Raw genomic sequence first — 174,378 nt, forward strand, 5'->3', positions numbered from 1 at the left:
CCTCACCAACTACGCGAGCGGATTTCTTGTGCGGGCTCCCCGGCTGGATACCGAGGCTATGCATGGCGTACAGGATGCGCCGATGAACCGGCTTCAACCCATCACGAGCGTCCGGAAGCGCTCGATCGGTAATGACGGACAGGGAGTAATCGAGAAAAGAGGTCTGCATGACCTCCCGAATATCCAGGTCGAGCGGGACCAGGTCTTCTCCGTCGACCTCAGTGATGTCAGACATGATGTTTCCTCAGGTTCTTTTGGTGGGCATGCGCCGGCCTATGGCTGCGCACCCGGATGATTTGTCAGATGTCTACCGAGGCGGTCTCGGCTCCACGCTCAATGAACTCTCGACGCGGCCCGGTATCGGTCCCCATCAGGGTCTCGAACACCGAATCGTCCAGCTCCATGCCGTCCTCGGAGTAGTGCACGCGGCCCACGCGCCTGGTTTTCGGATCCATAGCGCTCTCCCAGAGCTGCTCTGGGTCCATCTCGCCCAAACCCTTGAAGCGCTGCACCCGCCACTTGTCCGGATTGCTTTGTCGAGCCAGGAACGCCTTCAGCTCAGCGTCATCTTTCAGATAGAACGCCTTTTCCCCCTTCTTCGCCCGATAGAGCGGCGGGAGCGCTGAATAAACATACCCACCTTCGATAAGCTGGGGGGCGTAGACGTGCAATAGGGTCAGCACTAGCGTAGTGATGTGCGCGCCATCTACGTCCGCATCGGCGAGGATGATGATCTTGTGGTACCTCAGTTTCGAGATGTCGAATTCCGAGTGCGGCCCGCAGCCCAGCGCGAGCACGAGATTCTTCACCTCTTCGCTCTTGATGATATCGGCGAACTTCGCCTTGTATGCATTCAGGATCTTCCCCTTCAGGGGGAGGATGGCCTGGTATGCCCGATCACGCCCTTGTTTAGCGGAGCCCCCCGCCGAATCGCCCTCCACCAGGAAGAGCTCGGATTTAGCCGGATCCTGCTCCTGGCAATCTGCCAGCTTGCCGGGCAGGGCAGTCGCTCGGATCACGGACTTGCGGTTAATCACGATCTCGGCTGCTTTCTCGGCCGCCTGACGGGCCTCCTGGGCGGTTTTGGCGCGCTCGATGACCGCCTTCGCCGCATCAGGGTTCTCTTCGAAGACTCGCCCGATAGCGTCCCTCACCGAACGTGACACGACGCCCTCGACTGAGCCGTTCTTCAGTTTCTCTTTGGTTTGCCCTTGGAATAGGGGGTTGCCCAGCCGAACGGCCACGGCGGCAACCAGGCCGGATTGGACGTCATCGCTAGACAGGGACGCCCCTTTCTTCAGCATGTTGTTCGCCTGGGCGTACGTGTTGGCGGCTCGCGTTACGGCCTTCTTCAGGCCCACCACATGAACTCCATCCTGGGTGGGGATAATGTTCGCGAAGCTCGCAATGGTTCCGTTCTTTTCGTACCAACGAAGGGCCACGGACACCTCGATTTCGCCCTCACCCTCGACTTCTTCGGAGCTGTCGGCCGAGATGACTTCGCTTACGGCCCGACCGCTGCGGAAAGCCAGGTCCTCCAGGATCTCGGCGAATGCGCCGAACTCGTACTCCACGGAGCGCGGCTCGTCCTCTGGGGAGCTTGAGTTCACCTCTTCCGACAGGGATAGCTTCAGGCCGGGAGCAAGGTATGCGGTCTGCTTGAGGCGCTCAGCAACGAGATCGAAATCCACCACGGCACCGGTCTCAAAGAACTCCAAGTCCGGCCAAAAACGCACGGTCGTGCCCGTTTGCTTGCTGCGGACCTCTTGAATGTCTGGCGCATCAGGAACTCCGCCATCGATGAAGCGCTGCCGGTAACGCTTCCCGTCGCGAACGATATCCACCTCGAGCCGCTTCGAGAGAGCATTGGTAACGGCCGAACCGACGCCATGCAGGCCACCGGATACTTTGTAAGCCCCGTTGTCGAACTTTCCGCCCGCGTGCAAGGTGGTCAGCACGAGCGCTGCGGTATGCATACCCTTCTCGTGATGCATGTCGATCGGGATCCCGCGCCCGTTATCCTCCACAGAGTAGGAGCCGTCGGCATGGAAGCGGACTTTGATCTCACTCCCGTGGCCCGCCAAGGCTTCGTCGGTCGCGTTGTCAACGATCTCCCAGAGGAGGTGGCGGAGCCCCGCGGAGTCGGTTGACCCAATGTACATCCCGGGTCGCTTTCGAACGGGCTCCAACCCCTCCAACACCTGGATGGAGGTGCTGTCGTAAGCGGTTTCATTAGCCATCTGTGATCCTTTGTGTCTTGTTATAGGCAAAAAAAACCACCCCTCAACATCAGGGGTGGCCATCTAGCTTCATGCCTTACGAAGTCGGTTGTCCGTCCGTTCCGAGCTCTCCGGCGCGGATCATGTCGAGTTTGCGCTCGTAGTATTCGACTTCCTTCTTGCCCATGAGAAGGCTGAATGCTTTCTTTCCGTATTTGATCATCACCCAGACGAACGGAGAGGCCGCAATCAGCCCCCAAATGATGCCGAGCATCCCAAACATCAGAAAGAAGAAAATGATCGGAATGATCTGCGCAGCCGCCACGAAGAGGCTGCCTCGGCCGAGCTGACCCATCTGATCTCGAAGCACATTCTTCGCCTCTGGTCGGTCAGGCGACACGCCGAGCTGAGTCAGCAGGGGAATGACCTTCTCGGAAAAGAATTTGTCGTACTTCTTCGCTTCCTTTTCTTCCACATTCATTGGATTTTAGTCCCTTGTAATAAAAGTAATATTATTGTTTCATTTCGGAGCCATTGCGTCAACCCCGACGTCAACTTTCCTGGTTGTTCTTCTTAAGTAGAGGAGCCACATCTAAAGAAACTGGATGGGCGGAAAATTTCGTTTCTAAACTCGCCTCGCGATCCTTCGAATCTCTTCGGCTTCCTTGGGAGGGACGACGACGGTCACCACTTCCCAGTCGCCAGGCTGGCCTTTGTACTTGGTGATGGCTTCCCGTATCCGCTTGGTCACCTTTGCAACCATTTGCCGGGATACGCCTTCCTCTCTCGCGACCTCGGAGGCCTTTTTGCCGCCAAGAATCACTTGCTCAGCCATTTCAATCGAGTGTTCTCCGAGCGGAGTCATTCGTGCGGCGTGATCGAAATCTTCTTTGGTGACTATGCTAGGGCTGGACATTGGCGCCGTCTTTATTCTGATTGGGATCCTCCCGACGCTACCAGAATGTCACCCTATATGTCAACCTATGCTTTTTATATGCCCAACGCTGTGGCTTTGGATCGCATCTTCTCAAACACGTCTTCTTTGAGCTCAGAAGCGCGCGATGTAACCAGTTCTGGAGCTGCCGCCACTTCCCACTCGAGACCCATTTCGGAAGCGAATCCTGAGGGCTGGTACTTGGCGCGCTCATACCCCCAGTAGATCTCGTTCGCGTGGTGGACGACCAGCCTCTCGCGAGCTCGCGTAGCGGCGACGTACGACAGGCGCCGTTCCTCCTCAAGAGAGTTCGTAGAGGCGTCGTCGTCATCTTCAGGCCCGGAGGAGCGACGCTCCATTGGCATCAGTCCAGCCGACATGCCAGCTACATGGACGGTGTGGTACTCCAAGCCTTTGACCTTGAACACGGTCGCCAGCGTTACTGCATCGTGGTCCATCTCTTCATCCGGGGTAGCGATGCCCATCTCCTGGATGGCCGTCCATTGCTCGCGGCGAGACAACTCGCTGTCGACAGAGGATTGGTCGCTTGACCCGAACCGGGCGTGAATGGCGTCCTCGATGTCGACCAAGGTCTTGAGCCGTCGATTGAAAGCTTCTTTCGGGCGCTCCGCCTGTTTGGACATCTCTTGCAGCTTGCCTTCGAAGTCGCCCCCATCGGGATCGAGAGCCCAGGAACTCAGGAAAAGCGGGGGCCATTTCTCCAGAGCGGCCATTCGGTTAGCCAGGGACTCGGCGGCCGCGGCTGCGCGCTTGTTCAGGCGAACATGGTGGCGCGACTCCAGAATAGGCGTGTCGTGCACGGCGGCATGCCCAATCAGGGCGCCGAGCGATTTTTCTCCGAGCCCGTCTACCAACGTTGCCAGCTTGGTCACCGCGAAGCTGTCGCTTGGGTTGATGTTGTAGCGTACTGCGGCCATCAAAAGCTGCGCCTCCTGCCTATCGAAGAGGTCCACCCCTTGGGCGACGTGGTAGGGAATGCCCCTGGCGATGAGCGCCGGCTCCAGGACGCCGGCCATCCGGTTAGTGCGGTATAGCACTGCGATCCTTTTCGGCGGGACACCGCGGTCGATCTGCGCTTTGATGTCATCAGCGATCGCGCCGGACATGTCCTCTCCGGCGTCATGAAGCTGCGCGCGCGGCGGCGTGCCTTGATGCTGACGACCCGAGAACGGTGTCTTGGGGATCCGGTTGACGTTGTGCTTTATATGCACTGCCGCAGCTTCAACAATAGATGGCGCACTTCGGTAGTTGCGCTCCAGGCGCACAATGCGGGCGCCGGTCTCGTCGAGGAATTCTTGGAGGTTTCGCGGCCTGGCGCCGCGCCACTCATAGATGCACTGATCATCGTCGCCCACGAGCATCAGGTTGTTGTGCTTAGTGAACGTACGAACCATCTGGTATTGCGCCCGGTTAGTGTCCTGGGCCTCGTCGACAGCCACACTGGGGAAGCGATCCGATAGCTGCTCCGCCCACTCTGGGTGCAGGGTGAGCCCGGATAGGGGGAGGGCGATAAGGTCTCCGAAGTCGACCACGTTCGCGTCTCTTTTCTCGGTGTTGTACTGCGAGAGCGCATTATTCAGCTCAGCCCAATGGCGACGCTCTACATCTGACTTTTCCAGGACTTCGATAATGGACTGCCGGCGCTCCGCATCGTCCTTGGCCGCCGTTGGGTCCCCGAGCATTAGGCCCTCGTTGGACAGGATGTCCTGTATGGTCATTAGTCGCTTGAGAGGAATCGCCTCCTGGAAGCCCTGGCTCTGCTCTTTCAGGAGTTTGCGCAGCATCTTTTTCTGGTCCGCAGGATCGACCAGGCTGACCCCGCTTCGCCGCTGGCATTTCTCGGGTGCGGCCTGTATTAACCGCCACCCGAACGAGTGGAAGTTTTCGATAGTGGGCATCTTGTCCCGCCCCGGATTGCCGAGCCGGTCTCTTAGGCGGGCATACATCTCGCGCGCAGCCTTCCTGGAGAAGGTGAGCTTAAGGAGGTTCTCGGGGGGCATCCCGGACTCGATCATCCGGGCACTGCGCTCAGTCAGCGTTGCCGTTTTCCCCGCCCCGGCCCCCGCGAGCACAAGGACCGGACCCGATGTAATCGCGGCCGCTTTCTCCTGGTCGTTGTCCAGGACGATCTCGTCATGACCCATCGCGCCATTTGCTCCCAAGTGATGCTCTGTCGAGACAGTATCACTTGTGCAACAGCTCCGTCGAGTGTTAGACCGCCATTGAGGCCATAGGCGCCCCAGCGATTAGGCCGGCCAGGCGGGTCCTGCGCTGAATGCTGCTAGAGGCCCGAACAGCCCTCATAAGTGCCCCCCTGTCAGCAAGTATCGTGGTGTGCTGTCTCCCGCGCGTGATACCTGTGTAGAGCAACCTTTGATTCAGCATGAACTGCGCCTGCGAGGAAACCACCTGGATGACCCCGGGGTATTCGCTTCCTTGGCTCTTGTGGACGGTGATTGCATAGGCAAGCTTGAGGTGCTGCAGGTCATCCGCCTCAAAGGTAACCGGCCCCTTGTTGTCGACGTCGACCACCATCGATCGCGTACTGCGACCCACCTCAAGAACCACCCCCTGATCTCCATTAAAAACCCCGAGGTTGTAGTCGTTGACGGTCTGGATGACCCTGTCGCCGGGGGCAATGATTCCGCCGTTCATGGGGATCGAGCGATGCTCCACGATCCCTGGGTTCAAGTGACCCTGCAGGAGGATGTTGAGGGCGTCCGTGCCGAGGACACCTCTCCGTTGCGGGGAGATCACCTGGACCTGATGTGGCCCGAACTTTTCGGCGAGCTCGGTGAATCTTTCGAGGAGGGCAGGGTGCGCCACGGACGGGTCTTTATCGTCGTCGATAAAACTCACATCCAGATCGCCCCCTGGCTGGGGCTCTTTGCCCGATAGCACCTGCTGCGCACCCAGTACGATTGCGCTCCCTTCCCCCTGGCGATGGATAGTATCCAGGCGGGCAACCGGCGTTGCGCCGGCCTGGATGAGATCCCGCAGCACTGCGCCGGCCCCTACGGACGGCAGCTGATCCGGATCCCCAAGCAGCACGAGCCGGGCCCCATCAGGGATCGCCTCGACCAGGCTCCGGAACAAGTGCGCAGGGATCATGCTGCACTCATCGACGGCAAGCACATCAACGTCAAGAGGGTTCTTTCGGTTCCGCGCAAAGCCGTTCTCTCCGTACTCGAGAAGGCGGTGAATCGTGAACGCTTCCACGCCCGTCGACTCCGTCATTCTATTGGCCGCTTTTCCTGTCGGAGCGGCAAGCTTGACGACAACCGACTTTCCGGTCTTCCGGATCGCTTCGATCACCCCGGACAGAACAGTGGTCTTGCCGACGCCCGGCCCCCCGGTCACGATGGAGACGGGGCTGTCGTGGGCGATTTTGATGGCGTCTCTTTGGGCGTCTGCGAGATGAAAGGGGAGGCTTGCCTCGACCGATTTCATCGCCTCTTCAAACGGAATCCGATTGCGTTTGAGTTTGCCCATGGATAGGCGCTTGATCGCGTCAGCGATATCCTTCTCGACCTCGAAGATCTCTTTCTCCGAGAACACCGCCTCAAGATCCGCCCCCGTAGTCCGCACGATCTCGCCGCGAAGCTCCGCCTCCTCAATGCCAATTCGGGCTACCTTGTCGTTCCCAATCTCCAGTAGCGACATTGTTTTTCGGACGAGCTCATGCTCAGGAAGGTAGCAGTGCCCCTCGTTACCAGCCTCCTCTAGGGCATAGATTACGCCCGCCCTGGCGCGCCTTCTGGACGCCCACGGGACACCCAACTTAATGGCCGCGGCGTCGGCTAGCTTGAACCCAATCCCGCGGATGTCTCGGTAAATGATGTAGGGGTCTTCTTCGATCAGTGAGCGAGTATCCTTCCCGAGCTTTTTGATGATGTTCGCTGCGCGCCGCCCTCCGAACCCGAGCCCCAGAAGGAATGCCATATGAGCTGAGTTCTCCGAGCATTCTTTGGCGGACAGATGGATCTTCTCGGCGAGCTTGTGGTTGCATCCAAGAGCTTTCTGGACGGCTTCCGGGCCGGACTCAATGGCCTCTAGGGCGCGCTCGCCTAGTGCGCCTACTAGCTTCTTGGCGCGCTCTGGCCCAACGTTCTTAATGATTCCCGAAGAGAGATACCTCAGAAGCTCGGCCTCGGAGTTCGGGCGAACAACTTCGATTTCAGAGGCCTGCACTTGTACACCATACGAGGAATGGACGGACTCTTTCCCTCGAATTCTGACGGTAAGCCCTGGCGCCAGGGGTGCGGGCGTTTTTCCGACAACCTTTCGATCGGCCCCATCTTGGTCGCTCACCTGCATCGCGAAATAGCCGCTTTCTTCTCGCGCATGCATGAACACTCGGCTGATCTCAGCCTCAATTGATAGCTCCTCCTGCTCAGACAAGCTCGGCCCCTCGCTCATGCGCCCACCGCCCTCGATTTACTTTGATATTCGTAGCAGAGTATGCCTTACTGTATCATAACAACCACCCGACGTTCTCATAGTATAGAGGTAGGTATGGCACCTAGGATTACGCTCATAAAGACAGCCGGCGAGCAGTTTGCAGCCATGTTGGTTGGGGGCGTGAATGTCGCCTGTTCGCCGAGCCCCGGCGATCCCGAGCCAGCCACAGAGGACCCCAGCCGATTGGCGCGTGCATGCATACCCGCTCAGGAGGTGATCAACCTGTCGCGCATGATGGCCCTTGCTTGCGGCTCCAAGGTGAGCATCGTGGAGATGAGCGACATGGGCGGCGATGATTGGTCGTGGCTTGAGGTCCAGGACGTACTAAGCGAGGCCGGGATTATAAGCGGGGAGGACGCGTTCCCGACCCATTTCCTCGAGTCGGCGGGGGCTGCCGCTCACTGACCGACGCCCCGGTCACCGCGGCACTACGGGCCGAGCGAATGCCCCAGGCAAGTGTTGACAGGGGGCGTGTCGAGACGATACTACTTACGCAACTATAGCCGCCGGCTGTTTTGCGAGGTAGCCCCATGTCCGAACAGATGACTTTTGAGCTTGATTTTCCTGACCGTCATGCAGGCCCAGGCGGGAGCGCAGTTGCCCCTGGCTCGGATGCCTCCCGGGCCCATGAGCCCTTCTTCTTGCTCGGAGCCATGGACGCAGAGATGCGGAGGGTCGCAGAGATCCTGGATCAAGGGGTCCGCCTGGGGATCTGCTCGGGGTACGAGCAGGCCCGGATCAACGGTCGCCCAGTTCATGTCGCCAACGCTTTCAAGGCCGTCGATGCCCCGAGCGCCTACAACGGCCAGGCGCCTTTCTTTGCCGTTGAATGCTCGCCGCCGAAAGGCGTCAAGAAAGCGATCCCAGTGACTCACGAGAAGCCAGGGCTCAGCGAAGGCCCTTCGGTGTCGGACTATTTGTCGGCCTCTCTTATCGGGCAGGTGGTTGGCGCGCTCTCGGAGCGCGCAATCGAGCGCCAATGCAGTAACGAGTTCGAGGCGTTTCTTTCCGAAAGGGGCGAAGACCTGCGTTTCGCAGCCGCGGCGGATCACGCTCTTTCGGCCGCGTACCAGGGGCAGTGCCCAGGGGTGGATCCGAGCAGGCTAGCGGAGTGGCGGCTTCGGGAGCGGGCCGCAGCGCGGGGCATCCCAGTGGATCACGTTCGGGACCAGATGCGGGAAGCTGTCGACGTTATCGAGGCCACCAGCCATCACGGGGCGAGCGGAGAGTCATTGGCGGGCGCGCCGCTCGTGCGCTTGGAAGATTCCATCCCGGAAGTTAGGGAGGCCGCAGCCTATCTTGGTGTGGCGGTTGAGTACGAGATCGAAGACATGGCCACCAATAATCGCAAGCTCGTTCTTGTTGGCGCGTCGCCCGGCCAGGTTGCCGAATGGATGGGGCAGAGGGCTCCGGATCTAGGCGGCGAGCGAATCCACGGGTCCCCCAGCAAAGGGACGGCCCAGGCGACCTTGGACATCCCCTTGGTGCCTGACCGCCCCGATGGCGATCGCCCCGCGCCCATGAGGATGCGTTAACCTCGATGCCGATCAGGCGGGCCGCCCAGAGATCACACCTCGTAGACTTCCACTGTCGCGCATACGGGGCTTTCCGCCGCGCTGTCCTGGGGTGCAATCACATCTAGCTCGGCGGGCTCGCCGTTTCCGACATCCATGACGGACATGGTGTACATCTCAAGGTCCACATCGGGAAAAGCCTCAAGAACGCCGTCGACAGCCATAAATGGTACGGCTTGATGGTAGCAATCGCTCCCCATGACCTTTGCTTCGAACGTCCTCTCAGGTGCGCCTGACATTGCCGATGGTGATGCCTCTACGCGCAGCATCCTAGGGTAGGCCCTTTGCATGTGTTCTCCTTATGGCGCGCGACGGATTGACGGCGCGCTTTGTATGTCGTTCTCGGATGATTCGTCTGCGTCGCTCTTCAGCGCCCGGCCACCCCCAAGTTTCGAAAGGGCAGCCATCATCGCGAGTCCGTTCTCGCGGCCTTCGCCGCCAAATCCTTTGAACCCTGAGGCCTTGTCCTGCTCGGGCGGACTATCGAGATAGCTTTCTAGAGCTGGCGCCCTATGCTCTGCGCTCCGACCTGCTGGGGCCTGCCTATGCGCTGAAGGCTTCACGCGGACGACCTCCCATCGGGTGACCCTGCTTCCGGCCGCATTCACTGCATCGCGCCCTTGTATGCGGCCATCCTCCATCAACCGTGCGATTTCACCTCTCACTTCCCCGGGGTCCATCCGCATCGTCTCGGCGATCTGATCGAGAGTGCAGCCAGGGTTTAGCCGAATAAGGTCAACAACCTTAACCGGCCGTTGCGCGCGCCCGTGGCGCCAATCGATTTCCCGGCTCATGACCTCGCCTCCGCGAAACAAGACAGCTAAGAGCCTGCCCGGCCCCTCAGGGAATCGAGCCGGACCTGCCGCATTTTGCATATCAAGCCTAGTTCTAGCACGACCTCGGGTGGCCTTCAATGTCCGCAGGATATGGGCGCGGGCCTTAGGGTTCGGCCATGTAGATCGCACGAAACCACAGAGCGGCCTCTGTTGATTGTCGATCAAGTAGCAGCGCCGAAGCCTCAAAATTGGAGACCATCGCCTCACAGGCAGGCCGGGGCTTAACTTTGACTTTCGCTTGGCTGAACACCTATATTCATAGAAGGAATCTCATTGAGGAATAAGATGTTCTGCATACTTGTAGGTTACATCGAAGGGGCGCTGCCGAGCCCGTCATCCGATGCGCTCTCCGCGGGCGTTATGTTTTCTCTCTCACCCATCTCTATCGATGGAAAAAGAAGCGGACAAACAGTATCTTGTCGGATATCTCACGCGTCTTCCGGGGCGGTTTCTATACCGGGAGATAGTAGCGAGCCAGTAGTGGTTACCGGCTCCCTCGATGTCGGTCAAGGTGGACAGCAGAGCGGCCAGATTTGTCTGGAAGTCGCGAGTATTGCTCCAGCCGCTGAGGGCCACGCATTAGATGTCTCTGCCGTGCTCGCGCGATCCGATATCCCAGCCCAGGGCCCAGCGCCCCTGGTCCCCCCGCCGGAGGGCGCGGCACAAAGAACCCAAGGGGTTGCGCCCGCCGGGAACCGGATGGTCGACCGAGACGAGAGCGAGATCTGGTTTTAGGCTGACCCCGATCAACCCCTCTCGACCCCGGTGGTATTACGTAAGTGATATGGTCTTGACATCTCGGTGACTGATGGTATCGTTTGCCATCACATTCAACGCCCGGCGTTACATGGGCGACCGAGAAAAGTGGGTTAAAAGTCATGCAGGCCATTTTGCTGAGCACCGATGATGTCGCGGAAACTCCCCAGGCGGGTGGTCGCTCGTTCGCGACCTTGGAAGTGCACACGGAAAACGTGGAGCGCTATTTCCTTCCTCTCATCGCGCATGACCCCAGCATTCCCCGGGGGGCGCACGATCGGCTTCGGGAGGCGCTCGATCCTCGCCATACTGAGATTTGCCCGATCGATGCCGCTAGCAATTCGCTAACGCCTACGACCCTTATTCGCATTCACAGCCTTCCGACTGACGAAGTGCGCAGCAGGGCGCGCTCCCTGGTTGAGTTCTGCCGGGCCCTAGAGATCGGGTACAACCTGGTCACATCCGACTTTTCTGATCACTCACCCCGGCACTCTGTGCTCAGGGGCATGCCATCGCATGGTCGGGGCCTCGCTGAAGATGGAGGCGTTGTACCAGCAGCGGATTGCGGTGGCGCTCGAGATCACGATGCCATGCGGATGTATCACTTCCGGTCCATCTCGCTTGAGGATGCCTTGGCTGTGCATAAGGGGGCGTCTCCGGTGAGCACTGACCGACGGCTGGGCCATTTTCAAGTCGCAGATGTGAACTATCATGCCAACGCTTCCAGGGGTTCTGCGTTCTATCCTTTTGCCCTCGCTGCGTGCCGGCGCGCCAACCTCAGAAATGACAGCGGTGTTCGCGACCGAGTCCTCTCCGAAGATCTTCACCACGCCCGGCACCAATTCGAGGCATGCCCTGGTCTTTAGGTTTCTACTCCAATCCTGAGTTCGTTTCTAAGCTTTGGACTTTCTCGCCCAATAGCGGATATTCTATTCTAGAACCGAAAGCAAGAGGCGGCCCGACATGATGGCGAACGAATCCATCAGCAGAGTTTTTGTTTACGCGATCGATGTCTCTAACGGGGAGCTTGAACGGTTCTCTGCGCCGCGCTCGGTCTTGAGCGCTCAGCACGCATCCGACCCCCGACTTCAGGGGCAGTCCGCCGAACAGATTAAGGCCTGGGTTCTCGATGCGGTATCGCGTAGAGATGGATCCATCTCGACAATGGACCCACTGTTTGCGCCCCCGGTCGATGGTGCGAATGATGACGCCCTGGTCCTGCTGATCGGATATCTTGGCTCGCTGCTGGACCGCGATGGCCATGGTGAGCCTAAGGATGCGCATGTTGCGGTCTCGTTTTACCGGAATTCTGGATCACATGTGATCTGCGAGCTCGACGCATCAATTCTTGAGGCATCCACGCCTCCACCCGGAGGCTACCAGGCGGGCTCTGGATTTCTCGAGACGGAGGACGTTTTCGAGCGCGTTAACCCGGTCATCTTCGCGCGCCTCGGGGCTGCCAGGGGTCGGCTCGCTACTCCTGACTGGCGAGGGGCGCCCGGATCAATCGAATCGGCGGCTTAACGCCGCCGATCGAGCCCTATCCCTCAAACTCCCCCGTATCGGGGTTATAAGTCCCGAGCCCGAATTGCTGCTGCATATAGCTAACGCGGCCAGGGCAGATCTCCTGTACCCAGTAGTTAAATCGCATTCGAGATAGGGTCGGGTCCTCAACGACAATGTGCACAATGCGATTGAATTCTGTCATTAGTTGAAGCTCGTTGTACCCCTCATCCCAGGCGTCGCACCACTGGGTTGCGTACCAGCACTCGTACTCGCCATTCCATGCGTCCCAGTCGTATCGGCATTGAGGGGCCAGTTCCGTGTGGTGTATGTACGGAGGCCGGCTTAAGTCGATTCCATCCCACTCAAAACTGTTCGTTGGGGATGACCATTGAAATCCGTCATCCGGCGGAGCTTCAGTTCCCGGGTTTACACGAATGTTTCCGCCGCGGTAGTCCGTCATGAAGTCGCCGTATCCACCGTAGTCCGATTGCATTGAATCAAACCCGCAACTGCCTCCGGCGCCACCCCCATATTGGGCGCTCGCCGTCGTGATGCTGATGGCGACTAGCGCGGCGGCCGACACGGGGGCGCCAGCCCAAAAGGGTTGGCGCCGCTTCCGGTTGCCGGGTGTCAACGCCAGGGATTGTTCGTAATCAGTCATGGTCGGGCCCGTCAGTGGATTGGGAGTGATCTTCTTGCTCTGTGATTGCTGTGGTGCACTCGGCCCCTCGCGGAACCGGGGAGGCCTCGCTCAGGATGGCGGGGTCGACATCGAGCTCCGCACCACACATAGAGAGCACTTTGTAAATGAAGCCCATTCGGTCCTCGATGCCGGCAAACCTGGCCACCCTGTCGGTCGTAAGCATGAAGCGATAGGCGTCGCCGTCCAGGCCTGGAGCGAGCTCGCATAGCCGCTCCGCCAACCGCTCGCTCGAAATGCTCTCGCTTTCGCTTGGCGAGCTGCAGCCAGAAACAACGAATGCCGCAGCGGAAGCTGCGGCAAGGTAAAGTGACGCCTTTCGCATTCTATTCGTTCTCAATTTTTGAGCGTGTTCTTCATATATGGTACTTTTAGTTCATCTGCAAATCAAAGAATAGGCTATCGAAATGGCAGCCAGCCCCTCGATTTTCATCTATACGATAGCCCCCGCCTCGGGGGTGCTTGTGCAGTCGATATTCCCTGCGCGCTCACTGCGACCGGCCGCGGATCAAGAAGGCGTGAGCGCTGACTCCCTGGACGGGCTGCTCGGTGCGCTGACCTCGCCCGCAGACTCCGGCGACCACGCAGGAATCTCGCGGGCGGGCGGTCTCGCTGGCGCGAGCGCTTCCTGCGCTGCCATCACGCCAGGTGAATCCGACCCGAGTCGAGCGGTTTCGGTGATCTCGGGAATGAGGCTCGAGATCGAAGGAGGGGAGGGCTGGCGATCCCATGGGGGCGATGCGCACGTCGCGATCGCGGTCTATCACCACAGGGGATTTGAGTCCGTGTCGGTTGAGGTTGTGATTCTGGGTTCAATCGAAGTGAGCGCTGAGGCGGTGGATGACCACGGGAGCAGCCCACCCCTTCTTCCGCGGGAGCTGTACGCTATAGCGGGGCCGGTTCTGGAGGGCCGGTATCGAGCGAACCCGGAGCTGGAACCCCCGGTCGACGGAAGCGTCAGAGGGTTCTTTGAGGGCGTGCGCGCGGCCTAGCTTGCACCCATCTCCCTGGCCAACAAGCACATAGATCGCATACCGCGACTTTTTCTGACCGAATCTCCGTAACTATCGGGTTTTAGGTCTCTTCTTGAGTTACGCCGGCGCGTCGCCTTGCCCTTTCAGTGGGGCCCTATCTACACTCTCACGGATGGCTCTTATTCCACATGCACCCCCCCAAGATGAGCGCCCTCGCGGACACGGGGTGACCATCCATCTTGTGGACTCCATGTCGGGGCGTCACTTCCCCTTGCGCCTCCAGGCGTCGGATATCGAAGTCATTTCCGGCTCCGGGGTTCTTGATGATGGCTCGCCCCCGGTCGCCCGCTTCCTCGCCGAATCGCTGGACTTCTTAGCCGCGACGGCGTCCGCCCGAGAGGATGGTCGCACTGTTTCGTGGTGCGAGGTGGCCGAGCGGATCCGTATGGTCGGGATTTGCGCGGCCGCTTTCGCCCTCCGCGGCGAAGAGCTGGGGTCTGGAGGATCGCGTGCCCGGGAGTATGCAGTGATTGTCTACCGGACCTCCGGGGCCGGCAGGCCGGACTCCCCCTCGGTGGCCAGCATGGCGTTTCCCAGCTCCCCCGGTATCGATGCTGTAGCCCGTCGCCAAATACTGGAGCGCGCGGTGCAGCAACTCGCCCCCTGGTCTCAAGCGGAAGAAATCGCCGCTCGCCCCGTCCTCCAGGCTGCAGGCCAGGCAGCATAGCTCTCCAGCGCTAACCGCCCTCGGTGAGCGCTACGGCGCCCTGAGCGGCGGGGGCGACGAAGGCCTGCGAATCCGCTTCTTGAGCGCCCCAAGCCGCACCCGGCGCGACCTTCTGATGTCTATGCTAGATTCGGCATTATCTTAACTGATATACTTTACGCTTACCGTTTATTATGAACCCGCATGAGGCCTTTGACATGAGCCCCAGGATTCGCCAGAGCGCATTTGCCGCTTTGACTCTGTGTTTCGCATCCGCAGTTTCCGCCGACCCTTCTGATTCTTTTGTCGAGCTTGGTGATCTCGAGCGCGCGCACATCCAATACGTGCACGCCGAAGCCAAACTCGCGGACGAGCTATGGGAGGCATCAAAGGGCGGGGACGCTGATGCAACCTATGCCGCGGCTGTGATGCATGAGAACGGGACCGCGGGCCACCGCAGCCCTGAGCTGGCGAGACAGCTCTATCGAGAGGCCGCGCAAGCGGGTCACCGGCCAGCACAGATCGCGCTCGCAAGGATGCTGATTGCAGGGTCCGGCGGCAAGCCAGACGCCTCGGAGGCACTGAAGTGGATGTCCGCAGATTCGTCGGCCGGACGGCCGAGCGGGAAGGACTAAGGCATCGTGAGCCAGCGATACCGCCTTACGGTGGACCCCGGGGCCTCTGTTAGCGCATCTCCGGCCGGCCGGGGCGCATGGGTTCTTTTCAGTGACCGCGCAGCGGTGCTGGTCGACGCCGTCCCGGATCACCATGCTGAGCCCTTTGCGGCCGGCGTCGAATCAGACTCTTCCTGGTTTGCGGGAGTCTTCGCGGCGGGGTTTATCGAGGCGTTCGAGGCCAGCGGGGACACTGCGACCGCGATTTGCGACGCAGTTGAGTCTGCGGAGAGCCGGTTTGACGCGCTACTGCAGGAAGCGCGGAGCGCTGGGTCCGATGGGCCTATCGACGCGTCCATGCTCGAGCCGCATCAGCAGCCATACACAAGCATGGCGATCGCCGCCCTGGAGGGCGACGCCCTTGTGATTGCACGAATCGGCGACACGGCGGTGTATTTCTCTGACGCCTCAGGCGCCACGCACTCGTTGCCGACGCATATGCACTACCCGGTTCTTCAGCAGGAAACATTCGTCAGGCTCGCAGAGAGGCACGATCTAGGGCTTGAAATCGGGCTGGATGAGCCGCGAGCGCTCGAGCTTTCTGCGTGGGAGCGATCCAAGATCAACAGCCCTCATGACCTGTCCGCTTTGACGGTGAGCCACGACTGCATCGAGTACATCGATTTTCGATCTCTGGATCTGTCATCCGAGAGCTCGGTCCTTCTTCTGAACGGCGGATTGAACCGGGCGCTCTCTTCAAACCGGTCCCTCGTGTCGGCAGAAGACGTGCTTTGTCGTCGCTTGGGCGCCCCAACGCGGGAAGTCGCCGCACAGGCAAGGGAGATCCTTAGATCGGAGCTTCCGGATTGCGGGGCTCACCCCATGTTCGATTCAAGACAGAGCTGTGTGGGCGCGCTCGTTAGCGTAGTCCAGGCATAGCTGCACACAAGCCGAGAGAGAGAGAAAATGGAGGCAACTGTCCCATCCGCCGTCAGCGCAACATCTCGCCTGGAGCCAATGACTGAGGCTTCGATCAAGAAGCGCAAGACCACGCTCTCAGTTGCCTTGCTGCTCATCCTGCTCCTGGTTCTCGCGTCCGCTGCGGCGGTTTACTTCACTTCAGGGAGCCTGCTTTCCGCAGCGATTGCGACATCCGTCGTTCCCATGATGATGGTTGGTGGATCGCTCGCGCGGCTTATTCGATCTCTTCAGCCCGCCCGAAAGGAAGCCGACTTGAGCGCCATCGCGGTCATGCGGGACGAAGATCCAGCTGTCCGGGCGTATCTCGACCTGATCGCTGAGGAAGGGCGGGCCCCCTGCTCATTCGAGGTTGAATCGCTCGTCTCGGCCTATTTCTTCCGCCGATCCATTCGGGCTTCGGCCCTGGGCGAAAGCGTGCCGCCGAGGGACGTTGCGCTTTGATTGCGCGCATCACAGGCGAGCCACTGGATTCGCTTCAGGCCCTACCGAGGCAATCCTTTGGTGGCTTCTGGGTGCGGTTTGGCGCTCTTGCGATTGATGTCGGCATCATCAGCCTGATTGGACATGCCGTGGCAACGGTTGCGACCCCCCAGTTTGCCGCCGAAGTGATGCTGAATCCGGCTTTTAGCTTCTTTGTTTTGGCGATGTATTTTGCCGGGTTCCATTCCTCCCGCCTTCGGGCGACGCCCGGGAAGCTGCTTTTCAAGCTCCAGCTGATCCGCTATGACGGCGCGCGCGTCACGTTCTTGCAGGCACTGTGGCGCGTCGTAACCCATCATATTTCCGCTGTGATCGGCGGAATAGGGTTCATCATGGCGGCCTTCACCGAGCACCGCCAGGGATTACACGACCAACTGGCAGCGACGCTGGTTGTGAGGAAGGGCTCGGTTCTCGATCCTTCCGGGCTCGAAGAGGGTTAGCACTGCTGCGCGAGGTTCGCCGACCCCTTTATGGGTTGTCAATCGGGTTGACAGCAGGCTAAACTGGGGGCTTCTTGAGCTAAAAACTGCGATCAATCAGATGGAACCCATTGCCAAGGTGCAGGGACGGCAGTCCAAGGCCGTATCAACCCATGTTTCTCTCCCCGAGGATGTCCTGAGGCGCCTCCGGTATGCCGGCGGAGGGAAGCTCTCCCAGGGAATCGTGAAGCTCGACCGATTAGCACAGGATCGCGCCCGAACGATCGATATGGATGTCGCCCTTCAGTCGGCCCACGCTCTTCTTCAGAAGGCGCTGCGGGATTCATCTGGAAACCTCCCCGGCGTCGGGCCAAAGGAGGTCTCCGTCAGCGTTGTAAACGCCAAGGCCGTCCTGGATCTAGTGGAGCTCGCCCTGCTACCCAATGAGTGAGACCGAACATGTGCGCGTGACGGCATCGTATGTGGTACGGTGCTGTCACTCGTAACGTATCAATACGGACGGTCGCGCAGCATGATCCCGGATTCCCTGAAGAGGCTCTTTACGCGAGACGCCAAGAGGCAGAGCGCCGACACACCCTCACCAGAGAAGTCTAAACCGGGCCGGTATGGCGGCTATCGATACATCACATTCGACGCCAGTCAGCGGTGCCTCCTCGATGATGTGCTTCCGTATAAGGATGTCGACCAGGTTGTTCAGGCCCTCCTGGACAGCAGCAACTCCGAAAAGCAGGCCCACGTATTCTCGGAAATCACCAATCTCGACAAGGGCACGGGCCGCCAGTCGGAACGCCAAGTCCTGGTGTTTCAAGAGGAGAACTACGACGAAGCAGCCTTTACCCGCCACGTAGGAGTGGTGAAGGGCTTGCTCGAAGACATAGGCCTGAAGGAGGCCCCGTACCAGGGGGCAATAAAGGGGGAAAGGCGCACCCTGACACGCCGCGAGAATGGGGCGTATCACGACGAGCACGCTGAAATGGGCGCCGAAACCCGCACAGGCCTCCTGAGCCCATTTGCGAGCCTTTCCGCGTACATGGCCGGCAAGAGCAAGCGGGGGCGGGTGTCCAAAGAGTCCGGCGTTTCAGAGACCGTGCACTCGAGGGAGTTCAATCAGTGGGATGCCTCTGGCCTCCTGCTTGCAGCAATCGGGGATCGCCTAAACCTCTTGCACCCGCGGCGCCTTGCGCAGTTTGGGGATGCCGAAGACACCCTTTTTGAGACCCTCGCGTCGAATGACAGCTTGAGCTCGACGTACAAGCGGATCCGAATGATGGAGTCGCACCTCTTCAAGGCGGCCGGCGAGATCCTGCCGAAGGGGGAGACGGGCGATCGAGAGTTCGCAGATGGAAGGCTTCAGGTTGCGACCCTTCTAAAGGGCGGTTACGGCGCAGAAGCGCTTCGCCGCGCGACACGCCTCTATCAAGACAGCCTGGGTAACTCCCCGCCAAGCCGTCCCGACGTGGTCTTGCACATCTTGGCGTACGGCCTGATGTACCAATCTGCCCGGCAGCGGATGGAGCAGGCGATGATCGACCGGTTGGCATCCATGGCGGAGGAGAAGGGGGTGCCGATCGAAGAGTGCTCGATCAATCGATCCCCCCTGTCCCGAATGCCAAGCGACCTTGCCAACACGATCGATGTCCCGAAAGGTGGCCGCTACCTTAAGGGCATTCCATTTCCTGTTGGCATGCTCACCACTGAATCCGGGGGGGTCCGAATCATGGCAATGCCTGACGCCAAGGTTGGGGAAGATCGCATCCCCCGCAACCCAAGCCGACACACCTCATTCTTCTATACGCCTGAAGAGGTGGGCGATCTGTCGTCGTTGGTCTCCATGAATGACGCTGATGCCGTTGCCCGCATATCCCCTGACGACCCCGCATTTCTCGACAGCGATGGGGCCAGCACTCACCCCGTGCGAGCCCTGGAGCGGCTGATCAGCGAGGTGCACGCTCAGCGTGCCGCGCCGACGGATGCCCCGGTCATTTCCCTGAGTGAATTCCAGAGAGAGGTGTCGCTCAAGCAGTCCGGTGGCTCGATGCGGCCGTAGCTCTAGCGCGGGGCAGCAAAAACAAACTACGCGCGCCATTTTATGCGGGATGCGTAAGTGATACTATCAACGCACTATTCTGGCAGGGAGTCTTGCTATGGGGTGGGATCCGGCACCTGAACCTGTTCTGGACGCGTTCCGCGCGGGGCATGACATTGAATTCCAAATCGCAAGCCGGTTTGGCGCAATGAAGGTGACCGGCATCCAGGCCCCAAACCCCAAGACTGGCGAGATGTACCCATTGCCGGAGAATGTGGACCTGGAGGCATTCGGCGACGTTCTCATGGACATGGTGGCTCACACCGCTGGGCACAGCTTTGCGGGCGCCGCCACCGCAGACGGGGTGGGCCGGCTTGCCTACTCCCCTTGCTACCAGCAAGCCGACGACCCTCACTTCGGGCTCAGTTTTCGCATCATCGAAGACAAGACAGGAAAGCAGGCCCATCATGAGAGCTCTTTCTCGATTCCATTTGAGTCTGAGCGCCCGGAAACCTCCCGTCTTGTGCGCCTCTTGGAGGAGGCGAAGCGTTCGAACCCGGATGCCCTCAAGTGGCATGAGTCAGAGGGCCCAGGCGAGCTCGAATTTCGACTCTATGATGCACCCAATGGCCGGTCCACGATCAGTCCCGATAGCCCTTTTAGCAGCATCGATTTAAGGCGAGTCGTCGCCGAGCATTACGCCGAAATGGGCGTAAACGAGCCTGAAAGAATCGCTTGCTCTGCGGCCTGGTCGCCCGATACCGACCCCGCGGGGCACGACGGAAACCTCGACGGGGGAGGGGTGGTGGTCCAGCTGGGTACCGAAAGGACTCCGTCTATGGTGTCGACGTGGGCGCGCGTCCGGTACGCGCGACACCAGACCATCCACCAAACGACGGCACCGGCACGCTGGGATCTCACGGATTTCGAGAAGATCGGACAGGACCGATTTGCAGCCATTCTTGATGTGTACTTATCCGGCAGTGAACTGCAGCCCATTATTCCCGAGGTAATCCTCTCGGGCGATCGACTCCCCCCGGGATACAAGTCAATTACTGAGCGCAGATCGGAGCGATCGGCGGCCATGCTGGAGGCTGCCCGAAACTCCCAGCAGCACGCTTCATGCGATCCGGCCCAGCCAGCGCCCCCCTCAGGTAGAGCCGTCCGACCATAAGGATCGAGATCTGCCTACCGAGACATCACACCATGCTCGGCAATGCTCGGCGTCATTCTCAAGGCATCCTGATTTTTATGATGTGTTCATAAGTGATATGCTCTTGTTGTTCTAATTGCGGCTTCTGGGGGCGGCTTCCTCGATGCCCGATTCCAGCTGCTCATAAGGTTTTGGCTTAGCGCCAGACGTACAACCACAAGGAGGGGGCATGCTCCTTCGGGCGTCACGCACCAACACATTCGGAATAAATCGGAGCGACTGCAGTGCTTATCGCTCAGAAAGGCGCCCGGCCGCGCCCGGCGGCATCTGCTGCATGCAGCTCCCAGGGGGATGCTTCCGAGGCACAAGAGGGGGTTCGACACCATGCTAGCCCGGGACGCACGCCCAGCTCGCGCCCTCAGCACGCGAGGCGCCACGCTCGCATTTGGCTCGCTTCTGTTTCTCGTAGCCGCCCTGATGGTCTTCAGCCTCGCCCGCCTATCGAGCATTCATGCCGATATCGAATCCATCACGCATGGACACTCCGAGAAGTCATCTCTGCTGTCCGAAATGCACCTTTTCTCCACGCAAGGGCACAGCCAACTGCGGCCGATGCTTTCAGAGGACACTGGCCAGCTGCAGCGCGAGGCCCTCTATCTAGAATGGATGCGCTCTTCTGAGAAGCTTTCAGAGGCTGGGCGCGGTCTGTTTTCCCTGGATGCGACGAGTGACGAGCGCTCGCTCTTTGGTGCGCTTGAATCCGCAGTCGAGCGGGCGGCGTCTCTTCAGCGAGAGGTGGCAGAGCGGGCGATCGGCGGCGACCTAAAGGGTGCGTCAGAAATGATGCAAGAGCGAGCGATCCCGGCTCAGGGTGACTTAATCGCTCTTCTCGATGCGATCCAAGACACCCATTCGGGCTCCATTGCCGACAAAATCGATTCGGCCGGTTCGAGTTATGCGCTGGCAGCACTTCTGATCGCTTCCGCAGGGGTGCTGTCGATTCTTCTCGGCGGGGGCGCCGGGCTTGCGGTTGCGTCTCGCCACAAACGAATCCGGAAGAGCCTTTCGGACTCAGCGGAGCAGCTCCAGTCAGTGCTGCATGCCATCTCTGAAGCCGTCATCACTACCGACACCTCGGGCCGTGTCGACCACATGAATCACGCGGCAGAGGCCATTACCGGATGGCGCCTCGACGAGGCGAGAGGCCGCCAGGTCGGGAGTGTATTCTCGATCGTCTCGGAGGACACCGGCGCGCCGCTCATTCACCCCGTACTCGAGGAGATTCCCGACGGCGCCTTCTGCAGCTCCCTCTCGGGATCAATACTGCTCCGATCTCGCAATGGCCGCGAGCGCTCCATAGAGGACACCACGTCCCCCATCCTGGACGAGAGCGGAGAGAAGATTGGCTCGGTTCTGGTGTTTCGTGACGTGACCGAATCCCGTGCCATGACTCGCGATCTTATGTGGGCTTCCACTCACGACCGGTTGACCGGGCTGAAGAATCGCGACGTATTCGAAAGGCACCTTCGCGATGTTGTTGCCAGCGCCAAGACGACCAACCAGGAGCACGTTCTTCTTCTGGTCGACATCGATCAATTCAAGCTCATTAACGACTCTTTCGGGCACTCCGCTGGGGATGACCTCCTTCGGCAGCTCGCGCGCCGGTTGAAGGACCAGATTCGCCCAGGGGACCTCTTCGCGCGCATGGGTGGCGACGAATTTGGAATCCTGATGACGGACGCGTCCCTCCCGGCAGCTCGGGAGTTCGCCAGCCACATCCAAGCTGTTGCGGGCTCATTCAAGTTCGAGTGGGATGGGCAGAGCTTTGCCGTGGCCTTGAGCATCGGCATTGTCCCAATTCATGGCGACTACGGGTCGGCCGACCATTTCCTTACAAGAGCCGATGCCGCCTGCCACTCTGCAAAGCAGCACGGGCAAACGCAGATCCACATAGACCCCGCCTGGAACTCAACGCTGTCCGAGCGGAAAGAAGACATCGCCCGAATCCAGCGCATTCGAGATGCCGTTGACTCTCACCGGCTGTGGATTTTCGGACAAGAGATCTCACCTGTAAGCGGAACCTGGCCAGCTCCTCGCCATACGGAGATCCTTCTCCGGATGGTTACCGAGGATGGGCAGGTCCATGCGCCAGGGCAGTTCATTCCTGCCGCCGAGCGTTACAACCTCATGCCCATGATCGATCGATGGGTGATAACGCGGGTTATGAAGCACATCGCTGAGACAGGGGCGGCGTCTAGCGATCGATACGCGATCAATCTGTCGGGGCAGTCGATTTGCGACCCGCAAATCCTTGAGTTCATCGTCGACCAGCTACGCAAGAACAGGGTTGATGCGTCAAGGGTTACGTTCGAGATCACCGAGACCGCCGCTATAGAGAACATGCGGCAGGCTTCTCATCTTGTCCGCGTCCTTCGCCACCTTGGTTGCTCGTTTGCGCTCGATGATTTTGGCGCAGGGATGTCTTCATTCGGCTACCTCAAGGCGATGGAGGTTGACTACATAAAGATCGACGGAAGTTTCGTCAAGGACATCATCTCTGATCCGGTTAGCCGAGCGATGGTGGAGAGCATCCACCATATCGGCCGAACCATCGGACTCAAGACTATCGCCGAATTCGTAGAGACCGACGACATCCTGGATGCCCTCAAGGATGTCGGGATTGATTACGCCCAAGGCTTCGGTGTCCATACGCCTGAGCCTCTTGAGGCTCCTCCGGTCCCTCTTTCTCAGCCGACCAAGTTCTCATCGGCCAGCTGAATTTCAAAACCATTCCACCAATCCAGCAGAGGCGGACACGTTCACAATGTCAGATCAAAATCCAGCCCAGCCATCTCTATCGGATCTATTGAATTCGCGCGCGTCCGATCTCTCATCGGATCAGCTTCGGCACGCAGCCAGAGAGAAGGAGCGCCTGGAATTCACGCGCTCGAAGAAACGAGAAGACGGGGAGGCACCGGAGCATGTTTGATGGTAGTGGCGGAGTTGGATACCCGGCGCTGTTCTTTGTTGCGAGCTCGGTTGTGGCGTTCGTGTTCGCGTCGAGGCTGTTCGAGGGGCGGGCTGGCATTGCCCATCCGACCGCATACCTCGTGCCGCTTCTCGTGCTGGGTGTCGAGTTTTCCGTAACGGCCCTTTCTCATGTCGGGATCCCGCCGAGCCTCCTGCTGGACATGACGTTTGTTCCATCGGCCTTCTATTTGGCCGCTTGCGTCCTCTTCTTGTCGGTCCCGGTTCTACTGGGGTTTGTTCTTGCTGCTGCGCCTTTCTTTTCCAGGGCCGCGCATGGGGCGCCTTCCTGATGGGTCTGCCGAGTAGCGACCACGAAGGAGTGGAAAGCCCGGACCGCGGCGAAGCCGGCCCTCATCTGCACGATGGTCCGCTTTGCGATGGGACCCCAGGGGCGCCGCCTCAGTCACTCAGGGAGGTCTTGGATGCCTCGGCCTCTTGGCGCCCCAAGGGGTGGGCTGAATGGTCGGCCATCGCCGCCCTAGCTCTAGCGGCCGCGTTTCAGCTCGCCGCAGGAATACCGGTGCCCTTTGTCGGGTTCTCGGTGGTGGCGTTCTGGATCACAGTCGCCTGCGTTCTCCCTTATCAGGGTTTGTCGGGGGAGTTGGCGTCTTTGCGCTCCCGCGGGTACTGGCTTTTGATAGGCGCAGCCTTGCTTGCTGCAGCAGTGCTCAACGCCATGGGGTATGGCGCCACTTAGCCGCCCCGATTCCTTCGTTATCGCCTTTGGATTAAGAGCCGACATGACTGACGCGCTATCCCGAAAAATCAATCGCCGGTCCCTTCTTGGGGCGGGCGCGGCTTTCTCGCTGGCAGCGAGTGCCCCTTTCGCTTTCGCCGGAGATCGCGGAGTGGTCCTCAGGTCCTCCATGCTGGAGCGGACGGTCCCTCGTGATAGCGTATTTCGCTGGCGCATGCGCATCGAGGATGGCGGAAGGGAGCAGGCCGAGCTTCGCTCGCTCACCGAATACCGAATCGATGACCCGGATCACGGTCGGCATCGAATTCTCCACTTTGACCAGCCTCGATTCATGTCCGGCACCACCTTGCTCGCCCGCAATCGGTTCGAAGGGGAGATGTCGTCGAGCGAGGCCGATCAGTCGGGCCTTTGGCTCATGATTCCGCCATCTACCCATCCTCGCCGAATCCGACCAGAAGATCGTGGCTTCCAATTCATGGGGTCGGTATATGAGTACCAGGACTTTGTGATCCGCTCAACGCGACGCGATACGCACTGGATCCTTGGTGAGCACAACGTCAACGGCACATGGACCCAGGTTCTCGAGTCCATCCCCAGGGACATCAATGATTCCCCGTACACGAAGTGGGTTCGATATGTCGATGAAGAGACACACGAACCCATTCAGATCGACTACTACCGGGGTCGAGAATCCCCTGTGAAGCGCTATCGCGTCCTGGAGCGCGAACGCGTGGGGCCTTACATCATTCCGGCTGTCTCCGAAATGGAAAGCTTCGAAGGGAATGGGCGAATGACTCTGGAGATCGTCTCAGCTGATATCAACGCAGGATTGGATCCTGAGATGTTCATGCCGGGATCGCTCGCAAGGCTATCCGATCTAGCCCCGGGGTGATCTCGGGCGGTGGCGGCGTGAACGCCCGGGCACCGTAGCGGGTGTCACGATAAGGGGCGATATAGTTCCGTTTGTGATCGTTTATAGTCATCGGTTATTTCTTCCGGTTTGCGGGAATACGTGCTCGCCATGGCCTCATCTCAGGGCCGCCACAAGCCCCGCCTTGCGAACCCTGATCGAAATAGCAGTCGGCCCAGCCCGGCCTTGGCCTAGCAGTATTTATCGCCTACAAATCAACCCGATATGATCGATCCCCCTGGGGCCTTTTGCCGCGCGGAGGGAGGGCGCTCGCCCCCTCCGCGTCGACGATGCGAGCTTCGAAGAGAGGCATAATCTCCCTGTATTTACAATCCATTCCCTTCCTGTATAATTTCTAGACGTTGCGTAAGAGATGCTGCCTATGCTCGATGAGTCGACACGGGTTGCCGCGCAAGATTGGGGCTCCGGGTATTCGACGCCCGGCGCCTTCCTTCAACGAAGCAAATAAATCAGGGGTTCAGGGTGTCTGACGCGCTTAACGGATCCGGTCTTGGTGCTGAGTTCCAGGGCTTCAAGGTCATGGTAATTGACGACAGCAAGACCATTCGCCGAACAGCAGAGTCTCTGCTGCAAAAACATGGCGCCGAAGTGATCACCGCTGTTGATGGATTCGAGGCTTTGTCCAAGGTCGCGGAGCAGCGGCCGGGCATCATCTTTATTGACGTAATGATGCCTCGCCTCGATGGATACCAGACGTGCGCCCTGATCAAGAACAACCGGGAATTCCGGTCTACCCCAATCATCATGCTGTCCAGCAAAGACAGTGTTTTCGACAAGGCCAAGGGTCGGGTTGTTGGGTCTGAGGACTACCTGACCAAGCCCTTTGCGAAAGAAGACCTGCTCGGTGCAGTTCGAAAATACGCCTCCCTGGCGTCACCGCGGTAAAACGCTCCAACTCACAAAACAACAAAAGTAAGGAAAAGCAAGATCATGGCGCACATCCTTATCATTGATGACTCACCCACCGAAATTCATGTTCTCCGGGGAATCCTGGAGAAGAATGGCCACTCCGTCATTACCGCTTCGAGTGGAGAGGAAGGCGTTGCGGTAGCGAAAGAGAAGGTTCCGGACCTGGTCCTGATGGATGTTGTGATGCCGGGCCTCAATGGCTTCCAGGCAACACGTCAAATTGCCCAGGCGGCTGAGACAGCCGAAGTCCCTGTGATCGTGGTAAGCACGAAGGATCAGGCAGCCGACCGCGTTTGGGCTATGCGTCAGGGGGCGAAGGAGTACATCACCAAGCCTGTGGTCGAGAAGACCTTGATGGCCGCAATCAATAAGCAATTGGCCGCATGAGCTTCAACGCCACCACCCCGTATGGGTTGCTTGCCGACCTCGATGCTGCAGGCCGGCAGGTCAACCGCGATCTTCGCAGGGACATCGGTGTCGGCTGGCGTGGCGTTTTGCTGCGCGTGGGGAGCTTTCGTTTCCTGGTCGACATGGACTCGCTCTCTGAGGTCACCGACCCAATGCCGCTGGCGAACGTCCCCCTTGCGGGGGCGGGCGTTCTCGGCATCGGCAATCTTCGCGGTCTTGTTCTTCCGGTCTTCGATATGAGCCAGCTCTTGCTGGGGGAGCCGCTACCGGAGGATAAGGCCAATCGGCGCGTGGTTGTGGCGCCGCAGGGCTCGGGGATGGCTGGGCTACTGGTGAGCCAGGTTGAGGGGATGCGACGGTGCATCCCCTCTCAGCGGCGCCGGGAGGCTGACGCCCCCGAGACCGCGATGCCATTCATTACAGGCGGATTTGATTTGGGTCACCGCCTTCATCCGGTCCTAGACCTGGATCTCTTTCTAAGTGACAGCAATCGCTTTTCTGGCGACCTAATCGCCGGTTTTTCTGATAACGAACAGCCTGCCGCGGTCGCCTAAATCAACCGTCTGGCCCCGAAGTGAGAGGGAGTATCAACCAATGGTAGTGAGTCGTCGCAAACGGAATTCTGTCCTCGGGGGCATGCTTGCCGCCTCCCTTATTGTAACGGGCGGAGCATTCACCTATCACCAATACGAGCAGGGCCAGTACCGTGACCGCACGGCGCTCGCGAACGACATGCGCCTCCTGTCCCAGCGCATCGCGACGAGCTCGCTTGAGGCCGCCGGCGGTTCCGAAAGAGCGTTCGAGAACCTCGAGAGCCTGAGGGACGGATTCCAGGCGCGTCTCAACCACTTGCAAGAGGGCGGCGGAGGCCTGAAGCCTCTCCCGGCAGCTCTTCAAGAAGAGTTTTCTGGAGTAAGTGGCGAGTGGTCGAGCTACCTCGGAGGGGTTAACGCCGTCCTTCGTGGCCAATCCAGCATCGAGATGATGGGCATGTATTCGGAAGCCGTGGAGATGTTCTCGCCGGAACTTTCTCGGCTGTCTGATGACGTTGTCCGTCGCATGTCGAGCGTCGGTGCGGATCCTGAGCAGGTTTACATCGCGTCACGGCAAACGCTCCTGGTTCAGCGCATCGAGAACAGCCTCAGCCAGGTGCTCCGCGGCGGGGCCGAAGCGGAGGCCGCGATTGAGCGGTTTGAGCGGGATGCCACCCTTTTTGGGCGTGTACTGGATGGCCTGATCGAGGGGTATGACGAGCTCGGCGTTGAAGCGGTTGATGATGCCCGCGTGCAGGCCTTCCTTCAGGAGTCGGCGACCGTCTTTATTGCGTTCAGTGAGGCGGTTGCGGGGGTCCTTGAAGCGTCGTCTGCCGTCCTTGAGGTGAGCGCTGCGGCGTCGAGCATCGAGGCCAGCAGCGCAGGGATGCTCGATGTCACGAGCGCCCTCGAGTCAGGTATTGCGCGCGAGGCCGACTCGCTGAGCTCGATCGCTGCGGTCGGGTATGCGACCGGCGGCCTGGCCTTCCTGTTGCTGATTGCTCTCGGTCTCTTGCTGCACCGTGACACTCGCCGGGAACTCGCTCAAACCGAGGCCCAGAATGAGCGAAACAATATGGCGATCGTTCAGCTTCTCGACGAGATGGCGAATCTTGCTGACGGGGATCTGACCGTGAATGCCACGGTTAGTGAGGACTTCACTGGAGCCATCGCAGACTCGATGAACTTTGCAATCGAGAACCTGAGAAGCCTGGTGTCGACGATCAACAAGGCCTCCGCTGACATCAACGATTCGTCCTCCGCTACTCGCTCCCAGGTTCTTGGGTTGGCTGAGAAATCGGAAGAACAGGTGCGCGAAATCCAGCAGGCGAACGCCGCTATCGACGACATGAGTCAGTCGGTTAACAAGGTTGCGGAGGATGCCGGGCAGTCGGCCCAGGTGGCACGAAACTCGGTGGAGATCGCGTCCAAGGGGGCGGCCACGGTGCGTCGCTCGATCGAGGGGATGGATACCATCCGCGAGCAGATCCAGGAGACCGCGAAACGGATCAAGCGCCTGGGCGAATCCTCGCAGGAGATCGGCGACATCATCGGGCTGATCAACGACATCGCCGAACAGACCAACGTGCTTGCGTTGAACGCGGCGATCCAAGCCTCGGCCGCAGGCGAGGCGGGCCGTGGGTTTGCGGTGGTGGCGGACGAAGTTCAGCGTCTCGCGGAACGTTCCTCTAGCGCCACCCGTCAGGTTGAGGGTCTGGTCAAGGCGATCCAGGCGGATACGAGTGAGGCGGTCAGCTCCATGGAGCAGAGTACCGCGAACGTGGTTCACGGGGGCGAGCTTGCCCAGGCGGCCGGCAAGTCACTCGCCGAGATCGAACAGGTTTCCTCTGATCTGGCGCAGCTCATTGACGGGATCTCTTCCTCCGCCCGCAAACAGTCCGTGATGGCCAAGGATGTGAGTGGGATTATGTCCAGCATTCGCGAGATCAGCTCGGAGACTGCCCAGGGTACACAGTCCACGGCTGCTGCCATGGGGGACCTCACGGATCTCTCGGCGAAGCTGCGCTCGTCCGTATCCGACTTCAAACTTCCGGACACGGATACTACGGAGCCAGCAGCACCTGAAGGCACGGGTTCTTCTGCATCGAGCAACGACGAGATGACGCCTCCCGCTTTGAAGCGGGCCTAACGACGGGGCTATTTGATGGCATCCAGCGCACTGAATTGGGTCCGTGATGAACTGCTTACGCTCTTTGGCGAAGTTCAGGAATCGTTGCGGCACTACTCCGAGAACATGGAGCGAAAGGGTGACCTGGCTGAGGCCAGGGCCCGGGTTGAACAGATCCGGAACACACTCGTTGTCGTTCAGGTAGATAACGGGGTCTTGATCTGTGACGAGATGATCCAGGTTTTCGGTCATCTCGAGCAGCTGGAAGGGGGAGACTGGGCAGCTACGGAGGCGCTGTTGCGCGCCTCCATGCAGCTCCCGGACTATCTCGATAGCGAGAGCGATGGGCTTCTCCCGTCCCCCATGAATCTGGCGCCGGTGCTTACAGACCTTCGCGCAAGCAGGGGCGCCCCCCTGCTCCTGGATGCCGCCTCGCTTGTCGCGGATGCGCCGAGCCTTAAGGATGATGTGATCGTTTCGGAGGGAGATGGACTCCCGCCTGAAGCCCGCATCGGAGCCCTTCAGGATGTGCGCCGCGATTTCCAGCGTGACCTCCTGACCTTTGTTCGCGATGACAGCCCGGAAGGCGCTGCCGTCCAGATGCAGGAGAGCATGAAGGCGGCTGTGAAGTTGTGCCCACCCGGCGACCCCCGTCAGCTGTTCTGGATCGCTGACGCGCTGTTCGAGTGCGTCGCACGAGGCGAGCTCAAGGTTGGCACCGATTTGCGCCGGGTGGTTGGTCATATTGACCGCGATCTCAAGCGCTACATCGAGATTCTAAAAGAGCATGTGGAGCAGGGCGGGGGGGCGTCTGAGCCTGAGTATGCGACTCCGAACGACCTTACCAAGACGTTGCTCTTTCATGTGGCGTCCGCGCGATCGGAGGGCGAGCAGTCGCGGGCGGTGCGGCGGGCGTTTGGCCTCAATGACGATGCAGAGCATGTCGGCCGCGAGGTGTATGACAGCCTCCGCCAGGCCATCGAGGAGGACCTTTCTGATCTGCGCGAGCGGATGGATATCTTGCTTCGCTCACCGCAGCGGAACGTAGACGATCTCGAAGCCATTCAAAGTCGGGTGTCTCGCATCGGATCCACGTTCAGCATTCTTGGCTCCGATGAGGGGCGGGATCTAACGGATAAGCTGACCCAGGCGCTGAGCCCGGATCACGCTGGCGAGGCGAGCGGCCAGCACGACATGGTATTGGCTGAGCATCTACTGGCCCTGGAGTCCCTTCTCGAAGCCGGCCTGCATCGGCGTAGTGCGAGTGGATCGCGCGATGAGACTGGATTCGATGAATCGCTCGCGACAGTGATCTACAAAGAAGCGCTTTCCGATGTCCGGCAGGTGCGGGATACGTTCTTGAGCTTCCTTTCATCCTCGGCTGGCAGCGAATCCGGCGACGGACTGAGCGGAGCGATTGAAGGCCTCCGCCGGATCATGGGCGCGATGTCGATGTCTGGTTTCGAGACGCTCCATGCGCTCTTGGCTCCGCTGACTCAGTATCTCGATCAGCGGGCGCCGCAATCAGCTGGCGACCTGAGCGAAGATGAAATCGAAGCTCTGGCGGAAGTGCTGATCAGCATTGAGGTTGCCCTGGAATCCTCCGGGCAGCCCTGGCGGGAGCTGGACAGCGTTCACGAACGAGGCATCGAGGCGCTGCAGCGCCTTGGGGCCATTTCCGTCGCGGCCGATGGCCAAATTGCCATGCAGCACGACACGAACGAAGGGGCCAGCGACGATCATGGCGTCGAGGCCGAGATCCCCGAGGTCGACGATGCAGTAGAGACCCTCGAGGCTATTGAGATCACCGAGGTAGCGGATGGCGACACCGAGATCGAGGGGGTTGCTGACGCCGGCAGCGAGCTCGAGGCCGCCCCTGAAGATGATGCGCTGGCTTCTCCTGTTGAAGAGGCATCGGATGCCCTCGAGGCCGAGGCGCTAGAGCTACCGGCTGATCCTGCCATCGATGAATCCGCCGAATCCGTAGAGGCAACCGATGAGCCTCCCAAGGGCCGCGGCCTGTCGGACGCATTCAATGAGGAAATCCTTTCTCAAGAGGTTCGCGGACTCGATGCGGACCTGGAAATCCTCGAGATTTTCATTGAAGAGGCTGACGAAGAGGTGGCAGGCCTGGGCGAGAACTTCCCCCGCTGGAAGAGTAATCCGTCCGATCTTGACACCTTGGCTGTGATCCGTCGCTCATTCCACACCCTCAAGGGCTCCGGACGCCTGGCGGGCGCCCTGCGCCTTGGTGAGTTTGCCTGGGTCGTTGAGTCATACATGAATCGCATTCTCGAGCAAAAGGCGCCCGTGGATGCGGATTGCCTCCAGGCGATCGAAGACGCGGTCAGCGTTCTTCCGGGTCTTGTGGACGAGGTTCGCGCCAACGCTCAACCGACGGTTCCCATCCTGGATATCGCCCTGCGCCTGAGCGCTCTGATCGCTGGGGAGCGCATTGAGGCTACGCCGTCGCCGAAGCGGGATACCGCGGCTGCTCCGGTCGAGCCTGAAGGCGACGCGGGCATGGAGAAGGCAGAAGAAGGCCTCGATGTTGCCGACTCGAAAGGCGAGGGCGGCATTGAAGCCGACAAGCCGGGCGCCGAAGAGCAAGAAGATCGGGCCGACCTCGACAATGCCGTATCCGACCTGGAGTCGGAGGCCGAACTCGACGACCTGGTGGCCGAGTGCTCCATCGGTGCGGAAGAGGGCACCCAGATCGAGACGGAGAACGTCCCCGAATCCTCACTCGAGGCACCAGATGCAAGCGGGTTCGAGGTGAGTTTCGAGTCTGTCGACTTGGGTGAAGAAGAACTCTCTGTCGACGACGAGCAGGCCACCGAGACATCAGAAGCCCTCGAAAGCGCCGTCGAGCACGAGATTGACGAACAGCTATGGGCGGTTTTTTGTGCGGAAGCCCAGGTTCATCTGCTTACGCTGCGTTCGTGGCTCGACGACGCCGCAATGCACCCGGACCGAATCCCGAACAATGACGTCGAGCGAGCCCTTCACACCCTTCACGGCAGTGCCCGGACGGCAGAGGTCGGCGGGGTGTCCGCGGTTTGTGGTCCGTTTGAACGCATCGTACGAATTCATCGTGACGTGGAGACCCCGCTGTCATCGGAAGCGGTGGGTTTGCTTTGCAAGCTTGAGTCCTACGTCACCGAGGTCGTTGCGAATGAGGAGCCTGACCTCGAAAACGTGGTGAACCCCCCGGGGTGGGCTGGCGAGGTCTTCGATCTCCTGGATCAGGCGAGCGCGATTCAGGTGCTCAATTCCTGCGACTCCATGGAGGCCCAGCTCGCAAGGTACGAGGACGCCTTTAGCGCTGAGGACCCGGCCTCTAGCTCCGAACTTCCAGAAGCCGGGTCCGATGATGCGGAGGCTGGCGAAGTGGCCGCGCCCGCTCTCGAGGCGGATCATGAGATTGAGCAGTGTCCAGCCGCAGAACCCGAGCAGGCTCCCGAGGCATCGGGAGACCCTGAGTGTGAGATTGACTGGGAGTTTGGGGAAGTCTTCATTGAGGAAGCGGCGGACATTCTCGAGGGCGCCTTTGAGTCCCTAGGTGGGTGGCGTGACTCGGGCGGTCTGCCCGGGCCCGATCAGAACACTTTCCAGCGTGAGATCCACACCCTCAAAGGGAGTGCACGCATGGCGGGCTTTACGGTTGTCGGCGCTATCGCGCACGCCCTTGAGAGCGCTATGAGCATTGAGGCGGAGCGGGATCCTCGCGAAGGATTCTTCCCCCTCATTGAGCGGGCCCTTATGGATGTCCAGCAGCTTGTGGAGCGGGGCATTGGCTCTTGGCAAATGGACGAGGCCAGCAGTCAGTCCTTGATGGCGCTTCGTGAGTGGGCCGATGGCAATCCGGACAGCGGAGCTGATGCCACTGTGGCGGATGAAGATGCCGTCACCTCCGAGGCTGAAGCTGAAGGCGAACATGCTGACGATGCCGGTCAGGCCGAGGACTCGGGCAGCGCCCAGGAAGATGTGTCGCCCGCCAAGTCCCCGTCCGGGGAAGGGCGCCGCCTGCAGGAACAGGTCCGAATGGACGCCGACACCCTGGACGCCCTTATCGGGAACGCTGGGGAGCTATCAACGTTCCATCGTCGGTTCGAGCAAGGCATTGGGCGTGTCGAATCTCAAGCGGAGGAGCTGGGCCGAACCATCGCTCGCTTGCGGGAGCAGCTGCGCAAACTTGAGATCGAGACCGAGGCGCAGATTCTGTTCCGCGTGGAAGAGGAAAGTGGTGACGAGGCCATTGATTTTGACCCTCTGGAAATGGACCGCTATTCCGGTATCCAGCAGCTGTCTCGTTCGCTAGCCGAGAGCGTCAGCGACCTGGAAGCGCTTAAGCAGGATGTTGGCAATGAACTCCAGAGCGCCGGAGCCGTGCTCCTCCAGCAGCGCCGCATAGGAACGGATCTGCAGGATCAGCTCATGCGCCAGCGTATGGTCCGCTTCTCTCGGATGGTGCCGCGCCTGCAGCGTGTGGTTAGCCAAGCGGGGCAAGATCTGAGCAAGCCGGTCCGGATTGAATTTACAGGCCAAGGGGCCGAGCTTGACCGAGCCCTTCTAGAGCGCCTGGTGCCGCCCATGGAGCACCTCCTTCGCAACGCGATCGCCCATGGCATCGAGGACAAGGGCGGACGCTCGAAGGCGAAAAAGCCGAATGAAGGCTTGATCCGTGTGAGCCTGAATCAATCTGGGGGCGAAATTCGCCTGCAGGTGGAAGACGACGGGAAGGGGATCGATGCTGAAGCCATCCGTCGGCGAGCGGTCGAGCGAGGGCTTCTCGCGTCGGATGCTGAGATCTCTGACGCACAGGCTCTGCAGTTGATTCTACAGCCTGGTTTCTCTACGGCTAGCGAGGTGTCACAGGTTGCCGGTCGCGGCGTTGGCCTGGATGTCGTTAACAGCGACGTCAAGCAGCTGGGCGGGACCCTCGATATCCATTCAACCCCAGGAGAGGGCTCGCGGTTCACAATGCGGCTGCCCTTTACCCTCGCCATCTCGCAGGCTCTCTTGGTTCAGGTCGGCGAAGAGACCTTTGCCGTTCCGCTGGGGTCGGTCCAGGGCGTTGTTCGCGGCCGTAAAGACGAAATCGAGTACGAGAGCGGCTCTCCAGTCTACAGCTATGCTGGCCAGGACTTTACAGTTCGAGGGCTCGGTGAGCTGATGGGCGTCGAAAGCCAGGCGACTGCGGACGACCTCCCGGATCACGCGTTCCCGATGCTCCTCGTCAATTCGGACGAGGGCGGCATGGCCCTAAGGGTTGACGCCCTACATGGAAGCCAAGAGGTCGTCGTGAAGTCGGTAGGCCCGGTCCTGAGCCGAATCCCCGGGGTGGCTGGCGCAACCCTTCAGGGCGATGGCTCCGTCATGCTGATTCTCGACCTTGGCATGCTTATGCGATTCGCCACAGCGTCAATGGCGGAGTCGATCGCTGCGGGATCCACCGAGCGCGCGCCACAGGCCACAAAGGCACCGGACACGCGGCGCGTCATGGTGGTCGATGACTCCATCACCATTCGCAAGGTGACCGCTCGACTCCTGAGTCGACACGGGTTTGATGTGGTCACCGCGAGAGATGGGCTCGACGCCCTGGGAATGCTTGAGGAGCAACGCCCAGACGTCATTCTCCTCGATGTGGAGATGCCGCGAATGGATGGGTTCGAGTTCGCAACGCATGTTCGTGAGCATGCGGAATTGGGGGCTACGCCGATCATCATGATCACCTCGCGCAGCGGCAGCAAACACCGCGACCGCGCCGAGCGTATCGGCGTCAATGACTATCTCGGAAAGCCATACCTTGAGGGGGACCTGATGTCGTCCATTAACGAGCAACTGGAAGGGGTTTCAGCGTGACGGAGGAAGCGAACAATCAGTCTCTCGAGGCGGTCATCGTCCAGCTCGATAATGGCTCGATCTTGCTTCCTCGGAGCGCCTTTCTGGAGGTCTCGACGCGGCCGGGCGGGGCGAACACCGATCGCCAGAACGACTCCAGGGGCTGCATGGAGCCCGACTTCACCTGGCAAGATCTCGATATTCCCGTGGTGAATGTCTCCCGATTGCTTGACCCCGATCAGGCAGAGGGGACGGTTGGAAAGCGCAACCGCTTCACACGCCTCCTGGTGATGCAGTCGATCGCGAACACGGAATCGCTCCCTTTCTACGCACTGGAAGTGAAGGGTACCCCGCACCCTGTGCAGATTACGCCCCAGAACATCCAGGGCCTGGGCGAGGCGGACTCGACCCCTTGGTCCTGGCGCGTAAGGGCCTCCGGCGTTACCTCCCACCTCCTTCGTCTAGATGCGATCGAGGAGCACATTCTGGCCACGGCTGGGTAGATTTATAGGGTCTCCAGGGCGTCTATTTACCTTCAACCGAACCTTCTTTATAGCTCTCCCTTTCTGGTGTATTCTTTTATGACCACACCACCAAACCGAAGGTACAAGATGGGCGATATCACAAAGAAGGACCTCATTGAGATGATCGCGGAAGAGTACGACATCACCAAGTCGCGATCGAAGGAAATCATTGAGCGGATTTTTGTCCGGATCGCGGAAGAGGCCGCGAATGGCAACAAAACTCGAATTCCTGAAATCGGAACGTTCGAGCCCAAGCATCGAAATGCCCGATCCGCACGGAACCCATTGACTGGCGAGAAGATCGAGGTAAAGGCAAAGACGGTCCTGTCATACAAGCCGTCGCCCGCTCTGCGAGACCTTTAGAGGTCCACCTTATTCGCGCCGGGGCCTTCGCAAGATGGGCCCCGGCCATTTTCCTTTCCGCGCATCCCCGAGCAGGGAATGCCCCGTTTCCCCCCTAGAGATATAGATCCTGGACCGGATTCTCGCGCTTGTCTAAGCGCAAGACCGCTCCGCCCTCGCGACACGCCACATTCCCAGTATGCTGGCTGCAGTGTAGAGAACCCCCGCCAACGCACCAGGTAGGGATCCGATCATTATGGAATACAGGACCCAGCCGGGGGTGACGACTAGCAGCATCACCCAGCGAATGTTCTGGTTATCCCTGATGGCATAGGCAAGGAACGAGACCCAGGTGACAAGCAGCACAATAATGTCGTGCCACCCACTGTAGAGAAAGACAATCAGGGCCGAAGCTAGAAGCAACAGAAGGCCGCGCATCAACCACTCGGCCGCGGCTGCCTGGCTCATCATCCCGGTCGCCGCAGCAGCCGCATAGAGGAGCGACAAGGCTGCCCCATAGGCGCCCCCAAGGCCCCAAAAATGCGCTGCGTAAACGGTGTCAGCGGCAACTTTGCTGCTCAACAAAGCCGTCCTAGAGGAAAGGGTGAGCCCGACAGCCGCGATTATGAGGCCAGCCCACCCGAGCCCCTCTATCACCCATTCATGCCATTCAGTGAGCATGGGGTTACCGGGCGCCCGCAAAGAGGCGCTCCTCCCGGAACGGAACGCGAGAGAGCGCCGAGGGGGGAGGCGGGGTAGAGATGGATGCCACCTCTAGCTAGCCTGCGCCCCCAACCCCTTCGTTCCGCGGCCGGATCCGACCCAGAAGGGGCACTACGGGAACCGGGGTCCCCATCATCAGATTGAAGTGCTTGGCCTCAGCCTCTTGAACTTCAACGTGCACCGCCTCAAGGCTTGGGAGATCGTGTTTCTGAATCTCAGCCATGGTCGCCTGGAGCTGCCGGTAGATGTCGTCCACTACGTCCTTCATGACGCTGACTTCAACCCGAAGGACTGTCTCCTCCTGGGTGGTCGTGTCCGCATACGCTTTACGGTCGCGAGCGTTTGCCTCCGGTGACCAGAAGCCTTTTTGCAGGCTCATCGTGCATCCGCCCGCGACCTTGGTGAGCTCCCGCCCAAGGAACCTCTGAACCCGAGCCTGGGTTCGCTCGTCTTTCGCATCGCTGATATTGATGAATGCGAGCAGTCGAACCCGAGTGCGGTCTACCTCGTCCTGAGTCCTTCGATCTATCACTTCCTTTCCCCTGTATGTTCTGCAAGAGGAAGCATAACAGATATCGCTTACGCATCGACAAGATGAGCGTAACTGGTTCGCGCCTCATGGCGGGCAGGCTCGGGATGGTCGTCCGACAATAGATTTGGGGCCTGATCTTGCCGGAAGTGGCGGCAATAATCTGCCGACCTAAGGTGGTTTTACGTTGCCAGCATCGGGCTTGAATCGATCTTAAGGAAGTGCGTAAGATATATCGAGATTGCATACCAAGTGCAAATCGGATGCCTCGGCCTTCGGGTCGCATCCATTCCAGGTCACCCGGGAGCCGGGGCGGCCCCAAAGAAGAAAGAGCGTGCGCACGGGGCTACCAGGGCCTCAAAGGCTCGAGCGGTTCGGCACCGCTAGCGGCTCCTTATCTCGCAAGCAAGTTGCCACCCAGAGTGAGGCGGCCGGCTTCACGATCAGCGATCGATCGCCCCAAGGTCGTTCGGCAGAACTCAGCGGACTTAACCATGAGCAGAAAAGACACATCTCACCGACTTCTGATCGAGGAAGGACTCCCCAGGCCGGCTGGCCTGTCTGAAGGCGGCGCGTTTGTGGTCGGAGGGGTTCGATATTCCGTCACTTTCTTCGCAGAGGACGATTTTCTGGGGGGGCAGGTCGCATTTGACGAGCACGACCTTGTGATGGGGTCTGGAGCTGTCTACGAGTTTCGCGCGTTCGTCAACGAAGGCGCGCCAGCGCCAACGGTTTCGCGGTTTCCAATTCCATTGAGGCGGTTTCTGAGGAGGCCCGTGGGCAAGACGACGCTCGAGAAGGCGAAACGTGGCGCGCGTTCCCAACTAGATATCGCTTCGGTTAAGCCGGGCCTCTTCGACCCCAGCGTGCTTGATCCGCTGAACCCTAAATCACTCCGAATCCGAGGTGGGCGGCATTCGAACGCTGACATTTGGGTCTCCCCGGCGCTCCCTGATCACATGCCATATAGGGCCTTCATCGTTGATGGCAAAGTGGACGGCCTAGCGCCGGCACCCCAAAGCGAGTCGCCTTTTGACGCGAAGAAGGCCCAGCTGGTCGCGAGTGAGTGGGCCCGATCCGGCGCAGCGTGGTGCGGCTTTCCACCGAGGGTCTACGCCCTCGATCTCGGGGTCACGTCCAGCGGTGAAACATTCTTGATCGGGGTCGCGGATCCACTCCTGGCCACATGGGCTGACGGCTACCCGTTCGAGCGCTATCTCTTCTTTTCCGCGCTCGCTCAAGAGCGAATTGCCCGGCCAACATCCTGCACTGCCGCTTCTTCTGGGGCCTTCACGCCTGAGGAGGGCGAGCTGACGGAATCAACCGGGGGCGACAGGGCATGCAGCTCAAAATCGCGATCGGGTTCCATAGGTCTCCACTGACCGCGGGCCTCTTTTCTTCGGCACTTCAACCCATATTGCATCTGTTAACTGCGAGGTTCACATGACCCGGAGCCCACTTCGCTCGGTAGTGATTTCTTTGGCGCTAGCCGCCGTGACATCGTCGGCCACATTGTCGATTGCCCACTCTAGCGACGGATCTGAAGCGCCGGATGCCGTCATGAGCCTCCTCTCCTCTTTGTCCAGGGACGCGACCCCAGATAGGGTCGTGAAAAGCCCGATTGCGGGGCTGTACGAGGCTCATTATGGCGCCGACATCCTGTATGTCGACGCAGCAGGTGAGCACGTTATTGAGGGGCCCATTCATGAGCCAGGGACCGGTCGCAATCTAACCAAGGAGAGCGCGAACTCGATCAGGCGAGATCTGTTCGATCGGATCCCCGAGAGCGAGATGGTGATCTTCGAGCCTAGCGGCGACGTGAACGGCCAACTCACGGTATTCACGGATCCGGCCTGCCCATATTGCCAAGCCCTACATGGGGACCTTTGGGAGTATATGGATGCCGGCATTCGGATCCGCTATCTCATGTACCCCCTGGTTGGTCGAGATTCCCCGGAGCTTATGGATGCGATCTGGTGCAGCGATGACCCCACACGGATGATGAACCGAGCCAAGTCCTCTGGAAGTCGTGGCGCCAATTTGCGCGCGGACGCCTCCTGCGATTCTCCTCGGGAGAACCATATCGCCCTGGGTAAAGCCCTTGGCGTCACCGCTACGCCGGCCGTTGTCACCCATGAGGGCGACATGCTCCAAGGTTATGCGCCTGCGCACGAAATGATCGACCGCATGGGCCCCATGGAGCCTTGAGTGGGGGGGCAGAGAGGGAGTGGGCTCCAGAGGGGTTGGCAACGTAGTTGCTTAACAGATATACTGCGTGCTGCTGGAACCTCCATCTCCGGCATGCAGACTGAGGACTCCTCCACTCTCCTTTGGTCTCCTCTCTTTTGCCCCGCATCATGTGCGGGGCTTTTTTATGCCGTTAGGCCAGGTTTGCGGGCCCGGCCTGTCGCAGTAATTGCATAAGTGATACCGTGACGAGATCCATTCCCGCGGATCACAAGAACGATCCCGACACTAACTACAAGGACGACAAGCGTATGACCAAGCTTGGAATTTCGGCGGCCCTGATCTCCATCATCGCTCTGGCCGCACCCGCTGCGGCCCATGAGGACCATAATGCCCTTGAGTTTGACCGCCTATCTCATCTGGCGGCGGATGGCGATGCTGGCGCCATGTTTGCGCTCGGGCGCATGCACGAGCGCGGCCGCGGCACGTACGCTAGCGTGACCGAAGCGCACCGCCTGTACCTGAAATCGGCCAACGAAGGCTTTCCTGGCGCTATGGCGGCCGTCGGGCACAACTACCTCGAGGGGGTAGGGGTGAACCGGAATGCGAGCCTGGGCATGCACTGGATCCAGCGTGCTGCGGATGGGGGCCACCTCCGATCGCAGGTCTGGCTGGCTTCGTCGTCCGCACCCAGGGATGTCACCTCTCATTACGCCAAAATGGCGGAGAGTCAGCACGAAACGCCCGCGGGAGCCCGTTGCGAGAGCCCGCTTTCGCTGGCTTCGGGGTGGTGAGAACACCCCGGGTATGATTGGCGCTGACGACCTGGCAACCGGCGAATGGGAGTGCCGCGAAATCCTCGAGATACGGGGAACCGATTTCGATCGCCTAGTGAAGCCATACCTCGATGGCGAAATTCCGCTCCCCCTCCTCATGACGCGTGGCCGGCTACTCCAATGCCCCAGTGAAATCCTTGGGCGTCGCGAATGTGATGATCGGTTTGGGGAGATCGATTACACCATCCAGGCCATCCCCCTGGATCCTGTAACAGCGTTTCTCTCTCTTGAGCGCAAGTTGGTTCAAATCCGCATCTATGAGCGGGGGCTAAGTGATTCTTACGCGCCCTTTGCCACGAGGGCAGGCTTTGCTCGTCCGCTTAATACAGCCCTCGTTGGGGGGCAGATTCCCCACAACCGGCTATCCGTATTGATTCACCGAGACCTTGAAACCGGCCTTGATAGCGCTTGTTTCAGGGGGCTGTTCCTGAGAGACCGTCGACCGGCGGGGTCCGGAGTGATGGCGCCTCACACTGTTGACCTTCTTTCCGAAGAGGGGAGTCGGGAAGAGGTGAGGGGACGTACGATGGAATACTACCGTACAGCTCTCGAACGCCACGGCCGCATCTTGGGTGGAACCCTGGCTTGGATATTCAAGCCCAGCGCGACGTCGAGTGTGAACGGCACCAGAGACATTGAATTTGTGCCCCCGGGGACCCCTGATGAGTATGCATCCATCGCCCCGCCGAGCCCAAAGTTCATTCGGCCACTGATCCAGCAGGCCGCAGACCATTATCGCTCCAAGGTGGAAGGATCGTGGCCCCTCGAGCGCTGAAGCCCTCGGAGCAGCGGCAGCGCGCTATCGCTCAATCTGAACGTGGACCTTGAGGCTCAAGTCGGAAGCCATATCCACCAGTCGATCCAGGCTAGCGGACGATCCGTCCGCACGACGGATCCTGGATATGCTTGGCTGGGTGACCCCGAGGTAATCCCCCGCTTCAACCTGGGTCCAGCCTCTGCGCTCGATCTCATCCCGGATTGCAGCTTCGAGTTCTGACCTCATTGCACGAGCTCTAGGACCCTTCATTAATCCCCATACCCCCTGTAGGTAGAATTCTTCCGTGATCGCGTGAAAAGCGCGCGGCCTTTGTCATTAGCTGATGCGAAACAGATCCCCGTCGATGTCAGCGATGATTATTGAGTCCGCCGACTCCACCTGCTTGACCGCCCGGTCATCGGCCAGGGTCCATGTTTCGCATCGAGCCTCCCCGTGAATCGCCCATATCAATCGGAGCATCCCGTCCGCTTCTACGCTCGACGTCAGCTCTCCTCCCTCCCCATTTGAAAGCCGCGCAATGCGCCGCCCTGGCGTTTCCAGAAAACTCCTGAGAACGCCTCGGTTCACGGCTCGAGAGGGTGGCAGTCGAAATAGAGGTAGAGGGCTTCTCCCTCGAGGTCCTGCAGGAACATCACCTGGACCCCGGGGATCGCGATTGCGTAAGGGTTATCTTCAATTGAGATCACATGCTCTCCCAGGCCTTTCCCTGGGGAGTCCCATCGAATCACGAGCTGATACTCTTCGTCGATCCTATAACTGACCAGGGAGCCATTCTTCTCCGGATCTCTCAATGCCACGAAAACATGGTCCGCTTGCATGATTCGTGCGGCAACGCTCTGCATCCCCTTGAGAGGAGCGGCGCGCGTCGACCGGAGACTGTGCGCCCGGGGGTGGTTCGTGCCCTCCATCATTAGGGCGTCCTCCTGCGGGGTATTGCCGGAGGCTTTCGATCGGGCGTTTGCGGGATCGATTCAGCGTCAACAAGGGTGCGCGCCGCCACCCAGCCGGATGGGACCTCATCAGCAGCCTTCATTCCTTCATATGCCCTTTGAAACGCATCGATATCTTCGAAGCAATATCGTTGTCGGTAGACGGCCACCCCGGGCTCGATCACGCAGATGGCCCGCGTGAAAAGAAGATCCATGGCGCCGATGTAATTACCATCATCCATCTTTCGGGCCATCTTGTAGCCTAAATCCTCTACAAGCACCCTTTGAAAGTCTTTTGTCTTGATTTCCGTCATGGCTGCCTACGTGCCGGATTGACTCTCGGAACACGCATATGCGTACTCACAGCTGAAGCAGCGCGCCGGCGTTGGCCTCGCTTCTCCGCCATTACCGCTTTTGATCTCGCGCGCCTCGGCCATCTCTCCTCGGATGTGGAGCGCGAGTTGCTCATCCTCTGATGGAAAATCGAACTCCCTGGCGTCCGAGTTCGTTTCCACTCGAACGCGCGTAACGGAATACTTGGATCCTCGGGCCGCCAGAGCGGTCGCCGCTGCCACCTTCCTGTCGGACTCATAGACACCGCGGTCACGATCGATTCGGATGGTGGCGACGAGCGTGCCGTCATCTTCCTCATGAATTCGTTCTGCACGACCGCTCAGTCGGTATGTGGTGCTGTACATCAATCCGATTCGGGCGCGGTCGTGATCGACGGGGCCCGAGGGGCGCCCCCTAATCCAAAGCACGATTCCGACTGCCAGGAGCGCGGACAGTATGAGCGAGGCCCCAACCAGAACATGAGCGGAAAGTGCCAACCCTGGAACGCCGTCAGCGATCGTCATTATTCTGAGCCTGCCTTCCGCTCTTTGCGAGCATCGAGATACCGCCTGATTCTCGCGAAGATTCCGTGGTTGTCATAGTAGTGATCCATCGCTCTAAGGTCGCGCACTGGGGCGCCGCCATTCGTTCGATCTTGATTCGGGCGGATGGGGTGCGCATGCGGACCCTCAACCCTCCTAGCCTGGACGCCTCTCTCTTTCAGCTCGAGCTGCCGAGGGCACACCGCGGTCAGGCCAATCTCGGCGGCGTCTATCTTAGGCGCACTAGGTATCGGCCTGACGTCATAGACGACCTTTCTTTCCCGGATGTCTCCCATCGTATCAACCCTCTGTGATGCGCCCGGCTTCGTCGCCTCGCATGCGTTGACGCGGAACCCGCGGAAGGGGCGGTCAGGCTGGGCTCTTAAACTCAAAAAGCATATCACATACCATACAATATGCCACAGGTGCTTGTTCGGCTCGATTCTGTTCGGGCCGACTCGGGCGCGATAAATTTACTTACCCCGCGGATCGTGAGAGGCTGCCTATCCAGGGGGGCGGAAGATAATAGATGATCTTTTTTGAAGGCGAAGTCTGACAAGCATGATATATGACGCGCTTAGACTTGCGGCGACGCCGTTTGCGCTCCCGCCCGCGATTGGATCGCAGGACTCGCCCGACGGGCCCACTTATCGGGTCGAATTCCAGGGCGCCTCAGCCCTTGGCTATTGCGCAATCAGCGAGGCTCTTCGCTCATCTGGCCAAATCCGCAAGCATTCTCTTGTGGGCGAGACGGAGGTCGACGGGGGGTGCCGCGTGCAGGGGGAGGCCCATGTTGTCTCGGGCTCGCCAATGGCGGCCGCCCGGGAGATTCTTGAAGCGCTCTCCGGGGTCGACTTTCAGGTCTCGGGGTTCGATGTCTCTCTGCGGCCGGGTACGAGCACGCCAGATCGGGGCGCTTAGGGGCCCGATTTTCCCGCGTCCTTAACGCATCCCAGGCTTCCGCCAAACCATGCTGGATTCTTTCTTGATCTGGAGGCGGTCCCAGTCTACCAAGGGTGGAAATTGGTGCCGGAATGCTCCGTCCTCCTCCTGCTTCAAGGGGAGGCGAGCCATGATCTTTTGCTCCACCTCTTTCGGGTCCAGCTTGGCGAGGTCTTCAATTGCCTCATGGGGATTCGCTTTCTGGTTCATGTAGACAGCCGGCGCCATCAGGCGGAATTGCTCTTTCCGCTGACCAACAACCCATTGAAGCATCTCATCCGACAGAAACTCGGGCTTTCGCTCAAGCGGTACAGAGATCCCCTCCAGAGCGCGCTCAATGCGCTCATGGATCTCGCGTGCTCGCGCTCTGCGCTCATCCATGTCTTCGGGCTCAGGAGGGTATGGGTCGCCGAAGTACACCCACCTGGATAGCGTTGTCTGCCCCCAGTCCCTTGGGATTTCCTCATGCGTAATGGTGGCCCGACGGGGCTGCCCATCTGGAGTCAGAGCGGGCTCTTTCCTGTATAGGGTCTTAAAGATCTCGACGCTTTGCTGATACCCCTTCAGGTCTCCAGACCTCTTTTTGCTATACGCACTTTGCGCAAACTCGATCATCTCGACCGTTGCTTGAATAGCCCGCTTTCGGGTCTCGATGTGGCGATCCTGGTCGGTCATCCTTCTCTCCCCAATTCGGCAGCAGGTTGACATGAATGTTGACATATTATCGTGAATTTGTCAGCATTTCCAGTCTCGTTCACGCATCAAATAGAGAGCCTGAAAGTGGTCACAAAGAAGTACACCGGCACCATGAGCTTGCCGCTCCCTGTCCAAAAAAAGGGGCCTGTCGTCCTTATGCCTTCGGTGCGGATCGGCGGCAAGTCGTTGCGGAACCTGCGCCTAAGTCGGAAGCTTTTCATGCGCCTTAGCGAGATGGGCGAGAAGGGCATCACCCTCCACCTGCTCAGCAATCATCAGGACGTTCTCGCTATCCAGGGGGAGCGCTGCAGAGAGATCGCCATTGATGGCACCGCGCTAAGCAGGACCCGCCGATGGGCCTACCTCTGGATCATGACGTCGATGGTCACGTTGGTTTTGTCTGTAGGCTCTCCGGACGTGCCGAGCGTTATGGGCGTGGTGGCGTTCCCGATGCTTCTCGGGAGCACATACTTCTTCGCCAAGGCGCGCGCCATGCGCACGGCTGCGACCCAGTTGCTTGGCTCAATTGAGGGCGGTTGGCAAATCCGCTCCGTTTAACCCTGAGAGCTGCGCTCTCGTGTCGTTTGGATTCTAAAGGGAGGGGACATGGCCCCGGAATGCGATCATGCAAAGAGGCTGATTTTGGGCTTAATGTTGACGGCTGCCGCCTGGGCGCCGGCCTTGATGGCGGGCCAGAGCGCCTCCCCTGATTGGGCAAACGGGGAGCTCACTCACCTCGAGAGCGCGAGACCTGGGGCGCACCCCGGGGCGGCGGCCAGCATGGACAGTACCGATGCCTTTGGGGCGTTCCTGCGGGAGACGTTCTACCTAGGTCTGGCCGGCATTCTAGCTCCGCCCGTGCCCTCGGCGACCGACGACGCACCCTCCCTGAGTCTCTTTCTGGAGTCGCACTCGAGGCAGGTTGCGTCTCTGATCAGGCTCGCGGGTAGCGATCTCACGGGGGCGTCACAGCCCATCATCGATCAGGCCGTTTCTCAGGCGGTCTGGGTGGATGTCGTCAATGCGGATCTTGAGGGGGCATGGATCGATGCCAGCCCCGAACCTCGCCGCCGGGCCGTCGCCTTCGTGCACTTCGGGCGTGAAGGGGATGAATATCGCGCTGCGGTGCGCGGTTGCGACGCTGCTCCTGGGGAGGGGGCTCACCCATGTGAGATCCTCGGGAACCTGGTTGCCTCCTACGAAGTCCCGCGCCCAAGCCGGGAAGATGTGGAGATGGGCTTTACCGCCATTCGCCTTAGCCCCTAGGTGCCCTCGATTACATCCCCTTCGAGTTGTCACTGAGGTTGCGAAACTGATACTGTATCCGCACTTAATTGCGGAGCGTTTTCAGATGAAACCCGATCAAGGTGACGGATACAGCGGCACCGAACGCCCGACCGGGCGCCCCTCGAAATATGTCCAGGAGGAGATTTTCGTCTACACCCGGATTGGGCGGGACCTGATCGAAGGGCATCGCCCGACTCCATTGGGCGCTGATGGTCGACGCCAGCATATGCTCGTTGGTCTGCCGCTGTACGAGAGGAAAGCGCGCCGCTTCTGGTTTGATGCGGCACACGACAACCCTTACGCGAAGCTTTGGATCCAGCGGTGTCGCCTCGGCGTCCAAGAGGCCGGAACGGTAATCGACGGCCTCCTGGATCAGGCTGAGGAACGCCTTGGGCGGCGAGGGATGGCTCTAAAGGACCTCCCGTCCGAAACGCCGGTGCATCAGCGCGGCGTCAAGCTCAAGACCGGTCTCGGCACGCAGATGAGAGACCTGATCAACGATGCCGACCTGCTCGATAGCGCTTGCTTCCAGCTTCACCGCATGGGCGACATCAGCAAATATGAGCGCCGCGACCTGCAGTCCCGATATGGCCGGGTAGCTCGGCTTGCCATGCGCAACTGCCTCGGCTACCGGCAGCTGCGGCTCTCTGCAGAGGATGTCCTCAGGGATCGCGCCGTTGCGCGAGAGGCCAGGGAGGCGATGGGCGATCTGCCGCGGGCTTTTCTTACGATGCCTGGGGATGACGCATGGCTAAACCCCGAGCTTGCGGTGGACCGGAGCGAACTTTGTCGGCCAATTAACCCGCAGAAGATTTTCCTAAAGGGTGCCCCCGAACCCCGGGTGTGCTCTAGCGTGACGCGCGCAATCGCAATGCACCCCTAGGTGTTCAAAGAAACCGCAGGAGATGGACATGAGTGAATCCCAGACAACGCTTAGGCTTGGCATCGTTGATACCGAAACGACCGGGTTTAGCCACGAGGATGACCGCCTCATTCAGGTGGCTCTGATTCTTCCGCAGCCCAACACGCCAGTGGAGGAGTGGCCGGTCTTCAACCAATACTGCAATCCCGGGATCCCCATCCCCGCCACCGCTTCGGCTGTGCACCACATCACCGACTTGGATGTAGCGCAGGCGCCTCCGGTTGAGTCCCTAGTGGAGGACCTCGTGGGGTTCATCAGGGCGCATGCTGCGGACATCGATGCGCTAGTTGCGCACAACGCCCCATTCGATCGCGGGTTCCTCCCGGCGCTGTCGGACCATGCATGGATCGATACGCGCCGGTGGGCTCAACACCTCATTCCCGAAGCGCCCGGCTTCTCCAACCAGGTCCTCCGCTACCATCTTGGCTGCGATGTCCCGAAGACATACAAAGGAAGAACTCTTGAGGCCCATGACGCCCTGGCTGACGTCATCGTTACATCGCGAATTGCCCAGAACCTCATGCGAATGCATCACGACGCTGGGCACGACCTTAGCGTTGACGGGGTCCGGTCTGTCTGCGAGCGGCCGCTCATGATCGAATCCTTTCCATTCGGGAAGCATCGAGGGGTGGCGGTTTCCGACGTCATTAAGAAGGACCCAGGTTATGTTCGCTGGGCGTTGTCGAACATTGAGGATATGGACGCCGACCTGAAGGCAACCCTGATCAAACGGAGCCCTGACGCCCTTCTCTCTGCGATTGCCGGGTCCGATACAAATGAGGATTCTGCTAGCCCCTCATCCATGGCACGCGAAGAGCTATTCGCTCGATCTGCGCAGCCCGCTGATCCTTCGCGAAGCGTCCGCTCAGCTCGTTTCGGCGTCTAAGGGAAAGGGCAGGGATTCGAGGCGTCATGAGCGAGCTACCTATCATTCGGCACCTTTCGACCATGGGCGCCCGCGGCTTGGTTGTATGGATGCACGGGTCTCACTATGAAACCCTGGTTCGCCCCTGGGTCACGGAACTCGACGGCGAACGAGTGCTCGAGCACATGAGCCTGCGGGAGACCTACCCAGCGGCGCTCCAGATGATCGATGAACCCCTAAGGCATCTCAGTGCTTCCGTGGTCGAGAGCTCACCCGATGATGGCATTGTCGCGGTCGACCTTTCGTTTGGTCGGGAGGGGAGCGAGGCCTGCGACCGAACACCCATCCTCAGGTTCCTAGACCTTCTGCCAATTCCCTTCGATGTGGCTATCAAGGACGGGGGCGAATGGGTCATCAATTTCACTCGAGAGCATGTAGCGCCAACCCGGGCGAACCGGGGTGGCCTTGTATTGGCGCACACCCTTCATTCGGTAGGTCCGGCAAGCATTGAGGGCAATACTCTCCCGATTGATTTCTTCGGCGCCCTGGTTCAGGGGCTCCGCGGGAGAGCGGGGGTCGAGATCGACTGGGTGAGTGTCACCCGCCACCTTGAGTCTCCCCCGTCTGATGGCAGGCATGGGCTCCCCATTCACAATGCCTCGGGGCTTCTTCAGGATGTGGCCCAGAGGCGCGACCTCGCTTCGCTTTGCCTCTCGCGAGAGCCTGAGCGCGACGTTGAAGAGTTGCTTGACGGAGAAGGATGGAGGGCCCCCGTTTGCTCTCTCCCGGGGTCACCCCAGGAGAAGCTTGCTCACGATATCCTGGCGATGTCTAGGGCCGCCTCGCGGCGCAAGAAGCTCGCCGCGCTAGTGCCTGCTGCCCAGAACGCTTCGCCCGCCCGCGTCAGTCGCCGCCTCTGAACCCGCTGCCAACTTCAGGTTCTGCCATGCACCCCGACCTAGAGTCGAATCTAGAAAGGCGCGCCCGCCTTTTTGCCACCGAGGCCCACGCGAGCGCCGGGAACATCCGAAAGTACACCGGGGCTCCGTATATCGAGCACCCCAAGGCTGTTGCGGCGATTGTCCGCTCGGTCCCCCATACGCCCGAGATGCTAGCGGCCGCCTGGCTCCATGACACTGTTGAGGACACACCGACCACGCTGGCGTGCCTGCATTCAGCCTTTGGCAGCGAGGTGGCCCAAATGGTCGAGATGCTCACCGATGTGAGCCGCCCAGTGGATGGAAACCGAGCCCAGAGAAAATCCCTTGACCGCGACCATATCTCGAGGGCGTCGCCGGAAGCGAAAACAGTCAAATTGGCCGATCTGCTGGACAATTCGCAGTCGATATTGCGGCATGACCCCCGGTTTGCGGTGATCTACCTCCAGGAGAAGCGCGCTCTTCTGGGTGTTCTCCATGAGGGCGACCCCGCCCTTTATTCGCGCGCTCTGGATGTGGTTAGGAAAAACCTGGAGGGCTCACCCCCTCGGGGTCCGCACCCCTAAAATTACTTTATAAACGATATCTTATATTTCGCCGTTCTCGCTCTGGACATTTACATTTCGCCACGGAGTATGTATCGTAAGTTATATTGCTTGCGCTCCACTGTGGCGTCTCGTCCAGCCCCCCAGGAACAAGGGGGGGCTTCGAGCGTAAGCGCTTCGCGCCCTGAAGAGTGCGCCTTACGACGCTATGGCCACCTCTCCCCAAGAAGCGTTCGCCTCGGCTCTGAGGCGCACTCTTCAGGGCGCGCGCATGTGACGCGTCGGTTTTGTCTTGGGCGTTGCGCGCTTTGTTGGCGCGCCTTCCTGCAAGGCGAGGGCGATGGTTTGCGTCCCTTTGTTTCGATTAATCACAACGTATGAGGCATTGTTATGTCAGCTAGTTCTTGTCAGTTGGTCACCGAAGAAGTCGATCCTCCTGTTCACGAATCCGCCGCGGACCAGCAGTCGCTGGAGCTCCAAGAAGATGTTCAGCGGAACCTCGACATTATTCTACGCCGCAAGAGTGACGGGGCTACCCCGGAGCTCACGGCGCGTGATCATGAGGTGGCGGGGCAGATCATTGCGTGGCTGATCTCCGATGAATGCGAAACGCCGGAGGCGGAGTCACTTCGCCAGCGGGTCCTGGATAAGACGTGCACGCAAGAGTGCGGTTAATTCAGGTGGCGCCTGTCGATCATTCAGCAACCTACTGGAGCACCCTCTAATGTTGATCAACGAACGGAGCCTCTACACGTTACGAGTGGCCCTGCAGATCGCCCATCACTCGCAATCCCGCTCAGTTCCCACGTCCGAACTGTTGGCGGCGCATGGCTTCAAGGATTCATACCTGTGTTTGCTGACACGAGACCTTTCGGACGCCGGACTGGTGACCGCAAAGAAAAGGGGCACCTCAAAATACCGTCTCACGCGGCCTGCGAGCGAGGTGTCCGTTGGTGACGTTGTAGCCTCAGTTGAGGGCGGAAGAGGGCTTTCGTTCGGCGGAGACCCCGAGGCAGATCCTGCATCTGGCCACCCGATTTCCAAGGGCATGAAGGACATGAGCGCCAAATTGAGGGCCTGGATGGACTCGGTTTCTCTCGAGAGCCTCCTCTCAGAGTCCCACGGAGAGTTTTCGGGGCAGCTCCATGTGGTTCCGGTCGATCACGCCCTCAACACGGCTGCGCGTGAGCGCGATGCGATTATGGCGTCTGCCTACATCGCCGAGCATGACGACCAGCGCGTCCGGGCTCACACGATCGCGGATTTGCTGGAGCTAAAAGAGCCCTACGTACTCGCGGTTCTGAGAACGCTTGTGCGTCACTCAGTTCTGGACCGCACGCCTGGAAAGTTCGGCGGCTACAAACTGAAGCGGCCGGCATGCGAGCTCAAGGTCTACGATGTGATGAAAGTGATGGCGGATACCAGGCGCTTCCGTGGGGCCACTATCGATCTCTCCATTACGCCCGAGAACGCCCCGGTATTCCGCGCCAGCAATGGCTTCATCCATCAGTTTGAGGAGTTCTTCAGGTCGATGACCTTCGCAGATATCCTCGGGCATTCGGTGGACCGCAGGAAGACGCTGGTGCAGGACCTGAAGACGTCCATCAACAAGCACCACTTCATTTTTGAGCTCCAGCCTTAACCGCGATCTGAGGGGCGCTCCGCGACGGGGCGCCCCTCTCACCCTTCGTCGCATCTATCGCAATCCCTCGCAGGGCCTCGCCGCCCTTCACCCGAGGCCTCGGGTCTTGGCCCATTCATTCATGGGGCCGATACCCCCCCGCCAGGCCCCCTCGCTCCCCGGTTGATGTCCCTTTCCATGTGCATATACAATATCACTAACGATAAAAGGAAAAGGACTCACACGATGAACCAACTGCGCACCATCCGCTCTTTGTGGCTTGCTCTCACGGGGGTTATCGCTCTCGCCGCCCTTGCACCAGCTGGGGCGCAACAGGCAACGCCGTTTCAGGTGCATTCGAATGGGACGGTGTCCTGGGTTGCAGATGGCGACACCATGCGTGTCCAGATTGATAACAGGAGCGCCTATGAGACCCTTAAGCGGGAGGCCCGGGGCCTTCAGAGCACCGTGGACCGAGATCTTCGCGTGAACGATCGATTTCGCGATCGCGACATGAGCGCCCTTGTTCGGATTGGCAACATCGACACCCCGGAAAGCGTTCATGAGGATGAGTCCCGCAATACGGAGGAGGGCGCGCAGGCCTCGGCATACGTGAAGGAGCTGATGGAGGGTACACGGGTCGAGCTGGTGTGCTGGGACATCGGTCACTGGGGGCGCCCGATCTGCTCTCTCTACGGCGGAGACCATGGCGATCGATTTGATCTTGGCGTGCACCTGGTGCAGAAGGGGTATGCTGAGTACGTAGGCTCGTTTGGCGCCCATCCATACTGGGACGACGAATATCGTCGCGCAGCCCAGGACGCGCGCTAATGCCAGCGCCTGAGCGATCCCTGGCGGGCATGTCCCCGGCATCTAGCGTCGGGGGTCACCCATATCACGAGATGACGACCCAAGCATGACACCATTACTGGCTAGCCTGGCGCGCAGGTCCACAGAGCAGCAGGCCGACTGATGGCCCCTTCATCCGGGGAAGAGGGTGGTCGCCATGTCCAGATATGGATTCCGGGCGCGCAATTTCGATCGCTTCTTCAGCCGTTCGCTGTGGACGTTGATACCCAGGATGAGCCCTCATTTCGCCTCCCGGGAGTCAACGCTGACGGATCTCAGGAGCGAGAACCTGGCGATGCTTCCATCCATCTATCCGAAACCCGATTCGCTCGGCTACCTTGCAGCCGAGAGGGCATGACGCGACTGCAGATCTTCTCTGGGTCGATTGATTTTGCGGAGCACTTCCCCGCACCTCTCGACATCCTCGGCGATGGATTTATCGAGTCCGTTCGCTGGTCGAGCCAAGAGGGTGGCACGCGGCAGTGGGTTCTCACGACCATCAAGATCCTTACCCGCACCCCGGCCGAGTTGGCGAATGTGGTGAATGAAGATGGCCTGCTCGATATGACTCGGATCCGAAGGCGCATTGAATCAGAGGCCTTCTTTGTCTCCTCGTGCCCATCATTCTTCCGGGGCCTATGCGCTCAACCTGGCGCTGGGCGCTACAGGCTTTCCGATAGGGACATCCATCAGCGCTTCCAGCTCGGTGAAGCTAATAGCCAGCCGTTGTCCGAGCTGCGCTCCATGCATCTCCCGGAATGGCTTCCTCATGCTCAATCCGATCTAACGCTAGCCCACCAGTGGATCATTGGTGCCTGGTTGCACGACCTCGAGCAGCGGCGCCAGGGGGCCTCCGGCAGCGTCCCTTCGATGTCGACAAAACAGCGAGGCCGCGATTCACTCTAGGAGCCAGGGTATGCTCGATGACGACCCTCATGGGAGGGCGGACGCGAATCTTTTGCCCCCGCAATAGCATGGAGGTCAACTTGACCAACCAAGTGTTCGAGTACCGCGGCTACCAGGGATCGATCGAGTTCTCTCTTCCCGATGGTGTTTTGAATGGGAGGGTCCTCCACATTGACGACCTCGTTACATACGAAGGCACCACCCTGGAGGAGTTGAAGCGCGAGTTTTGTGCGTCGGTGGACGGCTATCTGGAATTCTGCGAGGCCGAGGGGGTCGAGCCCAATAGGCCGTACAGCGGCGCAATCAAGGTGCGAGTGCACCCCGAAATCCACCGAGAGCTGGCGCTGACGGCCGCACGCTCAGGTGTGACGTTAGACGCGGCCCTCGAGCGGATCATCAAAGACTTTCTCCAGTCACACCCTCGGGGATAAGAAGCGCGCCGCAAAGCGCTGCGGCGCTCGGGATGAGCTCTAGATCCTTAGGCGGCTACGCGATGGAGCAGCGACTTCCAGCCACCTTTCCGCTTCAAGCCCGGGAACAGTGTGTCGCGCCATTCGCCCGGGTCCCGGGGGCACGGCTTTTGCGCCCTGCCTGTTGGCAGCACGCGGAAGAACGTGTGAGTTGATAGGTTGCATTGATTGCAGATGCACCCAACCGTGAAGTAGTCCGCCCCATCTTCGGCTGCGCGGTGAACTACATAGATGTCCTCCGGCTCGAAATCTTCTTTGCACGCGCCGCACTTCATGTGAAAGGAGCTAATTTCGCCTGACCGGATGGCAAGAGGCAGAATATCGATTGCCTGAGAGCCTGACATCAGCACGTTTCTAGCCTGTTTTGTATAGTTAGATGCCACCCAATAGTCCTCATCCTTTATTATAATAATAGCGTACCCATTCCGGATTTTATCTGCAACCCATCTGTCACCCTATGGAATTATGAATACGACCCCTATGGTTCCCTTTCGTTACCACCCAATGATTGATTTTGCTATTGGGTCGACAATGGAGTTCGCGATCGAGGACGCCCCACCTCCATCATCGGTGTTCCTTGGCAATAGCAGGGAGTCGAACGAGGTTGCTCGAATTCTTATCGATCACGGAGATCCGGGCTCCAACGTGAGCGGCTATGCCGCCGCAGTAGAGTGCTTCGCTGAAGAGATCAGGGCAGACTTCTATATCTTGGTGCTCACGCAGGATGCGTGCGATCGAGGCGTAAAGCAGGAGCGGGAGGGGTTGCGACCCTCCGATGGTCATTTCGTCATGATGATCGAAACTTTGTCTGGCGCCTGGGCTACCGAGATCCCGTTTGGATATCGGGCGTTCTCGGATAAGAGCCCGACTGCGTTTTCATTTTCTTTCTCGGGCATCGCGATTCCATTGCCCGAGTTTCGAGGCGTATTGGCGCACTCAGCAGCCCAGGCTGCCGGGTTCGCTCATTAGCTGGAAAGCCCGAGGGTGGGGCGCGCCCAGGCTCGTCCTTCAGCCCCCAATGGTGATTAAGCTTTATTGGGCCCGCCATCGTTGCCCGCGTCATTATCCTGATCTTGGGCTGGCGCATGATCTTCGGCTGGGATTGCGTCCAGCGCCTCGTGGATCAACGACACCTCTTCATGGGTCAGCTCGACCGTTACAGGCTTGGATTCGTCGCCCGTCAAGGTCGAGACCTTCGAGCCAATGACTTGCAGTGCGTTTGTCATCTTTCGGGCCGCTTTTTTGGGAATTCTTCCCGTTGCTTTTGGGCGCTGATGCCTGGAGTTCGCGCTTTCCAGTTTCTTCCTGGTGAGCCGCCCCTTTCCCGATCGCAGAACCTCTTCGACGCCATCTTGAAGCATTTCAACGGCCTTTGTGCCGTGCTTCTGATAGGTCTGAAGCGCCAGGGTTGCAGACACCACCTCCTGAGACACTAGGTCCTTGATGGCGTCCGGCATGGTGTGCATTTCCAGCGACATTCGTACGTGCTGGGTGGTTTTCCCGACGATCCTGGCGATGTCGTCTTCGGTCTTCCCTCGGTTCTTCATCCGGCTGTACATCGCAGCCACTTCGATGGGCGTGAGCTTCATGCCCGATTGACTGGTCAACACCAGCGCATCGGCCTCGATCTCGTCGCCTCGAAACTCGATAACAGGCTGCGGCCCCAGGTCCGCCCCTTCCTCGATCGCTAGAAGCATCGCTCTGCGTCGGCAGTGGCCGTCACGGATATAGATCCTCCCGTCGATCACCTGGACGGCGACGGGCTCGACGTATCGTCCGGCGGTGTACGCGTCGGCCAAGGCTCGGATGTGCCGCTTCAGGTCCTCGCGTTCGTAATCACGAGGGTTGAATCCATTGATCTCATGCAGATCCTTCGGATGAGCATAGAACTGGTTCGATTTGCGGACATCAATCAGCTTGGATCGATGTATCTTGTCTAGCGACTGCGCAACGTTCTTCATGATCGAGATCCGTTCGGTTGTTCCGGTTCCGCATTCCAGTGCACTGACGCTCTATGGGTGCGGCTTCATTCCAACGCCATGCCTGACTCTCCTTTCTGGGCCCATTCTACAAGCGGGCCTGGTCTACACTGGGTTCTCTAAATCATGGACATGCCGCTCAGTTCGACGTTTCTCTCTGGCCCCCTATTGTATGACGAAATTCACATTCCTGTATTGGCATCGTTTGTGTGGTAATTATGGATTGCGTGCAAAAACGGTCACATCTCGCGGGTTCTTTGCTGCGACTTGGCATCCAGCCGACGCGTCACACGAAAGCACTGCACGAAGCGCTAGCAACTAAATCGAGACTCGGCGCCGAGGTTGCGCTTTATCGCGAAATTGGCGCACGGGCCCCGAAACCGCGGCATGAAGCCCGTCGGCGGAAAGACTTGAGATCCACTTTTGAAGCCCTTGCTCGCCAGGCGGCGCCATGCCCCCATAGCAGGCAGCCTTCTTCGCGTCATCAAGAGAGAAAGGCGGATTCCGAACCGGTGCAATTTCGGAGCAGAGAAGGGCGACACCCCCGGTCTTCATCTCGATCCTGGGCGGCTTGGAGCCCCCTCGGTCAGCGGAGCGGTTGAAGACCCAATCAACGGGATCCTCTGCGCCATCTCGAACTGCCCGGCAGAACGCGCCAGCTGGGACAAATGCGTCCGCTTTCAGAGAGTAGGGCGCGCGCGAGTTCGGTCTCCTTAGGCCTGCCGTCGTAACACGCGAAGAATCCATTCCAACCGGCATGGTGTATGTCAGCTGGTGCTCGACCTGGAACCTCTCAAGCGCCCACTGCAGGTCCCTTAGGGCTGAGATGGGCGCCCCGAACTTCTTCACAGGCCCGAGCTCGAGCGAAACGGTTCCTGGATAGCCAAATCGGTTTCGCATGAGGAGGTCACCGGACCGGAGCAATTCATCCACGGATGTATTTCCCGTGGATGCCACTCCCTCCATCACCGGCTTCAGCATGACGTCGAACCCTCGCTCGCCGACTTGCAGTATCGCCCGAAACGGCGGCTGAACCACCAGGCAACCGGCTTTCTTCGTCACTTCAACCTCCTGGTCTCGATTGGCCTTTTTATCTGCATGTCGCACCGTATTTCGCCGCTACCGAGGATCGCCTGCGCTCCATCCCGCCAAGAGGGAGTGCAGATAGCTACCAGACCCAACAAACCCAACCCGAAAGGCTCTTGCGAGAAGCCACATGCTGAGAGTGAACATCGCCAACCCTCCGATGACGACCCAGCCTGCTAGCGCATCTGGAAGCGCGGGAGCCGCGACAGCGGAGAGCGCCGCGGACGTTGCCGCCACTGTAAACAGGAGGGTGAACGCTACTAGCGCCTGAAATCGGATGAGCACGCTGTAGGCGGCCGGCCCAGTGAGACTCAGGATGAAAACCGTGGCGGTGTAGGCAATCAGGCCAACCGAGATGTTGTCGCGAAGGTCATACCATGTGTGATCGGCAAACAGGCCGGGCCCCGCGGAACTAACAGAGTCAGCCAGGTACAGGATGCTATAGAGGACTGCGTGCCCAAGCAGAACCGTTTGCAGCAGCGTCCCCAAAAAGCCGTTGCGGCTCTCTGGCGCGTCTTCCCTGAACATGAACCACAGCGCGAAAAGGAGGACCATCACGGCGTAGGCCGCGATTTTTCCAACCCTGAGCTCTGGCGGGGCCTCCCAGATGCTCGTTACGTGCGTCAGCATGAGCCCGATGACCGCCATGATTGCGACCGCCTGCAGCGCCGCCCGACTGCACCTGTCTCTCCGCATCGTGATCGCGCCGCTTAGCATGCCTCTTGCGCCGAGCACGATGGTGGATCCTCAAGCGACAGCAGCTCTTGTGCGTCAATGAGAGGGAAAGCGGTATTGGCCTGGAGTGCCGCCCCCTGCGAAGCTCCCGCTTTCCAGGTGTGCCCGGTGTCCAGGTATGCGACGTCTCCGTGGCGCACGAATTCCGGAACAGGGGTATGCCCCACTGCGCACACTCGGATTCCCGATTTGGGGGCAGGGGTGATCTTGGCCGGGTCTTGCCTGACAAGCCAGTCCGTGACTTCGGGCGCAATGCCCAGTCCCTCCAGCTTTCGCACAAGCCGTTCAAACCCGTCCCTTTTGATGGCGGAGATGCGGATGCGCCCCCATATTGCCGACAGCTGCGCAACTGGATAGCGCTCCGGGTATAAGGCCTCCTCTCGAAGGGTGTCGCAAAACGCCTGCCAAGTCAGCCCGATGGGGACCTCCGCGTGGGTCACGCCAATGGTCTGGCCGCACGTTGTCTTGACCGAGATTGCATAGGGCAAAACACTCAGCTGCCCCTTTAGGCTGTCCAGGCACCGCTCCGGTAGCCCGTCCGCCCATCCGCCGCCATTCAGCATCCAAATCCGCAGTAGGCTTCCATCAAGCGCGGACTCGATCGCCATTTGCTCGTGATTTCCGCGGACTGAAAAGAACCAGTCATGCCTCAGCCACTCTAGGGACCGCTCGGAATCCGGGCCGCGATCAATAAGGTCCCCGACACAGATCAAGCGGTCTTTGCTTGAGTCGAACCCGATTAAGTCGAGCGATCGCTCGAGATCTCCGAAGTGCCCATGGACATCCCCAGCAAAGAAGTCGCGACCCCGCTCATTCGCCTCAAGGTCTAGAACCGCCGATTCCGGAGTCGCTCGGTCAAGGGTGTTTCCGGGGAAGCTCCCAAGTGCCTCCTGGATGATTTGATTGTAGGTGACATCGATCATTATCGCCCTCTTTGGCGCCTTATTCTCTTATTAGGCTATCACGCGACAGAGACGGAACGATATCGCTTAAGACATGATCTCGGTATTGCCGACGCCCAGCGCCAGCCGACCCTTCGCCCCTGTTCCGCGATACGGCCTCAAGACGCTTGGGCGCGGCAGATGGCCGCGCACGCTTAGTTGCGCGCGCCGTTCCGATATGGCCGCAAGGGGCGCCCAGGCTGCTTGTTCAAGCCGACCCACATGGTCGCATCGCGCAAGAATAAAGAGGTCTCAGTCGAATCTGCCGGGGGTGCTCATCTCGGCCCCGTTCTGATATGATGCATACGGTATCACTTTGGCAACACGATACCCATGCGGTCTACGCATACGTAATTTTTGAGCGCCTGATTGACCCAGCCGGGGCGAGATATGGCGGTACTTGTTATGGATAAAACCGAAGAAGGGGAGAAGGTTAAATGAATGCAAACGTGATCCGCCGGAGCCTGGTTGCTGCCGCGGTCGGGATTGCCATGGGGGGCGTTGGCTCCGCGCACGCGACGAATGGCTACTTTGCCCATGGCTACGGCACTACCGCGAAAGGAATGGGTGGCACTGGCATGGCTATCTCGCAGGATGCCTATGCCCCAGGCACCAATCCGGCCGGCATTGCCGGCATGGAATCTCGCTTCGATATTGGGGTGTCCTATTTCCGCCCGAAGCGCTCCGTCACCCTCGATAGCCCTCAGGGTTCGATGGAGGTGGAGTCCGGCAACAGCAGCTTCAACATCCCGTCTATGGGGTACGTCCGCCAGATCGATGAGCGCCGCTCCTGGGGTATCGCCTTGCTTGGCAACGGCGGCATGAATACGGAGTACCCGGCATTTGCGACCGGCAACCCGGAATGCGATATGGGCGGTGGCGGCCTCTTCTGCGGGGGCGCGGCTGGAGTCAATCTGGAGCAGCTGGCGATCATTCCCACCTATGCCCAGAAATCCGAAAGCGGGCGCGTGAGTGTCGGTTTCAGCCCGATCATCAGCCACCAGCGTTTCAGTGCTACGGGTCTGGGCCAGTTCGCCCAAATGAGCAACGACCCGGAGCGTGTTAGCGACAATGGCACGGATTCCACCTGGGGTTATGGCGCCCAAGTGGGCTTCCAGGCGGAGCTTTCCGACACCGTGACGCTGGGCGGCAGCTATCGCTCCAAGATTCGTAACGGCAAGTTCAGCGACTACAGCGGCCTCTTTGCCGGTGGTGGCAGTTTCGACATCCCGTCGACGCTGGGGCTAGGGGTGTCGGTCGAAGCCACCCCGAACCTAACGATCGCGGCGGATTACCTGCGGATCAACTACTCCGATATCGATGCCATCTCGAACACGATGCATACGCACGAACCCCTGGGTGCTTCCGGCGGCCCCGGCTTTGGGTGGCGTGATATCGGCGTCTTTCGACTTGGCGCCCAGTACGAGGCCGGCAACAACTGGACCTGGCGCGTCGGTTACAACCGTGGCCAGAACCCGATCTCGTCCGACGAAGTCATGTTCAATATCGTGGCGCCGGCTGTGACGACGGACCACTACACGTTCGGCTTCACCAAGGCGTTCAACAGCAACCATGAGCTGAACTTTGCGGCGATGTACGCGCCCCGAAACAGCGTTTCCGGCCCGATCGGAAACGGCATGGACGCCACCATCGAGATGCGTCAATACGAGCTCGAGATCGGGTACGCCTACCGCTTCTAACCGAGCCCGTCATGAGATGGCGGGCCTGATTCGGATTCCTTTCGTTCGGGCCCGCTTTTTCCTCATTCCCACACGCACTACAGGTATATCAAATGAAAGCATTCAAGAAGCTCCGTTTGCTTTCCGGGGTCACCGGATTGCTTATGGCCGCGGCAGTATCGACGGCGCCCGCTGTAGCGAGCGACACGTACCGCCCGCTCGTTCTCGCCTATACCGAATCTGGCCACGATGTTTCGGAGGAAGCCGCCAATGTGCGCGAGCGTCTGGAGGAGGCAAATTTCCAGTTCCTCGGCGAGTACCCGATCAACGACCAGCGGCATGTTGTCGTGGTCACGCACAATGATCTCCTGGCTGCAGCTGGATCGCATGATCGTGCCGGGTACATCGCGCCCATTCGCGTCTCAGTAACTTCGGTGAATGGCGAGATCCAGGTGAGCTACAACAACCTGGACTATTTCGGACACGCGTACCGCATTGAAGAGCCACTGGATTCCGTGTCGAGCCTGCTGGCCGATACGCTCGGGGCCGAGAAAGAGTTCGGCTCCGAAGAGGGCCTGACAGAGCGCGAATTGAGCCGATATCGCTATTCGTTCGGCATGGAGCGGTTCCATCAGCCGTTCGAGCTCGGAAGCCATGGCTCCTATAGCGAGGCCCTCACTGAAGTCACCTCGAATCTCGAGGCTGGCCTAGAGGGTGTGACCAAAGTTTATCGGGTCGAGATCCCCGGCCAGGACACCACCATTTTCGGAGTGGCGATTCGTGAAGCGGATGGCGCTAACGAAGATGCGGCCGACCTTCATCATCTGGACACCGTCGATGTGCGCGGCCTAAGGCACACCGCGACCGTGCCGATCGAGGTGATGGTGCGAGGCAGTGATGTCGAAGCCCTGAGCATGCGCTACCGAAAGGCGCTGCACTTCCCGGATCTCAACATGCTGGGGGATGGGAGCTTCATGCGCCTGCGCCGCTCTCCGGATGCCGTTGAGGCCAGCCTTCGGGTTATTGCCGGGTATGAAGAGGAAGAGCAGTTCGGGTTCGACGACTGGTAGGCAACCTCTTTGAACCTCTCTATTTGAACGGGCCCGCCTGGGCCCGTATTTCATAACCCGTTTGGCTAATTGTTGAGGCATTTGAGTTGATGCTATCCGTGGACGATATCTCGCGACCCTGTCACCGGTGGGCGGCCGATGTTTATGACGCTTTTCTGAAAGACTCCGACAGCCGGGCAGATCGCCCCCTGGACGAGAGCCAAGGCAAAGAGATCGAGGCGGTCTTCAAGGCCGCGATGGGTGTATCACGGCGCTATGCACTCCCGGAGCCGACCCTCAAGGAGGTCCTGGCGACCAAGAGGGAAGCCGCTGGGCGTCCTGATTTCGCAAGCTACTGGGCTACCAGTCTGATCCTTAGGATGCTTTCTCGCTCTACGCTCTATCCGCGTCCAAGAACGGATGCGGAGCGTCGGAGTCTTCCAGATCCCGCTTTCGCACTTCCGCCTCTGCATCCTCTTGAGCGCCGACTCTATGACGCGTTCATGAAAACGGCGGCATTTCGTGCCGGCCGGTCGCTGCAGGAGTGGGACGCAGCCGAAGACCGAGCGATGCGCGCAGCCACGAAAAAAGTGGCGGAAGAAATCGGGGCCCCATGTCTCAGCCACCGAGAGATCGAGGCGGCCCGACTAGAGGCGGAATGCACCCTGAATTACGGGGCCTCATGGGCGAGGGGAGTCCGCGCGCGCCTTCATGCCCGCCTGCCAACGGTTCGCCCGAAGCGGGTCGCCCCAGAGAGTGTGTTCACGATGGAGCACAACGTCTGGCCTGCGGCGCCGCAATGAGTGCAAGTGGCAACCTATCCCGAGGCTGAGAGATCAATGATGCACAGAATCCTGTTTCTTCTTCTATCCCTCGGGCTTGGCCCGCTGGCAAACGCCGCCCCGGACGAGGAGAGGTCGATCCCGTTCTTGCCGTCTCCGTCTGAGGGGCGCTCGTTTTCCCCTTCGGTGATGATCTGCAACCTTGATGATCATCCGTATTTTGACATCGTGACATGGATGCCAGAGACGCAAGACGCCGGATTCCGAGACCACTACGGCAACTATCACTATGGCGATATGACGCGTGCCGCGAAGGATCCAGGCATTGACCCTCAGAATCTACGTTTCGATATCGCCCGCGGGGGATCTTTCTATTCCAGGATTGAAGTCCTAATCGAGCCTCAGTTTGATGGCTTCTCGATCTTTGGAGTTGGGTACAGCCGCGAGAACCACGCACAGCACATCACCATGGTCTGGCCGGAGTATAGGTCTGCATGTCAATGAATAAACGCTCACGCACAGGCCGCGATCAGGAGGCACCAATCGCCTTCAAGCTCCCCTTGGGCGCGATCGATACATCGAACCTGCCTCTGCCCGGAAGCCCGGATTACGGCGAGGCGCTGCGGCGCCACGTTTCCGCCATGTACAAGAGCGAAGGTTATAGCCTACGCATTGCGGTCAAAGAGGATTACGTTTACGGGGTCGGCGTCCGCCCCACCTCAATGCATCCCCAGGAGTATGTCGAAGGCCTCCTGAAGAGCGGCTTCTACAGCGACGCGCTTCCTTTTCTGCAGGCAATGTCTCTCATCACTCCGAGCCCAGACCTGCTGTACAACCAAGGGCTCGCACTGGCCTCGCTTGGGCGCCCAGGGGAGTCGATTGAGCCCTTGACGGTGGCGGCGCAAATGTCGCCTAACGACCCAGCGATGCGGACCGCTCTCGCGCTATCTTTCTTGAAGCTGAACAAGGCGGAAGCAGCCGAGATGAACTTGCGCGAGGCGATCCGGGTTCAGCCCGATTACCACTGGGCGAATCGGAACTTGGCCGCACTGCTAAGCCAGCAGGGCTCCCTGGAGGAGGGAGAGCGCCTCTTCCGGGCCGCCCTCGAGGCCCAGCCCAACGAGCCGCATAGTTTGTTTGGCCTGGCACAGAATCTCGCCGCACAAGGCAGCCACCGCACAGAGGATGCTGCCTCGGCCTACAAGGACCTCATTCGCGAGCACCCGGATCACAAGCTCGCTGAGGAGGCGAGGCGGCAAGTGAACCGGATGATGGAGGTTCATCTTCGGTCCGATTCGGGGGGTGGCCTGCGACCCGATGCCGTGATGTACATGAGGGGGGCCCTCGAGCGTTTCGAGGGCATGGATCGCAACCAAATCCTGGCGGTCATGACGGAAATTGCCGAGAAGGGCGAGCAGGGCATCGAAGTTGGAAACGCGGACAAGCGGTACCGCCTAGACGCCCTACCTGGCGAATTCACGGGTCTTCATCTCCTTTGTCTCTTGCACGTTTCCGCAAAAATGATGGCGCCTGATCTGGATACCGGGTCGGGGCTGGACCCAGAGTACGAGGCGGCCATCGGGCAACCTGTAGAGCCTTAAAGGGCCTCAGGACGCGGATTCCCGGGCTCTCTACCTTGTCGCCGAACGGCATCTCACGCAGATGTCTTTGCCCGTCTATTAGATTTTGCTTGTATTCCGATTTCGTAACAGATATACTATGTGCAGTTGGCTGGTTAGCGGGACCAAGCGTCCTTCCGGCGAATACCTTTTTAACCCTTAAACACACCTTTATATGGAGACTAAACAATGAAAAAGCTGAGCACTCTTCTGATTTCTTCCACCCTGATGGCCCTGTCCTTCGGCACCGCGAACGCGAACGCCGCGTGGGACGCAGAGCGCCACGCGTTCGAATCCATTTCCGTAAAGGCTCTGCAGGGTGATGTGTCCGCGAAGACCTCCCTGGGCCATCTGTACGAATCCGGTATCGGCGTAACCGAGAACCCGGTGCGCGCCCGCATGGCCTACCAAGAGGCCGCGGAAGGCGGAAATGAGATTGCGATGGCTGCGCTCGGCCGGATGTACCTTCAGGGCAAAGGCGTGAGCGTTGATCACGCACTGGGAATGCACTGGATGCAGCGCGCGGCCGATGCCGGTCACGTTGGTGCGCAGTACATGGTCGGCGTCGCCTACCTGGACGGCAAATACATCGGTGCGAACGAGGACACCGCCCTGTACTGGCTGAGCATGGCGGCTGAGAGTGGCCACCAGGTCGCCCGCCAGCTGCACACGGATTACGTGTCCTTCGCTGAGTAATCGTTTGCGGCTTCGCGCCGAGAGCCCGCGTTCAGAGATGAGCGCGGGTTTTTTGTTTGGAGCCCGGGACTCATAGGGCCATAGAATATGTAGCCGTCCCTCGCGACAAAGGATGCAGTCGGAAGATGTCCAGCACCAGCGGCGCCCATCGTTCGGCGGTTGTCCTGAACGTATCGACGCATACGGCCGACGTCTACATCGGGCGAGGCAGCCCGTTCGGGAATCCGTTTGTGATGCGGGACCGAAGTGACGAAGAGCGCAAGCGCGTCATCCAGGCATTTCGCGAGTGGATCAAGTGCCAGCCGGAGCTGCTTCGCCTTGTGAGGCGTTCGCTGCATGGCAAGACGCTGGGATGCCACTGCGCTCCACAGGAATGTCATGGTGATGTGCTGGCAGAGATCGCGAGAGGAGAGTGGGACGATCGGATCCCCTTGGAACCGGTGATGACTTTCTGGTCAGACCTGGCCGGGCGCCATGGGCGCGGGGCCGCCTTGTTCGCCAAACGAAATCTAGGGGCGGACGAGTCCGTTACTCGCGGCCCATCTGGGTCTTCGTACGCGATTCCCGCGAAAGACGACCGGCTTAGGCCCCTGCCTCTGGAGCAGATCCACGAAGAGGTGCAAGCGTTTATTCGGCATGCCCGGGCGCACCCTGAAATACCATTCCAGGTGGCGCGCTCCGGACGCGGGTTGATGAGCTATTCAGACGAGCAGGTGGCGGCCCTGTTTGCGGGGGCCCCGATGAACGTCGATCTTCCCGGGGTCTGGAGGAGGGCGCTGGCACCGGAATCGACGCCCATCCAGGTGATTATCGCCGGCGGTCGATCCTTCACTGACTGGACACGCCTTCAATCCAAGCTTACTCACCTTCTTGGGAATCACCCCGACGCGACGGTGGTGAGCGGAGGCGCTCGAGGCGCCGACTCCCTTGGAGAGAGGTTTGCAGTGCAGCACGGGCTCCGGCTCCGCCGGCTGCCTGCAGAGTGGGATCGCTTCGGTAAGAAGGCTGGGCCGAACAGGAACCACGCAATGGCGCGACTCGCTACACACCTGGTCGCCTTCTGGGATGGCCATAGTCGCGGCACCCACCACATGATTGACACGGCCGATCGCTGCGGCCTGGAGATTCGCGTCGTCCGGATTGACGGCGGTTAGGGCGAGGGGCCGGGCGCATGATTGTTCACGACTCGGCGCCTCTCGCGCGCACACGCCCTAAACGGGAAGGTTCTTGGATCCGACAAGAAGGGGGGATCTGGAGCGCCGCCCCGAGAGAGCACTCACGACATCCTGGGTGATCCCAAATGTCATCAGCCCGACGACAGAGGAGCCGAGGATCAGCGCAACCCCATACGGCGAAAGTGCCGCCTCAACGATCGAGAGTCCTCCGGTTTGATCGCCGATAGCCCAGATGCTCCACGCGAGCAAGCCAGACCAAAGAAGCCCAAACACATAGAACCCGCATTCTTGACGGTGCACTCGGAGAGCCAGTCCGCTCGCGGACACAGCAATGGCGAGGGCGGATGCTGACCACACCCCCAAGAACGCACTCGAAGCCATCATGGCCCCATAGAGCAGGGCGACGGCTGCCGCGAGCGCCGCAGCCGCCTGGTTCCGCGATCGATTCGAGCGTCCCCGGCTCATACCGCAACCGGCGCCTTGATCGTCGCCATCGGCTGGTACCCCTCGATCGAGAAATGATCGATCTTGAAGTCGTCAATTTCTGTCACGCCCGTGTCCATGCGGAGACGGGGAAGGGGGAGGTCGTCCGGCCGCTCCAGGAGCTCGCTCACCTGGTCGAAATGGTTGTGGTAGATGTGCGCGTCCCCGATCGACCAGACCAAGTCCCCGACGGCATGGCCCGTCACCTGGGCGATCATCTGGGTGAGCAGCGCATAGGAGGGAACGTTGAAGTACCCGCCGAGAAAAAGGTCCGCCGACCGCTGGTATAGCTGGCAGGAGAGCGCCCTTGATGGTGCCCCAGCCTCGCTCAGAACCGCGTGCAAGTGATCATCGTCCTGGACCCCGCGCAGATCCAGCGACTCACGCCCCCCGGCGTTCCAGTCAAGCCACTCAAGCCGCTGATTCGACGTCATGGGCGCCGAGTAGAACTGGAACAGAACATGGCACGGCGGCAGGGCCATATCACCGCTCTCGACGTCCGACACGTTCCAGGCGCTCACCAGCATGCGGCGAGAATCCGGGTTAGTGAGGAGCTGGTCGATCACGATCGCGATTTGATCGATACCCCCCGCATGAATCCCCCGGTCAGGGTCCACCGGAAGCGCGGTCGGCCAAGACCGCCACTGTTTCCCGTAAATCGGCCCAAAGGTGCCGTCATCCTTCGCCCACTCGTCCCAGATGTGGTTCTCATGCTCATGTAGATAGGCGATGTCTGGATTCCCTTTCAGGAACCACAGTAGCTCGGTGGCGATGAGCTTGAAGGGCACGAACTTTGCGGCTTCCAGCGGAAATCCCTGCCGGAGGTCGAAGCGCTGCTGAGCCCCGAACACACTGCGGGTTCCCGTCCCAGTTCGATCGGGGCGGTCCACCCCGTTTTCCATTACGTTTCGGAGCAGTGCGTGCATCTGTTGCATAGCGGACTTTCCCGTTTTGGCGTAAGCGGATACAATAGCACTTACGCAATTCTATGTCATGTCTTCGAGCTTTAGAGCGGCATCGCTGCCTTTCGCTCGCCCAACTACAGGAGAAGCCAAGTGAAGCAAGCTGCAGGGGAACGCACCCCCTCGATGCCCGGGGCCGCGACCGACAAAGCATCTGAGGCGGACGTCAATGGCGCCCTGAAGTCCCCGTGCCGTGAACCGGTTGGCGCGCGATCTTTGGGGCTGGCGGACTCAGCCGACGAAATCATCGCCTCGGGCCTCGACCCCCAGTGGAGGGGCGTTGGCGAAGAGCACTTCTAGCGTCGATTCGCTTCCCACGGTGTAACGTAAGTGATACGGTAATCGCACATTCTTCGACACGAGATCCGGACATGACCAGCCGACCAGCCATTGCCTCCGGGCAGAGTGATGACTACCGCGAGAAGCTTCTTGCTCGGGCCTCCAAGAAGGGGTCTGAGATCCGTTTGAGCAAGTATCCGGGGGCGGACGGCAAGCGCAGGATCTACCGGGTTCAGTCACGCCCAGGTGGGCATGGTGCCAGTGGGGCCAAGCCGGGCCGCCTCTCGGATGCCGATATGGCCTCGATCTCTGCAGCAAACATGCACACTCCGGCTGGCTATAGCGTCCGAGCCGAGGGCTCCATCTTGGTTCTTTCGGGGCCATTCAGCCGCACCCTGCATGCCGACATCAAGGCGATTGGGGGCCGGTGGGATGGGAAGCAGGGGGAAAATCGGCGCGTTTGGATGGTGCCCGCTGGAAAAGGCCTCGACCTTGAACGAGTCCTGTGGGAGCGCATCCTTAGGGAGCGAGGGATTGATCGAGAGACCTCCAGTCCGCATGAGGTCGCAACCCAGTGGCTCCATTTCCTGGAAGCCTCTCTCCATGACGGAACGATCGAACCATCTCATTTTCTCGAGGCTCAACCGCGGGTGACTCGATTTGAGGATCTGGCTCCCCGGTTTGACGACCTCGTGAGTCGATACGACCTATCCACGTCAGCCCCCGGATTCCACTCGATGTCCGAGGAAGAGGTGGCTGAGCGGGTGGCAAACCGAAGCATTGTTCGCGGCATTGCGCCGGCACTTCGGGAGCCCGCACAGCTGGGCGATCGCTGGGTTGTCTACGAATTCATCGGGATTCCATTCAACCTTGAGAAGCGCCACTGGGTCCGCGAAGACGGCACCCCCTTGCCTGGCGTTGTTACCGGCCGGGCACAATTCGCCTACCACCGACCAGCGACTCATGAAGAGATCAGCGCATGCCAGGCCTCGGTTACCGCGAACGAGGGCAGGCTCCGGCGACGGATGTGATCGGCGCCCCAAGACACTCATCACTACGGAGATAGACCATGACGACAGAACAAGACACCTCGAAAGACCTTCTGGGGCGGGAATTGGCAGCGCGTTTTTTCAGGGGGGAGATCGAGTTTGAATTCACGATCAACGGATCTGGAGACAGCGGCTCGGTGGTCGAGGCGCTCGTTTCGCCTTCGCCGTTTCATGTCGGAACCTCAACCGAAGCGCCGTCCTGCTCGTTCGTGGAGGAGCTTGGGGTGCTCGCCGAAGATCGACACTGCGATCTATTTCCAGGTTGGGAGGTTGATGAAGGTTCGAATGGATCTGCGACGCTGCGTGGGGACGCTGCGGCTTTCGCCGAAGGTCGCCTAGGGGTCACTGCCGTGAGCGAATCGGCCTTTGGCGAGGATACCCTTGTCGCGGGGAGCGAAGATGAAGGCAACGCCGTGTACGAGACCGAGTTTGGCGAGCCGCAGCGCGAAAACTGGACCCTGAGCGAACAGGAAATCCTGGATTCTGGCATTGCCGATGCGGCGGCCTTTGCTCGCGCTCAATCAATGGCCGAAAGAATGAACAGCAACGCCTCCCCATCCCCAGCCGCCGCCAGCCCTGCGCGCCCGAGAATGTAGCGCGAATTAACCATAAGTGGTATTGTTCTTGCGTTTATGGGCTGCATGATCTAATCTGCGGTGACTTCCGACATGGCGCAGACGCATGAATGCTGGTGGTGACGCTAACCTTCGACCTGTGACACCAGGGGAGCCGAGCCTCCTCCATGAGGGTGTCACGCACGAGGCAGCCTTTCCGGTCAGGCTCCCAAACGGGAGCGCACTAACGGGGTATCGGATTTCGTGCTCAGCCTGCGGGGAGAGCGTTCCAACCCCTCAGTGCAGGTTCCGAATCTTGACCCCGATTGAGCATACGCACGTTATTGAGGCGGCCGGACTTTGCGACTCATGTGCCGTGGTGACCACCAGCTGGCGCCGGCTAATGCCGGATGGGCGCCTGCAGTGGCAGATGGACAACGGAGCCTGGGTGGAGACCCCATTCCTGCAGTCGCGCCCAATCCCCTGGTGGGATCTTTATCGTCTCTCAAGACGCCTCATCAGGCGCGCACTGCGGAATTCTCAAGCGTGATCCCGGAAAGATGGGAGCCACCCCTTCTTGAGGCGCCCGATGAGCCCAGCCTCCCCGTTGAACCCGGAGCGGCTGAGCCCGATGTCGGCTGGGTGCTAATGAAGCGGCGCGACTTCGACTTTCTGTTTCGGCCCGCGCTGGACCAGGCGGGCGCACCGAATCGATTCACCCTGAACGACACGGGATCGATCCTTCGCGAGGTTTGCTCCCAGGTGGAGCCGTTCGCCCACCCCGGAGGAGCCATCATGGCCTTGCGCATGAAAGGGTATCCGAAGCAGTTCTCGATCTGCCTCCCGGCCTCGATCGATTTCGACGTAATCACTCCCGGGTCAATCGTGATCATGCGGTCTTACGAGGATTCACAGGATCTTGTCCGCCGCATGCATGCCCGCGTACCCGTTCGGGCCACCAGCAGCGACGTCCTGTCGAATCTTTATGCAGATGCCTCTCGCAACGGGGGCTTCAACTTGGCGGCACTTGCGGACTACGAGCGCATGACCGGGGGCAGTCAGCTTCAGCAAGTCGAGGCCCTGGCGCCTCCCCGGGGCACCCTAGAGCAGGGGTTGAGGGATTCGCATTTGGCGCATTCATTGGGCATCCCGAGGCGCCGACTCACTGAAATGCCGGACCCGGAAGAGATCGAAAAGAAATGGATCCCCGCGGCCTTCGCAGCCGAGCAATCCAGGGCGCTCTCCAGCTCCGTAAACCCAACCGATCAAAGGCCGCGTCAGCGGCCACGACTGTGAGCGTTCCTAGGAGGCCAAGGATTATGGAGTCTCAATTACACTCCAGTGTTGATCGCACTCTGCGATCCATCGAATTTGGCGGACCGAATCAGCCTCGGGCTTTTCGCGTCCTGCGGCTAGGGCGAGCCGCATGATGCCGCACCCATCCGTTCGCGAAGCCCTTGAGCCGCGAGGCACCGGCGATCTCTTGCTCATTGGGAAAGTTCATTTTGAGCGCATTCTTCAGCCTTGCGCGCCAATTTCCGACCACCAGATTCTCCGGGGGCCGTCCAGCGAATCGGACACCGTTCTGTTGGTCGAGCACTTTGACGCCAGAAGGGACCTGGCATCCCCAGGCGCCGAGGACCTTCGTGACATCTTGGAATGGATCCCGTTTCTTGGTGGCGACGTCGTTCATTTCTCGGAGGGCTCGATCATGCATATGGCGTGCTATCGCCCCGAGTGGCTCCAGGATGAGCAGGATGGCGAGGTGAATCTGCGGCAATACATCCATTTCCCGGCTGGGGATGGCCGGCAATCGACTGAGAGCCGCCACTCTTCATCTTCCGTCGACCAGATCCTTTCCGGGGACTGGGATGCCAACGATATTCTCGCGACCGGTGACACGCGCTCGATGCAGCGCTACCAGGACACATGGCGCGCGAGTACAGGGCTCACCCGTATTCCGACGCCTGGGGCTTACCAGAAGGTGACCCCTTCATTCTGCCTTGCCGTTCTGGGGGATCTGATCACGTCGGAGCCGGATGAGCGCACGCGCAATCGCATTGAGGAAGGCAGCGCGGCCTTCCGCGGCCGTCTTATGGGCGCTCAAAATCGGTCCCTTCGCGATGAAGTTTCGGCTATTCATTCCGCGCCACATCGCCCGCGACCGCGCCTGTAGCCAAGCCGACCGAAACGAGATTCCAGCCATGCGCTACGCCCACAAATTCAAGCTTCAGCGCGATTTTTCCAGCGACGAGTGGGCTGGCGTCGTCAAGGATGCGCTGTCCCTTCAGGCCAACCTGGGCACGCTATCGGATCCTAGCGGGCTCAATCTCATGCGTGACCCAGTGATCCTGGAGGGGGTTTCTGATGAGCATCCTGAGCGAATTTTCGATTCCAAGGAGGAGCGTATCGTCTTCATCGACGCGTCGCCCGGTATCTCGTATGGAGCGGTCAAGGGGGTGAATTTTGGCTACTTCGTGCTGAACCGCTCTACGCGGAGCCCGAGCCTGCTGGGGAACGCGTGCAATACCGCCCGAAAGCCTTACGACATCATGGTGTGCGCAACGCTGATTGCGGCCTACGACCGGGCCCCGGCCGCGCTCTCGATCACATCCCATGGCGAGCCCAAAGACTGGGCTCCCGCCCAGGCCTTTGCCGAGCACACGCTTGGCCGCCCCTTAAAAATTCCTGCCGGGGTATTCCCGGCGCCGACTCCGCGCACCATCCGACGCGGCCCTTAGCTCACAAGAGGACGGTTTCAGCATGGGTTATGCGCACTACATGAAACAGCAACGGGACTTCACCGAAGATGAATGGTCGGGGACCGTAAACGACATCCGCGCCCTGCAGGCCAGGCTGCCGAAACACTCTGAATCCGCCGGCGGGTACTATCGAGACGCGCCGCTGGCCATTACCGGGTTAGACCCGGATCTCCCTGCCGAGCAGATCTATGACCCCAAGCACGAAACGATCGCATTCAATGGGTGCGCCCCGGGGGATGGGGGCGATGAAGAGGACCTCTCCCACGAATCTTTCAGCCTCAACCGACTCAAGGACAGCCAACACTCACTCGAAGGTTTTTGCAAAACCGCCCGCAAGCCTTATGACTTGATGGTGTGCGCATCCCTGATCGTAGCGGAAGACCGCGCTCCTGGGGCCCTCCGCATCCGGTCGGATGGGGACCCTGGCGAATGGGCCCCCGCTCAGGCGTTTGCCGAACAGGTGCTGGGGCGCCCGCTCAAGATCCCCGGTGGCGTCTATCCGACCCCGACACCGAGAACGATCCGGAGGGGCCCGTGACGGCGCCTCTCGACTCCTGCATTGACCGGCTGCTTGCCGGCGAGACGCTTTCCTGCCAGGTCTCGGGAATCATCGAGGTCTTCCCGTTTGCGGATGATCCCGATCTCCTCGGGATCGTCAAAGGCATTCGATTTCCGAGTGATCAGGGCTTCTCCCCGCCTCAACAATCAACTGCAGACGAGCTCTTAACGCCGCTGGCGGAAGCGCTCTCCGCCCATCTGAACCGATCCCTTTCAACCAAAGGGGAGTCCCACTACGAGGGCGTTTTCGATGTGTCGGTCGTTCGCGATGAGACAGCCGGCCTCAAACTCGATTTCGACCTCTCTCTGCGGGGCGAGCCCAAACCCAAGACCTATAACCTGGCTCTCGATCTAGACGGCCTGAAGGAGGAATCGGCGCTTTGTCCGTTTATTCATGGCCGTGATTTTCGGGACCAGGGTTGGAGTGCGCTTTCCCGGCACTCCGGACTCGATCTGATCCGTCTGGAGGAGGGCGAAGTGAGGGCGTATGCCCCGCACAGAGGCGAGATGGTCGATATCTCACCCCTGATCCAGCAGGCCTGTGACGCCTACCCGGATCTTCAGGCGCTCCTGCACGCATCCGTGGAGCACGACGTCCCTCTTGAACAATTCTTCAAGCTCGAGGGTCCTGCGCGGAACAATGCGGTGCATTTCTCCCGAGTAGCCGTGAGCGAAAAGGATCACGCCCCCCTGGAGTTAACCGTGACGCTCCATCAGCACGAGGCTGCTCCACTTCACCCGGTCACTCGCGGAGAAAACGCCAATATGGCACCCGTGCACGTCGGCCGGTCTCGCCCGGACCGAATTCCCGAACTCCCGGGAAAGATCCCGGAGCTACTTTCGCGGATTCTGGCGCGCGACCTGCACCAGACTGCAGACTCGAGCGCCGCGCTAACTGAGCACTCCAGGCGCCCTAGGGCCCGACTTTGAGGCTGAAATGAGCGCACATTCAGGCCCCACCCATACACTCGCCCTGGTCGCCCAGCACCTTCATGAAGGCGGCGCCGCATCCTTTCGTGCGCGCGTCGAAGTCAGCGATCCGGGAGGATTCCCTGAGTTGAAAGCACAGGGCCGGGCGCTTGCACTGCAACCGGCGCATGAGCGAAGCCTAGAGGCCATACCTCCCGCATCCTCTGATCCAGTCCCACAAGCTCTCGCCGCAGTCGCCAAGCCTTTGGTGGATTATCTTGGCGCAAAACAGCCTTTCGATTTCGACTATGCGTTCGCTGGATGGGTCGAGATCCGCCTCGATCCCTCGACCGGGGCGCTGGTCCTGGCGCATGAAGGCGAATTTCTCCTGAATCCGGCGGAGTCCTTGCAGCACGTCTCGATCTCACCGGGCCACGCCGCCTACAGCGCCATGAACCACCTGATTGAACACTCAGGATCACGCTTTGCGCCGGGCGCCCTGATTCTGCGGGACGATGAGATCCGGGTTGAGCGAAACCCTAACGGCGAACTCAGCATGCGCGTTCAAGGGGGTGGCGACCTCGATCTAGCCCGGGTCGCCCTTGAGTGCGGAAATCGTTCGCAGCTGCAGTCCATTTTTGATGGCGTGCGCGACGGCGACCGTGAGTCATTCCTCAAACTGGAGGGCGCGGACCGATCCGGAGCCACCCACCCATCTCGAATCCAGATCGAACGGCATCGAGGCGGGGAGCTCCGGATGGTACTTGTGGTCGCGGAGCACCCCTGGGAGTCGCACCCGACTTCAAGCCTGACCCCGGGTTCTCTCGAACGGCCGCTGGCACTAACGCGGAACGAGATCGATCAAGATGAGGACCTTCAAGAGGACCTCGGCCCTCTGGTATCGAGTCTTCTGCATGCTTCCCTGAGCCGCGAGGTGCGCGACCCAGGTGTGGGCTCCCCCCTGGCTCGACCCCGTCCACGTATGTAACCGGAGCACACTTGATGCCGGAAGAGAGAACCGATTTTGAGCATTTTGTGGAGAGGCTCTGGAGAGGAGCGACCGTGCACGCCTCTTTCCTGGCCGACACCGGGACCGGCCTTGCTTACATAACGCATCCGCTGCCTGCCGAACTTGGCATCACCGACAGAAGGCCAAAGGATCCAGGCCATCAGCTACGCAGCGCCCTTGATGAGCTTGTAAAGGAGTCGATTGCCGCGGTTGGGGTCGACCCCGACCGAGACCATTGGGAAGGCACGGCAGGTTTCTCCTTGACCCCTAATGGGTCGATTCAGGTTGCCTTAAGGGCTGACATTACGCCCCCTGCGCGGACTTCCTCTGCGTCGTCGCGTTATCCGATCCCAGCCTCGAATGGCGACAAGAGATGGCTGGCGAAGACCCTGGTTGAGATGGAACTGGGGGGGTACCCCACGCCGGACGAAGACGAAATCATGGGGCAGTTCCCGATCCAGGTCGAACTGGACGATCTATACTTGCATACCCCAACGACCGGGCGGCGGGGCGCCCTTAAAGAGATCCGATCCCGATCTCTTGAAGGCCTGGACTTGCGCGAGCTGCTGCGAGAGCACCTGGATCTTGATCAGGCCATCATCAACTCCATGCAAATTCCGCAGAACGATGCGGCCGAGTTCGGAGCCCCCAAAATCGAGTCCATCCGGTTTTCTGTGGAGGCCCCGCCGGAAGGCCTTGATCCGTATTTGGAGGCCGGCGACCTGTCACTACGCATCGATCTGGACTACACGACCTGCGATTCGTCCATCACCCCTCGCAAGATCGATCAATCCCCAGCGGGCCCGGACAATCCCGTAATTCTGTCGCGCAAAGAGCTCACCAATCTGGCCCCCTTGATCCTGGCTGAGCTGAATCGACTGGCGGCAGCCTCGATTGCAAGTGAGGCGCAGCCAGCCTCCATCACCCGGGCTCGCCCAAGGCTTTGACATGAACCATCAAGAGGCTCACGAACCACTTCTCGATACACTCGCTCGCCACCTTATGGCCGGCCACGCATTCTCATTCTTCGCCAATGTTTCGGTTGAGGATCCGGAATCCAGGCCGCTGCTCAGCGGGTGGGGCCTCGATCTCGAGCTGCGCCCCTTGGACCTACGAAGCAATGAGGCACCGGATGACGAGCGCTCCATACCCCTCCCGTCGGCCGTGCTCTCACTGGCGGAGTGCTTGGTGGAACATCAACCTGACATGCAGGCAACTCATCGGGACTACATGTTCTCGGGCATGCTCCAGGTGGAGCGCCCGAAGGAGGGCGAGGGGTTGCTGATCCACCATATCGGCGAGATCGTTCCAGAGCCGGAGGAAACCGAATACCAGGTTTCCTTTCGGTACGGCGACCCGGCATACGAGAAAATCTCGGACATCCTGCGGCATTCGGCATCGCATGTCACACCCGGCGCCCGTACGTTTTCGGGGCAGGAATTGGCGGTCGAACACGACCCTGACAGCGGACGCCCCAGTCTCTCTGTTGCGGGCCACTCAAACATCGACCTGATTCCGATACTGGAGTCGGCTGGCGCTGGAGACCGTCTGAAACGGCAGCTCGAGCATCTGCAGGACCTAGATTGGACCGCATTCTACGACCTGCGAGGCTCCGACCGCCACGGTGCGGCCATCCCTTCCGTCTTGCGCCTGGAAAAGGTCCAGGGGGATGTCATCAGGATGACACTTAGGGTCGCGCAGCACGACGATAGAGCCCATCCCACCGCCTCTCTGGGGCCTGAGGCCAACACTCAACCTTTCCTGCTGACGGCGCGCATGGCCGAGAAGACGCACAGCGCCACGAATGAACTCGCTCCGCTGTTCGCGCGAGTGCGTCAGCAGGAGCTCAACAATGTTTCGGAGTCGACATGCGAGAGAACACGAACGCGGCCGCGCCTATAGGCGATCATCCGGCCACTCACGAAATCGTACTGGGCATCGACACTCCGGAGTCCGACGCCTTTGCGAACTGGCTGCAAGCGCGCGGGCATACGGCCAAGCTTGGATATGGTGCTGGCAGCTATGTTGATGGCGCCTGGGTGCGCTCCGATGCCGGCGCTGCGTTCATCCTGGACCGCCTGTGGGCGGAATATAGTCGCGACTAACCGACTTGAATCGGGCGATCTCTGGCAGCATCTCCAGATGGCCCGCTAGACAAAACAATATCACTCTGGATAATCTTCCAGAACACCATGACAAATAAGGAAACGGACGATGGCCTCTACAAGAACAGAAGGAACCCACACCGGCGTCACCCAGGAAGCCTTCAAGGCTCAGTATCGTTCCCCGGGTGGCGCCACCATTGAGGTCCCGGTCGAAGCCGGCATCGCCTGCATTCGCCTGGACGACCCTCAGGGTGGTCGATGGGTGCTGAATGATGACGCCTACGTGAATCGGACTATGGGGTCGTTTTATGGCTCAGAGGCCGAACACTACGGGGTCCCGGTCCCCGAAAAGCACGTCGGCCAGATCGAACCCGTCGCTGCTCCGGCCGCGCGCCGCGGCATGCGGATGTAATCGGGATCCTCTGACTGGGCATCGATACAATCGAGACCAAGAAGCGGGCGCTGGCGGACCAAGGCCGGGCTATGCCGCCCGCATCGGATAAGAGCCGCGACGCCCTGCAGACGCCGCGGATCACGCCAGCCTATTAGTCGTCTGGCTCTGTGCCATCAAACAGGGTGCATTGATCCTCCTCAGAAGGACAGATGAGCGCGCGCGAGGACCGAGCGGTAAAGCCCAGCATGGCGACTCGTGATCCCGGCGGGTAGATGTAGACGACCCCCAAGGGCTCGCCGACGTACGCAAGCTCCACCCCTGGCTCGATCAGGTCCTCGGCCTCCCGGGTCATGGTCCCCAGCCTCACGTATTGCTCGACCGCGGGGCTCGTACCTTCGGGCTCGCAGATAACGGACAACCCCGGGTAGCCGCCCCAGGTATCGTCATTCCAGTGCTGCACGCTCTCGGCAATACAGCGATCGGTGAAGGCATCCGCGACCTCAGCCGGATGGGGCCGACCCATCATCCGCCTTGCCTCCGCGTAATCCCGGGTCAGGACCGCATCGTTCTTTTGGTGATGCTCGATGAAGGCATCGATCCCATCGGTCTCGCTGCTACAGCCTGAAAGGCCGATGGTCGCGATCAACCCGGCCGCAAGGATCCAGGGCAAGGGAGCGAGGGCTCGTCCATTTGATGGCTTCGCTGCTTTCATGATGCTTTTCTCTCCTTGTGCGGTTTCTGCTTCCTGACTTTTCTGAGATCTCCCATCAGCTCCTGGACGAGAATCTCGTCTTCGTCCTCCCAGTAGAGATCGCCTTCTTCAGGGGCCCAGCCATCCTGGTAGACCCACCGATCCGCAAGCGCCGCCGGCGCAGACAGGCGAGGAAGTCCTTCGCTGTCGGGCTCGAGATGGGCCTGCATCAGGGCATACCAGGACCGAGGACGATGAACCGCTCGGGCCCGCTCCATTCTGGGCGCCCCCCTGCTGTGCAGTGACGCCACCTCAAGGGTCCGCGGACACTGAGTGATCCAGCCGGCATCACGCAGAGGCCCAATGCCGATCTCGATCGCTGAAGGTACCGCGCTACGCACGGCCTCACGGTAGTGATTGTCCTCAGCATCTGGGTAGGCGGCGACATTGAAGTAGACCCCCGTGCGCCCACCAAGCGGCCGAATCCAGTGCCCCTGCGCCATGCGCCGAAGCATCGTCCGAGCCTGCGTTGGCTCAACGCCCTGAACCCGAACAAAATCATTCAGGTGGAACCAGGGCGCCATCCTCAGCAGGCGGTCTTTTGTGGAGATGTATTTCACGACGATGGTTTCCAATTCCAGCCTACTAGGGCCCCATTCGCCGCGGGCGAGGGGGTTCCGGGGCCAGCTCGGGCTTACTGCTCAAAAGGGTTTCGCAGAGCGCGCGAGCCTTGGCGTCCTCCTCGAGGGCTCGCCCGAGGTTGGCGGCAAAGGCCGATGCCGCCTTCTGGGTGTTCTCGACCCAGCTGCGGGCGAGGGCATCGACATCGGACGGGCTGTAGTGCTCCGGGAGAAAGGCCTCCAGCTCGTCCTTTGCGCCCTGGACGTGCTCGTCCACGTCGGCGCGGGCGAACGCTTCCATGCCCCGCTGATGTTCTCGGGCCGTGTCCAGGAGGTCTTGCGCCGTCCAGTCTGCCTTCGAGTAGAGCGAGGCACTCACGAAGTACCGCTCAACCATGGAATCCTGAGACAACGACTCCGTGAGGGTCGCCCGGTCCCGGCTCTCGTGCACGAGCCAGGCAATGTCGTGGACATCGCGATACTTCGTGCGCGGGCGCGCCGTGAGCGCAAACAGTTTGTCGGCGAGAATCGAGTCGGTATCCGCAACGGGGAAGGGCGTCGAATGGCCATCCGGACGCGCCAGCGGCCGCACCTGCGCATTGTATTCCTGGACCTTCTCGCGCTCGGCCGGCCAGTATTCAACCTTGGTCATGGCCTTGCCGAGGCGTCCGGCGACGGAATACTTGAACTCGAACAGCTCCAAGGGGTTGCCCTCGCGACCTACCTTCTCCTTCATCTCGACCTGGGCGCTGGCGTCCTCGGCCACAAACGCGGCCTCTACGCGCCGGCGGACCTTGCGCATCGTCTCGACCAGGCTATTGCCGACCAGGTCCTGGCTAATCAGGAAATCGAGGTCCTCCGAGCGCCGCGGGCTCTGATGCCCCATGTGCAGTGCGGTACCGCCCTGAAACGCGACATCATCCGGCGACCACTGCGTGACGCGCGCCAGGGCCTCGAGGACATAACTCTGGAGCCGCTGCCCCAGCTCCAGCTTTTCCTTCTGCGTCCAGTGCGTCGGCTTGGCGTTCCTTCCCATTACTCGGCCCCTCTTGTCTGCGCCTTATTCTGCAAATAAGTGTACAAATTTGTACACTAAACTGCAAATTATTGCCGACACCCAATATGGATCCAATGGAGCCAGGTCTAGGGTTCTTAGGGGCAGTCTCCGGCCAGGGCTCGGGCGCGCGCCCATCGCTCGGGGTCGAAACACTGAAGACGCTGAATCCGCGGCTCGAGGTCTTCCCATTCCCGGCGCGCGAGCACCATGAACGCTTCCTTGGCGAGTCGGTTGTAGGCGTCAATGACGGGAATGACCGCGGCATTGGTCTGCCGCCTCATTCGGAGCGCCTTATCAATCGCGGCTTCATACGAGATGGGGTTGCGGGAGGTCGCGAACGGAAAGCGTGCTTTGCGCACACCCCCGGTTTCCGGGCAGCGGTAGTGAAGATCCACGCGCTCGCCCTTTTTGGTCGGCACCCGATAGATTCGCATGTATCCGGTATTGCTCCGGGTGGCATCGTCTTCCGTTCTCGGGTGGTCGATGGCGATGTATTTGGCGCGAAAGGGGAGAGCCTTGCACAACGCGTTGCGGATCGAGATCGCTTCCCTTAGCGCATCCACGCCCTCGCCATATACGACCTCCTTGTGAAGCCGATCCTTGCGCTCGTCCCACATCGCAACCTGGAACCGGTTGGTGAGCTTCGAGATCGAGTGAAACGGGCACCCTGGCGTCGCATCCTCGGTTGGATGCCATCCGATGCGATCGAAGATTGCGTGATCGGCCGGGCAGGGCGCAACGGGGCGGGGCACGGCTTCCATTTCGATTCCTCTACTGAGACCTGACAGACATTCCGTAAGTGGTATTGTATGGGAATCTGTATCGGGCTGCATCTTCATGCCCCACCCAACGAGCCTGCGCGAGGTACGGCATGCCCCAACCGAATGACTACTCGAAGCCCCTTGCGGATGCGCTGGAATCGTTCTCACCGTCTTCGGGGGTTCTCTGGATGTACCGTTCGCACTGCGAGCGGCTGATCAAGCCATTCGCACGCGAGATCAATGGGAACCGTGTAGAACCACCCCTTACCTTTCGCGGGGTCGCTGAGGCGGCGATGGCAGTAAATCCCCGCGCGAATCCGGGCGCCGCCCTCAATCTGACGGAGAAATACGAAGGCTTTCGGATGCGAGAGCTCGGGGGCTCCCGTGACGGGCGGGTGGTCTGCATCCACATCGACGCCGACACTCGCCCTGAATTTCATCTCCACCTCGCGATGGCTTACGGTCGCGTGCTGTGCCCGACTTTCCCGGTGCCCATGGATTTGGTTTCCCGTAATGGCGAGGCCTATGACCTAACCATGTTCCGGGAGCCCTGCGGAAAGCGCGCAAATGGCAAGTTCCGCACTATCCAGCACCGCTATGATCTATCCCCTCCATACGGCAAGAAGGGCGCTGCGCATTCGTCCATGGCACTGAACGCGATCGGCTCCGGCCTGGAGGCGACGGGCTGGGACTCCATCGATCACGCGGCGACCCGTGGCGCTACTCCGGATGTGCGCGAGTGCGACTCCATGGCGGGGTTATGTGGATTCTTCGGCGTCACCGGCAGTGACGAACTCTTTCTTGCCAGGCAGACAGAGCGAGCGGTCTCGGAAATGCTGCGGCTGCATGAATCCATTCCGCCCGGCCTAGGTCCCAACCTGGACGAAAGCGACCTCGCGTTTAGGTCATCACTCCTTCATGTCTGCCAGGCGCATGCTGCCCAGGCGGATTTGAAGGATGTCGCTTTGCACGCCTCAGGTCGCTTAGAGCACCCCGTGCAGCGTGTTCGTATGCGGCTTTAGGGGCCTGCCTGCTGACCCTTGAAAACCGTATGTGATATTGTTTATTCGACCTGAGAAGCAGGGCCGGCAAGAGACTTGGAATACGCGTTCTTACGCCCCTTCCTCGACCGGAAAGCGTCGCGTTTGTAGCGAAAAGGAGCCTCCATGAATGACGGGACCAATCGCCCCGAAGAAATCATCCGAACAGGGGAGGCCTTCAACCTTCTGGTCCACCTGGGGGACGAATACGACAACGCGGACAACCACCTGGTGGCGACCCAGGACCTGAACCTCACGAAGGAAATGAATCGCTACGTTCTCTCGCTAGCCGAAAGCGCGCTAGACCGCGGCGAGGATCCCTGTGAGCTCGACCCATTCGATGCCGAGGAATTCATTGGGTTCGTGAACTCGCTCGTTCGCCACGGGTTGGCCGAGCACCGCAATCCGCGAGCAATCTTTCTCAACGATACCGATGCCCCCTTCGGCCTAAGCACCATCAAATCACCAGAAGAGGCGGGTCGCCAGGTCCTGGAAAAACGGCGCCAGGCGCTCAACGAATCCGCGTGCGATGCCCCGAGCGCGCCAGCACGACCACGACCACGGATCTAATCAAGGGAGCGGCATGAGCGACTTCATCATTCACAAAGGGTGCCTGTGCGAGATCAAGGCAGCGGAAGGGGCCGGGCCCGCCGCCAATGCGCTCGCTCGTGCGTGCCATCGGATGCAATGATGCCTTCGCCCCCCGATCGCTCGCCCTCCCAATCGAAGATCGCCATTGCGCGCGTCCCGTATGCCCTGTTTTCGAACGACTACCTTCTGAGCCAACCCGGCGGCGACAACAGCGAGGGCAATCGGCTTTGGATCTGGATGCAGCGCGAGAACTACGACTGGCTGATGGATCCTTATCTCGCACAGAGCCCGGACCATCCCGACTGGTATGAGATGACGTCCCTTGGCGGGGGCCTGGATCCCGAAGACCCCGTTGGAGGCCCATCATGGATCGGGTCCAAGATTCGTCCCTGGCAAACGGAAAACGGCCGCGACCTGGTCATCCTCGAGGTCGCAACACCTAACGGCCTGATGAGGCCGAGCGCTCGCTCTCTGCCCACTTGTGTTCCGATCGACTGGGTCTCGGTGAGCCAGAACGACACGGTGCCGACTGGAAAAACGCAATCCATTTCGGTCTCTTTCGGTTCGGTCCGCGCCCCCGCGCTTGATAGCAAAGAGGTTTTCTTGCCTCATCTTGATATGCACTGGGGGCCAGAAAAGCTTCCCGGCCGGGTTCTGAAACTGGACGCCCAAACCGGCGAGGCGGATCTTTCGTGGTTCTACTCCCGCTCTCGCCAATCGATTTCGAATCAATCCGTATCAGCCGACCAGCTTTCCTTTGATTTGGGCATGCAGAAAAGCGATATCGCGCTGACAAAACAGCCGCCGCTCACCCATCGCCGCCTGCTCGAAGCACAACAATCGAACGAGGCGGTCGATCCCATCCCAGCCCGATGGCTGGAGCATGCCGCCAACCTCAAGATCGCCCGGGACCTCCAGGGCGCCGCGAATGCCGCGGTAACTCCAGACGCGGCCGAGACCTCTGGGGCCACCCTCCGGAGGCCTCGGCTATGAGCTGCCTGGACGATTGCATCCGGGTCACCCCAACCCTCAATGATTGGTTTTCCTCGTCTGACGAGATCCCATACTCAGCAGACGATCGCAAAGACCGGGCATGGATCTGGATGCGGCGCCATGAGTTCGATCTCCTGTTCGCGCCCTATGCGCAACCCGCCCCCGACCGCCCGGGCTGGTACCACTTATCGCCAGGAAGCGGAAACACAGAGGAATACCCCATCGCGGGCGCTGAATGGCTCGAGGCGGAATTCCGCGCCTGGCAGACGCTGAAGGCGGGCACGGTGGTGACCATTGAGGTGGCGACCCCGAACAGTGAGATGGCGAGTCTTTCGCTTCCCAGATCGATCCCAAGCGCGATCCCGATGGACTGTTTGAGCTACACACTCGAAGAATCTGGAAAGATGGGGCGGTTTTTCCTTGGCTGCCAACGAAATGCTCCGACTCTGGATTCGGATGGCTATCGAGACAGCTTCATCTCAATCCTGAGGACGGGCCCTCGCCCTTCGGAGATCCCCCTCATCCTCCCAAATAACTCTCGGACTGGGATGCTTCATCTCTCTAAGCTAAATCCCGCTTTCGCGTCCGAAGCCTCAGGTTGGGAGCGCGAAAACGTTCACGAAAACCTTCGGCTATTCCATGCGGTGGCCGACACACAGAGTCCAGACTTTCCGCTGGCGGAGCAGCCGCTTCCAAGTATTCGAGATCTTGCCCGCGTCGCGGAGCGAATGTCTCCCGAGCCCTCTCAATGGACCCTGGGCAAGCACTGGCTCGAGGATGCCTGCGCGCGCACCCTGTCGAGGGAACTCCAGGCGGCTGGCAATGCAGAAGTCGGCGCATCCGCAATCGCCGCACCGCGGCACTGCTCTCGCCCCCGGATGTAGAGCCGAATAATCATGCAAAATCGCACCTCGACACCAGCGAAAGACGAGCTTCCTTTAATCGGCCCTCCCGAAGGCCCCGACCACACACCGATCAAAGACGACGACGGGGGCGTCGCCTGGATCTTCATGCGGCGAGATGATTTCGAGCTGGTCGTGAATCCGTTCCTGTCCCCGCTGGGCGCAAGCGGCCGAGACCTGAATCGATGGAAACTCGCATTGGACCTGGGCGATGAGTTTCAGCCGGATCAACTGGGCCCGATTGGGCTGTTTCGCACCCATCATCCCGAGATCCAAGCACTCCGGGTATTCCCCTCATTCGCGCCCATCCGTGATACCTGGTCGCGTCTGCCAATCCGGGTGCCTTTCGATGTCGTCCAGAAGTATGCCCATAGGTCCATACGCCCAGCGCGGGGTGAAAACGGCGATCTACTCGGATTCAGTGCCAGAGATTCCCGCAAGCTCTCCCAGCGGGGAAAGAAGGATCAGCAATGGTTCTGCGAAGCCCTCAACGTCGGCTATCCTGCGATTGGGGCGTTCCGCACTCTCGGATATTCCAGAGACGCGATCCGGGCCCGTGTGGACCTCCCGCTGTATCCGGGGCTAACGCGTGAGGACGTTATCCAGATCATGGACAGGGCCAAAATGTACAGGGCCAAAATGGACATCGACAGCGCGCGCTCCCGGTGCCTGAGCCGCGTATTCGATGCGAGCAGTTGGCGCCAGGCGAACGCGCTCGCGGAGCAGGTTCCAGCTGCAGCAACCCAAACTCGAGCGAGGCCTCGCCTGTGATAGACCCGAACACAGTCGGCACCATGCGCGACCTGCATCCGCGTCAGCGTCTGAACCTTGATCACGTCATCGAGAGCCACCCGGCTGTGCACTGGTTCCTGCTCAAGGAAACCGATGCCGAAGTTCTGTTCGACCCCTTTATGGTCCGGGCGCCGGAGAAGGGACGCGGTCGCTTTAAGTTCGAAGATGGCACCGGGGCGCTGCATTGGCGGAAGACCCATATCGACTTCGCGCACCCCAACCAGGACTCCGAATTACGCTGGGTGCGCGCGGAGTATCCGCAACAGATGGTCTACACGGATCCGGAAGAGGCCGAGAACCTCCACACGCTGCTTCTCAACGCCTTTCCTCTCGGTCTCTCCGTGGATTCCCTTCACGAAAAAGCCGTTCGTTGCCTGCGCCCGATCCAGAAAGAGGGCGGCTCATTACCGATAGGGAAGGCCGAAATTCCGATTCCCCTGAAGAGGATGCTGACCGGCGATCGAGAGCTATGCCTCCTCGGCAAAGACTGGATCGATCAGTTCCCGGAACAAGGGGTGGATCTTGAGAGGCACTTAGCACTCGGTCTGGAAATGGATCCTTTTGTCACGCGGGTGTACTCCGGAAAGGATCAGGTCTCACCAGATCTCGCGCCATCGTTTCGACCCGCGAATCTGAAGGACCGGGCGCCGCTTTCTCTGTCCGGGCTTGAAGCCTCCCTGGAGAAGCCAACGATTACATTTGGGCGACTCGCTCAGCCCTGGTTCGAAGGGGTGATGGTTCATATGCGACATCGCGCGTTGGCGGAGGAGGTCGCCGGACAACCTCATCGATCGCGCGCGAGGCCCCGTCTGTGAACGCCTATCCACCGCTATCGGAGTTCTTTGATCTCCAGGGACAGGGGTTTTCGAAGAGCGCAGCTCTCGATCGTGAGGATCACGCTCGAATGAGCGCATGGATCTTCCTGCTGCGCGACGATTTCGAGCTGCTGTACCGGCCGCACCTGGATCCGGTCTCGGATGTGCGCTGGCGGATCGACCCGGCGCCCACCCCCTTTAGAGATCTGGACTTCGTCGACTACGAGTTTGCCGTGTATGCCGCCCCCAATCCCGGACAAATCGCGATCCACCTAGAGGAAACACAGCGGGACGGGCCGGCCGACTGGCTCCTGGATGCCCGGCTGGCGGGTATCACCAACCTCCCGCCGATCAACATGCAGGCAATCGTTGTGACGCCATCCGGTACCGGCGGATCAGCTACGACATTGATGATGTCGCGACGGGCACCCGCGATCCAAGACTCATCCGACCCCGTGCTGATCGCCCGGCACATCAACGTTACATCAGAAACCGAGCAGTACGGCTGCTCCGTCGCTCCGGGGCCCGGGCTTTCCTGGCTGGATGAGAGCGTCCAAACCGGTACCTTTGACCCCGAGGACCTTTTTAGTCGCGCGAGTAGCACCCGGGCCGACCACAGCTCCAAATGGACCCGCAAGGCCGGGGACTGGTGGAAGCGACCCTTGAGCGAATCATCGCCGCTCCAACGCCGGGACCTTGAGTGGCTCAAGCCCTTCGCAACCGGGGACTCGACGGCGGCACCCCCAGGAAGCTTCACCGAGTTTCATCTGGACCCGGATTTTCTCGAAACCATCGATGCCCGAGCCCGAGCGCGGGCGCTGAGCAAGGTAGCGGATCGACAGACGACCATCCCGCGACCGTCTGCCCGGCCGCGGCTTTGAGACGTTGACCTTCGTCGTTGTGGCTCAGGACCGCAACGGTTTCTTTCTCGCGATGATCCGCCGCTTTCGCTCCCTTTAGTCATCCAGGAGGGTGTGATTACCCACGGGCTTCCAGAAAGGGCACTGCTCCCGCTGCATCCCGGGTTCAGCATGGATGCATTGATCGGAACGGTCCTCGTCGAGCACACACTCTGGCAACACAACCCCTTCGATGTCGACCTCAACGTGGCACCCGCAACGATCCCCGGTCGCTTGCGGATGGGTGAAGGCGGCCTCCGGCTCTTTCGCATCCTGATCCTGTGAGTGCTTGGCCAGGGCCGCCAGAAACTCACGCACCCGCGGCATCACATACCGATCCCGAACCCGCTCGACCACCATGACGGAACCGTTGTGGTGCTCCTCCCAGCGCCGCCAGCGGCGCTTGTGCAGCTCCAGGATGTCGCTGAACTGGTAGGTGTTCCACTCCACGCTTTGACCGGCGTCCCAGGACCAGTACCACTCGGCCGCGATCTCCTCGGCACTCAATGCGAGCAGGTCCTTGTCAAAGGAATCGGCCAGGTCCTCCATGACCGCCTTGATGTCGCTCTCGTCCACCACAGCAATACTCCTTTCTGTCGCTTTACGAGCGCGCTGGGCGCCGATCTTGTAGCGCGTTCACGAGGCGGGAAGCTGCATCCGTTTGTCGCAGCATTTCGATTACTTCCGGGGTCTCGGACTCGAGCGCATCGACCAGATCCACCGCATGCTGCACGAGAGGGTTGTTATTGACCGATTGATAACGCTCGTGGCGGGTGAGGGCGGCGCGCGCCTGACCCCACTCCTTAGGATCTTCCCACTCCGGGCGTCCGCCTTCGTCATCCGCCCACTTCTGCCCGCACTGGTCGCAGATCTCCCACAGCACGCCGCCGCGGTGGGTGTCCTCATGCATGCAGGTGTTGCGCTCGTCCCGCCGGAGCACTGCCTTGAGCGCCTCAGCAAGTTCGCTGTTGATCTCGCGAAGGGTCTGGATCTCTTGGTCACTCATAGCGTGCGTCCTGATATCGGGTTGCGATGGATATTATCGTAATACGTTTTCTTTTAACTTGTCAACCTCGTAGTCAACCCTTCTCGAAAACCACGACCCAGTCGTAATCGCCTTCGTCGTTGTCTTGCATCTCGCACCGGATTGATGCGTTGCGGTATTTTTTGGGAACGATCATGGGGAACGCGGCGATCAGCTTGCGGACCTCGCGCACGTCCCATTGGTCGATGATCCTGTGGGCTTCACGCTCCATTTCCTGCGCTTGCTCCACGCAAAGCTCACGGTTTTTCGCGCTGGACGCCCCGAGGTCATTCAGTACACTCGGAAGCGCCTCGATCAATGCTGAAACGCTGAATCCTGAAGAAAACGGCGAGGTTACCTCGTGCCGAAAAATGGGTTGGAGGCCTTTTTCTTTCGCGGCCTCTTTCAGCTTCTCGAAGGGGATGATTTTCTGGCTCATGGCTTTCCTTTCTGATGGACGAGACAACAAGACACCCGAATCAACCCTGCCGATTTTTCTTTTTCCCGCACTCGGGGCACTGCTTCAGGATGTGTCGAGATTCCCCGCCAGATCCGCAATCCGGGCATCGCCAGTGCAGCATCCCATCGCTCCGCACCAACACCCCGCAGCAGTTCTTGTATTGGAGTCGGCTGTGTCCAATCACGGCGCACCTCATGGCGTCTGGTTTCGATGAATATCATCGTAATACGTTTTCTTTGGCTTTGTCAACCTTGCCGTCAACCGCTGTCAGCCGCGATCAAATTCGTCTTCTTGTCCAGCAATTGGCCTACAAGGCGGGGTGGGCCGGGCGAGCCCTGGTTTCCCTCGACCCGGCGGATGAAGCGGCGGCCATGTGGCCGGCCGGATCCCGCTGCCCGTTCGGAACTGGGTGTGTCCGGCGTGCAGCACTGAGCACGATCGCGACGAAAACGCCGCGATCAACATCAAAGCCGCCGGGCTGGCGGTGCTCGCCCTTGGAGAGGACGTAAGATCCGCGACGTGATCGCGTCTAGGGCAGACCTCGATGAATTGGGAACCTCCGTCCGCATAGGCGGATAGCAGCCAATACTCATCACCCTGTGGTGATCGGCTCCACGGCGAGCATCGCCTTCCCGGCTTGGGTGAGTTGATACCTCCCCGCTGAAAGGTGCCTGATAGCACCCTTGTCCGCCAATCTATGGATCATTGCCTGGCCTATGTCGTAGGTTCCATCGTCCTGCGTTGTCTGAACGAACCTCACAATAGCCATCGACTCGTCGTTATCCAGCGCCGGCACAACCACATACCCCTCCGGCACGGCCTTGGTGAGCAACTCCGGGCTCTCGCCGCGCTGGTGCAGCATCATCGCGAGGTTGGCGATGTCCTGAAAATTCCCGGGATTCCCCTTACCGAGATGCTCAAACAGCATTCTGGCCAGCATCTCTCCTGAGCACTGCTCGGGGTCATCCCAACCGCCGCGACCTTTTTCACGGGCACCGGCCAGCTTCTCCTTCATCGCTGTCGCGAAGCGGTCCACGGCCGCGTCGTCAGGGTGTTGTGCTGGCGGGTTAGGCACGGCGGCCAGTGCGCACCTGTAGGCCCTCACAAAGTCCTGCCACTCACCGTCCTGCCGGTGTACAGGCCATTGGGCCATATTCTCCGGGATGCCCGTAGCCGCCGACGTCATTTTCGGGTCCGGCTCCATCGGCGCTACTTGCCACCCCGCCGGCAACCTCTGTGGTTGATCGTCTGGGCAAGGCTCGAATTTCTCCTGAAACTCGGCCGCATTGATCAACCACTGAGCGGCGTTGTCCGGATTCCGGGCGATCACGTCTCCGGGCCTGGGGCTTCCGTTCAGTTCGTCCTCCCGCGAGATACTGACTTTTCCGGCGAGATCTTCCCCTTCGATGTACGGGCGCACATCCACGATGGTCTTGCGGCGGTATTTCTTGAATGACTCGTCCATTTTTCTATCGCTCCTGTTCCTTTCGTTGCGCCTACTCCAGGGTCTTACCCCATGCCTTCCCAGCGTTGCCGGCGCTGGCGATCGCTCGGCCATCTGGCAGCTCGACCACATACCCTCGAATTCCGAGCGCCTCACGCTGGCGGAACCGGGGATTTCTCCAGGGCGTCGGCCTTGGGGGCGCGCCCGGCATTGGGCCGCGGGCGAACCCTATGCGCCCCGGTTCTCGCAGGACACCCATTCAGTTCCGGTTGCGCATCCACCATCTGGGCGACCTTCTCATAGTGCTCATCGCTAATCTCTTTCGGGAAATACTGGTCGTAGAAATAAAACCCAGCCCAGATGCACAAGAACAGCGCAAGGAGCTGGTTGAGCGAATTACGAAGAGTCTCGGATAGCGTCGGCTCTTCGATTCGAATACATTGAGACTCCGCTGCTTTATTCATTTCTCGCCCCGCTTCCACGCTGGGAGGGCACTGCCCGCTCGTTTTCCTCGATAGCTCACGACTTCAGCCGCAATCAACAGGATAATCAGAATGGCCGCAACGGATGCCGCCGGGGCCATCAGGAACGCCTGCGGCTCGGGCAACTGTAATTGCTGCCCATAGGCATTGAGCGACATGAACCCAGCAGCAAAAATCAGTTGCACGTTCGCAAAGGTCAACCCGGTCAATAATGTACCTTCTGTATCCTTCCTGGAGCGTACGGGTTTTTTCTGCATAAGCTCAGCGAGGCCGGCCACAACCATAAGCATGGCGGTGGCCCAGAAGACCGCCAGGGTCACAAGCAAGACCTCGAGGTTGCGCGGGATGTCTTCGTCGTTAAGGTGGATGTCAAGGGCTCGAAGTGACACGATCAATCCGAGTGCCGCGAACAGCAGGGCTTGTCCGCCAACCTTCCATTTCGTCATTGTGCCCACCCGCCTCTATCGCTTTTTTCGTTTTCCTTATCTCTTATTGAATGGTATTACGCTATCAATGCTGGTGTCAACCCATTCGTCAACTTATTAGGTAGATTTTGGGGTTTCCTGCTCGGCTCTATGGGCGCTCCCTCAGCCCTGAATGGCATCGAATTCGCCTAGCGCCAGACTGCACCCCTGCCGGGCCACGGAGCCCTGGTGGGCCGCGAGCAGGTGCTGGCGGCCAAGACTCAAGAGTTCAACGAGAAGATGGTGTACTTCTATGTGTCGAAAGACGCCACGCAGATGATGACCTTTCTCGCCAGCTGTTATCCTGATGGTGAGGCCATTATCAGCCCCTCGCCATCGCGGAGCCCTCGACCTAGGGGGTCGATGAAAACTGCGCTCAAGCAGGATCACCCGCAACACACCACCCATTCCGAGGTGCCCTTGTGCGCAACCGAACACCGAACAACGTCCACCCGAGACCCCTGCACCATTCCGTGGCGGCCACGGATGACTGCCCATTGCACGACAACCCCCAATCCGGGTGGCTCTTCATGCACGCGACCGACAGCGAGCATCTGCTCGAGCGGTTCTGCCACCTTTCGCGATTGGAGCCGCCGCGATGGCGCTCATCGGCCCCGCAGCTTCACGAACTCTGGGCGGGGCGCGCGATCGAGTTCCTGGACAGCCCGCAACCGGGTATTCGGGTTGTTCGTTTTGAGATCGGGACCCACGAAAGCACACCCGATGACCGAGATGCCCGCGGGAGCGACGGGATCTTCCTTCATTCGCTGATCACGGCAATCCCGGGTGCGCCGGCACTGGATGCGCTTTTCAAAGACCAGGTCCTGGTGCAGCGGCCCGGCGAGGTCGAGGGCCACTATGCCTATGGTGTTGGAGGCTGGGTCATGGGGCAGCGCGATCCAGACATTCCGACCCAGAGCCCGCTCTCGCGGGATCCCTTTCGAAACTGGTTGCGGAAAGCCTGGGTCGACGGCGCCATGGATATTGATTCCATGGACCGAGCGGTGGAGGAGGCTGAACCCAGCGTCAAAACGGTGCGCCACTTTCTGGGTACGGATTTGGGCGACCATCACGAAGTCACCAGCGGCTCCTTGCACCTATTGAGGTCAAGGCCGCGCGCGCTGGCGGACTTCATGAATTTTGCGGCATCCCCGCGCGCACAAAAACGGATGGATGATTCCGGCACGCGAGCATGGCTGGAGGGGGAGGGCGGTGTCATCGAGACCCTAGTGGCGGACCGGAAGGTTGCCCTGGATTCGGCCGCGGAACTCCAGCACGCGGTACCCGATCCCTCCCGACGGCGGGCGCGACTCTAAAGCGCAGCCTGAGGCTTGATCCCGGGAGGGGTCGATTGTCTGCATTTTGCGCATAAAGTATCATTAACGAAATAATTTCGTTCGCCAGCGGGCCTTTATGCGCAACCCCCCAGTCAGCGACATCATGTATGCAGCTCAAAATCTCGAGATCAACGAGGCGCTGGTTTGGGTGGCTCCGGAGCACTACGAAAACCTGATCCGACCCATTGCGCTCGAGACCAATGGGCCGCAGCGGGCGCCGGCGTTTCATCTTGAGGATCTTGAGCCCCCTGTGCAGCACCCGTTGACCGACGACGATAAGCACTTTACCCGCAAGCACGGAACACTGGCCGCCACCCGAATTGCCACCCCGGAAGATGGGTCCCCTTGGGTGATTCGTCTCGCACTCCAGCACAACGAACGCGAACCCACCCGCCACCAATGGGACTATCTGCGCGCTTTTTTCTGCACCCTTCCAGTCCCCGTGGATGTGATTCGGCCCGCAACCGGGAGCACTCCTCAGCCGATGGCGGATTTGGACCTTCTCCTGCATCGGCGCGACCCCCTGATTGCGGGACGTTCGTTGGTCTCCTGCCTCACTTCATCGCATAAAAGCTACTCGAGTCATCGGCTGGTTCAGGGTTTCCATTGCGCGCTCGAGAGCGGCGCCGGTTCCCTGGATCTCGAATCCTTGTGCCATTACATGGACGAGCACCCACTTCAACCCCACAAGGGATGGCTGCGCCTGGGCCCGAGGCTTCGGGAATCCCTGAGAGTCGACTCCTTGCGGGAAGCCAGTCTTTCTTCTCAGCGAACGCAATCACTGGAGGACCTTGTCCAGATGGAAGCCTGGCGGGGGCTCTCCGGGCCCGGCACGCGCGTACGGATTATCGAAACCGCGGAGAACCTCGTTCAATCCTGCGTGTCACTGGCACGAGCGAGCGCGCTTCGATCGGAAGTCACCGCGCCACAGGCGACTGTTTCGCGGCCCCGACGAAGGATTTAGCACGCCATGCCCATCAGCCCCGACGATAAAATGCTCCCGCTTGGCGGCTTCGTGGATCTTCTTTCCGAAGATGCCGATGCGTGGGCTCGCGACTACCTGTTCGCGGCCATTGATGCGACCGAACCGCCGAGCGGGCCCGGAGAAGGCGCGCTAAAGCGCTTTTACGTCGGCGAGATCCAGTTTGCTGCACCGGATGCATCCAGCTCCAAGATCACCCGGTTTCTGTTTCGAATGCCCGATGCGTCGGAGAAGGGCGATTCTGTGCGCCTCCCGCAGCATCGGCTTCGCCCGAGCGCTACTTCAAAGACTCCGACGACCCGGCGGCCGGCTACATTCTTTCAAGCCTCACGCAAAAGGCTTTGAGCCAAGAGGTCGCCAGCACCGCCACCCACCAACGGCGGTCGCGCGCTCGGATCTAGCCCCCTCTGTAGCGTCTAGTTTCTTTGACTCTAGATCGGTATAATGTCAATGAATCTATACCGTACTGGATTCCCCCATGCGATTCCTTCCGCCGCCACCCTTGGTTAGCGCCATGCAACAAATGGGGGCCAACATCGAGATCGCCCGCAAGCGTCGACGCTGGACCGAGGCCATGATGGCAGAGCGCGTCGGGGTCAGCCGGCAGACGTATTCCAAAATCGAATCCGGCGACCCCAGTGTAAGCTGGGGGGCGGTGGCGAGCGCGCTCTTTGTGCTCCAGATGACCGATCAGGTCTCGCAACTGGCGGCCCCGGAAAACGATCCCGTCGGGATGCACTTGAGCGAAGAAGATCTTCCGATGCGTGTCCGCCGCCCATCAAAAAGAGGCCGGTGAGCCATGGCGGCCACTGACCGAGAGATCGAGGTGTGGATCGACCTGATGGGAGACAACCGTCGTGTCGGTACCCTGCACAGCACACTCCAGCGCGGCCGCAACCTGGTTCGATTCGAATACGATCCGTCCTGGATGCAGTCTTCGGTGGCCTTCGCCCTGGAGCCGCGCCTCCCGCTCGTCCAGGGGCCCCAGTACCCCGATGGCGGATACGCTCTGTTCCCGGTGTTTACAGATGCGGCCCCGGATCGCTGGGGGCGCTACCTGATTGCGCGCGCTGAACAGTACGCGGCCGAACAAGAGGGTCGGGACCCGCGGGCGCTCATGGATATTGATTACCTGGTTGGATTGAGCGATCGACATCGAATGGGCGCCCTGCGGTTCCGAGATCCCGGTGCCGAGACCTTCCTGTCGGCGTCCCCGGAACCGATCCCTCCCGTCGCCCGGCTGCGAAAGCTTCAGGAGGCGGCCCGACACCTGGAATCCGATCGCGAGACTGCGGAAGATATCCGTTTACTCCTCGCGCCCGGATCGTCCCTGGGTGGCGCGCGGCCGAAAGCCGTCGTGGTGGATGAACGCGGCGATGAATGGATCGCTAAATTCGAGCGCGCCCAGGATCCACGCCCGATTCCCCGATGGGAGGCGCTCACGGCTCGGCTTGCCCACGAAGCCCGCATCCACACCCCCGACATCCAGATCATCGAAATCGATCAGCGGGGCATCTTCCTCTCCCGGCGGTTTGATCGCACGCGAAACAGTGAAGGCCGGGTGCCTTATGTCAGCGCGATGACCCTCTGCGGCAAACGCGACGGGGAGGAGGCGAGCTATATCGAGATCGCGCAGGCGATTCGACAGCACGGTGGGGCTGTTCAAGAAGACCTCGAGCAACTATGGCGCCGGATGGTGTTTAACGTCCTGGTGCGCAACACCGACGACCATCTGCGCAATCATGGGTTCCTGTGGAGCCGCGAGGAGGGCTGGCGCCTGGCCCCGGCGTTCGACATGAATCCAACGCCGCCCGAGGAGGGGGCACCGGTCCACGCCCTGGCGCTGGATGACCGCGGGGATCGTTCCTGCTCGATGGATCCAGTGCGGCGATCGGCGGGGCATTTTGGGGTTTCGACACCGGCCGCGCGACAAATCGAGGACGACGTTCGTCAGGCGCTATCCAGGTGGTCCGAACACGCCTCCAGCTTTGGGTTGAGTGCATCCGAATGCCGACGGATGGAGGGCGTGTTGCCGCAGTCCATGCAGCGTCGAAAACCGCGCTAAACCACGCCCCGAGTTCAGGTCTCGCTACAGTCGCGGCCGCACCCGATGCGGCGCCTCAGCCGGCCGGGCTGCATCCGCCTTGCGCGCCAAATGAATTGCTCGGGCCCGGGAGAGCCCGTCGGCCATTGCACTCAACACCTGGCCAGCGTCTTTAAGATATTCATCATCGGTCAGCGCCGTTGGGTTGCGTTGCCGGTTTTCGATGAGTTCAATTTGACTCCTGGCCTCTTTCTCGCTTATCAGATTTAATCCACCCCTGCGCAGAAACCAGTTGGGCTCGGCACTCACGACCCGGGGTAACCCGGCACCCAGCGGGGCATACTGATTGCAGAAATCGGCCAGTTCGCATTTCAGTGATCGGCCCTCATAAAACCCGGCAGACTCCTGCACTCGGACATGGATGGAGTCCGCGGGCTCTTTGGGCGGTACGGCGGCGTAGACGCGGGCATGCGTTTGGCGGACGGCTTCTTTCGATACCGGGATCAATTCCGGGTTCGCCGCCGCGAAAGCGGTCCCGATCGTCCATGGCCGATCAAAATCCCCTGCATTCGGGTCGCGCTCCAGGCCTTCGATCTCTCCCCAGTACACCTGGGCCATTCGGATCCAGCGGGCAGCCGCTTGCTCATGCTGTTCGGCCTTCGGACTCATGAAGGCGGCCTCATCTTCGCCGACGACGTAGTAGGTCAGTTTTTCGCAGTCTGTCATTGCATTACCTTAGAGACGCGGCCGGCGCGGGGCCGGGCGATCAACGTGACCGGCATTCTCGGCCACCTGATTCATCTCGTGGGCCTGCTCTTTATTGATCCCGGGGAGCCAGGCCTCGATGACCTTTTCGAGATCGCGTCTGTAGTGCTCTTCTTGTTCGGATTCGATCGCTCCACGGACCTTCTTGATCGCTTCGCGGGCGGCATTGACTGGAAGCAACCAGGGGGCGCGATGTGCAGGCGGCGCCTGATTGCTCGTGCTGACCACACGAGGACACCCCATCGGCGCATGCGTATTGCAGAAATCAGCAATCTCCAGGCGCTCGATCAAAACCTCTTGCTCCTGGCGATCAAAGACCAATACCTCCGTGTCGGACGTCCCCCCGCTTTCCGGGGGCTGGACCAGATAAAGCCACCGGGCTTCCTTGGCGACCGCATTCCCCTTGCTCGCGACGATCTTCGACCCCGCAACAACCGTCTCCAAATCGCCATTGGCCTTCTGAAAAGCGTCATGGAGCGTTGCCGTCCTCATGGTTTTCACCAGGCGTCGTGTCGGAGGGAAGGTGAAATCATGTTCGACCGCCAGCACCTCAGCTGCACGGATCAAACGGGCCGCGGATGCCGAGTGATCGCCGGTCTCCGAACCCACAAAGCTCCACTCCGGGGAGTGAATCCAGTACAGCGCGAGCTGATCGTTGGAGTAGGGTTCTGGCACTTTGATCTCCTATAGCCGCGGCCGATTCCTGATCGGTGAAACGGGGCTCTCATCCGCAATCGAATGCATGGACTTCGCATTCAAACGCGCGAGCCCCGGGGACCAGGTATCAATCAGGTGCTGGTTGCGGGGCTGAACAGAATCCGAATGCGCCTTTCGCTTGGCCAGATGCTCAAGGAGCCGGCGGGCGAAGGCTTCCGTCACCAACCAGGGCTCGTATTCATCCATAGTCCCCTGGGATATCCGGGCAGACACGATACGTTGCTCGGGTCCGCCATCCGGCAAGTGCGCATTACAGAAATCATCGACCGGCTCGTTCAGCAGCACCCGATCCGATTCCGCTTTCGTGACATCAAGCACTCGGATGCGCATCGGGCCCTCATCCTTTTTAACCGGAAAGAAGGTTTGGGTTCGCCTTTTGAAAGCTCCTCGCGAATAGAACCCCAGGGTTTTTCTCCTTGGCGAGGCGACCGATCTCCAAAGGGTGAACGTCCATGTAGGACTTGCTGATCTCCTGCGCAAGCCTCAGGTAACTTTGCGCAATGAGACCGTAATCGAGCCCGCTATCGGATAGGTAAGCTACGGACGATTCTGCATTCCAGAAACTTACCAAGTGGTCATTATATTGGCGGTCATGATTCACAGCCGGAGCCTCGGGCGGGCAGGGGGTGCCGGCGCTGCCTGTTCGTCCGCGCACACCCGGTGCAACTGCCCGGCTCGCGCATGGATCACCGAAGGGCCCCAGGCCTGAACCAGACCCTCGATAAGCTTCTTCTGCCGCCTTAAATGCGGCGCGTCGAGATGACCTTCACTCAGCTTTTTCTCCGCGCTCGCAACGAGGCGGCTGGCGGTATCGAGCGTCAACAAAAACGGCTCCGAAAACTCAAGGATCGACACCCCAGGCTGATAGCTGACAACGGTCGGCAGCCCCCATTCCCGTGGGGCATATTCATTGCAAAAATCCGCCAAATTGCGCTGAAAGCTCGGCATCCATCTGGCTTCACCTTCGTATATGGCAAACGAGACAGGCAAAGGGGTGTCGGTATTAGGGATGAGGACCACATGATATTGATCTGCCCTTGTTCGCCTCTCCCTCCCTTTCTGTAAAGGCTCAACCTCTGTGTTGGCCCCAAGAAAGACATTCCCAGTAGACGGCAATGCATTTTTATGTGAGCCCCATACCGATTGGGTCTTGATCCATGCCTCCAGAAAGGCGTCGCCGTCCGGGGCCAGGCGCTCCATTTCCTGCGCCATTCGAATCAATCGGGCCGCGCTATCCGCCAGGCCATTGGGGCAATGGGCATAACCGTGGGCGCCTGCCACCCGGTAATCCACAGAGAAACCCCGATCGGCTCGTTCATCCATGTCGCTAGATCCTCGGGCGAGGGCGAGCGGTCGGGCTGGGGCCGGCCACTTCTTCACTCAGCGCATCCGCCTGGTGCTTTGCCAGCGCCGCTCGCCACTTGTGGGCGAGGCGGTCATAGCGGCCGGATTTGTTGTTGCCAGGCGACAGGCGCTCCATCTCCATGAGGATCTTGCGCGCATTATCAACGGTTGCTATCGAGGCCGTATCCGCGGGGCCATCGGGGTTCGCGAATTGCGCCTCCACTAGATAGGCGTGCTTCATCTGTTTCGCATGACTGTTGCAGAAAACGACGAGACTTTGCCGCAGATCCGGGCCCATCTGGATCCAGTACCGCCCTCCGGCGTCGCGCGTGATCTCGCGAACCTGATCGAGGGCCGACGACGGCTTTTCAGGCGGCTCGGACTCGATATTGGCTCGAATGAAGGCGTAGGCAAGCCCGCCTTTTCGCCGGGACATCTCTCCGATGCCGTTGTCATCCACGGCACTCAAGGCATCGACCGCCTTGACGATCATTTTGGCCTCGGCCGCCGGACCGCAATGCGGAATCCCGATGTCGACGCCTTCGATTCGGTAATAGATCACTGGATACCCTCCCACTCCTTGGCCGGTCTCAGCTCAGCCCTTCTTTGCCCCTTCGGACTCGATCAAGGAGTCGACTCATTCTCAGCAGCTTCAGAAGACTCCCCGTCACGAAGGCGATGCTAGCGAAGGCAAACACGGAAACGAGGGCCAGATAGTTCTGCAGTCCGCCAGACAGGACGAACCCACCCCTGTGCGCCTGCAAGCTCACAGCGATCAACGCCATCACGAGAGCCAGACTCATCAGCGCGAGACCGAAGGACAGATTGACCAGGGTCTCCAGTTTCTGATTCTTGATGCTGTCTTCGCCTTCCACGAATCTTGTCTCCTCGCCAAATTCCACGAAGAGTATCATATGTGATATTCTTAACGCTCAACGATTAACCCCCGGTAGAGGCCATGCCATGCGCACACCCCTATCTCCTGATCGGCCAGATGGAGACGATCCGGCCGGCATTGGCTTTGCGATTGGCCGCCATCTTTTTCTTCTGGCAACCCTGCGCCACGGAGGCGCAGGCTTTCCACTCACCCCTCGTTATGGCTGGATGCTCGTCATCCCGCTTCTTTTGGTGGCGGTGTTTCTCGCGCATCAGCGCCATACCATCCTGGGGGGAGGGGACGCGGACCTCCTGCAGTGGTTTAACGGCTTAGTTCTGTTTACCGCAGTGATTGCCTGGCTGGCCTGGCGGCTATTGGGCTCCAACCCTCTAGGCATCGGCTGCGCATACCTACTCATCAGCATCTTCGCTGACACGCTTGCGATCGGGGGCGGTCATTTCGCGGATATCGAGGTCCTGATTTCCGTTTACGAACTGATGATGATCGGGGCGCTCTTCCTGAATGCGTACTTAGCCCGTCGATCACTCGATGAAACGAGGATCTGACTGTGGAGCCTAGCAGCCCTAATCGCGATCACGCCCTCAAGGCCGGTGACTGGTTTCAGCTCGAAACCGGCGAATACGCCGACCGAGCCTACGAGGGCCTGTTTCGCGCGCAGCGCGCATTCGATCTCACTCAGGTGGCCAACAGCTTTATGCGAGACCGGGCGGAGCGTGCGGTTCTGCACGATGAGCTGGACCCGAGAACACTCGGGGGATACGAGGCACACAAGGCCTTCTGCTCATTTCTGGAGTCCCGGGGATACGCCAAACGCCAGGAAGCACCGATCTTCAATCTCGGCAACGGGTGGGACGATTTCGCGCTGGCGACGATCACCCCATCCGAGGCCGCCCAGGAGGTCCTCCGCACGCGCCGGGATGCACTGACCCATGAGGTGGATGCCGAGGCGGTGGAGGCGGTTACGCGGCGGCGCAACCGGCTGCGACTCTAGCCGCCCGAAACCCGTGCACCTCCCTTCAGAATCCGCCGCTTCCTCACGGAAACGACAGGCCTATGACCGGCGAAACCAACGAATTGAGAGAGCGCGCCCAGGCGGGCGATGCCCCAAATCCGTCGGTACGCCCGCAGCCGCGGCTCTAACCCAAGGAGAGACATGAGCGAGTCGATCATTCGCAAAGGTGACCTGTTCGAGATCGCCGTCGAGCACGAGGAAGAACCCGCTGACACGCAGTACCTGCTGATCGCGAACCAAGACTTCAACCTCACTGAGGCCGCGGATGCGTACATGAAGGAGCGGGCACGTAAAGCGCTCGAGTCAACCGAGGAAGACTTCGATCTTATCTCGGAAAACGGAACCTCCCACGGAATGGAGTTTGGTGAGTACCTGCTCGCGTCTGGACTGAGCCGCGAAGCGGGCGCCCGCGTCTTCAGGGCCGTGAATGGTGACTTCGATTTCGCATTGTCGGGACTCACGGTTGAGGAAGCGAAACAGGCCGTTCTCAAAGAACGCCAGCAGGCGCTCTGCAAGGTTGCGGAAGAGGGGGCTTGCAGCCCTGACCAGCCTTCGCGGCCAACACGGCCGCGGATGTAGGGGCGCCATGCGCACGTCACCCCCGATCCCCCACCAGGACGATCTCCCGATGATCACCCCCCCGGGCGATCCCGGTCACACACCCTTCGCTGAGGATGACGGCAGAGTCGCCTGGCTCTTCATGCTTCGCGAAGACGCCGAGTTGATTTTGGACCCTTTCCTGTCGCCTATGGGGGCAAGGGGGCGCGAGCGCAACGCATGGAAGCTGGACACGGACCTTGGATATCGGTTCCAGCCCGATGACCTGGGCGCGATCTCGCTGTTTCGTACGCGCCACCCGGACATCCGCGCCCTTCGTGTATATCCCTCGTCCCTGGATGTGCACGACACATGGGGCCGCCTGCCAATAAAGGTTCCGTATGACCTTGTGCAGAAGTATTCCTTCCGCGCTAGGCGCCCGGTTGGAACTGATGGCGTCAATTTGGCGAGCCAAGACACGACCACTACACCCAGAATGAGCTGGCGCTGGAGCACGCGCGCGCTCCGGCAAGACCGCAATGGGCCCAACGGCTGGTGGGGGCGGGTTCTGGAATTAGGGTACCCGGAGATTGAGGACATCCCGCATCCGAGGTCGTCGCCAAAAGAGATCGCGATGAATTGGTCTCGCGCTGATCTCCCGCTCTGCCCGCGGCTCACTCACGCCGATGTCGCGCTGGCAATGGAGAAGGCTCTCGCGAAAGCCGATTCCCCCCGTGCCCGGTGCCTGCGGCGCGCGTTCGATGCAGCCCGTGCGCGCCAGGCTCGGGATCTCGCTGAGCTGGCCACGGCGCCCCCCGCGCCCGCCCGCACGAGGGCCCGGCTTTGAGCGACCAGGACCTCTATCCTCGTTTGGACGAATGCTTTGATCTCGAGGGCGCCGGGTTCGCTGCCTCGGCGCTGCGACAGGGCAGAGGGGTCGACGACTGGGTTTTTCTGCTGCGAGCGGATTTCGAAGCCCTGATCCAGCCCTACCTCATGGCAGTGGCAAACCATCAGTGGATCGCCGATCCCAGCCAGCTCGCGGAAGCACCCCACCCGCTGGACGGCCTGAGGTCGCTGGACCGAGCGGCATCCGTGTTTCGGCTCGAGGACCCGCGGGTGATGGCCATGCGTCTGACGCGCCCGGATCGCGACATTCATGCCCCGGGCCCCGTGTCTGAAATCCTCTCGAGTCTGCCTCCCATTCAGGCGAACACCATCAAGGTTCTCCCGGGAGCGTTTACCGGAGAGGACCTCTCTTTTGGCTGGAAGCGCCGACCTGCGGGCGTACATGACGACCCGAAACAGCAGCGCCTGTCCGCAAGCGCCCGAACCTCGCGCGGTCGAGCGAGCCCGGTCTTTCCGACCATCCTCGCGGACATGGCTATCCACTGGATCAACCATCACGCGAGATCCGGCTCCTTTGAGGCACACGAACTTATCGAGCACATCCAGGCGCGAGCCCCTCAATCCGCCTGCTTTAGAGGTATCCAGGAGCCCATGCAATCGAAAAGCCTCGAGCTGGAAGAGAGTGAGCCGCTTGTTGCTCGAGATCTGAGCCGACTCCGTCACCAGGCCCTCACCAACCAGGATCGTTCCAAGGCGCAGCGGTTCTGGAACTTTGAAAGCTATCTGGCCGCGCTCGAGTCTCGCTTGCTGGCCAGGGAGATGAATGCGGCCGTCGACCAGCCCCGGAATGCGCGCGCCTCGTCAAAAACGAGGTCGCGCCTGTAGCCCCCAAGGAAGAGATGCCCATGCGATTCGACCAGAGCAACAACCAGGAACCCCTAGGCGGCGCCCTCGATCTTCTTACCGAGGATGCGAACAGCTGGGCGCGAGAGCATCTGTTTTCGGCCGTGGAGTCCGTAGCGGACGGCGGGTTCGATCCGGCCATCCTGAAATCGTCCTACATGGGCGAGGTCTCATTCCCCGCGGGCGACCCCGACTCCGCCTCGGTGACTCGGTTCTTGTTCCGGCTCCCGGGCCGAGGGGATCCGGGAATGCAATCGGCATTCTTTGAGATGACGGACTTTCTTGCCGACCACGGCGTCGTCTTTAGCGCGGTCGTTTCCGGGAGCGAGCCCGACAATCACGAAGAAGAGCCGACCATTCTCACAACCGGCCGATCTCGCCCGGATCACCACTTGATCGATCACCAGGAAGATTCGGTCAAAGGCCCCGGCTCCTGCTCGTTCTGCCTCGGTGACGCGCTCGAACTCGACTTCCTCAGGCCGTTTCCCATGTCCGCAGGGGACGGGCCCGGCCTGGCCTCGCTTGCGAAAGACCGCCCAAGCACGCCGGAATCCTATTTTGGGCAATCCGACGATCCCTGCGCGATCGCCATTGTTGCCGGGATCACGCGCAAGGCAATGGCTGAGCAGGTGACTCCTGATCCGGGCGCGCACCGCTGCAGAGTCCGGATGTGACGGTGCCGGAAGAGTCCGCCCCCGGCCACCCCATGACCCCTCTGATGGAGGCCCTTTCTCGCGGGGGCGCCATACGTTACGAGGGGCGTTTTGGGCAGGTGGAGAACCCTCAGGTGAATGTCTCCCGCCTGGACGATATCGGGTGGCTTGATGGGGGCGATCTATCCCCTGGTCAGGCGGCAGCGGCGACCCGCGTTCTGGAGGCATTATTGGTCCCGCAGACCAGTCTGGCGTTGCCCGTCCTGCAGTCGCGCGGGGTGCTGCGGCTGCAAGCGGAAGACCCCTTGGATGTGTCGACCTCTGGCTGGTCGTGGGTACTGGATCACCAGACGCGCCCCGGTCGCCTCCGCAGTCACCCGCGCAGGCATTCCAGCCGCCCGATCTCTTCTATGGACCCCGCGGTTTCCGGTCTTGCGGCCGCCGCTCCGATTCAGTCCCTAGCACGCTCTGCTGGCGATCCGGATCGACTGCTGCTTCGTTTGAAGTGGCACCTTGGGTCTCGCTACAGAGAGATCTGCAGCTACCCCAATACGAGCAACCCACCGAACCCATGGGAGGTCCGTGAGCCAGCCCGTAGATTGACCGCTCTGAACACCAAGCTGGATGAAGGTCTCCGCGGCTTCTCACCCGAGACCTTCTTTGCTCGCCTGGTTGAGGCCGGCCATCTCAAGATCCCCGCGAGCATCACAACGATCCAGTCCGATACCGGCGATCCGGTTGAGGCACCGGGCACGATGGTGCTGAACGAGCTCGAGCTGCTCTTCGAAAAGGACCCCAATGGGAACCCCCTGGGGTCTGTGGTGGTGGCCTGGAAGGTCACGGAGCATGAGTCGGCCGATACCTCCAGCGTCCCGGGTCACCTCTCAATGTCCTCCGACGCTCTCGCCAAGGCGGGGGTGAAGGGGGTGGAGGAGGCCTGCCGTAGCCTCGCCATTGGGAATCGAAGCAAGGCCTTGGCCGAAACCGCGCGCGAACCGCTAAGTGGAGCCAGCCACCGCAAGAAGCGCGTTCGGTTGTGACACTACAGGCGAGGGCGCGACCTCACGGGCTCTGCCTGCTCATCGACCTGGGACTCCATCTCTTTCTTTCGCACGATCGCGAGGGAGGCCCACCAAGCGCCCGCTCGATCTAGAGAACTCTGGTGATTTACGTTTTCGGGCGGGAACTTCGCTGCGTCGAGCTCATAAGCGCGTGCTATCGCCTCGGCGGTCTCGTGCGTTGCCAATGTCACCCGATTCGGTAGGCCAGATTCGCGAGCGATCACGATGTACGGTGTCTCGTTGTGGTCCCGGTGCGCATTGCAGAACTCGTGTAGCGGGGTGGGCGCAATGTCTTCTTCCATCCCGTCCCGATTAAGGCCACGAATCCAGGGCGTTCCATCCTCTGCAACAGACACCTCGTAATTCCAGGCGGCATCCTCATGACCTTCGTGCGCTCCGCCGCTGGCCATTTCCGCATCCACGTTCCCCCGAATGAAGGCAAAGGGCAGGCCACCTTTCCGCTGCTCCCGCGCATCCGGCGCCTTCGAATTAAAGACAGTATGGGCCTCGATCATGCGCACCATCCGTAAAGCCGCCCCTGAAGGGTAGTTATCGTAATGGCAGTAGAAGGTCGTGCCTTGTATGCCGTATGTGGCCCGAGTGCCCATGCTGTCTCCTGAGATATCCGCAAGTCCGACGCTCCAAGCATCCAGGAACTCATTACTTGTTCTACGTCACCTGGATGCTCATAGGGTATCGGTTATGACGGATAGTATCCACACAAATTGCCGCTTAGAAGGATAGGATTCAGCCACTGAAGCCCGAAGATGCATGGGTTACAGGTCAATAGATCCAGCCCACTGATATGGCCGCCCCGCGCCCTATTAACTTCAATTCGTATTGTTTACGTATTGCGTTTGTAGTATAGTGTATTCATCGAAACAAGGGAGAAGGGACATGGCTGGTGGCGCGGTTATCTATTCGAAAATTGGCGAGCATCGAGGTCGGAAGCGGCTGTGGCTGGAAGGGGGGCATCTGGCTCGCGCTGGCATCGAGCCGGGGCAGACGTTTGAGCTCTCCCCGCTGACTCGCAAGCCGGGCGGGGCCGCCCAAGGCATCACTCTTTCGTTTACTCCCGCCGGCGACCGGAAGGTTTACCAGCGCAAGAGGCGGGACCGCATCTTCCCAGTGATCGATCTTAAGCATGAGGAGATCGAGAAGATCCTGGGTGGCGCCGAGCGAGTGCGCGTGGTGGTCCAGAGCGGCCGCATCGAAGTAACCCTCCACCATCACGATGCCGCCACGCGGAACCGCTCCCAGACACTGAACGGCCGGATCGAGCGGGGCCTTCCCGTGCGAATTGGGTCGCTCTGCCATGGTGGCGGCGTGCTGGACCACGCCCTGCATAGCGGCCTCAAATCAGCTGGAATCGATTCAACGCTTGCATTTGCGAACGAGGTCGATGGCCACTACTTGAGTGCCTCCTTGGAGCGCAATCCGGTCTGGAGCGACAAAAGCGTCGCGATCGAATCCCCGATGCAGGAGATCGAATGGGGGACCCTCCCGGCGATCGATCTCCTGGTGGCGGGTATCCCGTGCACTGGCGCATCCAAATCAGGCCGCACGAAAAACCGGCTCGCGAACGCCGAAGATCACGAGACCGCCGGGGCCCTCTTTGTTTCTTTCTTGGCCGCCATTCAGTCGCTCAATCCGTCTGTGGTGATCTTGGAGAATGTCCCCGAGTACGGGAACACGGTGAGTATGACGGTGATTCGCTCCGTGATGGCGAGCCTTGGGTACAGCTTGCACGAGTCCGTTCTAGATGGTTTCGAGCTGGGCGCTCTCGAGCGGCGGAAACGTTTCTGCCTTGTCGCCACGAACGAGGACATCCCGTTCGAATTCGGATCCCTTCGACCGATTCGTCAGCGCGAACAGCGGATTGCGGACGTGCTGGAGCCCATCGCCCTGAACGACCCCCGATGGAAGTCCTACGACTACCTCGCCAACAAGGAGGCGCGGGACAAGGCCGCCGGCAAGGGCTTTCGTCGGCAGCTCCTGACCGGCACCGAGTCCTCGCTCGGCACCATTGGTCGCGGCTACTACCGCGTGCGTAGCACTGAGCCCCAGATCCAGCACCCGGTCGACCCGAACCTTTCGCGCCTGCTCACCCCGACCGAGCACGCCCGGGTTAAAGCGATCCCCGAGAAGCTGATTCACGGGCTGAACCCGACCCGCGCGCACGAGATCCTCGGCCAGTCCGTTATCCATTGCGCTTTCGAGGCAGTGGGGCGTCACTTGGGGCTTGCACTGAAAACGCTGGGCGCGCAGCAGCCCCTCCCGCTGGCGCATGCCTGCTAGGGCTCTGGAGCGATCAGGAGTCCATCCCCCCGCGGGGGTGGGCCGCTCGAAGCACCGGTTGCACTGGCTGGCGCCGGCCCCGGAAATGCTCGAATGTGATGCATGACCGGATGCATCAAAAGATATGAAAGCACTTTGGAAGATTTCCTCAACTGTATGTATTCAGATCATTTATTGAGCGCTTGGCGTCAGCGCCAAGGCGCCCGGAGGACTCCCTCATGAGTAAGCCCACCCTGTCATTCTCTTGGGGCGATCTGCGCCCCCTGATTGAGCACACCCGCAAGGCGGCGAAATGGCAACCGACGTTTGCCGAGCGGATTGACTACCTGCTTCAGAGCGGGGAGGCGAAGAACGAAGACGAAGCCTTCCGGGTTTGCTCTGATCCCGAGCGCGACTGGAGTGCGGCCGGGTCGCCGGGCATTTTCCTCGTGGGCGATCGCGGCGTGTATATGATGAGCAGCGGGCTGCCGGATCTGATCGACCCGGCGAAAGGATCGCCCCATCGGCAGGTCGCCTACGCGAAAGGGGCGGACCCGGATGCCGATCCGGAGTGGTACGACCTAAAGGTCGCAACGTTTGGGGGTGACGACGGGGTCGACAAGATCCCACTGGACTTCTTTACGTCCGTTGAGGCGGAACACAGCCCCTCGGATGACGACTGGGTTCACGTCAGCTTCAGCCAGAACCGCATGGAGATCACGTTCGAGAAAGCGCGCCCGGTCAAGAAAGGGGGTCCAAGTGTTCGATGAGCGCCGGAACTACCCGCGTGTCCCCATGCCCGCCGACGTCGCGGTCGAAACACCATCCGGATTGGTCTTCTCCCTGCGGACGCTGAATCTCTCGGAGGGCGGGGCATTCCTGAGTTGGTCCCACTACGATGAAGCGGAGATCCACGCCGACATGCTGATGCTCCAACCGGAGGACCCTCTCAAGGTCCAGGTCTCTGGGGTGTTAGGCGACGGGGGCGAGCCGCCCAAAGTTCCCTCGCGAGTGGTTAGGGTGGCCGATGATGGGGTCGCTGTCCGCTTCGAGAGCGAACAAGGGGGCCTGCGGTGAGAACCACCCAAGTCGCGGGTCGCTTGCGTTCGTGCTTGAAGGCGCTACCGGCGGGCGCGCTCGTTCTATTTGCCAGCGCGTGCACGAGCCTTGACCCCGTCCATTCGGAAACGCATTCGATCGAAGGGGAGGGCCGGGATTCGCGCACCAGTATGGACGCTGGGCGCGCCCACCAGGGCGTAACAGACCCATCCGAGGTGGAGCTCATCCTCGCGATCGATCGATCCCGTCAGCCACAATCCAGCCATTCCGGGCCGAATGACCTCCAGGGGTTCTTTGTGGGCGAGCGGAGCGGTTGCTCCAGCATCTCCGTCAAGAACCGAACCTATGGGCTCATGAGTCATTACGATGTCTGCGGGGACCGCATTGTTCGGCGCCAGGAAATCGCGCCCGCGCGCCCCTCTGGCCCGTCGGATCGATCGGCCACTCGAAGCGCATTGCAGGGGGCGCTGCTATACGGGACTGGGGAATCGAGGTATCAGCGGTATCGCTATGAGGCCATCCGCCTTGGGGTATCCGATTCACAGGGGTGCATGCCGGTGGGGCTACAGATTAGTTTCGACGGGCTGCTCGTTGACCGGCAGGTCGACCGGGTTTGCATGGATTGAGGCCACCCCTGAAATTATCGGGGACACGCGGGCCAGATCGAGACATCAATAGGGGAGTTCGATGGCAGTTAACCAGGGAAGGATTATGGGGGGGCTCGAGGAGGCCGTGACGGGCCCGGATGACGAGTTCATCTACCGTTTCCTCGACATCTACGGATTTCCGCGCGCGACTGTCACGCAGCTGAAGCAGGGGACCGGCAACCGCAACGCAGCCACCGAGCCCGGCGCGGTGGCCCTGAAGCGGAAGATCTACTTCCTCCCGGTTGCGCCCGGTGACGACATCCACGCAACGCACGAAGCCCTGCTGAAGTCGGGCCGTCTGGAAAAGCACGACATCCGTTTCACCCTGGTCACCGACTTCAAGACGGTGCTCGGTTACGACCGCCGCCTGAACGACCCACTCGACTGCGGCTACACCGAACTCCACCGCAACTACGGTTTCTACCTGCCGCTGGCGGGTGTCGAGCGTGTTCGCATGCACACCGAGGCCATTGCGGACGAGAAGGCCGCGGACCGGATGGGGCGGCTGTGCGACCAGCTCCGGGACCGAAACCCAACCGAGACCCCGGACGAGATCCATCGCCTCAACGTCTTCATGGCGCGGCTGTTGTTCTGCCTGTTTGCCGAGGACACCGGGATCTTCCGGCCCCATCAGTTCACCGAGGCCTTCCTGAGCCACACCCAGGAGGACGCCTCCGACGCACACGATTTCCTGCGGGCGCTGTTCCGGGTCCTGAACCAGCCGGAAACCTCCCGCGGTGACGACGTCCCTGCACACCTGGACGCATTTCCTTACGTCAACGGCGGCCTGTTCTCGAACGATCTTCCGGTTCCCGAGATGGGCGCCCGGGCCCGACGCCTGATCCGCGATGCCGGGAAGCTCGATTGGTCGCAGATCAACCCCGACATCTTCGGCTCAATGTTCCAGGCGGTCATCGATCCCTCCCAGCGCGGAAGCCTTGGCCAGCACTACACATCGGTCAGCAACATCATCAAGGTGCTGCGACCCCTGTTCCTCGATGAGATGTACGCGGAACTGGAGAAGGCGAGGGGAAACCGGAGGCGGCTGAACCGGCTCCTCGAGCGCATTCACAGCCTCAAGGTGTTCGACCCCGCATGCGGCTCCGGGGCCTTCCTGATCATCGCCTACAAGCAGCTTCGCCGCCTGGAGATGGCGATCTTCGAGGCGATGGACGGACTGAACGGCAACGGGGCCGGTGAGCCCCTGGTGCCGGATGTTCAGAACGAGATGTTCGACCGCCCCGGGCAACAGCCACTCATGACGCAGCAGGGCCAAGGCGAAATCTTCATGTCCGGGATCCGTCTGGAGCAGTTCTACGGCATCGAGATCGACGACTTCGCCCACGAGATCGCACTGCTGTCGCTTTGGCTGGCGGAGCACCAGATGCACGCCGAGTTCGAGGAAAAGTTCGGTCATGCCGAGCCGATGCTGCCACTGAAATCCAGCGGGAACATCGTGCTAGAGAATGCTCTCCGGGTGGACTGGCGCACGGTCTGTGACCCCTCTAGCGCCGAGGTTTTCGTTTGTGGCAACCCCCCATTTCTTGGCGCCAATAGGCGCTCGGAAAGCCAAAATGCGGATATGGCGGCGGTTTTCTCGGGGTTTCGAACCTACCGCTATCTGGATTTCGTGGCCTCCTGGTTCTGGAAGGCCGCGCAGTACCTCCAGGGGACCTCGAACCATGCGGCGCTCGTGTCCACGAACTCGATCTGCCAGGGGGTCCAGGTGGACATGCTCTGGCCGCCAATTTTGGGCCTGGGCATCAAGATCGAGTTTGCCTACCAGACCTTCCCGTGGAGCAATCACGCTAAGGGAAATGCCGGCGTTCACGTCATTGTCGTGGGCTTGAGCGCCGCCCCAGGCCCGAGGCGCCTATTCCAATTGACGAACCAGGAGTGGCGCGTCTCCGAGGTCAACAACATCAGCCCCTATCTTCTAGAGGGTGGCAATACCGTCGTGCGAGGACGGTCGCGACCGTTTCAAAACGCGGCGCCTCTCGTGTACGGAAACAAGCCGACGGATGGCGGCCACTTGCTGCTGTCTCCCGCAGAGAAAAAGGAGCTGGTACAGCGCGATCCCGCGGCCGCCCGGTGGATCCGCCGACTGGTGGGCGCGGAAGAATTCCTCAATGGACAGGAGCGATGGTGCCTATGGCTCAACGATGCCGCAGAAACCGATATTGAGTCGATGCCAATGATCGCGGAGCGTACGAGAAGGGTTCGCGAATTCAGACAGAAGAGCACGAAACAACACACCCGAGACCTCGCGAACACTCCCTCCGTCTTCGGCCAGATCCGACAAAACACATTGCAGGATTATATCGTCGTCCCACGCGTAACATCGGAGCGGCGAGAGTACGCCCCAATTGGCTTTATGGATGGCTCCGTCATCGCCACGGATCTCGTCAACATCATCCCCGGGGCCACCTTCTACGAGTTCGGCATCCTCTCGTCACGCATGCACATGGACTGGCTGCGGCTGGTTGGTGGACGCCTGAAGAGCGACTACCGCTATTCCGCCAAGCTGGTCTACAACACCTTCCCGTGGCCGGCGCACACCCCCGCCCAACGCCAGGAGATCGAAGCGCTGGCGGAGGAGGTCTTGCTGTCTCGTGAGGACACCTTCGATCTCACGCTCGCGCAGATGTACGATCCCGACAAGATGCCGGATGGCTTGCGCCGCGCACATCAAGCTCTGGATGAAGCCGTGGAACGGCTCTTCCGAAAACGCCCGTTCCGCGACATGGCGGAGCGTCAGCAATACCTGCTTGCGCGCTACGCCGAGCTGGTCGAGGACGAACAGAGGAAGGGAGGCTCCTGATATGCCCACAGACCTGATCCGCGTGGAGTACGGACGAACCGGAAAGAGCGCGAAGACGAACGAAATGGGGATGCGGGAGATGCAGGCGCGCGCCTTCGAATCCCGTGACCGGCAATACCTGCTGATCAAGGCGCCGCCCGCATCGGGGAAATCCAGAGCCCTGATGTTCATCGGCCTCGACAAGCTCGTGAACCAGGGAGTAGAGAAGGCCATTGTGGCGGTGCCGGAACGCTCCATCGGATCCTCGTTCAAGGACACGGCATTGTCGGATCGCGGATTTTTCGCGGACTGGAAGGTGCGGCCGGAACACAACCTGTGCACGGCCGGCTCGGACTCGGGAAAGGTCGACGCTTTCTCGCGATTCATGGCCTCAAGGCCCAAGGCCCTCGAGGACCGCGCACTCGTCTGCACGCATGCCACCCTGCGATTCGCCTACGACCGCCTGGGCCCGGAGGCTTTCAACAGCGTTGTGGTCGCGATCGATGAGTTCCACCACGTCAGTGCCGATGAGGACAACCGCCTCGGCGCCCTGATCGACGGACTCATGCACCGGTCGACGGCCCATGTGGTGGCCATGACTGGGAGCTATTTCCGTGGCGATACGGTCCCGATTCTCCAACCGGACGACGAGGAGCTGTTCGACAAGGTCACCTACACCTATTACGAGCAACTCAACGGCTACCAGTATCTGCAGTCGCTGGGGATCGGATATCACTTCTACCAGGGGCGCTATCTCGATGCGGTGAAGGAGGTCCTCGATACCGATCGCAAGACCCTGATCCACATCCCCAGCGTGAATTCGGCCGAGTCGACCGCCGACAAGTACGGAGAGGTCGACGCCATCGTGGACGCCATCGGTGACGTGGATCACCAGGATCCAGAGACCGGTTTGCTGCATGTTCGGCGACGGACCGATGACCGCATCGTCAAGGTGGCGAACCTGGTCGAAGACGAGCTGAGCCACCGGACCCGCGTGATGGATTTCCTGCGCACGGTGTCCGAGCGCGAAGACGTGGATGTAATCATTGCACTGGGAATGGCAAAAGAGGGCTTTGACTGGCCCTGGTGCGAGCACGTTCTGACGATCGGCTACCGGCGCTCCATGACCGAGGTGGTCCAGATCATCGGGCGTGCGACCCGGGACGCCCCGGGCAAGACGCATGCGCAGTTCACGAACCTGATTGCGCAGCCGGATGCGGAAGACGACGACGTGAAACACGCCGTTAACAACATGCTCAAGGCCATTACGGTCTCGCTCCTGATGGAGCAGGTGATGGCCCCAACGTTTCGCTTCCGCCCCCGAGAGCCGGGGAACCGATTCCTGGCGGAGCCCGGCACCATTCAGATCGGCGATCCGGGAGGCCCACCGCCGAGCAAGAAGGTCCTTGAGGCCCTTAATTCGAGCGGGGACGACATCATCGCCGAGCTCCATCAGAAGCCGGAGGTGGCCACGGCTGCGATCGACCCGAGCATGGATAACGCCTACGCCAGCCAGGTGGAGCTGCCCAAAATCATTCGGCAGCGGCACCCGGATCTGTCGGAGGACGAGGTCGAGCAGGTGCGCGCCGGCATCCAGACTCAACTCAGCATCAATTCCCTGGGCGGCCTCGTGAGCGAGGAGGACCTCCCTCCGGGCGCGGAGATTGTCTCAGGGGACGACATCCCGATCCCGAACCCCGGGGAATCAAAGCCTCTCTCCGGGGATGGATATGACGAACCACCGGATGCCGACCGGCCAAAGCCACCCACGGGAGACCCCGGCGCCGGTACCCGGCAATTCGTCCAGATGGGCAATAAGTTCGTGAACATCGAGGACTTGGACCTCGACATGATTGACCAGATCAACCCGTTCCGCGGGGCGTTCGAGGTCCTCTCGAAATCGGTCACGGCTTCGATGCTCAAGACCATTCAGGACGTGGTCCGGGGGCGCCGGATCCAGATGAGCGAGGAGGAGGCTGTCGTGCTGTGGCCGAAGATCAAGGCCTTCAAGCGCGCGCATGACCGCGAACCCTCGATGCACGCCAGCGACCCCCTTGAGGTTCGCTACGCCGAGGCCCTGGCCTACATCCGCAACAAGAAGCGCGAGCGGGCACAGGCCTAACCGGATGCCTCGATACCGCTCCCTCGATGAGGTGCTTTCAGAGCCCGACGATCAAGGGCTCCTGGACGTCCGGGCGGCAGGCACCCAGCTGTCGCCATCAGACCGGATTCGCGATGCCTTTGAGGCCATCAACGCGTTCGTAGACACGCATGGCAGGGCCCCAACGAACGAAGGCGACCTGAGCGAAAAGACCCTGCATCGACGGCTGCAGCGGATTCGGGCCTCGAAAGGGGCCCATGAGAACCTCCTGAGTCTCGACCGGCATCACCTCTTGGGCAGTGACGGCGGCGAGGGGGCTCCATCCCGAGACGCAGCCTCGCACGCGGAATCCCTCGAATCCGACGTCGAGAACCTTGACGACATCCTGCTGGATGATGACCTCGGCCTCCTGGATCTTGGTGATGAGTCCATCCTCGCTTCGCGCTGCCCGGCAGGGGACCGGCCATCGGGGAATACACCTCCGGACGGCATTGCGCAGCGGCGCCCATGCGAGGAGTTCTGGCGTTTCGAGCCCCTGTTCGAGCGGATGCGGAATCGACTCGAATCCGGCGATGCCGAAAGCCGTCGATTCCAGTACGAAACCAAGATCGACGTGGGCGATTACTTCATCGTATATGGCTTGCTGTGCCTGGTGGACTCGGTGGCGGATCCGCGAATGGAGATCGACCCCGCCAACCCGCGCTTGAGGGTGGTGTTCGACAACGGAACCGAGACCAATCTGTTGAAGTTCTCGCTGGGCAAAGCCCTGTATGCCGACGAGAACGGCCGGCGCATCATCGACCCGGACCTCGAGGCCGACCGCATGGCGGGCGTAAGCCATCACGATCACCGCAGCGGAACGATCTACATCCTTCGATCTCGCAGTCCGCACCCATCCCTGAAAGAACACCGAGACCTCGTGAAGATCGGCTACACGGAAGGGGAGGTCGCGGATCGCATCCGCAACGCCGAGAACGACCCGGCCTTCCTCGAGGGGCCCGTGGAGGTCGTGGAGTCCTTTGCCTGCTACAACCTGGACCCACGGAAGTTCGAAGGCCTGGTGCACGGTTTCCTGGCCGACCGGCGCCTGGATATTCAGCTGAGGAGCAAGAAGGGGCGTGTATTCAGGCCGAGAGAGTGGTTCTCGGTGTCACCGCAGACGGCCGTTCAGGTCGTTGAGGCCATCGTCGACGGGAGCATCACCCGATACCGCCTCGATCCGATCTCCGGACGCTTCCTCGCGCGCGAAAAATAACACCCATCCCGGTCACCCCGGGCAAGACACTACACAACAGCCAACCAACCGAGATCCGACCAACATGAACGCATCCACATCGTCTTTCATTCGCACGATTGCCAAGGTCATTCATGAGTTCCGCAAGCACGACCCTCAGATGCCCATGCAGACCGCGGCGATCTTTCTCGAGGTTGCTGCGCGACCCGGGATCACCATGAAAGATCTCGGGAGTCGGCTCGGCGTCGCCCAATCAACCTGCAGCCGAAACGTCTCCGCCCTCTCGAGAATGAGCCGAAACGACAACCCGGGACTCGATCTCGTAGAGGCCCGAGAGGATCCGTCTGAGCGGCGCAGGAAGCAGGTTTGGCTCACGCCCAAGGGCAAGCTGCTAGCCCTTTCCCTGGAAGATGTCGGTTAGCCGGATCCACGCGCTCCGACACCTTTTCATAAGTGATGGATAAACCACTCGGATCGGGTAAGCTATACATTCGTCTCCTGCCTTTCTTATAGGTCAGGCCGTAATGTGGCTGTCGGGTTTTTGTGCCCGATTCCGAATGAGAACCAACATGAACCAATCGCCATCCCGAATCATCGACAACCTTTTTCGAACGATCGCTGAATTCAGAAAATATGACCCCCAGCTGCCGATTCAGACCGCAGCCGTTTTCCTGACGGTGGCAGCGCGCCCGGGGATTACCATGCTCGACATCGGAAAGAAGCTGAATACCTCCCAGGCCTCCTGCAGCCGCAATGTTTCAGCGCTCTCGAAATGGCGCCGCCAGGGATCCCCCGGGCTGGATGTGGTGGTCGCCAAAGAGGATCCGGCCGAACGCCGGCGGAAACAGGTGTGGCTGACCCCCAAAGGTGAGGACCTGCTCAGGTCTATCCTGGATATCTACTCAGTCGACGATCACCAGCCCCCAATGCGAGAGGGCCCGATCATGGTCCGCGCCAACTCGATTGCTGAGCCTGAGGCCGCGCACTAATCCCTCCGCAGCCTGGCGACTCTGCCATGCGGACCCGAACTCATGAGGACGACAGTAGTGAAAAAATGGATTTTCGGCCTGACCTCAGCGGTCGCGCTCTCTTTCTCCGCGGCCGCATCTGCAGGCCACCCCATCATGGCCGAGTGCACCCTGACGGACCAGAACGGAGTGGTCGACTCCGTCATGTGGAATCTGCCGTCGCGGGACGCGAGCCTGCGCGGGATCCCGCCCAACTTTGTCTCCGTCAGTGAGATCCTTGGCAACAAGACGGGGTGGATCTTGTCCATCGACGATCACGACGAAGGCTACAAGCTCAACGCACTGGTGCCCGATGTGGTCGGCTCGGAGATCCACGAGGTCGAGTACGTCATCATCGTAGGCACGGATAACGACAGGGTGGGCTGGGTCCACTTCCGAGAAGTCGATGGCGATAACCGCGTGTACGCGATCTCCAAATTTCGCCCGGCACGGTGTGACATCATCGAGTAGATCATCTTGATGAGGGGCACCCGGTGAAGCCGTCGACGTCCTACCGAAGACATCGCGAAGCCATACGGATGGTCGTAGAGCAGCACCATGCGAGAAACCCGCGCATTTTCGGCTCTGTTCTTCGCGGCCTAGACGGCGAGGGGAGCGACCTCGACCTCCTTGTAGACGCCACCGATGACACCAGCCTGCTGGATATTGGGTGCATCCAGGCCGAGCTCACGGAGCTTCTTGGCGTTGAAGTGAACGTGGTTACGCCGGCAGCACTGCCGGAACGCTGGAGGCAGGATGTGCTCAGGGAGGCGGTACCAGTTTGAGACTGCTATTCGCTACACCGGCACAGGTGCTGGCTCGGGCTCCCGCATGCCTTGCACTTCTCCCAGGAATCCCCTTCATCCGCGGGACGCACCTTTGGCCTGTGGATGGACTTGATCTTCTCGATGATGGATTTCGCCAGATCGATTGACTCGGCGTCACCATCCATCAGCTTCTTCGCAATGAGGTTGGCCTCGGTCTCGCTGAGCGCCACATACGAAGAAAACTGATCGGACAGCCCCTTCAGGTCGAGCTCGACCTGCTCCTTCTCGTTGCGAGCCCTTGCGAGGTCTTTAGACATCGCCTGCGCACGTCTCGACATCTCCGCCATTTCGGCTGTGAGGCGCTCCCTTTGATCGTTGGCGATATCGAGATCCCGCGTGGCGCGGTTTCGCCCCAGCTGCGCCTCGTCACGTTCTTTTCGGCAACGATCGAAGTCATGCTCGAGCTCGGTAACGCGCTTTTCCAGCTCATAGAGCTTCAGGTATTTCTTCCAGGCCCGCTCGTAATCGTTCCAGGGCTGAGCCTGGCCCTCTACCACATCGACGAAGTGGCGCTGCTCGGGCGTCCGGGGGCTTCTGACCCCATACGTCAGCGCGTGAAAGAAATCGTGATGCTTCCGAACGATCTCCAACTCGAAATCGGTCAGCATCGACTGGGCAACTGACGATATAGCAATCGACTGATGGGGCATTCTCATTCCCTTGAATACCAATGGCCGCAGACGCCTTCTGGCGGCGGCCGCCAGAGTTAGGGCTCGTATCGACTATAGCCCAATTCCTGTGTGGGCTTGCCTACATGGCGACGACATCGCTCCGACCCCATCAAGGGTGCACGCAGGCCTGGCCGCTCTCCTTGATGTCCTGCAGTCGACCCGCCCCAATCCCCCGAACTCGATTCAGATCCGCCACCGATGCCCAGGGGCGCCCACTCTCGATCTCTGCCGCCCGGGCCTCGCCAATATGGGGGAGGGTGGTTAGGTCGGCCACTGATGCCTTGTTGAGATCAACGCAGCGTGCCCCTGCCTGCTCAACCAGCCTGGCCACCACGGGGTTGCGCAACTCGCTTCCTTCGAACAGGACATAGACCGGGGCATGATCCGATACATGGCTTCGGGCCTTCTCATGGTCCCAATAGACCCCCGTGACCTCGCTGAGAATGACCGGGAACTGCAGGATCCCGGCGTCACCAAGGGGTAGGGTGTGGTCCAGCGGCACCCAGATATGGTCGTAGAGGTTCGCGTAACGACGGTCGTGCGTGGAGAGCGTGGTCGCCCCCTCGGTGATCAGCGGCTCGGCAACAGCCCGCATGGCGGACCACCCGTCATGGTGCGGCTGAAGATTGAAGTCCCCAAACAGAATGCGCTCGCGCTCGTACTCCGGCATTACCTGCGCAAGCCAGTCCCAGTAATGCCGCAAGGCCTCAACCTCCGCCACTCGATCCGCAACGCGGTTGCCATAGGTAATGTGGACGTTGGCCGCGAGAAAGTGCTGGCCGGTGCCACGCGAACGGAATACCGCAGAGAACGGCTCCCTGGCGAATCGATCGGAATCATCGATGTAGGTCAACGCACCACCGACGTACTCGGCCGAGTCCTCGCGCCAGATAAAGGCGTACTTCTCGCGATATGTGCTGCGGCCTAGCGCATCGGAGTACAGGACGCCCCATTCGGCGTCGGTCGCCTGCTCCAAGGTATCTCGTAGCCGGTAGATCCCCTCGGCGGTCATCACCTCTTGCACGGCGATGAAGTCGAATTGCGATGCGATCAGCGCGAGGGCGGAGTAGTCTTTCTGGTTGGCCCAGCCAAGATTTTGTATGTTCCAGCTTGCCAGGCGCAGATCCGCCATGGCGATCGATGGCAGCGCCACCAGAACTAAGATCACGACTTGAAAAATTGCGCGCATTCCCTTCACGTTCCCTCCACGGGCTGGAATCCCATTCCCTTCTATGTGGTCCACTATTAGGCCATAAGTGATATACTCCTGTCATAGTATGATAGGGAAGGCGGTGCTGCATGCTCGAGACCAAAGGCGACTGCTGCGAAGCAGCAATCCACTATCTGGATTACCTCATTCACGTTCGCGGATTCGATCGGGGCGACCTGTATGTGGCTCACGGACTCGTCACCGGAACCGGGGGCGAGGTCGCCAATATGCGGTACGGGCACGCCTGGGTCGAGCACGCCAACGGCATCGTATTCGACTTTTCGAACGGCCACTCTTTTGTCGGGCCCAAGGATGCCTATTACCGGGCGGGCCAGATCGATCCGGAAGAAACCATCTTCTACAGCCACCTGGAAGCGCACAATGCGTGTATCGAGCACGGCACTTACGGCCCTTGGGACGACGCGCTCGGCGCGAAATGGATCCCGGAGGAGGTGCAGGACGCGCTCACCGAGCCGGCCATCACCCGCGAGGCGCCTCGACGCCGAGGCATGGCTCTCTAGCGAAGGTGCGACGACACAGATCCGCTGAGCTATCATCCCGGGGAAACGAGACCGCAGGAGACCCCTCAATGCCGAGTCACGCCGTTAACCCCGACTGCCATCAGGCACCGAAGCCATGACCTTGGCTCTTTTCGCTTTCATTGCGCTGGGCGCCGGCGGGGTAATCACCCTAGCGTTGCATCTCGAGCGCCGAGATATCGAGGAGGCCCGCAGACTTCGCCGGACCTCTTCCGGCGGGGCGCCCCAAACCCCCGAGCGCTAACCGTACGGCGTACCTTCGAGGTCTTCCTTGGGGACAGTCTCGCCCCGGTTGTGACGGCGCAATGCGTCTGCGCGATCCCATACCTCCTCCCCCGGATACCGCCGAATCAACGGATCGGGATCAATTCCCTCGATCGCCGCAAGATGCTTGCAAGCCGAGATCCAGGCGCCACGGTCCCCGTAGTCATTGACGGCAAATCGCTTCGTGTAGAGGCGTCCTTTTCGCATTAGGCGGACCGTGTAGAAACGATAGTGGATATCGCGACCCCATGAGCGATCGTTGAAGGTGATGATGATCCCCTCAACAGGCGATAGGCCGTTGCTTTTTCGTTCCCGGCGCTTGCGCTCACGAGCCTCTTGCTGCGCCTCAATCAGTTCGCGATCGTAGGCTTCAGCCGCCTGGCGCGCTTCTTCAATTTCTTCTGGGGTGTCGCGGCCGACCTTCGCCGAAAACGTGCGATGGAATATCTGATTGTCGACGCTTCTGCGCACGACGAACCCATAGTTACCCCAGGGCGACTTCTCGATGGTGTAATCACGCACTTCTGGACCTCTCCAAGACCACGGCTGGCGGTCTACGATCTCGCAAACGCAAACAGAAGCCTGATATCGCGATGGTCGGCAGCGCGCAGGGCATCGACGTACCGTTGCCGTGTTTCGCCAGGGTCAACGAGATTAGCCCGCCCCCAGGTGAACCGGGGGCGCCCCATCGAGACCAGCAACAGGTCGGTCGCCATACGCGCATGTCTGCCGTTTCCATTCGGGAAAGGATGGATCGAAACCAGCCGGTGATGAAACCGCACGGCGACCTCATCCGGATCGTAGGTTCCATGCTCGACCCAGTACCGGCAATCGTCGATCAGCTGGCGAAGCTCGGGTGCGATGCGGTAGGCGTCAATCCCGATATTGCGTTCCGTCTGTCGGAATTTTCCGGCCCAGCGCCAGACCCGGTGAAACATGCGCTTGTGCAAGCCCCTCAGGAACCGCTCATCGAGCACATCGCGCGTGCGCGAAAACGCCCACTCCTCCGCTTCCAGGATGTTGTCTTGTTCCGCCTCGTTCAGCTCCGGACGCAGGGCGATATAGGACGGGATCAGGTCCTGCCGCTCTTCCTCAGTGAGCGGGGTGGAGGCATCGTCCTGGTCCTCCAGGGGATCCTTCATTCATCGTCCTCCCACAGGTCCGAGCCCGCTTTTTCGAGAAGCCTCTTTGTCAGTCGCTTGAGCTGTTCTTCCTCATCGGCCCCGGTCACGCTCTGCGCCTCGAGCGCCATACTATGGCTAGTCGACTGAAGGCGTTTCCTGGCCTCGGCTTTGGCGCGATCTTCCGCAAGCTCCTCGAGGGGTTTGCGAGGGACGAGCGTGTAGACCAGGCGGCAATCGAGCGCCTGCGCTGCTCGCTCCAGGCTGTCCAGAGTGATCGCTTTTTTCGCTTCCGCTTTCTCGATCGCGACCACTCGCGGCTGACTGACGCCGAGCCGCGCGGCAAGCTGGGCGGTGGTCATGCCAAGCGCTTCCCGGATGGCCTTGATCCAGCCGCGGGGAGGCGTCTGAGCTTGAGCATTCCCCAGCGCACCTAGCCGTTGGTCGAGTTTACGTCGGGCAGTCGCCCGGTCTTCAGCACGCATGACAATAATCTTTGCGTTATCGTTCGGAGAACAAATAATAGCATAAAGATTATCAGCGCATCGTCAGATAATAGCGTTTACATTATTATCGATAGCGCGATTCAGCGTGCGCTGACCTACAATCTGGATCCCGATCGGCGCCTCAGCGTCGACGCCCAAGATCCTCCGCGACAAACCTTTGCGCCTCGTCCATCCACTCCTGCATCAGCTGCGGATTCTCGTGCGCGCGCTCACAGCGACCAACCTGGCGGCCTCGGTACATCGCCTTCAGGGCGGTCAACTGGTAACCCGATACACCCTGAATATCCGTCTCCCAGGCCTGCATTGCCGCCATGTAGAGGAGATGGTTCTCGGGCACCCCAAGATCCAGAGACCGGAGCAGTTCTTCTCGGGTTTGCGCTTCCGGCACCCGATTCAAACGATCCTCGATCGCGATTTCCGATACCCAGCGGATCTTGGAGCACAGCGGTTGCGAGGGCTCCATCGGCACCGCCGTCGATGCAAAGCCCCCCATCACTACGATGGCGAGTACGCCCATCCACCAACTACGACGGGTTCGTTTTCTCATCGATTTCCCCAATACAGACGCCTTGTTGATCACAGCCGCGGGCGGCGTTTCGTGGCCGGCCGGGTGGGGGCCTGGTCCGCGAGCGCCTCGCCCTTGAGGATTTGCTGGCGTACGCCGTGAACCAGGTCACCGGGATCAGCTCGGTCAGCCAAGTGCTGCAGACGTTCCGCTAACGGCACCGAGGGAGGGTCCCGAAGACGATCGACCCTCCAGCCCTGAGCGCCATCATCTCGAGCAACCCGCTCACGAGTGGGCCGATTTGGATAGACGATGTCGACAGGGTGATTGTCATAGGGGATCGCCCCGCACAGCTCGTCCACCAGGTCGGCCACCTGAAAAACCGACCCGACCCCCTGCGATGCCAGGCGCTCCTGCACGGGGTACCTGGCAGCCCCCAGGCGTCGTTTCTGAGAAAAGTGACCATACCCCCTCATCGCGATCTGGACGCCTCGCCCAGGCCGCCATCGATAGGACTCGACTCCGTACACATGAAAGCAGGGTGGGGTGCCGCACTCTCCCGTTGGTTGCGCATACCCCGAAACGATGTCGAAATCGATGAGGCGAGACGCGACAAGAAAAGGGGACACGACCGACTCAAGATTCGAGATAGCCGCTGATGGCGATCGAGGCTGAATCGCCATCAAAGCTTCGGATCGCTCCACGGAGCAGGATCCACTCAGGACCTCCTTGGCTTCCGGGCTGCCCGCCTGCACCAGGCTCTTCAGAAGCGACTCATCCTCAGCTCTAAAGAACGCGGCCGTGAAATTTTTGTGTGCCAACCGACACCCCCGTTGATCGATCCTGGCTTTCCTCCGCCGCCCCCGGCGCTCTACATCCGAAGCCGTGGCCTTGGAGAGGACGAGGGGCCCGGCAACGCGCTTGAGACGGACTCGGACGCCGCCTGATGATTCTTCCTGATGCGCTCTTCCAGTATGTGGGCCTGAAGAACCTTGTGAGCCGGGGACCCATCGATGCCGGCGCCCAGGCTGATCGTTGTGTTGACATTACGCGGTTTGGGCTCGGCGGACTCCATGATCTCAATGCGCGCCGTCATCGGCATCTCGGCCGCTCCCCCGGGATGCTTCAGCGCGATGGCGCGAGCGGCGCGCTTGCCCGCCTGGTCGACTACATCCTGCTCCGAGGAAGCGAGAAGGCCCCCGATATCATCAACCTCCGGGAAAAGCCGCTGGGCCAGCGACTCCACGTATTGGCTGCCGAAAGAGCACCCAGCCGCGCCCTCAATAATGCGGTCACAGTCATTTTTCGAGGGATCGCTCGGGATTGTGACCAGGAAGAAATCCGCTGCCTCTTCCCCGCGGCCCAGGATCGACACTTCCCACTGATCATCATCCGTTACGATTTCGAATGGCGGATAAGGCTCCCCCGATCTCCAGACGCCCCCAGCCTCGAGCGTCCTCTCTACGAACTGCTTAAGGGTGGCCAGAGGCCCTGAGCCGCCGGCGCCCGCGAAACTCACTTGGACGCCCTGTGTTTCTTTGATCTCGAGATCCGGATCGTTTTCGCTCCAGTATCCGGCAGCGCGTAACCCGATCGAGTCGCCCTCTTCATGCCCGGAAGGTGGAAGGAAGGAAAACGTGAACTCACCCCGAGCGCCTTGATTGTCTTCCCAGCCGCTCCCCAGGATGTGTCTAACCCCATCATCCGCCATGTCCGTGACCAAATTGAAGGCCTCAGGCGCCAGCTTGATTCGGTTCTTCGCCTCCCCGCCCAAGACTGCATAGACATCGCTTACGCTTCCATCGTCACCACCCCCGTAGAACGCGGCCACAAAGGACGCGTCTCCGCGCGCAAACCGCGCCAGAAATTCGCTCTCGGAAAGCTCCTGTCGGCCTGGTGTCATGAGTTTGATTCCCCTTGGGTGCCTCGCGATAAAACTGGAACAGTATCACATAAGAAAAGGCCCCAGGTGGGGCCTCTCTCACTGCCAGCGGTCTTCGCGGTCCGGAACCATCCTCGATAGGTACGCATTCTGGTCCGCCAGGATCCGGCGATTCGCCAGGATTAGCGCCTCGGCCGTGTTCGGCGCAAAGGGGAGAGCGATCAGCTTGAGCCCGGCCTGCTCTGGCGTGCGCCCACCCTTGAGATCGGAGTTGCACCGGATGCAAGCGGTGGCCACGTTCGTCCAGGTATCGGGGCCACCTTGGCATCGAGGAACGATGTGGTCGCGTGTGAGTCGGCTCTCGCTATATCGGGATCCACAGTAGAGGCAGGTGTGCCGGTCCCGCGCAAAGAGCAACCGGTTCGAAAGGGGTGGAACCTTCCCACTCGGATCGCGATGCATGTCCCGGGTTGCGATAACCGGGTCGATCACCAAACGCGACCGCTCGCCGTTGCGAACACCACCCAGGACCGTGACATTCGACTCCCCTGTGCTCCAGAGCACGCGATCGGTGCAAATTAGCTCCGCAGCTCTTTGCCACGAAATCCACGCAATCGGCAGGCCCGCAGAATCCACGCGCAGGATGGGCGGGTGAGCAGGGGGTGTCATGTCACGCTCCTTTAGGTCATGTTCTCTTCTTGGGCTGAGGGGGCATCACGATCCCCAAACAAAAACGCACCCGGATCACCCGCCACGCGCGAAATGGCTGGCCGATGCCCGGGCACACGGACTTGGATCCACAGAATGCTGTTGGCGGAGAATCAGGGATTCGAACCCTGGAGACGGGGGTACCGTCTACTCCCTTAGCAGGGGAGCGCCTTCGACCACTCGGCCAATTCTCCTTGAGCTGGCGGAGAGAGAGGGATTCGAACCCTCGAAGCAGGTTTGCTGCTTACACGCTTTCCAGGCGTGCGCCTTCGACCACTCGGCCACCTCTCCGGGTTGAAACGATGAAATAGGGGGATGACGACGCCAGCCTTTCCGCTTTTGGTTATCGGTTCAGGCGTCAGCCCATTCGGACTGAACTCGGTTGGCCCTGGCTCGGAGCTCGGTCGTTACCCCGGGCCCCAAAACCACTCGCTCCTGACCCCTGGACAGGGTGGGAGTTGGCAATCGACTCACCTATTGGCGTGAGCCGACCCGACGCCTGGGTTCCCCCGGCGCCAGACTGTGCCCAGCGTTCGATCTGGACGGGATTTTCACCGAGAGGCCAGCACCATAGGCTGTTGACTCGGCTACTGAACACCGCCATCCGGAATGAGCCCGATGAGCCGGGCATCCCATTCCGCATGGCGGGGCATCGAAAATGGTGCGCAGGGCGGGACTCGAACCCGCACAGCCTCGCGGCCACTAGCCCCTCAAGCTAGCGTGTCTACCAATTCCACCACCTGCGCGCATACATCATCGACGACCCGAATAGGTCGCCCGTTTGCTGCTCTCACCCTGATCGCCGCGAGAAGCGGCACTTTTTTCTCGCCGGGCCCGCTCCAAGAGCGCCCTCCGGCACCATGACGAAATCGTAACCCCGGCGATCTCGGCCGCCTGCCGGACTTCTTCGTTCTCGTAAGGCTGGAGACTGATCGAAAGCTTCTTCCTCATGGCGTTGCCCCCTGCGTTTCGTTGCCGCTATGAAATTGGCGGAAGTGGAGGGATTCGAACCCCCGGGCGAGATTCCCGCCTCCGGTTTTCAAGACCGGCGCCTTTGACCGCTCAGCCACACTTCCAGATTTCGTGCACCCCCGCTTTCGCCAGGGTCGCTCATTGGCGGAGAGAGAGGGATTCGAACCCCCGGGCGGGCTTCCCCGCCTCCTGTTTTCGAAACAGGCGCCTTCGACCGCTCGACCATCTCTCCTGCATCGTGGTGGCCCCAGAGGGACTCGAACCCTCACACCCATGGGGTAGCGAGTTTTGAGCTCGCCGCGTCTACCGATTCCGCCACAAGGCCTTGTTGATTCCGCTATTGATTCTGTGCCTCGTGGCGCTCCCGGCACTCGACGCACTGCCCCCACCCCCGGTCCGCACGCACTTTCGGCAGCGTATTGCCGCATTCCGCGCAAGAGGGCTTCCCGTCGATGTAGACCGGGGCAGGGTAGTCCGAGACGCGCTGGCGGATCTGCCGCGCACGCATCTCTTCGTCATACTCCATTTGTTCTGCCGTTTGATCGCAGGGGTCTGGCACCTGTTGATCCTCGCTGTGTCTGGGGCCGGTAATGCTCACCCGGTGCCGCTAAATGATGGTGCGAACGGAGAGACTCGAACTCTCATGGGTTTTACCCCACTGGGACCTAAACCCAGCGCGTCTACCAGTTCCGCCACGTTCGCTTTCTTATAAAATGAACAAACTATTTCTCGTAATCAGCTGATAATGCACGATTATGGTGGGCCCACCAGGGCTCGAACCTGGGACCAACGAATTATGAGTTCGCTGCTCTAACCAACTGAGCTATAGGCCCGGACTGGTCGACCGCGGCGCGCGGTGCGCAGCCTTCGGTTTTGTTTGGCGTCCCCGAGAGGAATTGAACCTCCAACCTGCGGCTTAGGAGGCCGCTGCTCTATCCGGTTGAGCTACGGAGACAGTTGCATGGCACCCCGGGAGGGACTCGAACCCCCAACTTGCGGTTTTGGAGACCGCTGCTCTACCAATTGAACTACCGAGGCGTGGAATTCTGGTGGGGCCTCGGGGGCTCGAACCCCGGGCCACGCGGTTAAAAGCCGCATGCTCTACCAACTGAGCTAAGGCCCCGAATATGGTGTCCCTACGGGGACTTGAACCCCGGTTTCCGCCGTGAGAGGGCGGCGTCCTAGACCACTAGACGATAGGGACTGAATGGTGGCGCGCATAGGAGGACTCGAACCTCCAGCCTGCAGCTTAGAAGGTCGCTGCTCTATCCGGTTGAGCTACATGCGCAGGAACCTTTGGCCATCGGAGCCGTTTTCGATCCGGCCGCATGACTGCAGCGCGATGGAAAACGACTCCGGGCTCTTCCTCAGTTGCGCTTTCACTCGATTCCGGGCGCAGCGTGTCTTGGCTTGATGGGCATGCGATTTCGCCAGGATCGGCGATCGCGCCACAGGATTTCGCCGTTTGTTCGGCTTCATGCTGACCTCCAGGGGAATGGGGCGCCTAATGCACCCGATCTCGGATTAATGGCTGGGCCGGCAGGATTCGAACCTGCGCATGCCGGGATCAAAACCCGGTGCCTTACCGCTTGGCTACGGCCCAATTTGGTGCCTGCGGGAGGACTCGAACCCCCAGCCGTCGGATTACAAATCCGCTGCTCTACCATTTCGAGCTACGCAGGCTCGCTTCAACCCTCAAGCCCGTCCGGAGCCGAATCGCTTTCGGGACCGAACGGAAGCCTGCGGCCTGTTGCTGAATTTGGTCGGGGAGGAGGGATTCGAACCCCCGACATCCTGCTCCCAAAGCAGGCGCGCTACCAGACTGCGCTACACCCCGAAACGCCGTCCTAATATGCGGGCCCCGGCGCGGACCCTAAAGTGGTCGGGATAGCTGGATTCGAACCAGCGGCCCCGCGCCCCCCAGGCGCGTGCTCTACCAAGCTGAGCTATACCCCGAAACGTGCAAATCATCTCCCATGCCGGCCCCGGTCACCCGCAGGCGCGACGCTTCAAAACCATCATGACCAACCGAACGCTCCTCAGCGATGCGGTCGACGTACCCACAGAGATACTCGTCGTGATCCTCGACACCCGCCGGGACGGTGACGATGAGGGTTCGAGGCATTGGCTGCCCAAAGGCGTCTTCATCGACATCCCAGAAGATCGGTTGGATACAGTATTTGCGCTCTTCACTCACCCCTGAGCCCTCCCTGGTGGCGGTTGATGGTTGCCCGGGCTGGATTTGAACCAGCGACCCCGCCCTTATCAGGGGCGTGCTCTGACCAACTGAGCTACCGGGCATGAAATCACGATCTGAACCGACCATCCTGAAGGGTGCGCCCTAGAGCAAAGAGCGACCGTTCCTGGGAGAAGGGGCCAGTGATGTGTTAAGGCGCACCCTTCAGGATGTCGAGTCGTTTCGCGGTTGAAATTGGTGGAGCCAGTCGGGATCGAACCGACGACCCCCTGCTTGCAAAGCAGGCGCTCTCCCAGCTGAGCTATGGCCCCGAATCTGCAGAACCACCCAGGAGTACGCTTTAGCGTGGCGCGAGCCGTGCCCCCGGGATCCGTAATCCCGGTACTGAGCACCTGCCCCCACAGGTTCGCTCAGCCCCCTGTACACGGCCGCCTGTGCCGACAGCCAAAGCGCACTCCTGGATGGACCTGCAACTGCTTGGTTGGCTGGCGTGGTAGGGATCGAACCTACGACCATCCGGTTAACAGCCGGACGCTCTGCCGCTGAGCTACACGCCATCCATTTCGATGCCTTCGGCGCGGTTCTGGCTTAGACGACCATCCGAGCGACGAAGGCGGATAAGGTGGAGGGTTCAGGATTTGAACCTAGGCTGGCAAGACAATCACCGGTTTGCGCACGCCAGCCGACGAACCAACACGCCATCCCCTCCAGAGCGACCGCATTCGTTATGCAGTCACATGGAATTTGGAGCGGGTGATGGGAATCGAACCCACACCATCAGCTTGGAAGGCTGAGGTTCTACCGTTGAACTACACCCGCAAACTTGGCCCCCTCCTGCGAGGGACGGCGCGGCACCACCCGCGCCGGAGTCCGGGGCGCCAATCACCATTCAGAGAATGGTCGGGGCACCCGCGTTCTCGGCCTGGTGAAGCCGATAAGACCTCACCTTTCTGCGAATCCAAGTTGTTAAAGAGCAGGCAACCAAAAAACCCCGGCGCCTCTCGGGCTCTCCGGGGTCTCTGTTTATTCAGAGTTCCTGGAGGCCCGCGGACCCCCAGCGAAGGAGGGTCTTAGTGCACTGAAATCCCAGCCTGTGATGGCTTTCTTGGATTCCTGGTTTCGGGTGACGGGTGACTCAACAGAGGCGCGCGCTGACCCAGGAGCCCTGTGGGCTCGAGAGCTGTTATCGCGCTACCTGCTTGTTGGGCCATTCCTGACTCCCGCGTATTCGATATAACTTACGATACCGACACGAAGATCAAATGTAAATACTGTTCCGAAAAAAAATGGGACTTATACCTTTTCGGTTACGAGACCCTAACGGTCGTCGTCATCCGCCCAGAGGGCGCTGGCTTCTTCGAGGCGATCACGAACCCATCCACCGCCACCCAAATACTTCAGGATTTCGCGCTGGCGCTCGGTCATCCGGATCGAGACCGTGACCATCGGCCCTTCGTCATATCGCGGCTTGCGACCTTGCCCGCGCCCTGGACCTCCTCGACCCTTGAGTGCAGCATCCCCCAGGGGATCGGATCCGCTTTTCCAGCGCTTCGCGTACTCGCCCCCGGTGCCCAGGTTTTCCGCGTCACCCGAGCCCGCTCGCCGCACCACGGTGCCTCCGGCAATCAACACACGGGCGCCGTCGTCTATAGCATCAACGTCGAACGAAGGGGCGGCTGGATCGACTTTGTGGTTATCAACAGAGAGTGACACCCCCACAAAAGCGACCCGCGGGGCGCCACTGCGCGCGTGGGGCCAGAACTTGCGGTCCTTCATGAAGGCCTTGAACTCGGATCCAGTCATCGTTGCGGTCATTGCATTTCCCTGTTGTGCAGTACGTGGTCGACTCGCCGTGGCTTAGGCGGCCAATACCGGCGCAACATCCTGCGCGCCGGCCTCGTTCGAAAAGAGCTCGGGGTTAAACCAGGTTCCACCCCGAGAGAAGCGGGCGCCTCCGGCAGCCTGCAGGTATTCACGCGTCAGATCCGTCGCGACCCATCGCCGCCCGAGGCGCTCGGCAACATTTGGCACCGTTCCTCCACCCGCGAACGGGTCTACCACCAAGTCGCCCACTCGGCTCAGGTACTGAATGAAGAAATCCACCAGCCTCTCCGGAAACATGGCCCCGTGGCGCGGCAGTCCGTGGCGGTCGCAATATCGGTGCACCGATCGCGTACCAGCACATGCATGCCCCGCCTCGATTACGTTCTTGGGGATGCTGCCCTCCGTCTCCCGGCCAAAATTGCCAGGACGGAGCCGATAAGCCCCATCTCCGTAGTCTGCAGTACGCTGCTCCCCGCCCACCGCAATCAGATCAGACTGCCGGCGGGTGTGGGGCTGCAGCACACGACGGTTGTCGGCATCACACTGAGCCGGATCATTCGTGAGCCAGTACACGGGCTCCCACGCCACGGCGAGCTGCTGGCGATTCTTGCAGGCCCAGTGCGTCGGCCCCGGGGGTTTCGAGCGATTCACCCAGGGAATCTCGTCCATTTTCCACAGACCCAGGCGTTCATTCAGCGCCAACACCATTCGCTCCCGGTAGAGAGAGCGCGCAGGCGAGCCGGCTTCGAAAATGTCATTGGAGACATTGAGCACAATCGACCCCCCGGGCTTCAGCGAACCAACGATAGGCTCCAGGGCCTCGCAAATGAAATCGATATAGCGCTCACCCCTCTCGTTGCCATAGGCCCGAGAATTCCTGAGGGGGTAGGGCGGTGACGTTACGCACAGGGTAACCGGCGCGTCTAGATCCGAGAATACACTTCGGCAGTCCCCCAAGATCGCAACACCGAGCGAGGTCGAAAACGCGACCAGTGACGCTGACTGATCCGCCCACTGTGTGAGCTGACGGCGCCCCTTTCCCGTGAGCCGCCAAACACCGCGGCGCCCCTCCGTGCGCTCCAGCATGCGCCCATCCTTGAGCGTCTGCTGCACCCACCGGATTCGACGGTGGAGTAGGTTGCGTTTCACCCCCTTTTTTCCAACCGGCCCCATGTGCTGGAGAGGGTCCTCACCCAGAGCGCGGGCCACATCGGCATAAACGGCAGCGTTCTCGGCCTCTCCGCGACGCATGTAAGCAGACACCGTCGCCTGGAACAGGTCGAGCTGACTCACGATGCATCCCCGTTCTCGCGCTTAGCGACGGGCGCCAGGAGATCGGTCCCGGCAACTGTGCCGGGCGCCAGGCCGATTTGCGCGCCCACAGCTCGCATATAGCCATCTACCTCGGTTTTGGCCTCATTCACCACCGTCTCCATGTAGGTGGCGAACTGCTTGTGCGAGAACTCCATGTTCCGGGGCGCATTGTCCAAACACGAGCGCATCCGATTGACGGCATCGCGGAGCCCTGTCTTGGGCACGGCGCGCCCTGCGCTCATCATGGATTCGATCTCGTCCAGCGCTTCAAGCGCCTCTTTGTACGAGGACTCCATGCTCTCCCGGGCTTCCCGGGTGTGGATCTCTCGAGCACGCTCCAGTCGCTCGATTCCAGGAACAAGGTGGCTATCCTTGTGTGAGTTCGGCGCTCGCGTCAGCGTCACAGGCGTCCCGCTCCCAAGACCCGAGCTCGACACGAGAGCTGCCCACTGAGACTCGGACATCTCGATTTCCACCAGAGGGGATCCCACGGTGTGCACCCAGTCCCGGTGAAGCTCACGATCCAGGGCGGCACGGCCAATCGACAGCCGAACAGTGTGCTGATGGTCGATTTCGGACTTGAAAAGGGGGCCGGATCCGCTCGTTCGCGTCACGGAGGCGACGCCGTATGCCGGGTGCGTGTGGCGGGTTCGCTCACGACTGGATCCGCCATCCACGCACTCAATCTTGGGTGGCTGTGAGTTAGCTGCCATTGCTTCCATCCTCTCGTATTCTCGATATTAAATATCGTAATACAGAAACAATGGGTGCTGCAACCTTTACTTTTCTCTCACCCTACAATCGATACCGCCTTCGTTCTGCCAGCCGCCGAGAAGACCCCGGGTGGCGCCCTGGGGGGCATTTGGATCTACAGCCGCGGCCGTGACCGCACCTGGTTTGTCTGCGCTGGGACCTGAACGTTCATCAGGCGCCTGGCCCAGTCCTGCTTGAAGTGCGCGATGAACGGGTGCTCACCCCCATCGAGGGTGGAGCGTTCGGTGAAAATGGATTCCACTCGATTGATGTCGAGTTTGCTCGGCGGCTCATCAGGGTCGGATTCGGAGACCAAGGGCCCGGGATCACGCACCGAATAGTCCACCGAAACCAGAACGTGCCCGGCGCGCAAAGTATCGCCACCGATTTGGATCTTTTCGTATGAATAGCACCCCTCGGGCGTTTGGCAGCCACCCTCTGGGCTTTCGACACGCTGGCGCCCCTTCACGTCGTCCGCGATCTTGTAGCCGGCGGACAGGCGCTCAGGGATGACGGTTGCCACGCGATCCCGGATCTCTGGGGTGAAGGAGTCCATCGTATAAATATCGACCGGCTCGCTATAGGTATATGCGCGCTCTCCCGGGGATAGAATCTGGACGGTATTGCCTTGAGATGGGTTTCCCGGGAAAAGACGGACACGGAACTGTTCGCCCGCGGCCGCCTCCGGGAGCCGCATTTCAGCGCGCACCAAAGACACCAGCTCTCGAGCGATGGCGCCCACTTCTGGATCCTGCTCAACCCAGCCGCTCGATTCGCGCCTCGGTTCGGGATTGGCCTGATGCGAAAACGCGACCTCAAATCGAGGTGGCGATTCAGCGTCCTCTCTGACGCTCTCCGGGTCGAGCCTCAGGGTTACTTCGAGCTGCTCTCGGCTCGCATCAATCCCGTTCAGATCCAAGTCTGACTGACTCAGCACGATGGCGCTCAACAGATCCGCCATTAACCCCTCGTCATCAGGCTTCGACCAGGGCTCATCGGGACCGGATTCGAAGTGCATCATCGACGAATATTCCGAGATGATGGCCCGGACGGTGCCGCCCGCAGCCAGATGCTGAATTGATTGACGTACGAGATCCATTTTCTGTCCTGTAGCCGCGGCCGCTTCTCTCGAGCAGCCCTGGTTTCTTGTTCAGCCGCGCTGCAGCGACCTGGCCTGACAGATCATCCGCCACTGGCCTCGAATGCGGATTCGACGCCTTCTCGTCGCGCGATAAGACGCCGGCGCTCCCGCCTTAGACGATTATTCTCGTCTTGCAGCTCGGCCGCTTTCTGGGTGATCCGCTGAATCTCCCGGTAGCGCCGATTGATCGATTCCGGATCTTCCAGGCGCGCCAGCAAATGGGCCATCAGCTCCTTCTCGAGCCTATCGTTGACCGGGTGCGCCCATTCCTCGTGCGTGGCCAGGTAGCGGTGATCGAGGGTGTGGCCCTGAAGCACTTTCAGGTGGCCGCGGGCATTGGCATGAATGAGCCCCCACCGGGGCGGGAGGTCATCGCGCCCGATGACACCTTCCGGGCACAGGTAGTAGCGATACCGCCCCATCCCGGATGCGCCACCATTGCGATGCTGCTTCTTCTGGTCCGCGAAAAAGTCGGCGCGCGATGTCTTGACCTCAACCAGTGTGGACCCCGGCCCGCCGGATCCGGGGTTGTAACGGTAACCCCAGGCATCCGCGCGCTCACCGGAAAAGACGCCGCCAACCTCCGAAAGAGCGATCGCACATCCAGGCCCCTTGCGACTGGCCGGCCGGCGTAGCCACTGGAGCGCCAGCTGGACCAAATCACCGTGGTTCATCGGCGCCCCGAGATTGCGCGCTGCACAGGCCTGTAACTGCGCCGATGTTCGGGGCACGGGCCGATGGCGCCCAATGCCTCCATGTGGTCTTTCGTGGGATACCCGGCATGGCAATCAAATCCGTAATCCGGATACTGCTCGTGCAGCTCGCTCATCCACCGGTCGCGAGCGACCTTTGCGATGACCGATGCGGCACTGATCGCCAGAACGGAGCCGTCACCCTTGATGATCGCTTCGGCTGTCCAGGGCCCGTTGGGGGTGTGAGTGCCATCGACCAGAAGGTGATCAGGCGCACGATCGAGACCCTCGGCGGCGCGCGCCATCGCCAGCAGCGTCGCCCGATGGATGTTGAGCTCATCGATCTCCGCGGCCTCCACCCGAGCAATCGACCATACGACACCGGGATGCGAACGGATCCGGTCTGCCTCCGACTCCCGACGCTTGGCAGAGAGCTTTTTCGAGTCCGTCAGGCGGCCCGCCTCAAAATCGTCGGGCAGGATCACGGCGGCGGCCATCACCGGCCCCGCGAGCGGACCTCGGCCGACCTCATCGACCCCCGCCACCACCCGCGCCGGAGACGCACTCACGACCGGGCCCGCATCGCCGTTCTTTCTTGGAGATCCCGCGGCTCCAGCACCTTGCGAATGAGGGCGTTGGTTTCGGGCGCGCGGGCATCCGGCCCCTGCATTTCCGTTTCGAGCACCGCGCTGATCTCTTCCCAGTTTTCGTCCAGCCGGCCCCAGTGCTCACTGCGCGGCGCCAGCACATCGGTAATCGCTTGTCGGGCCTCCGGCAGGAGGGTCAGCAGCTTCGAGCAGCGCAAAAAATCACCTGCATCGTAAGGGTGGTTGAGGCTTGGACCCTCCTTTCGGGCGCCGGTACTGAAGTCCAACGCCTCGGCAACAGCCCGTGAAGATGCGCCCACGTCACCATGGCGGAACCAGAACCCCAGGCGCTCGTGGATGTCGGCACTTTTCTCCGGGCGGTCCGCCTGCGCCTGGCGATGCATGTGCGCCTGGCGGATCGAGATCGTGTTCGGGTCCCCAATTACGGCAAACATACCCATCTTGTGCGCCAACCCCGGGTCCATGACCCAGTCATCTTCACCATGGTGCAAAAGGACCTCCGAGAACACATGGGCCGGTACCGATTCCGCCTGAATCGCCATCAGGCCATCTTCCGCGCGCAGGATTTCATAGCCATCGCCACGCTCAACGGTCTCCATGCGCTCTCTCTCACTGCTCGCCATAGGTCGCTTCCCTCTTCGTGTGTTCGTGCGCCTGCTGCGGCACCAGCTCGTCCCAGCGTGCCGCCAGCAGATCAAAATAGCGCTCGCGCTCCATGCCGCCGTAAAAACCGAGGGCCCAGGCGTCGTTGCACTCAATCAATGCGGTTTCACCATCCGCGGTTCGCGCCCAGTCCATGGCGTAGGCCCGCGGCAACCCGGGCCCTAGTCGCGCCAGCGCATCCCGGACCTGGCGCATATCAATGGCCGGCTCACTGCGATCTTCCAGATCGTCCGGCCCTGCATACGGCGCGACGCCCTCGATCTTTCCGCCCAGGACGTACACCCGGTATTCCGCTTGGAGCGGCGTAGCCAGCATTCCGGCAACCCAAACGGGCTGACCCGGATCCAGACCCTCGAGGTCACCAGGGGAGGCGACCACCCGGGCCTCGAAGGACTTGGTTTGCAACGGCTTCACGAACACGGTCCCGGTCTTCGAGGTCTCCTGTGCCTCTGCCAGCGTTTGGATCATCAGACGCCGGCGACAGTACGGCTGCAAACCCAGCGGGTAGTCGAGCGGCTCGGGCTCCATCACGCCGTTCGTCCGAAAGACCGCACGCAGCACCTCAACACTCCCCACGACCATCTCGCCAGACGGAATGACCAGGTGGCCCTCGAGCACATCCTGACCCGAAAAGGCGCGGGTCTCGACGTCTCGTTTTCCCGTGATGCCAACCAGGTGGATGGCCGCGCTTTCAGCGGGCATGGGTCCGCCTTCATCGCTCTTCTGGATCCAGACCGTTCTCGAGGGCTTCATGGTGTCGATCTCGCGCTATCCGTGTCCGGTAGCGGGTTCCTGTTTTCTGCACTATCGATGTGATCGCGCCACATCGCGCGCAGATTGGCGGCCGACATCAAGCCTTCATTGATCATTGCCACGATGCTTCCGACCAGGAGGGCGTTGGCGAAAAAGAGTCCGTGCCCCACCAGAAACAGCGCACGAACATGCAGGGTGTTGTGAAGGAGGCCGCCCACCACGAAGACGATGGATCCCGCACCAACGACCCAGCCGGCCACGGACATCGACAGAGCACTCACGGCAAGGTAAATGCTGATCGCGATGCCGGCCCACATCCAAGACGGCTTCGAGGCCACCAGCAGCATGTACGCCGAGGCCACCACCAGCAGCACACTGACCTCCGGGGTGCCGAGCAGATAGAAGTGCAAGCTCCAGAGCGCCATCGCGCCGGACAGCCCGCGGAACAGGGTGGGGCGCCAACGGGCCCCAAAGAGAAACCCGAACTGGGTGGCGCTGGCGGCAATGCCGGACAGCACCACCAAGAGCATTGTCAGGTCCATATCGAGCCTACAGCTTCATCCGTTCCGGCCCTGCCTCAGACACATCCGCTGGCGGGAACCCCGGGACCGGTTCAAACCCGTAGCTCGCCACGACATGGGCCTTGCGGTCCTCATCGACCAGAATGTGTCCAACCGAGATCGACATCATCCGATCCAGCCGCTCGATGGATTCATTCGGGCCTGTGTTGCCTACCCAAAACGCACTCACAAGGCCTGTGGCATGCACGTTCGCCACATGGCGATACAGGCCCATCTCCACCGCCTCCTGGACATCGGCGTTCAGCATGGCCTTGGTAACGGCGTCAATGTGGGCTTTCGGCATTCCCTGGTCGAGAATCTCCGGCTGGTAGAGTTCGTACTTCATGCTCGCTCACTGAATATTAAGGGTCACTTTCGACAACGAGATTACCCCACCCCTACGTCTTCGTACAGAGGCGGGGCAGGGCCTTACTGCGCGCGCCAAGTGCCATCTGACTGGCGGCAGGCGCGGCCAGTGATCGCTTCCGCTTCCCCGCCCACCTGGCCGTAGACTCGGTACGTCCGACAGGGCTTGCCACCCGAGGACTGGTAGGTTCGAGTCGGTTGGGCACGAAACTCGCCGCCAGTGTTCGGGTTGCGCCACGCGACAGGACGGTTGTCCGGCTGCGTTTCCAGTGCACGCTGGACGTTGGCCTGGTCATTCTGGTCCATGCTCCGGCCCACCGAGCCCCCCACCGACGCACCCAGGAGGGTTCCCGCGATGGTTGCCGCGGTGTTCCCGCGGCCGTTTCCGACCTGACTCCCGATGGCGCCGCCGGCGAACCCACCGAGGATCTGGCCGATCATCTCGTTGTTCGCGCTGGCAGGCTGGGCGCCTACAGCGAAGAAAACTACCCCGGCGATGACGATATGAATAGCACGCATGAATGACTCCTTTTGGGTCTGTTCTGATCTCAATTCGATCTGTATCAATCGTAATACGATTTCTTTGATCCGTCAACTCAGACGTCAACCTTATCGGAGTAATACGAATTCATTGTAGTTTGATTTCGTGTTCGCTATATTGGGTCCATTATTCAGCCCCTCATGGAGCCCCCGGTATGAGCATTAAAGAGATGCGCGATTCTGTCGTCGATCAGTTTCGAGGCCTGTATGAGCGGGGCGAGATCCTCGCCTTCGCGACCAGCTTCGGGAAAGACTCCACGACGACGCTGAACCTGGGTCTTGAGGCGGCTCTGGCATGCCGGGCCCAAGGGGGCGTGGTGCCCCCCATCTTGGTTCTTCACACCGACACGCTGGTGGAGAACCCGGTTGTGCGGACCTATGCCGACGCCATGATTGCGGGTCTCGAGATCTTCGCCGAGAAGCACGGTCTCGACCTTCGGGTTCGCGTTTCTACGCCATCCTTACTGTCCCAGTGGCCGGTGCAGGTCCTCTCCGGGCGCAGGCTGCCGACGTTTGCTAACCGGGCCCACCGAGCCTGCAGCATCGATCTAAAGCGGACGCCGGCCGAGAGGGCGCTAGCCGAAGCGCGGCGAGAGCTCAAGAAGGAGGGGGGCGACTCAACCCCGATCCTGATCCTGGGTACACGCACCGACGAGTCCGTTGGGCGCGCGATTCGAATGCGGGAGCGAGGGGAGGGCGCCCACGTCCAAGAGACCCTCGATCAAGAGGGCAAGGCCGTCCTGAAGCGGACATTTGCTCCGATCGCCAACTGGTCCACGATCGATGTCTGGGAGTACCTCGCCCTTTGCGGCGAAGGCCGTCCGTTCGGCAGCTTCATGCACGATTTTGCCGAGACCATCGACCTGTATCGCGACTCCGGGAATGAGTGCGTCATCATCCAGGATGCGTCCGGAAATGCGCCGAAATCGGCATGCGGAAGTCGATTCGGCTGCTGGAGCTGCGGGGTCGCTGGATCCACGGACAAATCCATGGGGGCAATGCTGACCCAGCCCCAGTACGCGTTTATGCGTGGATTGAGCGACCTCAGAAACTGGCTGGTGGCCACCCAAGGGGATTACTCGATCCGACGCTGGATCTCGCGCAAGCCACACGGGGACACCGGTTACACCTCGATCTTCCCCGCCGACTACGACGCCAAAACGACACGCTGGCTACTGGCAGTGCTGATCTCGCTCGATCTCACGGAGGCCGACCGGGCTCGCGATTTCAAGCGTCGAGTGATGGCGGGAGGCGCCGAGGCCGACCCGGGTGTTCAGGGCATCCGCGCGTCCGCAGCCGACCCGGACCTCATCGAGAAGCGGGTGGCGATGTACATCGAGCGTATGCAGACCCCCCAGTTCCAGGTTATCTCCCCGGAGGTCCTCGCGACGATTGACTACACCTGGTCCGTAGATGCGCTCCACCCCCCGCACGAGGCCCTGAAAGTGTGGGACGAGGTGGCCAAACAGGGGGCACGCGTGTTTGCCCCGGGATACACCCCGAAACGACCTCCCCAGAAGACCCCGGCTAAGCTCTGGCATCCGCCGCTCCCGAATCCTGGGGTCCTGGGCGCGCATGGCGCTCTTGTGGAGGCCGTAACGGAGGGACGAGGCGTCGGCCTGTACGAGGTGAAGCCTGTTGCCGGCGAGACCCTTAAGGCGGACGGGACCCCGGTCACGCGCCGCCTGCTGAACGCCGAGCGAGTCATGACCGCCGAGACCGATGACCGCTTCGGATGGGATCCGGAAGGCCTGTCATTGTTCATGGAGCTTGAGTGGGAGTCTTCCCTTCAGCTGAACGCCGATTGGCACCGCGGCCTGGTGGGATCCCGAACGGAGGCGGCACTGCGCTACATTCGATTCGGCGCCGTATCGATGGGGCGCGGCCGGGCTCGAGAGCAGGAGGGCATGATCAAGCGCGGGCAGCAATGGGAAGTCGCTGGACTGCATGGCGACTCCAGCCCGGAATCGATCCAGATGCGATGCATCACAGACGCCGAACACGAGGCGATCAAGGACGAGGGGAAGCGGCAGCTCGAGGCCAAACGCGGACAGCAAGACGATCGGGCTACCCGTTACGCGCAACGCGCGGGCCTCTCGGTGACCGATGCCACCCCCATTCGCAAGTCGCGAGCACGCATGAAGCGTGAGATCCCGCGCCTGCGAGCACGCCTGCTGGCGCTTGAGTCTGCGAACGAGGAGGGCCTGGTGCACATGGAAGGCGAGCCACTGCAAGACCTCCTGCGGCGCTACCGGCGCGACTGGAGAGAGTGGACCCGCTACGCCCTGGAGGGCCCGCACGCAAACGCACTCGCACCCCTGTACTGGCGCCTGGAAGCGGGGGCGCATGAGCGCTGCGCGACCCTTCTCGATGCCGGAAAACCCAGCAGCCAGCAGTTTCAGTGGGGCTTTGGCATGGCCCTTTCATTCGACAGCGCCCCGGCACGGGCTCAGCGCCATCGAACCCTCGCCCGCGAAGCGAGAGCCGAGCGCGAGCGGCTCCTGACCCCGGTGTTCGAAAGCGGGCAACTGGGTCTCTTTGCCGCCTAGCAGCCCCCCGGGCCGGCCTCATCTGGCACAGACCAAGTAGATTGTTTTCGTATTACGTTCCCGCTATACTAACTAACAGGGCAAACAAGACGAACTCCACCAGGGCAACCCTCTGGTGTGAGCAACTACTTACGATACCAAGAGGGACTCGCAATGACCGGGCTCAACTCCTGCCATAACCACCCGTATGATGACCGATATCGGGTTCAGGTCGCGAACAACGGGTATTCCCCGGACGGTCGCCTGCAGCGAGTCGAGGTTCCGGTTCAGTGGGTCGTGGCTCAATGCGTTCATGGCGGGCATCCCGACCAGGATCCGAGGTGCGAAGGCTGCATGTGGCGGCCGCCGGCAGGCGCGACCCAAGATCAGTTCCGCGAGCACGAGGAGAAGGTGATTGCGAAGCTGCAGGCGGCCGAGAACATTTCAGAGGCCAGCGGCGCATGAGCAGCCGCCACAAGAAGTTCCGGCCCTACATTCGGCGCCGCCATGCGTCGGATCGCTCGGATGACTTCCACACCGCTTTGCGGCTGTCGATTTTCGACGAAGCCGGGTGGGGCGGATGGGTCCTGGTCCAGCACGGCGTGCGCGGGAAAGTGATTGCGGTTGAACGGTCTCGGGATGAGGTCGTCGGGAGCGTTGTCTCGAGCGGGGAATCCTTCCGTGAATGGGCGCTTCGAGTTCAGGGCTTTGGAGAGATGAAGTTCTAGGCAACGGCTCGCTCTGCCGTGAGGCACGCGATGAGAATCCAGCAAAGAAGGGGCGAACGAATGCAGATCAAAACGAAAGACGGCCAGATCAACATTAACGGACGCGTGTTCAAAGGAACCCACATCACCATCCGCGACGGCGAGATTATTGTCGACGGCGTAATCCAGGATGGAGATCCTCTGAGCGACCTGAATGTGACCATTCACGGGGATGTCGAGCGCATTGAGACCACCGCCGGGAAGGTGACCGCAAATCGAGCCGGCAGCATCCGCACAAAAAGCGGCGATGTCGAATGTGGTGATGTCAGCGGCGACGTGAAGACTATGAGCGGCGATATCGAATGTGGGGCGGTCGGCGGCGGTGTCGAAACCATGAGCGGCGATATTCGTCACCGCTAACATTCAACACAACCAAAACGAGGTAACAACCCATGAGCGATGACTGCGGAATGTTTGGGCCCGACGCCGATCGGATTGCGGCGGAGCATCTTGGGCTCCCGGAGGGATCCAGGATCGTCGCATGCGCCACCGAAATCGACTTCCTCGACACCATGACCCTGGAGCCGGAACTGAACGAAGTCCTGGAAGACCGGGGGTGGATCATGCTGGAGGAAGACGTGCGGAATACGGTCGATTCCCACACCCACGCGATCAAGGTCCCCGCGGGCTGGCGCTTCTTTGGCGTTGCGCCCCCGGAAGGGAAAACCCAGTTTGGCCTGGTCCCGTTCAGCGAAGAGGACGACCAGCGGGTATCGGAGTACATCGACGCCCGGCGCGCGAGCCTGGCTCAGTAATGTTTATCAAGGGTCCGCCCCCGGGCGTAAGCCCAAAATCCGAGGCGCTAGCCGCTTTCTCCGTCGGTGCGGTTGCTGCTGGTGGGGTATCGGGGTAATTAATGACGGCTGGTCCGTGTGCGAGATTTCGAGCCAGAAGAAGGCGGGGTGGCTCACTCTGTGAGCTACCCCCTTGGGTATGCTGCCGTCTTGCACGCAAAAAAAGAGCCCCCTATAGAGGCTCTTCATTTTGCGCTCTGTAACCAGCTTGTTGACGATTACAGATCAAACACAGTTGGCGTTAGCCAACGATGGGAATGTTACACACAACTCAATTCGGCGTCAACAGGGGCTCCATCCATTCTTTGCCCGCGGACGCAGAATCATGGAAGAACCACCGAACCACGGAGAACGCATGAACACACGACTTGCACTTGACCTCGGAAGCTCTTCGATTGGCTGGGCTCTTTTCCGGCTGAACGACGACAGCCGCCCCTGCGCGATCATCCGCTCCGGGGTTCGCATTTTTTCCGATGGGCGGGACAACTACCAAAACTCACTCGGAGCAAGGCGTCGGAAGAAAAGGCTTGAGAGAAGGATGCGTGCTCGTCGCAATAAGCGCGTTCGAACTCTCGCTCGCTGGCTTATTACTCTCGGATTTCTTCCCTCGGATCCGGTTGAGAGACGACTTCTAATGAACGAGTTAGATCCGTATGAGCTTCGAAGCCGGGGCGTCCGTGAAGAACTGACACGATTTGAATTTGGTCGCGCCGTCTTCCACCTGGGCAAGCGCCGCGCCTTCAAATCGAACCGGAAAACGGACACGGAGGACGAGAAAGAGTCCAACATGAAGTCGGCCATCACGACCCTGGAAGGGGAGCTGCAAAAGAGTGGCACCACTCTGGGCGACTGGATGTATCAGCAGCGAAAAAAGGATTCATCCTTCAGTCTTCGATTTCGCCCCAATTCATCTTCGTCTGCCTCGAAACTCGACTACGACTACTACGCAAGCCGGGCAATGGTTGAGGATGAATTCAGAACACTATGGATTGAACAAAAGAAAAGGTCCACCCATCCGGAAGACTTCTCTGACTGGGCTTTTGACCGTATTTTTGATGCAATCTTTTTTCAGCGGCCACTGAAGCCCGTTGTTCCGGGCTTGTGCACGCTGATCCCAGAGGAGCGACGCGCGCCCAAGGCCCTGCCTAGTTTTCAGCGATTTCGACTTTACCAAGAGCTTAATCATGTGCGCCTCGTTTCGGCGGATGGCGCCCGCCGACCGCTCTCTCTTGGTGAGCGAGACAAACTAGCCCTTTATTTGGAGAACCACAAAACACTAAATATCCTCTCAATCCCCAGGAAGCTGAAACTAAAAGACGGATCTCAAGCTATTAACCTATCCGGGGAAGATGGATCCAAAAAGGAACTCACAGGGAATCGTACAGCTTGCGATCTCAGAGGGAACGGAAAGAGCAAACCTGGGTTTGGCGTCGCGTGGGATAATTTCTCAGACGCTCGACAAGAAGAAATCACCAAAAAGCTGCTTAATGAAACCGATGCCGAATCGCTTTCCGGTTGGCTTGTTAGAAACACCGGCGTTTCACCCGACCTGGCGCATACCATCTCTGAAAGGAGTCTAGAGAGTGGGTATTCGCGCGTAAGCGAGAAAGCCATCAGCCTTGTTCTTCCGAAGCTTATGGAGTCGGTCATTCCCTACTCCAAAGCCGTAGAAGAGTCTGAGATCGGGAGTCATTCGGGGCTTTCTCACTATGAAAAAACCGGCGTTCTTCTTGAAGAGCTTCCGTATTATGGCGAATACCTACAGCGCCGAACCGACGGGGGGACCGGAGACCCCCGAGAGACCAACCCAGAAATTCGTTTCGGTAAGATCGGAAACCCCAGTGTACACGTCGCGCTTAATCAGCTCCGCAAGGTTGTAAACGAACTCGTTAGGGAGTATGGGCGCCCAACCGAAATTAATGTCGAGGTTCTTCGAGATCTCAGGCATGGACGCAAGACAAAGAAGAAGATCCACTTAGCCAATCTTGAAAACCAGAAAGAAAACCAACGCCGAGTCGAAGAAGCCCTCCCTTTCCTTGGCGTCAAAAAGGTCAAATCCCTTTCGGATCATAAGCGCTCAAGTGTTGCGAGAAAAATGCGCCTATGGGAAGACCTGGCAAAGAATCCAGGGGATCGTCGGTGCCCATATACCGGAACCCTCATCGAGCCACAGATGTTCTTGAAGACCGGTGAGGTTGAAATCGATCACATTCTACCGCTTTCTGATACGTGGGATAACACCCTATCAAACCTCACGTTGTGCACAAGGGAAGCCAATCGAAAAAAAGGCAAACAAACACCTTATGAGGCATTTGGTCATATCGACGAGGGTCCGTATTCTTATGCTTCGATCAAGAAAAGGGTCAAGTCGATTCGTGATCCAGAGAAGCGTCGACGCTTTCTTGAAAATGCGCTTGATGTTTGGAAGGAAGATCATTCGGGGCCGTCGAGTCGCGCTCTGACGGATAGCTCTTATATCGCTAGAGTCGCCGTTGAATACCTCTCTCTCATCTGCCCGCGGGAGAAGGTTATTCCTGTGTCCGGGCGAATTACATCTCAGATTCGAAAACGATTCAATTTCAAGAAAGGAAGGCACGACCATCGGCACCACGCCCTGGACGCGATTGCGCTGGGCATCGCGGATCATCGCCTAGTGCAACAGTCCGCCAGGACGAGCCGAGAAGCGGACGGCCGATATATGTCCCTGGCCAAATTCATTCGCGAGCCTTGGCCTACATACGAAGAGCACGCAGAACGGGCCATTCGGAATATTGTGGTTAGCTTTCGTCCAGACCATGGCCACCAAGGGCAAATCCATAAGGAATCGCACTGGGGCCTCAGGGGTGATGGGTCCGCGAAAAGGAAAGGGGCTAACAAGCCAAAGACGCCGAATGATGTGACTCGAATGATGTCGATTTCGAAGAGTTCCGACCCTTTGCGAATCCACACAGGCTCCCCCGCCAAAAGCGGAACCGCCTATAAGTTCATGGAAACCAACTCGAATTACTGCCTTGAGATTACGGTTAACGCGAAGGGAAAGTGGTCCGGCGAGGTGATCTCGCGCGCTAAGTCCTATGAGTTTATGCGGGATCACCCGGGGGGCAACATCATGGATGTTTTACCCAAAAACAAAGGCATTAACGGGCGACCTCTCGTAATGAGGCTCACCCAGGGTGACATGGTTCGGATTCATGTTGATGGAAACAAACACATTATGCGCGTGAATAAGATGGGATGGAACGGCAGCGTATTCTTGTCAGAGCATTTCGAATCGAATTGCGATCAACGAAACAGGGGCAAAGCGGAGCCAGGCTTTCGATACCTGACCAAAAGTGCGTCCGGGCTTCAGGCTGCGAATTGCGAATGGATTTCGGTATCTCCGGCCGGCCGAACATCATCTCGATGGCATGCGGCCGCTTGATTTCGTAGCCGCTGATGACTTACCAATTCCTCGATATAGAAGGCTCTGATCGGCACCTCGCATTGGAAGACGGGTTTGTGCGCGTGTCTGCGGAGGGCCAGCGAGGGGGTAACCCCCCCGAACACCGAAAAGTAGCGCTTGATGACGTTTGCGCAATCGCGGTAACCGCTTATGGCGCCACGTACACCAATGCGCTCCTCTCGGAATTGTCGAGGCGTTCGATTCCCCTCGTGGTGTGCGGGCGAAATCACGTTCCTTGCGGGATCTTGCTGGGTCTCGATGGCAATCATCGGCAGGCGAAGCGCTTCGATCTACAGGCATCAGCGAGCCACCCGATGCGGAAGAGGGCATGGCAACAGATCGTCAGATCGAAACTTCAACAACAAGGACGACTATTGGATCGGGAGGGGCGAAACGGCTCATCGCTTTACCGGATGGCTCGTCGAGTCCGCTCCGGGGACCCCGAAAATATAGAGGCGGCAGGTGCGCGATATTACTGGAAGGCCCTATTCGGCGCCGATTTTAAGCGTGATCGTGCACTGCCTGGCGTCAATGGCCTTCTGAACTATGGCTATATGGTGCTGCGATCGACCATGGCGCGATCGGTGGTCGCCACGGGGCTCCACCCAAGCCTTAGCATCCACCATCAGAACGAGGGGAATCCCATGCGCCTTGTAGATGATCTGATTGAACCCTTTAGGCCTGTGGTTGATTCGGTCGTTTTAAGGCTATTGGAGGAAGGCTTCAATGAGGTCGACCGCACCTCCAAACCCGAAATCCTAGCCGGAGTCTTTAATGCCACGCTGGAGATAACTGAAAAACAGGAACGATTGCCTGCTTGCTGTTATTGCGTCTGCCAGTCTCTTGTTAAGGTGTATTCGGGTGACGCCAGAACGCTCTCCCTTCCGCTCGGACTCGTCTCTGCGTCGTAGATTGATATGTGGATATTTGCCCTCTTTGACCTCCCGTCGGACTCACCCTCCAGGCGGCGGTCGGCATCGAGGTTTCGCAAAGACCTTTTGGCAATCGGGTTCCATCGATTCCAGCTTTCTTGCTATGCCCGGTACTGCTTCAGCAGCAGCCAAGCGCATACCATTCAATCGCGAGTAGAGAGGTTTCTCCCGCAACATGGAGAGGTGATAATTTTCTTATCTACGGATCAGCAAATGTCTCGGACTCGTATTTTTTCCGGACGAGCGCTTGTAACCCCTCCATATCCGCCCGGTCGCTTCTTAATCCTGTAGCCCGTACCCCGTTTTCGCGCGCACAAAAAAGGCGCAACACCCTTTTAATTCATGGTGATGCGCCTTCTCTATGCTACTTCACTTGTGTTTGATCTGCAACCGGAACTCCAGCGTCGGCTCTTCGCCGATTTTGGAAATGCTACTTCACTTGTGTTTGATCTGCAACCGGAACCGATGCGGCTCGGCGACGACTGGCGGCAGAATGCTACTTCACTTGTGTTTGATCTGCAACCGGAACTAAAGCCGGTGATCGTCTCGGATCGTAACATGCTACTTCACTTGTGTTTGATCTGCAACCGGAACCCCATGAGATTCTCTCTTTGCAGCATTCTATGCTACTTCACTTGTGTTTGATCTGCAAACGAAAATAAGACGCCTGTTCGGCGGGGGTTGTGTTTATCTTAGTTAACGATGGATCCATCATCAAGAGAAGTGTTTCAGTTTCTGTCGTTTTGTGGAATCATAAAACACACTCATACCCTGCCCCGTGAACCGAGTCCACCTATGCGCAACGATTGCTTCGCCTGTTCACTTTCCGCAAACCGCACGCAAATGGTCGAACCCGACGGCGCCGAACACTCCATTCTCGCCATCGGTGAAGCGCCCGGAGCAGACGAGGACGAGCAGGGTGTCGGCTTCATCGGCGCCTCCGGCCGCACGCTCACGCGCGAGATCGAAAGCGTCCTGGGTCTGGGTCGCGAACAATGGGCGAGGGCGAACATCGCCCGGTGCCGCCCACCCGGCAATCGGAAGCCCAAGGCTGCGGAAGTGAAAGCGTGCGCTGACAAGCTCAAGGAGGCCGTTGCGCTGAAGAAGCCCCGCGTCATCCTCGCGGTCGGGGAGAGTGCCGGGCGCGCACTATGTGGAGAACGACTGAAGGCCGGCGCCTATCTGCCGCAGATCGCGCAAATGCTGGCGGACGCTCGGAAGCACGGCCCCTCGGTTCTTCCGACCTTCGAAGGTTGCCGCGTCCTCCCGATGCCGCATACCTCCGGGCTCGCCTGGAATCGCACGTACTCAACCGCAGACGGTCCCCGGCGTATTGCCGAACTCGGGCGGGATGCGATTCGGCTGGCGGGGTCCTCGTTTCCGCTGAGGCCGTAGGGATCCTCGGCGCCGCCTCCAGGCCCATCAAGCTCGCCCCGTGGGGCGGCGCCCCCACTGACGGTGCGGTGGCTTTGGTTATATAAAGGGTCATCTGGAGGAGGCGAGCCCATGCCTGAACGAACCCCCAATACGATTCGGCCCGAGGATTTTCCCGAGCTACGACTGATCTGCTGGCACCGGGACCCGAAGCGGCCCCTGTCCGAATCCGAGGCCTTTGGTCTTTACGAGGCCAACTGGCGCTATATCGATGTGGGTCGGCTCACCCAGGAGGAGGCAGACCTCATTGATCGCCTCAAGCGCGACTACGGGAAGGGCGTGATCAATGGATGACAAGCGCGACCACCATCGACGCATTATCTCTGTCCTCGAGGCGATGGACGCCGATCTCCTGGAGCGGACGCAATGCCTTTTTGGAGGCGGAACGTCGATCGCCCTCAGGCTGAATGACTTTCGGATGAGTGCCGACATCGATTTCCTGTGCTCGAGCCCGGAAGGCTATCGAGAGCTAAGGAGCATGATTCCCAGGTTCTCGGAAACCGGGTTGTCCAGCCTCTTCCAAAAGCCAGTCCGCCAGCTTCGCGAGGCGCGCGCCGATCGATACGGGATTCGAAGCGTCTTGGATGTCGATGGCGCGCCAATCAAGTTCGAGATTGTCATGGAGGGGCGCATCAATCTTGACGCCTCATTTGAACGCTTCCACGGCGCTCCAGTGCTCTCCATGGCCGACTCCTTCGCCGAGAAGATGCTTGCGAACTCTGACCGGTGGGGCGACCGATCGATTGAGAGCCGAGACATCCTTGATCTGGCTGCAATGGTCCACACTTGGGGGCCGATTCCATTGCAATCCCAGATGAAGGTGTACGCGGCGTACGGCAGCGACCCCATCGATGACCTCCGCAAGGCAGCGCAGTTTGTGCTCGACCAGGATGCCTACCGTGAACGCTGCTTCGAGTCGCTTCAGATTGACTCCGAAAGCCAGGCTTGGGTCACGAATGCGCTTCGGCACCTGGGGGCCGGCAAGGGTCTGGAGGCCCGGAATGCGTCTCTTCACGGCCACCAAAACCATAGGAGCCCCCACTGATGCCAGCCAATGAATTCCAGGCCGCGTGGCCCGATCAATTCAACCTGGTCGCCGAGATCGACTGGACGCGCCCGGCACCACACGACCTCCTGTTTTCCGGTGGCGTCGAAGAGGACCAGTGGGCGTATCTGTATGCGATCGTAGCCTGGGTCGACAAGGGCTGGTGGCCTTACTACATCGGCAAGACGTTCGCTCAAACGGTTTCGAGGAGGAATCAGCAGCCGGACCATAGGGCGCGCCTCGACAAGCTTCAGGCGAAACACCCATCCCTGACGTTCTCGGTTTCACTGGGCACTCCGGACATCACATCCGGCCGGTTTGATGAGGGTGCGATTGATGCCATCGAGGGGCTGCTAATCTTCTCGAACTGGCATGAGGACATGGCGAACGAGCGCAAAATCAACAGCTTCTCCCATAAACATCAAGTCCGCCTTAAGAACACCGGCTGGACGGATCACCTCGAGAAAGAAATCGCCTACGGCGTGTTTTACCGCTAACCCCAACCCAAGGAGCCTCATGGCCATCCAATCAAGCGTGCTTTCTTCGCACCTGGGCGAATCCCTCGAGCACCTTCACCAGCTGCTACTGGCACCCTATAAAGGGGCCAATCCTGATTGCGATGCCGCCATCTTGCCGTTCGAGGCCGCGCAGTCCGCCAGCCGGCCCCACGAATACCTGCAGTGCATGCTCGACGTGCTAAGGGTCACGTTCGAGCCCGCGCCAATCGGCAGCGTGCTCCTGAACGCCAACCCCAACCTGTTCACGAGCATTCCGGCACTGATGGGCGCCTTCGATTTGGGCTACGGGTCACTCGTGGCCGACCCAGCGCAGGCGTTCGGCGATTTCTGGCCCCAAACGATGAAACCTCACCTGCGCAGCCATGGAAGCGATCCCGATGCCGCCCAGGCGGTCTTCGTTATCGTGACCACAGGCCCCGAGCGTTACGGCCCAGCGCTTCTCGACGAGATCGCGCCGGCGCTTGAAGATCAGGCCCACTATGGATTCTGCCTGGACCCGGCACTGGAGGGGCGACTGCGGGTTTCGGTGTGGTGCGTATCCCCGGCGCGCGCGCCCAGCTAACCCCTCATCCTTCCCACTCCTTTGTTTTCGTGTTACGGTGTACTAACACTAATTAGCGATCAAAAGGAAAGGGTCATGGATCAACTCGACGCCATTCTTACGCATGCCCTCTACAAAGAATGCGCCTCCCGTCCTCCGTCCTGGATTCCGATGGACCGCAGCGAGGAGCCGCTTGAGGGGTTTCACTGGATTGCCGGCACCCGCCCCAGAAAAGGCCGCCACAACGAGTGGGCCCCGTTTATGCTGCTCGCGTTTTTCGACTCTCAGGTCTGGCAGCCGGAGTACCCGATCGAGAAGGGCTTTGACCCGGTGAGATCGACCAGAGTGTCGATGGATAGTGCGCACATCCCCGAGTCCTCCACCTGCGGCCTCCCGGATGGCTGGACAGTGACGCACCATATCCCGGTGGTATCTCCCGACACGACCGACCTCGAGCTTCCAGAGTCCGGCGTGATGGCGGGCGATAGCGACCGCTGACATGGATGCTTTCGATTTCGAAAACGTCGACGCCCTGAGCGACTACATTCAGGGCTCGGCCTTGGCTCACCCGGACCTCGCGCTGGCTGCACGCACAACCTACACGGGCGATGGCATCCTGGTCGCTCGCTATGTTGATGTCAGCCTGCATGCCGTCACGCATGAGATGGCGCATGTGATCGACTTCTATCGGCGCGGGCAGACCGAGCGGTATGGCCGCTATGGCTTTGGCCTCAGCTATCCCGAATTGACACTGCTGGACCAAACGTTTCCGAATCCGACTAACACACGCGGCATTCTCTGCGAGTGCCGGGTGTTTGCGATGCAGGCGGTCTTGCTACGAGAGCACCTGGGTTTCGACCTCGATGTAGCCGATTTCTTCGCCGATTCGGCGCGCCTGATCGCCGCCAGTAGCCTCGAGCTCCCGGATGCCTTGCTCATCCCGAGGCGTCGGGCGATCACGCGACATATGAACGCGGAGGAGAGGCGCTTTCGAAAGGCCCAGCACCGAGGTGAAGAGGCGAGGGGATCAAACCCCTACCTGAACCCCTCTGTCTGCTCTTACCGGCAGGATCGCCTGGAGTACGCCCTCAAGCATATGGTTCGCGGATACCAAAACGAGCGCGCAGACGCAGTGCTGGCGGATTATCGCGAGGCCATCTCGATGTTGGCCAGGTATCGTGAGGAGCCCAAAATGGCGGCCTAATGGGTGCTATTGTCCGGGGCTGCTTACCCATTATTTATTGATTACGTGTTACGTTTCTTGTATTATTAACTCTAACGAATGGCTTAGGGCTTCTACAGGAGCACGGCATGTACGACTACACCCGCGTCACCACCTTCATTCCTAACTTCGCAGCCGAGAAGGACCTTCTCCATGTTGCCCGCCTGGGGCTTGCTCAGCTTGAGAATCAGGCTCGGAAGCATGGCCCTCTGACGAACCTGGATAGCGCCCGCAGAGCGGTTTCGGCTTTGGAGGTTGCGATCGTGTCGGCCATCAAAGATGACGAAAAGCTCAACCAGGCGTATCGGGATGAGGCCGAAAAGGATTTCGGCCGTGATGGCGAGCTGGAGTTCGACTATGGCGCGACCATTAGTCATGGCACCGAGGAAGGTGGCGCCTATGTGCAAGGCTGGCGCTGGGTCTCCGACACCCCCGCGATCCGCGCTCTCAAAGGGCTCCCGGAAGAGGAATCCGAGTCTCGGTTTCTGAATTACTATCGCTGCGAAGACTGCGACACCGACTGGGAGGACGAGTGGGATTCGACGTGCGATGACGACTGCCCGAGCTGCGGCAAAGACTTCTCGCCCTACATGTCCGAAGAACTGTAACTGCCCATGATCGCCTGCGCCCATCCGGCCGGGCATTCAAATTGGGAACCAGAAGATCACCCACTCACGAGGTCGCCATCATGACAACGCACACCGAACAATCCTCCTCGGCCAAGCCGGTCGAGTCCCCTGCGGCCGCTATGGCGGAACTGCACGGCGGCTATTGGAGCGAGCACCCTGATTTCCCGCTCGCGGACTGGCGGCACGAGATCGCGAACGATGATACTCGCCAATCGTATTGGGACTGGGTGGTCTCGAAGTCTGAAGAGGGTGGCAAAAAGGCCCGCATCCTCATCACCCTCCAGCTCGACTACGAACTGAACGGCGAGCTCCCGCCATTGGCGTCCGAATTGGCCGAGTCGACGATCGAGCGCGAGATCGAGAATGGCGGGTTCACGGGCGACACCGCGATGTTTATTAATGCCTGGGACCTTAGGGTTCGCGCCATCAGCGAAGACTGATGCACAACGGGTTCAGAGCCGCCATTTGCTAACGACACCGTCTCCCAGCACGATGGCGCAACCCATATCTTCATCGACGCAAAGACCAGGGGTACCCAGACCCGTGAACGCCCGCGAGATGCTAGAGGTCCTGGTCGACGACTACGGCCTCAATATCAACCAAATTGCAGCGGAGTCAGGCCTCCATCAGCCGACCGTCCACCGCGTCTATTCGGGCGACAGCGCATCCCCCAAAGAATCGACGTTTACGGCCATTCGCGAAGTATTCGAGCGTTACGCGAAGGAGGGGGCGGACAGCCCGGTTGCGGTACATTGGTACGAGGTCGTGATTCGCTCCTCGCAAACCCGGACGTATCGCCTCCAGGGGCGCAGCGAAAGCGCGGCGCGCGGGCGTGCCCTCGAGCTGGACTCCCGCTTGGCCGGGGCTGAAAGCGCCGTTCTTTCTGCCTGCGCCCCCGCAGTGTTGCGACGAACTGATCGCGAGACGCCCACCATTGCGCGCTCGGCCCAGCTATCGAGGCCGGCCGGCCCCGTGAGGGTGTCGATGCCGGGGCAGGAGCGTCCCGCCGACCTGACGCCTGATGAGGCTCGCGATTTGCTGTCGTCCCTGCTGGATCAGATGGGTGGGGAGCTCGAGCTGGGCAACTGAGGGGCTGCAGAACGCCGCAGCACTACAGCGCAAAGGCCGAGTGGACGCCGGCAATGCTGTAGATCGCCCAATCCAGCTCACGATCCTCCCACCTTCTCGATCCCCCGCACACCGGAGCCAGGCATACGGCCTTAGGGCGAACAGCCACGAGCGCCTCGACCCGAACCTCTCCAGTCGCCTGCGAGTGCAGCAGCACGTCCACACCCGGTGCCGGCGGCCTAATGCGATCCAGCAGCAGCATCTCCCCATCGCGGTACCTTGGGTCCCAGTGTGTCCCTGCCACCTCCAGCGCCCAGTATTCAGGGCCCGCAGGCCCGCCTGCCGGGAGATACCGGGTCGGCTTGCTCTCAATGGCTTCAGTGCTCCCGTAGATCGGGATGTGCTCGACTGGCTCGGCCCCCGATGACGCGCCGAGGAACCATTGAAGCGGCTTTCCAAGAGCCTCAGCGACAAGCTCAAGATTATCGATCGTTATCTGACCCTCCTGAACCCATCCGGTCACGGCCGAGGGCGAAACACCCACTTGGCCTGCAAGCCACCGCTGCTTGCGACCGATCTCCTCGAGTCCGAGGCTGATTCTTGCTCGAATAATCTCTCGTAACGGGGTTATTTCCGTGCCCATGGGCTCGTGTGTCCTTGATGTGCCTGAGGCCCTGGATTCTACCCGTTCTTACGCGCCCTGAAACCGGGGACCAATTAATCACCTTGCGATTGTTTTCGTATTACGTTGTTGATATGATATTGAAAACGCAAACGAAGGAGCCTGCCAATATGAAATACGCGATCGAAACCGTGCGACCCTACCATGTTGGCGTAACCCATTTTCGAGATGATCAAGCCCTGGATGATCCTATTCAGGAGTCCGATATCGGAAAGCTCATTTTTTCGGATGGACCCACCTTCACGCTGGAGTCGGACGAAGATCGCAGCATTCGGCTCGCTCACGCGGCCACCGAGCGCATGGAGAGGTTAAGCGAGGAGATTCGCGCGATCGCAGAGGCGATGCCCCATCGGGGCGATACGTGCGAGGAGAGCCAGCGCATGTGCCTCCTCTGGGCTGCTCTTGATCTTGAGCGCGTGATCAATGGCCTTTCGATGGATGACTTCAGTCCTGCGCCGGATTCGGCAGATGGATGGACGCCGTACAAGCTGGCCGGAGTCCTGGAGGCGGGCGGACATGAGTGACCCCAAGAGGACCTCTCGTCACGATCGGGCGCGCGCGCTCCTGAACCATGTGGCCGAGGCCGGCGCCTCGGAAGAGGGCGATGCGGCCCTGAGATCCCTCCTCGAATACATTCGCGAAATGGAAGCCGTGGAAGACGAGCTTACAGTCGCGTACATGGCCGGGCAGGGCGCCGGGCGCGCGGGCCTCGAGGCTGAGAATGCGCGGCTCAAGCAGTTTATTGGTGAGCTCCCGGGAAAGCTTCAAGAAGCCGAGCTGAGAGCCCAGCTTGGCCCTGGGGAGGATACGCCGCTGGCGAAGGTCGAATTGACTCACATGTGGGACTCCGGCGAGTGTGCGGAGTGGATCCAGGAGCAAGCGGAGGCGCTCCTGGGGGGCGGCGAAAAACCGGAGGACCGGCATGATTGACGCCACCCCTGCGCGCGTCAGCCATCTGATTCGCTTCCAGGTCATCGTTCCCGTCGAGCGCATTACCGAAGAGTCCTTGCTATCGCTAATCGGATCGGAAGGCATCTGCCCTGAGACTGAAGGTACGATTGAGCGCGTAATGGATGCACTCCCACGGCACGCGCACGCGGAAGATAGCCGCCTTCTCCTGGGCCCTTTGGCTGCAGCAGGGGTTGATGTGCTCGGCTTTGATCGCGGGAAGAGGGTGCGCATCCCCAAGGGTGTCGCAGTCCGCACAACCGGCCCTGTCGCCCAAACGACCGAGACCCGGCGTGCCCAGATCATTACTGTGCACAACGCGTTTGCCGGACACTTTATGCATGACCACTTGCGCGAGGCCGTCGTGCAATGGGCGGGCTCTGGCGGCTACTGGAAGCAGGCGGCTCTGAACGACATTCTGGTGAACGGCGGGGGCCCCGTCTGATGGCAGGCATGGGCTCCCACCAATCAACGGTCGCGCAAAAGGACGAGTGGTTGACGCCACCCAAGATTCTTCACGCACTGGGGCCATTTGATCTGGACCCCTGCGCCCCGGTGAATCGCCCCTGGCCCACGGCCAATGAGCACCTCACCGTGCTCGACAACGGGTTGACCCAACCGTGGCGTGGGCGTGTGTGGCTGAACCCCCCGTACGGCGACCAGACCGGGCACTGGCTGGAACGCCTGGTACGCCACGGGGACGGCGTGGCCCTGATCTTTGCGCGCACCGAGACGGCGATGTTCTTCGAACATGTCTGGGCGCGGGCCGATGCACTACTGTTTCTTCGCTCCCGGCTGCATTTCCATCACGTTTCCGGAGAGCGATCTGAGCACAACTCAGGGGCGCCCTCGGTGCTAATCGCCTATGGCGAAATTAACGTGCGATCGTTGAAAACCTGCGGCCTTAAAGGGCACCTCGTGCCCCTGAACGGTGAGCGCTCGTATTCCGAGTCACGCGCGCCAATCCGCGCCCCCGAGCTCAGCGATCTCCCTCTTTTCCGCGCAGCGACTCCAGTTCAGCGCGCCCCAAATTCGGAGGACGAATTGTGAGTAACGAAAAGCCTACTGCGGCTGATATTTCGGCTTACCGGGAAGAACACGGGGTCGGTTTGATGGAGGCGAAACGCATCCTGTGCGGTGAGCCCACCAGCCTGGACGAAGCCAATGCGTTGATCGGCGCAATGCGTTCAGCCCTGGAGGAGTACGAGGCCTGTTTTATGCTCGAGGCATCCGGTGAGGCTGCCGACTGGGACAGCGCCCGCTCACGAGGCCGGCGCGCACTGAACGCCGGTCCCGGTGGGGTTGGTCCCGCCCAAGCACGCACTGAGTCAACGGCCACGATGGCGGGCCAAAGCGCAGACCAGGAAACCCAAACCCAGAAGAGAGGCCCCACTCCATGAGCGAAAGCCAGCACGGCACCCAGAGCCTACCGTCCCACATTAGGCCGCTGGTGGAGTCATTGATCGCGCACGCCCGAGAGATCTCGGAATCCGGCAAGGAGCTGATGACGATCGCCGTCGTCGGGAGGCTGGACCCGAATGAGGTTCGGCTTCTTTCGGTCGACCAAAGCGACCCTGATCGCCGTGACCGATCCCTGGCTGAAATCCGAGCGACCGCGGCGACACTTGATGCGGATTTCGTCCTCCTGATCTCCGAAAGCTGGACCCTGGAGGGTAAGCACGCGGAGCGCGCCCAGGAAATCATCGAGGAGTACGGATCCATCGGGAACTCCCCGTACAAGAAGGAGGTGGCCACATTCTCCCTGGAAACCCACGATGGCAACTGGTTGGGCGTCGCACCACTGGTTCCAAAGGGGTACTCCAAGCGGAAGAAGACCTTCCGTGACCCAAAATTCACGTACGCGCCCCCGGCCAAGGGAGGGAAAACCGAGCTTGTGGGCGCCCTCACGGGTCTGCTGCCGCCACGCAACCCCTCGGCCGACGGCCCTGATGGCCCGAAGGTTCACTAGACAAGAGGGCGCAGCGTTTGGACCTGAGGAGCAAGAGCACCCCGTTTTTGGGGGTCACCAAGAGTGAGCGCGGCTATTCGGTCGCAGGCTGGGACTCGCCCGCACAAAAAATGATCACTCACTGGATCAAGGGGGACGGTCCCGACCTTCTTCGCGAGGCACTGCGGATGCGTAATCGGATCTACGGCATGCACGCGTTCCGCTCGAAGGCGATGATCATTGAACAACCGGAGATGGATGATGCGTATGCGCGCACGAACACCGGATACGCCAGAATCTCGGAAATCGAGCACCGTGGCCGCCTGCTATTTCGCGTGAAGCACCTGGATGTAGGGACCGGACGACGCATGGCCGCAGCGTTTTCGTACGAGACCCAAAAACGGCCGATCTCTCGCGAGGCCGCTCTTCGTGAAGCGCTGGCATTTCGCCAGGCCAATGCCGACCGGATTGCACCGATCATTCGCGAGTACAACGCACGCACCCAGGAACGGTTCGAAGCCCTGGCCGAGCTGGAGGCCATTGACCTGCATCCTCGCCTACACACCCTTAAGGGGTTCGATATCGAACGCTGGATGTCAGCTCGTGAAGCCGTCGAGGCGCTGGGGGCAGGGGAGCCCGCGAATCCCGCAATGGATCGCCCGCATCGCCGAATGCGCCCCCGGTAGCGCAGCCCCGCTAGATGGCTTATTGATTTCGTATTACCTTTGTCCTACACTGATCCTGTCAGTTGCAGGAAGCAGCCACAACAAGGAAGACAGCGAGGATCATTGAAGATGAATACGGAAAGGGACCGCAGCGGAGCGAATCGAGCCATCCTGAAGTTTACGGTGGGCTATGTGCTCATGACGCCTTTACTCGCGGTCGTCCTTGTGTGGTGGTCTGGCCTCCCCCCGGAAGTGAATGCCCTCGCGTTGGCCTTTACCAGCCACCTGTTCACGATGTTGATCGGGGTCTCAGGTCTCCTCTTTGGTGTCGTGCTGATGGCCGGGGCTATCCGTGACTTTGGCCGCTGGATGCAAGGGACACTGCCGCCGAGCCCGCCTGGAGGCTGATATGGAGCTGAATGAGGTCCTTCATAGTCTGTGCGCCCATGATCCGCGCCACCCGATGTTCTATGAGCTCCACGGGGAGCTGGATCCGGATCAAACCCCTGCGGCGCGGAGTGATTGCAGTTGTGACAACTGTTTTTATGGGCGTGACCGCCTTGCTCTGGAGATCCTCCGGCTGCGCGCTGAATCCGGAAACGGAGCGGGGTGACAAGGAGGGCGGGGGCTAGTCTCGTCAGTCCTCTTCCTCGTCGCGCCATTCTGGATGGCTTGATTCCACCAGCTGCGACCAGGTATCCGGAGGATTGCCTCGGTCGAGCATCTTCTTGAACTGGGCATAGGGGTCGGACTTGCTCCCTGCGGAGCGAAGGGTCTGCTCATCGTTGACCCAGGCAAATACGATGGTCTTCGACTTGGAGTCGTAGCGGAAGAACAGACGGAATCGCCGGCCGATCTTGGCACGGCGCCAATGGCGATAGGCGGACCCCAATGTGCCCCCCTGGCGATACTCGTCCCGGCCGGGGTCACTCGGGATGACCTCGATGATCAGGCGGCTGATCGCCCGGTACAATTTGACGTTGGCGTTGCGCTCAAAGCCTTTCGGGTCGTTACGCTGGGCGCGCTCGGCCGCTTCGCGCAGGGTCTTGAGCTGCCCCGCGATACAGTCGTGGAACAGCAGCACCCACCCATGGCTACAGGTCAAAGCGCGACCTCACCCTCGATCTCTTCGTCCTCGGCGCCCCGGTGGCCCGCGTTGGCGAGCATTGCCTCGGCAAGCTCCTCCGGTAGGGGGCCCAGGTTCCGCCCATTGCGGATATCGGCCTCAATAAGCCCCAGGAAAGCCCCGATGGCCGGATCCTCGTGATCCCCACCAACTCGAGACACGACGACTTCGCCATCACGCAGGTCGAAGGCGACCTTCCCCTGGGTGGTTACGCCGAGCACCTGCCGGATCGTCTTGGGCAAGGTGATTTGGCCCTTGGAAGTAAGGGTCGCTTCCTCATGTATGCTGGGCATCGCGGGCCTCCCGATCGATTGCAATGACTACAGAAGAACGGTAAGGCGAATTCCTTACCCTGTCAATCCAGATCATGTGCAGCGCGCGATTCGCCGTGCTAGGCCCGCCACGATTGAGCATGATGGAGACCCGGAATGTGCGGACGATTCGATCGAACGACTCCCGTGCGCGATGTCGCCCACTCCGTGTTCCAGCTGAGCCTGGAGGCAACGCCGTTCGACACCCCGAACCGCAACACCACACCGGGCGCCCCCATTCCAGCATTTGCGCACGACGAGTTCAGCTATGCGCACCTACGCGGACCGACCTGGGGGTTTCAGCCGCACTGGGCCAAGAACGGCCCGAAGCCGATAAACGCACGCGCTGAGACCGTCGCCACCTCGCCTTACTTCCGTCGCGCATTCGCCCAACGCCGCTGCATTATCCCGGCGGATGCTTGGTACGAATGGCAGGAGACCCCCGCGGGAAAGCAGCTCTACCGCATCGCCGCAACCGACGAGGCGTCCGAAGACACTCTGGACCGGGTTCTGCTGCTGGCGGGCATATGGGAGGCGGCCGAGCCGGGACGCGAGATCGATGATCCGACGGCCCCAGCCACATGCGCCATCATCACGGAGCCTGCAGCCCCCCATCTGAGTGCGATCCACGACCGGCAACCGCTGGTACTCGACCAATCATGCATCTGGGCCTGGCTGAGCCGGGCGTATCAGACGCGCGAGGAGGTCAGGGGGATCACCAAGCGTCTCGATCCCGGGCAGCTGGTGGCGACCGCGATTGACCGGATACCCTCATCTGCCCCCTGAGGCAGGGCCTCGATCCTCGGCCGGCTTCAGCAACAGGTCCCGTCAGGCCCCCAGCCACTCGTCAAAGGTCATGGGTTCCACCCCCATCTCTTCAACGGACGAACGATAGATCTCGTATTCGTCGTCGAGCGATCCGCGCATCCGTGTGTTCGTCTCCGGAAGACTTCCGCCGACAATCTCATCATGTGCTTCATGGGGCCGATTTTCTTCGCTCATGTCACGCCTTTCTTGTGTGCTTTTCAGCACTCTACCAGCCCATATTAAGTCGATCTAGTATTGATTACGTATTGCGTTTATGGAATAATACACGTAGTCGAATCACACAGAGATCAAAGCCATGCCAGAGACCCCTCGTACGTTTTATCGCAAGCACATCGAAGCGACCTTTTACTCCGAATCCCCCGCGGGCCTGGGCCTGAGCCTGGCTGAGCTCTCGCGTGAGGCCATGACCGGGGATCTGGTGGCGCATGTCCGCCATGACGGCGACATCGAAACGATCTCCGCCCTCGAAGCCGCGGCGGGTCTCGAGCGGTCGGGTTCCGAGCCGACTTTTTTCGGGGAGGATATGCCCAAGCCTGCCGACATCAAGGATTCCGAAACCATCAGGGCTCTGGCGGAAGCCGTTGCCGATACCGATATCGGCACCGAGGCCTTCACGGAGACCCTGGCAAACCTGCAGGCCGCGATTGGCGTGGTCTCCGGTGATGCGGCCGGCCACTTCTTTTCCGGCCTCGATACCCGATGGGGCCCCATGACCCGCGACCACCGATTCGAAACCGTGCGCCAGTACGTCGCCTTCGAGGTAGCGCTCGCCGAGGAGTCTGTCACCGCCGAAACGGCCGGCTTCCTCGATGAGGCCCCGGACTTTCCGGTCGCGCATTGGCGGCGATCCGTGAGTGATGGCGAGACCCGTCTGGGGTATTGGGATTGGGTGCGCGATGAGCGCGCGTGCGCATAGGGTTCCCGACGGCAACCCAGATTCCAGAACAATCGCTTGTGATACTTTTTTCAGGCGCCGCTCGCGAGCGCTACAGGAGCAAGACCGTGACCGACAACAGCAACAACGACCCCGAGTGGGACTCCCCGCCATCTGGTTTCGTGGGCGTGGCGTATCGGGTGGTTCGGCGAAAAGAAGGCAAGGCCGTATTCAGCTCGCGCTTCAGCGTGAGCCCGAAACCTCGGTCTTCTGCTGAACAGGCGAAATCGGACTGCCTTCGTTACTTTCGCTCCCAGGAGGGCCCCGCCGCCGATGGCCTGCAGTTCGAGATCGTCCATCTGCAAGCGACAGACAGTTTGTTCAATGGCGTCACCTACTATATGGGTTCGCCTTCGCCGAACGGCGGTCGAATGAGCTGGGGCCGGTGTGTCCTGGATCAGCGCTCGCCCCCGGCGCCCTGAAACCGAGAGATATCCGGTGATGCCGGCAAGGCAACGGGTTTTCGAGGGCGCCAGAAAGGTGTTCGACGCCGGGCTCGACGCTTGATCGCCCAGCTGCTGTCCCGCCTTCTCCGCGGCATTGCGCGAGCGGTCTCCGGTGTCGCGATCTGGCTGGTTTCGGTCGTGCTCGGCCTCGCGCTCGCGGCCGCTGTTGTGTACGACCTCAGCGGGGGATGGCGGGGTGCTCCAGAAGACCTGGCGGTGCGCTCGCTAGAGGTAGGGGGCGTCATCCTCGAGGTGGAAATCGCGCAAGACGAACGGGCCCGGCGCGCTGGCCTCATGTTTCGTGAGCATCTCCCGGCGAATCACGGGATGTTGTTCATCTGGGATGAGTCGGATTGGCGCTCAATGTGGATGCGCAACACCTATATTCCGCTCGATGTCGCCTTCATTGATGACAACGGGGTCATCGTCAATATCGAGACGATGGAGCCCGAGACGCGGCGGCAGCACCGATCGGTCGAGCCGGTCCCTTATGCCCTCGAGGCCAATGCGGGATGGTTCTCGGCGCAGGGCGTCGAGGCTGGGGATCGTGTACCTGCGCTCTCACGATAGCCCGATTTTTTGCCCCGCCCAGAGCGCTCCCACTACGAGACGACCAAGGCTGTAGTTGTGGATCCAGATACCCCATACCTTGCGGCAATTGATCATGTCCTCGATGGGGGCGTGATCCATGTCCGCGCCGAGCGGAGGCTCGGGGGCAGCTTCTGCGCGCACGACATGGGCCTCGTGACCGGCAGCGGCGAAACGCAGGCGGCCGACCGCATCCCACTCGGCAAGCCAGGCGATCGCGGCTTGGGGCGGATGCTCGTGGACTTTTGCATGAGCGAGGTTAACTGGGCCCCCGCGAAGGGAAAGATCAGCGGTCATCTCGTGGGTCCGCACTCGATCTGGATTGGGAGGGAGCCCGCGGAGCAGGGGGGCGAATGGTTCCTGGAGATGGCCGGCTGTGTCGAACAGGACCACGACTCTCCGCGCGCTGTGTCGATCGGGGGCCTCTACGATCCATCCCTCCTGGAGGTCTTTCCCAGGGCGTTCCTGGCAGACCTGCAGGCGGCAATGGATGAGGAAATCGATCGCGCACACAAAGAAGGGAGGGCGATCGCCTTTATCCGCTTCGATATGGACGGGGCTTTCTTCATGAATCCGGAGGCGGGCCTAGGTGGAGCGCTGCGTCCTGCCCGGATGTGCTGGGATGGGAAGTGCTGCGACCTCACGGAGTTTCTGGCGGATTGGCTGAGAACCAGGATCAACCCCGATAGCCGCATTGCCGAGGCCGTTCGGGCAAACGTCTCGTTTCATACGCAGGACAGAGACCTCCCTGGCCGCGATCATCCTCAGGTCGAAATCACCGTACGGACGCCGTCCGTCTTCCGGGATGACAACATCGGCGCCCGGTGTACGCGCTTCGACATCCTCGGGCTCGAGCAGCGAGGCGAGGCGGTACCGCCTTTTCTTGTGCGGGCTGATCTGCGTGCGCGCCAACGTGTCCTTGAAGAGACAGCGGCCCGATCCTCTGCCTCAGCCCCGCTCCGCAAACGGGCGCGAATGTAGGGCATGTCGCGCGTTACCGGAACCGTCCGAATTCGCTAAAATATATCGTTCCTGCATAGAACATTTGTCAGCTCGAGACCTCGCGCTGCAGCAACACACACGGACGAACACGAAAGGGAAGTCCTCATGAAGCTACGCACTCTATCGATCAGCACCGCAATTGCCACTGGCGCCCTGTTCCTTTCTGGTTGCGCCTCCAGCCCAAGCCCGAGCCTTGAGGATCGCCAGTCAGCTGCAGAAGAGGCCGGCTTCCGCATCATCGACACTCACCACTTCAGGACCACCCGGTGCGAGGCAATCATGGAGGACGGGGATAGCATCATTGTCTCGAGGAGCGAGGTTCATCCCGTCGGCTCCCAGCGAAGGGATCGCGTGGAAAGGGTCCGAAAGACGTATGAATTCACGGTCTACCACATCGAAAGCCGGCTCTACACCAGTGGGCGACTCAACCAAACCGAACACCGAGGCCGCCAACCCTGGCCCCCGGAATCCGAGCACACCGCCTGCCTGGATGCGCCCTTTACCAACGAGGTGAGTGGGTCGCGGCTCACCGTCAATACCCTGTTCCTGGATGAGCCCGCAGAAATCCTGGCAAATGTCAGCGAAGCCCCCGAAGCCGCCGCTGATGCCGCAAGGAGGCTGAGTTTTGGGCGGGCGTCTCATCCCGTCTTCTGGGGCAGGACGGCGCGAGGATCCGAGAACACCGCGGGGGTGGCCGTTGGGCGCCACCCCAACCATCAAAGCATCCATGTCCGCTCGGCCACCGACGTTCCGGACGCACTCCAGCATCTATCGGGCGATGCAACGTTCCAGAGGCGCATGGCGCGAGCGATCGAGGAGCAAGAGAACCGGGTCAGCGCAGTCGAGACAGCGCGCGCCGACCAGCAGCGCCGGATCAACCAGGATCGCCAGACCTGGAATCGCCGATCTCAGTTCGACTTGAGCCGGGGCGACACCATCTGCACGTATGACTCGAATTTCTTCGGTAACGTAGAGAGCATTGAGGGCGATCGCGTTCAAATGTACGTCGTTGGCCGGGCCGCATCGTCCCGTGATGGCTTCTTCTTCCGCGGGGGCGTGGGGCGCTTCCAGCATGTTGAGGTCAACGCCCCGCGCTGGTTCGACCGCGATCAGGTTGCGCCCTGCCGCGCCAATCCCGACTAACCCATTCGATCCAGCTCCGGTCGAAACGCCCCGCTGAAGAGAAGGGCCCCAGACCGGACAACACCTCAACCCCGGAGCCCTGTGGTTCTGGGGTTTTTTGTTGTATGTTGTATTGTTTTCGTATTACGTTTCGCTATACAATATCGGTATCACTTAAGACTCGAGGCAACCCATGGAACAGGCAGTGATCCTCCCGGAAGGGGTGAAGCACCCGAAGCATTGCACGACAGAGGAGCTTGCCGAGGTCTGCGGGCTTCTGAATGCTTCCTATCGGGCAGGGAGCCCGCTGGTAGATGATCACACCTACGATCACCTCTTTGTTGCAGCCCTCAAGGAAAGAGAGCCTGATCACCCGTTCCTGCGGACGGTGGAGCCCGATGCCTTCGAGGGCGATACCGTCAAGCACGATATTCCGATGCTCTCGACCGACAAGGCCTACACGGAGGACGAGCTTCGCCGTTTCCTTGGGCGGGTCGAGGTCGCCGCCGAGGCGCTGGGTATCCGCCCGGAAACCCTGACGTTCCGGATGACCCCGAAGCTGGATGGCATTGCCGGAATGCAGCGCCCGGATGGCCGCCTGGTCACACGCGGCAATGGTTTTGCCGGAGCCGACATCTCCCACGCCTTCGAGCGTGGTCTGCGCACACCGGATGGCTCGATGGAGCCGGGCCCGGGCGAGCTGGTGCTGGAGGAGATGTTCTTTCAGGACGAGATTCGGGTGGCCTTCGGCATGCCGCATCCGCGCAATTTCGTCGCGGGGTTTGTCGGGGCCGATACGGTCAAGCCGCATCACCAGAAGGCGGCGGATGCTCAAGCCATCATCTTCTTCCCCTATCGCCAGCTTCCCGTGTGGCAGGCGTCGGCCGCCGTCGTGATGGCAAGCTGGCAGGAACGCATGGAGGCGCTGCGTCAGGCCGTGCCGTACCGCACGGACGGGGTTGTGCTGGAGGTAACGGACGAGGCAGTGAAAGCCCACATGGGCTCCACATCCCACCATCATCGATGGCAAGTCGCGCTCAAGACCAAGGGCGAGGTCGCTCATGTCCGTGTGCGCGACATTCGCATCCAGACCGGGCGCACTGGGCGCATTACCCCGGTGCTTGAGTTCGATCCCGTGCTTCTGACCGGGGCGCGCATCTCGAACGTGACCGCCCACACTGCGGCTAATCTGGCCCAGCAGGGGCTCGGGGTCGGGGCCGAAATCGAGATCAGTCGCGCGGGCGACGTGATCCCGAAGCTGGAGCGGGTGCTGGAACCGGCGTCTGAACCGATGACCGTGACCCATTGCCCGTCCTGCGGACACGAGGCTGAGGTCGAGGGCGAGTACGCGGTATGCCCGAATACCGTGGGTTGCCTGGCCCAGGCCGAAGCGCGACTGCGCCACTTCTTCCACATTATGGGCAATGCCGATTTGTTTGGACCGAAAACCGTCGGGGCGCTGGTCGAAAACGGCTATACCGACCTGCGCGGGCTCTTTGATCTGGAGGAGGGCGCGTTCCTGGCGATGGGCTTTGGCCCGGGGCAGTCGGCGAACCTCGTGCGCGAACTGGATCGCTGCCGTCGCGAAGCCGTGCCGGACTGGCGCTTCCTGGCCGCGCTGGGCCTGCGCCACCTCGGTCGCGGGGATTCGCGCAAGCTGCTGGCGGTCTACCCGCTGGAGCAGGTGACGGGTCTCACCGCCGAGGCCATTGCCGCGGTCGATGGTTTTGGGCCGATCACCTCCCGCGCGATCGCCGAACAGCTTCAGGAGCAGCGCGAGAGTATCGAGATCATGATCCGCCTGGGCTTCAATCTGGAGCGCACGCCACTGGCGGCCGAGGCCACTGAGAACGCTGACGCCCCGCTGGCGGGCGAGTCGGTGGTGTTCACTGGCACCCTGACCCTCGGGAGCCGGGGCGAGCTGGAGGAGCAGGCGCGCGGACTGGGCGCGACGATCCAGTCCAGTGTGAACTCCAAGACGACGATCCTGGTGTGCGGTGAAAAGGCGGGCTCGAAGCGCAAGAAGGCCGAGGCCATCAACGAAAAAGCGGGCAAAGAACAGGTGCGGATTCTGGATGAATCGGCCTGGGCCGCCTCGCTGGAAGGAGGCGATTGAACATGGCGATGCGCAACGATAAGAACGAAATCCAGTTCGACCTGCGAGCGGAGCCCGTTCGGCAGGAATCCATTGACCTGGTGGCTGCATCTCTCCAGGTCAGCGTCAACGCGCTGGAAAAGCGTTTTACCCTCGATATGTGGCTCATGGGGGCTCTTCTGGCGGGTGCCGTTATTGCGCTTCCATTTTTCGTTGTGCGGTTCTTCCACCAGGTCGCGTCCGGAGAATTCGAGACAACCGTTTTGTCCGTGCTTTTTTGGGGGGGGCGATCGTGGTGGCATATGGGGTCTTCATCCCCCTGGCCGGTTCCCGGCGGACCAAGCTGCTGAAGCACCTGGAGAACGCCAAACACAAACGGCGACAACTTGAACCGATGCGCCCCGAGTATGTGCAGGAGGCTCTCGAGATCGCCTCGAGCCATCCCGAGATCGAGGCCTACCGCAACGCGGTTGCTCGTCAGGGTCGAACCCTGACTGCCGGCGAGGTCGCGGCGATCCGGACGTGGGCGCGCGATCTAGAGGTCAAAAGGCAGCGCGAGGAGCGAGACGATGCAATGCGTCGGTTACACGCCCCGAATGCCACTTGACCCGTGCCCGACCAGGTCCGCATCTTCGATAAGGCGGCCTGGGTGGAGCGCGCCAACCCAAACTTTACGGCCGCCAATCGCGGCACATGCTCTTGCCGAGCAGAAACCATACGAAAAGGAGCTCGACATGAGTGAAATCGACAAGGCCACCAACCCCGACCTGACCACTCAGCCGCCGATCAATCTCGCGATCGACTTTGCGCGGGTGGAGCTAATCAATAAGCAGGTATCCCTGCACTGGAAGCACGCTTTGGCCGCCTTTATCCCGGTTGCGTTTTTTGTAGCCTTTTGGGTGGGTGGAACGTGGCTCACCGGGCAGATCAGCCGCGCCGATACGACCCTGGCACCCTGGATTCCGATGCTCATTGGTATTGCGATGGCGCTTCCAGCGGTATTCCTTTCTGGTGTTGTGCTCAGTGTGCTGCGCGACAAGACCACACCCCTCCTGGCGACCCTCGCTTCATTTGTCGGAGCCATTGTTCTGTCCGCATTCCTTCTCCAGGGCGCATCCTCCGGTCTGGTCTTGTTCTCGATCTATGGGGCGCTCATTGGCTTGCTTCTGGGTCTTTTCTGGGGCGGCTTTCAGTGGAAACGCTTTACCGGAATCGACATGAAGCGCCTGAGTGATCGCCTGGGTGGCCTTGAACGGATCTCGGACCCGCATGCAGCGGAGGCCGCGGAACTTTGCAAGGAGGATCCCGTCATTGGCGCCTACCAGCGCAAGGTCGCGGAACAAGGTCGATCTCTCACGGAAGCTGAGTACGCAGCAATGCGAAACTGGCCCGAAACGAAAAAGCGCATCACGAAACAGAAGGAAGAGCAGGACGCCCAATAGCCCCTGTCGCGGCCGATTGCTTCGTGACACTCATATAAATCGGTCGCCAGTCCGCCCGAATTATTGATTTCGCATTACTACGATGCTAGTCTGTTGTGGTCACTTTTCAGGAGCCCATTTCATGTCAGATTCGGTACGAATGAGTGGCGCGGAGTTCCGAGCGTTCTACTCAGACCCGGACTACTGGCCGGATGGGGTTTGGCATGATGACGAGGTCATCCTTCTCGACGGGGGAGAGCCCCTGAATCTGGATGATCTGGAGGCCCTGGGGGCGAACACCGCTGTGGAGATCCAGTACGGCGACGTCCGCCGCGACACAGAGGGGGAAGTCATTGCCCCCGTGATCGCCTCTCTGCCCGAGTACGCTCGGATGTGGCGGAAGCGGGCCCAGGGTGAAACCCGTGTCATCCTTCAGGTGGCGGTTTCCGAAAAGAACCGTGAGGCGGTCGAGGAGGCCGTGGCGAAGGCGGGTGGTTCGGTTCTGTAATCCTGTCCTCTCTATAAGCGGCCCAAGACCTCGGGCTGCGGACGCCCGGCCGAAGCCGGAAAGGAGCAACCTTATGAACAGCCGCGATCTTCATCGCATCGCCACCGACCCTCAGGCGTACCTGCGTTTTCGCACCACGGGGGAGACCCCTCGGCGGCACCGGGCGCAGTCCCCGCTGATTGACCTGCTGCGCCAAATCCCGCCGTATGTCCGTGCACGGATGCGGGGGGTGCAACTGGATCCTTCTCTGGGATATCGCTCTGCTGCACGGTTCCATACCGCAGAACAGCTTCTTCGCTGGCTCGCGCCGGAGGAGGAGATGTACGAGGGCGATTTCTGGCCCGGCGAAAGCCATCGCGACCGGCGTTTTCGGGGTCCACTCACGCTGGAGGATCTGCGTCCGTTCGTGTCGGACTGGCCGGAATGGCTGGATTCGACCGAGGCCACGCGGATCGTTCGCTAGCCAGACTCGGGCAACGAAAGGAGGGCGGCGCGGGCAGACATGGATCAGAGCCTCGCGTGTAACACCGAAATCTAGCGATCTTTCAGTACCGCGGGCTCACAGGTATTCGCCCCAGAGACAGAGGAGGGGAGTACCTATGTCGCGATCACCTTGGACGAACTCGATTCAGCCCTAGCGAGCGGGGTCATCGAGGACGCTTTTACCCTCTCCGCACTCGCGCTTGCCCGATCCCAGGGCATCCTCAATGCCGGCGTCCCGATTGACGAGGGTCGCCAGCCCGTAGAGCGGACGCCACGCCGCGGTTCCTCAGATCTTGGCGCGCACCCTGGTTACGATCGCCTGACCCGCGATCCCTTCCGGAACCGCCTGACTCAATTGCCGCGCGCGCAGGCGCGCGCACCAGGCATCAAGGTTGATGTCACCCGGGGGCACCGTGGCCGCAGCCGCAGCCGCAGCCGCAGCGGCGACATCCAACGAATAGGGGTGGTTGCGCACCGGCTCGATCATCGGGCACTCCCGCCGCCGCCCAGCGACGCTCATCTCGATCCGGGTCGAGAGGTTCTGCCCATTGAATAACTCACCGCCTTTCCCTTGGGCCTCCAGCTCACGAAGCTTCGAGGTTGGAACCCCCAGTGTGGCCTTGACGGTGTAGGGTTCCCCGGGCTCGTTCGGGTATCGGGGCCGATATCCGTTGGTGGTCAACCTCGCCCGATCGACCCCGGTGGGGTTTGCATACGTCAGCTGGTGACCAACCTCCAGACGTTGAAGCGCTTGTTGCAGGATCCGCATAGCAGCAATCGGCTTCGCGAATCCGGAAACGCTCTCCGGGATCTCGAGCATCACAACGCCATTGCGCTCAATCCCTCCATGCTCCTTGAGCCAGGCCCCGTTTGTCAGGATCTCGTCCACTGATCGCGCGCCCGTTTCCACGACCCCATCCAGCACAGGGCGCACAAGGAGCTCAAACGGCTCTTTGGCCACCTCGAGCCGCGCACGGAAAGGCGGCTGCACGATCAAGGACTCCTCGTTCTGCGGCATCTTGTAACTCCTCCTGGATCAGAATAGCCGGTAACACTGGCCCGGGCGCACTTCGGCATTCGCAGCCTCCAGGGCCCCCTCGTGCAGCATCTCTTTCTGGATGCGCTTGATGCCCGCGTCGCCTCTCCTGAGTGCGCACTCGATATTCATCATCGTGTGCCCACTACCAAGACGATGGCACTGCTCGACGACCTGGAGCGGGAGATACCGGTCCCGGACAACATGCCCCTCCAGGGCCTCCCGGAAGACCTCCATCTCCCGAATGGACTCGTTACTCCGAAGGTCGATGTAGAAGTCGCCGGGGATAGGCCTCTGGGCATCGAGCGCCTCCCCGATCGTCTTGCGGAAGTTGCGCACATGGCTCTGAAAGCGCGCCGCCTCCGGCGCCCGATCGCGGCCGAATGCCTCCGTATATCTCGCCACCAGATCGTACGAGGAAGAGGCGAACTCAACCGCACCGCCGGCCTTTTCCACCACCATGAATTTCTCAGTCACCCCGAACACCTGAACGTCGCCTGCCAGGCTGGCATCCAGATCCGCCTCCGGGACCGCGGAAAGTGCCTCCTTGAACAGGACACCCCCAGGGTTATAGCGATGCATGGTTACTTGATCACCGAGCGACCCTGCCTGAAACGCCTCCCAGGTCCGGTCATCTTTGTTTTGCTCCTCAAAACTGGGGCGCCGCACCGCATATGGGAAAACTCGGAAGGAATACTGGGCTCTTTCATTTACGGCCGCGACCACACCGGCATATTGCCCCAGCGGCAGACTGATCTCTTCGCCAAGGATGAGCGACTCCGCCAACTCCCCAAGGCCGCTTGAGCGCAATTCATCCAGGATCTGATGGTTCTCGTTGATTGGACCGTCGCCCCAGCGATCCTCACGCAGAGCCCTGGACTCCAGGGATGCCTCGTATTCAGGAAGGATGCGACCTGGGTCATTCAGCGCCTTCAGCCCACGCCGAACATACGTTTCCGGGTTCACCATTCCGGATGGCCCCTGTAGCATGCCTCCAGCGCAAGAGCTCGCAATATCGAACAGTCGCTGACAGACTTGCCGGGCCGTTCCGAAGGCGATCACGCTTTCACTCGCCTCGCTCTTCGGCGATTTCTTGTCTCTGGATGTTTCGCAAAGGGCGAAGTAGGGGGTGCCATTGACCTCCAGGTAGCCCGCCCTGATGTCGTGGTAGACCGTAGCACCCATGAAACTTGCGCCCCGCTGAAATTTGACCGAACAGTATCACATACGGAATAATGATCAAACCTTAGATCGGGGCCGCTGCACGAGTCTCAAGCTGAAGACCTCACCCCCCCTGGCCTCGGCGCTCTCGTTCCAACATGGCAGAGCACGCTGACGGGGCCTGACCGCCAACCCCAGGGCCACATCGCGCCCGGATCGGGAAATGTTCACCGGGGCCTTCCTGGCTCCTGCAATTCATGCAAAAGCGAGCTCATCCATGTCCGACGAGACCTCCTACCTTGTTTCGCTCTTCTTCTACTACGTTGTCTACTTCTTCGTTTTCGGCTTCATGAGCCGCTTCGAATGGTTTCTCAACCTCATGAGAAGCTCAGCCAACAAGGGGTCATCGTGGCCCATCCTCCTGGGTGCCACTGTCGTCTTTGTGCCGCTTGCCGTCCCGGTCGCTGGAAGCCTCGGGGCTCTTCCGATCGGGGAGCTCGACTATGACTCTCCCCCCCTGATGCTTGCGGGCCTGGGGATGGTCTTTGTGTTCCCGCTTCTCTGGATCGCATCCGTCATCTATTCCGCGATCCGGGCGAACGTGCGCGGAGAATCCGGCCCCATCCAGCTGACCTCACCCGCGGTCTGCCGAGGGAAGCGGGATCTCGAGTCCGTCATGCTGTGCGTCTCGAAAAAGCTCGAGAAACTCCTGTCCGAGTGGTACGGCGCCGAAGGGAAGGGGCTGCACGAGAAAATGACCTCGGTTGAGGGCGAGCTCGACCCGCAGGATGTGAAGGCCATCCGCTATATCGCCTCCGTCCGGAACCAGGTCACTCATGACGAGGATTTCGATGCGAGGGGTGTCGACCGGAATGACATCCTGGAAACGGCCGCTAGCGTCACACACCGGCTCGCGAAGCAAAAAGGGGTCAATGTCGGGGTCGGGATTCTGGATCGGCTGGATCAAACCCCGGGTTTGCGCGTATTCGCCTCACCGCTCGCGTTTGCTGGCGGTCTTCTTGCCGGGTTTGGGTGGGTTAGCGCCTTGTTCTCCGTTTTTGCGGTATCCGCGACGATCTTGATGTTCGTGCTGGTATGACACCGACATGGTGAGGGGCGCATAACCGCGCCTCTCACCGGGGCAGGCTGATACATCGCTACCCGCCCCAGGTGGTCCTGCAGTCATCCTCGGCGGGCGCCTTTCAGGGGTTGCTTGCTCTTCTGCTTGTTCTTCTGTTGGTTCTTTTTCCCCGCCTTTGGTCGAGTGACCTGGTCCTCCTGGGACAGATCAATGTGAGCAATCTTCCGGTTCTGCTTGGCCATCTTCCGGACCCTCATGCCGTAGTGAATCTGCCTGGATCACGCGGCGCCATGTAACCCCCGCGCGATGACGAGTGTAGCCCGAGGTTCACGTACTCGTTGTCCTGCCCCGGGGTTTCGGCATTTTCGCCACGCAATACCGGAGCCGATAGTTTCATAAGACATATCGTGTATGATTTGTGCTGTCCGCTCCTGCATCTTAATAACCGAAAGATCCAGGCCAGATCCGACCTATAGGATTACGTAAAAGGTATCGTATATGAATGATGGCGCCATTCCCTTTCGTCGCGCACTGACGCTCGCCTTGCTTGCCGCTTTCGGCACCGCCACACAAGGGGCGCTGGCAGACTCGGGCTGGAGTATTGAGAGCCCCGAGCATCTTGATACCCCTGACCGCATCGAATCGGCCGATCCCCGCGGCGATCTGACGGCCTTGATCGAGCAGCTGCGCAAGAATGGCGACGTTCAGGTTTATGCGCGCGTTGACGCAGACTCCCGAACCATCGAGATCCGGGAGGCCGAGATTAAGGCGGAAGGCGTTCTCGCCCCTTATGTCCGCGACTCCCTGGAGTCCACTCAGCGTCATCTCCCTCTGACGGATCTAGCCGCCGAGGCACGCGGCGGTCGGCCCGCGATCTCCTACGGCCAGGTCAAGGATGGGACGCTTCCCGTCACTGCAGAGGTCAACGAGGCTGATCGGACCGTTCTGGCGGCCATGGTCTCGTCCTACGGCGGCCGGAATACCGGCGAAAACATCATCTCCGGGCTCTTCCGGACGGGCGCCGGAGGTTGGATCTTCTCGGGCGGATACTCCCACGGCGTTGAGGCAATCAGCCCCAGTGATTCGAAAGGCGGGCGCTACGACGCACTCCAGCTGAGTGCCATGCGTCCCGCCCCGGTCGGCGTCTTCTCCTTGCGTGGGGCATACGCCGACTCCAAGCAGGGGGGCGATTTCGCCGATTTCGACCTGAACGGGACCACCTATAGGGCATCGATTGGTTGGTCCTACCCGGTCGAGGGCCTCAAGCCGTACGTGAACCTCAATCACTACTACCAGGAAAGCAACATCGGGATCGTTGCTCTCGAGGGTGACCAAAAATCCACCGCGGTCGAGATCGGGGTGGAGACCGACCACAAGATGGACTGGGGAAGGGCCGCCCCTCTGTCGATGACGCTCGATGCGTCGCTTGAGCGGGGCCTTTCGGCCAGCAATTCCGGATTTGGCCTTGGCCGGGAGCTGGATTCCAATTGGACCCGCCTGGCAGTAGACGCCAATGCATCGCAACCCCTGGGCTCAATGCTCCTGTCCATGTCCGCTGGACTCCAGTCAAACTCGGGGATGCTCCCCAATCAGCGCGACTTTGTGATCGGCGGACAGCACCGGGGCTCTGGCTACCGAGCCGGCATCGCAAGCGTAAGCGAGGGTCACTACGCAGGTTTGCGGCTATTCACTCCTGCGGTCGATTTTGAGAACGGCCGGATCCGCCCCTTTGTTGGCTACAACATGGGCAGCGGAAAACCCATGATCGGCGACCGCCGCACGGTCGAAAGCGTCGAGATCGGCACCGTCATGCGCTTCGGGGACCACTTCTCCGGAGAGGTTGGGTATGCCCGCGTCACGAATGACCGGAACGTCATCACCGACGACTCTGATGGCCGCCTGAATTTCAACCTGGTGGCGCGCTTCTGATAGCCCCCGATCGACGACCAATAAAGGACGAGCATGAACCACATTTTCAAGAGCATCTACAACGCGGGATTGGGCGCTTGGGTTGCAGTCTCCGAGCTCGATGGACGCCGAGGACGTCAGGCTTCTGGGGTATCCGGACAATCGCCTGAGATCACCGAAGCGCAGCGTGACTCTTCAGGATCGATGATTCGACGAATGGCGGCCCTGTCCGCCGGGGTTGCCTTGGGCCTGTGTGCTGCCTCGGCTTCGGCCGGGCTCCCGAGCGGCGGGGTTTTCATCCATGGTTCGGATGGCACCATCACCGAGATCGATTCGAACACGCTGGAGATCCTGGCGGACCAGCTGGGCGATACGGCGCTCGGCAATGCCGACGGCGTAACGATCGACTGGACGGGCGGGTTCAACATCGGCTCGGGCAATGAGGTCATCTTCAGTGACCAGGGGGCCGCGGGCACTCCCGGTATCTGGGTCAATATCGACCAGACAGGAGTCCTGTCCCAGATTGATGGCGCGATCACCAATCTGACTGGCGCCGCCGTGGCCCTCATCAACCCGAATGGCATGCACATTGGGGGATCGGCGGTATTGCCATCCAACTTCATCGGACTGGCAGCCGAACACGATATCGATGGCGACATCCTCAGTGCTGATTTGACCGATGCTCCCATTACGGTCGATGCCGGTGTCACCATTGAAGGGCTCGACGGCCTGGACTCCGTGACCGATCACGTCGAAGTGGCGGTGAATGCTACGGACGCACAGGTCGACCTCGTGGACGCAGAGACCGATGCGCCGACCCTCCCATTTATGACCGGGCAAACCGGCCAGAGTGACGCAGCGTGGGACGCCCCCGAAGTGGTCGTGGATCTCGAAAATCGCGACTCTCTTGTCGGCAACTCGAATGTCTATCTCAAGCTGCCGGACGTAGAAGGCGGATTTGACGGCGATCTGAACGAGCAGCAGCTGACGATCCGATCGGATAGCGCTAACGTTCTGCGCACTCATGTGCTGACGCCACAGGATGCGAACCTCAACCTGCGCTATGAGACGGATGGCAGTGACGGCTTCAAGGTCGTCGCGCCATACGAAACCGGAGGGCGCCTGCGCGGCTCGGTATTCGTCGATGCTCCGAACTTCAACCGAACTGCCGGCCGCTCGCTCCAGATCGCAGGCTTCTACGACATCGTGGACGCCGACATCGAGACCACTGACGGTCGCATGTACATCCTCTCCCACCTGACGGGCCCCCAGGGCAATCTTTGGCGCGACACGATTGGGTACGGTGATTCATTCCCAGGGATCCGCATCCAGGATGCGCGCATCGTCGCAGAGGGGAATGACTCTCGTGTCTCGATATTCCAGAACCTCGAGAGCGAGAACGTTGACCCCGGGTACGAGGTTGCGCTCGAAAACGTTGAGATCTCCACCAACGCGGACGGCCGCAACCTGATCATGAATTCAGCGGGGGGCGTCCATATCGACCGCCTCACCTATCGCTCGGATCATACCGGCGGCGGCAATCTCGCCATCTTCTCTGAGGACTGGCGCAGCAATTCGCGCGGGCATTCTCTTCTGATCGAAAACAGTGACATTCAGACCCCGGATCTCCAGGCGCACAGCTACACCGATCTCGGCGCCGAGCATGGCCTTACGGTCCGCAACACCGATATTGATGCGGACATCGTGGGCTTCCAGAGCTACTCCAACATGGTTGGCACTCCGGGCGATGACCCGACCGATGCCCGCGGGATTCTTGTCGAAGACGTGAATATGTCCACGATGAGCCTGTATGCGTTCGTCATGGACCATGGTGACCTGATTGTTCGTGACTCCAACTTCGACTTCATTGGTGACAGTAGCGGGTGGACCACCCATGCCGACCTGATGTTCGACGGGTGGGGCAACGATGGCCTGGTGAAGCTCGAACGCGTCAACATCATGGATTCGTCCGTGGAGATCTTCGGGGATACGGCATACAGCGGGGCTGGCTCCAGGAGCAGCGCGATCGAGCTTCGCGATGTCGTGATTGGCGTCACCGACGAAAGCGTCATGGATGAAGGCTGGGAAGGGCACTCCCTGATCGTGGAGAACAGCGGCTACGACAACCGAATTCTCCTGGAGAACGTCCACTACTACGGTGCCGATTACGTCATGCTGTACGGCGGCGAAGTCGAGGTGCGCGACTCGGAAATTCTCGGTGGATTCATCGATATATTCACAGAAGACCATGCTCAATATGCCGATGGCAGCATGCGGATCACCGATAGTGACCTCACCTCACTGGAAGACTGGTGGTTGGGCGCCTTTGGCGGCGACATGATCATCGAGGGGAGCCGTTTCGAGGCAGGCACTGACCTGAACTGGGCTCCGATGATGGAGGTCGGCCCCGGTGTCGTCGGCTCGGGAAATGTCATGCGCATCATCGACAGTGAGATCATCAGCACTGTCGGACTTGACCTCATCGCAGATGCCGACGGCTCTTCGTCGAACTACTCGATCGGCATCATGGATTCGCAGATTGACGCAGGGGACTACCTGGACGTTCTGGCTTACAGCGGCTCCGTGGCCATTCTGAGGTCCAACCTCGAGGCCGATGAGTCAATGCTGATCAGCGCTGACGGGGGAACCAGTGGCGATGTCGTGATTCAAGGCTCCCGTCTCGCCCTGAGTGGGATGGATGGCTCAATGACGATCGAGGCCTCCCGGGACCATGGAGGGGACATCGTTTACCGAGATGCCTCATCCATCGAAACCAATGGCGGAACCTTGGAGTTTGACGGCGGCGGACGCACCTATCTGGGCGTGAACCCTGACAGCGACCTCGAGGGGGATCTCACCAACGACCAGACCTGGACTGCGGATGCGAACCACACCGAAACCACCATCAACGGGGTGGCGGTGGCCGACATGGGTGACGATGACATGGTCCGGTTCAACACCGATTACAACCCAGAGGGCGTGGACGGGACGCTGTTCGATCCGTCCGAAGGCGGCACGGTAATCCTTGCAGCAGGCGAGAACGATGAGCCAGGCGAGGAGGGTCGGACCCTGCGGACTATTTGGGCCTCCGGGGAGGTGGCTCCGGAACCTGAGCCTGAGCCCAATCCTGAGCCGGAACCTGAGCCTGAGCCGGAAACGGACATCGATGATCCCGCGGTAACGGAAGGGTTCGTGATCAATGCCGAAATCACGCGAGACCGCGGCTTTGAGGAGCCCGTGAGCCACAGCGATCGCACGCTCTGGACACACTCCCACGATGCCTCGAGCGATGCCTCGATCACCACATCAACCAGTGATGCGGAACCGGAAGGCAATATTGACCTTCAAGATGAAGAGCGCGAGGACGAAACGATCTCCAATTAGACCCGGTCACGCTCCACACACGACCCCACCCATCGGAGCCGCACGTTCCGTGCCTCCACATTCCCCTCGCCCTGGACTCTCCAGACGAGGGTTTTTTGTTGGAGGGGTTAGGGCGGGAAGGACTACGAATGAGGACGCCAATCACACTGAGCGCGCGCACTGATGCCCCCTGATTGCGATCGCTCTCACCCAATCGAGGACCGCCTGCGTTCACTGCCCCCGGCCGCAATCATCGCCTGGATGTTCCGGTCGCATTTCGAAGGACTCATCCAACCCTGGGTCCAGATGCTGGATGGTTGCGAGCAACCAGGGTCCCGGAACCTGGTCGACCTCGATTTCCATTCCCGTCACGGCTGCCCCCGGTATTCGAACGGGATCTTGGCGTGCTGACGGCGCAGCTGCTACCCGGTGTTCAGGACCCAAGGATCGTGGCAGTGCAGCTGGAATTCCAGGGGAAGGGGGACACCCCCTATACGCGCAAATACGAGCTTCAGGGGCTCCTGCGCATGCTCCCGATCCCAATGGACTACGCGATCCCAAAAGAGCTCCCAGTCGACTTCTGCAGGGTACGGGAACACCACCCCAATCGCCCGCCCAAGAACGAGCCGCCTGTCTCGATGCTGCTCGACGAAGTGCTGTACGAGAAGCCTTTTACCTCCGACGATGTTTTGTCCTCCATCCGCTCGAGCCTTCGGCCAGATGGCCTGATCGACTGGAGCCTGGTGCACGACCGTCTCGGCGGCCCAGGTCGGATCGAAGACTCACAAGCGGGGGACAGCGGCCTTGCCCGGCAACCCGAGCGAACATTGGACGCCCTGTCGCGTGCGCAAACCGACCAAGCCTCCCTAGCCACAAAGAACACCCACGCTCGAGCCGAGACGCTGCAGCACATCATCCAGGTGGGTCTCTCGCTCACGATGACCCAGGCAATGAAGGAGGGGGTGCAGGAGAGCGAATCGGGCCCTGTCGCACTCGCTCCCGACTGTAGTCGACCGAGCCTTAGATCGGCAGCCGCCGTTCGAGCACCGCAGCACGCAAAAATCCACTCGTGTTCGCCGCCCCCTCCGTTTTCGTAACAAGCATCCTTTATGCTAATGGACTCCACGGCTGTTCCATCAACCTACGAAAGAGCACACACATGAAAAGAACACCTCTTGCGGCACTATTGGTCAGTGGATTTCTTCTGAGCGGATGCATGGCGACACCAGGCGCCGGCGGCGCCGGGGCGGGTTCCGTGGCGGGCACAATCGGCGCCATCGCCAACCGCGGAAACTCCGAACGCCAATTCGAGCGCGCACAGCGTGAAGCGGAAGCGGCCGCACTTGCACCCACCGAGCAGGAGATCGAGGTTGCAACAATTCCGGCAACCGTCGGTGACGACCCTCAGGCACAGGCAGCCCATGAAGCCATCGCGATGGGGATCGATTCGATGAGCGGGTCAGATGCAGCCCGCAGTGGCGCCGCTATCGGTCAGCGCGGTCCTTCTGCGGCGATGGCGGGGAACCTCGGTGCCGCCGCATCGGGCGCAAGCATCGGCATGGCGGCCGGGTTGGCGGGCGCTGGCACAGGGGCCGCATTCAGGGCCATGGCGCGAGACTCTTCGGTTACCTTCGAGGATGTGCAAGCGATGAATATCGACATCCAGCGCAGTGAGGAGTACGTCCACACCAATGGACTCACCTGCGTTGATTTCACGGTTGATGCATCGAGCCTTCCGGAAGGGCAGGCGGATCAGTTTCAGGAAACCACGGCATGCAAGACTGCTGATGGCGACTGGGAGCCCATCTAGCCCCCAGTCGAAGCCAATGCGACGAAAAGAGCGGGGCGGTCAACGCCCCGTTTTTTATGGGTCTAGCGTCCAGTGTTTGCCCAGGTTCCCCACAAACGCATCGTAATCCCCGGCGACCTCGTGCCCGGCTTCTTCCAGGACCTCACGACAGCCGGCATTGTTGGCTCCGTAGCGACGCACTACGAAGTGATGGCCGAATTCGCCACCGTCCGCGCCCTCAGGAAGAGGGATCCCCGGAATCCCCTGGCCCAAGACTTCACCCCCTCCGATCCCAATCCCTCGGTAATCCCTGCGCACACCCGCGATCGGCGCATGCAGGTGATCGTTCGACACAGATGGATCCCCCATGCAGATCTTTCCTGCAACGCTGCCTACATCGCCTTCGAGATCAATCACGCCGATGTTTCCGTACCAGCCCACACCCACTTCGCACTGGTAGAAGATCACATCCTCAAGGGTATTCCCTGCGCTGTCGGTCGCCTGCGTATTCAGGCATAGGCCACCAGCGGAGGCGTCGATACGGAATTTCTCGTTACCGCTCGGAGCGTTGCCACCACCGCCGCCACCGCCGCCTTGGTTGCCACCACCGCCACCGCCGCCGCCTTGGTTGCCACCACCACCGCCGCCGCCTTGGTTGCCACCACCACCGCCGCCGCCTTGGTTGCCACCACCACCGCCGCCGCC

191 protein-coding genes, 21 tRNA genes, 1 pseudogene and 1 CRISPR repeat array (1 of these 214 running past the window's edge) are annotated in these 174,378 nt (G+C 60.4%); of the genes and pseudogenes, 127 read left to right on the forward strand and 86 right to left on the reverse strand.

The window, feature by feature from the left end; all coding sequences use genetic code 11:
• The 6 genes from gyrA to F579_RS0113355 all read right to left on the reverse strand — a co-directional run.
• Window positions 1-235, reverse strand: partial view of a DNA gyrase subunit A gene (gene gyrA / locus F579_RS0113330; protein ID WP_019025243.1) — the start only. 2,255 nt of this gene lie to the left of the window's left edge; 235 of the gene's 2,490 nt are visible here — the first part of the coding sequence; the start codon lies at window positions 233-235; its stop codon lies off the left edge, out of view.
• Between the two features lie 64 nt (window positions 236-299).
• Window positions 300-2,240, reverse strand: coding sequence for a type IIA DNA topoisomerase subunit B (locus F579_RS0113335; RefSeq protein ID WP_019025244.1), 1,941 nt, complete (start codon window positions 2,238-2,240; stop codon window positions 300-302).
• 76 nt (window positions 2,241-2,316) lie between these two features.
• A complete protein-coding gene (locus F579_RS0113340; protein ID WP_019025245.1) occupies window positions 2,317-2,700 on the reverse strand; it encodes a hypothetical protein in 384 nt (127 codons plus the stop codon).
• Window positions 2,701-2,844: 144 nt separating this feature from the next.
• Window positions 2,845-3,135: a TrfB-related DNA-binding protein gene (locus tag F579_RS0113345; protein WP_019025246.1), complete on the reverse strand. Its 291-nt coding sequence runs from the start codon at window positions 3,133-3,135 to the stop codon at window positions 2,845-2,847.
• Window positions 3,136-3,209: 74 nt separating this feature from the next.
• Window positions 3,210-5,318, reverse strand: a complete 2,109-nt coding sequence (locus F579_RS0113350; RefSeq protein WP_019025247.1) for an ATP-dependent helicase — start codon at window positions 5,316-5,318, stop codon at window positions 3,210-3,212.
• Window positions 5,319-5,385: 67 nt separating this feature from the next.
• Window positions 5,386-7,575, reverse strand: a complete 2,190-nt coding sequence (locus F579_RS0113355) for an ATP-dependent RecD-like DNA helicase (protein WP_231365787.1) — start codon at window positions 7,573-7,575, stop codon at window positions 5,386-5,388.
• 243 nt (window positions 7,576-7,818) lie between these two features.
• On the opposite strand from F579_RS0113355, the gene F579_RS15435 reads away from it, so the two are divergent.
• Window positions 7,819-8,040: a hypothetical protein gene (locus tag F579_RS15435; RefSeq protein ID WP_231369426.1), complete on the forward strand. Its 222-nt coding sequence runs from the start codon at window positions 7,819-7,821 to the stop codon at window positions 8,038-8,040.
• Between the two features lie 125 nt (window positions 8,041-8,165).
• Window positions 8,166-9,170, forward strand: a complete 1,005-nt coding sequence (locus F579_RS0113365; RefSeq protein ID WP_019025250.1) for a hypothetical protein — start codon at window positions 8,166-8,168, stop codon at window positions 9,168-9,170.
• A 32-nt stretch (window positions 9,171-9,202) separates the two neighbouring features.
• Here the strand turns inward: F579_RS0113365 and F579_RS0113370 are convergent, their stop codons facing one another.
• Entirely contained in the window at window positions 9,203-9,499 is a 297-nt protein-coding gene (locus F579_RS0113370) for a hypothetical protein (RefSeq protein WP_019025251.1), read from the reverse strand.
• 2,265 nt (window positions 9,500-11,764) lie between these two features.
• On the opposite strand from F579_RS0113370, the gene F579_RS0113390 reads away from it, so the two are divergent.
• Entirely contained in the window at window positions 11,765-12,325 is a 561-nt protein-coding gene (locus F579_RS0113390) for a hypothetical protein (protein ID WP_019025255.1), read from the forward strand.
• A 16-nt stretch (window positions 12,326-12,341) separates the two neighbouring features.
• On the opposite strand, the gene F579_RS0113395 is transcribed toward F579_RS0113390, so the two are convergent.
• Window positions 12,342-12,968 (reverse strand): hypothetical protein, encoded by a 627-nt coding sequence (locus F579_RS0113395; RefSeq protein ID WP_019025256.1) that lies wholly within the window; start codon window positions 12,966-12,968, stop codon window positions 12,342-12,344.
• Window positions 12,969-13,414: 446 nt separating this feature from the next.
• Between F579_RS0113395 and F579_RS0113405 the strand changes: the two genes are divergently transcribed.
• The 19 genes from F579_RS0113405 to F579_RS0113500 all read left to right on the forward strand — a co-directional run bounded on the left by F579_RS0113405 (window position 13,415) and on the right by F579_RS0113500 (window position 35,748).
• Window positions 13,415-13,999, forward strand: coding sequence for a hypothetical protein (locus F579_RS0113405; protein WP_019025258.1), 585 nt, complete (start codon window positions 13,415-13,417; stop codon window positions 13,997-13,999).
• Window positions 14,000-14,207: 208 nt separating this feature from the next.
• Window positions 14,208-14,708, forward strand: coding sequence for a hypothetical protein (locus F579_RS0113410; protein WP_019025259.1), 501 nt, complete (start codon window positions 14,208-14,210; stop codon window positions 14,706-14,708).
• A gap of 197 nt (window positions 14,709-14,905) precedes the next feature.
• Complete coding sequence (locus F579_RS0113415) at window positions 14,906-15,322, forward strand: tetratricopeptide repeat protein (protein ID WP_019025260.1); 417 nt, start codon at window positions 14,906-14,908, stop codon at window positions 15,320-15,322.
• 6 nt (window positions 15,323-15,328) lie between these two features.
• Window positions 15,329-16,240 (forward strand): protein phosphatase 2C domain-containing protein, encoded by a 912-nt coding sequence (locus F579_RS0113420; RefSeq protein WP_019025261.1) that lies wholly within the window; start codon window positions 15,329-15,331, stop codon window positions 16,238-16,240.
• 78 nt (window positions 16,241-16,318) lie between these two features.
• Window positions 16,319-16,723 carry a hypothetical protein gene (locus F579_RS0113425; protein WP_019025262.1) on the forward strand — a complete coding sequence of 135 codons (405 nt, stop codon included), beginning with the start codon at window positions 16,319-16,321 and terminating at the stop codon, window positions 16,721-16,723.
• Complete coding sequence (locus F579_RS0113430; RefSeq protein ID WP_019025263.1) at window positions 16,720-17,202, forward strand: RDD family protein; 483 nt, start codon at window positions 16,720-16,722, stop codon at window positions 17,200-17,202. Before F579_RS0113425 ends, F579_RS0113430 begins: the two co-directional genes overlap by 4 nt.
• Before the next feature lie 100 nt (window positions 17,203-17,302).
• Window positions 17,303-17,632, forward strand: a complete 330-nt coding sequence (locus F579_RS0113435) for a hypothetical protein (RefSeq protein WP_019025264.1) — start codon at window positions 17,303-17,305, stop codon at window positions 17,630-17,632.
• 81 nt (window positions 17,633-17,713) lie between these two features.
• The gene (locus tag F579_RS0113440; RefSeq protein ID WP_019025265.1) at window positions 17,714-19,249 is read left to right on the forward strand and encodes a hypothetical protein; all 1,536 of its coding nucleotides are present in this window, start codon (window positions 17,714-17,716) and stop codon (window positions 19,247-19,249) included.
• A 97-nt stretch (window positions 19,250-19,346) separates the two neighbouring features.
• Window positions 19,347-20,402, forward strand: coding sequence for a hypothetical protein (locus tag F579_RS0113445; protein WP_019025266.1), 1,056 nt, complete (start codon window positions 19,347-19,349; stop codon window positions 20,400-20,402).
• A 456-nt stretch (window positions 20,403-20,858) separates the two neighbouring features.
• On the forward strand, window positions 20,859-23,159 hold the full coding sequence (locus tag F579_RS0113450; protein WP_231365790.1) for an EAL domain-containing protein: 2,301 nt from the start codon (window positions 20,859-20,861) through the stop codon (window positions 23,157-23,159).
• A gap of 203 nt (window positions 23,160-23,362) precedes the next feature.
• Window positions 23,363-23,701, forward strand: coding sequence for a hypothetical protein (locus F579_RS0113455; protein WP_019025268.1), 339 nt, complete (start codon window positions 23,363-23,365; stop codon window positions 23,699-23,701).
• 450 nt (window positions 23,702-24,151) lie between these two features.
• Window positions 24,152-25,000, forward strand: a complete 849-nt coding sequence (locus F579_RS0113465; RefSeq protein WP_231365791.1) for an outer membrane lipoprotein-sorting protein — start codon at window positions 24,152-24,154, stop codon at window positions 24,998-25,000.
• Between the two features lie 558 nt (window positions 25,001-25,558).
• Entirely contained in the window at window positions 25,559-25,924 is a 366-nt protein-coding gene (locus F579_RS0113470; RefSeq protein ID WP_196800395.1) for a PleD family two-component system response regulator, read from the forward strand.
• A 45-nt stretch (window positions 25,925-25,969) separates the two neighbouring features.
• Entirely contained in the window at window positions 25,970-26,335 is a 366-nt protein-coding gene (locus tag F579_RS0113475) for a PleD family two-component system response regulator (protein WP_019025272.1), read from the forward strand.
• On the forward strand, window positions 26,332-26,910 hold the full coding sequence (locus F579_RS0113480) for a chemotaxis protein CheW (RefSeq protein ID WP_019025273.1): 579 nt from the start codon (window positions 26,332-26,334) through the stop codon (window positions 26,908-26,910). Before F579_RS0113475 ends, F579_RS0113480 begins: the two co-directional genes overlap by 4 nt.
• 82 nt (window positions 26,911-26,992) lie before the next feature.
• The gene (locus F579_RS0113485; RefSeq protein WP_019025274.1) at window positions 26,993-29,038 is read left to right on the forward strand and encodes a methyl-accepting chemotaxis protein; all 2,046 of its coding nucleotides are present in this window, start codon (window positions 26,993-26,995) and stop codon (window positions 29,036-29,038) included.
• Window positions 29,039-29,053: 15 nt separating this feature from the next.
• Window positions 29,054-34,882, forward strand: a complete 5,829-nt coding sequence (locus F579_RS0113490) for an Hpt domain-containing protein (RefSeq protein WP_019025275.1) — start codon at window positions 29,054-29,056, stop codon at window positions 34,880-34,882.
• Entirely contained in the window at window positions 34,879-35,364 is a 486-nt protein-coding gene (locus F579_RS0113495; RefSeq protein ID WP_019025276.1) for a hypothetical protein, read from the forward strand. Before F579_RS0113490 ends, F579_RS0113495 begins: the two co-directional genes overlap by 4 nt.
• Before the next feature lie 108 nt (window positions 35,365-35,472).
• Complete coding sequence (locus F579_RS0113500) at window positions 35,473-35,748, forward strand: HU family DNA-binding protein (protein ID WP_019025277.1); 276 nt, start codon at window positions 35,473-35,475, stop codon at window positions 35,746-35,748.
• A 132-nt stretch (window positions 35,749-35,880) separates the two neighbouring features.
• Here F579_RS0113500 and F579_RS0113505 read toward each other — a convergent pair whose 3' ends face one another.
• Both F579_RS0113505 and F579_RS0113510 read right to left on the reverse strand, forming a co-directional pair.
• Window positions 35,881-36,408: a YgjV family protein gene (locus F579_RS0113505; RefSeq protein WP_019025278.1), complete on the reverse strand. Its 528-nt coding sequence runs from the start codon at window positions 36,406-36,408 to the stop codon at window positions 35,881-35,883.
• Between the two features lie 97 nt (window positions 36,409-36,505).
• Window positions 36,506-36,829: a hypothetical protein gene (locus tag F579_RS0113510; RefSeq protein ID WP_231365792.1), complete on the reverse strand. Its 324-nt coding sequence runs from the start codon at window positions 36,827-36,829 to the stop codon at window positions 36,506-36,508.
• 818 nt (window positions 36,830-37,647) lie between these two features.
• Between F579_RS0113510 and F579_RS15375 the strand changes: the two genes are divergently transcribed.
• The 3 genes from F579_RS15375 to F579_RS0113525 all read left to right on the forward strand — a co-directional run bounded on the left by F579_RS15375 (window position 37,648) and on the right by F579_RS0113525 (window position 39,960).
• Complete coding sequence (locus F579_RS15375) at window positions 37,648-38,361, forward strand: ATP-grasp domain-containing protein (protein ID WP_231365838.1); 714 nt, start codon at window positions 37,648-37,650, stop codon at window positions 38,359-38,361.
• A gap of 178 nt (window positions 38,362-38,539) precedes the next feature.
• Window positions 38,540-39,187: a DsbC family protein gene (locus F579_RS0113520; protein ID WP_019025281.1), complete on the forward strand. Its 648-nt coding sequence runs from the start codon at window positions 38,540-38,542 to the stop codon at window positions 39,185-39,187.
• 290 nt (window positions 39,188-39,477) lie between these two features.
• Entirely contained in the window at window positions 39,478-39,960 is a 483-nt protein-coding gene (locus F579_RS0113525) for a tetratricopeptide repeat protein (protein WP_019025282.1), read from the forward strand.
• Window positions 39,961-40,801: 841 nt separating this feature from the next.
• On the opposite strand, the gene F579_RS0113535 is transcribed toward F579_RS0113525, so the two are convergent.
• From F579_RS0113535 to F579_RS0113570, 5 genes are all read right to left on the reverse strand, one after another.
• Complete coding sequence (locus F579_RS0113535; RefSeq protein ID WP_026301128.1) at window positions 40,802-41,029, reverse strand: XRE family transcriptional regulator; 228 nt, start codon at window positions 41,027-41,029, stop codon at window positions 40,802-40,804.
• A gap of 314 nt (window positions 41,030-41,343) precedes the next feature.
• A complete protein-coding gene (locus F579_RS15475) occupies window positions 41,344-41,466 on the reverse strand; it encodes a hypothetical protein (protein WP_255349424.1) in 123 nt (40 codons plus the stop codon).
• A gap of 224 nt (window positions 41,467-41,690) precedes the next feature.
• A complete protein-coding gene (locus tag F579_RS0113550) occupies window positions 41,691-42,023 on the reverse strand; it encodes a hypothetical protein (protein ID WP_019025287.1) in 333 nt (110 codons plus the stop codon).
• A gap of 6 nt (window positions 42,024-42,029) precedes the next feature.
• Window positions 42,030-42,407, reverse strand: a complete 378-nt coding sequence (locus tag F579_RS0113555; protein ID WP_231365793.1) for a hypothetical protein — start codon at window positions 42,405-42,407, stop codon at window positions 42,030-42,032.
• A gap of 1,119 nt (window positions 42,408-43,526) precedes the next feature.
• On the reverse strand, window positions 43,527-44,201 hold the full coding sequence (locus tag F579_RS0113570; RefSeq protein WP_019025291.1) for a hypothetical protein: 675 nt from the start codon (window positions 44,199-44,201) through the stop codon (window positions 43,527-43,529).
• A 51-nt stretch (window positions 44,202-44,252) separates the two neighbouring features.
• Between F579_RS0113570 and F579_RS0113575 the strand changes: the two genes are divergently transcribed.
• From F579_RS0113575 to F579_RS0113630, 11 genes are all read left to right on the forward strand, one after another.
• A complete protein-coding gene (locus F579_RS0113575) occupies window positions 44,253-44,780 on the forward strand; it encodes a hypothetical protein (protein WP_019025635.1) in 528 nt (175 codons plus the stop codon).
• A gap of 222 nt (window positions 44,781-45,002) precedes the next feature.
• Window positions 45,003-45,488 carry a hypothetical protein gene (locus F579_RS0113580; protein WP_231365794.1) on the forward strand — a complete coding sequence of 162 codons (486 nt, stop codon included), beginning with the start codon at window positions 45,003-45,005 and terminating at the stop codon, window positions 45,486-45,488.
• A gap of 85 nt (window positions 45,489-45,573) precedes the next feature.
• A complete protein-coding gene (locus F579_RS0113585) occupies window positions 45,574-46,392 on the forward strand; it encodes an AcaB family transcriptional regulator (protein WP_019025294.1) in 819 nt (272 codons plus the stop codon).
• A 28-nt stretch (window positions 46,393-46,420) separates the two neighbouring features.
• Window positions 46,421-47,317 (forward strand): exonuclease domain-containing protein, encoded by an 897-nt coding sequence (locus tag F579_RS0113590; protein WP_019025295.1) that lies wholly within the window; start codon window positions 46,421-46,423, stop codon window positions 47,315-47,317.
• Window positions 47,318-47,343: 26 nt separating this feature from the next.
• Window positions 47,344-48,216 (forward strand): hypothetical protein, encoded by an 873-nt coding sequence (locus tag F579_RS0113595; RefSeq protein WP_019025296.1) that lies wholly within the window; start codon window positions 47,344-47,346, stop codon window positions 48,214-48,216.
• Between the two features lie 26 nt (window positions 48,217-48,242).
• Window positions 48,243-48,800, forward strand: coding sequence for an HD domain-containing protein (locus tag F579_RS0113600; RefSeq protein WP_019025297.1), 558 nt, complete (start codon window positions 48,243-48,245; stop codon window positions 48,798-48,800).
• A 703-nt stretch (window positions 48,801-49,503) separates the two neighbouring features.
• Entirely contained in the window at window positions 49,504-50,421 is a 918-nt protein-coding gene (locus tag F579_RS0113610; RefSeq protein ID WP_019025299.1) for an Rrf2 family transcriptional regulator, read from the forward strand.
• A gap of 225 nt (window positions 50,422-50,646) precedes the next feature.
• Complete coding sequence (locus tag F579_RS0113615; protein WP_019025300.1) at window positions 50,647-51,231, forward strand: thermonuclease family protein; 585 nt, start codon at window positions 50,647-50,649, stop codon at window positions 51,229-51,231.
• A 372-nt stretch (window positions 51,232-51,603) separates the two neighbouring features.
• Window positions 51,604-52,155: a hypothetical protein gene (locus F579_RS0113620; protein ID WP_019025301.1), complete on the forward strand. Its 552-nt coding sequence runs from the start codon at window positions 51,604-51,606 to the stop codon at window positions 52,153-52,155.
• Window positions 52,156-52,235: 80 nt separating this feature from the next.
• A complete protein-coding gene (locus tag F579_RS0113625) occupies window positions 52,236-52,586 on the forward strand; it encodes a type II toxin-antitoxin system HicB family antitoxin (RefSeq protein ID WP_231365795.1) in 351 nt (116 codons plus the stop codon).
• Between the two features lie 543 nt (window positions 52,587-53,129).
• On the forward strand, window positions 53,130-53,594 hold the full coding sequence (locus F579_RS0113630; RefSeq protein WP_231365796.1) for a hypothetical protein: 465 nt from the start codon (window positions 53,130-53,132) through the stop codon (window positions 53,592-53,594).
• Window positions 53,595-53,650: 56 nt separating this feature from the next.
• Here the strand turns inward: F579_RS0113630 and F579_RS0113635 are convergent, their stop codons facing one another.
• From F579_RS0113635 to F579_RS0113650, 3 genes are all read right to left on the reverse strand, one after another.
• Entirely contained in the window at window positions 53,651-54,586 is a 936-nt protein-coding gene (locus tag F579_RS0113635; protein WP_019025304.1) for a KorB domain-containing protein, read from the reverse strand.
• A 1,137-nt stretch (window positions 54,587-55,723) separates the two neighbouring features.
• Window positions 55,724-56,338: a hypothetical protein gene (locus F579_RS0113645; protein WP_231365797.1), complete on the reverse strand. Its 615-nt coding sequence runs from the start codon at window positions 56,336-56,338 to the stop codon at window positions 55,724-55,726.
• Between the two features lie 62 nt (window positions 56,339-56,400).
• A complete protein-coding gene (locus tag F579_RS0113650) occupies window positions 56,401-57,348 on the reverse strand; it encodes a metallophosphoesterase (protein ID WP_019025307.1) in 948 nt (315 codons plus the stop codon).
• 455 nt (window positions 57,349-57,803) lie between these two features.
• Between F579_RS0113650 and F579_RS0113655 the strand changes: the two genes are divergently transcribed.
• From F579_RS0113655 to F579_RS14755, 6 genes are all read left to right on the forward strand, one after another.
• A complete protein-coding gene (locus F579_RS0113655; protein WP_026301130.1) occupies window positions 57,804-59,066 on the forward strand; it encodes an OmpP1/FadL family transporter in 1,263 nt (420 codons plus the stop codon).
• 92 nt (window positions 59,067-59,158) lie between these two features.
• A complete protein-coding gene (locus F579_RS0113660) occupies window positions 59,159-60,115 on the forward strand; it encodes a hypothetical protein (protein WP_026301131.1) in 957 nt (318 codons plus the stop codon).
• A gap of 788 nt (window positions 60,116-60,903) precedes the next feature.
• The gene (locus F579_RS0113670) at window positions 60,904-61,380 is read left to right on the forward strand and encodes a hypothetical protein (RefSeq protein WP_231365798.1); all 477 of its coding nucleotides are present in this window, start codon (window positions 60,904-60,906) and stop codon (window positions 61,378-61,380) included.
• Window positions 61,377-62,477, forward strand: a complete 1,101-nt coding sequence (locus F579_RS0113675) for a tetratricopeptide repeat protein (protein ID WP_019025312.1) — start codon at window positions 61,377-61,379, stop codon at window positions 62,475-62,477. Before F579_RS0113670 ends, F579_RS0113675 begins: the two co-directional genes overlap by 4 nt.
• Window positions 62,478-62,684: 207 nt before the next feature.
• The gene (locus F579_RS0113680) at window positions 62,685-63,191 is read left to right on the forward strand and encodes a tetratricopeptide repeat protein (RefSeq protein ID WP_019025313.1); all 507 of its coding nucleotides are present in this window, start codon (window positions 62,685-62,687) and stop codon (window positions 63,189-63,191) included.
• A 125-nt stretch (window positions 63,192-63,316) separates the two neighbouring features.
• On the forward strand, window positions 63,317-64,345 hold the full coding sequence (locus tag F579_RS14755) for a DUF4326 domain-containing protein (RefSeq protein WP_019025314.1): 1,029 nt from the start codon (window positions 63,317-63,319) through the stop codon (window positions 64,343-64,345).
• Between the two features lie 482 nt (window positions 64,346-64,827).
• Here F579_RS14755 and thyA read toward each other — a convergent pair whose 3' ends face one another.
• Entirely contained in the window at window positions 64,828-65,784 is a 957-nt protein-coding gene (gene thyA, locus F579_RS14710; RefSeq protein ID WP_019025316.1) for a thymidylate synthase, read from the reverse strand.
• Between the two features lie 398 nt (window positions 65,785-66,182).
• Between thyA and F579_RS0113715 the strand changes: the two genes are divergently transcribed.
• The 12 genes from F579_RS0113715 to F579_RS0113775 all read left to right on the forward strand — a co-directional run bounded on the left by F579_RS0113715 (window position 66,183) and on the right by F579_RS0113775 (window position 75,448).
• A complete protein-coding gene (locus F579_RS0113715; protein ID WP_019025318.1) occupies window positions 66,183-67,121 on the forward strand; it encodes a hypothetical protein in 939 nt (312 codons plus the stop codon).
• Between the two features lie 38 nt (window positions 67,122-67,159).
• Window positions 67,160-67,735 (forward strand): hypothetical protein, encoded by a 576-nt coding sequence (locus F579_RS0113720; RefSeq protein WP_019025319.1) that lies wholly within the window; start codon window positions 67,160-67,162, stop codon window positions 67,733-67,735.
• 504 nt (window positions 67,736-68,239) lie between these two features.
• Window positions 68,240-68,989: a hypothetical protein gene (locus tag F579_RS0113725; protein ID WP_231365799.1), complete on the forward strand. Its 750-nt coding sequence runs from the start codon at window positions 68,240-68,242 to the stop codon at window positions 68,987-68,989.
• 130 nt (window positions 68,990-69,119) lie between these two features.
• Window positions 69,120-69,869 (forward strand): hypothetical protein, encoded by a 750-nt coding sequence (locus tag F579_RS0113730; protein WP_019025321.1) that lies wholly within the window; start codon window positions 69,120-69,122, stop codon window positions 69,867-69,869.
• 28 nt (window positions 69,870-69,897) lie between these two features.
• The gene (locus F579_RS0113735) at window positions 69,898-70,434 is read left to right on the forward strand and encodes a hypothetical protein (protein WP_019025322.1); all 537 of its coding nucleotides are present in this window, start codon (window positions 69,898-69,900) and stop codon (window positions 70,432-70,434) included.
• A 22-nt stretch (window positions 70,435-70,456) separates the two neighbouring features.
• A complete protein-coding gene (locus F579_RS0113740; protein WP_019025323.1) occupies window positions 70,457-70,993 on the forward strand; it encodes a hypothetical protein in 537 nt (178 codons plus the stop codon).
• Complete coding sequence (locus tag F579_RS0113745; RefSeq protein ID WP_019025324.1) at window positions 70,990-71,943, forward strand: hypothetical protein; 954 nt, start codon at window positions 70,990-70,992, stop codon at window positions 71,941-71,943. The genes F579_RS0113740 and F579_RS0113745 overlap by 4 nt, the downstream gene beginning before the upstream one ends.
• Window positions 71,944-71,950: 7 nt before the next feature.
• On the forward strand, window positions 71,951-72,910 hold the full coding sequence (locus F579_RS0113755; protein ID WP_231365800.1) for a hypothetical protein: 960 nt from the start codon (window positions 71,951-71,953) through the stop codon (window positions 72,908-72,910).
• A 14-nt stretch (window positions 72,911-72,924) separates the two neighbouring features.
• Window positions 72,925-73,878, forward strand: coding sequence for a hypothetical protein (locus F579_RS0113760; RefSeq protein WP_019025327.1), 954 nt, complete (start codon window positions 72,925-72,927; stop codon window positions 73,876-73,878).
• A gap of 1 nt (window position 73,879) precedes the next feature.
• On the forward strand, window positions 73,880-74,833 hold the full coding sequence (locus F579_RS0113765) for a hypothetical protein (RefSeq protein ID WP_231365801.1): 954 nt from the start codon (window positions 73,880-73,882) through the stop codon (window positions 74,831-74,833).
• The gene (locus F579_RS0113770) at window positions 74,800-75,036 is read left to right on the forward strand and encodes a hypothetical protein (protein WP_019025329.1); all 237 of its coding nucleotides are present in this window, start codon (window positions 74,800-74,802) and stop codon (window positions 75,034-75,036) included. The genes F579_RS0113765 and F579_RS0113770 overlap by 34 nt, the downstream gene beginning before the upstream one ends.
• 109 nt (window positions 75,037-75,145) lie before the next feature.
• A complete protein-coding gene (locus F579_RS0113775) occupies window positions 75,146-75,448 on the forward strand; it encodes a hypothetical protein (RefSeq protein ID WP_019025330.1) in 303 nt (100 codons plus the stop codon).
• Between the two features lie 133 nt (window positions 75,449-75,581).
• Here the strand turns inward: F579_RS0113775 and F579_RS0113780 are convergent, their stop codons facing one another.
• The 4 genes from F579_RS0113780 to F579_RS0113795 form a co-directional block, all read right to left on the reverse strand.
• Window positions 75,582-76,142 carry a hypothetical protein gene (locus F579_RS0113780; RefSeq protein ID WP_019025331.1) on the reverse strand — a complete coding sequence of 187 codons (561 nt, stop codon included), beginning with the start codon at window positions 76,140-76,142 and terminating at the stop codon, window positions 75,582-75,584.
• Window positions 76,139-76,756 carry a hypothetical protein gene (locus tag F579_RS0113785; RefSeq protein ID WP_019025332.1) on the reverse strand — a complete coding sequence of 206 codons (618 nt, stop codon included), beginning with the start codon at window positions 76,754-76,756 and terminating at the stop codon, window positions 76,139-76,141. The genes F579_RS0113780 and F579_RS0113785 overlap by 4 nt, the downstream gene beginning before the upstream one ends.
• Before the next feature lie 10 nt (window positions 76,757-76,766).
• Window positions 76,767-77,777, reverse strand: a complete 1,011-nt coding sequence (locus F579_RS0113790) for a nucleotidyl transferase AbiEii/AbiGii toxin family protein (protein WP_019025333.1) — start codon at window positions 77,775-77,777, stop codon at window positions 76,767-76,769.
• A 116-nt stretch (window positions 77,778-77,893) separates the two neighbouring features.
• On the reverse strand, window positions 77,894-78,559 hold the full coding sequence (locus F579_RS0113795) for a hypothetical protein (protein WP_019025334.1): 666 nt from the start codon (window positions 78,557-78,559) through the stop codon (window positions 77,894-77,896).
• Window positions 78,560-78,669: 110 nt separating this feature from the next.
• Between F579_RS0113795 and F579_RS0113800 the strand changes: the two genes are divergently transcribed.
• The 7 genes from F579_RS0113800 to F579_RS0113835 all read left to right on the forward strand — a co-directional run bounded on the left by F579_RS0113800 (window position 78,670) and on the right by F579_RS0113835 (window position 84,573).
• On the forward strand, window positions 78,670-79,581 hold the full coding sequence (locus tag F579_RS0113800) for a hypothetical protein (protein WP_019025335.1): 912 nt from the start codon (window positions 78,670-78,672) through the stop codon (window positions 79,579-79,581).
• Window positions 79,582-79,725: 144 nt separating this feature from the next.
• A complete protein-coding gene (locus tag F579_RS0113805; RefSeq protein WP_019025336.1) occupies window positions 79,726-80,169 on the forward strand; it encodes a hypothetical protein in 444 nt (147 codons plus the stop codon).
• 120 nt (window positions 80,170-80,289) lie between these two features.
• On the forward strand, window positions 80,290-81,183 hold the full coding sequence (locus F579_RS0113815) for a hypothetical protein (RefSeq protein WP_019025338.1): 894 nt from the start codon (window positions 80,290-80,292) through the stop codon (window positions 81,181-81,183).
• Window positions 81,180-82,067, forward strand: coding sequence for a hypothetical protein (locus F579_RS0113820; RefSeq protein ID WP_019025339.1), 888 nt, complete (start codon window positions 81,180-81,182; stop codon window positions 82,065-82,067). Before F579_RS0113815 ends, F579_RS0113820 begins: the two co-directional genes overlap by 4 nt.
• Window positions 82,068-82,079: 12 nt before the next feature.
• Window positions 82,080-82,856 carry a hypothetical protein gene (locus F579_RS0113825; RefSeq protein ID WP_019025340.1) on the forward strand — a complete coding sequence of 259 codons (777 nt, stop codon included), beginning with the start codon at window positions 82,080-82,082 and terminating at the stop codon, window positions 82,854-82,856.
• A gap of 23 nt (window positions 82,857-82,879) precedes the next feature.
• A complete protein-coding gene (locus tag F579_RS0113830; RefSeq protein WP_231365802.1) occupies window positions 82,880-83,692 on the forward strand; it encodes a hypothetical protein in 813 nt (270 codons plus the stop codon).
• A gap of 89 nt (window positions 83,693-83,781) precedes the next feature.
• Window positions 83,782-84,573, forward strand: a complete 792-nt coding sequence (locus F579_RS0113835) for a hypothetical protein (RefSeq protein ID WP_019025636.1) — start codon at window positions 83,782-83,784, stop codon at window positions 84,571-84,573.
• A gap of 75 nt (window positions 84,574-84,648) precedes the next feature.
• Here the strand turns inward: F579_RS0113835 and F579_RS0113840 are convergent, their stop codons facing one another.
• The 3 genes from F579_RS0113840 to F579_RS0113850 all read right to left on the reverse strand — a co-directional run bounded on the left by F579_RS0113840 (window position 84,649) and on the right by F579_RS0113850 (window position 86,054).
• The gene (locus tag F579_RS0113840) at window positions 84,649-85,167 is read right to left on the reverse strand and encodes a hypothetical protein (RefSeq protein ID WP_231365803.1); all 519 of its coding nucleotides are present in this window, start codon (window positions 85,165-85,167) and stop codon (window positions 84,649-84,651) included.
• A gap of 25 nt (window positions 85,168-85,192) precedes the next feature.
• A complete protein-coding gene (locus F579_RS0113845) occupies window positions 85,193-85,597 on the reverse strand; it encodes a hypothetical protein (protein WP_019025344.1) in 405 nt (134 codons plus the stop codon).
• A gap of 73 nt (window positions 85,598-85,670) precedes the next feature.
• The gene (locus tag F579_RS0113850; RefSeq protein WP_019025345.1) at window positions 85,671-86,054 is read right to left on the reverse strand and encodes a hypothetical protein; all 384 of its coding nucleotides are present in this window, start codon (window positions 86,052-86,054) and stop codon (window positions 85,671-85,673) included.
• Between the two features lie 430 nt (window positions 86,055-86,484).
• Between F579_RS0113850 and F579_RS15440 the strand changes: the two genes are divergently transcribed.
• Window positions 86,485-86,598 (forward strand): hypothetical protein, encoded by a 114-nt coding sequence (locus F579_RS15440; RefSeq protein ID WP_231365839.1) that lies wholly within the window; start codon window positions 86,485-86,487, stop codon window positions 86,596-86,598.
• 69 nt (window positions 86,599-86,667) lie between these two features.
• On the opposite strand, the gene F579_RS0113855 is transcribed toward F579_RS15440, so the two are convergent.
• The 3 genes from F579_RS0113855 to F579_RS0113865 all read right to left on the reverse strand — a co-directional run bounded on the left by F579_RS0113855 (window position 86,668) and on the right by F579_RS0113865 (window position 88,447).
• Entirely contained in the window at window positions 86,668-87,540 is an 873-nt protein-coding gene (locus tag F579_RS0113855) for a hypothetical protein (protein WP_019025346.1), read from the reverse strand.
• A gap of 131 nt (window positions 87,541-87,671) precedes the next feature.
• Entirely contained in the window at window positions 87,672-87,983 is a 312-nt protein-coding gene (locus F579_RS0113860) for a hypothetical protein (protein ID WP_019025347.1), read from the reverse strand.
• Window positions 87,980-88,447 carry a hypothetical protein gene (locus F579_RS0113865; protein ID WP_019025348.1) on the reverse strand — a complete coding sequence of 156 codons (468 nt, stop codon included), beginning with the start codon at window positions 88,445-88,447 and terminating at the stop codon, window positions 87,980-87,982. Before F579_RS0113865 ends, F579_RS0113860 begins: the two co-directional genes overlap by 4 nt.
• Window positions 88,448-88,995: 548 nt before the next feature.
• On the opposite strand from F579_RS0113865, the gene F579_RS0113870 reads away from it, so the two are divergent.
• From F579_RS0113870 to F579_RS0113890, 5 genes are all read left to right on the forward strand, one after another.
• On the forward strand, window positions 88,996-89,781 hold the full coding sequence (locus F579_RS0113870; RefSeq protein ID WP_231365804.1) for a hypothetical protein: 786 nt from the start codon (window positions 88,996-88,998) through the stop codon (window positions 89,779-89,781).
• A 97-nt stretch (window positions 89,782-89,878) separates the two neighbouring features.
• Window positions 89,879-90,766, forward strand: a complete 888-nt coding sequence (locus F579_RS0113875) for a hypothetical protein (RefSeq protein WP_019025350.1) — start codon at window positions 89,879-89,881, stop codon at window positions 90,764-90,766.
• Window positions 90,767-90,772: 6 nt separating this feature from the next.
• Window positions 90,773-91,129: a hypothetical protein gene (locus F579_RS0113880; protein ID WP_019025351.1), complete on the forward strand. Its 357-nt coding sequence runs from the start codon at window positions 90,773-90,775 to the stop codon at window positions 91,127-91,129.
• A 133-nt stretch (window positions 91,130-91,262) separates the two neighbouring features.
• Complete coding sequence (locus F579_RS0113885) at window positions 91,263-91,580, forward strand: helix-turn-helix transcriptional regulator (RefSeq protein WP_019025352.1); 318 nt, start codon at window positions 91,263-91,265, stop codon at window positions 91,578-91,580.
• 3 nt (window positions 91,581-91,583) lie between these two features.
• Window positions 91,584-92,849 carry a type II toxin-antitoxin system HipA family toxin gene (locus F579_RS0113890; protein ID WP_019025353.1) on the forward strand — a complete coding sequence of 422 codons (1,266 nt, stop codon included), beginning with the start codon at window positions 91,584-91,586 and terminating at the stop codon, window positions 92,847-92,849.
• 24 nt (window positions 92,850-92,873) lie between these two features.
• On the opposite strand, the gene F579_RS0113895 is transcribed toward F579_RS0113890, so the two are convergent.
• From F579_RS0113895 to F579_RS0113925, 6 genes are all read right to left on the reverse strand, one after another.
• On the reverse strand, window positions 92,874-93,554 hold the full coding sequence (locus tag F579_RS0113895; RefSeq protein ID WP_019025354.1) for a hypothetical protein: 681 nt from the start codon (window positions 93,552-93,554) through the stop codon (window positions 92,874-92,876).
• Window positions 93,555-93,563: 9 nt separating this feature from the next.
• Window positions 93,564-94,268, reverse strand: a complete 705-nt coding sequence (locus F579_RS0113900) for a hypothetical protein (RefSeq protein WP_019025355.1) — start codon at window positions 94,266-94,268, stop codon at window positions 93,564-93,566.
• Window positions 94,269-94,277: 9 nt separating this feature from the next.
• Window positions 94,278-94,640: a hypothetical protein gene (locus F579_RS0113905; RefSeq protein ID WP_019025356.1), complete on the reverse strand. Its 363-nt coding sequence runs from the start codon at window positions 94,638-94,640 to the stop codon at window positions 94,278-94,280.
• Between the two features lie 267 nt (window positions 94,641-94,907).
• Window positions 94,908-95,633, reverse strand: a complete 726-nt coding sequence (locus F579_RS0113915) for a hypothetical protein (protein WP_231365806.1) — start codon at window positions 95,631-95,633, stop codon at window positions 94,908-94,910.
• Between the two features lie 4 nt (window positions 95,634-95,637).
• The gene (locus tag F579_RS0113920) at window positions 95,638-96,216 is read right to left on the reverse strand and encodes a hypothetical protein (RefSeq protein WP_019025359.1); all 579 of its coding nucleotides are present in this window, start codon (window positions 96,214-96,216) and stop codon (window positions 95,638-95,640) included.
• A 28-nt stretch (window positions 96,217-96,244) separates the two neighbouring features.
• Window positions 96,245-96,529 carry a hypothetical protein gene (locus F579_RS0113925; RefSeq protein ID WP_231365807.1) on the reverse strand — a complete coding sequence of 95 codons (285 nt, stop codon included), beginning with the start codon at window positions 96,527-96,529 and terminating at the stop codon, window positions 96,245-96,247.
• 88 nt (window positions 96,530-96,617) lie between these two features.
• Between F579_RS0113925 and F579_RS0113930 the strand changes: the two genes are divergently transcribed.
• From F579_RS0113930 to F579_RS0113960, 6 genes are all read left to right on the forward strand, one after another.
• On the forward strand, window positions 96,618-97,097 hold the full coding sequence (locus F579_RS0113930) for a hypothetical protein (protein ID WP_231365808.1): 480 nt from the start codon (window positions 96,618-96,620) through the stop codon (window positions 97,095-97,097).
• A gap of 2 nt (window positions 97,098-97,099) precedes the next feature.
• Window positions 97,100-97,543, forward strand: a complete 444-nt coding sequence (locus F579_RS0113935) for a hypothetical protein (protein ID WP_019025362.1) — start codon at window positions 97,100-97,102, stop codon at window positions 97,541-97,543.
• Between the two features lie 162 nt (window positions 97,544-97,705).
• Entirely contained in the window at window positions 97,706-98,143 is a 438-nt protein-coding gene (locus F579_RS0113940; protein WP_019025363.1) for a hypothetical protein, read from the forward strand.
• A gap of 828 nt (window positions 98,144-98,971) precedes the next feature.
• Complete coding sequence (locus F579_RS0113950) at window positions 98,972-99,835, forward strand: hypothetical protein (protein ID WP_231369427.1); 864 nt, start codon at window positions 98,972-98,974, stop codon at window positions 99,833-99,835.
• A gap of 20 nt (window positions 99,836-99,855) precedes the next feature.
• Window positions 99,856-100,527 (forward strand): hypothetical protein, encoded by a 672-nt coding sequence (locus tag F579_RS0113955; protein WP_019025366.1) that lies wholly within the window; start codon window positions 99,856-99,858, stop codon window positions 100,525-100,527.
• A 113-nt stretch (window positions 100,528-100,640) separates the two neighbouring features.
• A complete protein-coding gene (locus F579_RS0113960; RefSeq protein WP_231365809.1) occupies window positions 100,641-101,546 on the forward strand; it encodes a hypothetical protein in 906 nt (301 codons plus the stop codon).
• 2 nt (window positions 101,547-101,548) lie between these two features.
• Here the strand turns inward: F579_RS0113960 and F579_RS0113965 are convergent, their stop codons facing one another.
• Window positions 101,549-102,082, reverse strand: a complete 534-nt coding sequence (locus F579_RS0113965) for a hypothetical protein (RefSeq protein WP_231365810.1) — start codon at window positions 102,080-102,082, stop codon at window positions 101,549-101,551.
• A 382-nt stretch (window positions 102,083-102,464) separates the two neighbouring features.
• Between F579_RS0113965 and F579_RS0113970 the strand changes: the two genes are divergently transcribed.
• The 10 genes from F579_RS0113970 to F579_RS0114025 all read left to right on the forward strand — a co-directional run bounded on the left by F579_RS0113970 (window position 102,465) and on the right by F579_RS0114025 (window position 113,477).
• A complete protein-coding gene (locus F579_RS0113970) occupies window positions 102,465-103,865 on the forward strand; it encodes a DNA cytosine methyltransferase (RefSeq protein ID WP_019025369.1) in 1,401 nt (466 codons plus the stop codon).
• 218 nt (window positions 103,866-104,083) lie between these two features.
• Complete coding sequence (locus F579_RS0113975; RefSeq protein ID WP_019025370.1) at window positions 104,084-104,614, forward strand: DUF3085 domain-containing protein; 531 nt, start codon at window positions 104,084-104,086, stop codon at window positions 104,612-104,614.
• Window positions 104,604-104,921, forward strand: coding sequence for a PilZ domain-containing protein (locus F579_RS0113980; RefSeq protein WP_155984987.1), 318 nt, complete (start codon window positions 104,604-104,606; stop codon window positions 104,919-104,921). The genes F579_RS0113975 and F579_RS0113980 overlap by 11 nt, the downstream gene beginning before the upstream one ends.
• A 669-nt stretch (window positions 104,922-105,590) precedes the next feature.
• Window positions 105,591-108,371, forward strand: a complete 2,781-nt coding sequence (locus F579_RS0113990) for a DNA methyltransferase (protein ID WP_026301132.1) — start codon at window positions 105,591-105,593, stop codon at window positions 108,369-108,371.
• 1 nt (window position 108,372) lies between these two features.
• Window positions 108,373-110,472: a DEAD/DEAH box helicase gene (locus F579_RS0113995; RefSeq protein ID WP_019025374.1), complete on the forward strand. Its 2,100-nt coding sequence runs from the start codon at window positions 108,373-108,375 to the stop codon at window positions 110,470-110,472.
• A 4-nt stretch (window positions 110,473-110,476) separates the two neighbouring features.
• On the forward strand, window positions 110,477-111,706 hold the full coding sequence (locus F579_RS0114000; protein WP_019025375.1) for a GIY-YIG nuclease family protein: 1,230 nt from the start codon (window positions 110,477-110,479) through the stop codon (window positions 111,704-111,706).
• Between the two features lie 64 nt (window positions 111,707-111,770).
• A complete protein-coding gene (locus tag F579_RS0114005; RefSeq protein WP_019025376.1) occupies window positions 111,771-112,106 on the forward strand; it encodes a MarR family winged helix-turn-helix transcriptional regulator in 336 nt (111 codons plus the stop codon).
• Window positions 112,107-112,254: 148 nt separating this feature from the next.
• A complete protein-coding gene (locus tag F579_RS0114010; protein WP_019025377.1) occupies window positions 112,255-112,674 on the forward strand; it encodes a MarR family winged helix-turn-helix transcriptional regulator in 420 nt (139 codons plus the stop codon).
• Window positions 112,675-112,809: 135 nt separating this feature from the next.
• Window positions 112,810-113,163, forward strand: a complete 354-nt coding sequence (locus F579_RS0114020; RefSeq protein WP_231365811.1) for a hypothetical protein — start codon at window positions 112,810-112,812, stop codon at window positions 113,161-113,163.
• Between the two features lie 23 nt (window positions 113,164-113,186).
• On the forward strand, window positions 113,187-113,477 hold the full coding sequence (locus F579_RS0114025; protein ID WP_026301134.1) for a nucleotidyltransferase family protein: 291 nt from the start codon (window positions 113,187-113,189) through the stop codon (window positions 113,475-113,477).
• A 5-nt stretch (window positions 113,478-113,482) separates the two neighbouring features.
• Here the strand turns inward: F579_RS0114025 and maoP are convergent, their stop codons facing one another.
• Both maoP and F579_RS0114035 read right to left on the reverse strand, forming a co-directional pair.
• Entirely contained in the window at window positions 113,483-114,169 is a 687-nt protein-coding gene (maoP, locus tag F579_RS0114030; protein ID WP_019025381.1) for a DUF413 domain-containing protein, read from the reverse strand.
• A 130-nt stretch (window positions 114,170-114,299) separates the two neighbouring features.
• Window positions 114,300-115,379 (reverse strand): helix-hairpin-helix domain-containing protein, encoded by a 1,080-nt coding sequence (locus tag F579_RS0114035; RefSeq protein WP_019025382.1) that lies wholly within the window; start codon window positions 115,377-115,379, stop codon window positions 114,300-114,302.
• A gap of 110 nt (window positions 115,380-115,489) precedes the next feature.
• Here F579_RS0114035 and F579_RS0114040 point away from each other — a divergent pair, with 110 nt between their 5' ends.
• Window positions 115,490-115,921 carry a hypothetical protein gene (locus tag F579_RS0114040; protein WP_019025383.1) on the forward strand — a complete coding sequence of 144 codons (432 nt, stop codon included), beginning with the start codon at window positions 115,490-115,492 and terminating at the stop codon, window positions 115,919-115,921.
• Window positions 115,922-116,179: 258 nt separating this feature from the next.
• Here F579_RS0114040 and F579_RS14715 read toward each other — a convergent pair whose 3' ends face one another.
• From F579_RS14715 to F579_RS0114250, 41 genes are all read right to left on the reverse strand, one after another.
• Window positions 116,180-116,725 carry a hypothetical protein gene (locus F579_RS14715; RefSeq protein WP_019025385.1) on the reverse strand — a complete coding sequence of 182 codons (546 nt, stop codon included), beginning with the start codon at window positions 116,723-116,725 and terminating at the stop codon, window positions 116,180-116,182.
• A gap of 32 nt (window positions 116,726-116,757) precedes the next feature.
• Window positions 116,758-117,345: a mobile mystery protein B gene (locus tag F579_RS0114055; protein WP_019025386.1), complete on the reverse strand. Its 588-nt coding sequence runs from the start codon at window positions 117,343-117,345 to the stop codon at window positions 116,758-116,760.
• Entirely contained in the window at window positions 117,342-117,809 is a 468-nt protein-coding gene (locus tag F579_RS0114060; RefSeq protein ID WP_026301135.1) for a mobile mystery protein A, read from the reverse strand. Before F579_RS0114060 ends, F579_RS0114055 begins: the two co-directional genes overlap by 4 nt.
• Before the next feature lie 142 nt (window positions 117,810-117,951).
• A complete protein-coding gene (locus F579_RS0114065; RefSeq protein WP_231365813.1) occupies window positions 117,952-118,377 on the reverse strand; it encodes a hypothetical protein in 426 nt (141 codons plus the stop codon).
• A gap of 29 nt (window positions 118,378-118,406) precedes the next feature.
• Window positions 118,407-118,529, reverse strand: a complete 123-nt coding sequence (locus F579_RS15480; RefSeq protein ID WP_255349425.1) for a hypothetical protein — start codon at window positions 118,527-118,529, stop codon at window positions 118,407-118,409.
• Window positions 118,530-119,206: 677 nt separating this feature from the next.
• Window positions 119,207-120,238 (reverse strand): hypothetical protein, encoded by a 1,032-nt coding sequence (locus F579_RS0114075; RefSeq protein ID WP_019025390.1) that lies wholly within the window; start codon window positions 120,236-120,238, stop codon window positions 119,207-119,209.
• Window positions 120,239-120,316: 78 nt separating this feature from the next.
• Window positions 120,317-120,886: an HNH endonuclease gene (locus tag F579_RS0114080; RefSeq protein WP_019025391.1), complete on the reverse strand. Its 570-nt coding sequence runs from the start codon at window positions 120,884-120,886 to the stop codon at window positions 120,317-120,319.
• A gap of 142 nt (window positions 120,887-121,028) precedes the next feature.
• Window positions 121,029-121,119: transfer RNA gene (locus F579_RS0114085), tRNA-Ser, on the reverse strand.
• Between the two features lie 6 nt (window positions 121,120-121,125).
• Window positions 121,126-121,216, reverse strand: a tRNA-Ser gene (locus F579_RS0114090).
• Window positions 121,217-121,584: 368 nt separating this feature from the next.
• Window positions 121,585-121,671: transfer RNA gene (locus F579_RS0114095), tRNA-Leu, on the reverse strand.
• A gap of 241 nt (window positions 121,672-121,912) precedes the next feature.
• Window positions 121,913-122,001 (reverse strand) — tRNA-Ser (locus F579_RS0114100).
• Window positions 122,002-122,039: 38 nt separating this feature from the next.
• Window positions 122,040-122,129: transfer RNA gene (locus tag F579_RS0114105), tRNA-Ser, on the reverse strand.
• Window positions 122,130-122,136: 7 nt separating this feature from the next.
• Window positions 122,137-122,222, reverse strand: a tRNA-Leu gene (locus F579_RS0114110).
• A 290-nt stretch (window positions 122,223-122,512) separates the two neighbouring features.
• A tRNA-Leu gene (locus F579_RS0114120) sits at window positions 122,513-122,599 on the reverse strand.
• A 54-nt stretch (window positions 122,600-122,653) separates the two neighbouring features.
• A tRNA-Ile gene (locus F579_RS0114125) sits at window positions 122,654-122,730 on the reverse strand.
• Window positions 122,731-122,775: 45 nt separating this feature from the next.
• Window positions 122,776-122,852: transfer RNA gene (locus F579_RS0114130), tRNA-Arg, on the reverse strand.
• Between the two features lie 7 nt (window positions 122,853-122,859).
• A tRNA-Trp gene (locus F579_RS0114135) sits at window positions 122,860-122,935 on the reverse strand.
• Between the two features lie 9 nt (window positions 122,936-122,944).
• Window positions 122,945-123,020, reverse strand: a tRNA-Lys gene (locus F579_RS0114140).
• A 5-nt stretch (window positions 123,021-123,025) separates the two neighbouring features.
• Window positions 123,026-123,101: transfer RNA gene (locus tag F579_RS0114145), tRNA-Glu, on the reverse strand.
• A 7-nt stretch (window positions 123,102-123,108) separates the two neighbouring features.
• Window positions 123,109-123,185 (reverse strand) — tRNA-Arg (locus F579_RS0114150).
• The gene (locus F579_RS15300) at window positions 123,176-123,376 is read right to left on the reverse strand and encodes a hypothetical protein (protein WP_155984988.1); all 201 of its coding nucleotides are present in this window, start codon (window positions 123,374-123,376) and stop codon (window positions 123,176-123,178) included. Before F579_RS15300 ends, F579_RS0114150 begins: the two co-directional genes overlap by 10 nt.
• A 49-nt stretch (window positions 123,377-123,425) precedes the next feature.
• Window positions 123,426-123,500: transfer RNA gene (locus F579_RS0114155), tRNA-Gln, on the reverse strand.
• Between the two features lie 3 nt (window positions 123,501-123,503).
• Window positions 123,504-123,580, reverse strand: a tRNA-Thr gene (locus F579_RS0114160).
• 77 nt (window positions 123,581-123,657) lie between these two features.
• A tRNA-Pro gene (locus F579_RS0114165) sits at window positions 123,658-123,734 on the reverse strand.
• Window positions 123,735-123,776: 42 nt separating this feature from the next.
• Window positions 123,777-123,853, reverse strand: a tRNA-Pro gene (locus F579_RS0114170).
• A complete protein-coding gene (locus F579_RS15305) occupies window positions 123,831-124,094 on the reverse strand; it encodes a hypothetical protein (RefSeq protein WP_026301136.1) in 264 nt (87 codons plus the stop codon). Before F579_RS15305 ends, F579_RS0114170 begins: the two co-directional genes overlap by 23 nt.
• Window positions 124,095-124,121: 27 nt before the next feature.
• Window positions 124,122-124,198, reverse strand: a tRNA-Ile gene (locus tag F579_RS0114180).
• A gap of 131 nt (window positions 124,199-124,329) precedes the next feature.
• Window positions 124,330-124,405, reverse strand: a tRNA-Ala gene (locus tag F579_RS0114185).
• A gap of 171 nt (window positions 124,406-124,576) precedes the next feature.
• Window positions 124,577-124,651: transfer RNA gene (locus F579_RS0114190), tRNA-Asn, on the reverse strand.
• 188 nt (window positions 124,652-124,839) lie between these two features.
• Window positions 124,840-124,913, reverse strand: a tRNA-Gly gene (locus F579_RS0114195).
• 498 nt (window positions 124,914-125,411) lie between these two features.
• A complete protein-coding gene (locus tag F579_RS0114200; RefSeq protein WP_019025394.1) occupies window positions 125,412-125,909 on the reverse strand; it encodes a hypothetical protein in 498 nt (165 codons plus the stop codon).
• A 42-nt stretch (window positions 125,910-125,951) separates the two neighbouring features.
• Complete coding sequence (locus F579_RS0114205; RefSeq protein ID WP_019025395.1) at window positions 125,952-127,211, reverse strand: site-specific DNA-methyltransferase; 1,260 nt, start codon at window positions 127,209-127,211, stop codon at window positions 125,952-125,954.
• Complete coding sequence (locus F579_RS15445) at window positions 127,208-127,528, reverse strand: hypothetical protein (RefSeq protein ID WP_231369428.1); 321 nt, start codon at window positions 127,526-127,528, stop codon at window positions 127,208-127,210. The genes F579_RS0114205 and F579_RS15445 overlap by 4 nt, the downstream gene beginning before the upstream one ends.
• 572 nt (window positions 127,529-128,100) lie before the next feature.
• Window positions 128,101-129,084, reverse strand: coding sequence for a hypothetical protein (locus F579_RS0114215; RefSeq protein WP_019025397.1), 984 nt, complete (start codon window positions 129,082-129,084; stop codon window positions 128,101-128,103).
• Between the two features lie 83 nt (window positions 129,085-129,167).
• Complete coding sequence (locus F579_RS0114220) at window positions 129,168-129,800, reverse strand: hypothetical protein (protein WP_019025398.1); 633 nt, start codon at window positions 129,798-129,800, stop codon at window positions 129,168-129,170.
• On the reverse strand, window positions 129,797-130,363 hold the full coding sequence (locus tag F579_RS0114225) for a ribonuclease HII (RefSeq protein ID WP_019025399.1): 567 nt from the start codon (window positions 130,361-130,363) through the stop codon (window positions 129,797-129,799). The genes F579_RS0114220 and F579_RS0114225 overlap by 4 nt, the downstream gene beginning before the upstream one ends.
• A gap of 20 nt (window positions 130,364-130,383) precedes the next feature.
• A complete protein-coding gene (locus F579_RS0114230; protein ID WP_231365815.1) occupies window positions 130,384-131,049 on the reverse strand; it encodes a hypothetical protein in 666 nt (221 codons plus the stop codon).
• Window positions 131,036-131,791 carry an ATP-grasp domain-containing protein gene (locus F579_RS0114235; protein ID WP_019025401.1) on the reverse strand — a complete coding sequence of 252 codons (756 nt, stop codon included), beginning with the start codon at window positions 131,789-131,791 and terminating at the stop codon, window positions 131,036-131,038. The genes F579_RS0114230 and F579_RS0114235 overlap by 14 nt, the downstream gene beginning before the upstream one ends.
• A gap of 47 nt (window positions 131,792-131,838) precedes the next feature.
• On the reverse strand, window positions 131,839-132,384 hold the full coding sequence (locus tag F579_RS0114240; RefSeq protein WP_019025402.1) for a YgjV family protein: 546 nt from the start codon (window positions 132,382-132,384) through the stop codon (window positions 131,839-131,841).
• Window positions 132,385-132,391: 7 nt separating this feature from the next.
• On the reverse strand, window positions 132,392-132,748 hold the full coding sequence (locus F579_RS0114245; RefSeq protein ID WP_019025403.1) for a hypothetical protein: 357 nt from the start codon (window positions 132,746-132,748) through the stop codon (window positions 132,392-132,394).
• 83 nt (window positions 132,749-132,831) lie between these two features.
• The gene (locus F579_RS0114250; RefSeq protein WP_019025404.1) at window positions 132,832-133,287 is read right to left on the reverse strand and encodes an RT0821/Lpp0805 family surface protein; all 456 of its coding nucleotides are present in this window, start codon (window positions 133,285-133,287) and stop codon (window positions 132,832-132,834) included.
• A 176-nt stretch (window positions 133,288-133,463) separates the two neighbouring features.
• Between F579_RS0114250 and F579_RS0114255 the strand changes: the two genes are divergently transcribed.
• The 18 genes from F579_RS0114255 to F579_RS0114335 all read left to right on the forward strand — a co-directional run bounded on the left by F579_RS0114255 (window position 133,464) and on the right by F579_RS0114335 (window position 148,249).
• A complete protein-coding gene (locus F579_RS0114255; RefSeq protein ID WP_019025405.1) occupies window positions 133,464-135,857 on the forward strand; it encodes a phosphoadenosine phosphosulfate reductase family protein in 2,394 nt (797 codons plus the stop codon).
• Window positions 135,858-136,010: 153 nt separating this feature from the next.
• Window positions 136,011-136,301: a hypothetical protein gene (locus tag F579_RS15310; protein WP_155984989.1), complete on the forward strand. Its 291-nt coding sequence runs from the start codon at window positions 136,011-136,013 to the stop codon at window positions 136,299-136,301.
• On the forward strand, window positions 136,298-136,564 hold the full coding sequence (locus F579_RS0114265) for a hypothetical protein (RefSeq protein WP_019025407.1): 267 nt from the start codon (window positions 136,298-136,300) through the stop codon (window positions 136,562-136,564). The genes F579_RS15310 and F579_RS0114265 overlap by 4 nt, the downstream gene beginning before the upstream one ends.
• A 30-nt stretch (window positions 136,565-136,594) precedes the next feature.
• The gene (locus tag F579_RS0114270; protein WP_196800392.1) at window positions 136,595-136,963 is read left to right on the forward strand and encodes a DUF4097 family beta strand repeat-containing protein; all 369 of its coding nucleotides are present in this window, start codon (window positions 136,595-136,597) and stop codon (window positions 136,961-136,963) included.
• 50 nt (window positions 136,964-137,013) lie between these two features.
• Window positions 137,014-137,358 carry a hypothetical protein gene (locus F579_RS14720; protein ID WP_231365816.1) on the forward strand — a complete coding sequence of 115 codons (345 nt, stop codon included), beginning with the start codon at window positions 137,014-137,016 and terminating at the stop codon, window positions 137,356-137,358.
• Window positions 137,359-137,752: 394 nt separating this feature from the next.
• Window positions 137,753-140,818, forward strand: coding sequence for a type II CRISPR RNA-guided endonuclease Cas9 (gene cas9, locus F579_RS15245; protein WP_196800393.1), 3,066 nt, complete (start codon window positions 137,753-137,755; stop codon window positions 140,816-140,818).
• 14 nt (window positions 140,819-140,832) lie between these two features.
• Window positions 140,833-141,750 (forward strand): type II CRISPR-associated endonuclease Cas1, encoded by a 918-nt coding sequence (gene cas1 / locus F579_RS15250; protein ID WP_081616936.1) that lies wholly within the window; start codon window positions 140,833-140,835, stop codon window positions 141,748-141,750.
• A 6-nt stretch (window positions 141,751-141,756) separates the two neighbouring features.
• Complete coding sequence (gene cas2, locus F579_RS15505) at window positions 141,757-142,062, forward strand: CRISPR-associated endonuclease Cas2 (RefSeq protein ID WP_081616937.1); 306 nt, start codon at window positions 141,757-141,759, stop codon at window positions 142,060-142,062.
• 70 nt (window positions 142,063-142,132) lie between these two features.
• Window positions 142,133-142,430: a CRISPR direct-repeat array (repeat unit 36 nt; unit sequence ATGCTACTTCACTTGTGTTTGATCTGCAACCGGAAC).
• A gap of 136 nt (window positions 142,431-142,566) precedes the next feature.
• A complete protein-coding gene (locus tag F579_RS0114290) occupies window positions 142,567-143,166 on the forward strand; it encodes a uracil-DNA glycosylase (protein WP_019025412.1) in 600 nt (199 codons plus the stop codon).
• A 111-nt stretch (window positions 143,167-143,277) separates the two neighbouring features.
• Window positions 143,278-143,499 carry a hypothetical protein gene (locus F579_RS0114295; RefSeq protein ID WP_019025413.1) on the forward strand — a complete coding sequence of 74 codons (222 nt, stop codon included), beginning with the start codon at window positions 143,278-143,280 and terminating at the stop codon, window positions 143,497-143,499.
• Entirely contained in the window at window positions 143,492-144,250 is a 759-nt protein-coding gene (locus tag F579_RS0114300) for a nucleotidyl transferase AbiEii/AbiGii toxin family protein (protein WP_019025414.1), read from the forward strand. The genes F579_RS0114295 and F579_RS0114300 overlap by 8 nt, the downstream gene beginning before the upstream one ends.
• Window positions 144,250-144,747: a hypothetical protein gene (locus F579_RS0114305; RefSeq protein ID WP_019025415.1), complete on the forward strand. Its 498-nt coding sequence runs from the start codon at window positions 144,250-144,252 to the stop codon at window positions 144,745-144,747. The genes F579_RS0114300 and F579_RS0114305 overlap by 1 nt, the downstream gene beginning before the upstream one ends.
• 19 nt (window positions 144,748-144,766) lie before the next feature.
• Window positions 144,767-145,330 carry a hypothetical protein gene (locus tag F579_RS0114310; protein ID WP_019025416.1) on the forward strand — a complete coding sequence of 188 codons (564 nt, stop codon included), beginning with the start codon at window positions 144,767-144,769 and terminating at the stop codon, window positions 145,328-145,330.
• A 75-nt stretch (window positions 145,331-145,405) separates the two neighbouring features.
• Entirely contained in the window at window positions 145,406-145,807 is a 402-nt protein-coding gene (locus F579_RS0114315) for a hypothetical protein (RefSeq protein ID WP_019025417.1), read from the forward strand.
• 1 nt (window position 145,808) lies between these two features.
• Window positions 145,809-146,513 (forward strand): hypothetical protein, encoded by a 705-nt coding sequence (locus tag F579_RS0114320; RefSeq protein WP_019025418.1) that lies wholly within the window; start codon window positions 145,809-145,811, stop codon window positions 146,511-146,513.
• 107 nt (window positions 146,514-146,620) lie between these two features.
• Window positions 146,621-147,139: a hypothetical protein gene (locus F579_RS0114325; RefSeq protein WP_019025419.1), complete on the forward strand. Its 519-nt coding sequence runs from the start codon at window positions 146,621-146,623 to the stop codon at window positions 147,137-147,139.
• Window positions 147,140-147,219: 80 nt separating this feature from the next.
• Window positions 147,220-147,600 carry a hypothetical protein gene (locus F579_RS0114330; protein WP_019025420.1) on the forward strand — a complete coding sequence of 127 codons (381 nt, stop codon included), beginning with the start codon at window positions 147,220-147,222 and terminating at the stop codon, window positions 147,598-147,600.
• Between the two features lie 103 nt (window positions 147,601-147,703).
• Window positions 147,704-148,249: a hypothetical protein gene (locus F579_RS0114335; RefSeq protein WP_019025421.1), complete on the forward strand. Its 546-nt coding sequence runs from the start codon at window positions 147,704-147,706 to the stop codon at window positions 148,247-148,249.
• Between the two features lie 22 nt (window positions 148,250-148,271).
• Here F579_RS0114335 and F579_RS0114340 read toward each other — a convergent pair whose 3' ends face one another.
• The gene (locus F579_RS0114340) at window positions 148,272-148,871 is read right to left on the reverse strand and encodes a helix-turn-helix domain-containing protein (protein ID WP_019025422.1); all 600 of its coding nucleotides are present in this window, start codon (window positions 148,869-148,871) and stop codon (window positions 148,272-148,274) included.
• 149 nt (window positions 148,872-149,020) lie between these two features.
• Between F579_RS0114340 and F579_RS0114345 the strand changes: the two genes are divergently transcribed.
• The 8 genes from F579_RS0114345 to F579_RS0114380 all read left to right on the forward strand — a co-directional run bounded on the left by F579_RS0114345 (window position 149,021) and on the right by F579_RS0114380 (window position 152,879).
• Window positions 149,021-149,434 carry a hypothetical protein gene (locus F579_RS0114345; RefSeq protein WP_019025423.1) on the forward strand — a complete coding sequence of 138 codons (414 nt, stop codon included), beginning with the start codon at window positions 149,021-149,023 and terminating at the stop codon, window positions 149,432-149,434.
• Complete coding sequence (locus F579_RS0114350; RefSeq protein WP_019025424.1) at window positions 149,427-149,840, forward strand: hypothetical protein; 414 nt, start codon at window positions 149,427-149,429, stop codon at window positions 149,838-149,840. The genes F579_RS0114345 and F579_RS0114350 overlap by 8 nt, the downstream gene beginning before the upstream one ends.
• The gene (locus F579_RS0114355) at window positions 149,833-150,303 is read left to right on the forward strand and encodes a hypothetical protein (RefSeq protein WP_019025425.1); all 471 of its coding nucleotides are present in this window, start codon (window positions 149,833-149,835) and stop codon (window positions 150,301-150,303) included. Before F579_RS0114350 ends, F579_RS0114355 begins: the two co-directional genes overlap by 8 nt.
• Entirely contained in the window at window positions 150,303-150,908 is a 606-nt protein-coding gene (locus F579_RS0114360) for a DNA N-6-adenine-methyltransferase (protein WP_019025426.1), read from the forward strand. The genes F579_RS0114355 and F579_RS0114360 overlap by 1 nt, the downstream gene beginning before the upstream one ends.
• On the forward strand, window positions 150,905-151,258 hold the full coding sequence (locus F579_RS0114365; protein ID WP_019025639.1) for a hypothetical protein: 354 nt from the start codon (window positions 150,905-150,907) through the stop codon (window positions 151,256-151,258). Before F579_RS0114360 ends, F579_RS0114365 begins: the two co-directional genes overlap by 4 nt.
• Window positions 151,255-151,827 carry a hypothetical protein gene (locus F579_RS0114370; protein ID WP_019025428.1) on the forward strand — a complete coding sequence of 191 codons (573 nt, stop codon included), beginning with the start codon at window positions 151,255-151,257 and terminating at the stop codon, window positions 151,825-151,827. Before F579_RS0114365 ends, F579_RS0114370 begins: the two co-directional genes overlap by 4 nt.
• 17 nt (window positions 151,828-151,844) lie before the next feature.
• A complete protein-coding gene (locus tag F579_RS0114375) occupies window positions 151,845-152,492 on the forward strand; it encodes a hypothetical protein (protein WP_231365817.1) in 648 nt (215 codons plus the stop codon).
• A gap of 108 nt (window positions 152,493-152,600) precedes the next feature.
• A complete protein-coding gene (locus F579_RS0114380; RefSeq protein WP_019025430.1) occupies window positions 152,601-152,879 on the forward strand; it encodes a hypothetical protein in 279 nt (92 codons plus the stop codon).
• A gap of 229 nt (window positions 152,880-153,108) precedes the next feature.
• Here the strand turns inward: F579_RS0114380 and F579_RS0114385 are convergent, their stop codons facing one another.
• Together F579_RS0114385 and F579_RS0114390 are read right to left on the reverse strand one after the other, a co-directional pair.
• The gene (locus F579_RS0114385; RefSeq protein ID WP_038029974.1) at window positions 153,109-153,576 is read right to left on the reverse strand and encodes a type II toxin-antitoxin system YhaV family toxin; all 468 of its coding nucleotides are present in this window, start codon (window positions 153,574-153,576) and stop codon (window positions 153,109-153,111) included.
• Window positions 153,573-153,890: a type II toxin-antitoxin system PrlF family antitoxin gene (locus tag F579_RS0114390; protein WP_019025433.1), complete on the reverse strand. Its 318-nt coding sequence runs from the start codon at window positions 153,888-153,890 to the stop codon at window positions 153,573-153,575. Before F579_RS0114390 ends, F579_RS0114385 begins: the two co-directional genes overlap by 4 nt.
• Before the next feature lie 135 nt (window positions 153,891-154,025).
• Here F579_RS0114390 and F579_RS0114395 point away from each other — a divergent pair, with 135 nt between their 5' ends.
• Entirely contained in the window at window positions 154,026-154,694 is a 669-nt protein-coding gene (locus F579_RS0114395) for an SOS response-associated peptidase (protein ID WP_081616938.1), read from the forward strand.
• Between the two features lie 42 nt (window positions 154,695-154,736).
• Here F579_RS0114395 and F579_RS15380 read toward each other — a convergent pair whose 3' ends face one another.
• On the reverse strand, window positions 154,737-154,910 hold the full coding sequence (locus F579_RS15380; RefSeq protein ID WP_155984990.1) for a hypothetical protein: 174 nt from the start codon (window positions 154,908-154,910) through the stop codon (window positions 154,737-154,739).
• 229 nt (window positions 154,911-155,139) lie between these two features.
• Here F579_RS15380 and F579_RS0114405 point away from each other — a divergent pair, with 229 nt between their 5' ends.
• The 11 genes from F579_RS0114405 (at window position 155,140) to F579_RS0114455 (ending at window position 163,315) form a co-directional block, all read left to right on the forward strand.
• A complete protein-coding gene (locus F579_RS0114405) occupies window positions 155,140-155,652 on the forward strand; it encodes a hypothetical protein (RefSeq protein WP_231365818.1) in 513 nt (170 codons plus the stop codon).
• Between the two features lie 86 nt (window positions 155,653-155,738).
• Window positions 155,739-156,092 carry a hypothetical protein gene (locus F579_RS0114410; protein ID WP_019025437.1) on the forward strand — a complete coding sequence of 118 codons (354 nt, stop codon included), beginning with the start codon at window positions 155,739-155,741 and terminating at the stop codon, window positions 156,090-156,092.
• A gap of 81 nt (window positions 156,093-156,173) precedes the next feature.
• Complete coding sequence (locus tag F579_RS0114415) at window positions 156,174-156,686, forward strand: DUF192 domain-containing protein (protein ID WP_019025438.1); 513 nt, start codon at window positions 156,174-156,176, stop codon at window positions 156,684-156,686.
• Between the two features lie 57 nt (window positions 156,687-156,743).
• Entirely contained in the window at window positions 156,744-157,685 is a 942-nt protein-coding gene (locus F579_RS0114420) for a hypothetical protein (RefSeq protein WP_231365819.1), read from the forward strand.
• A gap of 126 nt (window positions 157,686-157,811) precedes the next feature.
• Window positions 157,812-158,849 (forward strand): hypothetical protein, encoded by a 1,038-nt coding sequence (locus tag F579_RS0114425; protein WP_019025440.1) that lies wholly within the window; start codon window positions 157,812-157,814, stop codon window positions 158,847-158,849.
• Window positions 158,850-159,021: 172 nt separating this feature from the next.
• The gene (locus tag F579_RS0114430; RefSeq protein WP_019025441.1) at window positions 159,022-160,944 is read left to right on the forward strand and encodes a BRCT domain-containing protein; all 1,923 of its coding nucleotides are present in this window, start codon (window positions 159,022-159,024) and stop codon (window positions 160,942-160,944) included.
• A gap of 2 nt (window positions 160,945-160,946) precedes the next feature.
• Window positions 160,947-161,273 (forward strand): hypothetical protein, encoded by a 327-nt coding sequence (locus F579_RS0114435; RefSeq protein WP_019025442.1) that lies wholly within the window; start codon window positions 160,947-160,949, stop codon window positions 161,271-161,273.
• Between the two features lie 44 nt (window positions 161,274-161,317).
• The gene (locus tag F579_RS15385) at window positions 161,318-161,530 is read left to right on the forward strand and encodes a hypothetical protein (RefSeq protein WP_019025443.1); all 213 of its coding nucleotides are present in this window, start codon (window positions 161,318-161,320) and stop codon (window positions 161,528-161,530) included.
• Between the two features lie 127 nt (window positions 161,531-161,657).
• Window positions 161,658-162,365, forward strand: coding sequence for a hypothetical protein (locus F579_RS0114445; protein ID WP_019025444.1), 708 nt, complete (start codon window positions 161,658-161,660; stop codon window positions 162,363-162,365).
• A gap of 121 nt (window positions 162,366-162,486) precedes the next feature.
• Window positions 162,487-162,852, forward strand: a complete 366-nt coding sequence (locus tag F579_RS0114450) for a hypothetical protein (protein ID WP_231365820.1) — start codon at window positions 162,487-162,489, stop codon at window positions 162,850-162,852.
• 73 nt (window positions 162,853-162,925) lie between these two features.
• Entirely contained in the window at window positions 162,926-163,315 is a 390-nt protein-coding gene (locus F579_RS0114455; RefSeq protein ID WP_019025446.1) for a hypothetical protein, read from the forward strand.
• 306 nt (window positions 163,316-163,621) lie between these two features.
• Here F579_RS0114455 and F579_RS0114460 read toward each other — a convergent pair whose 3' ends face one another.
• Together F579_RS0114460 and F579_RS0114465 are read right to left on the reverse strand one after the other, a co-directional pair.
• Window positions 163,622-164,353 (reverse strand): hypothetical protein, encoded by a 732-nt coding sequence (locus F579_RS0114460; RefSeq protein ID WP_019025447.1) that lies wholly within the window; start codon window positions 164,351-164,353, stop codon window positions 163,622-163,624.
• An 18-nt stretch (window positions 164,354-164,371) separates the two neighbouring features.
• A complete protein-coding gene (locus F579_RS0114465) occupies window positions 164,372-165,556 on the reverse strand; it encodes a hypothetical protein (RefSeq protein ID WP_019025448.1) in 1,185 nt (394 codons plus the stop codon).
• A 253-nt stretch (window positions 165,557-165,809) separates the two neighbouring features.
• On the opposite strand from F579_RS0114465, the gene F579_RS14730 reads away from it, so the two are divergent.
• The 5 genes from F579_RS14730 (at window position 165,810) to F579_RS0114495 (ending at window position 173,694) form a co-directional block, all read left to right on the forward strand.
• Window positions 165,810-166,631, forward strand: a complete 822-nt coding sequence (locus tag F579_RS14730; protein WP_231365821.1) for a hypothetical protein — start codon at window positions 165,810-165,812, stop codon at window positions 166,629-166,631.
• Between the two features lie 480 nt (window positions 166,632-167,111).
• Window positions 167,112-168,542, forward strand: coding sequence for a ShlB/FhaC/HecB family hemolysin secretion/activation protein (locus tag F579_RS0114480; protein ID WP_019025451.1), 1,431 nt, complete (start codon window positions 167,112-167,114; stop codon window positions 168,540-168,542).
• 33 nt (window positions 168,543-168,575) lie between these two features.
• Window positions 168,576-171,905 carry an ESPR-type extended signal peptide-containing protein gene (locus F579_RS0114485; RefSeq protein WP_081616939.1) on the forward strand — a complete coding sequence of 1,110 codons (3,330 nt, stop codon included), beginning with the start codon at window positions 168,576-168,578 and terminating at the stop codon, window positions 171,903-171,905.
• Window positions 171,906-172,339: 434 nt separating this feature from the next.
• Window positions 172,340-172,981, forward strand: a complete 642-nt coding sequence (locus F579_RS0114490; RefSeq protein WP_231365822.1) for a hypothetical protein — start codon at window positions 172,340-172,342, stop codon at window positions 172,979-172,981.
• 62 nt (window positions 172,982-173,043) lie between these two features.
• On the forward strand, window positions 173,044-173,694 hold the full coding sequence (locus F579_RS0114495; protein ID WP_155984991.1) for a hypothetical protein: 651 nt from the start codon (window positions 173,044-173,046) through the stop codon (window positions 173,692-173,694).
• A 54-nt stretch (window positions 173,695-173,748) separates the two neighbouring features.
• Here the strand turns inward: F579_RS0114495 and F579_RS15390 are convergent.
• Window positions 173,749-174,378 (reverse strand): annotated as a pseudogene (locus F579_RS15390) (hypothetical protein); the annotation flags it as partial.

The organism is Thioalkalivibrio sp. ALJ21 (assembly GCF_000378605.1).
In the GTDB taxonomy this organism is placed as follows: domain Bacteria; phylum Pseudomonadota; class Gammaproteobacteria; order Ectothiorhodospirales; family Ectothiorhodospiraceae; genus Thioalkalivibrio.

Excerpts from the sequence above, each read along its gene's own strand:
- F579_RS0113680 (WP_019025313.1), top strand. The coding sequence starts at position 62,685 with ATGAAAAAGCTGAGCACTCTTCTGATTTCTTCCACCCTGATGGCCCTG.
- F579_RS0113660 (WP_026301131.1), top strand. The coding sequence starts at position 59,159 with ATGAAAGCATTCAAGAAGCTCCGTTTGCTTTCCGGGGTCACCGGATTG.
- F579_RS0113885 (WP_019025352.1), top strand. The coding sequence starts at position 91,263 with ATGCGATTCCTTCCGCCGCCACCCTTGGTTAGCGCCATGCAACAAATG.
- F579_RS0114305 (WP_019025415.1), top strand. The coding sequence starts at position 144,250 with ATGCCAGCCAATGAATTCCAGGCCGCGTGGCCCGATCAATTCAACCTG.
- F579_RS0114035 (WP_019025382.1), bottom strand. The coding sequence starts at position 115,379 with ATGCGCGCAATTTTTCAAGTCGTGATCTTAGTTCTGGTGGCGCTGCCA.
- F579_RS0113735 (WP_019025322.1), top strand. The coding sequence starts at position 69,898 with ATGCGCTACGCCCACAAATTCAAGCTTCAGCGCGATTTTTCCAGCGAC.
- F579_RS0114255 (WP_019025405.1), top strand. The coding sequence starts at position 133,464 with ATGAGCATTAAAGAGATGCGCGATTCTGTCGTCGATCAGTTTCGAGGC.
- F579_RS0113790 (WP_019025333.1), bottom strand. The coding sequence starts at position 77,777 with ATGGGAAGGAACGCCAAGCCGACGCACTGGACGCAGAAGGAAAAGCTG.
- F579_RS0113865 (WP_019025348.1), bottom strand. The coding sequence starts at position 88,447 with ATGACGAAATGGAAGGTTGGCGGACAAGCCCTGCTGTTCGCGGCACTC.
- F579_RS0113475 (WP_019025272.1), top strand. The coding sequence starts at position 25,970 with ATGGCGCACATCCTTATCATTGATGACTCACCCACCGAAATTCATGTT.
- F579_RS0114240 (WP_019025402.1), bottom strand. The coding sequence starts at position 132,384 with ATGGACCTGACAATGCTCTTGGTGGTGCTGTCCGGCATTGCCGCCAGC.
- F579_RS0113535 (WP_026301128.1), bottom strand. The coding sequence starts at position 41,029 with ATGAAGGGTCCTAGAGCTCGTGCAATGAGGTCAGAACTCGAAGCTGCA.
- F579_RS0113425 (WP_019025262.1), top strand. The coding sequence starts at position 16,319 with ATGACTGAGGCTTCGATCAAGAAGCGCAAGACCACGCTCTCAGTTGCC.
- F579_RS0113365 (WP_019025250.1), top strand. The coding sequence starts at position 8,166 with ATGTCCGAACAGATGACTTTTGAGCTTGATTTTCCTGACCGTCATGCA.
- F579_RS0113620 (WP_019025301.1), top strand. The coding sequence starts at position 51,604 with ATGACGCGACTGCAGATCTTCTCTGGGTCGATTGATTTTGCGGAGCAC.
- F579_RS0114060 (WP_026301135.1), bottom strand. The coding sequence starts at position 117,809 with ATGCGTGCTGAAGACCGGGCGACTGCCCGACGTAAACTCGACCAACGG.
- F579_RS0114435 (WP_019025442.1), top strand. The coding sequence starts at position 160,947 with ATGGCGATGCGCAACGATAAGAACGAAATCCAGTTCGACCTGCGAGCG.
- F579_RS0113655 (WP_026301130.1), top strand. The coding sequence starts at position 57,804 with ATGAATGCAAACGTGATCCGCCGGAGCCTGGTTGCTGCCGCGGTCGGG.
- F579_RS0113955 (WP_019025366.1), top strand. The coding sequence starts at position 99,856 with ATGCGATTCGACCAGAGCAACAACCAGGAACCCCTAGGCGGCGCCCTC.
- F579_RS0114315 (WP_019025417.1), top strand. The coding sequence starts at position 145,406 with ATGGATCAACTCGACGCCATTCTTACGCATGCCCTCTACAAAGAATGC.
- F579_RS0114355 (WP_019025425.1), top strand. The coding sequence starts at position 149,833 with ATGATTGACGCCACCCCTGCGCGCGTCAGCCATCTGATTCGCTTCCAG.
- F579_RS0114340 (WP_019025422.1), bottom strand. The coding sequence starts at position 148,871 with ATGGGCACGGAAATAACCCCGTTACGAGAGATTATTCGAGCAAGAATC.
- F579_RS0114390 (WP_019025433.1), bottom strand. The coding sequence starts at position 153,890 with ATGCCCAGCATACATGAGGAAGCGACCCTTACTTCCAAGGGCCAAATC.
- F579_RS0113740 (WP_019025323.1), top strand. The coding sequence starts at position 70,457 with ATGGGTTATGCGCACTACATGAAACAGCAACGGGACTTCACCGAAGAT.
- F579_RS0113440 (WP_019025265.1), top strand. The coding sequence starts at position 17,714 with ATGATCCCGGATTCCCTGAAGAGGCTCTTTACGCGAGACGCCAAGAGG.
- F579_RS0113450 (WP_231365790.1), top strand. The coding sequence starts at position 20,859 with ATGGTCTTCAGCCTCGCCCGCCTATCGAGCATTCATGCCGATATCGAA.
- F579_RS15375 (WP_231365838.1), top strand. The coding sequence starts at position 37,648 with ATGGGGTCTGGAGCTGTCTACGAGTTTCGCGCGTTCGTCAACGAAGGC.
- F579_RS0113590 (WP_019025295.1), top strand. The coding sequence starts at position 46,421 with ATGAGTGAATCCCAGACAACGCTTAGGCTTGGCATCGTTGATACCGAA.
- F579_RS0114345 (WP_019025423.1), top strand. The coding sequence starts at position 149,021 with ATGAAATACGCGATCGAAACCGTGCGACCCTACCATGTTGGCGTAACC.
- F579_RS0113350 (WP_019025247.1), bottom strand. The coding sequence starts at position 5,318 with ATGGGTCATGACGAGATCGTCCTGGACAACGACCAGGAGAAAGCGGCC.
- F579_RS0114425 (WP_019025440.1), top strand. The coding sequence starts at position 157,812 with ATGAAGCTACGCACTCTATCGATCAGCACCGCAATTGCCACTGGCGCC.
- F579_RS0114265 (WP_019025407.1), top strand. The coding sequence starts at position 136,298 with ATGAGCAGCCGCCACAAGAAGTTCCGGCCCTACATTCGGCGCCGCCAT.
- F579_RS0113675 (WP_019025312.1), top strand. The coding sequence starts at position 61,377 with ATGAATAAACGCTCACGCACAGGCCGCGATCAGGAGGCACCAATCGCC.
- F579_RS0114230 (WP_231365815.1), bottom strand. The coding sequence starts at position 131,049 with ATGGCGAGCAGTGAGAGAGAGCGCATGGAGACCGTTGAGCGTGGCGAT.
- F579_RS14755 (WP_019025314.1), top strand. The coding sequence starts at position 63,317 with ATGTCCAGCACCAGCGGCGCCCATCGTTCGGCGGTTGTCCTGAACGTA.
- F579_RS0113825 (WP_019025340.1), top strand. The coding sequence starts at position 82,080 with ATGCAAAATCGCACCTCGACACCAGCGAAAGACGAGCTTCCTTTAATC.
- F579_RS0114395 (WP_081616938.1), top strand. The coding sequence starts at position 154,026 with ATGTGCGGACGATTCGATCGAACGACTCCCGTGCGCGATGTCGCCCAC.
- F579_RS0113720 (WP_019025319.1), top strand. The coding sequence starts at position 67,160 with ATGACGACAGAACAAGACACCTCGAAAGACCTTCTGGGGCGGGAATTG.
- F579_RS0113755 (WP_231365800.1), top strand. The coding sequence starts at position 71,951 with ATGAGCGCACATTCAGGCCCCACCCATACACTCGCCCTGGTCGCCCAG.
- F579_RS0113405 (WP_019025258.1), top strand. The coding sequence starts at position 13,415 with ATGGCAGCCAGCCCCTCGATTTTCATCTATACGATAGCCCCCGCCTCG.
- F579_RS0114320 (WP_019025418.1), top strand. The coding sequence starts at position 145,809 with ATGGATGCTTTCGATTTCGAAAACGTCGACGCCCTGAGCGACTACATT.
- F579_RS0114485 (WP_081616939.1), top strand. The coding sequence starts at position 168,576 with ATGAACCACATTTTCAAGAGCATCTACAACGCGGGATTGGGCGCTTGG.
- F579_RS0113905 (WP_019025356.1), bottom strand. The coding sequence starts at position 94,640 with ATGCGCATCCGAGTGCTTGATGTCACGAAAGCGGAATCGGATCGGGTG.
- F579_RS0114295 (WP_019025413.1), top strand. The coding sequence starts at position 143,278 with ATGCCTGAACGAACCCCCAATACGATTCGGCCCGAGGATTTTCCCGAG.
- F579_RS0114010 (WP_019025377.1), top strand. The coding sequence starts at position 112,255 with ATGAACCAATCGCCATCCCGAATCATCGACAACCTTTTTCGAACGATC.
- F579_RS0113870 (WP_231365804.1), top strand. The coding sequence starts at position 88,996 with ATGCACGCGACCGACAGCGAGCATCTGCTCGAGCGGTTCTGCCACCTT.
- F579_RS0113490 (WP_019025275.1), top strand. The coding sequence starts at position 29,054 with ATGGCATCCAGCGCACTGAATTGGGTCCGTGATGAACTGCTTACGCTC.
- F579_RS0113775 (WP_019025330.1), top strand. The coding sequence starts at position 75,146 with ATGGCCTCTACAAGAACAGAAGGAACCCACACCGGCGTCACCCAGGAA.
- F579_RS0114330 (WP_019025420.1), top strand. The coding sequence starts at position 147,220 with ATGACAACGCACACCGAACAATCCTCCTCGGCCAAGCCGGTCGAGTCC.
- F579_RS0114270 (WP_196800392.1), top strand. The coding sequence starts at position 136,595 with ATGAGAATCCAGCAAAGAAGGGGCGAACGAATGCAGATCAAAACGAAA.
- F579_RS0113370 (WP_019025251.1), bottom strand. The coding sequence starts at position 9,499 with ATGCAAAGGGCCTACCCTAGGATGCTGCGCGTAGAGGCATCACCATCG.
- F579_RS0114245 (WP_019025403.1), bottom strand. The coding sequence starts at position 132,748 with ATGAAGTACGAACTCTACCAGCCGGAGATTCTCGACCAGGGAATGCCG.
- F579_RS0113485 (WP_019025274.1), top strand. The coding sequence starts at position 26,993 with ATGCTTGCCGCCTCCCTTATTGTAACGGGCGGAGCATTCACCTATCAC.
- F579_RS0113390 (WP_019025255.1), top strand. The coding sequence starts at position 11,765 with ATGATGGCGAACGAATCCATCAGCAGAGTTTTTGTTTACGCGATCGAT.
- F579_RS0114000 (WP_019025375.1), top strand. The coding sequence starts at position 110,477 with ATGCCTCGATACCGCTCCCTCGATGAGGTGCTTTCAGAGCCCGACGAT.
- F579_RS0114290 (WP_019025412.1), top strand. The coding sequence starts at position 142,567 with ATGCGCAACGATTGCTTCGCCTGTTCACTTTCCGCAAACCGCACGCAA.
- F579_RS0113340 (WP_019025245.1), bottom strand. The coding sequence starts at position 2,700 with ATGAATGTGGAAGAAAAGGAAGCGAAGAAGTACGACAAATTCTTTTCC.
- F579_RS0113760 (WP_019025327.1), top strand. The coding sequence starts at position 72,925 with ATGCCGGAAGAGAGAACCGATTTTGAGCATTTTGTGGAGAGGCTCTGG.
- F579_RS0113835 (WP_019025636.1), top strand. The coding sequence starts at position 83,782 with ATGAGCGCATGGATCTTCCTGCTGCGCGACGATTTCGAGCTGCTGTAC.
- F579_RS0113645 (WP_231365797.1), bottom strand. The coding sequence starts at position 56,338 with ATGGCGGTCATCGGGCTCATGCTGACGCACGTAACGAGCATCTGGGAG.
- F579_RS0114065 (WP_231365813.1), bottom strand. The coding sequence starts at position 118,377 with ATGAGAAAACGAACCCGTCGTAGTTGGTGGATGGGCGTACTCGCCATC.
- cas1 (WP_081616936.1), top strand. The coding sequence starts at position 140,833 with ATGACTTACCAATTCCTCGATATAGAAGGCTCTGATCGGCACCTCGCA.
- F579_RS0113860 (WP_019025347.1), bottom strand. The coding sequence starts at position 87,983 with ATGAATAAAGCAGCGGAGTCTCAATGTATTCGAATCGAAGAGCCGACG.
- F579_RS0114350 (WP_019025424.1), top strand. The coding sequence starts at position 149,427 with ATGAGTGACCCCAAGAGGACCTCTCGTCACGATCGGGCGCGCGCGCTC.
- F579_RS0113500 (WP_019025277.1), top strand. The coding sequence starts at position 35,473 with ATGGGCGATATCACAAAGAAGGACCTCATTGAGATGATCGCGGAAGAG.
- F579_RS0114455 (WP_019025446.1), top strand. The coding sequence starts at position 162,926 with ATGAACAGCCGCGATCTTCATCGCATCGCCACCGACCCTCAGGCGTAC.
- F579_RS0113855 (WP_019025346.1), bottom strand. The coding sequence starts at position 87,540 with ATGGACGAGTCATTCAAGAAATACCGCCGCAAGACCATCGTGGATGTG.
- F579_RS0113890 (WP_019025353.1), top strand. The coding sequence starts at position 91,584 with ATGGCGGCCACTGACCGAGAGATCGAGGTGTGGATCGACCTGATGGGA.
- F579_RS0113335 (WP_019025244.1), bottom strand. The coding sequence starts at position 2,240 with ATGGCTAATGAAACCGCTTACGACAGCACCTCCATCCAGGTGTTGGAG.
- F579_RS0114370 (WP_019025428.1), top strand. The coding sequence starts at position 151,255 with ATGAGCGAAAGCCAGCACGGCACCCAGAGCCTACCGTCCCACATTAGG.
- F579_RS0114450 (WP_231365820.1), top strand. The coding sequence starts at position 162,487 with ATGTCAGATTCGGTACGAATGAGTGGCGCGGAGTTCCGAGCGTTCTAC.
- F579_RS0113650 (WP_019025307.1), bottom strand. The coding sequence starts at position 57,348 with ATGATCGATGTCACCTACAATCAAATCATCCAGGAGGCACTTGGGAGC.
- F579_RS0113815 (WP_019025338.1), top strand. The coding sequence starts at position 80,290 with ATGCCTTCGCCCCCCGATCGCTCGCCCTCCCAATCGAAGATCGCCATT.
- F579_RS0113965 (WP_231365810.1), bottom strand. The coding sequence starts at position 102,082 with ATGATCGAGGCCCATACTGTCTTTAATTCGAAGGCGCCGGATGCGCGG.
- F579_RS0113345 (WP_019025246.1), bottom strand. The coding sequence starts at position 3,135 with ATGTCCAGCCCTAGCATAGTCACCAAAGAAGATTTCGATCACGCCGCA.
- F579_RS0113875 (WP_019025350.1), top strand. The coding sequence starts at position 89,879 with ATGCGCAACCCCCCAGTCAGCGACATCATGTATGCAGCTCAAAATCTC.
- F579_RS0113415 (WP_019025260.1), top strand. The coding sequence starts at position 14,906 with ATGAGCCCCAGGATTCGCCAGAGCGCATTTGCCGCTTTGACTCTGTGT.
- F579_RS15380 (WP_155984990.1), bottom strand. The coding sequence starts at position 154,910 with ATGAGCGAAGAAAATCGGCCCCATGAAGCACATGATGAGATTGTCGGC.
- F579_RS0113510 (WP_231365792.1), bottom strand. The coding sequence starts at position 36,829 with ATGAGCCTGCAAAAAGGCTTCTGGTCACCGGAGGCAAACGCTCGCGAC.
- F579_RS0113480 (WP_019025273.1), top strand. The coding sequence starts at position 26,332 with ATGAGCTTCAACGCCACCACCCCGTATGGGTTGCTTGCCGACCTCGAT.
- F579_RS0114040 (WP_019025383.1), top strand. The coding sequence starts at position 115,490 with ATGCTCGAGACCAAAGGCGACTGCTGCGAAGCAGCAATCCACTATCTG.
- F579_RS15300 (WP_155984988.1), bottom strand. The coding sequence starts at position 123,376 with ATGAAGCCGAACAAACGGCGAAATCCTGTGGCGCGATCGCCGATCCTG.
- thyA (WP_019025316.1), bottom strand. The coding sequence starts at position 65,784 with ATGCAACAGATGCACGCACTGCTCCGAAACGTAATGGAAAACGGGGTG.
- F579_RS0113505 (WP_019025278.1), bottom strand. The coding sequence starts at position 36,408 with ATGCTCACTGAATGGCATGAATGGGTGATAGAGGGGCTCGGGTGGGCT.
- F579_RS14730 (WP_231365821.1), top strand. The coding sequence starts at position 165,810 with ATGTCCGACGAGACCTCCTACCTTGTTTCGCTCTTCTTCTACTACGTT.
- F579_RS0113630 (WP_231365796.1), top strand. The coding sequence starts at position 53,130 with ATGATTGATTTTGCTATTGGGTCGACAATGGAGTTCGCGATCGAGGAC.
- F579_RS0113820 (WP_019025339.1), top strand. The coding sequence starts at position 81,180 with ATGAGCTGCCTGGACGATTGCATCCGGGTCACCCCAACCCTCAATGAT.
- F579_RS0114460 (WP_019025447.1), bottom strand. The coding sequence starts at position 164,353 with ATGCCGCAGAACGAGGAGTCCTTGATCGTGCAGCCGCCTTTCCGTGCG.
- F579_RS0113525 (WP_019025282.1), top strand. The coding sequence starts at position 39,478 with ATGACCAAGCTTGGAATTTCGGCGGCCCTGATCTCCATCATCGCTCTG.
- F579_RS0113780 (WP_019025331.1), bottom strand. The coding sequence starts at position 76,142 with ATGAAAGCAGCGAAGCCATCAAATGGACGAGCCCTCGCTCCCTTGCCC.
- F579_RS15385 (WP_019025443.1), top strand. The coding sequence starts at position 161,318 with ATGCGCCCCGAGTATGTGCAGGAGGCTCTCGAGATCGCCTCGAGCCAT.
- F579_RS14720 (WP_231365816.1), top strand. The coding sequence starts at position 137,014 with ATGTTTGGGCCCGACGCCGATCGGATTGCGGCGGAGCATCTTGGGCTC.
- F579_RS0114380 (WP_019025430.1), top strand. The coding sequence starts at position 152,601 with ATGAATACGGAAAGGGACCGCAGCGGAGCGAATCGAGCCATCCTGAAG.
- F579_RS0113550 (WP_019025287.1), bottom strand. The coding sequence starts at position 42,023 with ATGACGGAAATCAAGACAAAAGACTTTCAAAGGGTGCTTGTAGAGGAT.
- F579_RS0114480 (WP_019025451.1), top strand. The coding sequence starts at position 167,112 with ATGAATGATGGCGCCATTCCCTTTCGTCGCGCACTGACGCTCGCCTTG.
- F579_RS0114430 (WP_019025441.1), top strand. The coding sequence starts at position 159,022 with ATGGAACAGGCAGTGATCCTCCCGGAAGGGGTGAAGCACCCGAAGCAT.
- F579_RS0114300 (WP_019025414.1), top strand. The coding sequence starts at position 143,492 with ATGGATGACAAGCGCGACCACCATCGACGCATTATCTCTGTCCTCGAG.
- F579_RS0114445 (WP_019025444.1), top strand. The coding sequence starts at position 161,658 with ATGAGTGAAATCGACAAGGCCACCAACCCCGACCTGACCACTCAGCCG.
- F579_RS0114310 (WP_019025416.1), top strand. The coding sequence starts at position 144,767 with ATGGCCATCCAATCAAGCGTGCTTTCTTCGCACCTGGGCGAATCCCTC.
- F579_RS0113895 (WP_019025354.1), bottom strand. The coding sequence starts at position 93,554 with ATGACAGACTGCGAAAAACTGACCTACTACGTCGTCGGCGAAGATGAG.
- F579_RS0114020 (WP_231365811.1), top strand. The coding sequence starts at position 112,810 with ATGGCCGAGTGCACCCTGACGGACCAGAACGGAGTGGTCGACTCCGTC.
- F579_RS0113580 (WP_231365794.1), top strand. The coding sequence starts at position 45,003 with ATGGACAGTACCGATGCCTTTGGGGCGTTCCTGCGGGAGACGTTCTAC.
- F579_RS0113570 (WP_019025291.1), bottom strand. The coding sequence starts at position 44,201 with ATGACCGACCAGGATCGCCACATCGAGACCCGAAAGCGGGCTATTCAA.
- F579_RS0113465 (WP_231365791.1), top strand. The coding sequence starts at position 24,152 with ATGACTGACGCGCTATCCCGAAAAATCAATCGCCGGTCCCTTCTTGGG.
- cas2 (WP_081616937.1), top strand. The coding sequence starts at position 141,757 with ATGTGGATATTTGCCCTCTTTGACCTCCCGTCGGACTCACCCTCCAGG.
- F579_RS0113850 (WP_019025345.1), bottom strand. The coding sequence starts at position 86,054 with ATGAGCCAGAAAATCATCCCCTTCGAGAAGCTGAAAGAGGCCGCGAAA.
- F579_RS0114250 (WP_019025404.1), bottom strand. The coding sequence starts at position 133,287 with ATGCGTGCTATTCATATCGTCATCGCCGGGGTAGTTTTCTTCGCTGTA.
- F579_RS0113615 (WP_019025300.1), top strand. The coding sequence starts at position 50,647 with ATGAACCAACTGCGCACCATCCGCTCTTTGTGGCTTGCTCTCACGGGG.
- F579_RS0113805 (WP_019025336.1), top strand. The coding sequence starts at position 79,726 with ATGAATGACGGGACCAATCGCCCCGAAGAAATCATCCGAACAGGGGAG.
- F579_RS0114055 (WP_019025386.1), bottom strand. The coding sequence starts at position 117,345 with ATGAAGGATCCCCTGGAGGACCAGGACGATGCCTCCACCCCGCTCACT.
- F579_RS15445 (WP_231369428.1), bottom strand. The coding sequence starts at position 127,528 with ATGGAGTCCTCGTACAAAGAGGCGCTTGAAGCGCTGGACGAGATCGAA.
- cas9 (WP_196800393.1), top strand. The coding sequence starts at position 137,753 with ATGAACACACGACTTGCACTTGACCTCGGAAGCTCTTCGATTGGCTGG.
- F579_RS0113975 (WP_019025370.1), top strand. The coding sequence starts at position 104,084 with ATGAGTAAGCCCACCCTGTCATTCTCTTGGGGCGATCTGCGCCCCCTG.
- F579_RS0113770 (WP_019025329.1), top strand. The coding sequence starts at position 74,800 with ATGCGAGAGAACACGAACGCGGCCGCGCCTATAGGCGATCATCCGGCC.
- F579_RS0113795 (WP_019025334.1), bottom strand. The coding sequence starts at position 78,559 with ATGGAAGCCGTGCCCCGCCCCGTTGCGCCCTGCCCGGCCGATCACGCA.
- F579_RS0113930 (WP_231365808.1), top strand. The coding sequence starts at position 96,618 with ATGCGCACACCCCTATCTCCTGATCGGCCAGATGGAGACGATCCGGCC.
- F579_RS0113470 (WP_196800395.1), top strand. The coding sequence starts at position 25,559 with ATGGTAATTGACGACAGCAAGACCATTCGCCGAACAGCAGAGTCTCTG.
- F579_RS0114200 (WP_019025394.1), bottom strand. The coding sequence starts at position 125,909 with ATGACCGCAACGATGACTGGATCCGAGTTCAAGGCCTTCATGAAGGAC.
- F579_RS0113800 (WP_019025335.1), top strand. The coding sequence starts at position 78,670 with ATGCCCCAACCGAATGACTACTCGAAGCCCCTTGCGGATGCGCTGGAA.
- maoP (WP_019025381.1), bottom strand. The coding sequence starts at position 114,169 with ATGCCCCATCAGTCGATTGCTATATCGTCAGTTGCCCAGTCGATGCTG.
- F579_RS0113995 (WP_019025374.1), top strand. The coding sequence starts at position 108,373 with ATGCCCACAGACCTGATCCGCGTGGAGTACGGACGAACCGGAAAGAGC.
- F579_RS0113595 (WP_019025296.1), top strand. The coding sequence starts at position 47,344 with ATGAGCGAGCTACCTATCATTCGGCACCTTTCGACCATGGGCGCCCGC.
- F579_RS0113455 (WP_019025268.1), top strand. The coding sequence starts at position 23,363 with ATGTTTGATGGTAGTGGCGGAGTTGGATACCCGGCGCTGTTCTTTGTT.
- F579_RS0114325 (WP_019025419.1), top strand. The coding sequence starts at position 146,621 with ATGTACGACTACACCCGCGTCACCACCTTCATTCCTAACTTCGCAGCC.
- F579_RS0113635 (WP_019025304.1), bottom strand. The coding sequence starts at position 54,586 with ATGAAGAACGTTGCGCAGTCGCTAGACAAGATACATCGATCCAAGCTG.
- F579_RS0113395 (WP_019025256.1), bottom strand. The coding sequence starts at position 12,968 with ATGACTGATTACGAACAATCCCTGGCGTTGACACCCGGCAACCGGAAG.
- F579_RS0114235 (WP_019025401.1), bottom strand. The coding sequence starts at position 131,791 with ATGCCCGCTGAAAGCGCGGCCATCCACCTGGTTGGCATCACGGGAAAA.
- F579_RS0113730 (WP_019025321.1), top strand. The coding sequence starts at position 69,120 with ATGATGCCGCACCCATCCGTTCGCGAAGCCCTTGAGCCGCGAGGCACC.
- F579_RS0113445 (WP_019025266.1), top strand. The coding sequence starts at position 19,347 with ATGGGGTGGGATCCGGCACCTGAACCTGTTCTGGACGCGTTCCGCGCG.
- F579_RS0114075 (WP_019025390.1), bottom strand. The coding sequence starts at position 120,238 with ATGACACCAGGCCGACAGGAGCTTTCCGAGAGCGAATTTCTGGCGCGG.
- F579_RS0114220 (WP_019025398.1), bottom strand. The coding sequence starts at position 129,800 with ATGAACCACGGTGATTTGGTCCAGCTGGCGCTCCAGTGGCTACGCCGG.
- F579_RS0113610 (WP_019025299.1), top strand. The coding sequence starts at position 49,504 with ATGTTGATCAACGAACGGAGCCTCTACACGTTACGAGTGGCCCTGCAG.
- F579_RS0113520 (WP_019025281.1), top strand. The coding sequence starts at position 38,540 with ATGAGCCTCCTCTCCTCTTTGTCCAGGGACGCGACCCCAGATAGGGTC.
- F579_RS0113970 (WP_019025369.1), top strand. The coding sequence starts at position 102,465 with ATGGCTGGTGGCGCGGTTATCTATTCGAAAATTGGCGAGCATCGAGGT.
- F579_RS0113915 (WP_231365806.1), bottom strand. The coding sequence starts at position 95,633 with ATGGATGAACGAGCCGATCGGGGTTTCTCTGTGGATTACCGGGTGGCA.
- F579_RS0114005 (WP_019025376.1), top strand. The coding sequence starts at position 111,771 with ATGAACGCATCCACATCGTCTTTCATTCGCACGATTGCCAAGGTCATT.
- F579_RS0113940 (WP_019025363.1), top strand. The coding sequence starts at position 97,706 with ATGAGCGAGTCGATCATTCGCAAAGGTGACCTGTTCGAGATCGCCGTC.
- F579_RS0113585 (WP_019025294.1), top strand. The coding sequence starts at position 45,574 with ATGAAACCCGATCAAGGTGACGGATACAGCGGCACCGAACGCCCGACC.
- F579_RS0113715 (WP_019025318.1), top strand. The coding sequence starts at position 66,183 with ATGACCAGCCGACCAGCCATTGCCTCCGGGCAGAGTGATGACTACCGC.
- F579_RS0113880 (WP_019025351.1), top strand. The coding sequence starts at position 90,773 with ATGCCCATCAGCCCCGACGATAAAATGCTCCCGCTTGGCGGCTTCGTG.
- F579_RS0114465 (WP_019025448.1), bottom strand. The coding sequence starts at position 165,556 with ATGGGTGCTACGGTCTACCACGACATCAGGGCGGGCTACCTGGAGGTC.
- F579_RS0113845 (WP_019025344.1), bottom strand. The coding sequence starts at position 85,597 with ATGAGTGACCAAGAGATCCAGACCCTTCGCGAGATCAACAGCGAACTT.
- F579_RS0114215 (WP_019025397.1), bottom strand. The coding sequence starts at position 129,084 with ATGGATCTCGTACGTCAATCAATTCAGCATCTGGCTGCGGGCGGCACC.
- F579_RS0113990 (WP_026301132.1), top strand. The coding sequence starts at position 105,591 with ATGGCAGTTAACCAGGGAAGGATTATGGGGGGGCTCGAGGAGGCCGTG.
- F579_RS0113555 (WP_231365793.1), bottom strand. The coding sequence starts at position 42,407 with ATGTACAGCACCACATACCGACTGAGCGGTCGTGCAGAACGAATTCAT.
- F579_RS15310 (WP_155984989.1), top strand. The coding sequence starts at position 136,011 with ATGACCGGGCTCAACTCCTGCCATAACCACCCGTATGATGACCGATAT.
- F579_RS0114080 (WP_019025391.1), bottom strand. The coding sequence starts at position 120,886 with ATGACACCCCCTGCTCACCCGCCCATCCTGCGCGTGGATTCTGCGGGC.
- F579_RS0113435 (WP_019025264.1), top strand. The coding sequence starts at position 17,303 with ATGGAACCCATTGCCAAGGTGCAGGGACGGCAGTCCAAGGCCGTATCA.
- F579_RS0113600 (WP_019025297.1), top strand. The coding sequence starts at position 48,243 with ATGCACCCCGACCTAGAGTCGAATCTAGAAAGGCGCGCCCGCCTTTTT.
- F579_RS0114495 (WP_155984991.1), top strand. The coding sequence starts at position 173,044 with ATGAAAAGAACACCTCTTGCGGCACTATTGGTCAGTGGATTTCTTCTG.
- F579_RS0113765 (WP_231365801.1), top strand. The coding sequence starts at position 73,880 with ATGAACCATCAAGAGGCTCACGAACCACTTCTCGATACACTCGCTCGC.
- F579_RS0114405 (WP_231365818.1), top strand. The coding sequence starts at position 155,140 with ATGACCGGGGATCTGGTGGCGCATGTCCGCCATGACGGCGACATCGAA.
- F579_RS0114360 (WP_019025426.1), top strand. The coding sequence starts at position 150,303 with ATGGCAGGCATGGGCTCCCACCAATCAACGGTCGCGCAAAAGGACGAG.
- F579_RS0113830 (WP_231365802.1), top strand. The coding sequence starts at position 82,880 with ATGCGCGACCTGCATCCGCGTCAGCGTCTGAACCTTGATCACGTCATC.